The organism is Paraburkholderia sp. RL17-380-BIE-A (assembly GCF_046028085.1).
In the GTDB taxonomy this organism is placed as follows: Bacteria; Pseudomonadota; Gammaproteobacteria; order Burkholderiales; family Burkholderiaceae; genus Paraburkholderia.
Genome location: NZ_JARESQ010000014.1, coordinates 1 through 229,840, shown reverse-complemented (window position 1 = coordinate 229,840; position 229,840 = coordinate 1). Strand labels below are relative to the sequence as shown.

Genomic DNA, 229,840 nt, shown 5'->3' with positions numbered 1-229,840 from the left:
GAACATCGTGTGGGTGACGCCTGAAGGCGGCGGCGGTCCGAACTATCCGAACATGTAATTCATGCTTCACCTGCCTTCGCAACGCCGGATTCTTACTGACGGCGCTGTGAAGGCAGAACCAGTCAGCTCCGCCCCACCGCTTCAATCCGCTCCCGCACTTTCGCCACGACCGGCGCCCAGTCGCCAACGCGCGGTTGTCGAACCAGTTCAATCGAATCGTACCAGGCCGTCAGCGGCGACTCATCGCCCCAGAACCACGCGGAAACGTGATCGATCATCAGGCAGGTCGGCACACCGAGCGCCCCCGCCAGATGCGCGGGCCCGCTATCGATCGTAACGACCAGATCCAGATTCGCCAGCAACGCAGCGACATCGTCGAAGCCGGACTGAAAATGATGCGTCAGATCGACGACGTCGAGACCCTTGGCGCGCCACTGTGCAACCGTCTCTCCGCGCCCCGGCGACAAAGCAAAATAGCTCACGTCCGGCACGTTCAACAGAGGTTCGATTTGCTCGACGGGCACTGAACGCCGCATGTCGCGGATATGGTCCGGATTGCCGTTCCACACCAGCCCGACCTTGCGACTACCGCGCCGCGCCGCCGTGTGCGCTTCGACTCGTTCGCGCCACGCCTGCTCACGCGCAGGGTCAGCGCTCAGATACGGTGCGCCCCATCCCGTTGCGCCGAAAATGCCGAGCCGCAGCGGCAGGCTCATCAGTCCGCAGTGAAAATCGGGCTGCGTCTCCAGACTCGTTTCGAGCGGCAAATCCGCTGGCAGCATGCGTTCGAACAAATGCCGCAACGGACCGTCGTGACCGAAGATCACCCGGCCGCCCTCGCGTCGCGCCCGTTCGGCCAGCATTGGCAGAAAGCGCACTGCCCAGAGACAGTCGCCATTGCCCTGCTCGCCATAAACCACCAACGTCTTGCCGGCAAGCGATTCACCCTGCCAGGGCGCGCTGATCGCGGCGAGCGCCTGCTGGGCGTTGTTCAGTTCGCCGCCAGCAAACACGACGCGCGATTCGTAATGCGTCCAACCCTCCGCAAAACGCCCGCTGCGAATCTCGAGTTCCGACAGATCGAACAACGCATGGGCGTTCTGCGGCGAGAGCATCAGGACTTGCCGGAGCAACGCCTCGGCCTCGGCGAAGCGTGCCTGCTCCTTGATACACAACGCCAGCTTATGCAGCGCGACTGGATTGCCGGGCACGACGCGCACGGCTTCGCGCAACAGCGCCTCGGCGGTGGCGAAGTCGTCGCGCCGCTGCACGGCCGCCGCGCGCCAGATCAGCGCGTTGGCGTCTTCGGCATGGTGCGAGAGCAGCAGCCCGGTGGCGGAGTCGACCAGCGCCCAATCGCGCAGCACGAAGGCGGTCTGCGCAATCGTATGCAGCAGCGTGGGTTCGCAGGAAGAATCGAGTTGGTATGCGCGCACCAGCGCAGCAAGTGCCTCACGCTGACTCGCCTTGTCACCCCCGGCGTGTTGCAGCAGCGCCTGGCCGAACGTGAAGCAGTCGCCGGCCACGGCGTTGGGCGCGGCGGCACGCGCGCGTAGATCCGCGAGACGGCTGGCTGCCGGCTCGGCGCTGAAATCAGTCATGAGAGACGACACTGCCCGCGTAGAACCAAAAAAGATACGTTCGACGCAGACGCGTTACGGCGCGCTGGCCGCGATCTTCGGCGTGCTGACGGACACGTCGCCGCATTGCGCGCGATGGCGCAGCGCATGATCGATCAGCACCAGCGCGAGCATCGATTCGGCGATCGGCGTGGCGCGAATGCCGACGCACGGGTCATGCCGCCCGAACGTTTCGACGACAACCGGTTGCCCCGCCTTGTCGATCGAGCGGCGCGGCGTGCGAATGCTCGAAGTCGGCTTGATCGCAATCGACACCGTGATGTCTTGCCCGGTCGAAATGCCGCCGAGCACGCCGCCCGCGTGATTGCCGACGAAGCCTTCCGGCGTCAATTCGTCGCCATGTACCGAGCCGCGCTGCGCGACGCTCGCAAAGCCCGCGCCGATCTCGACGCCCTTCACCGCGTTGATGCCCATCATGGCGTGCGCAATGTCGGCGTCGAGACGGTCGAACAGCGGCTCGCCGAGACCGACCGGCACGCCGGACGCCACGACGTTGATGCGCGCGCCGATCGAGTCGCCATCTTTGCGCAGCGCGTCCATATACGCCTCAAGTTGCGGCACGATCTCCGCATTGGGCACGAAGAACGGGTTCTCGCGCACCTGCGCCCAGTCGACGAACGGCACGTCGATTTCACCGAGCGCGGCCATATAGCCGCGAATCTCGGTGCCGAACTTCTCGCGCAGCCACTTCTTGGCGACCGCGCCCGCGGCCACCGTGGGCGCCGTGAGGCGAGCCGACGAACGGCCACCGCCGCGATAGTCGCGGATGCCGTATTTCTGCCAGTAGGTGTAGTCGGCGTGGCCCGGCCGGAAGGTGTCGGCAATGTTGCCGTAGTCTTTGCTGCGCTGGTCCGTGTTGCGGATCAGGAGCGCGATCGGCGCGCCGGTGGTCTGGCCTTCGAACACGCCCGACAGGATCTCGACCTTGTCTTCTTCCTGACGCTGCGTGACGTGCCGCGACGTGCCGGGCTTGCGACGGTCGAGTTCCAGTTGAATGTCGGCTTCGTTGAGCGCCATGCCCGGCGGGCAGCCGTCGATCACGCAGCCGATAGCGGGACCGTGCGATTCGCCGAAGGTCGTGACAGTGAAAAGCGTACCGAGCGTGTTGCCGGACATGGGCGTCGTCCAAAGAAATGCGGGGAAAACGCTATTATGCCAGCCCCGTGGCAAGCGGACCGCGTCGTGCAACGGTTCTGGCCGATCGGCCAGGGTACGTCTGGTCCCGCTGCGTCGCTCACCTTGTCGGCACACACCTTTGGCGCGACTGGGGATTCATCCGCGATACCGCGTGCCGATTAACCGTTCACCCAACCCGGCGGCGCGCAAAACGCCGCCATGCGGAAATGTCTGCTTCGGGAGCGCGCACCGCCTGGCCGGCAAGCAGAGCCTGTTCCTACTACTTCCGCGCCCCGCGCAATTCGGTGACGATCTGCTGCAGGTTCTCCGGCGTCGCCTGTGCCGGATCGAGCGGCTCACCCACTGCCAGCGTCAGGCGGCTCATGACGCCCTTCTGGATCGGCCGCGGCCAGCGCGCGTCGTCCGCGCGCGAAAACACGCTGCCCCACAATCCGCGCAGCGCCATGGGGATGACCGGCGCCGGCGTGCGCCGGATGATCTCGGTCACGCCATGCCGGAACGGATTCATCTCGCCGGTTTTGGTGAGCTTGCCTTCCGGAAAGATGCAAACCAGATCGCCCTCGGCCAGCGCCTGCGCGCAGCGCTCGTAGGCACGCGTCAATAACTGCGCGTCCTGATGCGCCGGCGCGATCGGAATCGCTTTCGCGTGACGGAACACCCAGCCGGCGAACGGCGTCCTGAAGATCTGATGGTCCATCACGAAACGGATCGGGCGCGGACTCTCGGCCATGATGACGATCGCGTCCACGAAGCTCACGTGGTTGCACACGAGTACGGCCGCGCCTTCTTCCGGAATCCGCTCGGCATGCACGAGGCGAATCCGGTAGAACGTGTGCACCAGCACCCACGCGATAAAGCGCAGCAGAAACTCGGGCACGAGCGAATAGATGTAGGTCGCCACCACGATGTTCAGCAGCGCGGTAACGAGAAAAATCGCCGGAATGCCGAAGCCTGCCGCGGTCAACGCCATGGCCATCAGCGACGAAACGATCATGAACAGCGAATTCAGAATGTTGTTCGCGGCAATGATTCGCGCCCGGTGGCTCGGCTGGCTGCGGCTCTGGATCAGCGCATACAGCGGTACGCTGTAGAGGCCGCCGAACATGGCGAGCAGGAAGAGATCAGCCAGGACGCGCCAGTGGGCGGGCCGCACGATGAATTCACCGATGCTCAACAGATGGCCCGCGGGCGGCAGCGCATGGCTCGCGAAAAACAGATCGATCGCGAACACGCTCATGCCGATCGAGCCGAGCGGCACGAGGCCGATTTCGATACGCCGCTTCGAGAGTTTTTCGCACATCAGCGAGCCGAGGCCAATGCCGATCGAAAACGTGCCGAGCAGCACGGTCACCACATCCGGATCGGCGGACAGCACGTTTTTCGCAAAACTGAAAAACGACGACAGGAAGATCGCGCCCACGAACCACAGCCAGGAGATCCCCAGCAGGCTCAAAAACACGGTACGGTTTTCGCGCGCCAGCTTCAGGTTGCGCCACGTCTCGCTGACCGGATTCCAGTTGATGCGCAGATCGGCTTGCGGCGCCGGCGTGAGCGGCACGAAGCTCGACACCACGCGCCCCACCAGCGCGATCGTGACGCAGGCGCCGGCCAGCACCACCGCGCCGTGCTCGACGAAACCCGCGCCCACCCCGCCGACAATCGTACCGATCAGGATCGCCACGAAGGTGCCCATTTCGACCATGCCGTTGCCGCCGACCAGCTCCGAACTCGACAGATGCTGCGGCAGGTATGAGTATTTGACCGGGCCGAACACGGTCGAATGGACGCCCATCAGAAATGTGCACAGGTACAGAAGCGGCGCGCTATGCAGCCAGAAACCCGCGCCGCCGATCAGCATCACCACGATTTCGAAACTCTTGACGAAACGCGTGAGCATTGCCTTGTCGTACTTGTCGGCAATCTGCCCGGAGGTGGCCGATAGCAGCACGAACGGCAGGATGAAGATGGCCGAAATCAGGAATGCCGCCGTTTTCGGATCGACGCCCGAAAAGCGCGCCGCCTGGTAGGTGACGAGCGACGTGAAGCCGATCTTGAAGACGTTGTCGTTCATCGCGCCGAGGAACTGGGTCCAGAAAAACGGCGCGAAACGGCGCTCGCCGAGCAGCCGGAACTGGGAGTCGTGACCCTCGGGTCGACGGGCGGCGCGGCGGGCAGCAGGTAACGGACGATCGCTCATGAAGTTCGGCAAGCAGGCTGGAGAGCAACAAAGATGAAAGCACCATGCGCACAACCCGGCGCGGGCGGTTCGCCGGGCAACACGTAGCGCCGGCCTGGCGGCCGAATAGGCGCACTCGCGCCCGCCTCGGCGGCGAGCCAGCTGGAGAGCCGGATAGGCAAGGCTGAACATGCAGACAAGCCCTGCGCCGGACACAAAAAAAGCGCGCGCTTTCGCGCGCGCCTTGACCGCCACTTCGCGCTCACGGCAACGACAGAACGTCGCAGTGAGTCGCCGCGCATTAACGCGCCGGCTGCTGTTCCGGCTGTTCTTCCGGCCAGTCGCGGATATAGGCCTTGAGCATGCGGTTTTCGAAGCCCTGCTCTTCCACCACCGCCTTGGCGACGTCGTAGAACGAGATCACGCCCATCAGCGTGCGGCTCTCCAGCACCGGCAGATAACGCACGTGATGCTCGAGCATCATGCGGCGAACTTCGTTGACGTCCGTTTCAGGCGTGCAGGTGAGCGGATGGTCGTCCATGACCTTGCGGATCGTGGAGGTGCCGACGCTGCCGCCGTTCTTGCTCAGCGTCGAAATAATTTCGCGGAAAGTCAGCATGCCGACGAGATCGCCATATTCCATCACAACCAGCGAGCCGATGTCGTGCTCCGCCATGGTATTGACTGCGTCGTGCAGCGTGGTATCCGGCGTAACCGTGAAAAGGGTGTTGCCTTTGACTTTGAGGATGTCGCTGACTCGCATGATCTGTCTCCCGTAATGCCCGCTAAGCTCGTAATACATCAATGATTTTCGATCCTAGCGGAAAGACCCATAAAAGGAAAGCGGCCCGCCCACCAGGGCGCACCGGCCATTCACCGGTTCGAGCCCGGCTCGCCGCGGCTGTGCGCATCGGGAAAACCGCGCTTGAAGCGCGGCGCGCCGGTGATAGGATGGCCGCCACTTTCACCTTTCGCGAGGCCGTTCGTGGCCTCGCCGCCTACGATGTCCGCCAACCGTTTCGACACGCTTGCGCTGCACGCCGGCGCCGCTCCTGACCCGACCACTGGCGCGCGCGCCACGCCGATCTACCAGACTACCTCGTTTTCGTTCCGCGATTCGGACCACGCCGCGGCGCTCTTCAATATGGAGCGCGCGGGTCACGTCTATTCGCGCATCTCGAATCCGACCGTTGCCGTGTTCGAGGAACGCGTGGCCGCGCTGGAAAACGGCGCGGGCGCGATCGGCACGGCGAGCGGCCAGGCGGCCTTGCATCTGGCCATCGCCACGTTGATGGGCGCAGGCTCGCATATCGTTGCCTCCGGCGCGCTGTACGGCGGCTCGCACAATCTGCTGCACTACACGTTGCGGCGCTTCGGCATCGAGACGACCTTCGTCAAACCGGGCGACCTCGATGCGTGGCGAGCCGCGCTGCGCCCGAATACGCGACTGCTGTTCGGCGAGACGCTCGGCAATCCGGGGCTCGACGTGCTCGATATCGCGGCCGTGGCGCAGATCGCGCATGAGCATCGCGTGCCGCTGCTGGTCGACTCGACCTTTACCACGCCGTACCTGCTCAAGCCCTTCGAGCACGGCGCGGACTTCGTTTATCACTCGGCCACCAAATTCCTCGGTGGCCATGGCACGACGATCGGCGGCGTGCTGGTGGACGGCGGCACGTTCGACTTCGAAGCCTCCGGGCGTTTCCCCGAATTCACCGAGCCTTACGACGGCTTTCACGGCATGGTGTTCACCGAGGAAAGCACCGTCGCTCCGTTCCTCTTGCGTGCGCGCCGCGAGGGTCTGCGCGACTTCGGCGCATGCCTGCATCCGCAGGCTGCGTGGCAACTGCTGCAAGGCATCGAAACACTGCCTTTGCGGATGGAGCGGCACGTTGCCAACACGCGCCGGGTGGTCGAATTCCTCGCCGGTCACGCCGCGGTCGAAACCGTCGCCTATCCGGAATTGCCGACGCACGCCGACCACGCGCTCGCGAGGCGTTTGCTGCCACGCGGTGCCGGCGCCGTGTTCAGCTTCAATCTGCGCGGCGACCGCGCTGCGGGACGCAGCTTCATCGAAGCGCTCTCGCTGTTCTCGCATCTCGCGAACGTGGGCGACGCGCGCTCACTGGTCATCCATCCCGCATCGACCACGCACTTTCGCATGGACGCCGCCGCGCTCGCCGCAGCCGGCATCGCCGAAGGCACGATCCGCCTCTCGATCGGACTCGAAGATCCCGACGATCTGATCGACGACCTCAAGCGCGCGCTGAAGGCGTCGCAAAAAGCGAGCAGTTCGAGCGCGCCGCAAGGCGGCGCATCCGGCACTGCCGCCCAACCCCGCCCGGAGTCCGCATGATCTTCACCGTTCAAGGCAAGCCCGCCTATGCGTACACCGGCGGCAAAGCGTTCGACGCGCGCCTGCCAACCGCCGTATTCATCCACGGCGCCGAGCATGATCACAGCGTATGGGCGCTGCAAACCCGCTACTTCGCGCATCACGGTTTCGGCGTGCTGGCCGTGGATTTGCCCGGCCACTGCCGCAGCAGCGGCCCGGCCCTGACCACCGTGCCGGCCATGGCTGACTGGCTGGCCGCGCTGCTCGACGCCGCAGGTGTGCAACGCGCCTTCGTAGCCGGCCACAGCATGGGCTCGCTGATCGCGCTCGACTTCGCCGGCCGCTATCCCGAGCGGGCAACGCACCTCGCCCTGCTCGCCATAGCGATGCCGATGACCGTCTCCGATGCACTGCTCGACGCCGCTCTGAACCGTGAACCCGAAGCGATCGGCATGGTCAACCAGTGGTCGCATTCGACCATTGCGGCCAAGCCTTCCTGCCCGGGCCCCGGCTTCTGGCTGCACGGCATGAACCAGCGGCTCATGGAGCGCGTCTCGGCGCGCGGTGAACCGCACCTGTTCCATACCGACTTCGCCGCCTGCAATAGTTACGCGGACGGCCTCGCCCGTGCCGGGCAGGTGCGCTGCGCCACGCGCCTGATCGTGGGGCGGCGTGACGCGATGACGCCGCCGCGCGCAACCAGGGCGCTCGCGGGCGCACTGGAGCAAACAGGCGTACCGGTCGACACGGTCACGCTCGAAGCCGGCCACGCGTTGATGACCGAGCAACCCGACGCCACGCTCGACGCCCTCTTCAGCTTCGCGACCAGAACTCCTCACACGGTTCGATGAACGTTGCGAGCCATCACGATAATTGCGCCGGGAGCGCTGCGCCATCGGCCGAATGGCCAGGTTGCGCGCATGGCCCGATAGCCGCACAATGGATCAAGCCTGTCCTGTTTCGAGCGCGTGCGTCCGGCATGCCGGCGCACGCCGGAGCATCGAGAAGCGTAGCAATCCGGAGGCCGTGATGGCTCAAACCGCGCACACCGATCACTTCGCGAGTTTCGCGGAGTTCTATCCGTACTATCTGAGCGAGCATCGCAATACGGTCTCGCGGCGGCTGCACTTCGTGGGATCGCTCGGCGTGATCGGCTGTCTTGCCATGGCGCTCGCCACCGGCGACTGGCTCTGGCTGCCCGCTGCCGTGATCTGCGGATACGGCTTCGCCTGGGTCGGGCATTTCTTCTTCGAGAAGAATCGGCCGGCTACCTTCCGGCATCCGCTTTACAGCCTGATGGGTGATTGGGTGATGTTCAAGGACATTTGCGTCGGCAAGATTTCGTTGTAGCGAAGCGCTAGCTTTTCCGCTGCTTCGAAGTTTCCGCTGCGGCCGCCTTTCGCGGTATCAAGCGCTCGCACGCTGCCTCAACCCGCCTCGTCCGGCATCACGCCGCATGCTGCGGCATGGAAGGCGCGCCAGATTCGTCCTCCGCAGCGCGCGCGGCACGGTCGGCTGCTCGCGCGGCAAGTAAGGCGGCGAGCGTCACTTTCAGCTTGTCGTTTTCGAGCGCCGCCAGCAGCATTTCTCCGTCCACACGCGTGGACGCCAGTTCGAGCTGATATCCGAGTTCCGCGCGGTCGATCACGAACAGTCCGAACAGGCGCTCGACAGTGATTTGCGCCGGATTCGCCAGCAGCAGGAAATGCGGACGCGAGCCGTCCTCCTGCAAGCGCGCGATCCACTCGATCTCTTCGAGCTTTTCCAGCAGGTTGATCGTGGTACCCATATCGCGGCGAAGCATGCGCGAAAGTTCGGGCACCGTATAGCCGCGCCTGCCGGCGTCGCGTGCTTCCGAGAGGCGCGCGAGCAGTTCGAGCGAGTCGAACAGATTGCTGCCTTCGAAGGTGGGCCGGTGAAACTGCCCAATGCGAATGGCCGGCAACGCGGACGCGATCATCGCGCCCGCCAGCGTGATGAACCAGCACAGGTACATCCACAGCAAAAACAGCGGCACGGCCGCAAATGCGCCATACACCGCGGTGTAGGTTGGAATGCGCCGCACGTAATAACCGAAGCCGCGTTTCGCAAGCTCGAAAGCGATCGCGGCAGTCACACCGCCGATCACCGCGTCGCGCCATTCCACGCGGCAATTCGGCAGGTACACGTAGAGAATCGTGAATGCGACCGCGGTCAGCGGCAGCGCGGCGCCCGCGAGCGCCCACTCGATGACCGGCGTCATGCGCTGGGCCGCCGTGAAGGTCATGGATTGCGTGAACAGGTACGATGAAATCGACAGGCTCACGCCGATCAGGATCGGGCCGAGCGTGATGATCGCCCAGTACACCAGAATGCGCTGCGCGATTGGCCGCGCCTTGCGCACGCGCCAGATCACGTTGAACGCGGACTCGACCGTCATCATCGTCATCACGGCGGTGACGAACAGAAAAATCATACCGATGGTGGTGAGACCCTTCGCCTTCGAAGCAAACTGATTCAGATAATTGAAGATCTGACTGTTGAGCTGCGCGGGCATCAGATGATCGGCAAGAAAAATCTGCAGCGACATCTGGAAGGAAGCAAAGATCGGAAACGCAGTGAACAACGCGAACGCGACGGTCGCGAGCGGCACGAGCGAAAGCATGGTGGTGAACGTGAGACTGCCGGCCACCTGCGGAATGCGGTCTTCGCTGCTGCGCTGCGCGGCAAACTGCGCGAGGCGTTTCAGCGTGTCGAGATCGAAACGCACCCTGGACAACAAACCCACCTCCCTCGTTTCCTTTGCTGGTGTTTCAGGACCGCGCGCAAGACCTGGCCGAACGGCTATGTGTGGCCTGTGGAGCGGACCCAACCCCTATAATACCTGTTCACCGATGAGGCCTATGAAAGACATTCTCGTGCTCTATTACAGCCGTCACGGCGCCACGCGCGAACTCGCGCTGGCGATCGCGCACGGCGTCGACAGCGTTCCCGGCATGCAGGCGCGCGTGCGTACCGTGCCGGCGGTGTCCACCGTCTGTGAAGCGACCCAGCCCGACATTCCCGCTGAAGGGCCGCCCTTCGTCGAACTGCGTGACCTCGAAGAATGCGCCGGCCTCGCGCTCGGTTCGCCTACCCGCTTCGGCAACATGGCCGCGTCGCTCAAATACTTTCTCGACGGCACCACGCCGCAGTGGCTTTCCGGCGCCCTCTCCGGCAAGCCCGCCTGCGTGTTCACTTCCACCGGCAGTCTGCACGGCGGTCAGGAATCCACGCTGCTCTCCATGATGCTGCCGCTTCTGCATCACGGCATGCTGATCGTCGGCATTCCGTACACCGAGAGCGCGCTGAGCACCACGCAAACCGGCGGCACGCCTTACGGCGCGTCGCATTTCGCGCGTGCGGGCAGCGCCGAACACGGCATCTCCGCGGACGAAAAGACGCTCGCCATCGCGCTCGGCGCTCGCGTCGCGCGCACGGCGGCATCCATGAGCGAAAGGCCGTGAACGAGCCGAACGCCCAACCGGCTGTCGACCCGGCAACGCGCGCGCCGAGCGCCACACACGCAGCGTCCGTGCAGCGAAATCGCGCCGCCGCGCTCGGCGCCACCACTGCACTGGCTGTGCTGATCGCGCTGTGCGTCGTGTGGGAATGGTGGCTCGCGCCGCTGCGGCCCGGCGGTTCGGCGCTCGTGCTCAAGGCCGTGCCGTTGCTGGTCGCTCTGCCGGGCGTCTGGCGGCAGCGGCTTTACACGCTGCAATGGGCTTCGATGTTGATCCTGCTGTATTTTGCCGAAGGCGTGGTGCGCGGCTGGAGCGACCGCGAGCTGAGCGCCGGTCTCGGCTGGCTGGAGGCCGTGCTCTCCGTGGTCTTTTTCGTTTGCGCGCTGGCCTATGTCGCGCCGTTCAAACGCGCGGCAAAACGGGCTGCGAAACAGGCCGCAAAAGAGGCCGCAACAGGCTAAAAAAACAGGCGGCGAAACAAGCCAACACGACCATCTGACCAGAACGCCGCGACATTTCTCCCGAACACGCTGACCGACCAAGCCCGAACACGCTGACCGACCCAACATGACCCAAACCGCTTTTCTCGCCGCCTGCCGCGACACCATCGGCGCCGCGCAGGTGCTGACCGATCCGCACGACACCGCCCCGTACCTGACCGACTGGCGGCGCCGCTACACCGGCGCGGCATGCGCGGTGCTCTGCCCGGCCACGCCTGACGAAGTCGCGGCACTCGTGAAGCTCGCCGTCGAGCATCGCATCGCGCTAGTCCCGCAAGGGGGCAACACGGGCCTCGCCGGCGGCGCCACGCCGGACGCAAGCGGCGCGCAAGCGGTTATCAGCTTGCGGCGTCTGAACCGGGTGCGCGACATCGATCCGCACAACAACACGATCACGGTGGAAGCCGGCGTCATCCTCGCGGAAGTGCAGAAACATGCCGAAGAAGCCGGCCGTCTGTTTCCGTTGAGCCTCGCCGCCGAAGGCAGTTGCACGATCGGCGGCAATCTCGCCACCAATGCGGGCGGCACCGGCGTGCTCCGCTATGGCAACACGCGCGAACTGTGTCTCGGCCTCGAAGTCGTCACCCCGCAGGGCGAACTGTGGGACGGCCTGCGCGGCCTGCGCAAGGACAACACCGGCTACGATCTGCGCGACCTGTTCATCGGCGCGGAAGGCACACTCGGCATCATCACCGCTGCCGTGCTGAAGTTGCATCCACAACCAGCCGCGCGCGTCACGGCGCTCGCCGCGCTCGCGTCGCCGCACGCCGCGCTCGATTTTCTCTCACTCACGCAGCGCGTCGCCGGGCCGCTCCTGACCGGTTTCGAATTGATGTCGGATTTCTGCCTGCGTCTGGTCGGCCGGCATTTCGAGCAGATGCGCTATCCGTTCGCCGAGCCGCACGCGCAGGTCGTGCTGCTCGAACTGTCGGACAGCGAAAGCGAGGAGCACGCACGCGAACTGTTCGAGCGTTTAATGGAAACGGCGCTGGAAGAAGGCCTGGTGCAGGACGCGGTGGTCGCGGAAAACCTCAGCCAGTCGCGGGCGTTCTGGAACCTGCGTGAACACATTCCGCTCGCCCAGGCCGAAGAAGGGCTGAACATCAAGCACGATATCGCGGTGCCGATCTCGCGCATCGGCCACTTCATCGAGGAAACCGACGCCGCGATCGCGCAGGCCGTGCCCGGCGCGCGCATGGTGACATTCGGCCATCTCGGCGACGGCAATCTGCACTACAACGTGCAGGCGCCCGAGGGCGTCGACGCCAAGGCGTTCCTCAAACAGTACCAAGGCCCGATCAACCAGATCGTCTACGACAGCGTGCATCGGCATCGCGGCAGCATCAGCGCGGAACACGGGCTCGGCCAGTTGAAGATCGACGAGGCGATGCATTACAAGCAGGACGTCGAGGTGCAGTTGATGCGTGCCGTCAAGCGCGCGCTCGATCCGCTGAATCTGATGAATCCGGGCAAGGTGCTACGCTAGCGTCTGAAGCTGCGCGTTCCCTTGCGAAGCCCCTTGCAGGAGTCGTGGTCGTGAAGATTCGAGTGCTGTCCGATCTGCATCTGGAAAATGACGAGCCCGAGTTGATCCCGCATGCGCAGGCGGATCTGATCGTGCTGGCGGGCGACATCCACAATCACGCGGCCGGACCGCGCTGGGCCGCGCAGACTTTCGACGGCGCCGTGCCGGTGGTCTACGTGCCGGGCAATCACGAGTACTACGACGGCGAGTTCGGCGCGCTCGAAGCCGCGCTCCACGACGCGGCCGCGCAGGTCGACAATGTGCACGTGCTGAACAACGCCGCGCTGGTCGACCCGCAAGGCCAGTGGCGCGTGCTCGGCACGACCTTGTGGACCGACTTCGCCTTATACGGAAACGACGCCGATACGCTCGCGGAGTCGATCGGCGCGTCGCGGCGGGTCATGCTCGATTTTCGCGGGCTGATCCAGATGAACTGGCCGCACGACACCCATGATGCAACGCGCGACTTCACACCCGACGATTCGCTCGCGCTGCACCGGCAGGCGCGGGCCTGGCTCGAAGGCGAACTCGCCAAACCGTTCGGCGGCAAGACGATCGTCGTCACGCATCATGCGCCGCATCGGCTGAGTCTGGCCGAACGTTACGCGGAAGACCGCGTGTCGGCCGGCTTCGTCAATCACTTGCCGGATCTCGTGGGGCCGCCGGTCGCGTTATGGATTCATGGGCACACGCATACGCCGTTCGACTACAGCGTGAACGGCACGCGCGTGGTGTGCAATCCGCGCGGGTATCTCGACCGGCGCACCGGGCTGCTGGAGAATCCGCTGTTTGCGTGGGATAAGGTCGTTGAGATTTAGCGGCCGCTGAATAGCGAGCCCGCACGGCAGGCGCTACGCTCGCGACGTTATCGAACCGCAACGGTCGAAACCCAAGACGGGTCGTATTCGGAGGTCGCTCATGTGTGGTCGAATCAGCCAGTACCGCGATCCGCATTTCTACGCCGAGCACCTCGGTCTCGCCGATCCACTCATGCTTTTCGATGCCGCCGACCGGCGTCCCGGCTACAACCTCGCTCCCGGCACGCACCCGCTCACGGTGTACCCGGATCAGACGGTGCGCGCAATCCACTGGGGATATCGTCCCGACTGGGCACGCGAACAGCATTTGCCGCAGACCATCAACGCGCGCGCGGACGCCGCGCCGAACGGGCGCTACTTCAAGGAACTGTGGAAGACCGGGCGCGTATTGGTGCCTGCGGACGGCTGGTTCGAATGGCGCGTGGAAACCACGCCTGTGACAGCCATCGCGCAGAGCAAGGACAGAGCGGACGAACCGCCGATCCGTCAGCCCTACTTCGTGCATCTGAAAAGCGATGCCCCCATGTATCTCGCGGCGCTGTCGAGCGTGCGCGGCACGGAACCACAAACAGAAGGCATGGGAATGGTGATAGTGACGGCCATCGCCGATACGGGTCTCGTCGATGTGCACGATCGCCGTCCGCTGGCATTCGCATCGGAAGCGGCCCGCCGCTGGCTGGATCCCGCTTTGCCGCTCGACGAACTCGAGCAATTGACACGCAGCGCGGGCCTGGCCGCCGGACGCTTCCGCTGGCACCGGGTGAGCCACGAGGTGGACCGCACGCTCAATGACGAACCGGGTCTGATCGCGGCAATAAACTGAAAACCGGTGCCTGACGTAAGCCCAAACATGAGCCCGAACCGCAAAGCAGCATGAGCCAACGGCGCGATCGCCGCACTTAACCCGATATAAGCCAGGAAAGGAGCAAGAAGCAAGAAGCAAGCAAGAAGCGAGCAACAAGCGCGGACAACCCACGCACCCCGAACCAAACTGCGCGCCGCCGCCCGAATAAACGGCGCCTGCTAGACAGGCGCCTCGGCGAAACTCAACGGCCGCGCCGCTGTGCCTTCAGATCCGGGCGCTCGACCTTGATCGGCACCAGTTGCGGCTGCTGCTCGCGCAACCGGCGCAGCAGATCGCGCGAAGCGGCAATCCCGATCAAGCCAATCATGACGGCCACGCCAATCATCAGATGCGTATCCATGAATCCCTCGTACTTCTGTTGTTGCAATATTGCCGAACCGCGGCGAACTGAGCGCCCCCGGTCTACTACCGCAGCGCATGAACGACACGTTAGCAAATCGATCGGGCGGCGAAAGTAAGGAAATGTTGCGGCGCGGCACTTATGTAACAGGCGGTCACTGCACCGCCCGCCGCCCGGTCAACCGTTCAAGGATTGCCAAAGACGCGCGCCTTATCTCAGGTCCGCGCGAATTCGCGCAATTCCGCCTGATCCGCAGCCAGCGTAGCAGGCAGTTCATCTCGCAGGAACTCGACCCACGTACGGATCTTGGCGTCCAGATACTGCCGGGACGGGTACAACGCGTACAGATTCATCTCCTGCGACGTGTATTCCGGCAGCAACCACACCAGTTCGCCACTTCGCAAACCGCTGATCGCCGAGTAGATCGGAATCAGCCCGACGCCCATGCCGCTCGACACGGCCACCGCCATGGCTTCGGCCACGTTCACCTGGAAGGTGGTCGGGCCGAGGGCGATGGTTTCCTCGCCGTTCGGGCCGTCGAAGGTCCATTTGTCGGTCGGGAAAACCGGCGTGACCATTTGCAGACACGTGTGACGCACCAGGTCCGCGGGCGTTTGCGGCACACCGCGCCGCTCCAGATAGGCAGGCGACGCGCACGCGATGCTGAACGCGCTGCCAATGCGCTGCGACACCAGCCCCGAATCCGGCAGACCGGTGGCGAGCGTGAGCGACACGTCGAAACCTTCGTCGAGCAGATCGGGCATGCGCTGCGCGAGCGTCAGTTCGATCTGCACCTCCGGATAGCGCTCCTGGTAGCGGCCTACGGCCGGCACCACGTAGTGCTGGCCGAAACTCGTCATTGCGTGGACTTTGAGTTTGCCGGACGGGCGGGCGTGGGCGTCGCTCGCCTCGGCTTCCGCCTGATCCACGTACGCGAGGATCTGCTCGCAGCGCTGCAGGTAGCGCTCGCCGGCCTCGGTCAGCGCGATGCGGCGCGTGGTGCGGTTCAACAGGCGCGTGCGCAGATGCGCTTCCAGATCGGACACCGCGCGCGACGCATATGCGGTGGTCGTGTTCAGATGCTGCGCGGCGCCCGTAAAGCTGCCCGCTTCGACGACGCGGACAAATACGCGCATGTTTTGAAGCGTATCCATAACTTTCCCTTGTGATCGGAAGCGATTGTTACACGATTCGCAAAGGCGATTGTCTCATATCGCGTAAAAATGCCTTGCATCTTTACCGGTTATTCCGCAATTGATCAAAAAATATAATGGCGCACATGCTTCTATAGTCATTTCTGGAGGAAATCGTGCAGTCTCCGGTACCGAAAGGGATCGCCGCAGCCGCGGTTCTTACGATCCTATTAACAATCGCCGGCTGTGCCAGTACCGGAGGCGTCGCGCCGCAAGCGAGCGGAGTCCAGCCCGCTTCGCTCGACGCGGGCAACGCGATCCGCGCCGCCAATGCGGACGCCCAATGGCCGGCCGTCGACTGGTGGCGCGCCTATAACGATCCGCAACTCAACGAGTGGATCGACGCCGCGCAAGCCGGCAACCCGAGCCTCGCGGCCGCCCAGGCACGCGTGCGCGAAGCCATGTCGATGGCGGGTGTCGCCCGTGCGGCGTTGTCGCCGCAAGTCAACGGCAGCCTGTCGATCCAGCGCCAGAAGTGGGCCGACAACCTGTACTACGGTCCCGGCCCGCTCGCGGGCGAGCAATCGTGGAACAACACCGGCACGCTCGGCCTGTCGTATCACCTCGATATCTGGGGCAAGGACAAGAACGCCGCCGAGCGCGCCCTCGACGCTGCTCACGCGAGCTCAGCCGACGCCCGCGCCGCCCAGCTCGAGCTGGAAAACAACGTGGTGCGCACGTACATCGAGATGTCGCTGAACTACGCGCTCCTCGACATCGCCAAGTCCACCTTGCAGCAACAGCAGCAGATCGTGGACCTGGCCAGCCGGCGCCTGAAAGGCGGCATCGGTACGCAGCTGGAAGTGAGCCAGGCCGAAACGCCGTTGCCCGAATACGAACGCGAGATCGACGAAATCGAAGAAAAGATCGCGCTTGGCCGCAATCAGCTGGCCGCGCTGGCCGGCAAAGGTCCGGGCGCGGGTGATTCGATCCAGCGTCCGACGCTTTCGCTGAACGCGCCGGCCGGCCTGCCGAGCGCCCTACCCGCCGACCTGATCGGCCACCGGCCGGACGTGGTCGCGGCGCGCTGGACGGTCGCGGCGCAGGCACGCGGCATCGACGTGGCCAAGGCCGACTTCTATCCGGACATCAACCTGCTGGCGTCGATCGGCGGATATGCGGCAATGGGGCCGCTGTTCCAGTTCCTGAAGAACCCGTCGCATAGCTGGAGCGCGGGGCCCGCGCTGTCGCTGCCGATTCTCGACGGCGGCCGCCTGCGTTCGCAACTCGGCGCAGCCTCGGCGAGCTATGACGAAGCCGTCGACCGTTACAACCAGTCGATTGTCGGCGCGCTCAAGGACATTTCCGATCAGGTGATCCGGATCCGCTCGCTCGCGACCCAAGCCGACGACGCCGACCGTTCAGTCGCGACCGCCCGCAAGAACTACGATCTGTCGCGCGAAGGTTATCGGCGCGGCCTGACCGACTACCTGAACGTGTTGATCGCCCAAAACCAGTTGCTGCACGCACAGGAAGGCGTGGCCAGGATCCAGGCCGAACGGCTCGGCGCGCATGCGTCGCTGGTCACGGCATTGGGCGGTGGACTCGACGACCCGGCCAACGGTCCGCTGGCGAAAGAAACGCTGCCGGCGCATGGCAAGGGCAAGACGGTCGCGCCCGGTTCGACCGCCAGCGCCGAGCCGGCCAAACCCGCCAGGTCGGGAAGCTGATCATGTCCGCTTCTCCTTTTTCCGCGCCGCGTCCGGCGTCGTTTGCAGCCTATTACGCGGCCGCCGCCGACTGGGCGCGTAACGACGGTCTGACGTGGATCTATCTGTTCAAAGCGCTCGCCGCCTGCTTCCTCGCGCTCGGCGTCGCGATGAAGCTCGACCTGCCGCAGCCGCGCACGGCAATGACCACCGTGTTCATCGTGATGCAGCCGCAAAGCGGCATGGTGTTCGCAAAGAGCTTCTACCGGATCTGCGGCACGCTCGTCGGTCTCGTCGTGATGCTCGCGTTAATCGGGCTGTTCGCGCAGCAGCCGGAACTGTTCATTGTCACGACCGCGATCTGGGTCGGCATCTGCACGGCGGGCGCCGCGCGCAACCGCAACTTCAGGTCGTACGGTTTCGTGCTGGCGGGCTACACCGCCGCGCTGATCGGCATTCCCGCTTCGCAGCACCCGGACGGCGCGTTTCTGAGCGCGCTCACGCGAGTGGCCGAAGTGGTGGTCGGCATTATCTGCGCGGGTGCCGTGAGTGGCCTCGTGTTTCCGCAGTTCGCCGGCTTGCAGATGCGCGGCACCGTGCGCGCGCGTTTCTCGGCCTTCGTCGAGTATGTGTCGGCCTCGCTCGCCGGCCACAATGACCGCGCGCAGATCGAAGCGACCAATGCGCGCTTTGTCGCCGACATCGTCGGCTTCGAAGCGGCGCGCAGCGTGGCCGTGTTCGAGGGTCCCGACTCGCGCATGCGCGGCGGCCGCCTCGCCCGTCTGAACAGTGAGTTCATGACCGCCTCGACGCGCTTTCACGCGCTGCATCAGCTGATGAACCGCTTGCGCGACGCGAACACCAGCGGCGCGGCGATCGCTGTCGATGCGCTCGAGCCGTACTTCCGGGAAATCGCCCCGCTGCTCGCGAAATCCGGTGAACCCGTGCTGAGCGCCGCCGACGCCGTTCACGCCGCCGCGCAACTCGAGGCCTTCAAAGCCGAGTTGCCCAAGCGCGTGCGCGCGACGCGAACAGAACTGGAAGCGCATCCCGACGCCCCGCTGCTCGACTTCGACACCGGCGCCGAACTGCTGTATCGCTTTATCGATGACCTGCACGCCTATGCGGCCACGTACGCGTCGCTCTCCGTCGATACGCACGAGCGCGAGCGCTGGGTCGAACGTTACGAACCGAAAACGAACGCGATTGCGGCAAGCGTCTCGGGCGTGCGCGCCGCCATCGTGATGATGGTGCTCGGCGCGTTCTGGATCGCGACCGCGTGGCCGAGCGGTTCGACCCTGACGCTGAACGCCGCGGCGGTGTGCGCGCTGGCGTCGTCGTCGCCGAATCCGAAACGCACCGCGTTCCAGATGGCCGCCGGCACGCTGGTCGCCACGGTGATGGGAATGATCGCGGTGTTCGGCGTGTTTCCGCACATCGACGGCTTCCCGCTGCTGTGCGCCGCGCTCGCGCCTTTCCTGCTGCTCGGCGTGTTCATGACCACACGGCCCGCGCTGGCCGGCTATGGCGTCGGCTACTGCATCTTCTTCTGTTTCCTCGCCGGCCCGGACAACGTGATTCACTACGACCCGAGCAGCTTCATGAACGACGCGATGGCGCTCGTGCTGTCGATGCTGGTGGCCTCGATCGCGTTCGCGGTGTTGCTGCCGCCCTCCACTCCGTGGCTGCGCAACCGCCTGCTGATGGATTTGCGCCGCCAGGTGGTGCTGGCGAGCCGCGCGGGCATGCGCCGGGTGCGCTCGCGCTTCGAGAGCGGCGCGCGCGATCTGATGTTCCAGATCAACGCGCTCGCGCAACACGAGCCCGAGCTGAAACGCGATACGTTGCGTTGGCTTTTCTCGGTGCTCGAAGTGGGCAACGCGGTGATCGACTTGCGCCGCGAACTGGCCACGCTGCCCGCCGACGCGCGTTATGCGCCGTCGATGCCGTGGCGCGCCTCGCTGCGTACCATGCGCGACGCGCTGGCCGCGCTATTCGAGCGGCCGCGTGAAGACCGCTTCGACCGCGCGCTCGCCGCGACCACCGACGCTATCACCGCGCTTCAGCAGATGCTGGTCGCTTTCGCGCCGCCGCGTGAAGAGCGGCACCAGCTGCAACGCATTTTGAGTCAACTGCATTTCATTCGTACCGCGCTGCTCGATCCGCAATCGCCGCTTGAATCGTTGATGAGCGGACGTGCCGGCGCGTCAGAAGGAGTTCGTCATGCCACGTGATATCGCCGTTCTGGACGCGTACATCCCGGCCATCGTGTTGCTGTTCATCGCAGGCGCCGCGCTTACGTGGGTGCTGGACCGCGTGATCGCCCATACGGGCCTGTATCGCGTGGTGTGGCATCCGTCCTTGTTCCGGGCCAGCTTGCTCGTGTGTGTTTGCGGCGTGCTGGGTCTCGCCGTTTATCGTTGATCAGAGTCGAAACATGACCATCCGAAATATTGTGGGCTTCGTCGCGACAGCCGTTATTTTTATCGTCGCGATTTTGATTGGACGCGTGCTGTGGGTTCATTACATGGATGAACCGTGGACACGCGACGGTCGCGTGCGCGCCGAGATCGTGAATATCGCACCGGATGTTTCCGGGGCGATCGTCGATCTGCCGGTGAAGGACAATCAGCTCGTGAAGAAAGGCGACCTGTTGATGCAGATCGACCCGTCGCACTATGCGCTCGCGGTTGAACAGGCGCAGGCCGCAGTTGCCGCGCGAAAGGCCGAGCTGCAGATGAGGCGCGATGACGCGCAACGGCGTGCCGATATGGATGCGCTGGTCGTGTCGAAAGAGAACCGCGAGAACGCGACTCACACTGCTTCGGCTGCCGAGGCGTCTTATCAGCAGGCTTTGGCCACGCTCGACGCGGCCAAGCTGAATCTCGAGCGCACGCGGGTCGTGTCACCGGTCGACGGGTATGTCACGAATCTGAGCGTGTTCCGCGGCGATTATGCGACGGTGGGTTCCGCCAAGCTGGCGATTGTCGATAGCCATTCGTTCTGGGTGTACGGGTACTTCGAGGAAACCAAGCTTCCGCATGTGCGCGTTGGCGACAAGGCTGAAGTCCGGTTGATGAGCGGTGGCACGCTGCAGGGGCACGTCGAGAGTATTTCTCGCGGCATTTATGATCGGGACAATCCTGAGAGCCGTGAACTGCTTGCCGATGTGAATCCGACTTTTAACTGGGTACGGTTGGCGCAGCGCGTGCCTGTGCGGGTGAAGATCGATTCAGTGCCCGACAATGTCGTGCTGGCGGCGGGGATTACCTGTACGGTTGTGGTTACGCCCGGGAGTGGTAAGGCAAGCTAATTTTTGCTTGCGTGCTTTTGGGTATGTTTCGGGAATGTCGTGGTTGGTTAGCGAGCGCTTCACCAACGCACGCGGGTAAATCCACCAGCCGCCTCGCACGCAAAAGTGCGGACGGGTTCCGGGTCGCGATCCTCTACGAGGATCGCTTCACCCGCGCTCACAACCTGAACTTACCCACCATCACCTTCAGCCCGCGTGCCTGATCATCCAGCGACCTGGCAGCCGCGGTAGCCTGCTCCACCAACGCCGCATTCTGCTGCGTCCCGGCATCCATCTGCGTGACCGCGAGGTTGATCTCCTCGATCCCTGCGCTCTGCTCGGACGAAGCCGCCGAGATTTCACCCATGATGTCGGTCACACGCTTCACCGCCTTGACGACCTCGTCCATGGTTTGCCCGGCGTCCTGGGCAAGCGTCGAGCCATTGCTCACCCGCTCGACCGACGTACTGATCAAACCTTTGATCTCCTTGGCCGCCGCCGCACTACGTTGAGCCAGATTACGCACTTCCGCGGCGACCACGGAAAATCCGCGCCCTTCCTCACCGGCACGCGCTGCCTCGACGGCCGCGTTCAACGCAAGAATATTGGTCTGAAACGCGATCCCCTCGATCACGCCGATGATGTCGCCGATACTGCGCGCGCTATCGTTGATCTCGTTCATCGTCGCGACCACGCGGCTCACCACCTCGCCGCCCTTCTCCGCGATCTCCGACGCGTTGTTGGCGAGCGTGCTCGCCTGCTTCGCATTGTCGGCATTCTGGCGCACCGTCGAAGTCAATTGCTCCATGCTGGTCGCCGTGCGTTCGAGCGCCATCGCCTGTTGCTCGGTACGCTGCGACAGATCCAGGTTGCCCATCGAAATCTCGCCCGATGCCGTCGCGATCGCGTCCGCGCTCGAGGCGATGTCGGCGACCGTCGTCGCGAGGCCGCTTTGCATGTCGTTCAGCGCGAACAGCATGCTCGACTTGTCCTTGCGGCCCAGCGCGATATCGACGGACAGATCGCCCGCCGCGATCCGGCTGGCGATTTCCTTCGCGTACGCCGGCTCGCCGCCGAGCTGACCGGCAAGGCGTCGCACCACCCACTCGCTGATACCGAACGCGAGCACGATCAGGCCGAGCGTCGCCAACGCGATCATCACGAACGACGAATGGTAGATAAACCCCGATGCCTCGATGGTTGCCTTCGCAGCCGTAGCGCGCTGCGCGACGAGTTCATCGACGAGTTTTTCGAGCTTGCCGGTTTCGACCAGCAGCGACACGTCCTGCGTGCCGACCTGCCAGTTCATTTGCGACAGGTCGAGCGGCTGCGCTTTCACGAGCGTCACGAAGTCGCGCAGATGGCCGCTCCACGCCGTCACGGCGGCGGCAAATTTCTTCTGCTGGTCGACCGCCTTCGCGTCGGAAGTATCGACGTACTGTTGCAGCGTGCCGAGTTGCGAAGCGAGACCGCTCAGGCCCGTTTCGATATCGGCGCCGAGATCGTCGCGCTCTTTCGCGGTGGTCGCGGTGAGCAGCATTTTCTGCGCGCGGCTCGCGCGCAGCATGTAGCCGCGTGCCTCTTCGGCCGCACGGCTGGCAACGTGCCCCTGATCGTAGATGGATTGTGCCGATGCATTCAGGCGGCTGATCTGGGTCAGCGAAAACACGCCGATCAGCAGCGTACCGATTAGCAGCACGGCAAACGCGAGGCGCAGCATTGCCTTCACCGACAAACCCTTGAGCCTGACCGCCCGCGAGCGGCTGCGCTCGCCCTGTGGCGGCGTTTTGCCAGCCGCTTCTCCCTCCGGTACGAATCCCGCGCCCGTCTGGCTACCCAGCGAAACTGCTTTCATATTCCCCGTCCCCACGTGTAGAACTGCCGGAAAGGTCGGTTCCGGCATTGCTGCTCATCTCTCCGGGTCAACGGCATAAACGTCTGCGATCTTTAGCGTCGCTCGCGAAATGCCGATCGTATGTCGCCCGGTCCTCGACGCGCCGCCTCGTAAGCCGCGCGCCCGCGATCGGTTTTATACATGGCCAAAAATCGCCGGGGCGGCATTTATCAGACGAGAGACCGCGCGCGTGGTCAGGCCGACACAATTGTTTTTGCACCGCCGGGGTGCGCGCGGCGCGCGATTCCGACGCCCTCACGCCGGCCCTCATCAACATCGCATGTCCGATTCGCGACAAAACTTGTCCTTACAATTCGCTCAGGCCACATTAAACTGCGACAAATAGCTGACCTCGCAAAAAACCGCGTCGAAATGCCGCAGCGCTGAAAACGGTGTTTGAACCACATCGGCGGCGTCAGATCACTCTTTCTCCTCTCTCATCTAGCGTATGGAAACGAGCCTCGATAAAAGCGCCCTCGCCGGCGCACCAGCCGGCGCCGGAACCGCCACCACCACCGCTGCGCAGCCGGCCGTCAAGGTCCAACGCACGGTCTACTCCGTGCTCGGCGCAATCAGCTTTTCGCATCTGCTCAACGACATGATCCAGTCGTTGATCCTCGCGATCTACCCGATGCTGAAAGACAACTTCTCGTTGTCGTTCGGACAGATCGGCCTGATCACGCTGACTTACCAGATCACCGCGTCGCTGCTGCAACCGCTCGTCGGCATTTATACGGACAAGCATCCGAAGCCGTATTCGCTGCCCGTCGGCATGGGCTTCACGCTCGCCGGGCTACTGTTGATGTCGGTCGCGCCCAATTTCGGCGTGCTGCTGGTCGCGGCGGCGCTGGTCGGCTGCGGCTCGTCGGTGTTCCATCCGGAATCGTCGCGGGTGGCGCGCATGGCGTCGGGTGGCCGTCACGGACTTGCGCAGTCGCTGTTCCAGGTGGGCGGCAACGCGGGTTCGTCGCTCGGGCCGCTACTCGCCGCGTTGATCGTGATTCCGCACGGCCAGCGCAGCATTGCGTGGTTTTCGGTGGCGGCGCTCGTCGCGATCGTCGTGCTGACACAGATCGGTCGCTGGTACAAGCAACATCCGTCGGTGAAGAAAGCGCGCGGCGCGGCCGGTCATGCCACGCTCTCGCGCAACAAGGTCATGTTCGCAATGGGCGTGCTGATTCTGCTGGTGTTCTCGAAGTACTTCTATCTCGCCAGCATCAACAGCTACTTCACCTTCTATCTGATCGACAAATTCCATCTGCCTGTGCAGGCCGCGCAGGTCCACCTGTTCGTGTTCCTTGCGGCAGTGGCGGCGGGCACGGTGATCGGTGGACCGGTCGGCGACCGGATCGGCCGCAAGTATGTGATCTGGGTCTCGATTCTCGGCGTGGCGCCGTTCACGCTGCTGCTGCCCTACGCCAATCTGTTCTGGACCGGCGTGCTGACAGTGATCATCGGCGTGGTGCTGGCTTCAGCGTTCTCGGCGATCCTCGTGTATGCGCAGGAGTTGATCCCCGGCAAGGTGGGCATGGTGGCGGGCCTGTTTTTCGGCTTCGCGTTCGGCATGGGCGGGATCGGCGCGGCCGTCCTCGGGCAACTGGCCGATGCCACCAGCATCACGTATGTCTACAAGGTCTGCTCGTTCCTGCCGTTGATCGGCGTGCTGACGGTGTTTCTGCCGGATGTGGAAGGCAAGCGCGCGAAGGCATGAAGACATTCCGACCTCAGGTCTGATGAGAAAAGGCGCTTCGGCGCCTTTTTCTTTGTCTTTATCCTGGCGTGAACTCGGGGACTGCGACGTATCAGTGACGCGGCCCCTTGCCACGTCCGACAGCGCACCGCATCGCTCATGGTGAACCCGCGTTGTCCGCCGAGCCACCCCTGCTCTATGCTTGTGCGGATACCCGCCTTGTCCTCGCGCAGCGCAGCGCCGCACGGCGACGCGCGCCGACATGCATTCACTCACGCAGCAGAAGGATCGCCGCAGATGACCAGCTACCGCGACTTCCACCGCCGTTCGATCGAGCATCCCGAAGCATTTTGGCGCGAAGAAGCGCGGCGCATTCATTGGCAGACGCCGTTCGATACGGTGCTCGACCGGTCGAATCCGCCGTTCGCGCGCTGGTTCGTCGGCGGCCGCACGAATCTGTGTCATAACGCGGTGGACCGGCATCTGGTCGAGCGCGCGCAGCAGAACGCGCTGGTCTATGTCTCGACGGAAACCGGCATCGAGCGGCGCTACACCTACGCCGAGTTGTACGCCGAGATTAACCGGATGGCCGCCGTCATGCGCTCGCTCGGCGTCAAGCGCGGCGACGTGGTCCTGCTCTATCTGCCGATGATCCCCGAGGCGCTGTTCGCGATGCTCGCGTGCGCGCGGCTCGGCGCGATTCATTCGGTGGTGTTCGGCGGCTTCGCGGCGCCCAACCTCGCGGCCCGCATCGACGACGCGAAGCCCGTGCTGATCGTCACCGCCGACGCGGGCGCACGCGGCGGCAAGGTGATCGACTACACGCCGCTGATGGACGAAGCGCTCGCACGCGCGAACCACAAGACGCCGCGCGTCTTGCTGATCGACCGGCAGCTAGCGCCCGAGCGCCTGAACGCCAGCTACCTGGTCGCCTACGAGCCGCTGCGCGAAAAGTTCTTCGATGCCCACGTGCCGTGCGAGTGGCTCGAATCGAATGAGCCTTCCTATGTGCTGTACACGTCGGGCACGACCGGCAAGCCGAAGGGCGTGCAACGCGACGTTGGCGGCTATGCGGTCGCGCTGGCGGCGTCGATGGAGCATATCTTCCAGGGCAAGCCGGGCGACACGATGTTCACCGCGTCGGACGTGGGCTGGGTGGTCGGCCATAGCTACATCGTCTACGCGCCGCTGATCGCGGGCCTCACCACGGTGATGTACGAAGGCACGCCGATTCGTCCGGACGGCGGCATCTGGTGGCGCCTCGTCGAGCATCACAAGATCAATCTGATGTTCACCGCGCCGACCGCCTTGCGGGTGCTGAAAAAGCAGGACCCGGCGTTCCTGAAGAAGGCCGATCTGTCTAGCCTGCGCACGTTGTTCCTCGCCGGCGAACCGCTCGACGAACCGACCGCCGCATGGATCTCCGACGCGCTCGGCAAGCCGGTGATCGACAACTACTGGCAGACCGAGACCGGCTGGCCGATGCTCGCCATTCCGCGCGGTGTCGAGGCGCTGCCGACCAGGCTCGGCTCGCCGGGCGTGCCGTCGGCGGGTTTCAATCTGACCTTGCGCAATGAGTTGACCGGCGAGCCTTGCCCGCCCGGCGAAAAGGGCGTGCTCACGCTGGCCTATCCGCTGCCGCCGGGCTGCATGTCGACGGTGTGGGGCGACGACCGGCGCTTCGTCAGCACGTATTGGTCGAGTGTTCCGAACCAGCAGGTGTATTCGACGTTCGACTGGGGCGTGCAGGACGAAGACGGCTACGTGACGATCCTCGGCCGCACCGACGACGTGATCAACGTCGCCGGCCATCGGCTTGGCACGCGTGAGATCGAGGAGGCGTTGTCGAGCCACACGGCCGTCGCGGAAGTCGCGGTGGTCGGCGTGACGGACGCGTTAAAGGGCCAGACGGCGATGGCCTTCGTGGTGCTGCGCGACGCGCAGGCTTACGCGGACGCCAGAAAGCGCAGCAAGCTGGAAACCGAGCTGATGGCGACGGTGGACCGCCAGCTCGGCGCAATTGCGCGGCCCACGCGGGTCGTGATGGTGTCGATGCTGCCCAAGACGCGTTCCGGCAAGCTGCTGCGCCGCGCGATTGCGGCACTCGCCGAAGGCCGCGAGCCAGGCGACTTGCCGACCATTGAAGATCCGTCGGCATTGCAGCAGGTGCGCGAAGCACTGGACGACGCCGGGGTTAAATAGCCGGGAACGTGCGCGGTGGGCGCGGTGGGTCGATGCCCGCCGTTGGAGTCGGCGGCGCCAATACGCATTCGACGCCGATCATCAGCCCTGTGAAATCCGCGCCTGCAGAAACCGCGTCAGAATCGCGTTCGAATATGTCCCGGCGATCTCCGTGAGAAACGACACGAAAGACGCCGGCGCATGATCGTCGGCGGTATCCGAGATCGTGCGGACCACCGCGCACGGCACGCCGTATTCGTGACAGACCTGCGCGATTGCCGCGCCTTCCATCTCCACGGCGAGCGCGTTCGGCAGCGCCTCGCGCAAAGCCCGAACGCCCGCTGCGCTCGCCACGAACTGATCGCCGCTGATAATCAAACCGCGATGCACGCGCGGCTCACGCGTACCGAACCGCGCCGCCGAGGCCGCGCCCTCTTCCGCGACGAAGCATTCGCAGGCCGCGGCGAGTTGCGCGGCGAGCGCCGCGTCGGCGCTGAAATGCGAGACGCCCAGCAACGGCACTTCGAAACGCGGAAACAACGGCGACGCGTCGAGATCGTGCTGAAGCAGCGTGTCGGCGACGACGATATCGCCCACCCGCACCTCGGCCCCGACGCCGCCGGCCACGCCGGTGAACACGATGGCTTCGACGTCGAACGCATGGATCAGGGCGCTGACCGTGGCCGCCGCCGCAACCTTGCCGACGCGCGCCAGCGTGACCACGCATGGCGCACCGTGCACGGTGCCCAGGTGATAGTCGCGCTGACCGTGCGTGATGGTGCGCACGCCGGCCTCGGCGCGCATTGCTTCGAGCAGATCGCCGAGTTCTTGCGGCAAAGCCGCCAGAATCCCGAGCGGCCGATGCGAAACTAAAGCGCCGCCGAGGCTCGGGTCGATCGCGGACGCGCGCGCGGCCATCGTGCCTGCATCAGCCGCTCCCGCGCCGGTCAATCGTGTGCCGGTCGCGCCTGCGTCAGTCGCTGCTGCGCCGGCCCCGCTCATCTCCGGCGTGCCCATGCCCGCCCCGCTCATTCCACCGCCTGCAATTTGGCGACGGCGAGTGCCAGCCACTTCTCGCCGTGCCGTTTGAATTTGACTTGCGCCTTCGCGTCGGTGCCGCCGCCTTCGAGCGCAGTAATCGTGCCTTCGCCGAACTTGGTGTGGAACACCTGCTGGCCGACCCGGAAACCCGTTTCCGCCGCACGCTGTTCGTTCGCGAACGCAGGCAACTGCGCGGGTGTCGACGATGCCGGTCCCGTATAACCCGGCCGCGCGAACCAGTCACGCCCATAACCCGCGTTGTCCGAACGGCCGCCCCAGCGCGCGCCCGCCTCGACCTTCGGCGTGAGCCACTTGAGCGTTTCCTGCGGCAGTTCGTCGAAGAAGCGCGAGCGGATGTTGTAACGGGTCTGGCCGTGCAGCATGCGGCTTTGCGCGAACGACAGATACAAGCGCTCCTTCGCCCGCGTAATCGCGACGTACATCAGGCGGCGCTCTTCTTCCAGCCCGTCCGATTCCATCGCGCTGTTCTCGTGCGGGAACAGCCCTTCTTCGAGACCGGTGATGAACACCGCCGTGAACTCGAGGCCCTTGGCCGCGTGCACTGTCATGAGTTGCACGGCTTCCTGGCCGGCTTGCGCCTGGTTGTCGCCCGCTTCGAGCGACGCGTGCGACAGAAAACCGGCGAGCGGCGTCATGGTGTCCGGGTTTTGCGCCGGATCGGCGATGCCGGGTGCGTCCAGCACGACGGTATTCGGGTCGTCCGTGGCAACCACCAGTTCGGGGGCGGCGGTCGCGCCGGGGCGCAGCGGAATGGAGCGCGCCGGCGTGTCCATGCCGTAGCCCTCTTCGCTGACGAACGCCGCGGCCGCGTTGACCAGTTCCTGCAAGTTTTCCAGCCGGTCCTGGCCTTCGCGTTCGTTCTGATAGAACTCCGATAGACCACTTGTGCGAACCACGTACTCGACGGTTTCCGGCAGGCTCATCTGCTGCGTTTCCGCGCGCATCTTGCCGACCAGATTGGCGAAGCCCGCGAGACTCGAACCCGCCTTGCCCGCCACATACGGAATCGCCGCGGCCATCGAGCAGTTGTACAGACGCGCCGCGTCCGCGAGCTGTTCGATCGACCGCGCGCCGATGCCGCGTGTCGGGAAATTGACGACGCGCGCGAACGCGGTGTCGTCGTTCGGATTGTCGATCAGGCGCAGATAGGCGAGCGCGTGCTTGACTTCCTGACGCTCGAAAAAGCGCAAGCCGCCGTACACGCGGTAGGCGATACCCGCGTTGACCAGCGTGTGCTCGATCGTGCGCGACTGGGCGTTGCTGCGGTACAGGATCGCGATCTCGCTGCGCGACGTGCCGGTGCTGATCAGCGCCTTGATTTCCTCGACGATCCAGCCGGCTTCCTGCGTATCGGTCGCGGATTCATACACGCGCACCGGTTCGCCGTGACCCGCGTCAGTACGCAGATTCTTGCCCAACCGCCGCGAGTTGTTGGCGATGAGCTGATTGGCGGCGTCGAGAATATGGCCGTGCGAGCGGTAGTTCTGCTCGAGCTTGATCAGGTGGCGCACGTTGAACTCGTGTTCGAAGTCGCGCATGTTGCCGACGTTCGCGCCGCGGAAGGCGTAGATCGACTGGTCGTCGTCGCCGACCGCGAAGATCGAGTTGGTCTGGCCCGCCAGCAGCTTGAGCCACGCGTATTGCAGCTTGTTGGTGTCCTGGAACTCGTCGACCAGAATGTGCCTGAAGCGCGCCTGGTAGTGGGCGCGCAGCGGCGGATTGTGCGCGAGCAGTTCATGGCAGCGCAGCAGCAGTTCAGGAAAGTCGACGACGCCTTCGCGCTGGCACTGCTGGTCGTAGGCCTCGTAGAGTTCGACGAATTTGCGGTTGAAGTTGTCGGTGGCATCGACGTCTTTCGGCCGCAGCCCTTGTTCCTTCGCGTTGTTGATGAAGTACTGGAGATTTTTCGCCGGATACTTTTCATCGTCGATGTTGAGGCCCTTCATCAAACGCTTGATCGCGGAGAGCTGGTCCGCGGTATCGAGAATCTGAAAAGTGGCCGGCAGGCCCGCGTCGCGATGATGCGCGCGCAGCATGCGGTTGCACAGACCGTGGAAGGTGCCGATCCACATGCCGCGCGTGTCGATCGGCAGGAGCGCCGACAGACGCGACATCATTTCGCGGGCCGCCTTGTTGGTGAAGGTCACCGCCAGAATCGTGGCGGGCGACGCCAGCCCGTGCTGGATCAGCCACGCAATACGCGTGATGAGCACGCGGGTCTTGCCGCTGCCCGCGCCGGCGAGAATGAGCGCCGGCTCGTTAGGGAGCGTGACGGCGGCGTGTTGTTCGGGGTTTAGATTGGCTAGCAGGTCGGGCATTTTTCTGGAGGGGCGGCAGATCGTTCGACATTATATGCCCCCGGGAGGAATGGCTTTTTTGTCGCCGCGGCGCGTTTGTCCATGCGTGTTCGGGCGCGCCGCTGCGCGGCCCCGCCATGAGAAAGCGCCCGACACCTGGCAAGCGCTTTCTCATTTGATGTCGGAGTGCTCAGGGAGTCGAGTCCAATATTGTCTGAACGTCTTCCACGGGTGCGCCAATCAGATTGGCAATGAATGACGCGCTCACGCCGCTCCTCTGCGCCAGAATTCGAATCTCACTTCGATCCGCTTCGCTGAACGCAGTCGTGGCCGGACGAGCCAGTGCTGCCGGGGAGGCGTCAATGGCTTCGTCCTGCGGCGCGAGGAGGGGCAGATCCCCCTCGTGCAACCGCTCAATCGCCGCGTAAGGTTGCTTGAGTTGCGCAGCCACGTCCTCGAGACTATCGCCTTCATTCATTGCACGAACTGCCTCGATTTCCTGCTCCGGCGAGAGCGGAGGAATCCATTCGTAATGGTCTATGGCACCTGGCGACATGGCAGAGGACGTGCCCGGTTGAGGCGACCGCGAGGGCGCTATGAAGCCACCCGCATATTCCTGCTCGACGAGCGCGATCGTGCTCTCGGGCAAGGCGGTTGCCTGGGCGAAATCGCCAGTCGACAAGCTGTAGTTCACGTTGCTGAGTATCCGCGCGATATCGTCGAGTTGCTCGGACGTGACAGAGTGCATGCTTTGCGTCTGAAATTCCTTCACAAGACTGCGGGCCTTCCATGGGGAGATGCCGAGTTTTCTGGCAACGTCTTCTTTGTCATAACCCTTTTCGAACATGTCCATTGCCGCATCCCGGTCTTTCGACGTGAAATGTAGGTCGTGTGTACTCTCGGGTCCGCCGTGCGTCAGGCGCCTCACATATTCCGGATGCATGTCCAGGGAGTCAGCCACCTCTTCAGGAGATTTGCCTTTGGCTAGAAGTTCGCTCGCCAGCGAATCCCTTGCCATCCGGTGCTCATTGGCCACCCCCCGTACCGTTTCAAGTGGAAGATTCAGGTCCCGGGCAACTACTCTGGACGTTTTGCCCTCGTCCAGTTGCTGGATCGCCGCTGTGCGGTTTTCCGGCGTCGTATCCCACCACGACCTTTTGTAGGTATTGGCGTTGTAATTCGCAAGAACGTCTCTGACCTTACCCTTCGATAACTTGACTGCACCGGCGATTTCGCCGGTGTTTTTCCCTTGGTCGTTCAGTGCGAATATCTGGTCGATCTGCTCGGGCGTAACGCCCTTCGGCAGCGGAGGAGCCAGGCCCGCCCGCCTGGCAATCAACGACACGTTCGATTGAGATGCACCGGTCTGCGCGACTATTTCCCGGCTCGTCATTCCCTCCTTGAGTCGCTCGATGATCTTCTCACGGTCTCCCGGTGACGTTTTCAGATTGCGCAGGGAGGCCGCGGCGGTAAGCGGGATATTCTGCTTCTTCGCGATATTGTTCACTGTAAAAAGGGAGATCCCCAATTCGCGTGCTATTTGTCTATGGGACAGCTCGCCCTTCTCTAATAGTTGAATGGCTTTCAGTCGAAGTTCCGGCGTGATTGCCCGTTGAGGAAACGCGCGTCTGGCTATTGACCTGATGCCGGCAACCGCAGCAATCCTGCTGACAGTCATTTCCGAAATTCCCAGTTGATTGGCTATCTGGACCTGTAACAACTGGCCTTCTCTCAGCAGCTTGATAACCTCTCGTCGCATTTCATCTGTGACAGGTACTTTAGGCTTGTAGACGGCCCGAACCCCGGTGATTTTCTCGTTATCCGCAAGTCTTCTCACTGTTGAATCAGATATTCCGAATCTCTTTGCTATCTGGCCGATCGATAACTCTTTTTCCTTCAACAGTCTGATGAGTTCCTGCCGGACTTCAGGGCTCATTTTTTTCCCCGGGGCTCCGCCCCTCAGTCCTACCTCACCATCAAGCTCCCATTGGTGCGATGTCTCATTCAGGCGAACGGGGTATTGCGGTTTCAAATCCGCTCCTTTGCTAAACACCCGCCAGCTTTCGGTGTCCCGGTCAAAGCGGACGTGATAGGCCGCTCCGCCCAGTTCGATATACCGGTCACCTTTGGCATCCACGAGGATCCCCGGGGTCGAGCCCGGACGGAGATCTTTCAACGAGACGCCAGGATCGGCATAGCTCGCCATTGATCCATAAGGGCTGTCCCCCACGCTCTGACGCGCAAGTAGGCTGATCGGATCCACCGCAGGACCCGCCTCGGCAACGGTCTGCTCCCGCAACGCTTTTTCCGCTGCCTGCGCGTCGCGACTCAAGGACTGTTCTGCCTGTCGCCCCTCGAGAATGCCCTCGCCCGCGGCCTGAACCAGACCTTTGCCTGCTGAGGCGCCTCCTTCTCCCGCCATATTGACCGCCTCGGCATCCCGCGCCGCTGCGGAAAGCGCTTTACCTGAAAGACCGATTTCTCGGGCGATCCCCCAGCCTTCTCCTCCCAGCAAGCCCAGCAACGCCGAACCGTAATCGAGCCCCATGCGGACATTGTCCGGCAGGGTGGAAGGCTGGAGATCCGCCAGCGGCGCTAAAGGCGTCAGTCCGAGAAGCACACGCTCGACGCCTTCCAGAACTTGCCCGGCCGTCTTTTCCGCGCGCGCCGCAGGTGTGATCGAATAGTCTTTATAAGTGACGTCCTTGAGGACGGCGTTGTACCGGTCGCTGAGATCGCGCACGTAGTCGGCGCTCACCGGCGGCAGGTCGCCGAGAATATCCGTATATCGTTTGGCCGCGCCGACTGAATGCGCATTGAGTGGGCCGCTGACCTGATCGTGCCAGATGTCCAGCGTGTCCCGCCATTGCGGCGAGTCGTGCATGCGCTGGGTAAAGGCCAGAACGACTTTATCCTTCAACTCGTCCTGGCCGGGGTTGATCTGAAAAAGTTGACGGCCAATCAGTTCGTAGCGCCTGGCGGGATCGGTCTGCGCCTGTGCTTCCTGCAGAATGCGGTCTACTTCGCCGTTGGCCTCTTTCCAACGGGCGTTTTCCACGCGCTGGCGTTTGCCGATTTCGACCGAGATTCGCCCCTGCAGTTTGCTTTTGAGGTCGCTGGCTTCGGCGAACAGGTCCTCCCGTTCGCCGGCGTCCGCAGCCCCGAGGAATGCTTCGCGCAATGTCGCAAGGTGGCCGACACGCTCCCTGTCTTCCTTGTTCAGATAAGCCTCGCCCATGGGCGGGTTGAATTGGCCCAGCACCCGCTCGACAGGATCGTTGCGAACCCGGCTGACTCCCTCACGAACGGCGTTCTCGAGGCCAGTCAATTTCTCATTGATCGCGTAGCGTTTGTCCTGATCGGTTTCAAGCTGATAGGCCACGCCCAACGTCGCAAGAACGCCACTATAGAATTGACGTTCGCTATCCGGCAGCTCGGCCAGCATCCCTTGCAGGTGCGTTTGTCTTTCCTGGAGCTGGATCACCTGAGGCGGATATCCGGTCATTTCCTGCTGGATACCGGCTTCAATTTTTTGCGCAATTCGGGAGTTCGCCTCGCTGCTGCGGTGAGCTTCGCCATCTAGCGTGTCGAAGTTCGTGTTGAGTGCCTTGAACTCCTCCAGACTCGCATTGGGCAACGCGCGACGGGTTGGCGTGGCCGGCTGCGGGTCGGCGGCCGCAGCGGGAAGCGTGCAGTTCAGGCCGTGGGGAACCCGTCCTGCCACGGCACCGGCGTGAGCGGATACAGCCCTCGGGGAACGGCTTTGACCCGATGGCACCTCCAGCGTGTCGCCTCTCCCCGTCGCGTGGCCCGATCGTGCGACATGCGCCGGGAGCGCCTCGCCGGATGTCTGGCGCGACGATAAAGCGGCTAACGTGGAAAACCGCGGCCGAGGGGCACGGGCTTCGCTCTGCTTCGCGGCCGCCAGCGCAGCTATCGGTCGCGCGAGAGTCGGATCCGGCGGCGCATGGTCTGCCGGCTTGGGCTTTTCAGTCTCTCTGTTCTGCCTGGAAAAATCGTCCCGGACGGGAGAAGTCCGACCGCTTGCTGGGGATATCGTCATTTTTCCAGACTCCGTATGAAGGAAAGAATGACAGCAAACATGGGAGAGGCGCCGTGCTGTCGGGCCCATTGCAGCATGGCCGAAGTCCGGAGATGTCGTACCTGGGTGTATCGACCCCGATGTCGGTCTTCGCGGACGGCTCCGGCTTGCGCGGCGGCAGCTGCCATGCCGCGAATGCCCGTCCGCGACAGTCCCGAGAGGCCAGCGGCCCGAGCACGACCCGAAAAAGGCCGAAGCCGCCGACGCACGCGCGAGCGGCGTCTCAGAACAGCAAAAATCCCTGGCCGCGGAGCGCCGCTTATAATCGAGCATTCTTTGCATTCACCAGCCGACCCGACACAATGAGCGAGACCCCGAGCGACACCACCTCCACGCTTGCCAAGAGCTTCGAGCCCCATACCATCGAAGCCCACTGGGGCCCTGAATGGGAAAAGCGCGCCTACGCGGCGCCCTCCTTCGAGCCGAACAAAAAGGATTTCTCGATCCAGCTGCCGCCGCCGAACGTCACGGGCACCCTCCACATGGGCCACGCGTTCAACCAGACGATCATGGACGGCCTCACCCGCTACCACCGCATGCTCGGCGAAAACACCCTGTGGGTGCCGGGCACGGACCACGCGGGTATCGCCACGCAGATCGTCGTCGAACGGCAACTGGACGCGCAAGGCGTCTCGCGCCACGACCTCGGCCGCGAAAAGTTCGTCGAACGCGTGTGGGAATGGAAGCAGCAATCCGGCTCGACCATCACGAACCAGGTGCGGCGTCTGGGCGCCTCGATCGACTGGACGCGCGAATACTTCACGATGGACGACAAGATGTCGGCCGCCGTGCGCGACGTGTTCGTCCGCCTGTATGAACAAGGCCTGATCTATCGCGGCAAGCGCCTCGTGAACTGGGACCCGGTGCTGCTCACCGCCGTCTCCGACCTCGAAGTGGTCAGCGAGGAAGAAAACGGCTCGCTCTGGCACATCCAGTACCCGCTCACGGACGGCTCGGGCCATCTGACGGTCGCCACCACGCGCCCGGAAACCATGCTCGGCGACACCGCCGTGATGGTCCACCCGGAAGACGAGCGCTACGCGCAGCTGATCGGCAAGACGGTCACGCTGCCGCTGTCGGGCCGCGAAGTGCCGATCATCGCGGATGATTATGTCGACCGCGAATTCGGCACCGGCGTCGTCAAAGTCACGCCCGCGCACGATTTCAACGACTACCAGGTCGGCCTGCGCCACAAGCTGCCGCAAATCGAAATCCTCACGCTCGACGCGAAGATCAACGACAACGCGCCGGAAAAATACCGCGGCCTCGACCGCTTCGAAGCCCGCAAGCAGGTGGTGGCCGACCTCGAAGCGCTCGGCGCGCTCGAATCGGTCAAGCCGCACAAGCTGATGGTGCCGCGCGGCGACCGCACGGGCGTCGTGATCGAGCCGATGCTGACGGACCAATGGTTCGTCGCCATGAGCAAGCCGGCGCCGGAAGGCACCTTCAATCCCGGCAAATCGATCGCGGAAACGGCGCTCGACGTGGTGCGCAGCGGCGAAATCAAATTCGTGCCGGAAAACTGGACCACCACTTACTACCAGTGGCTCGAAAACATTCAGGACTGGTGCATCTCGCGCCAGCTCTGGTGGGGCCACCAGATCCCGGCGTGGTACGGCGAAAACGGCGAAATCTTCGTGGCGAAGACCGAAGAAGACGCGCGCGCCAAGGCTGCGGCAGCCGGCTACACGGGCGCCCTCAAACGCGACGAAGACGTGCTCGACACGTGGTTCTCGTCTGCTCTGGTGCCGTTCTCGTCGCTCGGTTGGCCGAATGAAACGCAGGAACTCAAGCACTTCCTGCCGTCGTCGGTGCTGGTCACCGGCTTCGACATCATCTTTTTCTGGGTGGCGCGCATGGTCATGATGACCACGCACTTCACCGGCAAGGTGCCGTTCGACACGGTGTATGTGCACGGTCTCGTGCGCGACGCCGAAGGCCAGAAAATGTCGAAGAGCAAGGGCAATACGCTCGACCCGATCGATATCGTCGACGGTATCGACCTCGACGCGCTGGTCGCCAAGCGCACCACCGGCCTGATGAACCCGAAGCAGGCCGCGTCGATCGAAAAGAAGACCCGTAAGGAATTCCCCGACGGCATCCCGGCGTTCGGCACCGACGCGCTGCGCTTCACGATGGCCTCCATGGCCACCCTCGGGCGCAACGTCAACTTCGATCTCGCGCGCTGCGAAGGCTATCGCAACTTTTGCAACAAGCTGTGGAATGCCACCCGTTTCGTGCTGATGAACTGCGAAGGCCACGATTGCGGCTTCGGCAAGCCGGAACAATGCGGTGAATGCGGCCCGGACGGGCACCTGAATTTCTCGTCGGCCGACCGCTGGATCGTCTCGCGCCTGCAACGGGTGGAAGCGGAAATCGCCAAGGGTTTCGCCGACTATCGTTTTGACAATGTGGCCAACGCCCTATACAAGTTCGTATGGGACGAATACTGTGACTGGTATCTCGAACTCGCCAAGGTTCAGATCCAGACGGGTCAACCGAACCAGCAGCGCGCAACACGCCGCACGCTGCTGCGCGTGCTCGAGACGGTGCTGCGCCTCGCGCATCCGGTGATTCCGTTTATCACCGAGGCGCTGTGGCAAAAAGTGGCGCCGTTGGCCGGACGTTACCCCGAGGGCAAAGCCGAGGGCGAAGCGTCCATCATGGTGCAGCCTTACCCCGTTGCCGAACCGTCGAAGATCGATGAAGACGCCGAGCAGTGGGCGGCCGACCTGAAAGCAGTGATCGATGCGTGCCGGAATCTGCGCGGCGAAATGAATCTGTCGCCGGCGGTGAAGGTGCCGTTGCTCGCTACCGGCAACGCGGAGCGCTTGCGCACCTTTGCTCCGTACGCACAGGCACTGGCCCGTTTGTCGGAGGTGCAAATCATTGCCGACGAGGCAACGCTGGATGCGCAGGCAGATGGCGCGCCAATTGCTATCGTAGGGAATGACAAGCTCGTGCTGAAGGTGGAAATCGATGTGGCAGTCGAGCGCGAGCGGTTGTCGAAGGAGATTGCGCGGCTGAGCACGGAAATCGTCAAGTGCAACGGCAAATTGCAGAATGAGAGTTTCGTTGCAAAGGCGCCGCCGGCAGTCGTTGAGCAGGAGCAGAAAAGACTGGCAGAATTCGAAGCCACAGTGGGCAAGCTGAAAGCCCAATTGGCGCGCTTGCCGGTCTGATCGACGCTCCATGCCCGCCCCCTAAGAGGCGGGCAAGGACCGATAGCTAATCCAGAGGATTCAGGGTAATCACATGCTAAAAGTTACAAAGGCGGTTTTTCCGGTAGCAGGTCTTGGCACCCGGTTCCTCCCTGCCACGAAGGCGAGCCCGAAAGAGATGCTGCCGATCGTCGACAAGCCACTGATCCAGTACGCGGTCGAAGAGGCGATGGCGGCCGGCATCACCGAAATGATCTTCGTCACCGGCCGCAGCAAGCGCGCGATCGAGGACCATTTCGACAAGTCGTATGAGATCGAGGCCGAACTCGAGGCTCGCGGCAAGGACAAGCTGCTGGAGCTCGTGCGCAGCATCAAGCCGAGCCACGTGGATTGCTTCTACGTGCGTCAGCCGGAGGCGCTCGGCCTCGGCCACGCGGTGCTGTGCGCCGAGAAGCTGGTGGGCGACAACCCGTTTGCCGTGATTCTCGCGGACGACTTGCTGTACGGCACGCCGCCTGTCATGGCGCAGATGATCGAGGTGTTCGACCACTATCACAGCTCGGTGATCGGCGTGGAAGAGATCCCGGCGCAGGAAACCAAGTCGTACGGCATTGTCGACGGCAAGGAATGGGAAGATTCGATCATCAAGATGTCGGGCATCGTCGAGAAGCCGGAGCCGAACGTGGCGCCGTCGAATCTCGGCGTGGTGGGCCGCTACGTGCTCAAGCCGCGCATCTTCGAACATCTGCGTGCGTTGAAGCCGGGTGCAGGCGGCGAATTGCAGCTGACGGACGCAATTCAGTCGCTCCTCGCCGACGAACAGGTGCTGGCGTACAAGTATCACGGCACGCGTTTCGACTGCGGCAGCAAGCTGGGTTATCTGAAGGCGACGGTCGAATTCGCCTTGCGTCACCCGGAAGTGGCTGCGGATTTCGAAGAATATCTGCGCACGCGTTCGCCGGTGCTGGAAGGTTGAACGGCTTTCTTCCGGCAGGCTTTCGTTAGGCGTCGAAGCTAAGTAAAAAGGCGCTGTGCCCCGCTTTCGCGGGCACAGCGCCTTTTTTGTTTTCTGGGCGGCAGACTGGGCCGGCATGAACGCCGGTGCGCCGGTTTCAGCGGCGTTTCATCAGGAAAGTGAAAACCTTGTCCTGCGCCGAGCTTTCGACGATTTCATTGCCGGTTTGCTTCGCGAACGCGGCAAAATCGCGCTGCGAACCGGGATCGGTGGCCAGCACCTTGAGAATCTGGCCGCTTTCCATGTCGGCGAGCGCCTTCTTGGCGCGCAAAATGGGCAGCGGGCACATCAGCCCGCGCGCATCGACTTCCTTGTGAATCTGAATTTGCATCGACGATGACCTTCGGGGAGAGGGGCGTCGTGGGTGACGCCGGACGGAGGGTTGAATTCTACCGCAGGGGCAGTGGGGGTGCCGGAGGGGCGCGGTTTTGGTTGTTGTTCTTTTAGGGTTTTGGCCTTTTTCTTGAGTTCGCGGTGCTCTATGCGTTGCCCCTGTGCGGGGCGGCATCTGCTTGTTCTCGCCGGGGTTTTGGCCTTTCCTTGATTTGTTGGTGGTGTATTAGCGTTGCCCCTGTGCGGGGCGGCACCTCCTTTCTTTGCCGCGGCAAAGAAAGGAGGCAAAGAAAGCCGCTTTGAACCGCCAGCCCATAAGCGGGTCCCCCGCACAGTTGCAGTAGTGGTGCATCTGGAATCGGTGTCCTCGCACATTCGGCTTCAGTGACAAGGGCGTCATCCCTCCCACCTCGCGCTCCGCGCTCGTCGGAACGGTCCACCTTTGAACCAGCAGTTGTGTCTGCGCTACCGCGGCCATCGGCTACGCCTCGGCGATGCTTTGACGGGGCAGTGGTTTTGGAGGTCCTGGCGTGGGCGACGCGGCATCGCAAGCTGCTGCCGCTCGCGTCAGAGCCCAACTCGGCAACCCAGTCCCGCTGCCAAGCCCAAACACACTTGGTTAGTTGAACGACCACAACGGCGCGCGCAGCGCCGCCGGAAGAATGACTGCTTTGTCACGAAGGCCGAATGTGCAAGGACACCGATTCCAGATGCACCACTACTGCAACTGTGCGGGGGACCCGCTTATGGGCTGGCGGTTCAAAGCGGCTTTCTTTGCCTACTTTCTTTGCCGCGGCAAAGAAAGTAGGTGCCGCCCCGCACAGGGGCAACGCTAATACACCACCAACAAATCAAGGAAAGGCCAACACCCCAAAAACCCTACAACCCAACCGCCTCCCCGCTGCCTAACGACTCCCTCAACGCCACCCCAATCCGCGTAGCCTCCAAAGCATCGGCAAGCGAAGCCCCGGCCTGCGCAGCCGCAGAACCAGCCCCACCCCGCACGGCAGCGACAAACGCCCGCGCCTCCAACAAAAACGCATCCTCGAACCGATCAAAAAAATTCGCCGTACATTCGTTCCGGATCCCGGTGGCGTCATAAATCTCGACGCGATTCGCACGCGGATTATGGCCGATAGCCAGCGCCCCACCAGTACCAATCACTTCGCTATGCGTATCATTTCCATGCGCCTGCGTCCGTGACGCATAAAACATGGCCAGCTTGCCGTTTTCGAACTCGCAGATCGCCACACCATTATCGACATCGCCGAATTCCTGCAGCCCTTCATGCATCGCGGCAACACCCGCCGCAAACACGCGTTTGGCCCGCGGCCTGCCCAATAACCACCGGGCCACATCGATATCGTGCACCGTGCAATCTAAAAAGATGCCGCCAGACGTCGCCGCAAAGCGCACAAAAAAACCGTCGCTATCGTTCTGATCGGCTGTCTGCGAGCGCACCAGAAACGGCCGGCCGATCTTGCCCGCTTCGATCTTGTCGAACGCGTCCTTATAGCTCGGATCGAAGCGCCGCATGAAGCCGATCGTCGCCTGCAAATGCGGATAGCGCGCCGACTCGGCCAGCACCCGCTCGCACTCCGCCAGATCCAGCGACAAAGGCTTCTCGCAAAACACATGTTTGCCCGCACGCAACGCATCGACGATCTGCTGCGCGTGCAACGAAGACGGCGTCACCAGCCAAACGGCATCCACCTCCCGATCGGCGAGCAACTCCGCGTAATCGTCGTACAGCCGCGGCGCGGGCAACGCTTCACGCGCCCACGCCCGCTCCTCTTCCACAGGACTACAAGCCGCCACGACCGACGCGCCCGGCACGCGATACGCCAGATTTTCCGCATGCCGCTTGCCGAGACGCCCGAGTCCGACCACGCCCACCCGAAGCCGTGCCGCGGCCGCCGTCATCACAACGCCTCGCCCAGTTTGACCACGCGGCCCTCGCGCCACGAACGGCTCGCGGCCTCGGCGAGTTCGAGCGCTTTCAGGCCGTCCGCCACCGCGGTGCGCACCGGCTTGCCGTGCGTCACGGCATCGAAGAAATGCGCGATTTCATGCGCGTAAGCGGCACGATAACGTTCTAGGAAAAACGCTTCGGGCACATCGCTCGACACCTCGGTTTTCGAGTACGCCGTGACTTCCGTGGGCCGCACGTTGCCCGCCTGCAGCATGCCGGCGCTGCCCAGCACCTCGAAGCGCTGGTCATAGCCGTACGCGGCGCGGCGCGCGGTGTTGATCTGGCACAGGCGGCCGCGCTTCGTGCGGATCGTCACAGCGGTCGAATCGATATCGCCCGCATCGGCGATCGCCGGGTCGCTCAGACAACTGCCGGTGGCATGCAGCGTGTCGGCCTCGTCGTCGAGAATCCAGCGGAAAATGTCGAAGTCGTGAATCAGCATGTCCTTGAAGATGCCGCCCGAATGCCGGATGTACTCGACCGGCGGCGCACCCGGATCGCGGCTCGTCACCACCAGCATTTCCGGCGTGCCAATTTCGCCGGCGTCCAGACGTGCCTTCAGCGCCGAGAAGGTCGGGTCGAAGCGGCGCTGAAAACCGATCATGCATACCACGCCCGCGCGCTCGACCGCGTCCGCGCAAGCCTGCGCACGCGCCAGCGTCAGATCGACCGGCTTCTCGCAGAACACGTGCTTCTTCTGCGCGGCGGATTGCATGATCAGATCCGCATGCGTGTCCGTGCTCGAACAGATCACGGTCGCACCAACGGACGCATCACCCATCGCGCCGTCGATATCCGCGACCTGCGCGCCGTGCTCGGCGGCGAGCGCGGCGGCCGCCTCACGATTCACGTCGACCACATACTTGAGCCGCACGCCCGGCTGCCGCGCGAGATTCGCCGCGTGAATCTTGCCGATGCGCCCCGCGCCGAATATGGCCACGTCGATCGTCTTTGCCCCATCAGTCATCGTATCCTCCGGTGTCTTTGGATTCTTCAACATTCAATTCGAGCTTGTACGCAAGCGCGATGAACAACGCCTGGCACAAGCAGATCGTGCTGGTCAGCGAGCGGAACGCGAACGCGCTGCCCTCTTTTACATACAATTGCGTGGTGGCGTAACGTGCGAGCGGAGATAGTTGGCTATCCGTAATAACGAGCGTCTTGGCCTGGTGATGATGCGCAACACGCAAGCAATACTGCGTTTCCTTTCCGTAGGGCGCAAAACTGATCGCAATCACCACGTCGCCTTTTTTCACGCTGCGAATCTGTTCGCGGTACATGCCGCCGAAACCGGACACCAGATGCACGCGTTTGGGCGTGTGCTGCAACGCATAAACGATATAGCTCGCCACCGGAAACGAACGCCGCACGCCGATCACGTAAATGTTGTCGGCCTGCTGCAGCATCTTCACCGCGGCGTCGAACTGCTTGTCGTCGAGCCCTGCTTCGAGTTCTTCGAGACCGCCGCGCGAGGCCGCGATGAATTCACGCGCCACTGAGCCGCCGGACAGCGCGCCCGGCTTTTCGTCGATCAGCTTGCGAATCCGCTGCTGATAACTCGGCGACGAACTGCCCTGTCCGGTGTAAGCCTGCCGAAATACCGCCTGCAGATCAGAGAATCCGGAAAAGCCGAAGCGCTGCGCAAAACGCACCACGGCGGACGGATGCACGCCGCAACTCGCGGCGATGTCGCTGGTACGGTCCACCATCACGCTCGAACGGTGCTGCTCGATATAGGTCGCGACATTCTTCAACTGACGCGGCAACGCGTCGTAGTTTTCCGCGATGCGCTGCATCAATTCTTCGACGCTTGGCAATTCTTCAGTGCTCTCTTCCGCCATGGCTCTCTCTCGGGTGCTTTATTGCAGTGCGGCAGCCGCTCGTCACGCCCGCCACACGGCCTCCTGACGCTGCCGATTATAGGCAGCCGCCGAATCAAATGGAACGTATTTTCCATTTTTATTTGTAATGAAATTTTCATTGCAACACCTCGGAAGATGACCTAATCTTGGTCGTGAGCGATGGTGCTTTGGTGGACACACCCGGGCCGTATGCGGATGAAAAGCCGCCCGCCAGACGCTCCCTTCAAAAACGACATACCGAGAAAGGTGGAGACAATGAGACTTTGCAAGGGCAAGGCTACGCTCAGGATTCTGGTGACGGCATTGACGTTGGCGACGGGATTCGGCGCGGCCTCGGCCGCCCGCGCGGCTGACGCACACTTCGTGCTGATCAGCCACGCGCCGGATTCGGATTCGTGGTGGAACACCATCAAGAACGCCATCAAACAGGCCGACGAGGACTTCAACGTCGAGACCGACTATCGCAATCCGCCGAACGGCGACATTGCCGATATGGCGCGTCTGGTCGAGCAGGCCGCCGCGCGCAACTACGACGGCGTGATCGTCACCATCGCCGACTTCGACGTGCTGAAGAGCTCGATCAACAAAGTCACCGCGAAAAAGATTCCGCTTGTCACGATCAATTCCGGCACGGAGGAACAGAGCGCGCAACTCGGCGCGATCATGCACGTGGGCCAGCCCGAATATGTGGCAGGCAAAGCCGCCGGTGAGAAAGCCAAGGCAGCAGGCGTGAAGTCGTTCCTGTGCGTGAATCACCTCGCCACCAACACCGTGTCGTTCGACCGTTGCCGCGGTTTTGCCGAAGCGATCGGCGTCGATTACAAGTCGTCCACCATCGACTCCGGCCAGGACCCGACCGAAATTCAATCGAAGGTCAGCGCGTATCTGCGTAATCACCCGAACACCGGTGCAATCCTGACGCTCGGACCGACCCCGGCTTCGGCCACACTGAAAGCGGTCACGCAAATGGGTCTGGCGGGCAAGATCTACTTCTGCACGTTCGACTTCTCCGACGACATCGCCAAAGCGATCCAGAACGGCACGATCCAGTTCGCGATCGACCAGCAGCCGTACCTGCAAGGTTATATCCCCGTGGCCGTGCTGGCGATCGTGAAGAAAGAGCACACCACCGATCCCGCGAAGATCCGCAAGATTCTCGAGGCGAATCCGAAGTTCAAGGAACGGCTTGCCACCTACGGTCTCGCGCCGTCCTACGGCCCGAAGAATATCCGTTCGGGCCCGGGCTTCATCACCAAGGAAAACCTCCACAAGGTCATCAAGTACGCAGGGCAGTACCGCTGATTCTTTTCTCTAGTTAGTCACGCGCACGGCGGGCACCGTTTCGATACCGGACGGGCCGCCCGCCGCCACCGCGCATTTCACCGGCTGTCGTTCTCGCAATTCATCCCCGCGCGAGGCAGGCACAACCGGGTTCCAAGGAGACATCATGGGTGTAGCCGGCAAACACTTCCCACCGCACGTCAAGACGACTACTGAGGCAGCCCCGCCGCTGCCCGATTCGGATGAACGGCTGCGCAAGGAATCCAGGTTCGGCCATGTGCTGAACCGCCCCGAATTCGCCGCGATTTCCGGCGCGGTACTGGTGTTTCTCGTTTTCGCGCTGACGGCCGGCAACTCCGGCATGTTCAATCTCGACGGCGTGATGAACTGGTCGCAGGTGTCCGCGTATCTGGGCATTCTCGCCGTGGGCGCGTGTCTGTTGATGATCGCCGGCGAGTTCGATCTGTCGATCGGTTCGATGATCGGTTTCGCCGGCATGATGGTCGCGATTCCGTCTGTCTATTTTCACTGGCCGATTTCCCTCGCCATTCTGTTCGCGTTTGCCGGTTCCATGCTGCTCGGCGCGCTGAACGGCTATCTGGTCATGCGTACGCGCCTGCCCTCGTTCATCGTCACGCTCGCGTTCCTGTTTATCTTGCGCGGCCTCACGCTCGCGCTGTCGATCATGTTCGCGGACCGCACCATCGTCTCCGGCGTCGGCGATCTCGCGCAACAGGATTGGCTTGCGAACACGCTGTTTCACGGCGTCGCGCTGAACGGTCTCTTCACGATGCTCGCGCATCACGGCATCGGCACGCTGCTCGATAACGGCCACGCGCTCGTGCCGGGCATTCCGAAGGTGATTCTGTGGTGGCTCGGACTCGCCGCGGTCTGCGCGTTCGTGCTGGCGAAAACACGCGCCGGCAACTGGATTCTCGCGGTAGGCGGCGACGCCAACGCCGCCAAGAACGTCGGCGTGCCGGTGCGTCGCGTGAAGATTTCGCTGTTCGTGTTGACCGCGTTCTGCTCGTGCCTGTTCGCGGTGCTGCAGGTGTGCGATATCGGCTCGGCTGCCGCCGACCGGGGCTTGCAGAAGGAGTTCGAAGCGATCATCGCCGCGGTGATCGGCGGCACGTTGCTGACGGGCGGCTACGGATCGGTGGTCGGCGCGTGTTTCGGCGCGTTGATCTTTGGCGTGGTGCAGATCGGCATTACCTACACGAACGTCAGTTCCGACTGGTTCCGCGTGTTCCTCGGCGTGATGCTGCTGATCGCCGTGCTGTTCAATCACTATGTGCGCCGCCGCGTCTCGCAGGCGTAACGAGGAGACGACCATGTCCGATACGAATACCGTAGCGAATGCCGTGGGCAGCGCGAGCGCTCGCGAGGACGACGTGATCCTCGCGCTCGAAAACGTCAACAAATACTTCGGCAAGGTGATCGCGCTGAGCGGCGTGACCTTGCGTCTGCGACGCGGCGAAGTGCATTGCCTGCTCGGCGACAACGGCGCGGGCAAGTCGACACTGATCAAGACGCTCGCCGGCGTGCATCAGCCCTCTTCCGGCCAGTATCTGGTGGATGGCAAACCGGTGTTGTTCGAGTCGCCGAAAGACGCGCTCGACCTGGGCATCGCCACCGTCTATCAGGATCTGGCGCTGGTGCCGCTACTCTCCGTCGCACGCAACTTCTTCATGGGACGCGAGCCGCAAAAGAAACTGTTCGGCTTCCTGAGCGTGATGGACCTGGAAACGAGCGCCACCACCGCGCGCGACAAACTCGCGGAAATGGGCATCAACGTGCGCGACCCGCATCAGCCGATCGGCACCATGTCCGGCGGAGAGAAACAGTGTCTGGCCATCGCGCGGGCGATTCACTTCGGCGCACGCGTGCTGATTCTCGACGAACCGACTGCCGCGCTCGGCGTGAAGCAGAGCTTCAATGTGCTGAAGCTGATCCACAAGGCGCGCGCGAAAGGCATCTCCGTGATCTTCATCACGCACAACGTGCATCACGCGTATCCGATCGGCGATTCGTTCACGGTGCTCAATCGCGGCAAATCGCTCGGCACGTTCACCAAGGAAACCATCAGCAAGGACGAAGTGCTCGACATGATGGCCGGCGGCGCCGAGATGCAGAAGATGATCGGCGAACTCGAAGGCGCGACGATCTGATTCATTCGCGCGAGGAACCGGCGCCGCTGCGCCGGCCACCGCGCTCAGCTATTCAGGAAACTTCATGGATCATTCCAGCACATCCAGCGCAAACACGTCCGCCCCGGCGACGGCGGCCAGCCGCTTCGCGCCGGGCCGCAGCCGCGACATCGTCTGCCTCGGGCGCCTCGCCGTCGATCTGTACGCGCAGCAGGTCGGCGCGCGGCTCGAAGACGTGTCGAGCTTCGCGAAGTATCTCGGCGGATCGTCGGCGAATATCGCGTTCGGTTGCGCGCGCCTCGGTCTCGCGTCAGCGATGCTGGCACGCGTCGGCAACGATCATATGGGCCGCTTTCTCACGGAGACGCTTACCAAAGAGGGCTGCGACGTCAGCCACGTGCGTATCGACCAGGAGCGCCTGACCGCCCTCGTGCTGCTCGGCCTGAAAGACCGCGACACGTTCCCGCTGATTTTCTACCGCGAGAACTGCGCGGATATGGCAGTGGATGAAGCGGATTTCGACGAGGCTTTCATCGCGTCGTCGAAAGCGCTGCTGATTACCGGCACGCACTTTTCCACCGAGCAGGTGAACCGCACGAGCCGCCGCGCGCTGGATTACGCGCGCCGCAACCAGGTGCGCACCGTGCTCGATATCGACTACCGTCCGGTCTTGTGGGGTCTCACCGGCAAAGCCGACGGTGAAACGCGTTTCGTCGCGAGCGAAGGCGTCACCGCGCATTTGCAGCGCATTCTGCCGCTGTTCGATCTGGTGATCGGCACCGAGGAAGAATTCCGTATTGCCGGCGGCAAGACCGAACTGGTCGACGCACTCGCGATGGTGCGCGCCGTCACGCCGGCCACGCTGGTGCTCAAGCGCGGACCGCTGGGCTGTCAGATTATCGACGGCGCGGTGCCGGCCTCGCTCGACGACGTGCCGATTCAAGGCGGCGTGGAAGTCGAAGTGCTGAACGTGCTCGGCGCCGGCGACGCGTTCGCTTCGGGCTTTCTCTCCGGCTGGTTGCGCGATCAACCGCTCGAAGCGTGCGCACGCGCCGCGAACGCGAGCGGCGCGCTGGTCGTGTCACGTCACGGCTGCGCACCGGCCATGCCGACGCCCGCCGAACTCGACTACTTCCTGCGCGAAGCCAAAGCCGATCCGCAGCGCATGCGCCGCCCGGATCGCGACGCGCGCCTCGCACGACTGCATCGCGTCTCGCCGGCCCGCAAACAATGGGACGAAGTGCTCGGCTTCGCCTTCGACCACCGCAACCAGTTCTTCGAACTCGCGCAGCAAACCGGCGCCGACGACGCGCGCATTGCGCAACTGAAAGGCCTGTTCGTGGAAGCCGTCGCGCAAACCGAGCGCGCGCTGGGTTTGCAAAACCGCATCGGCGTGCTGATCGACGACCGCTACGGCCAGGACGCGCTGAACGCGGCCACCGGCCGCGGCTGGTGGATCGGCCGCCCGGTGGAACTGCCGGGCTCGGTGCCGCTCGTGTTCGATCATGGCCGTTCGATCGGCACCACGCTGATCCCTTGGCCGCAGGAACATATCGTCAAATGCCTCGTGCAGTTTCATCCCGACGAACCCATCGAGCAGCGCCTCGAACAGGAAGCCCAATTGCGCGCGCTCTACGACGCGACGCAAGCAAGCGGCCATGAACTGCTGCTCGAAGTGATCCCGCCGAAGCACGCGCATTTGCCGCAAGCGCCGGACACCGTGTATCGCGCATTGAAGCGCCTGTATAACATCGGCATCTATCCCGAGTGGTGGAAGCTCGAACCGATGGACGCCGCGCAATGGCGCAACGTCGACGCGCTGATCGCCGAGCGTGATCCGTATTGCCGGGGCGTGGTGCTGCTCGGTTTGTCGGCGGCCGTCGAACAGTTGAACGAGGGTTTTCGCGCGGCGGCGCAATCGGCGACATGCCGCGGCTTCACGGTCGGGCGCACGATCTTCCACGAACCGAGCCATGCGTGGCTCGCCGGAGAAATCGGCGACGACGAATTGATCGCGCGCGTGCGCCGCACCTTCGAAACGTTGATCGCTTCGTGGCGCGCAGCACGTGGCGCGAGCGCCACGCAACCGGGCGCGACCCACCACGTCCATCAGGAGCAGGCCGCATGAATCAGCGCGTAATGCATCACGACGCGGCGTCCGCCAACGACGCCAGCCTTGCTCGCACGGGCTCGGGCGGCACAGTGCGCCTGACGGCCGCGCAGGCGCTGGTCCGCTATCTCGCCGCGCAACGCGTCGCGACCGAGGACGGCCACGGCACCGATCCGCTGTTCGGCGGCGTGTTCGCCATCTTCGGCCACGGCAACGTGGCGGGGATCGGCGAAGCGCTGTATCAGCACCGCGACGAATTACCGACTCTGCGCGCCCATAACGAACAGGCGATGGCACACAGCGCGATCGCCTATGCGAAGGCGCATTTCCGCCGCCGCATGATGGCCGTCACGACGTCGATCGGACCGGGCGCCACCAACCTCGTGACCGCGGCGGCGCTGGCCCACGTGAACCGTTTGCCGGTGCTGCTGTTGCCCGGCGACATCTTCGTCTCGCGCGCACCCGATCCTGTCTTGCAGCAGCTCGAAGACTTCCACGACGGCGGCGTCTCCGCCAACGACGCGCTCAAGCCGGTGTCGCGCTACTTCGACCGCATCGTGCATCCGGCGCAATTGCTCAATGCGCTGCCGCGCGCCGTGCGCGTACTGACGGACGCCGCCTTGTGCGGACCGGTCACGCTCGCGTTGCCGCAAGACGTGCAGGCGCAGGCATGGGATTTCCCCGTCGACTTCTTCAAGCCGCACATCGTCACGTTTCATTCGCCCGCGCCGCGCATCGACGAAATCGAGGCCGCCTTCGCGCGTCTGCGGCAGGCCAGGCGGCCGTTGATCGTCGCGGGCGGCGGTGTGCTCTACGGCCGCGCCTCCGATGCACTGCATCGTTTCGCCACCGCGCACGGCGTTCCGGTCGCGGAAACGCAGGCCGGCAAAGGGTCGCTTGCCTGGAACGATCCGTTGAACGCGGGCGCGCTGGGCGTGACGGGCTCGCCCGCCGCGAACGCGCTCGCACACGACGCCGATTGCGTGCTGGCGATCGGCACGCGCTTGCAGGACTTCACGACCGGCTCGAACACCCTGTTCACGCAAGCCGATGTGATTGCCATCAACGTCAATGCTTTCGACGGCCTCAAGCATCGCGCGCTGGTGGTCGAAGCCGACGCGCGGCTTGCGCTCGATGCGCTCGCCGAACCCCTGCAAGGCTGGCACGCCGATCGCACCTGGACCGCGCGCGCACACAAACTCGCGGCGGGCTGGCGCGATACGGTGAGCACGCTCACCCATGCGCCGCAACGCGACAGCGTGCTGCCTTACGAGGGCGATGTGATCGGCGCGATACAGCGTTCGAGCGCAAGCTCGCCGGCTAACGATATCGTCGTCTGCGCGGCCGGCACGCTGCCCGCCGAATTGCATAAACTGTGGCGCGCCGGCAAACCGGGCTCGTATCACGTCGAGTACGGCTATTCGTGCATGGGCTACGAGATCGCCGGCGGACTCGGCGTCAAGCTCGCACGGCCCGCGCGTGAAGTGATCGTGATGGTCGGCGACGGCAGCTATCTGATGATGAACAGCGAGATCGCGACCTCCGTGATGATCGGCGCGAAGCTGATCGTCGTGGTGCTCGACAATCGCGGCTATGGTTGCATCAACCGCTTGCAGCAGGCGTGCGGCGGCGCGCCGTTCAACAACCTGCTCGAAGACTGCAAGCAGGGCCCGCTCGGCGCACCCAAGATCGATTTCGCCGGCCATGCGCGCGCCCTGGGCGCGCAGGCCGAACACGCCGCGAACGTCGCCGAACTCGAAGCTGCGTTGCAACGCGCGCGCGTGGCCGATCGCACCTATGTCATCAGCATCGATACCGACGCTGCCCGCACCACGGACGACGGCGGCTGGTGGTGGGAAGTGGCCGTGCCGGAAGTCTCAGCGCGCCCCGCGGTACGCGACGCCCGTGCGAAATACGAAACCCAACTCGCGGCACGCGCCGAACCGTCCAGCTCCGCGCCAAACGCCGGCCCCACCGACAACGAATGAGGACGCCCGCATGACTGCTTTCGACGTACGTATCGGCATCAATCCGCTCTCGTGGATGAACGACGATCTGCCTTCGCTCGGCGGCGAGACGCCGCTCGAGGTGGCGCTGACGGAAGGCCGCCAGATCGGCTATCAAGGCTTCGAACTGGGCAACAAGTTTCCGCGCGAGCCGCAGGCGCTGAAGACGCTGCTCGCGCAATACGATCTCGCGCTAGTCTCCGGCTGGTATTCCGGACGTCTCGCTCGGCAAAGCGTAGCGGAGGAAATCGCCGCCGTCGGCCCGCATCTGGAGTTGCTCGCGCAAAACGGCGCGACGGCGATGGTGTATGGCGAGGTCGCCGATTCGATTCAGGGCGCGCCGCAGCCGCTTTATCAACGGCCGCGTTTTTTCAGCGACGCGCAATGGGCCGCTTATGCGGAGCGTGTCGACGAATTCGCGCGCTATACCCTAAGCCGAGGCGTGCGGCTCGCGTACCATCATCACATGGGCGCTTATGTCGAGACGCCTGCCGATGTCGATCAGTTGATGGCGCGCACCAGTGACGCCGTCGGCCTGCTGTTCGACGCGGGACACATCACGTTTGCCGGAGGCGATCCCCTCGCCGTGCTCGACAAACATATCGCACGGGTTTGCCATGTGCATTGCAAGGACGTGCGCCCCGCCGTGATGAAGCTCGCGCGCAATCGCAACTGGAGTTTTCTGGACGCGGTGATCGCCGGCGCCTTCACGGTGCCTGGCGACGGCGCGGTGAATTTCCCGGCGATCATCGAGCGATTGAAGCGGCACGGTTATCGCGGCTGGCTGGTGGTCGAAGCCGAACAGGACCCGGTCGTGGCGCCGTCGTTCGAGTATGCGCAAAAGGGCTACAAAACGTTGCGCGCGTTGGTCGATGCGCCGCTCGACGCCGCAAACAAGACCGGGCAGGAGGCAGCATGAGTTTGTTGGTGAAGGCGCAGCGCGAAGGCCAAACGATCGCGCGAGTGACACCGGAGTCGGCCTGCTGGCGATATGTGGGGTTTGCCGCTTACCGCCTCGGCACGAACGAAGTGGTGCACGTGCACGAGTCAACGCGCGAAGTGTGCATTGTCGTGCTCACCGGCACAGTGGACATCGAAACCGCGGAGACCACCTGGCGTTCCCTCGGCTCGCGTGACAGCGTGTTCGAGGACGCCGCGCCTTATGCGGTGTATCTGCCGCCGAACGTGCGGGCGACGGTTCGCGCTTGCCGCGATGCCGAGATCGGCGTGGCGAGCGCGCCTGCCGAAGGCAAGTATCCCGCGAGGTTGATCGAGCCCGCTTCGATGAAGCGCTCGACACGCGGCAAAGGCCTGAATACGCGATATGTCTGCGATATTCTTCCGCAGACCGAGCCCGCGGAATCACTGTTGGTGGTCGAAGTCAGAACGCCTGGCGGACACGCTTCGAGCTACCCGCCGCATAAGCACGATACCGACAACGTGCCGCACGAGAGTTCGCTCGAAGAGACTTACTATCACCGGCTCGATCCGCCACAAGGGTTTGCGTTCCAGCGCGTGTACACCGACATGCGCGATATCGACGAGTCGATGGCGGTGGAGGATCACGACGTCGTCATGGTGCCGCGCGGCTATCACCCCGTGGTCGTGCCGTATGGCTATGACTCGTATTATCTGAACGTCATGGCAGGCGGCAAGCGGACCTGGCATTTCCGCAATGACCCGGCGCACGAGTGGATCATCAATAAGGACGCTTGAACTTGCGGCCTGCGCGGCGCATCAAGACGGCATCGCGCAGGCTTCAACCAATTTCAAACGGGCTCCAGTTGAGCCACGCTACTTCCTGACGGCCAGATCGACATCCAGGCCGCCATCCTCGCCCATCCTCACCGTTCCCTTCGACACGTCCTTGCGATAAGCGTACAGATCGAACTTCATGACGCCCGCGTTCGAGCTGTCCTTGATGAACGTGCGCGTATTCGTCACCAGCGAATTGAACATCTTCACGTCGCCGGACTCGATCCAGACGAAGCTCTTGCCCGCGCCCGCAGGCGGCCTTGCCGCCGCGACGTTGCTATCGCGCTTGAACTTCAGCACGAGGCCTTCATCCGTGACCGTCGCGCTCGCGAGACGCCCTTGCAGGACCGGCGGCGGAAACACTGTGTACTGATCGAACACCAGCTCGTTACCCTTGAGCGCCACACCCTTGCGCGTGAACGGCGTGAGTGAAGCGAGCGGAATATCCAGCGCGCGCAGCAAGCCGGCCTGCGGCACGCCCAGCACCTTCACCGAAGTTGGCTCGTACACCAGGTGCCGCTCGTCTTTGGCGACAATCGTGCCGCTCATCGTGGTCGGCAGCCAGACTCCAGGAAAGTGATTCCACAACTTGATGCCACCTGTCACTTCGAGTTTGCCGTCCACGGGTTTCAGCTGCAGGTCGTTGAGCGAACGCGGCTCGTAGTCGAGCAGATAGTCGTTGAAGAGCGCCGCCATGGCGGGCCACGGCTCCACGACCTCGCCGCCGATAATGCGGATATCGTACTGATCGGGATCGTCCAGATCGACCGGTTGTCCCGGCTTTTTCGGCACCATCTGCGCGTCCAGCGAACGCACATGAAAACCGATGCGCCCCGCCACGTAGAAGTCGACGTTCTCGACGTGAATCAGCGGCGCGGGGCCCGGCGAATGGCGCTCATCGCTGAACGCCGAACCCGGCGTCGACATGCGCTGCCCGGAAAACGCCGCGCGTGTGCCGACCGGAATCGCGCGCGCCACCGCGGCGGTTTGCACGGTCTGCGGCACGCGTTGCCACACGAGCCGCGCCTGCGCGAGCGCTGCCTGCTGGGCGCGAATGAAGCTGTCGTTATAACGCGCGCTCGCGCTGCCGGTTTGCGCCGGCGAGTCCTTGTCTTTGTCCGCGCTGGCTAGCGTCGTATACGACGGCAGATGCACGTCCAGCGCACCTGCTTCGTCGAAGGTGAAAAAACCGGCCGCCATCTGCTCGCGATAGTGATACAGATCCAGCACGAACGGTGCTTTGTTGTCGATCGGCGTGAGCGCCATGTCGATGTTCATCGGCATCGAGCGCATGAATTTGACGTCGCCGCCCTGCACCAGCATGCCGCGCGCGGGCATCGTCGCGGGCCAGACGATGTTCGGCACGCTCCGGTCGTCGAGCGTGAAGCGCACGCCCGCGGCGCTCGTCTCGATCTGCGTGATCGTCATGCGCAACGCGGGCGGCGGCGTCAGTTTGGCCACCTGCATCACAACGTCGTCACCGTCGAGACGCGCGATCGGCGTGTCCACTTTCAGCAGGTCGGCCATCTTCACGTGGGCGGCCTGCATCAGCTTGTCGGCGCCCACGCCAGCCACTTCGACATGATCGGCGTGAAACACGAGTTCCTCGGTGTTGCGCATCGACAGTGATCCGCTCAACACGATCGGCACCCATGTCTCGCGATGCATCTCGCCGGTAATGCGCAAGTTGCCGCCGTCCTGCGGAACGACACGCATATTGCGCAGCGGCGAGCCCTGATACTGGAACAGGTAGCGATTGAAGATCGCGGTGAGCTTGTCGCTGTCCAGCGTGACATGGCCGCGGTGGACGTTGATCGTGACGCTGGTCGGATCGTCGAATACGATCGGCTGGCCGGCGCGCGCCGGGCTTAGCGTCGCCGCCATGTCGTGGATCATGAAGCCGATGTCGCCCGTCACGCGGAAGTCCACGTCGCGCGCGAACATCAGCGAACCGTCGATGCCGGAATCGCGCAGCGTCAGCGGGCGGCTGCGCTTTTCGGTCAGGCCGCTCGCCGATGGCACGCGCGCCGCGACGCTTTGTTCCGCGGCTAGCTGTTTGGCTTTGGCCAGTTCGAGTGTGGGACGACGTGTAGAGGCGCCAGGTTGAGTGGCGAGCGCGGGATCCGTGGCGGCGGCGTTGGAATTGGCGTTGCCGTTGGAATTGCCGTTGCCGCTTCCACGGCTGTCATTCGTGCTGACGTTGTTGCTCGCCACATCAACTGCCTTGTTCGCGGGATTTGCCGGTGCGGACGCCGCGTCGCCCATCGTCGAACTGGCATCGGCGCAGGCGGACATCAGCAACGCCGCCGTCAACAGCGCGGCGCCCGCGCTGATCGGCGAGCGCCAGGCGCGCTTCGGGCTTGCCTCGTGCGAAGCCGGCATCGGCGCATGATTCGCCGACACCTTATCCAACGCGCGTCCGTATCTCATGATGTCTCCTCCTGGAGCCGCGACGCGTCTTTCGCGCGCCGGGCACGGCATGGTGAGTCGCGCATACGCAGGCTTTAAACAGCAAGCCGCCGTCGCGCGTCTTTTACCCGATTGTCTTTATTTGTCAGCGCGCTGCCGACAAGATTTCTGGAGGACGCTCACCAAACGATCAAGCGTTTGAATCGCCGTGACGCGTCATCGGAAAGCCGCATGCGCGCGGCCTGAGCGGCGCACCGGCAAATGAGATTCAAACGGCATGTCCGGCGCGATTGCCGCGCCGCGCACGCAATGCGCTCGCCAACCGACGCGCGAGGTATTCAGCAGCACAGCAAAACGATCATCCTTCACCATGCGGCGCTGCAATAAAACACGGCGAGTCAGCGCCCCGATCAACCAACGCCGAGCCATTCCCGCATCACGTCAGTCCTTTGCACGAACGACGCGAGCGCATCGTCGAACACCACTTCGCCATGCCCCATCACCGCGACGCGGCTGGCGATGTTCTGTGCGATCACGAGCCGTTGTTCAATCAGCAGCATCGCCACACCGCGATCGCGCAGCGCCCGCAAACATCCGGCGACCTGCTCCATCACGAGACGCGCGAGACCCTCGCCCGGTTCGTCGATCACGAGCAGATCGGGATCGCCGAGCAGTGCCCGCGCGAGCGTCAGCATCTGCTGCTCGCCGCCCGACAGCGCGCCCGCGCGCGTGCGCTTGCGCTCGTGCAGCACGGGAAAAAGCGCATAGGCGTCGTCGAAAGTGAAGCGCGGCGCACGGCCGCGATCACGTGGCGCAACGCCGAGTTGAAGATTCTCGTGCACGCTTAGCGTCGGAAAGACGTCGCGATGTTCGGGCACGTAACCCAGCCCGAGACGCGCGATTTCGAAGGTGCGCAGACCGCCGAGCGAGCGGCCCGCAAAACGCAGTTCGCCTTCGCTGCGCACGAGGCCCATGATCGCGCGCGCGAGTGTCGAACGGCCCGAGCCGTTGCGGCCGACCAGCGCCAGCACTTCGCCCGCCTCGATGCGCAGCGTCACGCCGTGCAACGCCTGGCTCGCGCCGTGCCACGCATTGAGTCCGCGAATGTCGAGCAAGGCGCTCATGTCCCGAACCCTTCGCCGAGATACGCGGCACGTACCGCCGCATCGGCGCGGATCGCCGCCGGTGTGCCGCTCGCGATAATGCGCCCTTGCACGAGGACAGAAATGCGATCGGCGATCGCGAACACTGCGTCCATGTCGTGCTCGACCATCAGCAGCGTGCGGCCCGCCGTGGTCTCGCGGATCAGTTCGATGGCATGCGCCGCCTCCGCGCGATTCATGCCCGCAGTCGGTTCGTCGAGCAGCAAGGTATGCGCGCCGCCCGCGAGCGCGATGCCGAGATCGAGCGCGCGTTGCTCGGCATAGCTGAGCGTACCCGCCTGAGCGTGGCGGCGCGTATTCAGGCCCACCGCGTCGAGCACCTGTGCCGCGCGCGCGTCGACCGTGCGCGAGCCGCTGAAACGCTGCCACCAGCGCGTGCGGTCGCGCTCCGCCAGCAGCGCCGCGCAGCGCAGGTTGTCGAACACGCTGAGCCGCGTGAACACGCTGGTGTTCTGGAAGCTGCGCGCAAGTCCGCGGCGCGTGATCGCGGCCGGCGCAAGGCGCGTAATCTCGGCGCCGAACAGATCGATGCGCCCGGCGTTCGGCCGCGCGCCGCCGGCGATCAGATTGAAGAGTGTCGACTTACCCGCGCCGTTTGGACCAATCAACGCGTGCCGTTCGCCGGGCTGAACCGCGAGATCGACGCCGCGCAGAATCTGCGTAGCGCCGAAACGTTTTTCGATACCGTAGAGCGCGAGCGCCGGGATCATCGCGCGTCTCCGTCGGTGTGCGTGGCGCTCGAAAGCGTGGCTGCGAGGCGCGCCTGCGCGCGAATCGCGTAATGCGCCGCGACTCCGCCGAGCGCGGCCAGCATGATGAGCGCGGCGCCGAGCGTGAACGGCGACGCGCCCAGCCAGACCAGCGCGCCCATGCCGCCGGCGCCACCGGTGCCGCTAAAGACCCCGCCGTCGTCCGATCCGAATTGCGCGGCGTACGCCCATTGCACCGCGAGCACGACGGCCGCCGTCCACAGCAGCGCGGCCGCCGTGCCCCACAGGTACGCTGCGCGGCATCGCTGCCAGCCGTGCGTGGCTACACGCGCGGCATGCCGCTGCACGAAACCCGCGAGTCCGTCGGGCGAAATCACCACCACCACGATGAAGAAGAGTCCCAGATAGAACAGCCATGCGCGCGTGACGCTTGCCACCGCGACACTGAAAAACGTCAGAACGACCGCGCCCGCGACCGGACCGAAAAACACCGCCGTGCCGCCGATCACCGTGGCGATCAACACTGCGCCCGAGCGCATCATGCCGACGCTTTCCGTCGACACCAGTTCCACGTTGATCAGCGCCAAGGTTCCCGAGATACCCGCGAAAAACGCCGACACCACCACCACGCCGTAACGGATGCGGCGCGGATAACAGCCGATCGCCGCCGCCCGCACCGGGTTGTCGCGCACCGCATTGGCAACGCGCATGAAGGGCGTGCGCGAGAGCGCGAACATCGCCCCGCTCGCGAGCAGACACCACACGACGATCAGCGCATACGCCTCGCGCGCCGGACCGAAGCTCCAGCTTCCCCACGGCGCTCCGCTCGCGCGATCGATCGCCACGCCCGCCTCGCCGCCGAACCAGTCGGGCAGCGTCCATGCGGCGGCCGCCACGAGTTCGCCGAGACCGAGCGTGATCATCGCGAAGGCCGTGCCGGCACGCCGCGTCGAGACGAAACCGAACAACACACCGCACAGCGCGCCGCCGATGCCGCCGACCAACGGCAACAGCACGAGCGGCACGCCGATCCGGTTGAACACCTGCGCGGCGAGCAGTGCGCCAAGGCCGGAATAACCGGCATGACCGAATGACAGCAGTCCCGTCTCGCCGAGCAGCAGATTGTAGGAAAGCGCGAACACGATCATCGTCGCGGTCTGCGCGAGATAGGCAAGCAGCCAGCTTTGCGGCCAGACAAAAGGCGGCACGGCGAGGAACAGGATAAGCGCGAGCCACGGCGCGAGCACGCGCCAGACCGCACGCGGCGCGGTCGCGGACAGCGCGGACGATGCGACTGGGTCACGCACGGTCGTCACGCATGGTCGTCGCGCCGCCCGAAGAGGCCGCGCGGGCGCAGCGCCAGCATCGCGACCAGCAGCAGATACGGAATCAGCGGCGCGAGTTGCGCGAGCGTCAGCGCGTCCCATTGCGCCGGCAGCGATGCGTCGAATAGCGACAGCACGTCGCCCAGCGACACATTGCTCGCCACGGCCAGCGTCTGCACGCAGCCCACCAGCAGCGACGCCGCCAGCGCCCCGCTCAGCGAGCCCAGTCCGCCGATCACGACCACCACGAACACAATCGAGCCAAGCGACTCCGCCATGCCCGGTTCGATCACGAAGAGCGGCGCGCCGATCACGCCGGCCAACGCGGCGAGCGCCGTGCCGGCCGCGAACACGCCGGTGAACACGCGCGGCACGTTGTGGCCGAGCGCTTCGACGGCGCTCGCGTGCGTGACCGCGGCGCGCACGATCAGCCCCGCCTTCGACACGCGCAACACCGCGTAGAGCACGCCCAGCATGGCGAGCGATACCACCATCATGAACGCCCGATAGCGCGCGAACGCCGCGCCGTAGACCGTGAAGAGCGGCCCGTCGAGCACGGCCGGCACCGTCGCGGAAAGCGGGCTCAAGCCCCAGCCGAGCTTGACCAGTTCGCCGAGCAGATACGCGGCGCCGAACGTCAGCAGCAATTCCGCGAGATGTCCATGCACGCGCACGCGCCGCAACAGCCAACGCTCAAGGCCCGCGCCGATCAGCCCGACGACCAGCGGCGCGATCACCAGCGCGCTCCAGAATCCCGCGCGCGCCGCCACCGAAAAGCCGACGTACGCGCCCAGCATGTAGAAGCCCGCGTGCGCGAAATTCAGCACGCCGAGCATGCTGAAAATCAGCGTCAAGCCTGCCGACAGCATGAACAGCAACAGGCCGTAACTGACACCGTTGAGCAGATTGATGACGAACGACTGCACGCGCCTATTCCGCCTGGCCGGCGACGCCCAGCGGTTCAAGCGCCGCGCGCAATTCGGTGGGCAAGCTCACCGGACGCCGTGTGACGCGATTCACATACACATGCACGAAGTGTCCTTGCGCGGCGGGTTGATCTTCGCCCTCCTTGAAAAGCCCCACTTCGTAGCGCACGCTCGACGTACCGAGCCGCACCACCCGCAGGCCCGCTTCGATCCGCTCGGGAAACACCAGCGGCGCGAAGTAATTGCAGTGCGTCTCGACCACCAGCCCGATCGTCGCGCCATGCTCGAAATCGAGCACGCCGGTGCGGATCAGATACTCGTTCACCACCGTGTCGAAGTAGCTGTAGTAGACGACGTTGTTGACATGGCCATAGACGTCGTTGTCCATCCAGCGCGTGGTGATCGGCAGGAAATGCCGGTAGGCGATGCGCGCGGCGGGTACGGGTTTGTTCATGCTGGCGTGAGTATCTTTAGCGTTGTCGTGCGCGGTGCACGGCGATTGTTTTTTTCAGAGCGATTCGCTCAGCATGCGGCGGTAGTCGTCGGCCGTCGCTTCGCGTGGATTCGTGCGGTGACAGTGGTCGGCGAGCGCGCCCTGAATCACCTTGTCGAACATGCTTTCGTCGACGCCCATTTGCCTGAGGCCGGTCGGTAAACCGAGCCGCGCGGTCATGTCGAACAGCGCCTGTGCAAGATCGGCATTCTCCGGCAAATTCATCACGCGGCGCATTCTTGCATAGCGGCGCTCGGCCACCACGCTGTCCGCCGTCTCGTTGAAACGCAGCACGGCGGGCAGCACAACCGCGTTCAGCGTGCCGTGATGCAGCGACGTGCGCCCGTTCACCGTCAGGCCGCCCAGCGGATGCGACAACGAGTGCACGCAGCCCAGCCCTTTCTGGAAAGCCATGGCGCCTTGCATCGAAGCGCTCATCATGTTCAGGCGCGCGTCGCGATCGCTGCCGTCCGCCGTCGCGCGTTCAATGTTGGCCCACGCGCGCTCCAAGCCGTCCAGCGCAATGCCGTCCGCGGGAGGATTGAAGGCCGGCGCGAGAAAAGTTTCGATGCAGTGCGCAACCGCGTCCATGCCGGTGGCCGCCGTCAACCCCGGCGGCAGGCCGAGCGTGAGCGCCGGATCGCACAACGCCGACTTGGGCAACAGATGCCACGAATGAAAGCCGAGCTTGCGGCCATCGTTCAGGATCACGATTGCACCGCGCGCGACTTCGCTGCCCGTGCCCGCCGTGGTGGGAACCGCGATCAGCGGCGCGACCGCGGCCGTGATCTTCGGGCTGCCGCCTTCAATGGTCGCGTATTGCGTCAGCGCGCCTGGATGCGTGGCGGCGATCGCTACGCCCTTGGCCAGATCGATGGACGATCCTCCGCCCACCGCGATCAGGCCGTCGCAGCCTTCGTCACGGTACGCCTGAGCGGCCGCAAGCACCATCGCCTCGGTCGGGTTCGACGGCGTGTCGTCGAAGACCGGGACGTCGCCGAACTTCAGCGCGTCGAGCGCGCGCTGCGCGAGACCCGCTGCGACCACGCCCTTGTCGGTGATGATCAGCGGCCGCTTGATGCCGACGCGTCCGCATTCCGACGGCAACTGCGACAGCGCGTCGTAGCCGAGATGGATATGGGTCAGATAGAAAATATAGGCCATGCCGTGCTCCTCCCTGAGCGCGAGCTCGTTTACCTGCTGCCCTGGTCTGTTACTGCCCGGGCCTTTCGACAAACTCGAACGGCAAGCCGCGCCGCCGCATCCACTCGCCGAGCGCCTGGCCGGTGCCCGCGCGCCACGGCCGCAACCTGGCCGGCTCGACCAGCCGGTATTCGAGCAATTCCGGCGAGAGCGCAACCGTGCCGTATGCCTTCACGTGGTACGCGATGATCAGCTCGTTCTTGCGGATGAATTCATACACGCCGATCAGCTCGACCGTCTCCGCGTGCAACGAAGTTTCCTCGAGGACTTCCCGGGCAATCCCCTCTTCCGGCGTCTCGCCGTTTTCGAGGAAGCCCGTAATCAGCGCGAATACGCCTTCCTGCCACGCGGCATTGCGCGCCAGCAGAATCTTGCCTTCGTATTCGACGATCGCCGCCACCACGGGCAGCGGGTTGTTCCAATGGACGTAGCCGCACTCGGCATCGGGACAGGTCTGGCGGATGCGCCCGCCTTCATGCGCTTCATCGGCGCGCTCGATCAGCGGCGTGGAACAGCGTGGGCAAAATCGGTATTCGGTCATGGCGTGAGAGAGACGTCCCGTTTGTTTTGTGTGATTGTGTCTGACTTCTGGGGAATGGCGTTCGGGTCACGCCGCGCACAACTCCCGCACCTCGGCGGCGAACCGTTCGACCGTTTCCGGCTGCGTATCCCACGCGCACATCAGCCGGCAACCGCCCGCGCCGATGAATTCGTAGAACTTCCAGCCGCGCGCGCGCATGGCCTTGGCGGCTTGCGTGGGCAACTGCGCAAAGACCGCGTTCGATTCTCTGGGAAACATGATGCTCACGCCCGGAATTTCCTGCAACCGCGTTTGCAGCAGTTGCGCCATCGCATTCGCGTGACGCGCGTTGCGCAACCAGACGTCGTTATCGAGCAGACCCAGCCACGGCGCGGAAATAAAGCGCATCTTAGAAGCCAGTTGGCCCGCCTGTTTCAGGCGGTAGGCGAAATCGTCGGCGAGCGCGCGGTCGAAGAACACCACCGCTTCACCGACCGGCAAGCCGTTCTTGGTGCCGCCGAAACACAGCACGTCCACGCCCGCGCGCCACGTGATCTCCGACGGATGCACGTCCAGCGCGGCGACCGCGTTGGCGAAACGCGCGCCGTCCATATGCACTTTCAGATGACGCCGCTTGGCGATCGCCGCGATCGCCCGCACTTCCTCGACGCTGTAGACCGTGCCGACTTCCGTCGATTGAGTCAGCGTGACGACTTTCGGTTTCGGGTAGTGGATGTCGGCACGGCGTGTGACCACCGCTTCGATCGCGTCCGGCGTGAGTTTGCCGCCGACGCCCGGCGCCGTCAGCAGTTTCGAGCCGCCCGAGAAGAACTCCGGTCCGCCGCATTCGTCGGTTTCGATATGCGCGAGTTCGTGGCAGATCACCGAGTGATACGACTGGCATAGCGACGCGAGCGCCAGCGAATTGGCGGCCGTGCCGTTGAATACGAAGAACACTTCACAGTCGGTCTGGAACAGCTCGCGCAGACGGTCGCATACCTGGTTGGTCCAGGAGTCGTCGCCGTAGGCCGGCTCGTGGCCGCTGTTGTTGGCGGCGATCAGCGCTTCGAGCGCTTCGGGGCAGATGCCGGCGTAGTTGTCGGACGCGAAATGTTGCATGGCTGGCGGCGCGCCCGGCGACAGGCGCGCTGAGATGACGGGAAAGCGGTCATTTTAGTGCGCCCTTCGGTTATTTGTTTTCCGGTTGCGGGCCGGCGGGGGCGGTCGCGTCGATACGCGCTCAGTTGCAGCCGCAATCGGGCATGCGGCCACGGCCACGAGTCATGCGCGCGACGACGATCAGCCCGGCCGCGCCCACCAGCAACGCGGTCGCCGCCAGCCACAGCGCCGGCGAAAACGACCCGCTCCGTGCGGCAATCGGCGCCGCGACCAGCGGGCCGACGATCTGACCGACACCATAGGCCGCCGTCGCATAACCCATCAGCGCGGCAGCGTCGTCGCCACGCAGACGCCTCGCCTCGCGCATCGCGAACAGGGTGATGGCGGTAAACGGCAAGCCGATCAGGATGCTGCCGAATGAGAAGCCGCCTGCTGTCGGCCAGACGATACCGAGCGCGATGCCGCACGCCTGCAGCACGTAACAGCCGGCCAGCAGCGTGCGATTGTCCCAATGCACCGGCAAACGCGCGGCCAGCAGTGCGCCGACGATCAGCGCCGCGCCGAACATCGGCCAGAACAGGTCCGGCCAGGACGAGCCGGGCAACGCGTGACGCGCGATCACCGGCAGGAAAGTCGCGGTGATGATGTAGCCGAAGCCGGGGATGCCGTAGAGGAGGATGAGCCAGAAGGCGTCGGCGGGGCGGGTGGTGGTGGGGAGGGCGTGGCTTCTTGGGGCGGGGGCCGGAGTGGCGGGAGTCTCGGCAGGCGCGGCATTGCTGTCCACCTGGCGAGCACCCCGCTCATTCCCGCGAGCGGTGAAAACCGGCCAAACCACAATCGCCAGAACTGCGGCGACAAGCCCAAAACCGAGCCACCCCGTCGAGGGCCCGTACCCATCCGCCACGGTGACCAGCAGACCCGTTCCGACGATACCCACACCCGGCCCCGTATAGATCACCCCGCCCCACTCCGGCGCACCGAGTTCGGCGAGCCGCCGCAAGCCCCACTGCGACGCGAAAACGAACGTCATCGCACTGACCGCGCCGGCGACGAAGCGTACCGCCGCCCATACCCAGAACTGGCTCGTCACGCCCATCGCCAGCGTCAGCAGCACCGTCGCCGCAAGCCCCGCGCGCACCATGCGCGCCGGCTCGATCCGCAGCGCGGCGCAACTGACCGCGCCGACGAAATAGCCCGCGTAATTGAACGACGCAAGCCACCCACCATGCTGAATGTCGATCTGCGGCTGGCCAAATGCGCCGCCGTGCAGCATCAGAGGCAAGAGCGGCGTGAACGCAAATCGGCCGATGCCGAGCGCAACGGCCAGTGTGACCATGCAGGCAAGCGCGGCGCGGCGGGCGGCGTGGTGCCCGGCTAGGCTGCCGCGCGCAATGGAGGCGAATTCGTTCATGAGCGGGCGGTGATAGATGCCGTTAGCAGGATCGGAATGGTTGAATTCATGATAGCTTGACCTTTCGATCACGAAAAATGAATAATTCGGATATCACCAATCGCCAGGAGAGAATCATGGATCTGGCCGCCCTGACCATTTTTCGCGCCGTCGTGCGGGAAAACGGCGTGACGCGCGCCGCTGCCAAGCTCAACCGCGTGCAATCGAACGTCACCACGCGCATCAAGCAGCTTGAAGAGCAACTGGGCACCGACCTGTTCATCCGCGACGGCCGCCGTCTCGTGCTGACGCCGGCCGGCGAGACGCTGCTGCCATATGCTGAACGGCTGCTCGCGCTCGCCGACGAGGCGCGTCACGCGGTGCGCGAGGATCGTCCGAGCGGGCGCCTGCGTTTGGGCACGATGGAAAGCGTCGCGGCAACGCGTCTTCCCGCGTTGCTCGCGCATTACCACCAGCGGTGGCCCGCAGTTGCACTGGAACTGGAAACCGGCACGACCGGCAAGCTGATCGAGCGGGTGCGCGAATTCGAAGTGGATGCGGCGTTGGTGGCAACGCCGTTGGACCCCGCCGCGCTCGGCGAATTATTCGAGTCGGTGCCTGTGTTCAGGGAGGAGCTGGTGATGCTGACGCCCCGCGGGCATCGGCCGATCCACGACGTTCGGGACATTGCGCTGTCAACGCTGATCGCGTTCGAGCGCGGTTGCGCTTACCGGGCCTACATCGAGAAGTGGTATCTGGAACACGGCGTGAGGCCCGCGCGCGTGCTGGAGTTGGGCTCCTACCACGCGATCGTGGCTTGCGTGGCCGCCGGCGCGGGAGTGGCGGTCGCGCCACGATCGGTGCTGGATTTGCAGGCTGACGCCAGCAATATCGCGGTGCATGAGCTACCGGATATCGGCGAGATCGAGACATTGCTCGTGTGGCGGCGCGGGCATTTTTCGTCCGCACTGAACGCGCTCAAGCAGGCAATGGTGACTCGGGAAAGTGCTGCGAATTTGCCTGAGCCAGCAACTGCGGCGGAAGGTGCTTCCTGATCTTGCCGCTGTGGCTGTGGCTGTGGCTGTGGCTGTGGCTGAGGTTGCGGTTGCGGTTGCGGTTGCGGTTGCGGTTGCGGTTGCGGTTGCGGTTGCGGTTGCGGTTGCGGTTGCGATTATGCCTGCGCGGCGCGGCATGAGATCAATTGTGCGAAGGTGAACTACGAGGGAATCCTCGCGAGGCGGGGCGCCACGCCGATGAACAAACTGGCGTGACAGACCGAAAAAACTCAGGCCACACGGCACGCCCAAACTGCGGCGCGCGGTGTGGCCCAATCATGCTCGAATCAGAGCTGGCCTTCGACCCAGCCCTTGACGCCGGCCAGTGCCGCCGGCAGATTCGCTGGCTCGGTGCCGCCCGCCTGCGCCATATCCGGACGGCCACCGCCCTTGCCGCCGACTTGCTGCGCGACGAAGTTCACCAGTTCGCCTGCCTTGACCTTCTTGCTGGCGTCCGCCGTGACACCGGCGATCAGGCTCACCTTGCCGCCTTCGACCGATGCCAGCACGATCGCCGCGCTCTTCAGCTTGTCCTTCAGCTTGTCGACGGTTTCGCGCAGCGTCTTCACGTCCGCGCCTTCGAGCGTAGCCGCCAGCACGTGCACGCCGCCGACTTCGATCGCCTGACCGGCCAGTTCGTCGCCCTGGCTCGACGCCATTTTCGACTTCAGCGCGCTCAGTTCCTTTTCCAGCGACTTCACCTGGTCCTGCACCTGGACGATACGTTGCGTCAATTCCGACGGTTGCGCCTTCAGCACGGCAGCGGCCGCATTGATGCGCGCGTCGAGATCCTGCACGAAGCGCACGGCGTTGTCGCCCGTAATCGCTTCCACGCGACGGATGCCCGCCGCCACGCCGCCTTCCATCACGATCTTGAAGAGGCCGATGTCGCCGGTGCGATGCACGTGCGTACCGCCGCACAATTCACGCGAAAAACCCAGGTCGAGCACGCGCACTTCGTCGCCGTACTTTTCGCCGAACAATGCCATAGCGCCGCCCTTCACGGCTTCGTCGAACGGCATGACCTGCACGATGCCCGGCGCGTTCGCCAGCACTTCGGCATTGACGATTTCCTCAACGCGGCGGATCTGCTCGTCTGTCATCGGCGCGTTGTGCGCGAAGTCGAAACGGGTCTTGTCCGCGTCGACGAGCGAGCCCTTCTGTTGCACGTGCGTGCCGAGCACTTCGCGCAACGCCTTGTGCATCAAGTGCGTGGCCGAGTGGTTGCGAGCCGTGCGGGCGCGGCGCACCGCGTCGATTTCCGCCTTGACGACGTCGCCCACCTTCAGCGTGCCCTGCTCCAGCGTGCCGTGATGACCGACCACGTCGGCTTGCACCTTCAGCGTATCGCTCACCGCGAAGCGCACGCTCGCGTTGGCCAGCACGCCCTGGTCGCCGACCTGGCCGCCCGATTCCGCGTAGAACGGCGTGTGATCCAGCACGACCACCGCCTGCTGGCCGTGGCTCACTTCCTGCACGGATGCGCCATCCGCATACAACGCGATTACCTTCGCGTCGTCGAAGACGATTTCTTCGTAGCCGTGGAACGTGGTCTTCGCGCCCGAGTATTCGAGGCCTTGCGCCATCTTGAACTTGCCGGCCGCGCGAGCCTGTTCGCGCTGACGCGCCATGGCTTCGTCGAACGCGGCTTCGTCGACCGTGACTTCGCGCTCGCGGCACACGTCTGCCGTCAGATCCAGCGGGAAGCCATAGGTGTCGTGCAGCTTGAATGCGAGTTCGCCGTCGAGCGTCTTGCCGCCCTTGGCTTCGAGGTCGGCCAACGCGCTCTCGAGAATCGACATGCCGTGTTCGATGGTTTCAAAGAAGCGCTCTTCTTCCTGACGCAGCACGTCGGTCACGCGTTGCTCGGCTTCCTTCAGTTCCGGATACGCACTGCCCATTTGCGCGACGAGGTCCGCCACCATGCGGTGGAAGAACGAGCCCTTCTTGCCCAGCTTGTAGCCGTGACGGATCGCGCGGCGCACGATCCGGCGCAGCACGTAGCCGCGGCCTTCGTTGCCCGGAATCACACCGTCGACGATCAGGAACGAGCACGCGCGAATGTGATCGGCAATCACCTTCAGCGAGTTGTTGGTCAGGTCGCTCACGCCGGTTTCGCGGCCCGCAGCCTTGATGAGCGCCTGGAACAGGTCGATCTCATAGTTGCTGTGCACGTGCTGCAGAACGGCGGCGATACGCTCCAGGCCCATGCCGGTGTCGACGCACTGCTTGGGCAGCGGGGTCATGTTGCCTTGCGCGTCGCGATTGAACTGCATGAACACGAGATTCCAGATCTCGATGTAGCGGTCGCCGTCTTCTTCAGGAGACCCCGGGGGGCCGCCCCACACGTCCGGGCCGTGATCGTAGAAAATTTCCGAGCACGGGCCGCACGGGCCGGTGTCGGCCATCTGCCAGAAGTTGTCCGACGCGTAGCGCGCACCCTTGTTGTCGCCGATACGGATGATGCGCTCGACCGGCACGCCCACTTCTTTCGCCCAGATGTCGTGCGCTTCGTCGTCTTCGTGATAGACGGTGACCCACAGCTTGTCTTTCGGCAGCTGGTACACGCCCGTCAGCAGCTCCCACGCGTAGTGGATCGCGTCGCGCTTGAAGTAGTCGCCGAACGAGAAGTTGCCCAGCATTTCGAAGAACGTATGGTGACGCGCGGTGTAGCCGACGTTTTCCAGATCGTTGTGCTTGCCGCCGGCGCGCACGCTGCGCTGCGCGGTCGTGGCGCGGGAATACGGACGCGACTCCGCGCCGAGGAACACATCTTTGAACTGCACCATTCCCGAATTGGTGAAGAGCAGTGTCGGATCGTTGCCGGGCACAAGGCTCGACGAGCGAACGATCGTATGGCCCTTCGATTCGAAGAACTTGAGGAATTTCTCGCGGATTTCGGCGGCTTTCATAGCGTGCGGGGGACGGGTTTGCCAGTTCCCTGGCTGTTACCGGCGGCATCGTGGGATGCGCCAACTGTTTGTTTCTTAAACGACTGATTATACGGGATCGGCGCCCGTGCGCGGCAGCGCGCCCTGCAGGGTTGGCCGTTCGGCCAGGTTTGAGCGGGCAGCGTGGGACATTATGGGGCGCGCCGTTAGTCTTATGACGTTCGGCTGACTCCGCCCGCGTGCCGGAATCGCTTAAGATTGCCTCCATTCGCGGCGCCTTGCGCGCCGCCTCGCGATTCGCAACTACGTGCATGAAACCAGGGCGCGCTGCGCGCTGGCCGACACAGGAGACATCTACGAATATGGGCGCTCTCAGTCATATCCGCGTGCTGGATCTCACACGCGTACTCGCCGGACCCTGGTGCGCGCAGACTCTTGCCGATTTCGGCGCCGACGTGATCAAGATCGAACGCCCCGAAGTCGGCGACGACACCCGCCATTGGGGGCCGCCGTACCTCAAGACACCTGACGGCGAAGACACCCGCGAAGCCGCGTATTACCTCGCGGCGAACCGCAACAAGCGCTCGGTCACCGTCGACATCGCGTCGCCCGAAGGCCAGCGGATCATCCGCGAGCTGGCCGCGCAGAGCGACGTGGTGCTTGAGAACTACAAGGTCGGCCAGTTGAAGAAATACGGTCTGGACTACGCATCGCTCAAGGAAGTGAAGCCCGACCTCATCTATTGCTCGGTGACAGGCTTCGGGCAGACCGGGCCGTATGCGCAGCGCGCCGGCTACGACTTTATCGTGCAAGGCATTGGCGGCTTCATGAGCATTACCGGCGAACGCGACGGCCAGCCGGGCGGCGGCCCGCAGAAGGCCGGCGTCGCGATCGCCGACCTCATGACCGGCATGTACTCGACCATTGCCGTGCTCACCGCCCTCACCCACCGCGACCGGACGGGCGAAGGCCAGTACATCGACATGGCGCTGCTCGACGTGCAGGTGGCAATGCTCGCCAATATGAATTCGAACTACCTGGCAAGCGGCCAGCCGCCGGTGCGCTGGGGCAATGCGCATCCCAACATCGTGCCGTACCAGACGTTCCAGACGAGCGACGGCTGGATCATCGTTGCGGTCGGCAACGACGGGCAGTTCCGCAAGTTCGTCGAAGTGGGCGGCCGTCCGGAACTGGCCGACGACGAGCGATTCGCGACCAACCCGGCGCGGGTGCGCAATCGCGACATCCTCGTGCCGATTCTCGCGGAGATGGTCCGGCTCCAAGGCAAGCAGCAATGGATCAGCGCGCTCGAAGCCGCAGGCGTGCCGTGTGGGCCGATCAACGATCTCGGCGAAGTCTTCGAGAACGAACAGGTGGTGGCGCGCGGGATGCAGGTGGATCTGCCGCATCCGTCGGGCGGCACGGTCAAGCTGGTGCGCAATCCGATCAATATGACCGGCACGCCGCCCCAAGCGCTTGCGCATCCGCCTATGCTCGGGGAACACACGGAGAGCATTTTGCGTGACGTGCTCGGCTATGACGAAGCGAGGATCGCGGCGTTGCGGGGGCAGTCGGTAATTTGAATCCGCCGGGGTCGCGGTGGTCGCGCGTTGATCGCGGTGGCACGTTGGTCGCGTTCAGCGCGGGCGTTACTCACCGACGGTCGACGCACCGAACGACTCCAGCCACTCGCGCCCTTCGTCCCAATCACCAAGGCCGCTGTCCGCGTTGATATGGCCGCGCGCACCGATGTCGATCCAACGGCTACCCCAAGCGTTCGCGCAAGTCTGTGAAAACGGCACGCCGCCGTAAGGATCGTCGCGGCTCGCCACGACAATGGACGGAAACGGCAGGCGCGTGAGCGGCACGGGTGCGAATCCGCTCGCGTCCTGCGGGAAATGCGCTTCGGCGGGATCGGGCGGAGCGACCAGCAATGCGCCCGCCACCTTCGCAAGCTGCGCGGCGCCCGCGTACTGCGAGGCCCAGAAGGCGACCGTCAGGCAACCGAGGCTATGCGCGGCGAACACCACCGGCGCGTCAGCGGCGGCTACGGCGGCATCGAGCGTGCGGCACCAGGCGTCGCGTTCGGGGTGATCCCAGTCGGTCATTCGCACCCGTACGAATGACGGATCCAGCGCTTCCCAACGCGTCTGCCAGTGGCCAGCGCCGGAGCCTTGGTAGCCGGGCAGCACGAGTGTGCTCAGTTGTTTTTGTCCGCTCATCGCGTTCCCCGTTGGTCGTTACCTGCAGTTAGTCGTGACTTGCAATTTATTGTCGTAGGCACGGCCACCTTTTCAACGCATCACGCGCGCCACACCCACGCCGCGCGGGTCCGCTGCCGGCTCAGGCGCGGTGCCGTCGATACGAATCATCTGCACATCGCCGTTGAACGACTGCCCCTCGAGCGTGTAGCCCATGCCTTGCAACTGCTCGGCCAGCTCACCCGTGACCGGATGATACGGCTCGAAATAGATCGTCTTTTGCGGCAGCAACTGATGGTGGAAACGCATCGCGGCGAGCGCGTCGGCGGGCGGCATATTGAAATCGTACAGGTCGGTCATTATCTGGAATATCGAGGTCAGGATGCGCGAGCCGCCTGGCGTGCCGATCACGAGCGATACCTTGTTGTCCTTCAGCAGAATGGTCGGCGTCATCGACGACAGCGGGCGGCGTCCGGGCGCCACCGTATTGACCTCCGCGCCGCTCGCGCTCGCCGGCCTGGTGACGAAGTCATCCATGGCGTCGTTCAGCAGAAAGCCGCCGCCGTCCACCACCACGCCCGAACCGAAGTCACCGTTCAACGTGTACGTGTTCGACACGGCATTGCCCCACTTGTCGACCACCGAGAAATGCGTGGTCTGCGCCTTCTCCGGCGCCGCGTCGCCGAGGCCCGGCTTGACCGGCACCGCGCCCGGCACTTCGTCGGGTTTGACTTCGTCCGCGCGCTGCACAAGGTAGGCGTCGTCGATCAGTTTGCCGACCGGCACCTTGTACGCATCCGGATCGCCCAGGTATTGCTGGCGATCAGCGAACACGCGGTCCTCGATCTGTGCGATCAGATGGATATACGGCACGGAATTGAGTTCGAGGCCGTCGAACGCCTGCTTCAGATCGGCTTTCATCTTCAGCATCTGGATCAGCCCGACGCCGCCCGAACTCGGCGGCGGCGCGGTAACGACCTGGTAGCCGTTCCAGTCGGCGGTGAGCGGCTGGCGCCACACGGCTTTGTATTGAATCAGGTCCTGCTTCGTGACAAGACCGTGGCCGTACATCTGCTGGGCAATCAGATCCGCGGTGCGGCCTTCGTAGAATTCGCGCCCGCCGTCGCTCGCAATGCGCGACAGCGTCTGCGCGAGTTCAGGCTGGCGGTACGTCACGCCTGCCTTGAGACTGGAAAAGTACGCGTCGAAATTGGTCTTGCCGGCGAAGTTCTTCGCCGCGGCGTCGCGGCGCTGCTGCAACCATGGCTCGACCTGAAAACCGTCGGTGGCATAGCGGATCGCCGGCGCCAGCACCTGCTTCCACTTCAGCTTGCCGAAACGCTGCTGCGCCTCCCACATGCCCTCGACCGTCCCCGGCACGGCCACCGCGCGGTGGCCGACGGTGCTCATGCCCGGCAACAGGTTGCCCTTGTCGTCGAGGTACATGTCGCGGGTCGCCTGTTGCGGCGCGCGCTCGCGGTAGTCGAGGAAGTACGGCTTGCCGTCCATGAACACGGTCATGAATCCGCCGCCGCCCAGATTGCCCGCGTCCGGACAGGTCACGGCCAGCGTGAACGCGATTGCGACAGCGGCATCCACCGCGTTGCCGCCGGCGGCGAAAATCTGCTGCGCCGTGTCCGCGCTGTAACGGTCCGGCACGGCCACGGCCGACGCGTCGAATACGGCTTTGGGCGGCGGCGTTTTCGCCAAAGCGGGCACGGGCGCGAGCGCGCTGCCCGCAAACGCGGCGAGCATGGCCGACACCGTCACGAGCCGGGCGAAATTAAGAGCGGTGAAAGGCGCGCGAGGCGCGCCGTGCGTGGGGACAGACATCCGAGAAACTCCGGCAACTGAGGGCGCCATGGTGCACCAACGGCGGGATTTCGTGCAAGGCGACAAGGGACTGTGCGGCCCGGGCATGGAAGGCTCGCGACCGGGTGCGGCGCCAGAAAGCCCAATGCGGGCATGCCGCACGCGAGCGGACGAGGCCGCGCCGCTCGCATCCTAAGTCGGCGGCGAACCCATCAACAAACCGATTTACCTCCTGTTACAGCGCCGGCTGCGCCCCGAATCCGCCTCGAAAACGGCTCAAACGTTGGCTGCATGCCGCACTCGCCTGCCGCAACGGGGCTCGTCAGGTAGAATTGTCGGATAAGAGGACGCATTGCGCGCCCTCGACAGACTTTCACCTTCTCGCATGAATACCGAACGCAACGACGCGCCAGCGGCATCCAATTTCATCCGCAACATCATTGACGAAGACAACCGCACCGGCAAGTGGGGCCAGCGCGTCGAAACGCGCTTTCCGCCCGAGCCGAACGGCTATCTGCATATCGGTCACGCCAAGAGCATCTGCCTGAACTTCGGCGTGGCGCGCAGCTACGGCGGCGTGTGCCATTTGCGCTTCGACGACACGAATCCGGAAAAGGAAAGCGTCGAATACGTCGACTCGATCATCGACGCCGTGCGCTGGCTCGGCTTCGAGTGGGAAAAAGACGGCAAGGAGCAGCTCTACTACGCGAGCGATTACTACGACAAGCTGTACGAATTCGCCGAGCTGCTGATCGAACGCGGTAAGGCGTATGTGGACAGTCAGTCGGCCGAAGAAATGCGCGCGAACCGCGGCTCGGCCACGGAAGTCGGCACGCCCTCGCGCTTTCGCGAACGTTCGGTGCAGGAGAATCTCGACCTGTTCCGCCGCATGAAGGCCGGTGAGTTCAAGGAAGGCGAGCATGTGCTGCGCGCGAAGATCGACATGTCGTCGCCCAACTTCAACATGCGCGATCCGGTCATTTACCGGATCCGTTTCGCACATCACTACCGGACCGGCGACAAGTGGTGCGTGTACCCCATGTACGACTACACGCACTGCATCTCGGACGCGCTGGAAAACATCACGCATTCGCTGTGCACGCTCGAGTTCGAAGACCACCGTCCGCTGTACGACTGGATTCTGAACGAGCTTGCCGAAGCCGGCATTTTCACGCGCCCGCTGCCGCAGCAGATCGAATTTTCGCGCCTGAACCTGACCTACGCGATCACCAGCAAGCGCAAGCTGCTGCAACTCGTGACCGAAGGTCACGTGGACGGCTGGGACGATCCGCGTATGCCGACCATCGTCGGCGTGCGCCGGCGCGGCTTCACGCCGGAAGCGATCCAGTTGTTCTGCGAGCGTATCGGCATCACCAAGGTCGATTCGTGGATCGACATGAGCGTGTTCGAAGGCGCGCTGCGCGACGATCTCGATGCGAAGGCGCCGCGCACGGCCGCCGTGCTCGACCCGGTCAAGCTGATCATCGACAACTTCCCGGAAGGCGTGACCGAACCGTGCAATGCGCCGGTCCACCCGCATCATCCGGAAATGGGCGTGCGCGAATTTCCGATTTCACGCGAGTTGTGGATCGAGCGCGACGACTACAACGAAACGCCGCCCAAGGGCTACTTCCGTCTGTTCCCGGGTAACAAGGTACGCCTGCGCTACGGCTACGTGATCGAATGCATCGGTGCGGACAAGGACGAAAACGGCAACATCGTCGCGATCCACTGCAACTACTTCCCGGACAGCAAATCGGGCACCGAAGGCGCGAACAACTACAAGGTCAAGGGCAACATCCACTGGGTCAGCGCCGCAGGTGCGTGCCCGGCCGAAGTGCGCATCTACGACCGCCTGTTCAAGGAGCCGCAACCGGACGCCGGCGGCCGCGATTTCCTCGAGGCGCTGAATCCGGATTCGAAGCGCGTGGTCAACGCCTACCTGGAGCCGGGCGCGCGCGAGGCGCTGCCGGAACAGCGCTATCAGTTCGAACGCCACGGCTACTTCGTTGCCGACCGCGTCGATTCGCAACCGGGTAAGCCCGTATTCAATCGCATCGTCAGCCTGCGTGATAGTTGGGGCAAGCCGGCGTAAGCTGAACGTGAGCTTTGTTGCGCAGTAAACGTTGAATACGGCGTGCGTCTCGTGAGAAGGATGCACGCCGTTTTGTTGCATCCCTATTCCATCGACAGTGACGACGCGATGTTCGCAAGCGCCAGTCCCGGAGGTCTGATGAAAGTTTCAGCCCGCCACAGGGCGAGTATCAAGGACACAGCGCGGCACCCCATGCAGGACACGGCGTGGCGTGCAACGCGCGGCGCGGCGCAGGCCACGCGCGACTGCGTTCGTGGTGCGCGTCGCGCGCTCATGGCACTGGCCGCCTTCGGCGCGGCGTCGCTGACCTGCTCCGCGTACGCGGACGAACTCACCGGCACGCTGAAGAAAATTCACGATGATGGCGTGGTCGTGCTCGGCGTGCGTGAAGCGTCGATCCCCTTTTCCTATTTCGACGGCAAAGGCACGGTCGGCTACTCGCAGACCATCGCGCTGCAGATCGTGGACGAGATCAGGAAAACGCTCGGCATGCCGCAACTGAAGGTGCGCGAGATCACCGTGACCTCGTCGAACCGTACGCCGATGTTGCTCAACAACCAGATCGATCTGGAGTGCGGGTCGACCACGCACACGGTGGAACGCGAAAATCTGGCTGCGTTCTCCAACAGTTTCTTCCAGTACGCGGTGCGCATGATCGCGCGCAAAAACAGCGGCATTACGGATTTTCAGGATCTGGCCGGCAAGGCGGTCGTAACGACCGCGGGCACCTCGGATGAGCGCCTGCTGCGTCGCCTGAATACCGACAAGCATCTGAACATGCGCATCACCAGTGCCCGGGATCATCCCGAGGCGTTCGGCGCGCTCAAGGACGATCGGGCCGTGGCCTTCGTGATGGACGAGCCGATCGTGTACGGTTTCAAAGCGACCGATCCGCGTCCGGACGACTTCGTGGTGACCGGCACGCCGCTTGGCTATGAAGTTTACGCGTGCATGTTCCGCAAGGGCGATGAACCGTTCCGCAGCCTCGTGAACGGGGTGATCGCGCGCGGCCAGACTTCCGGCGAAGCGGAGCGTCTGTACAAGCAGTGGTTCACGCAACCCATTCCGCCGCACGGTATCAATCTGAATTTTCCGCTGTCGGAGCAGAACCGCGCCCTCTTCGCGCATCCCAACGATCGCGCGCTCGACTGAACGTCAGGCGGCCTGCGCACTCGCCCGCCTCGCCAGCCTCGCCACTAGAGCGACCGGTGCAATTCCGCGAGTGACAGCGTGGTCTGAAAGAGCCGCGTGAGACTGCGGCTCGCATACTTGTCGACCTCGTCCGGCGAGGTCCAGCGGTAGGCATCCATTTCCGGAATCAGCGTGCCGTCATAGCGGCGCGGAAAAAGCGACGTGCAGGTGCATACGCTCAGATCGAGTTCGTCGACGGTAGCGCGCGCGCCGAACAGATGCAGATCCTTGTCGCGCCGGTAGACGAACAGACCCAGGTCTTTCAGACGCGCGGGCTCGATGGCGATTCCGGTCTCCTCGACCATCTCGCGCAGCGCCGTGACATGCGGCGCCTCGCCTTCTTCGCCGTGCCCTTTCGGAATATCCCAGTGCGATGTCTCGGTGGCATGCGCGAGCAGCACGCGGCCATCCGGATCAAGCAACACGATGCCGCACGAGATCACCCGCGCGCTCATCGCGCCCCCGCTTCACGCGAGCACACACACGAGCGCACACGCACATGCGAGGCTTCCAGCCGCGCCGACAGCAAGCGGACACGCGCCGCCATGACGGCCTGCATGCTCAATGCTTTTTCTGCAGTTGCCAGGTGCCGCTGCCCTGCTTGCAGAACTGCGGGCGCAGGCTCATGGACTGTCCCTTCGCATTGAGGACGACGCCGACATCACGGCAGGTGCGTTCGCCATCTTTGGCCGTACTGGCGACCGTTATCGCTGCGTCGATCTTTACGCTGTTGCCCGTGCCTTCATTGACCCAGTTCGTGGTTTCGCCGTCCTGCTTGTCGTTGAGGGCGGAGAAGACCGCCTTTTTGACCGAGTCGATGTCGCGTTGCTTCATATAGCTGAGCGGCGTGTCGTTCAGAAAGCCGAGGTTCGCTGCGTGCGCGCCGATCGCGCCACCGAGCAACACACTAGCGGCGGTCAGGTGACACAGCACACGGGTTCGCATCGACATGAAGGGTTCTCCTCGAAAGTGTTCGGACGGTCTCGCGCACGCTCACGGCGTCTCGCGATCTGGACCTCAAAAGCATAGCATGGCGCCTCTGAAGTGACCGTGCGAAACGGCTGAGCTGTGAGCCAGCACAAACGCCCGAGACGTGAGCCTGCGGCGCGCGCCGCTCCCCGAGTCACGCGTTAGCGCCTGCGGGGGTCTCACGCAATTTTAGGACGCGTCCCATTCCGAATAGTACGACCCATTCTTAAGATGGCTTGTCGCGCTTTCGCGGCAATCCAAAACCCGCTCCGGCCACCTCGCCATGCACATCCTGTCCACCCTGGAAATCTTCGCTGCCGCACTGGCGCTGCTGTGTCTCGCGCTCGTGCCGGTTGCTATTCGCCGCGATCCGGGACTTGCGCGGCGCATCGTGCGGATGGACGCGCTGCCTCGCGCCCGCTGGCCCAATCTGCTGACGCGCGCAGGCATCGCTTGCCTGCTCATGTCGTTCGCCTGGCTGCTCGTCGGCTGCTATTACATGCTGGCGAGCGCAGGCGATTAAGACTGCACTGAGCGGCTGACTACGCGAGCAATCGCAGCCCTTGCACCACCTGCATCCACGTCTTGCTTCACTTCGCGGCCACTGAACTGACCGTCCCGCCACCCGCGCTATACCCGTCCGTCAGCGTATTCAAAAACGCGACCACGTCCTTGATTTCAGCCTCGTCGAGCGCCGGCTTGTCGCCCGGTTTGCGGTCGAACGGCGCCTCGGTATTCAGATTGGCCCAGTATTGCTGCGGCAGATCGTCGAACTTCTGCACCTTGCCTTTCGACACCGGATAGAACTTCTCCGGGTTCGTGTCGCGCTGCGCATAGAAGCGCACCACCTGATCGAGCGAATGATAGATGCCGTTGTGGAAGAAGCTCTTCTTCAGCGCCACATTGCGCAGCGTCGGTGTGCGGAAAATGCCGCAAAATTCGGCGCGGCCCTTCAGATCGGTGCGCTCCGGACCGCACGCGCCGAGGTCGTAGAAATGCGGATCGCGATTCACGGGCAGCGCGCGATTACGCGGCACGCCGATCGCGATCAAGCCAAAGTCGCTGAACTGCGGTGGCGCGCCGTCTTTAGTGCGCTGGCTAATGTGGCAGCTTGCACAATTGCCTTTATTTTCGTCGTTGAAGAGCTGCAGTCCGCGAAGTTCGGCTTGCGTCAAAGGTGCCTTGCCCGCGAGATACGCGTCGTACTTGCTGGTGTACGGATAGAAAGTTTCGGGCGTCTGCTCGAAGGTTTCGAGCGCTTGCAGCACGGCTTTGAAGGTGGCGTCGTCGCTATCGAAAACGTGTTCGCCGAAGGCCGCGCGGAAAGCGTCGGCATACGGCGCGGCCTTGACCGCCGCCGTGACCCTGGCCGGCGTGCTGCCCATTTCGAACGACGACAGCAACGGAATGCGCGCCTGGTCAGCGCCACGATCCACGCGGCCATCCCAGGTCAGGCCGCCCGTCGGCCCCGCGTCCACGCTTTCATCGCCCTCGTCGTCGGACTCGTGATAGTGCTCGGCGAACGCCGGCACCGATTGCAGATACTTCAGCGTCGGCGCGGCGCGCATGCCGGTGCGGCGCATATCGCTGCCGCCCAGTTGCACCGACAACGCATTGGCCGGCGAGAACCCATGGTCCGGACTGTGGCACGACGCGCAAGCGAGCTTGCCGGAGCCGGAGAGCGACGCATCGAAAAACAGCTGCTTGCCGAGGGCTGTCATTTGCCGCACCGACTCATAGACCTGCGCGCGCGACTGGCCCGCCTCATGAGCGGCGACCCGCACAGCCGACGCCGCGACCGGCCCCAACGAATGCGACGACGCGCCCGCGGCAGCGCTCGCCGCTTCACTCGCGATCGCCGCGGTCCCCGGCGCACCCGCGTCACACGCGGCAAGGGTCATGGTCATGGCGGTCAGCGCGAGCGCCGCGGCGAGCCGCACGCGCCTCGGCGCGAGTCCGGCAGTACGCCGCGCCACGCCTCCAGCCATTATTTTTCGAATCCCCGACAGACCTGGCCGCATATGAAAGATGTGAGTTCGCGATAGTGAAGTCCGCGAGCGTATTTCATCCGCATGTCGATTAAATGACATGTAGCCGACGGAATTTCCCAAAGCAGAGGCGATTCGTAATCAATTACATCTTTCTGTCAAATTGCCTTGCCAAACTTTCGCCGGCGGCCATCCGTGTAAGGAGTGCATGTGGCCCGTCCCCAACGCGAGAGAGAAACCACATCAAATGAACAAGAAACTGATCTGCGCGACGCCTATCGCGATCGCAGCAGCGTTGAGCCTGTATGCATGCGGCGGCAGTGAAGTCACGCAACCGGACATCACCTCGATCAAGACGGTCGTGGTGATTTACGCGGAAAACCGCAGCTTCGACAACCTGTACGGCAACTTCCCGGGCGCGAACGGTTTGCAGAACGTGACGGCGGCAAGCGCCACGCAGGTGGACCGCAACGGCACGACGCTCGCGACGCTGCCGCAGGTGTGGAACGGCCTCACGCAAACCGGCGTGACGCCGGTGGTTACTCAAGCCATGACGGCGAATCTGCCGAACAGTCCGTTCGCGATCGACGATCCGAACGGCTTCAACACGCCTATCACGGCCACCACGCGCGACCTGTATCACCGCTTCTACGAGAATCAGATGCAGATCGACGGCGGCAAGAACGACAAGTTCGCCGCGTGGGCGGATTCGGGCGGTCTCGTGATGGGCCACTACTCGCTCAATGCCGACAAGCTGCCGCTGTGGAAGATCGCGCAACAGTACACGCTGGCCGACAACTTCTTCATGGGCGCGTTCGGCGGCTCGTTCCTGAACCACCAGTGGCTCGTGTGCGCGTGCACGCCGACCTATCCGAACGCGGACAAGAGCCCGGCGGCCGGCTCGATCTCGTCGGTGGAAAGCGACGGCGTCACGCTGAAGGTCGCGGCCAACTCGCCGGCTTCGGCGTTGAGCGGCCCGCCCAAATACGTGAATTCGGGCAACCTCACGCCTGACTTCTACGCGATCAACACGATGCAGCCGCCGTATCAGCCGAGCGGCAACAAGGCGGCGTCGGGCGGCGACAAGAATCTCGCCGATCCGTCCGCGGCGACTACCCTGCCGGCGCAGACGCAGCAGCACATCGGCGATCTGCTGAACAACGCGAAGGTGTCGTGGGCATGGTACGGCGGCGCGTGGGGTGCGGCGGTGTCGGCGGCGCAAACCGGCACGTCGAACGTGATCTACGGCGCGAATCTGTCGGCGCCGAACTTCCAGCCGCATCACCAGCCGTTCAACTATTTCGCCGACTTCGCGCCGGGTAGCGCGAACCGCGCGCAGCATCTGCTCGACGGCGGCCTCGCCGGTTCGGAGTTCATCAAGGCGATCGACAGCGGCACGCTTCCGCAAGTGTCGTTCTACAAGCCGCAGGGCAACCTGAACGAACACCCGGGCTATACGGACGTCGCGTCGGGCGACCAGCACATCGCCGACGTGATTTCGCATCTGCAGAAGAGCCCGCAGTGGAACAACATGGTGGTCGTCGTGACGTACGACGAAAACGGCGGCTTCTGGGATCACGTGGCGCCGCCGAAAGCCGACCGCTGGGGTCCGGGCACGCGTATTCCGGCGCTGATCATCTCGCCGTACGCGAAGAAGGGTTATGTCGACCACACGCAGTACGACACCACCTCGATCCTGCGTTTCATCACGCACCGCTTCTCGCTGCCGACGCTGCCGGGCATCGCGGCGCGCGACGCGGCGCTCGTGAGCAACGGCAGCAAGCCGATGGGCGATCTCACGGCCGCGCTGAACATCCGGCCATGAGCGAACGGCCGAACGCGTCCGATACCACGCGGACGACGTTGAGCATCAAGCAACAGTCCGCCGGACGGTGAGACTTTGAGGGGCAGCTTCGGCTGCCCTTTTTTATGCCTGCCGCACGGAGTGCGACGCGTTTTCACGAGCGGCGTATGCTTCGACGCAAGACGCGATCGCTTCGCCTCGCCGATGACGGCTCGACATGCTTCGCAATGCATGGCGGGCTTGCCCACTCACTCAGGAGTTCGACAGCATGACTGGAAGAACCATCAAGGTACCCGGCCCCGATCATCCGATCACGGTCGAACCGGCGAAGGCGCGCGTGGTCGTGACCGTAGCCGGCAAGGTGATCGCCGATACGCACAGTGCGCTGGTGCTGCGTGAAGCGTCGTATCCGGCGGTGTATTACATTCCGCGCAACGACGTCGAGATGACGCTGCTCGCACGCACCGACCACGCGACCTACTGCCCGTACAAGGGCGATTGCGCGTACTACAGCATTCCGCTTGGCGGCGAGCGGACGGTGAACGCGGTGTGGACTTACGAGTCGCCGTATGCGGCGGTGAAAGAGATCGCGCAGCATCTCGCGTTCTATCCAGACCGCGTGGACTCGATCGATGTGAAAGCGGCCGGTTGAGAACGGCGCGGCGAGGCAGCAGAAATACGCGACGCACGCTCGCCGCGCACCTGTACGGGCCGCGGCACGCCGCGCGGCGTGAGCACTCGCAAACATGAAAAGTACGGCAGGAGGGACTCGAACCCCCCACCCTCGGCTTAGAAGGCCGATGCTCTATCCAGCTGAGCTACTGCCGTATTGACGTGAGGCGATGCAACTACGCACAGCATGCATCGCCCGCAATGAGAACCCGCTCTCGGGCATTGGACCCTGTGCCCCGACAAGCCACAGAGTTCGTGGAATACCGAAATTCTAACTGACCGTGCCCGAGACGGGAAATCTGAGCTCGCGCGGGACAGCGCGCGGGACAGCGTTCCGCGAGCCGGCCCGAGCACCGTGGCAAGCCATAACAAGCCATCAAGCAAACGGGCCCGGCAGGTTGAGCCGGGCCCGGATTATAACCGATCGCTCCCTGCCCGCCAGCACGCAACGGACACGGCGAACGCAATCAGACCGGTTGCGGATTCAGCAGGAACCAGCCGAGGAACACGATACCGGCAATCACGCAATACACGCCGAACGAAGCCAGACGACCGCGGCCTTCGAAATAGCGCATCAGGAAACGCACGCTAAGATACGCGGCGATCGCCGTCAGCACGCCGCCAAGCAACGCGTCCGCGAGCTGACCCGGCGCGTGGAACAGCTTCGGCAGTTCGAGAACACCGGCCGCGAAGATGATCGGCGTGCCGAGCAGGAACGAAAACTCCGCGGCCTTCTCCGCCGTCAGGCCAGCCGCATTACCGGCGATCATCGTCAGGCCGCTGCGCGAGAAACCCGGAATCAGCGCGCCGATCTGCGCGAGACCCACGAAAAACGCCTGACCGAAACTCAGCTTCTCCGGCGCCTGATGCGTCCGCGTACGCTGCAGGCGGTCGCCGAACCACAGCAGCACACCGTTGACGATCAGCGCGATCGCCACGATCCGCAAGTCGTGGAAAATCCGCTCGAGCCGCTTTTCCAGCAACAGTCCGACGAGACCCGCCGGAATCGTGCCGATGATGAGCGCCCACATCATGTGCGCGTCGTCGTTACGGCGGCCACCGAACGACGCGAAGAAACCGCGCACCAGCGCACACCAGCGTTTGCGGAAGTACCACAGCAGCGCGAACGCCGTGCCGAGATGCAGCGCGACGAGGAACGGCAGCAGTTGCGGCGCGTGTTTGTCGATATGCATGCCGAACAGCGCGGGCACGAGCAGCGTATGGCCGAGGCTGCTCACCGGAAACAGTTCGGTGACGCCTTGCAGCACGCTCAGGAAGATCAGAAACGACAGGTTCACGCGGCGGATCCTTGTAAGGAAAATGTCGGGGACTAGCGCGCCGGATAAGGATCTGCGGGCGCGTCAAAGGCGCACCGATTATGCCTGGCTGCAATGTCAGCGCCAAGCGTTTGAGCCGCATTGGGGGAAATATTGTGCGCCGCGTCACAACTCGAAACCGTTGTTACGGGCCTGAAAAAGAATGGGCACCGTGGGAAGGCTGCCCTATGTGACTAGCGTGTAAGTCATGACAGCCGGCGGACCAACCATCCGCGTGCCGCGCTTTGACGGCGAAAAAAGAAGGTAATCCAGAGGCTCGAATCAGCGTTCGAGTTTGTAGAAGAAGTAGACCGTGCTTGCCGCGAACATGCCGAATAAAGCCACACCCATTGCCATTGCGAGATCCATACAGCCTCCTGAGCCGATCTTGCCGGGTCGTCGAAGTTACCCGGGAGTCAGACGAATTATCAGAAGGATGCCCTTGCGGCGACACCCGCAATTTCCCCAGAAGGGTTTCCCCGTAGCGGAAAGCAGCGCAAAATCATTCCTTTCGTGAGCCGCCGCGCGGCGATTTCCGATGTTCACCGTCGCTCGCAAGCCGCGCTTGCGCGGCCTTCGGCTCACCACTGTCCGCCCTCAAACCCTTACCCATCAGCCCATCGACCATGCCCCTCTCCCCGCAACAGGACATTCTCGAGATCGACCAGGACGACTCCGTGCTGCGTTTCGCGCCGCAAGCCGGCGGCCGCCTCATGTCGTGGACGATCGACGGCGAAGAAGTCATCCATTGGCCGGAGCACGCCGACTGGAGCCAGCCCGCGCGGATTCGCGGCGGCAATCCGTTGCTGTTCCCGTTTCTCGGCCGGCACAGGGTCGACGGCAAGATCGGTTTCTGGCGTGACGCCAAAGGCACGGTGCGCGAACTGCCGATGCACGGCTTTGCCCGCGACCTCCCATTCGAAGCCCACGCCGACGTGCATGGCGCGGGGCTGCGCATGATCCTCACCGATAGCAAGGCAACCCGTCACGGCTATCCGTTCGGCTTCCGCTTCGAGGCCGCCTACAGCCTCGCGGATGCGCGCACGCTCGACGTCACCTTCACCACTACCAATACCGGCGACGCGCGTCTGCCCTACTACGCCGGCCATCACTTCTACTTCACGCTGCCGCACACGCAGCGCGCCGAGACCTCGCTGGAGCTGCCGCGCACCGAACGGCGCTATCAGCAGGACGACGGGTCGATCAGCGCCGCCGAGCCTGGCGAAGCGCGCTACACGCTCGACGAGGCGCGCATTCACGACCGCTTCCATTGCCTCACTGGCACGCCGGATCAGCCGGTCCGCCTCATCGCGCCGGGTCTGGACCGGCTCGTCACGATTGACCTGCAACGGCCGGGCTCGGTGCCGTGGTACGCCGTGACGACGTGGACCGAAGCCGCGGAGTCGGACTTCTACTGCGTCGAACCGTGGCTCGGTCTGCCGGACGCGATTCACAACGGGATGGGCTTGCGCTGGCTCGAACCGGGTCAAACGGAAGTCGCGGCGCTGCGCATCACCGTCACCAGGCTGGGTTGATCGCGGCAATTTCACCTAGAGGCTCGCGGACGGATCTGAAGCGGGGTTTGCTTCCTGCTTCAGCCCCTGCTTTTGCCACGACCGTCGCTACATTTCACCGCACGCCGGCCAGCGCGAGCCTCCCGCGTTGCCCGCTTTTCGCGTGTTGCAGCGCAAAACCGTTAGAATCGGGCGCTTTGTATCCACCTGCCGCGTGATCGGGATCGGCGCGCGGCAGCGCTTTGCGAGGTCCAATGCGTAACACAACAAGAATGATGAAGCAGCTCGTCGGTGCGTCGTTGGTGGCTTTGCTCGCCGCGTGCGGGTCGGCGCCGGTGGGACCGGGCTTCTATCGGGTGGAACAGGGCGATACGCTGTCGAAGATCGCGCGCAGTAACAGGCAATCGGTGCAAAGCATCGTGCGCTGGAACAATTTGACCAATCCGGACAGCATCGAGGTCGGCCAGGTGCTGCGCGTCGCGCCGCCGGGCGGCGCCGCATCGACCAGTGGCGCCGTGCGCAGCAGCGGAAACGGCAGCGCGTCTTCGCCGGCTCCGCGCCCGGCGCCCGCGGACAGTACGCCGTCCGCCGCGCCGGCTTCGACCATCTCGCTGGTATGGCCAGCCGACGGCACGGTCATCCGCCGTTTCGACGGCAGCAATTCGAAGGGCATCGATATTTCGGCGGCAGCGGGCACGCCCGTGATCGCCGCGGCGCCCGGCACGGTGGTCTACGCCGGCAATGGTTTGCGCGGCTACGGCAATCTGCTGATTCTGAAACACAACGCCGAGTATCTGACCGCCTATGCGCACAACCGTGTGCTGCTGGTGAAGGAAGGCCAATCGGTCACGCGCGGCGAGAAAATTGCCGAGATGGGCGACACCGATACCGACCGTGTCATGCTGCATTTCGAGTTGCGCTATCAGGGCCGCTCGATCGACCCGTCTCGGGCCCTGCCGCCTCGCTAGAGGGCGGACGCAAGCGCGGGCTGGCGGACGGTTTCGCCAGTCCCGATCCGGACTGTGCCGATCATGTATGCGCCTCTGGCGCTCAACACGCCGCGTCTGGCACGCGCCGTGCAATGCGGCCGGGGGAACCCGGCGTGCTATAAAACGCCCAATCAGGACACGACGTGGCCTCGCTTCACGTCTTTTTCGGTCATTTGTAAGGAACCTCTATGAAGAGCGCATTTGCGTCCGTCGCGACGGCTGCGGCGATCGGTCTCGGCGTGCTGACGCTCGGCGGCCTCGGCGGCTGCTCCAGCACCACCACCATGACCTACCTGCCGAGCGGCGACACCGGCTTTGCAATCAATTGCAGCGGCAGCGACGCAAGCTCGAGCTGGGCCGAGTGCTACAAACGCGCGGGTGAAGTCTGCGGCAACTACGGCTACGACGTCGTTTCGAAAGATGTCGACAACGGCGCGACCTCGGGCGGAACGGTGGGCGGTATTTTTGGCGCGAACGTGAAAAATCGCTCGATGGTGGTTCGCTGCAAGCAATAACGACAACCCACGACAACCCACGACAACGCACGGCAACGCGCCAGCCGCCACGCGGGCGGCCGCTGCGATTAGCGGCGGCACCAGCGTCCTGAGCGCGGGTCGATGCGCGCGGCGAAGGCGACCAGCACGCCGAGCGCGATCGGCCAGATGCCAAGAAAGATGAGTAGCGCGGTCATACTCAGGAAAGGAAAAGTAAGGTTTCATGATCCGCCCCAGATATGAATCCGCAGTGACCCGCACATGAATCCGACGAAAAAAAAGCCCGGCACGAGGCCGGGCTAACGGGGGTTCGGCGCATATCGGCAAAGGACCGGTTCACCATGCGCCAGAACGAAATCTAACAACCCGCTTTTACAAGCGCAATATATTAATTGCGCATGCAATGTGATACGGCGTACGGATTCCGCGCTACGTGAACTAAACAAGTCGGAAATAAACAGGCTTAATACGCCCAGCGTTTCAACTGAAACGCCAGCAGTGCCGGGCCGTAAAGCCCACGCAAAACTCTCGGATTGCCCGGCGCACCGCGCGGCGCTGGAATCCGCCTGAACCGGCCTGCTAAAAGGCTGAAGAAAGGCCACTGGCGGATTTCGGCTAATCCATTCAGCATATTTCGGACGCTTTGCGTCTTGCGTAGCTTTAGTGCGCCAACGCACTCTTTCTGACAATCAATGAAAATCGGGAGGACATTCACCGCCTCAATAAATCAGCTGATTTCCTCACCACACATTCGCGAATGGCGAATATATAGAGATCGGTTAATCCACCGACAATTGCGATGCCCAAAATCGACTCACATTAATGAGTCGATCAAACAAATCATAAGTAGCGGCATCGAATCGTTCAAGCTGGCCGAATGGCTAAAATCGGCCGGCTGGAGTTCCGTGCCTACATGACGCGCAAGCCCAGTTCGGTGACGAGCACGGCCGCCTGGGCATGCGAGATCGTCGCGCCCTTGAAGAGCGCTGCGTCGACGAGCCGCATGCCGCTCAGGTCGGCTTCGCGCAAGTCCGCGCCGTCGAAGCGCGCGCCCTTCAGATGCGCGTCCTTCAGGCTGCCGCCGTCGAAAATCGCTTCGCGGAAATCGACCCCGGCGAGATCGGCGTCGGAGAAATCAAGCTGATGCAGGGTGGCTTTGCGAAACGACAGGCCGCGCAAGTGCGCGCCGACAAGCAGGGTTTCGACGAAGCTCAAGCCGAGCGCCGCGCACGCTTCAAAATTGGCGCCGGTCAGCTTGCAGCTGTGAAACGACGCGGAAGCGAGCTTGGCGCGCCGCCAACTGGTGTTGTTCAGGTCACTCGACTGAAACTGCGCGTCGACCAGATCGGCTGACGCGAAATCCGCCTCGCGGCCGCGGCAACGGACCCAGCGGGTATGCGAGAGCGTCGCGCCGAAAAACGAGGTTTCGACGATCGTGCAGCGATGAAACTCGGCGCCGCGCAGGTCGAGTCGTGACAGATCCACGCCTTCGAAATCGCAGCCGGTGAAATGAAGCGGCGTCTTGTTGCCGGCGCCGCTCGCCGCGATGAGTTGCTCGACCTCGGCACGCGTGAGCGTCGCGTCGGTCACGATATGCGCTTGCGCGCCCGCAGCCGGCGCCGTTGAATCCAGTGACATGAAGGTTAGAATCGATTTCGAAAGACCGTTAGCCTACCGGAACGCGGGGCCCGCTGGCGGCCCGCACCGATGGTTTATAGTATCGACCCCGTCAAATCCCGCTTACGATGACTTCCAACGACGCCACCCATAGCCCGCTGTACGCCAAGCTGCTCGCCGAAACCGCCAAGATCGGCTGGCCCGAACTCGAACGCTTTTTTGCGCGCGGCATGCTGCTGCGCGTCGTGCGCGACCTCGACCTGGTCAGCGTTGCCGAAGCCATCGCCAGCGACGACACCGCGCAGGTGACGCAATGGCTGTCCGCGGGCCTCGTCGAGCGCGTGCAGGCGGAAACCGCCGCCGACTTCGCCGCGCGCGACCCGGACCTCTGGGCGGTGGTCGTCTCGCCTTGGGTGTGCGTGCAGGAACGCAATTGAGCAATGCCGCGCGCGGCGCGGACCCGTCGGCAGCAGCGCCCGCCGTTCCCATCCACTGGCACCGCCGGGTGCTGGCGCTGGCGTTTCCCATTGTCCTTGCGAATCTGACGCAGCCGATTCTCGGTGCGGTCGACACCGCTGTCGCCGGCCATCTGGACGGCGCGTCGTATCTCGGCGGCGTGGCGCTCGGCGGGCTCTTTTTCAACTTCGTGTTCTGGGGTTTCGGCTTCCTGCGCATGGGCACCACGGGTCTGGTCGCGCAATCGCACGGCGCGAACGACTCCGCCGAACTGCGCAACAACGTCGTGCGCGCGCTGTTGCTGGCAGCCGCGATCGGCGCCACGGTGCTGGCGCTGCAATTGCCGCTGATCGACTACGCCTTACGCGTGATCGGCGGCAGCGACGCGGTGCAACGCAATGCCCGGCTCTATTGCCACGCGCGTATCTGGGCCGCCCCGCTCGCGCTGGGCAATTACGTGGTGCTCGGCTGGCTGCTCGGCACGCAGCAGGTGCGGCTCGCGTTGCTCTCGCAGGTGTTTATCAACGGCGTGAACATCGCGGCCGTGCTGTTGTACGTGTATGTGTTCGATTGGGGCGTAGCGGGCATCGGCGCGGCCACGGCCACTGCCGACGCACTCGGCTTCGTGCTCGGCGCCGCGCTGTTATGGCACGGCAGGCCGCGCGGCCTGCCCGCGCTGAACCGCGCCGCCCTGTTCGACGCGGCTGCACTCAAGCGGCTGGTGGTGCTCAATCGCGACATCTTCGTGCGCACCTTGTGCCTGCTCTCGTCGTTCGGCTGGTTTGCCCATCTGGGCGCGCGGCAAGGCGACACCACACTCGCCGCCAACGCGCTGCTGCTCAATTTTCAGACCTTCATGGCTTACGGGCTCGACGGCTTTGCGCACGCCGCGGAGGCGCTGGTCGGCGCGGCGATCGGCGCGCGCGACCGCCATGCATTCACGCAGGCGATCAAGGTGACGGCGCTGTGGTCGACCCTCGGCGCTCTGGGGTTCTCGCTGGTGTATTGGGGCGCGGGCTCGTGGATCGTCGAACGTCTGACCAATCAGGCCGCGGTGCGGGCCACCGCCGAGATGTATCTGCCGTGGGCGGCGCTCTCGCCGGTGGTTTCCGTGTGGGGCTTTCTGCTCGACGGGGTATTCATCGGCGCAACACGCACGCGCGAACTCATGATGTCGATGGTGGTGTCGTTCACGCTGTTCGTGGCGGCGTCGTGGGCCTTGCTGGCGCTCTACGGCAATCACGGTTTGTGGGCCGCGATGCTGCTCTTCATGGCGCTGCGCGGCCTCACGCTCGGTCGGTATGTGCCGGGCGTCGTGCGCGGCATGGCGGGTGCGACGGGGTAGGTGGCGTGGTGCCGTGCTGGCGTGGTGGCTTGCTGCTTGATCGGCTTGATCGGCTTGAACGGCTTGAACGGCTTGAACGGCTTGAACGGCTCAAAGAGCCTAAGCGGCTTGCCCCAACTGGCCAGCTTAAGCCCCACTCATTTCGCATCGCGGTAGCCGGTTACGGCTTGAAACAAGCGCACACATATCCGCCGCCACGCGCGCCCTAGAATGACTCCAGCCCGCGCATTCCGCGCGAACAGTCTGCGCGGGTCAGAGGCGCCGGCGTGCCCGCGCCGGTGCTTCGCCTCCGCTATTCATCCCCCGCCTCCTCTTTGCCGATTTCGTGTTCCGTCGACGCTCAAGGCGCGACCGGTGCAGGCACCATCGTAGGCGGCCGGGTGTCGGTGGGCACGCCGTGATAGTCGGCGGGATCTTGCGGCGGCGGACCGCCGTGACGGCCGGACGGATTATTCGCACAGCCGGCAACGCCGGCAATCAGCAGCAACGCAAGCATCGGAACGCGGATCATAAACAGGTGGTCTCTCGAAGCAGAATGCAGAATAAAAAAGCAGCAGCCGGCCGGTAGTCCGGCAAGCGCGAGCGCCGAGAGTCTAACCGCAAAGCGCCTTTAACGACGCCGCGGCAAACAGCGTGTGCCTGCCATTTTGTCGCGCGTGACCTACTATAAAGTCACCGCCGCATGTCATAGGAGGCTGCCATGGACGCTGAAACGATCGCGGGTCTGACCGGACTCGCCATAGGCCTGCTCGTGCTACTCGCCTTGTCGATTTTCGAAGCGAGAACGTATCGGCGCGAACACGACGGCGAAGGCATGGTGCATCACTGGCTGACTCATCAGCACATGCCGCATTGGATGCGTCGCCGGCACTGAACGGAAACCGGCTGACGAATGACGACGCCCGCAATGGTCTTGCTGTTGCGGCGGGTTTCAATCAAGCCTGCGCGCAGCAGATAAGCGCGGCGGCTACACACTGACGCATTGACCCATTGCGTGACCCATTGCGCGGTAACGGCGGCAACGCATCCGCCCGGGCCGCGCGAATCTTTCCTGCCTGCCACTCCCCACGCACGTTGCGCTCTCGTGACGCACGGCACCCGAGCGCCGTTCCGCGCTCGCTCGTCGCTACAACCCGCTCAGGCACACGCCTTGCTGCTCTCCAGTCTGCAAGCAGCGCGCAGATCGCGCGCGGAATGTCCCGGCGTGAATGCGCCGAACCAATCAGACTAACTGGCCGAGGCCAGACAGGGAGAACCAGAATGACCATCGGAACCATACTGCTTATCGTGCTCATCCTCCTGCTGATCGGCGCGCTGCCGAGTTGGCCGTATAGCAGCGGCTGGGGCTACCGGCCGACCGGACTCGTGGGCGTCGTACTGATCATCGTGATCGTGTTGCTGCTGATGGGACGCATATAAACGCGGCCGCATCGCGTTTCTGAGCGATTGTTTTCGGTCCGGCGCAAATCGTGATTGACTCTGGCACCCAATGCCACGTAGAATCTCGGATTCGTCGGAGCGTAGCGCAGCCTGGTAGCGCATCTGATTTGGGATCAGAGGGTCGAAGGTTCGAATCCTTTCGCTCCGACCACGAAAAGCAACACGAAACCCGCGTAGCCTCCGGCTTCGCGGGTTTTTGCTTTTTGGCGTTCGCGTCGCGACAAACGAAGCAACGGCTCACGCGCACCACACCGCGACGACTTGCCGCAACGCTGATACGGTCTGCCCCGATCGCCTTGCGGATTCACGAGCCCGCATGCGACAGTGATCAAAACGTGCGCGTGCCTCATCAGGCACAAGCGCCGCAACCAGAGTCAAGGAGACACGCATGGATCTGATTCTCTGGCGTCACGCCGAAGCCGAAGACATCGCCACGACCGACCTCGCGCGAGCGCTCACCACCCGAGGCCGCAAGCAGGCGCAAAACGTCGCCAAGTGGCTGCGTACCCGGCTGCCCGATGACGCCGTGGTGCTCGCGAGTCCTGCCGTGCGCACCATCCAGACCGCCGAGACCTTGAGCGATCAATATCGCGTGCTGCACGAACTCGCGCCCAACGCGAGCGCGGACGACGTGCTCGAGGCGGCCGGCTGGCCCAAAGGCGTCGCGCAGACGGTGGTGATTGTCGGCCATCAACCCACGCTAGGCCACGTGGCCGCGCGTCTGCTTGGCAATAGCGAAGCAAGCTGGCCGCTCAAGAAAGCCGGCGTATGGTGGATTGCGAGCCGCGAGCGCGACGGCGACGACCACGCCGTGTTGCGCGCCGCAATGAGTCCCGATCTGGTCTGATTCGGTTCGGCGGGCCCGCGTCCTTAAAAAACCCCACGCGGTTCGGCGAGCCCGCGCCCATAAAAACCCACACGCGGTTCGCGACCCTCGCCGCGCCGCCCGTATCGATCACACGCTTGCCCCACTTCGCCGGGGTTGAATCGTCCCTGCGCTCGAACCGCTCCCACACTTCGCCCCGCTGCCCGGCTTTGGCGCGGGAGCAACACTCGCCCGACGCACCCACAACATTACAAGCCGCGCGCCCACAGCTTACGGGCAGTCATCCAATCGTCATGGCTTTGCCATGCGAGCGTCACCAGGCGTTACTACATTGGCGAAAAAAGAATTCTCCCTTTTTTCGACCAGGACCCCCAATGCGAGAACTGCCGACGCCTACCCTGCCCCTCGCTTCGATCTTCGAGTCGCGCCGCCTGCCGCGCGCCGAGGAGACGGTCACCGCCCAGCATCGTTTGCAGGTGACGTGGGCGCGCACCGACGAGGAACTGCGCGAAGCCCAGCGTCTGCGCTACCGCGTGTTCGCCGACGAAATGGGCGCACGTCTGACGGGCCCCGCGGGTCTCGACGTCGATTCATTCGACGCCTACTGCGATCACCTGCTGGTGCGCGATCTCGACACGTTGAAAGTGGTCGGCACGTATCGCGCCTTGCCGCCGCATCAGGCCGCGCGCATTGGCCGTCTGTATGCGGAAAGCGAATTCGATGTGTCGCGCCTGACGCACCTGCGCGCCAAGATGGTCGAAGTGGGCCGCTCGTGCGTGCATCCCGACTATCGCAGCGGCTCGGTCATCATGTCGCTGTGGGCGGGGCTTGCCGCCTACATGAAGCACAACGGCTACGAGACGATGCTCGGCTGCGCGAGCGTGGCGATGGTCGACGGTGGCCACTACGCGGCGAATCTGTATTGCTCGCTGCGCGACAACGCGCTGACCGCGCCGGAATATCGCGCGTTCCCGCATACGCCGCTGCCGGTCGATGAATTGCAAACGGGTGCCGAAGTGGCGCCGCCGCCGCTGGTGAAGGGCTATCTGCGCCTCGGCGCCAAGATTTGCGGCGCACCGGCATGGGATCCCGACTTCAATACCGCGGACTTTCTGACACTGTTCCGTTTGTCCGATATCAATGCACGTTACGCTCGCCATTTCCTCGGCGATGCGCTGCCGCGCTAAGCGGACTCGCTCACGTGACGCGCCTTGATGCGCGTCGGCGAAACGAACGGCCGTAAAAAAAGCCCGGCGACATGCCGGGCTTTCTCATTCATGCACGGGCTCGAACGTTCAATCGTCCGTATAGACCACGCGATACGGCAAACCGACCTTCTCCCACTCCGCAGCTTCCTGGATCAGGCTGTAGTCGGTGAGCGGATTGTTGGCCACCCACTCGTTCGGCAAACGCACCTCATAACCGCCGTTGACTTGCGCCACCGAAATTCCCGGCAAGCCGACATCCGCACGCCGACGGCACAGCAGCGCCGCGAGGCGCAGACAGAACAACAGCGGCCACTCCACTTCGCGCGTTTGAGACAGCTTGCCGAGTTTGCCCGCGTGACCGAGCACGAGCGCGGCGAGCCGCGCCTGGTCGGTGCGCGAAAAGCCCGGCATGTCCGCGTTGCTGGCGATATAGGCCGAATGCTTGTGATACGCGCTGTGCGAGATCGACAGGCCGATTTCGTGCAGCGCTGCCGCCCAGCCAAGAAACATGCGGTTTTCCGCACGGCGTTCTTCGTCGGGTTCCGCGAACTGGTCGTAAAAGCGTACCGCGAGTTCGCCGATGCGCCCCGCCTGCGCCCGATCCACGCCGTAGCGGCGCATGAAGCCCTCCACCGTCACCGTGCGCATGTCCTCGTGCTGCGAACGGCCCAGCAGGTCGTACAGCACGCCGAGACGCAGCGCGCCGTCCGTGGTGTCGACGTAATCGACGCCGAGTTCGTCGAACACCGCGATCATGATCGACAGGCCACCGGCCAGCACCGGAACCCGATCGCCCTTCAAAGCGACGAGCTTAAGCCGATTAACGTTCTCCGCCTTGATGAGCGCGCGCTTGAGCCGTTCAAGCCCGCCGCGCGAGATGCCGTGCGTGATGCCCGGATCGTTGAAACCATTCGCTTCGACCAGTTCGGCCAACGCGCGTGCGGTGCCCGACGAGCCGATCGCCTGTTCCCAGCCGGTTTTCTTGTACTCGGCGGAAATGATCTGGATTTCGCGCCCCGCGGCGAGTTCGGCCTGGCGCATGGTGTATTCGTCGACGTTGCCGGCCGGGAAGAACGCACGGCTATGGCTCACGCAGCCGATATACAGGCTCTCCATCTTGATCGGCGTGTAATGCGAGCCGATGATGAATTCCGTCGAGCCGCCGCCAATGTCGACCACCAGACGTTTGCCCGGGCTCGCAGGCACGGAGTGTGCAGCGCCTGCGTAGATCAGGCGCGCTTCTTCGCGCCCGGCGATCACTTCGATCGGAAAACCCAGCGCAGCTTGTGCCTCACCGAGAAATTCACCGGCATTCTTGGCGATGCGCAACGTATTGGTGGCGACAGCACGCACATGATCGGGATGAAAGTCGCGAAGACGCTCGCCGAAACGCTTGAGCGCGTCCCATCCCCGCACCTGCGAAGCGCGATCGAGCATCTTGTCGCGCGACAGGCCGGCCGCGAGGCGAACCGGTTCTCGCAACGCGTCGACCTGATAAATCTGGCTGCCTGCGTCGGTTTCCTCGACCCGGCCGACGATCAGCCGGAAGCTGTTCGAGCCGAGATCGACGGCAGCGAGGAGTTGTGGCGTAGTGACCATCGAGTAAGCGGACTCCATGCGCGCGAGCGTGGCGGCGGAAGATGCGTGGGGAGCCGGTCGTCCACCCGGTGCCTTAGGCGCCTTCTGGCCAGCCGCGCTGTTCAAAGACGCCATTCTAAGCGTACCGGACCTCACGATGTCACCTCGCAGCGTTGGGGGAAACTATGCTCCCATATGAACTGCGTCATATTGACGACACGCAGCGAATCCGGCGTAAAATTTAAAAGATCGAGAATGTCATAACAACGTCATCATACTGTGAGAATTTCCGAGCGTCTTTCCGCCTCCCTTCCTGACATTCCATTCTCGCTGCCGATGTCCATCCGCTACCCCTTATTGAATCGCGAGCTGGGCATTCTGGGTTTCAACGAGCGTGTGTTGGCACAAGCTGCCGACCCAGCCGTCCCTTTGCTCGAACGCCTGCGCTTCATCTGCATCACCAGTAGCAATCTCGACGAATTCTTCGAAGTCCGCATGGCCGGACTGCAGGAGCAGATGCGCGACAACCCGGGCGGACTGTCGCCGGACGGCATGTCGCTGCAGCACGTCTATGACCTCGTGGTCGAACGCGCGCAGAAGCTCGTGCATCGTCAATACACCATGCTGCACGACACGGTGCTCACCGCGCTCGAAGCGGAAGGCATCTATTTTCACGGCACCGAAGCGTGGAACGAAGCGCAGACCGAATGGGCGCGCAACTACTTCTTCGACGAACTGTTGCCGGTGCTCACGCCAATCGGCCTCGATCCCGCGCACCCGTTTCCGCGCGTGCTCAACAAGAGCCTGAACTTTGTCGTCGAACTGGAGGGCAAGGACGCCTTCGGCCGTCAGGCGATGATGGGCATCGTGCAGGCGCCGCGCGCGCTGCCGCGCCTCGTGCGCATGCCGCAGGAGCTATCCGGCTACCCGCATGGCTTCGTGCTGCTCAGCTCGCTGTTGCAACGCTTTGTCGGCGAGCTGTTTCCGAACCTCGTCGTGCGCAGTTGCAATCAGTTTCGCATCACGCGCAATAGCGAACTGTTCGTCGACGAAGACGAAATCACCAATCTGCGTGTCGCGCTGCAGGGTGAATTGCCGGCGCGGCATCTGGGCAACGCGGTGCGGCTCGAAGTGTCGGCAGACACGCCCTCGCACGTGGTGCGGCGCCTGCTCGATGAAAGCAGCCTCTCCAACAAGGATTGCTATTACGCCGACGGCCCCGTCAATCTGGTGCGGTTGATGCAATTGCCGGAGATGGTGGACCGCCCCGATCTGAAGTTCGTGCCGCACATTCCCGCGATTCCGCCGCAGATCGCCAACAGCACCAGCATGTTCGACGTGATCGATCAGGGCGACGTGCTGCTGCACCACCCATACGAAAGTTTTCAGCCGGTGCTCGAACTGTTGCTGCAGGCGGCCAAAGATCCGAACGTGATGGCCATCAAGCAGACCATCTATCGCACCGGCACCGATTCGCCGCTGATGGACGCGCTCATGCAAGCCGCGCGCAACGGCAAGGAAGTGACGGTGGTGGTCGAACTGCTCGCGCGCTTCGACGAAGAAACCAACATTAACTGGGCCTCGCAGCTCGAAGCGGTCGGCGCGCACGTCGTGTATGGCGTAGTGGGCCACAAGTGCCACGCGAAGATGATGCTGATCGTGCGGCGCGTGTCGGTGGGCGGCAAGACTACGCTCAAGCGTTACGTCCACCTCGGCACCGGCAACTATCATCCGCGTACGGCGCGTCTGTACACCGACTTCGGCCTCATGACCGCCGACCAGAAAATCTGCGAAGACGTGCATCACGTGTTCCAGCAGTTGACCGGCATTGGCGGTGAATTGAAGCTGCACGAGTTGTGGCAATCGCCGTTCACGCTGCATCCGAAACTGGTCGAGGCGATTCGCGCTGAAGCCGAGCATGCGCGCGCCGGCAGGAAAGCGCGCATCGTCGCGAAGATGAACGCGCTGCTCGAACCCACGGTGATTGCCGAGTTGTACGAAGCAGCGCAAGCCGGCGTCAAGATCGATCTGATCGTGCGTGGCGTGTGTTCGTTGCAGCCAGGTGTGGCGGGCCTTTCGGAGAACATCACCGTGCGCTCGATCGTCGGGCGCTTTCTCGAACATCACCGCATCTTCTACTTCTACGACGGTGGCAAGGAACAGGTGTATCTGTCGAGCGCCGACTGGATGGACCGCAACTTCTTCCGGCGCGTGGAAGTCGCGTTTCCGATCAACAACCGGCGTCTTAAGCGGCGCGTGATCGCCGAAGGTCTGTCGGCGTTTCTCGGCGACAATCAATCCGCGTGGCTGATGCAAAGCGACGGCCATTATCGGCGCCGTCGGCCGGGCAAGTCTTCGCGCAACGCGCAGATGAGTCTGCTGGGGAAATTCTGTTCGTGACGGGTGCGCTCGCTCCCGCGGGCCAGTAACAACGCTCGTCACGCGCCGTCGAATAAGGTTCTTCTCACTTTGGAAAGAGGCTTTCCCGGCGGCGGGCAACGTTTTGCATCACATCACCCGCATGCGGCAGTTCGGGGCGGAGTCGATATCCGCTCATATTCTGAGTCGATTAGGCATTCAATCGACTCACGGTGGCTCACGCGAACATCCCGAGCCAATGCAAACGATGCGTTAACCTCAAACCGGCGCCGGTTGCCGACGCGCCGTGCGATACACCGGAAAGCGCACCGTGAACGTACTGCCACGCCCCTCTTCGCTCTTCACATCGAGCTGTGCATCGTGACGTTGCAGCACGTGCTTGACGATCGCGAGACCGAGGCCCGTGCCGCCGGTGTCGCGTGAACGGCTGCGATCCACGCGATAGAAGCGCTCGGTCAGCCGCGGAATGTCCGCGGCGGGAATGCCCAAACCACTGTCCGTCACGGAAAACACCGCATTGCCGCCTTGCGCGTGCCAGGACACCTTGATCGCACCACCGTCCGGCGTGTAGCGGATCGCGTTCGTGACGAGATTGCCGAACGCGCTGAGAATTTCCGTTTCGACGCCGGTGACGGTGAGCCCTTCATCGGCATCGAACACGATCTTGTGATGATCGCTCGACAGGCTTTGCGCGTCGTCACGCAAATGCCGCAACACCGCGCGCATGTCGATCATCTGATCGCTCGGCGGCTTGTTGTCACCCTCGAGTTTGGCGAGCACCAACAGGTCGCTGACGATATGGCGCATGCGCGAAGCCTGTTGCTCCATCAGCTCGAGATAGCGCGAACGTTCAGCTTCGCTCAACGGCAACTCGCGCATGGTCTCCAGAAAGCCCGAGAGCACCGTGAGTGGCGTCTTCAGCTCATGCGACACATTGGCGACGAAATCGCGCCGCATCGCATCGGTCCGTTCGAGTTCGGTGATGTCTTGCGAGAGCACCAGCTTGCGGTTTTCGCCGTACGGAAAGACCTGTACCGACAGCACGTTTTGACGCTTGTCACCCATGCCGCGCATGATCAGCATCTCTTCGTACCGGTGCGAATTCAGGTAACGCACAAAGTCCGGCTGACGCACCAGATGCGTGATGTGCTGACGCAGATCGCGTTTCGCGTCCAGGCCGAAATGGAGTTCGGAGATCGCGTTGCACCACTCGATCTGATCATGATCGTCGAGCATCGCCACGCCGTTCGGCGAAGCCTGGATGGCCTGGATGAAACGCGAATGCTGCTGCTCGACCTGGCGCACCTGGGCGTGCCAGCGCTTCGCGAGCTTGTGCAAACGGTAGTAGATTTCGCCCCAGATGCCGGGGGCGCTAGGCACTTCGCCGTACACCGGCGCGTCGAGCAAACGCCACAGACGCTGCTTATGGAAGGTGCTGAAAATGCTCTGCGCGAGCAACATGACGATCGCGAGGACGAGCGCTGTCTTGACGTTCACCAGTGCGCCGACCACCACGCACAGAACAGCCAGCAGCACGACCGACACGATGGAGCGCGCCCAGATGATGTTCATGGTCTAGCGATCGAAGAAAAAAGCCTATGCGCCGGAATCGGAATCGCGGCGCCTAACGTAGCGAAGAGTGACGACGAGCAGCAAAGATCACATACCTGATGCAGGCGGCCCAAAGCCGCCAGCGCAAGCGTCAGGCGCTCTTCGCGAGCCGGTAGCCGCTGCCGCGCACCGTCTCAATCATAGCATCGCACCCGGCCGGCTTGAGGGCCGCACGCAGGCGTTTGATATGCACGTCGACCGTGCGCTCTTCGACGAACACGTGATCGCCCCACACCTGATCGAGCAATTGCGTGCGGCTGTGCACGCGCTCCGGGTGCGTCATGAAGAAGTGCAGCAGACGGAATTCGGTCGGGCCGAGATCGAGCTTGATCTCGCTGCCTTCCGCTGCAGCGGCCACGCGGTGCGTCGCCGGATCGAGCTTGAGACCGTTGATCGCGACCACGTCTTCGGTCAGCTGCGGCGCGCGACGGCGCAACACCGCCTTGATGCGCGCCATCAATTCTTTCGGTGAGAACGGCTTGGTGACGTAGTCGTCGGCGCCGATTTCGAGGCCGAGCACCTTGTCCTGCTCGTCGCCACGCGCGGTCAGCATGATGATCGGGATATGCTTCGTGCGCTCGTTGTTGCGCAGATCACGCGCGAACGCAATGCCCGATTTTCCCGGCAACATCCAGTCGAGCAGCACGAGGTCGGGCAGTACGTCGCTGATCAGGTTTTGCGCCTGCTCCGCGTTGTACGCGCGAATCGGGCAGTGTCCGGCGTGTTGAAGATTGACCGAAATCAGTTCGGAAATGGCGGGCTCATCTTCAATGACGAGAATGCTGCTGGGCATCGGCACCTCTGGTCCTTATGTCTGGATTAACTGAGTGCTTCGCGTTCGAGCGCGTCGCGCGACTTGTGCCGCACGTCGGTGCCCTTCACGATGTAAATGATGAATTCCGCGATGTTCTTCGCGTGGTCGCCGATCCGCTCGATCGCCTTGGCGATGAAGAGGAAATCGAGGCCCACCGAAATCGAACGCGGATCTTCCGTCATATACGAAATCAGCTTGCGCACGAACGCGCGGAATTCTTCGTCGATCGCTTTGTCGTCGCGCACGATCTGCGCGGCGGCCACCGTGTCGAGGCGCGCGAACGCATCCAATGCGCGGCGCAGAATCGACACCGCCATTTCGCCCGACAACTTGATCTCGGCGATGTTGATGGTGCGCGAGGCGCCGTCTTCCATCAAACGCTTGGTGCGCTTGGCGATTTTTTCGGCTTCGTCGCCGGCGCGCTCGAGATTCGTGATGGTCTTCGAAATCGCGATCAGGAGGCGCAGATCACGCGCGGCCGGCTGACGGCGCGCGATGATGTTGCTGCACTCTTCGTCGATCTCCACTTCCATCTTGTTCAGGCGCTCTTCCGCGGCGATCACCTGCTCGGCGATGTCGAGATCGAATTCGTTGAGTGCCTGCATGGCCTTGACGATTTGCGATTCGACCAAGCCGCCCATTTCGAGCACCTTGGAGGAGACCAGATTCAGGTCGGCGTCGAACTGGCTGGACAGGTGTTTGTCGGACATGTCGTACTCCCTTGTTTGACTCGGCGATTTAACCGAAGCGGCCAGTGATGTAGTCCTCGGTTTCCTTGCGGACCGGCTTGATGAAGATCTTTTCGGTGTCGCCGAACTCGATCAACTCGCCGAGGTACATATAGGCAGTGTAGTCCGAACAGCGGGCCGCCTGTTGCATGTTGTGCGTGACGATCACCACCGTGTAATCGCTCTTCAATTCAGCGATCAGCTCTTCGATGCGGCCCGTGGAAATCGGGTCGAGCGCGGAGCACGGCTCGTCGAGCAGCAGCACTTCCGGACGGATCGCGATACCGCGCGCAATGCACAGACGTTGCTGCTGGCCGCCCGACAGACCGTAGCCGCTCTGGCCGAGCTTGTCCTTCACTTCGTTCCACAACGCGGCCTTGGTCAGCGCCCATTCCACGCGGTCGTCCATTTCCGAGCGCGGCAGCGTTTCGAACATCTTCACGCCGAACGCGATGTTGTCGTAGATCGACATCGGAAACGGCGTCGGCTTCTGGAAGACCATGCCGATCCGTGCGCGCAGCAGCGAGATATCGCGCTTCGTGGTCAGCAGGTTTTCGCCGTCCATCAGGATCTCCCCCTCGGCGCGCTGCTCCGGATAGAGCGCGTACATCTTGTTGAGCGTGCGCAGCAACGTGGACTTACCGCAGCCCGACGGACCGATGAACGCGGTCACCTTGCCTTCCGGGATTTGCAGGTTGATGTTCTTCAGCGCGTGATACTTGCCGTAGAAGAAGTTCAGGTCGTTGATCTCGATCTTCGGGCGCGACGGCGCTTGCGATTGGCCGCTTTGGGCGGGGTCGAAACCGGCGGGCGCCGTGGAGCGCTCGATCGGATTGAGTTGAGTTTCTGCCATATTCATCGGATTACACTCCGCCCTTACTTGTTCGTGAAGATCGTGCGCGCGAGGATGTTCAGTCCCAGCACCGCGAGCGTGATCAGGAAGACGCCGGCCCACGCAAGCGATTGCCATTGCGCGAACGGGCTCATCGCAAACTTGTAGATCGTGACCGGCAGGTTCGCGACCGGCTGGCCCATGTCCATCGAGAAGAACTGATTTGACAACGCCGTGAAGAGCAGCGGCGCGGTTTCGCCTGCGATACGCGCCACGCCGAGCAACACACCGGTGACGATACCGGCGATGGAAGCCTTCAGCGTGATCGACAGCACCATCTTCCACTTCGGCGTGCCGAGTGCGAAGGCGGCCTCACGCAGCGCATTCGGCACGAGTTTCAGCATGTTTTCCGTGGTGCGGATCACAATTGGAATCTGCAGCAAGGCGAGTGCGAACACACCGGCCCAGCCACTGAAGTGGCCCATCTTCGCGACGACGAGCGCATACACGAACAGACCCACCACGATCGAAGGCGCCGACAACAGAATGTCGTTGATAAAACGCGTGATGCTCGCGAGCCAGCCCTTCTGCCCATATTCGGCGAGATAGACGCCCGCCAGAATGCCGATCGGCGTGCCGACGAAAGTGGCGAGCCCGACCAGCATCAAACTGCCGACGATCGCGTTGGCAAGACCACCGCCATCGGTATTCGGCGGCGGCGTGGATTGCGTGAACAGTTCCACCGACAAGCCGCCAACACCCAGGCGCAAGGTCGTGTACAGAATCCAGATCAGCCACACGAGGCCGAACGCCATCGCGGCGAGCGACATGGTCAGCGCGATCGCGTTCTTCATGCGGCGGCGGCCTTGCAGACGCACGCGCATGGCTTCGAGCGCGGCGGCGTCGGTCGAACCCGGCATATTCAAAGTGGGCTGGCTCATTTCGCGCCCTCCCCTTTTTCGAGGCGAAGCAGCATGACTTTGGAGATCGCCAGCACGATGAAAGTGATCACGAACAGAATGAGGCCGAGCTCCATCAACGCCGACGTATGCAGGCCCGGATCCGCTTCGGCGAATTCGTTGGCGAGCGCCGACGTAATGCTGTTGCCCGGCGAAAAGAGTGAGACGTTATCGAGCAGATTGGTGTTGCCGATCACGAACGTGACCGCCATGGTCTCGCCGAGCGCGCGGCCGAGACCCAGCATGACGCCGCCGATCACGCCGCTCTTCGTAAAGGGCAGCACGATCTTCCACATCACTTCCCACGTCGTGCAGCCGATGCCGTACGCCGACTCTTTCAGCAACACCGGCGTGACTTCGAACACGTCGCGCATCACCGAGGCGATGTACGGAATGATCATGATCGCGAGAATCACGCCCGCGCACAAAATGCCGATGCCGATCGGCGCGCCCTGAAACAGCGCACCGACCACCGGAATGCCGCCGAGCACCACGCCGAGCGGTTTTTCGAAGTACGTCGCGAAGATCGGCGCGAACACCAGCAGGCCCCACATGCCGTACACGATCGACGGAATCGCGGCGAGCAGTTCGATCGCGATACCAAGCGGCCGGCGCAGCCACGCGGGCGCGAGTTCGGTCAGGAAAAGCGCGATGCCGAAGCTCACAGGCACCGCGATGATGAGTGCAATGATCGAGGTGGCGATCGTGCCGTAGATCGGCACCAGTGCGCCAAATTGCTTGCTGGGTGGATCCCAGTCGGCGGTCCACAGGAAGCTGAGACCGAACTGCCTGATCGACGGCATGGACGCGACGATCAGCGAAACAATGATGCCGCCGAGCAGCAACAAGGTGATGACGGCGGCGAGGCGCGCGAGACCGCCGAAGATCACGTCGCCGGCACGGCCAGGCGCTTTCTGCTGCGATGCGCTGCCGGGCGGGGTCGACCTGCTCGCGCCGGACGCTAATTGGATATCGGACATGAGAGCCTGATGGATCTGTTTCCAGTTGCCGTATGACACGTGTCGTGCGGCCGGTAATGCCGAGGGTTAAAGCCATTGGCCGTCCTCACATGAGGACGGCCAACGTGTTACGTACTGCTGATGCTGACCGCCTGACTTACTCGGCGATTGCCTTGCCCGAAGCGTCCTTCACCTTTGCCTTCCATTGCGTGCGGATTTCCGCCACGACCGAATCCGGCAGCGAGATGTAATCCAGATCGTTCGCAGCTTGCGTGCCGTTCTTGAATGCCCAGTCGAAGAACTTCAGCGTTTCCGTTCCTTGCGCCGGCTTGTCCTGCGCCGTGTGCAACAGCACGAACGTCGCGCCGACGATCGGCCATGCGTTCTTGCCCGGCTCGTTCGTCAGGATCTGGTAGAACGACTTCGACCAGTCCGCGCCTGCTGCCGCTGCCTTGAAGGTGTCCGTTTTCGGCTCGACCACCGTGCCCGACGAGTTCTTCAGCGCGACGTACGTCATGTGGTTCTGCTTCGCATACGCCCATTCCACGTAGCCGATTGCGCCCGGCAGACGTTGCACGAAGGCTGCAACGCCGTCGTTGCCCTTGCCGCCCGTGCCCGTCGGCCAGTTGACCGTCGAACCTTCACCGACCTTCGACTTCCAGTCCGCGTTGACCTTCGACAGATAGTTCGTCCAGATGAAGCTGGTGCCCGAACCATCGGCGCGGCGAACCACGGCGATGTCGGTATCCGGCAGCTTGACCTTCGGGTTCAGTGCAACGATCGCCGGATCGTTCCACTTCTTGATCTTGCCCAGGTAGATGTCGCCGAGCACTTCGCCCGACAGCGTCAGTTCAGCCGGCTTCACGCCCGGCACGTTGACGACCGGCACCACGCCGCCGACCACCGTCGGGAACTGGAACAGGCCTTCCTTGGCGAGTTCGTCGTCCTTCAGCGGAGCGTCCGAACCGGCGAAGTCGACGGTCTTCGCGACGATCTGCTTCACGCCACCCGACGAACCGATACCTTGGTAGTTAACCTTGCCGCCACCGGACTTCTGATAGGCGTCGGCCCACTTCGTGTAAATCGGTGCTGCGAAGGTGCTGCCCGCGCCGGTGATGTCTGCGGCTTGCGCTGCGATCGCGAAAAGCGCGCCAGCGACGCCAGCGAACACGGTTTGCATCAATTTCATGAGACCTCCAAGGTGTGAGCGGTGTGAGCGAGTAACACGAACACCGCGAAGCTTAGGGTCTCTTTGTGACAGTAACGTGACTAACCGTGAAACGGATGTGACAGTGGGATTACTAGGGTGAAAGGCTTTTGGGGTGAGAAATTGCCGGTTTTGCTGAACCGGGCGGCTTCGTTCTACAGATTAGACGAAAAAGATGGGGCGCGAACGTTTGCGCGTGGAAGGCGGGGTGGGGAAAGGTTCAGATATGTGGCCCGCATGATGCAGATTGGTTTGGCGGGTTTGGCGGGTTTGGCGGGTTTGGCGGGTTTGGCGGGTTTGGCGGGTTTGGCGGGTTTGGCGGGTTTGGCGGGTTTGGCGGCGGGACAATATGGCCATGTCCCGCCGCGCTGCCCTACTGACGCGCGCAGCTTACGCCGTAGCCTGCTTCACGGCGCTGGCAATCGATTCCGCATGATGAACCGCGTCGGCGACATTTTCCGCTTCCACCATCACACGCAACACCGGTTCTGTACCGGACGCGCGGATCAGCACGCGGCCGCGGCCGCTCAGCGCGTCTTCGGCCTTGGCAATGGCGCGGCGAATCACGTCGCTGCCCTTCCAGTCCGCGTCGGGCTTCATCCGCACGTTGATCAGCTTTTGCGGGAACAGCGTCACGCCGTCGAGCAAATCAGCGAGTGTCTTGTCGCTGCGCTTCATGGCCGCCAGCACGAGCAACGCGGAGACGATGCCGTCGCCGGTGGAATGGCGGTCGAGCGACAGAATATGGCCGGAGCCTTCGGCCCCGAGCTGCCAACCGTGCTCGCGCAACTGTTCGAGCACGTAACGGTCGCCGACCGCCGCGCGTACGAACTTCACGCCGGCCTTCTGCAACGCGACTTCCACCGCCATGTTCGTCATCAAGGTGCCAACCGCGCCCGCCACCTTGCCCTCGGTCGCAATACGGTCCTTGACGAGGATGTACAGCAACTCATCGCCGTTATAGAGCCGGCCCGCGGCATCGACCACCTGCAGACGGTCGGCGTCGCCGTCGAGCGCGATGCCGAGGTCGGCATGGTTCGCTCGCACGGCGCGCACCAACGCATCCGGCGCGGTCGCACCGACTCCGTCGTTGATGTTGAAGCCGTTCGGCGCAACGCCGATTGGAATCACGTCGGCGCCCAGTTCATGGAAGACGTGCGGCGCGACGTCATACGCGGCGCCGTGCGCGCAGTCGACCACCAGCTTCAGACCGCGCAGGTCGAACGCAGCCGGGAAAGTGCTCTTGCAGAACTCGATGTAGCGGCCCGCCGCGTCGTCCAGACGCCGCGCCTTACCGAGTTGCTCGGATGCCGCACAGTTCAGCGGCTGATCGAGTTGCTCTTCGATCTGCGCTTCCACTTCGTCCGGCAGCTTGTTGCCGTCGGCGGAGAAAAATTTGATGCCGTTGTCGTAGTACGGGTTATGCGACGCGCTGATCACCACGCCCGCGGCCAGCCGCAACGCGCGCGTCAAATAGGCGATGCCGGGGGTCGGCATCGGGCCGGCCAGCATCACGTCCACACCTGCCGCGGAGAAGCCCGCTTCCAGCGCCGCTTCGAGCATATAGCCCGACACCCGCGTGTCTTTGCCGATCAGCACGGTTGGCCGCGTACCCGTCCTCGCCCAGCGGTCCGCGCCCACCAGCACCTTGCCGGCCGCGTAACCGAGCCGCAATACAAATTCCGGCGTGATAGGTCCTTCGCCGACTTTGCCCCGAATGCCGTCCGTTCCGAAATAACGACGTGCCATGTTTTATATTCCTCCTTGGCTTGTGGGCTCAGCCGCGCGCGCGACTGTGATTCGCCGCTTCGCGCATGGCTGCCCAGACTTTCAATGCATCTACTGTTTGCGCGACGTCGTGCACGCGCAGAATCGCAGCGCCCCGTTCAGCGGCGCACACCGCCGCCGCAATACTGCCAGCAACGCGTTCCGGCGCCGGCCGACCCACCACCGCGCCGATCATCGACTTGCGCGACATGCCGGCAAGAATGGGATACGGCGGCTCGGCTCGCGGCGCCGTATCCGGCAGGTGGGCAAGCAGCGCATAATTGTGCTCGACCACGGCCTTGCCGAAGCCGAAACCTGGATCCACGCTGATGCGAGCACGCGCGATGCCAGCCTGTTCAAGCGTTGCGACGCGCTCCTCGAGAAACTCCCGAACGGCACTCACCACGTCATCATAGAGAGGCTCGCCGAGTTGCATGGTCTGCGGCTCACCGAGCATATGCATGACGCACAGGCCGCATTGGCTGTCGCGCACCGCGTCGATTGCGCCGGCCATCCGGAAGCCCCAGATGTCATTGATCAGATCGGCGCCCGCGGCCAATGCGTGGCGCATCACTTCAGGCTTGTATGTGTCGACCGACAGCGGCACATTCGCGCCGCGCAATTGCTCGACGAGAGGGATCACCCGCTCGAGTTCTTCGTCGAGCGGCACTGGCGGCGCACCGGGCCGCGTCGATTCGCCGCCGATGTCGATGATGTCCGCGCCGTCGAGCATCATACGCTCGGCCTGGCGCAACGCATCGCCGCGCATTGCGTATTTGCCGCCGTCGGAAAAAGAATCGGGTGTGACGTTCAGAATGCCCATGACCAACGGGCGTTCAAAGGTCAGCTTGAAACGGCCACACTGCAACGGTTCCGGAACTGGTAAAGCAGAAAATTCGACTTTCGACACGAGGAGATACTTCACGCAAACGAATAAATGCAAAACGGGCCGGTGTGAAAACACACCGGCCCGCACCTTCTAGTGGTCGCCGATCAGGCCGGAGCTGTTGCGCTACCCGGCTTGACCTCGGTACCCGGGCTGCCGCCCGATGAGGCGTCGCTTGCCGACGGCGGCGAGCTCTTCGGCGAGCGCGGCGGACGGCCAGCCATGATGTCGTTGATTTGATCGGCGTCGATCGTTTCCCACTCCATCAGTGCGGCGGTCATTGCCTCGACCTTGTCGCGGTTCTCGTCCAGCAGGCGCTTCGCGAGGTTGTACTGCTCGTCCAGCACACGGCGGATTTCGGCATCGACCTTCTGCTGCGTCGCTTCCGAAATGGTGCGAGTGAAGCCTCGGCCAAACGGCGTCGCGTCGTTTTCGTCGTCGACGTAGACCATTGGTCCGAGCGCATCCGTCATGCCGAAGCGGGCCACCATGGCACGCGCCGTTTGCGTCGCCTTGTTGAAGTCGTCCGACGCGCCGGTGCTGATCAGGTTCAGGAACAACTCTTCCGCAACGCGGCCACCGAACAGGATCGCGAGACGATCCAGCAGGTAGTCCTTCGAATACGTTTCGTTGTCATGCTCCGGCAACTGCCACGTCACGCCCAGCGCACGGCCGCGCGGAATGATCGTAACCTTATGCACCGGATCAGCCTTTGGCAGAAGCTTGGCGATCACCGCATGGCCCGACTCGTGGTACGCCGTTGCGCGCTTCGATTCTTCGCGAATCACGGCCGACTTACGCTCCGGACCCATGAAGATCTTGTCCTTCGCGTCTTCGAAGTCCGTCATTTCGACGATGCGCTTACCGCGGCGAGCCGCGAACAAGGCCGCTTCGTTCACGAGATTCGCGAGATCGGCGCCCGAGAAGCCCGGCGTGCCACGTGCGATCACTGCTGCATCGACGTCGTTCGAAATCGGCACCTTGCGCAGGTGGACCTTCATGATGTGTTCACGGCCGCGAATGTCCGGCAGACCGACATACACCTGACGGTCGAAACGGCCCGGACGCAACAGCGCCTTGTCGAGCACGTCCGAACGGTTGGTTGCAGCGATCACGATTACGCCCGAGTTCGCTTCGAAGCCGTCCATCTCGACGAGCATCTGGTTCAGCGTCTGTTCACGTTCGTCGTTACCGCCGCCCATGCCGGCGCCGCGATGACGGCCAACCGCATCGATTTCGTCGATGAACACGATGCATGGCGCATGCTTCTTGGCTTGCTCGAACATATCGCGAACACGAGCCGCACCGACACCCACGAACATTTCGACGAAGTCCGAACCCGAGATGCTGAAGAACGGCACTTTCGCTTCACCGGCGATAGCACGTGCCAGCAGCGTCTTACCCGTTCCCGGCGGCCCGACCAGCAGCACACCACGCGGAATACGGCCGCCCAGTTTCTGAAATTTCTGCGGATCGCGCAGGAAGTCGACCAGTTCGGAGACTTCTTCCTTGGCTTCGTCGCAACCGGCGACGTCGGTGAAATTGATTGCGTTGTTGTTTTCGTCGATCAGACGTGCACGGGATTTACCGAACGAGAACGCACCGCCTTTCCCGCCTCCCTGCATCTGTCGCATCATGTAGAACCAGAAACCGATGATCAGGATCGTCGGCCCGAGGTAATACAGTGCGGACACAAGCGCATTGGGTTCATCATCAGCCTTGCCGCTCACCTGAACGCCGTACTTCATCAGATCGCCGACCATCCAGATGTCGCCGGGCGACACGATCTGGTACTTCTGGCCGTCTGCTGGAGTGACCGTGAGGTTCCGCCCCTGGACAATGACGTTCTTGACTTTGCCGTTCTTTGCGTCGTCCATGAACTGCGAATAGGAAACGCCTTCCTGGACACGGGGCTTGTCGAACTGCTTGAACACCGTAAACAGCACCAGTGCGATAACCAGCCACACTGCTGCTTTCGAAAACATATTGTTGTTCAAAGCACCACTCCTTCACTTAGACGGGCGCCTACATTTGCCTTGCGGCACCACGAAAGCATTCTAATCCAGTCCGCAGACCCCTGCCATAAGGTTTCACTACCACAGAAATAGGACAGCGTGCCATTGCAGCACCCGTTTCTGAAGTCGTGATCGCATTAACGGCAGATGCGGAACCTTCCTGCAGCGCCTCTATGCGGGCCGCTTGAGATGCTTACCCAAAATAAACGTTTCTGACGATTTGTCCCGCGACGCTTTCGGCTTGCGGGCCCCCACTACCTTGAACTGATGCTTGAACTTTTCGACAATCTGGCTGTAACCGCTGCCGTGAAAACATTTGACTAAAAGGGCACCATCCGGTTTCAGGTGATTTTGTGAGAATTCCAGCGCGAGATCGCATAGGTGCTCGATTCGCGCGGCATCCGCCACCGCCACTCCCGACAGGTTGGGCGCCATATCCGAAATTACAAGATCTACCTGACGTTCGCCGACCAATTCTTCCAGTTGCGCCAGAACCGAGTCTTCGCGGAAGTCACCCTGAATGAAGTGAACGTCGGCGACCGGCTCCATTGGCAGCAGGTCGAGCGCGATGATCGTGCCGTCGATCCCGCCTTCGCGCTCGGCGTCGCGTTGGGCGCCTTTGGCAAGCTTGTTACGCGCATACTGGCTCCAGCTACCCGGCGTCGAGCCAAGGTCGACGATGACCTGCCCCGGGCGGATCAGCTTGTCCTGTTCGTCGATTTCCTTGAGTTTGTAGGCAGCGCGGGCGCGATAGCCCTCCCGCTGCGCCATTTTTACGTACGGATCGTTGATGTGGTCATGCAGCCACGCGGTGTTGAACTTGTTTTTTGCCATTAAACGTTGAACTCTTGCTGCGTGATGTCACGCTTTAGCGGATAATACGCGGTTAATTCGCGCGGCCACCGCCAAAACTGGCGGCCATCCGCGATTCTGTTGTTCTGACGCGCCGCCCTGCCGAATCGCCTCGATCAAGTCAATCGAACGACTGTACCGGGGAACGCAGGTGCCGCCATTTTAGTCGAGTCTCCCACTTTCCATGCCCGCCCTCAAAGTCTCTTCCGACCAACGCGCCGAGTTGCGCTCCCAGGCACATGCGCTCAAACCGGTCGTACTCGTCGGCGCCGAAGGCTTGACCGACGCCGTGCTCTCCGAGATCAAGGTCCACCTTGGCGCTCATCAGCTCATCAAAATCCGCGTGTTCGGCGACGAGCGCGAAGCGCGCCTTGCGATCTACGAAGAAATCTGTGACAAGCTGAACGCCGCGCCGATCCAGCATATCGGCAAGCTGCTGGTGATCTGGAAGCCGGAAGCCACACAGCCGGCGGTGAAGGCCAAACGCGGCGCACTGCCGAGCGCGCGCGAAGCCGCTGTGGAAGCCAAACCGGGCAAAGGCCGCGCGCCACGCGTCGTAACGGTCGTCAAGCCCAGCGAAATCCCGATGCGCAAACCGAAGGCAAAAGCAGTCGTGGTGCGCGGCAATGAACGTGTTACCCAAGGCGGCAACATCAAGCGCGCCAAGAAGCGCCAAAGCAGCGCGAAGCGCGCGCATCAGTCGTCGAAATAAGCGATTGATGAGAGGTGCGGGCGAGTCCCGCATCTCGGCGTTGCCCGCCGAACGCGTCTTGCAAGCTCAGCATCGTGCTCAACGAAAGAAACCGCCGCCGAGTCGATTTGCCCAGACGCTGCGAAGCGCCCCACTGGTTCGCAACGTCAGCCAGTGACCTTGCCCGCTGTGTTGCGGGTACCTTGCTCCGCCGCCGCAACGCCTGCGCCCGCAGGTAACTTCCACACGAGCGCCACGCCCAGCAGGCTTTCGATCAGATAAAACAGACTCGACACGCCGTGCAGGATGCCAAAGCGCGTCGCATAAGCCGAATGGCCGACGTCGCTGCCCGCTTCGAGCGCGGCAATGCGCATGGCATTCATGAACGGCTGCAACGCGAAGTAGCCAACGAGCACGCAAACAAGCATGCCGGCGATCAGCCAGCGCAAGCGTCGATAGGCATCGCCGCCGCGGCGAACCAGTACGTTCGCAAGACCGAGCAGCAAAATGCCGCACACCGCACCCAGCACGCCTTCAATGCGAAACAGTTGCGCCGCGACCGCGCCCGCCGTCACTCGGTCGAGCGAGCTGAACAGCACGGGTGCAACGGCATAGCCGATAGTCAGCAGACTACCGACCCACACCACCGTCAATAACCGGAACAATCGATGCGGCATCTGGGGCACCAGGAGCGCGTTCAAACGTAGCTGACTGCGATGATTTCGTATTCGCGCACGCCGCCCGGTGCCTGCACCGACGCAACGTCGCCTTCCGACTTGCCGATCAAGGCACGCGCGATCGGCGAGCTGATCGAGATCAGGCCATGATCGATGTCCGCTTCGTCGTCGCCGACGATCTGATATTTGACGGACGCGCCCGAATCCAGGTCTTCCAGTTCCACCGTTGCACCGAACACCACACGACCGTCCGCTTCCACCGCTGACGGGTCGATCACTTGCGCACCGGCCAGCTTCGACTCGATTTCGGCGATACGGCCTTCGATGAAGCCCTGCTTTTCCTTCGCCGCGTCGTACTCTGCATTTTCCGACAGATCGCCCTGGGCACGCGCTTCCGCGATCGAATTGATCACCGAGGGACGCTCAACCGATTTCAGGCGCTGCAATTCATCGCGCAACATTTCCGCGCCGCGCTTAGTCAATGGAACAGTGCTCATAAACAACTCTATGCAAAAAACAGCCGTAAAAAAAATCACCGCGGTTAAGTGCATTCCGCGGGGGCCAGAGCGCCGGGCAAAACCCGGTGCCAAGCACCTGCGGAACGCCGCTTAACCGCGGCACTTACATCTTGGACAGGTATTCGAAGCCTTAGTTTAGGCGAGCGTGCAGGCCTTGTAAATCATAGACTTCCAGGTCCTTCAAATAGCGCAAACCTTCCACTGCGGCCCGCGCGCCGGACATGGTCGTGTAGTACGTGACCTTGTTCGCCTGGGCGCTCATGCGGATCGAACGCGAATCGGCGATCGCGGCGCGGGTTTCGTCGACGGTCGTGAAGACCAGCGCGATTTCACCGTTCTTGATCATGTCGACGATGTGCGGACGGCCGTCCTTCACCTTGTTGACGACCTTGACCGGCACACCGGCCGCTTCGATGGCCGCGGCCGTACCCTTGGTCGCGACGATCGGATAACCGAGTTCGTGCAGCATGCGTGCGACTTCGACGGCCTTCGGCTTATCGGCGTCCATCACGGTCAACAGCACCGTGCCCGACTCCGGCAAACGCGAACCCGCCGCGAGTTGCGACTTGAACAAGGCTTCGCCGAAGGTCTGACCCACGCCCATCACTTCGCCGGTCGAACGCATTTCCGGTCCGAGCACCGGATCGACTGCCGGGAACTTGACGAACGGGAACACGGCTTCCTTCACGCTGAAGTACGGCGGGTCGATCTCTTTCGTCACGCCTTGCCGCGCCAGCGTCTGGCCGACCATTGCACGCGCGGCGATTTTCGCGAGCGGCAGGCTGGTCGCCTTCGACACGTACGGCACCGTACGCGAAGCACGAGGATTCACTTCGAGCACGTAGATGATGTCTTCTTTCGAACCGTCCGCCTGCGGCACCTGCTGGATCGCGAACTGCACGTTCATCAGGCCGACCACGTTCAGCGCCTTCGCCATTGCGCCCGTTTGACGCTTCAGTTCCGCGACGGTTTCCTTCGACAGCGAATACGGCGGCAGCGAGCACGCCGAGTCGCCCGAGTGCACGCCAGCCTGTTCGATGTGCTCCATCACGCCGCCGATGAAAACGGCTTCACCGTCGGAGATGCAATCCACGTCGCATTCGATCGCGTCGTTCAGGAAGCGGTCGAGCAGCACCGGCGAGTCGTTCGACACCTTCACGGCCTCGCGCATGTAGCGCTCGAGGTCGCGCGGCTCGTGGACGATTTCCATCGCTCGGCCACCCAGCACGTACGACGGACGCACCACCAGCGGATAGCCGATTTCGTCGGCGAGCTTGAGCGCTTCGTCTTCGGCGCGCGCGGTGCGGTTCGGCGGCTGACGCAGACCGAGGTCCTGCAGCAGCTTCTGGAAACGCTCGCGGTCTTCCGCGGCGTCGATCATGTCCGGCGACGTGCCGACGATCGGCACACCGTTGGCTTCGAGATCGAGCGCGAGCTTCAACGGCGTTTGACCGCCGTATTGCACGATCACGCCGACCGGCTTTTCCTTGTCGACGATTTCGAGCACGTCTTCGAGCGTCAGCGATTCGAAGTACAGACGATCGGACGTGTCGTAGTCGGTCGAAACGGTTTCAGGGTTGCAATTGACCATGATCGTTTCGTAGCCGTCTTCGCGCATGGCGAGCGCGGCGTGCACACAGCAGTAGTCGAACTCGATGCCCTGGCCGATCCGGTTCGGGCCCCCGCCCAGCACCATGATCTTCTTGTTGTTGGTCGGGTTCGCTTCGCACTCTTCCTCATAGGTCGAGTACATGTAAGCGGTTTTCGTTGCGAACTCGGCCGCGCAGGTGTCGACGCGCTTGTACACCGGGCGCACGTTCAACTCGATACGGCGTTGACGCACTTCCGCCGGCTTCGCGCCGAGCAGTTTCGCGAGACGCCGATCCGAGAAGCCGCTTTGCTTCAGGTACTTCAGCTCTTCCTTCGAAAGGCTCCCGAGTGTGCGGCCGGCCAGCGCCTTTTCCTTCAGGATGATCTGTTCGATCTGCGCGAGGAACCACGGGTCGATCGAGGTTTCCTCGAAAATCTCTTCAGCCGTCATGCCGACACGGAACGCGTCGCCCACGTACCAGATACGATCCGGGCCGGCTTCGCCGATCTCACGGATGATCTCGTCGCGGTTATCGGTCTTTTCGTCCAGACCGTCCACGCCGACTTCCAGACCGCGCAGCGCCTTCTGGAAAGACTCCTGGAAGGTGCGGCCGATTGCCATCACTTCGCCGACCGACTTCATTTGCGTGGTCAGACGCGAATCGGCTTCGCGGAATTTTTCGAACGCGAAACGCGGGATCTTGGTGACGACGTAGTCGATCGTCGGTTCGAACGACGCCGGGGTCTGGCCGCCGGTGATTTCGTTCTTCAATTCGTCCAGCGTGTAGCCGACGGCGAGCTTGGCCGCGACCTTGGCGATCGGGAAACCCGTTGCCTTCGAAGCCAATGCCGACGAACGCGACACACGCGGATTCATTTCGATCACGATCATCCGGCCGTCTTTCGGATTGATCGAGAACTGCACGTTCGAACCGCCGGTGTCGACGCCGATCTCGCGCAGCACCGCGAGCGACGCGTTACGCAGGACCTGATATTCCTTGTCGGTGAGCGTTTGCGCCGGAGCAACCGTGATCGAGTCGCCGGTGTGGATGCCCATCGGGTCCAGGTTTTCGATCGAGCAGACGATGATGCAGTTGTCCTTCCTGTCGCGGACCACTTCCATCTCGTACTCTTTCCAGCCGAGCAGCGACTCTTCGATCAGCAGTTCGCGCGTGGGCGACAGGTCGAGACCGCGCTTGCAGATCTCTTCGAACTCGTCGCGGTTATACGCGATACCGCCGCCCGAGCCGCCCAGCGTGAACGACGGACGAATCACCACCGGATAACCGCCGCTGCCGGTTTGCGCCGCGATGTCGGCCTGCACCTGGAGCGCTTCTTCCATGGAATGCGCGGTGCCCGATTTGGCCGAACCGAGGCCGATCTTGGTCATCGCGTCTTTGAACTTCTGGCGGTCTTCCGCCTTGTCGATGGCTTCTGGCGACGCGCCGATCAGCTCGACCTTGTACTTTTCCAGCACGCCGTGCGCGTGCAGATCGAGCGCGCAGTTCAGCGCGGTCTGGCCGCCCATCGTCGGCAGGATCGCGTCCGGGCGCTCCTTCGCGATAATGCGCTCGACCACTTCCCACGTGATCGGCTCGATGTAGGTCACGTCGGCCGTGTTCGGGTCGGTCATGATCGTCGCCGGATTGCTGTTGACGAGAATGACCTTGTAGCCTTCCTCACGCAGCGCCTTGCATGCCTGCGCGCCCGAGTAGTCGAACTCGCACGCCTGGCCGATGATGATCGGACCCGCGCCGATGATGAGGATGCTCTTGATGTCTGTCCGCTTGGGCATAACGCTCTCGCTAATGTATTCCTGAATTCTTTCCGTCGGCGCGCGCTGCTGTTACGCTGCGCGCGCTCTGCTCTGTCTGGTCCGGCTCGCCGCGTGTTGGTCGCGTGTTCGTCGCGTGTTCGTCGCGCATACGCCGCGTGTGCGTCGATCACGCGCGACGCGGCGCGAGCCGTGCGCCGCCGAGACTTTGATGCCGCTTTATGCCGCAGCGGTCTTGCCGGCCTTCTTCGTGTCCATCAACGCCGTGAAGCGGTCGAACAGATAGGCGATGTCATGCGGGCCAGGCGACGCTTCCGGGTGACCCTGGAAGCAGAACGCCGGCTTGTCGGTCAGCGCGAAGCCCTGCAGCGTGCCGTCGAACAGCGAGACGTGCGTAGCGCGGGCGTTGGCGGGCAACGTGTCGGCGTCGACCGCGAAGCCGTGGTTCTGCGACGTGATCACCACACGGCCGTTGTCCAGATCTTTCACAGGATGGTTCGCGCCGTGGTGGCCAGTCTTCATCTTCATGGTCTTGGCGCCGACCGCGAGGCCCATGATCTGATGGCCGAGGCAGATGCCGAAGGTCGGAATGCCACGCTCGATCAGCTCCTTCGTGGCGCGAATCGCGTAGTCGCACGGTTCCGGATCGCCCGGGCCGTTCGACAGGAAGACGCCGTCCGGATTGAGCGCGAGCGCGTCGGCCGCAGTGGCTTGCGCCGGCAGCACCGTGACGTGGCAGCCGCGTTCAGCCAGCATGCGCAGGATGTTGTACTTGACGCCGTAATCGAACGCCACGACGCGGTACTTCGGCGCGGTTTGCGTTCCGTAGCCCTCGCCCAGACGCCATTCGGTCTGCGCCCACTCGTACGATTCCTTCGTCGACACGACCTTCGCGAGGTCCATGCCCGCGAGGCCCGGGAACGAGCGTGCGAGTTCGATGGCGCGGGCTTCGTCGTCCGAACCGGCGAGGATCGCGCCGTTCTGCGCACCCTTGTCGCGCAGAACGCGAGTCAGCATGCGGGTATCGAGACCGGCGATGGCGACCACGCCTTCGTCCTGCAGATATTGCTGGAGCGTGCGCTCCATGCGGAAGTTCGACGCGAGAACCGGCAGATCACGAATGATCAGCCCGGCGGCATGGACTTTCGTTGCTTCGACGTCTTCGGCGTTCACGCCGACGTTGCCGATATGCGGATACGTGAGGGTCACGATCTGGCGCGCGTAGCTCGGGTCAGTCAGGATTTCCTGATAGCCGGTGATAGCGGTGTTGAACACGACTTCGCCGATGGTATGCCCGGGGGCGCCGATCGAGTAACCACGAAAGACCGTGCCGTCGGCGAGCGCGAGCAGAGCGGGAGAAAATGACGGCAACACGGGAGACTCCTTGGGGAACACCCTGTTGCCGACCTGTCTATCCGACTGCGAGCCGCAGCGAGACGCATCCGGGATGCGCGCGCAGACTCGCTCGCGAACTGCCGTTGACGTTGCAAGAGGCGCGATGGGTCCATTGTGTGGACGGATCGGCTGGGGGCGAAGCCCTGCTTGCTACGCCAGTGGCGCGCGGCGGATGAACGGTATGGGAGAGGTAGGCGCTAGGGTGCGGGTTGATAAGCTCAAACCTTGAAATTATAGCGTGAAAACGCCCTTCCGTCCAAATCCGAGATGGCAAGCGAGCTTGGGAAAGCACGCCTGAAAGCCGCTCAAAGCCTTGCTGCGTCTGGCGCGGCCGACATTCGACATAATTTCCACGGGTTCGAATCGGGATAGTCCAAGCCTGGTGTCGACGGTCACCAGAATTACGCCGGCGGACTGCTCAGAGTGGCGAATCGACGCGGCTGGCAGCATCGAGGCGTGCTCGAGACAGTGTTTAGCGAACTCAAGCTTCCTGTTCGAGGTGGACTTCAGGCGGACACAGCTGTTTTTTGCGGCCAGGCAATACGTGCCAGATCGCGCTCAGCATCTGCAGCGCGACCAGAATGCCCCACGCGGTCAAATGCGCGGCCGCCGGGTAATGGCCACCACTCGCCGGCCAACGTGAAAGCACCGCGCCCACGCCGATCTGGAAGCCGAAAATCAGCAGGAAGATGATCAACGTCAGTGTGGTGTTCACCCGGCCGATCATCTGCGCGGGGAAGTGCCGGGCCATGACCGCGTAGCTGAGAATGCCCGTGCCACCAAAGATCCCGTACGCCGCCCACAAGAGAGCCGCGGGCAGCGGCGCCTTGAACATGATCAGCAACTGCGTCAGCACATACAGCGCCATGCCGACGCCGCAAAACGCATGGAGCGAGATGCCGCGCCGCTCGAGACCGCGCGCCGCCGCGCCGAAGCCCACGCAGCCGGCCATCATCGCGAAGCCGAGAACCGACACGAGCGCTGCCGCCTCGCGCGCCCCGAAGCCCTGCACGTCACGCAACCACGCGCCGACCCAAAGCGACTGCATTGCATAGAAGACGCCTTGCGTGACGACTGAGAACGACGCGATCTTCCAGAACGCCGCGCTGCGCAAAATATGCAGCGTGCCTTTGAACTGCGCGCCGAGACTCGCCTGGTGATGGGTTTCCTTCGTGTCCGGAGCGAGCGTCCATTGCGCCAGCGCGACGAGCACGGTCAGCAAACCCAGCCCGACGCAGACCATGCGCCAACTGGCAAACGTCAGCACCCACGTCAGCGGCGAGCCGACCATCACGCCGCCGAAGCCGCCGATCGCCATCACCAGTCCGTTCATCAACGGCAGGCGCGCCGGCGCAAAGTGTTGCGCCAATGCCTTGAATGCGGCGCCGAGACAGACGGAGACACCCACGCCGATCAGCAGCCGCCCCGCCATCATCGCGCCGACGCCCTGCGCGGCGCCGAACACGCCGATGCCGAGCGCGGCAAACAGCAGCGTGGCGGCCGTGACCCGCCGCGCGCCGAAGTGATCGAGCAGGACGCCGGCTGGAATCTGAGCGCCCGCAAAGCCAAGAAAATAGAGACTGGTGAGCAAGCCCAGATCAGCCGCCGACAAGCCGAGATCACGCGTAATGAACGGCGCAAAGCCGAGGTTGACGCCGCGAAACACGTAGGAAACGAAATAACCGGCGGAAAACAGCAAAAAAACGCGCAGCTGGGTCGACGACATAAGCTCCTGGATCAGGCTGCTGGCCGGATCAATTTGATCCAAAGCACGAACGATAAAGGAAAACCGCCGGCTTTACCCAAAATGATCTGCAGAATGAAAAACGCCGTCACCACAGGTGACGGCGTTGGAAAAAGCACGGTGCGTGATCGGAGCGCAATTCATGCCCTGCCCCCGCAACGCATGTGGTCACTACCGTGTGAGCCGCTATTGGTCTACTTACCCTTCTTCGCGTTGGCCGCGGTCTTCGGGCGGCTCTCTGCCGCAGCCTTCGACGCCTTGCTGGACGTGGAAGCCGATACCTTGGTCACCTTGCCCTTACTGGCGCTGGATGCCGTCGGCTTGCTGATTTTGCCTGCCGGCTCGGAAACCTTCACCACGCCTGACCGGCCACGACCCTTCTTGTTATCGTAGCGCGAATCGCTTCTCGTGTCCGCGACACGGGTGCCGATCTTCTCGACGCCGCCGCCCTGCACGTCCGTCGCGATCCGCTCAGGGCCCGGTTCGCTCGGCATGGCCTTGCCAACCGGCACGTGCAGCACGATTACCTGGCCGCGCGAGACGCTGTCCCGGTGCGTGCGGTTCCATGCCTTCAACTGACCGATCGACACGCCGTAACGCACGGCAATGGCAGCCATGGTCTGATTGCGGCGCACGCGAATCAGCATCTTGCGCGTGTCGGGGACGTCGGGTTCCATTGCCAGCACCGCGCTTTCAGCCACGTCCGCGCTGATGTCTTCGTCGTCGTCCGAACCGCGCGGCACGACGATCGTGGAGCCGGGTTTCAGGCGCATGCCGACGGGAATCTTGTTCACTTCCATCAGCGTGTCGGCATCGACACCGATTTTCTGCGCGATCGCCGCCGGCGCCGCGCGCTCGGTGACCGTATACGTGGTCCACGACGACAGCGAGCCGGAGTAGGTCTTCAGATTGCGTTCGAACGCGCTCGCGTTGTCGAACGGCAGCAGGATCTGCGGCTGCGTGGCGCCGAGAATGACCGGCTTTCTGAACGACGGATTCAACGAGCGGAACTCGTCCGTGGAGAGATTCGCAAGCTTGGCGGCCATGTCCACGTCGATATCGTGCGAGGTGGTCACCGTCACGAAATACGGGTGGTTCGGAATGGACGGCAGCGCGAGCCCGTACATTTGCGGGTTCATCACGATGTTCTTCACCGCCTGCAGTTTGGGCACGTAGTTACGTGTCTCGTTCGGCATGCGCAGGCTCAGGTAATCAGTCGGCAGGCCCGCCGCTTCGTTACGCGCGATCGCGCGCTGCACGTTGCCCTCACCCCAGTTGTACGCCGCGAGCGCCAACTGCCAGTCGCCGAACATGTCATGCAGACGCGACAGATAATCGAGCGCGGCACTGGTCGAGGCCAGTACGTCGCGGCGCTCGTCCTGCCACATGTTCTGCTTGAGATTGTAGGTGCGCCCCGTGCCCGGCATGAACTGCCACATGCCGGCCGCCTTCGCTACCGACAAAGCCTGCGGGCTATACGCCGACTCGATGAACGGCAGCAACGCGAGCTCGGTCGGCATATGGCGCGCTTCGAGCTCTTCGACGATGTGGTACAGATACTTCTGCGAGCGCTCGGTCATGCGCTGCACGTAATCGGGACGCTGCGCATACCAGTTCACCTGCATGTCGACGAGGTCGGTTTGCAGGTCCGGCATCTGGAAACCACGGCGAATACGGCCCCAAAGATCGGCGTCGGCGCTCGTCAACTGCGTGACGGAGCCCTGGTCAACGTTAATCGTTTCTTTGGCGGTGGCGCTCTTACGAAGGGCGTCGGCTACGGCTTGCTGACTGGCGGGATTTGTTGCGGTGGAAAGGCTACTCGTCGTTGGTCCCTGGCTCGCGCAGGCGGCGAGCGTCAGAACCAGCAACGCACTTAAGATAAATCGCATGAACGTCTCGGCTTCCACAAGGGCTGGAATTTGCAGCCGATAGTACGAAACGGCAACGTTTACGTCAATCGGAAAATTACGAAAAAATCAAGTAAATCTTGGGCTTGGCGAATTTTTCCGATTCTTCGCGTGAACAACACCCTTCATTGGAACGGGTCAACGGAAGCGGTTTTTCCATTCGCGCATCAACGTAAAGGCCGTCAATCGATCGGGCACTTTTTCGTGCAACTGCTCTTGCAGGCTCGCCTGGACTGCCGGATTATCAGCGCGCAAAAACGGATTCACCGCGCGTTCGTGGGCGATCGTGGTGGGCAGCGTCGGCACGCCGCGCGCGCGCAATTCGCTCGCCTTATCCCGCCAGGCTTGCAGTTCGACGTTGGCGGGTTCGCAGGCGAGCGCGAAGCGGATATTCGAGAGCGTGTACTCGTGTGCGCAATGAACCTCGGTCGCGCCGGGCAGCGCGGCAAGCGCGTCCAGCGAAGCGAGCATCTGCTTCGGCGTGCCTTCGAACAGCCGACCGCAACCGCAGGCGAACAGCGTGTCGCCACAAAAAACGTGCGGCGTGCCGCGCGGGTCGGCCGCCTGAAAGTAAGCGATGTGCCCGCTCGTATGACCTGGCACATCGAGCACGCTCAATTCGAGCGCGGGGGCCGCAATCGACACGTGATCACCATTTTTCAGACGGCGCGTGAGATGCTCGATCGCCTCGCCCACGGGGCCGTAGACGGGCACGGCCTGGCCGTTCAGCAGATCGGCCACCCCGCCGACGTGGTCTTGATGATGGTGCGTGAGTAAAATAGCGCTCAGCCGCCAACCCCGCTTCGCCAGATAAGCTTGCACGGGGGCGGCCTCACCCGGATCGACGACGACCGCATTGTGTCCGTCGGAGACGACCCAGATGTAATTGTCATCAAACGCCGGGACCGGTACGTACTCGAGCGCATTCATAGGCGACGCATTCTCTGATATGACTGATCGAGCGATTATAGACTGGCCCGCGTGGACCGATTCGCCGCCTGGCCGCTACGTGCTCGAGTGGGAACAGACCCAGCTCGACCGCGTGGTGTCGGACGTGTTCGGTTACCATGCGCTGCAACTCGGCCTGCCGCAGCTCGACGCATTGCGCGAAAACCGCATGCCGTGCCGCGGGCTGGTGCTCGACGCCGCGAGCGGTGCGAGCGCGCCTTACGCTTTTCCGCGCGGGCTGGGGCATGGGCTCAGCAACGGCGCCGCACAAGGCGGACTTGCAGGCCTGCCGGCGCCGGTCGGGCGCAGTGCCGTGTGGTGCGACCTGCTGGACTTGCCGTTCGAAGCACAGAGCGTCGATCTGATCGTGATGCCGCACACGCTGGAATTCACGAGCGACCCTCACCGTCTTCTGCGCGAAGCCGAGCGCGTGCTGATGCCCGAGGGCCAGTTGATTATTTTGGGCTTCAACTCGCTGTCGCTCTGGGGCGCGCGGCAGTCGGTCGGCAAGATGACCGGCCGGCCTTTCGTGCCGGCGGCTGTCGACCTGATTGCCTTCACGCGCCTGAAAGACTGGATCAAACTGCTGGGCTTCGACCTTGAACGCGGTCGCTTCGGCTGCTATCGTCCGCCGCTTGGCAGCGAACAATGGCTGTCGCGCTACGGTTTCATGGAAGCCGCCGGCGACCGCTGGTGGCCGATCTTCGGCGCCACCTACATGATCAAGGCGATCAAGCGCGTGCGCGGCATGCGTCTCATCGGCCCGTTGAAAGTGAAGAAACCCGTCCTCGCCGCAGGCCTCGCGCCCGCCGCCACACCGAATACACGTAACCACACTCAATGACTTCCGATCTCATCGATATTTATACCGACGGCGCCTGCAAGGGCAATCCCGGCCCCGGCGGCTGGGGCGCGCTGCTGCGCTTCGGCGACCAGGAAAAAGAACTGTTCGGCGGTGAACCCAACACCACCAACAACCGCATGGAACTGATGGGCGTGATCGCCGCGCTCGAAGCGCTCAAACGCCCCTGCAAGGCGGTCGTGCACACCGACTCGCAGTACGTGCAGAAAGGCATCAGCGAATGGATCCACGGCTGGAAGAAAAAAGGCTGGATCACCGCCGCCAAGCAGCCGGTGAAGAACGCCGATCTGTGGAAGCGGCTCGACGCGCTCGTCGCGCAACACGAAATCGAATGGCGTTGGGTGCGCGGGCATAATGGCCACCCGGAAAACGAGCGCGCCGATCAGCTGGCCAATCGCGGCGTCGCATCACTCGCGCAGATTTGATTCTTGCTGCGACGGCCGTGCCGGCTAGCCGCGCGTGCCATCTTTTTTTGCTGCAATTTTCTGAGGCAGGCTAATCCGACATGCGTCAACTCATCCTCGATACCGAAACCACCGGCCTGAATCCCCGCACCGGCGACCGGATTCTCGAACTCGGCTGTGTCGAACTGGTGAACCGCCGGCTCACCGGCAACAACCTGCACTTCTATATCAACCCTGAACGCGACAGCGATCCGGGCGCATTGGCCGTTCACGGCCTCACCACCGAATTCCTGAGCGACAAGCCGAAGTTCGGCGAGATCGCCGATCAGTTCCGCGATTTCATCCAGGGCGCGGACCTGATCATTCACAACGCACCGTTCGATATCGGCTTTCTGGATGTCGAGTTCGCCCTGCTCGGCTTGCCGCCGGTGAACACCTACTGCGGCGAAATCATCGACACACTGGCGCGCGCCAAGCAGATGTTCCCTGGCAAGCGCAATTCCCTCGACGCGCTGTGCGATCGCTTCGGCATCAGCAACGCGCACCGCACGCTGCACGGCGCGCTGCTCGACTCGGAACTGCTCGCCGAAGTCTATCTGGCGATGACGCGCGGCCAGGAAAGCCTCGTCATCGACATGCTCGGCGATTCACATGCCGGCGGCGATGCGCGCGCACCGCGTGTCGCGCTCGACTCGCTGGATCTGGTCGTGCTCACCGCCAGCGACGACGAACTGGCCGCGCACCAGGCGGTACTCGACGGTCTCGACAAGGCGATCAAGGGCACGAGCGTGTGGCGACTCGAACCGGCGCCGACCGCGGATGAGCAAACCGCTTAAAAAGTACTGGACGAGTGCAAAAATCCCTGACATAATTCGGCTCTCTTCGGGTGGTTAGCTCAGCGGTAGAGCACTGCCTTCACACGGCAGGGGTCACTGGTTCGATCCCAGTACTACCCACCAGAATTTTGGTGTGTCGATCACCGAAGACTAAAGGGCTTACGCAGAAATGCGTAAGCCCTTTTTCATTTGCGGCCGTTGGTTGCTGTGCGCTGCTGCGAGCTTTTGCTGCACGCCGAAAACCGTATGGAATGCCAGGTAGATCTCGGCGTGCTCTGCAGCGGTTGAGCCACTCGCCTCGCTCCAAACGATTTGCATCGATCAAATCGAAGCAGCGTCACAAGACCTCGCATCGCGCTTTGCCGTCAACACCGAATCTTCGTACGTTTGCGGGCGCCGAATACTGCTGATATAGTTGGCACTCGGGCATTCGCCCCGTCCTTTTTCTTCACTTCATTCGACCACAGGGAGGCGCCACATGTTTGCAATGCGTATCGCCGCCCCTGGCATGGTTTCGCGAGCGTTGTCGCGACCTTAAGTTTCTCAGGTTGCTCATTCGCTGCTCACGCGGTTCCGCCTGAAAAGGCGCTCCGCGCAATTCCCAGACAGTCCGCAGTTCCATCGCCCGTGCATAGCGGCGCGTTTTGACTGTCTCGTCCTTTCGCTTCTGACTGGAACCTCGGTGCGCTCATGCGTCACCGGGTCGTGGCAAATGACCAGAAAAAAACTCGACTTTCACGGACAGGCCTTCAAGGACGTCCTCGGCTTTACCTTCCGTCATTGGGCGCAGCAGCCCTGGCGCATTCTCGTGATTACGGGGCTGGTGCTGCTCTCCGCGTTGGCCGACGTGCTCACGCCGATGTTCGCCGGACGTCTCGTCGACGCCATCGCGTCGGGTGCGGCCAGCAACGCAGTGGCCTGGCACGCGGCAGTGACGGCGTTCTGCGTGCTGAGTGCGCTCGGCCTCGGCGCCACGCTGCTGCGGCAAGGCGTGTACTTCAATATCATCAGGCTCACGCTCAAGATGATGAGCGAGATCGCCGCGAACGCGTTTCATCGGGTGCAACGCTTCTCGACCGACTGGCACGCGAACAGCTTCGCCGGCTCCACGGTGCGCAAGATCACGCGCGGCATGTGGGCGCTCGACCTGCTCAACGACACGCTGCTGATCGCGTTGTTGCCGTCGCTCGTCATGCTGGTCGGCGCCACGACCCTGCTCGGCTGGCGCTGGCCGATGATGGGCGCGGTGGTCGGCATCGGCTCGGTGCTGTATATCGCGGTGACCGTGGCCATGTCGCTCGGCTTCGTGGCGCCGGCTGCGCGCCTCGCAAACGCATGGGATACGCGCATGGGCGGCGCGCTCGCCGACGCAGTCAGCTGCAACGGCGTAGTCAAGGCATTCGGCGCGGAAGATCGCGAAGAAGCGCTGCTCGCGCGCGTGATCGGCAAATGGCGGCATCGTACGCGCCGCACGTGGATGCGCGGCACGATCAACGGCGGCATCCAGGGCGGCATGCTGGTGGCAATCCAGGCCGCCATTCTCGGCGCGGCGCTGCTATTGTGGGCGCGCGGCGAGGCAAGCGTCGGCGACATCACGTTCGCGCTAACCATGTTTTTCATGCTGCAAGGCTATCTGCGCGACGTGGGCATGCACATCCGCAACCTGCAACGCTCGGTCAACGACATGGAAGAACTGGTGTCGCTGGAAAGCCAGCCGCTCGGTATCGAGGACCGGCCCGGCGCAGGTCCGATCGTGATCGGCAAAGGCGAGATCCGTTTCGAGCACGTCACCTTCCATTACGGCGCGAGCGGCCAGCCGCTGTACGACAACTTCTCCGTGCGTATCGCGCCGGGCGAGCGCGTCGGACTGGTCGGGCATTCGGGCTCGGGGAAAACTACGTTCATCAAGCTGATCCAGCGTCTCTATGACATTTCGGAAGGCCGCATCACGATCGACGGTCAGGACATCGCCCGGGTGCGGCAGGCGTCGCTGCGCAGCCAGATCGCGATCGTTCAGCAGGAGCCTGTGCTGTTTCACCGCTCGCTTGCCGAGAACATTGCGTATGCGCGGCCCGGTGCGAGCCGCGCCGAGATCGAACGCGCCGCGAAGCTCGCGAGCGCGCACGACTTCATCGCGGCGCTGCCCCATGGCTACGACACGCTGGTCGGTGAACGCGGCGTCAAGCTGTCGGGCGGCGAACGTCAGCGCGTGGCCATCGCACGGGCATTTCTCGCCGACGCACCGATCCTGATTCTGGACGAGGCGACGTCGAGTCTCGACAGCGAAAGCGAAGTGCTGATCCAGCAAGCCATGGAGCGGCTGATGATGGGCCGCACGACGTTGGTGGTGGCGCACCGTCTTTCCACCGTGCGCGCGCTGGACCGCTTGCTGGTGCTGGATAAAGGCAAGGTGATCGAGGAAGGCAGTCACGACGCGCTGATCCGACTCGAAAACGGCCTCTACCGGCGGCTGTTCGAGCGTCAGGCACTGGAACTGATCAAGGGGCTGGGCGAGCCGGAACTCGCGAATCATGCCTCGCGGCCGAGTGCGATCCGCACGGACGATTCCAGCTTGCTGGTCGGGAAGTAAATGATGCTAGTCGTGTGGGATGTCCGCTGGAAACCGCCGGTGTAAGCCGGCGGTTTTTGGGGGCGTTGGGGCGGCTTTTAGGCAGTTTTTAGGCAGCGTTTTGCCGCCAATCGTTTTCCCATGCACTCAACGATCTCCTGAGCGCCGCTCTCCGCAAGCGTCCAACCACCCTTCGGCAGCCCCGGCTACACCACGCCCGCCGGCAACCCTACCCCGCGCGCCATCCCGGTGGCCGCCAACACCACAACCACCATCAATATCGTCTGGATCACGCTGAAGCGTGCGTAGGAGCGCGCCTTGTGCAGATCGGGCGCGGCGCCTTTTCTGATCGCGGCCCGCCAGCGCATCAGCGCAAGCATCGACGGCACTTCGAGGATAAGAATGACCACGACTAATGTCATCTTGAGGTGAAAGAGCGGCTCGTGGAGATAGTAATCGGCGCCCTTTTCAAACCCACCGAAAGCGCGCATCAACCCGGTGACGATCAGCACCAACGCCGAGATGCCCCAGCCGGTATCCGCCCGGAAAACGGATCGTAGCGCGGCTGGCACCGTGGCGCGGCGCAGCGCCCACGTGCGCCGCAGAATCGACGCGAGTGCGAAGCCATAAGCAAGCAGATGGATGGCGGCAAGCAACCAGCGAACCAGCATGGCGACTCCTGCAAAGGACGCAATACGATCGTTGTATGTCTCACTCGCCCGCGCTGAAGCGCCGGGCGCCATGACTTCATTATCGACTACGGCTCAATTTACAACGCCTGCTTCGACCACGGGGTGTGGCCAACTGCACAAACCGGCAGATTCAGACCTGCTGCAAGGATGTGTCAAGCGCACGGGCGGCGACCCGATCGCGCTCGGTCGTCAGTGCGGTACGGAACACGGTTTGGCGATTGTGACCCGCCGCAGCCGGCGAATCCCACAACAATTCGATTTTCGGCCGGCGACCGAACGCGCCACGCGCAAGCGACGGCGCAGCGGCCGCCCCGAGTGACGCGCCGGAGCCGCCCGGCTCGCCCGCGGCGCTGAACGCCACTGCGGGCGTGGGCGTCGGCGCGGGTCGCGCGGCTTGGCCGGCAGCCCAGCGCACGGACAATTCGCGCGCGTCGTACTGCCCCACTTTGCGGCGCTCCGCCCACACAATGACCGTGCGCGTGACCGGGTCGAGCGAAACGGCATAGCGGCCGATCGCAAACCGGCGCGCGGCGATATTGGTACGCCACAGCGCGCGCGGGCGGCAGATCCACAGCACGGCCGCATACAGCGCCGGCGCGGCCAGCAACCAGCCGTTGGACGCCGCCACCGCGTTGGCGGCGCGGCGCCAGCCGGCGCTCGCCGCGAACGCACCGACCGACCAGACTGCAAAGAGGAAGCCGAGAAAAGCAAACAGACGCAACGCTTGCCGCAGCCATTGCGGCAGCGGATGAAACGGACGCTCGGCGACGGCTCGCGCGCCCGGCAGGAAAATCAGAAGGAACAGGAAGACGAGGTTGATGCACGCCCAAGGCGAGGACACCATGGCCAGCAGCGATGCGCCCGCATCCATCTGCGCCATGGAAAAGAGCCAGCGAGCGAGGAGCACGAGACCGATGGCGCGCAACGCGAAAATCGTTCCGGCGCCAGGCGCCGCGTTCGCACGCGTCTCTTTCGTTCTCGCCAAGGCATCCTCCTGTCGTCGGCGGCGCCGCAGCCAAATTTGCGGCACGGCCATTATAGGGATTTTACGGAGAGCGGCTCATTCTTAACGGCCGAAACCGCTCACTTTCGTCGGTTCATTGAAAAAAGCGCGGCGCGCTTGCAACAACGCCCCGTGGGCCGGTGGCACACGGGGCGTTGCGGAGGCTGGCGGAGCACCGCAAAGCGCTCCTCAACCGATTCGACTCATCTGTTGCGCATGAACCGACGGCAATTAGCCGGCGTTGACTTCGCGCAGCACGGTGCGGTGCTTCTGACGCAGCAGTTCTTCGTAGGTGGCAACGTAGTTCTGCGCCATGACCTTCGACGAAAAGCGCGATTCGAACGCCTTGCGCACGTTGGCGCGCGACAGCGTGTGCAGACGCTTGACCGCGGCGACCGCGCTGATTTCGTCTTCGACGACGAAGCCCGACACGCCGTTTTCGATCACTTCCGGCACCGAACCGCGGTTAAACGCGATCGCCGGCGTACCGCACGCCATCGCTTCGATCATGACCAGACCGAAGGGCTCCGGCCAGTCGATCGGGAACACCAGTGCGTGCGCATTGCCGAGGAACTCCCGCTTTTCGGCTTCGCCGATTTCGCCGATGTACTCGACATGCGGGAGCGCCATCAGCGGCTTGATCACTTCTTCGTAATAGGCACGGTCGGCCTTGTCGATCTTGGCGGCGACCTTGAGCTTCATGCCTGCCTGGCCGGCGATGCGGATCGCGCGGTCGAGGCCCTTCTCCGGCGAGACGCGGCCGAGGAACGCGAGGTAGCCCGGCTCGACGTTGTCGATGGGCGTGAGCACGTTTTCCGGCAGGCCGTGATAAACGGTTTGCAGCCAGTTCGCCTGTTGCAGCGGAATACGCTGGTTGTCCGAAATCGACACCACCGGCACGTCGCTGAACGTATTGAAGATCGGCTGCAGTTCCGGCAGGTCGAGACGGCCGTGCAGCGTGGTCAGGAACGGCACCGGCTGGCGGGCGAACAACGAGAACGGGTAGTAGTCGATGTGGAAATGCAGCACGTCGAATTCGTCCGCGCGGCGGCGCACTTCTTCCAGCAGCAGCATGTGCGGCGCCATCACGTCACGGATGGTCGGGTCGAGGCGCAGCGCCTGCGGCCAGAAAGCTTCGAGTTTCGCGGAGGTTTGCGAATCGCCGCTCGCAAAGAGCGTGACGTCGTGGCCCTGCTCGACCAAAGCCTCGGTCAGGTAGGACACCACACGTTCCGTACCACCATACAGCTTGGGAGGAACCGCCTCGTGCAACGGAGCGATTTGAGCGATTCGCATAATGAAGAACTCCTCGTAAAAAATCAGGCAAAGGTACTGCGTTTGGTAAAAGCGACTCGCTTGCTCGCCAGGGCAGTCTGGCCGGATATGCCGGCGCGGGCCTGATTCTTTCGAGAAATCCTGCGATGGATCGCTTGGGTAGTGAGCCCAGACTGGTTGTCAGCGTCTGTGCATGTGCCGGTAAACGCACGCAAGACACCTACGTTGACAAACTGTCAGAAATTTCGGTGGGCCTACAGAGCATGCATTATCAATGCCGGGATTCTCGCTGCACCACAACATTTCAAAGTCTTTACGTTGTTACAAAGGCGAAACACTTTGCAAACCCTTGTTTTCTAAGACAGTTCTACAGTGTCAACTGGTTTGCAGCGCAGCAACGCCCGAACGGCGCGGTAAGGTCCCGAGTCAACTTTGCCGGCAAGCATTGAAGAAATGCCGCGCCGCAGTTGAATGCAATTTGTAATTATATCCTGAATTGGTTCCGCGGCCTGCGGCAACCTGACCCGCCGGCGGGTCGTGTCGCGGCAGGTTTCGAACGTCCATCGCGAGATCAATCGCGCCAAGGCCCGATAACACAGGGCGCAATCGCTTTTGCATGTTTACAATGCGAAGCATCGGCTTCGCGGCGAACCGTTTCTGACGTGGCCCGCGCTTTGCATGCACAACCCCGAACCCATCGACCTTCACGATCAATTGGAACATTTAACCGTCGCCCAGCGTAATGCCCAGGACGCAAAGCTCGCGAGCTATGCGCACCGGCCGCTCGCGTTTCTTTTCCGCTTCATTCGCCGCCATCCGCTCGCGCATGCGATCGTGCTGTGCAGCGTGTTCGCGGCCGTCGGCTGCGCGCTCGCTTCTCAGTATGCGATCAAGCATCTGATCGACGTGCTCGGCGAAGGCCGGCATCATCCCGGTCCGCTGTGGGGCGCATTCGCCATCCTCGTCGGCCTGATCGCCGCCGACAACCTGTTGTGGCGTGTCGGCGGCTGGGTCGCCGCGCATACGTTCGTCGCCGTGACCGGCGATCTGCGGCGCGACCTGTTCCAGTATTTGAGCGGCCATTCGCCGACCTATTACTCCGAGAAACAGCCGGGCATGCTCGCAAGCCGGATCACGGCCACCTCGAACGCGGTCTACACGGCGGAGAACACCACCGCATGGAACGTGCTGCCGCCGTGCATCGCGGTGCTCGGCGCCATCGTCATGATCACCGCCGTGAATCCGCTGATGGCTGGCGGCCTGATGCTGTGCTCGGCGATTCTGTCGGTCGTGCTGTACAAGCTCGCCGGCCGCGGGTCGGCGCGCCATCACCATTTCGCCACCAAGGCGGCTTCGGTGGACGGCGAGCTGGTCGACGTGATCAGCAACATGGGCCTCGTGCGCGCTTTCGGCATGACCTTTCGCGAGCAGCAGCGTTTCGGCGCAACGGTCAAGGCCGAGATGGACGCACGCCAGCAAAGCCTGCTGTATCTGGAAAAGCTGCGCCTGCTGCATGCCGTGATCACCGCGCTGCTGTCGGCGGGCTTGCTGGGCTGGGCGTTGCACCTGTGGGATCAAGGCCGGGCGACCTCCGGCGACATCGTGCTCGTCAGCTCGCTCGGCTTCACGATCCTGCACGGCACGCGCGACCTGGCCGTGGCGCTCGTGGATGTCACGCAACACGTGGCGCGCCTCGCGGAGGCCGTCCGGACGCTGCTCGAGCCGCACGGCATGCCGGACCGCGACGATGCGACCGAACTGGTGCCGCAAGGCGGGCGCATCGATTTCGAAAGTGTCACGTTCGCCTATCCGCGCCGCCGCCCGATTCTCGACCATTTCGACCTGCATATCCAACCCGGGCAGCGCGTCGGCCTGATCGGCAAGTCGGGCGCGGGCAAATCCACGGTGCTGGCACTGCTGCAGCGTTTCTATGAAACCCAGGGCGGCGCGATCAAGGTGGACGGCCAGGATATCGCCACGGTCACGCAGGACAGCCTGCGCCACGCGATCGCGCTGGTGCCGCAGGACATCTCGCTGTTCCATCGCACGGTGTACGAAAACATCGCCTATGGGCGTCCGGAGGCGACCCGCGAAGAAGTGCTCGCGGCTGCTCGCGAAGCGCGCTGCGCGGACTTCATCGAGGCCATGCCGGAAGGCTACGACACGATCGTCGGCGATCGGGGCGTGAAGTTGTCCGGCGGACAGCGTCAGCGGATCGCGATCGCGCGCGCGATCCTGAAGAACGCGCCGATCCTGCTGCTCGACGAAGCGACTTCGGCGCTCGACAGCGCCTCGGAAGAAGCCATTCAGAAGGCGCTCGACCGGTTGATGGTCGGCCGTACCGTGGTTGCGATTGCGCACCGTCTGTCCACGCTGAACAACTTCGACCGGATCATCGTGATGAGCGCCGGCAAAGTCATCGACGACGGCAGCCCGGACGAGTTACGCCAGCGCCCGGGCCTGTACCGCGATCTGCTCACCAAGCAGTATGGCAAAGGCACGACGCTGCATATCGGCGGCAAGAAGGTCGACGAACAACACGTGGTCTGAACCCGCGCGCGGGTATCCTTCGAGCCGCTGTCGCAACGACAGCGCGTCCAGCGCCAACGCCCCAGCGCCAAAAGAAAAGCCGCTCGAAGAGCGGCTTTTCTGCTTTTCACACCGCCGATTGCCGGCCGCCCCGAACGCGCCTACCCGGCCCGAGTCTGGCGTGCCTTTTTCCCCGGCACTGCGCGCGCCTTCCCGCTTCGGGTGCTCTTTGCACCAGCAACGCCCTGCAGATCGCGCATGAAGTTATCGCGCCACACGGACACATTGTTCTCGCGCAACTGCACCATCATGTCGCGATGACGCGCCTGACGCTCCGCGAGCGGCATCTCTAGCGCCCTCGCGAGCGCCTCGGCCATGCCGTCGATGTCGACCGGATTGACGATCAGCGCGCCGTCCAGTTCCTGCGCGGCGCCGGCAAAACGCGACAGCACGAGCACGCCGGGATTCTCCGGGTCCTGCGCCGATACGTACTCCTTGGCGACCAGGTTCATGCCATCGCGCAAGGGCGTGACATAGCCGACGTGCGCGGTGCGAAACAACGCGGCCAGCACCGAGCGTTCGTATTGCTTATGGATGTAGAGAATCGGCGTCCAGTCCAGTTCGGCGAAGCGCCCATTGATACGCCCCGACTCCCCTTCCAGCTGCAAGCGGATGTCCTGATACGCATGCATGTCGGCGCGCGTCGGCGGCGCGATCTGCAGGAACGACACCTTGTTGCGTTGCGCGGTCGCATGTTCGAGCAGCCGCTCGAAGGCGCGAAAACGCTCGACCAACCCTTTCGAATAATCGAGCCGGTCCACGCTCATGATCAGCTTGCGCGAATGCAGCGTCGCCTTCATCGTGCGCACCGGTTTGCCGCGCTCGCCCGCTTTCGCGAGTTCGGCGATCTCGTCCGGATAGACACCGATCGGATAGGCGGCCGCGCGCAGCGTGCGACCGAATGCGTGGATCGTCAGCGGGCCTTTCGCCGATGCGTCGACGGTGCCGTTCGCCTCGTTGACGATGTAGTCGCAGAACGCACGCAAATCCGGCGCCGTCTGGAAGCCGAGCAAATCGAACGAGCACAGTGCTTCGACGAGTTCGCGATGCGGCGGCACCGCCAGCAGTACCTGCGAAGCCGGAAACGGAATGTGCAGGAAAAACCCGATGCGATTCTTTACGCCCGCCGCACGCAAAGCCTGCGCAAACGGAATCAGGTGATAGTCGTGAACCCAGATCACGTCGTCTTCACGCAGCAGCGGCACGAGTTGTTGCGCGAGCCACGCATTGACGCGGCAGTAGCCCTCGAAGTCGTGCCGGTCGTATTGCAACAGGTCGGCGCGATAGTGGAACGCCGGCCACAGCGTGGCGTTCGAGAAACCGCGGTAGTACTGGTCGTAATCGCGGCGCATCAGCGCGATGGTCGCGAACGTCACCGGGCCGCGCTCCTCGACCTTGATCTGCGGCTGGCCCGAGCCGAGCACGTCGCCGCTCCAGCCGAACCACATGCCGCCGGTTTCCTTCAGCGCGTCGTACACGCCGACCGCCAGACCGCCCGCCGCCGGGCCGCCCTCCGAGATCGGCGCGACCCGGTTCGATACGATGATCAGTCGACTCATGAAGCGCGATTCCCGATGCAGTACGTTGTTTTCTTTGAGCGATGCGGCATGGCCATCAGACCGAGCGCGCCGCCGTGACGACCGACGCCAGCCAGTCGAGCAGCGCCGGGACGGAGTCGATGCGGGTTTGCGCCAGCGTCTCGCCCGGACCGACCTTGATCGACACCCCGCCGCGCTCATTGACGACGGCAAAGCCTTTCTCGTCGGTCAGATCGTCGCCGGCAAAGACCGGCTGGCGGCCGACGAAAGGCGGCTCGTCGAGGAACGCGCGCAACGCGCGGCCCTTGTCGACATCTTTGGGTTTGATTTCATAGACCATCTTGCCCGGCTGCAGCACGTAGGAGCCGGCGTAATCGGCCACCAGCCGCCCGGTTGCCTCGCGCGCCACCGGCTCGCGATCCGGCGCATTGCGGTAATGCAGCGCCACGGCCGCGCCCTTGATTTCGAGCAGCATGCCGGGATTTTCGTTGACCACCTGCGCGAGCACCTGCTCCATGCGCAGGAGCCGCTCGTCATGAAAGCCGATACGCTGCGTGTCGCCGTTCGCGTCGCGCCGCTCGGCGCCGTGCAGACCGGCAATCGGCAAATCGGGCATGCCGAGAAAACCGTCGATACTGTCGATACCGCGGCCCGACACGACCGCGACCGCACCGTTGGTCAGGCTGCGCAGCTCGCTCAACAGATCGACCACGCGGGGTTCCACCAGCACGCCGTCCGGCGTGGAAGCGAGTTCGACGAGCGTACCGTCGAAATCGAAGAAAAATGCGGTCTCGCCTGGAGACAGAACAGCCGGAAGTGCTTGCATCGGTTAGTTTTGCCTTTCAGCCTTGTGCGGCCGGAAAAGTGAGCGCATCTTACCGCGCATCCACCAATTTTTCGAGAAAGTAAGGCTGGACACAAGCCCGGCCGAGCGCCGCGAGCGAACACCGCCGGCGATTGCGTTCAAAAAGAAAACAATCCGGCTTCATGCAGCTTTCAGCCGCCTGCGTCAAATTGCCTCGCAAAACGTGCGCCCGTCGGCGCTGCGCGACGCCATCAGCGATTTTGCGCTACAGTCGCTGCCACGCAGATCACTGCCGTTACGACCAGTTTTGCACACTATGACGGCCCGCGCGAAACGCCCGAATCGCGCAGCGCCGCTCGCGCGCGCACTGGCGCCGCCATTCAATCGAGTAACTGAACCCTGCTTTGTTCCCGATCTTCTCATTCCGGCATTCGCAAACACACGGGCTGCGCCGCGCGCGCCTGTTGGCGCTGACGCTCGCGTTAGGCGCGCTCGCGGCGCTTGCCGGCTGCACGCATCGCCAGGACACATGGCAGTTGACCAATGTGACCGGCCATCTGCCGGATCTCGACTTCACGCTGACCGGCGACGATGGCCGCGCCGTCAACGGCGATTCGTTCAAGGGCCGCACCTCGCTGGTCTATTTCGGCTACACGCATTGCCCGGACGTCTGTCCCGAAACGATGGGCCGGTTAATGCAGGTGCTCGGCAAACTCGGCCCCGACGCGCAGAAGGTGCGCATTCTGTTCATCACCGTCGATCCCGCGCGCGACACGGCGCAAGCCTTGCACGACTACGTCGGCGCTTTCGACTCGCAACACGCCGAAGGGCTGACCGGCACCGACTGGCAGATCGAGTCGCTCGCCAAGCGTTACCGCGTTGCCTATCAGATGGAAAAGCGCGATCCCAGCGGCAACTACGAGGTCACCCATAGTTCCGCCGTCTACGTGTTCGACAGCCAGGGGCACGCGCGCCTGCTGGCCACCGACCGCGACACGCCCGATGCGATCGCAGAAGACCTGCGCCGTATCATTGAAGACCGTTCCTGACCTTTCCCGAGTCCATTCATGTCGATCAAGATCAAAACGTTCGCTGCACTGAGTTGCGCCCTCGCCCTCTCGTTCGGTGTTGCCACGACCGCGCAAGCCGCGGGCGCCAACGCGGTCAGCGCGAAAAACGCGTGGGTCCGCTGGCTGCCCAATAACCTGCCCGCCGCCGGCTATGTGACGCTCGTCAACGCGAGCGACAAACCGGTCGATCTCGTCGACATCTCCAGCAACGACTACGGCGACGCAATGCTGCATCAGACGGTGTCGAACGGTTCGTCGCAGAAGATGGTGATGGTCGACAAGCTGACCGTGCCCGCCCACGGCCAGGTCGCCATCGCGCCCGGCGGCTACCACGTGATGCTCGAAGATGCGAAGCACAAGATCGCGCCGGGCGACACCGTGCATCTCACGCTCAAGTTCTCCGACGGCGAAACGCTCGACACGCCGTTCGCCGTCAAATCGCCGGCGCAGACGAAGTAAACTGCGGCGATGAATCTGCTCTACTGGCTCGATCCCTGGGAGTTTTCGCCGACCGTCGTGATCGCCTTGCTGGTGCCGGCGATCCTCTTCGTGCGCGGCGCGCGCAAGGCGAAGATGTCGGTCGCGCGGCGTATCTCCTTCTGGTTCGGGCTGGTGGCGCTGTATGTCGCGTTGCATACGCGGCTCGACTATTTCTTCGAGCATGAGTTTTTCATGCATCGCGCGCAGCACCTGGTGCTGCATCATCTCGGGCCGTTCTTCATTGCACTGTCGTATCCGGGTGCCGCGTTGCGCGCGGGTATTCCGTTCAGTTGGCGGCAACGCTTCGTGCGGCCCGCGCTCGAGACGCCGGTCGTGCGCAAGCTGCTCGACGTGGTGATGCATCCGGTCGTTGCAGTGACGCTGTTCGTCGGGCTGATTTACTTCTGGCTGATGTCGCCGATTCATTTCGTCGCGATGCTCGACTGGCGGCTGTATCGCGTGATGAACTGGAGCATGGTGATCGACGGCCTGCTGTTCTGGTGGCTCGTACTCGATCCGCGTCCCGCGCCGCCAGCGCGTTTGTCGCCCGGCAAGCGCGTGCTGGTGGTGATCGCCGCGATTCCGCCGCAGATCATTCTCGGCGCGTTCATCTTCTTCACGCCACGCGAGTTGTATCCGATCTACTCGATTTGCGGCCGTGCGTTTACATGGTTGAGCCCGATGCGCGATCAGCAGATCGGCGGGTTGTTGCTGTGGATTCCGGGTTCGATGATGAGCGTGATCGGCGCGCTGGTGGCCTTGCGTCACTGGATGCGGCTGTCGGCACGTGGACGCTTGCGCGGCGAACGGCGCGCGAAGGCGACGCACGCTTTGGCGAACGCGGCTGCAACGCCTGCGGGCAATCGCCACTGATCCCATAGTTTGCAACGGTCGCCGGAAACTCCGCGCGCGTACAACTTGCGCGGAGGATGTGCGCTGCTTCAGGCGGAACGCATCCAGACATGCGGGATGCCGTCTTCTTCGTGGACTTCCGACACCGGCGCGAAGCCGAACGCACCGTAAAAGCCTTGCAGATGGGCCTGCGCATGCAAGCGGATCGGAGTGCCCGGCCACTGCGCGCGAATATGCGTAAGCGCCCGTTCGAGCATCGCATTGCCCAAACCGATGCCGCGGAATTCCGCTGTCGTGAGCACACGGCCAATGCGGATATCCGTGTCGTCCGCATCAGGCAGCAGCACGCGCAGATAACCCGCGAGCGGCGGCCGCTTTTCACCGGGACCATAGGCCAGCAGATGCCAGGCGTCCACATCGAGCCCGTCGATATCGCCATACACGCAGTTCTGCTCGACGACGAACACCGCGCTGCGCGCCCCCAGCATCGTATAGACCTCGATACTCGTGAGCTCGTCGAAGTATTTCCAGCGCCAGTCGAGTTGCGCGAGCCGCGTGGCGGCGCTCTGCTGCAGTTCAGTCATGACAACGTTCAATAGAAAGAAGGCGCACCGCACGAATAACGGTGAGGCGAGATTATGCCGCATGGCACGTCACGGCTTCGCCGCCGTGCCGGCTCAGTTGTGATGCGCGGCGCGCGCCTTCGACGCCTGTTTATGGCTGTACATCGCAGCGTCAGCCGCCGCCAGCAGATCGGCAACCGATCGATGCCGGGCGGGATCGTACTGAATCTGCCCGACGCTATAGCGAATGTCGTAGCCACGCTGGGCTTCGGCGTTGCGCTCGTCCAGCAGTTGCGCAAGTCGGTGCGTCACTTCCTGCGTGGCGCCGCGGTCCGAATCGGTGAGCAGCACGACGAACTCGTCGCCGCCGAGCCGCCCGATCACATCGCTTTCACGCAGCGCGGTGCGCAGGACGTCGGCGAAGTTCTTCAGCGCGTGATCGCCTTCGGCGTGGCCGAGCGTGTCGTTGATCTGCTTGAAATCGTTCAGATCGAAGAACAGCAGCGACGCGGGCTTTTGCATTCGCTTGCAGACGTTGAGCGCATGTTGCGCGAGTGACTCGAACCCGCGCCGGTTCGACAGAAGCGTCAGATCGTCGAGCGTGGCCAATTGCACCGCCGCCAGTTCCTGCTCGGCCATGCGCGCCAGATCACGCAGCAATTCGCGCTCTTCTTCGTCGAGGCCGCGCGGCTTGGTGTCGATCAGACAGAGCGTGCCGAGCTTGCTGCCGTTGGGCACTGTCAGCGGGCAGCCGGCGTAGAAACGGATATTCGGGCTGTCCGTGACGAGCGGATTGTCGTGAAACCGCTCGTCCGCGAACGTGTCGGGCACCATCAGGATCTCGTCGCCAACGATGGCGTGCGCGCAGAACGACACGTCACGCGAGGTCTCGCTCACGTTCAGGCCGACGCACGACTTGAACCACTGACGATCCGCGTCGACAAGACTCACGAGGGCGATAGGCACACCGAAGAGTCGCTTGGCGAGCCGGGTCAGGCGATCGAAGCGCTCTTCCGGCAATGTATCGAGAATATGCAGCGCACGCAGGGTGTCGAGACGGGCGCTTTCGTCAATGGGCGTCGGTGGCACATGCATGTAGTAGTCCCCAAGGCGACCGGTGTGGCCGAAGTGGCAGGCGGTTAGTGTATAGCGACATACGTCACTTGGGGCAAGACCAGAGCGCGAGAGTTCCCTCGGATTGCGTGCCCGCTGCATCCGCATTCGCGCCGATGCAGGCCGCGCCGAGCCGAGACGCTCGCGCGGCAAGGTGTGACGGCGGCCTGACTACGAGCTTTCAAAGACCGGCTCTACGGGCCGCGCAAGACAGTCGATCAGGTTGTCGGGTCCGCATAGATGCAGCGCGCCAACGACCACCAACGTGCGCTCAGGCCGCGACAGCAAGTCCCTCAGGCGCGCCGCCCATGCGCGATTGCGCGCGTCGAGAATCGCATGCCGGATGCCTGGCAGATTGAACATCGGCGACTCGTTGGCGATGCGGTGCACGGCGGCCAGATCGCCCTCCAGCCACGCGGCATGCATGCGTTCGAGCGTGCGCTGCGGTTCATCGAGATCGGCCATCAGCAGACCGAGCGCCGCGCCGACAGCATCGAGCGGAATCGATTCGAGCGCCGCCGCCACTTCCTGCGCGGTCTCGAGATAGCGATAGGGTTTGGCCTGCGCGATCGCCGAGCGCAGCATGCGCGGCTCGACGCCTTCGACGACCTGCTGGAACAGCGTCGGCGCAACGATCAGCGCGGCCCACGGGCACAGATCGACGAGCGGCGCCAGCGGGCCTTCAACGGGCCAGGCCGCCTGAAGACGCTGCCACGCATCGGCGGATAGCAAAGGCTGCAGGCAAGCGGCTCCACCGTGGCTGGCGGCCTTCAGAAACGGGAGGATCGTCGGCGGATCAGACTCGAAGACGAGCGCCTCCGCCCAGTCATACGCTTCGGCGATCCATGGCGGTGTTCGGCGGCTCGTCGCCGGAAAGAGATGCATCGAGCCGAGCAGGCGAACCTGAGTGCCGGTGAGTTGTAGGTACATGCAACCTCGGTGTGGACAAGCAATGATGCAAAGAAGCTGGGCCGCCGTTCAACCGATCACGTGCGGCGCGGCGCACCGGCTCGCCGCGCCTCGCCAGGCCGTACGCACGGTGAAGGCGACGAACAGCAGAAAGACGATCTGCGACAGATACAGATCCATACGGATCGGGTGATGCGGCGCGAACCACGAATTGTGCGCCACATCCGTGACGATAACGGCAATGCAAAGAATCAACCCTATTGCCGGAGAGACTAGCGGCAGTAACGCGGTGACAAGATCGATGAAGAGCAGAGAAGTCCAGTAGATGCGCGTAAAGAGCGCGACGTTGCCGTAGTCCCACGAGAGGCCATGCGTCAGCACCGCCTGAAGATGCGTCCACGTGGCGCCGGCCAGGCAAAGCGCATAAATCACGCGTAAATAAAGCGAGCGGCGGACGATATCCTGCATACGTATTTCCGGCGATTTTCGAAGTGTTCAGCAAAAATAAAGCCCCGGATTGCCGGGGCCTCTCGCAGGAAATCCTTCCGCTTGATACTCACACGCGGCTGATTATTCGGCGCTTCTTTTGAACGACTCCAGTTCGCTCGTATAGCGCTCGTTTCGCACTCCATTGCTGGCGTAATACTCTTCCACTGATTTTACCCACCGGCCAATTTCGGGCACATACCAGATTGCTTTATAAGTACGCCCGGTTGCCTGAACCGGGCCGGTTTTCTGTGCATGCGTCACCATGGCCGTATCGCCCTGCTGAACCTGCACGGCCTGTGTGACGGTCTGGGTCGGCTCGAGTTGCGCGGTCCAGTCGCCCTCCGCTTCCACCTTGATCGCCTGGAATTTGCCCGCCGGCACTTCGACCGTTTCCGTGTCCACGACCCGATATTGGGTGCGCCACTTCTCCAAGGCGTGCATCTTGTTTGGATGCTGTTCCGCGTAGTCGATGCTCCAGGTTTTACCCGGCGATAACGGGAACGCGAGTGGCCGGTTGACCACCATTTCGGTGCCGTTCACGCTGCGCTCGCGGCTCCAGTCCGCGCCCGCGATCAGTTCGTTCGCCGCCTGAGTCGAACCCGACGGCTTCGACGCATAGTAAATGTGCGACGACGTGGCGCGCAAAACGGTCACCTCATCGTGCGTCTGGCGCCAAACCGAAGGCGCTTTTTCAAACGTATTGACGTAAGTCCAGGTGTCGCCGGTCTTGAGGACCGGAGGCGGCGCCGACTGAGCAATGGCCAATATCGGCAAACAGACGGTCAACAGCACGGCTGCGGTTATCGTTTTTTTCATTGGTCGAGATGTAGTAGTTGTAGCGGGTTTGCATTGCCCCATTCATTCACGATGAAAAAACATCGCCATCCATTCAGGTAGATTGCAGCCATGCGTTAAATGCGCGAATGTGCATTGCCACTGTACATTATCGGCAATTACCGATGGCAATCAATACTGCAAACCGAGCGCAGTTCCACTACTAAAATAAATATGAAAGCCAATTAAATAAAAACGAAAGTACGCGAGAAGCGATTGGCAAACGGCATAAGGTTCAGGCGAGCGGCGCCGCGTTGGCTATGACTCGGTAGGCATGAGATTCGCGGGACCGGTTCGAGGTTGGCTGCAAGCAAGGGTGGACTCGCGCTGAACCCGCTGATGATCGCGCGGGCCGACGCTGATATGTGCAGCATTAGAGGTGAGACCGCTACACATGCGTAGCGTGAGCATCTGCATCCGCGCTGACGGAGCGCGCACAAAAAAGAAAAGCCCCGACAAGTCGGGGCTTTTCTTTGCATCAACTACTGGAGGCGCGAGCCGGAGTCGAACCGGCCTAAACGGCTTTGCAGGCCGCTGCATAACCGCTTTGCTATCGCGCCGCAAGCGGACTGGAACCTAGCAACAGATTCGCAGATTCTGTCTGGCGGACAACCGGAAGGACCGGACCACCAAACAAAAAGGGAAGCACTGCTTCCCCTTATGTATGGAGCGGGAGACGAGGCTCGAACTCGCGACCTCAACCTTGGCAAGGTTGCGCTCTACCAACTGAGCTACTCCCGCATTGCACTGCTTCACAACGCGCTGCCTTTTTTACTTCGCCAAACAACGCACTGCTTTAAAAATTTGGAGCGGGAGACGAGGCTCGAACTCGCGACCTCAACCTTGGCAAGGTTGCGCTCTACCAACTGAGCTACTCCCGCATTGTGCTGCTTTTGCCTGCTTATTACTGACTAACTGCTGCCTTGTTACTGCAACTACTCTCTTACTGCCACCGACGTTTCGAACTGCGTGCATCGGAGAAACGAGATTATGGAGAAACGACTGAAACGTGTCAACCCCCTTTTGCGAATCTCTTTTGCTGAACAGATTTCACTCATGTTGCCGCGAAGTTCGGGCACGCACCGGACGTCTTCCGCCACGGCGAGCGATCAGGCCACACCGCTCCTCTCGCGAATCTGCGGCCATGCGAGCTTCATGTAGTAGAGCATCGACCAGATCGTCAGGAACGCGGCCAGATAGATGAGCCACAGGCCCCACACGCGCGTATCGATCACCACGCCCCCACCGAACGGCAGTGGCCCATAAAACAGCAGCATGGGAATCGCGACCATCTGACAAACGGTCTTGAACTTGCCGAGAGAATTGACTGCGACGCTCTTCGACGCGCCGATCTGCGCCATCCACTCACGCAGCGCCGAAATCGCGATCTCGCGCCCGACGATCACGAGCGCAATGGCCGAATCGATTCGCGCGAGCTGCACGAGCACCAGCAACGCGGCGGTCACCATCAGCTTGTCGGCGACCGGGTCGAGAAACGCGCCGAATGCCGAAGTCTGATTCCATTTGCGCGCCAGAAAGCCGTCGAACCAGTCGGTCAACGCCGCCAGAATGAAGATCGTCGCGGCCGCCAGATTACGGTGCGCGGGGCTCATCATCATGTCGGGCAAATAGAACACGCCGACGACGAGCGGAATCAGGACGATCCGCAGCCAAGTCAGGAAAATCGGGAAATTAAACGGCATGGGCAGGCGCAGCGTCTGACGAGGGAGATGCAATTGTGCCGTGTCACAGGGCCTGCCACAAGCAAAGCGGCGCGCGGATCCTCGCGCACGCGCCGCTCGAAAGGTGCGAGCGGCCGGCCGGACCCGCCGCAATCAGTGCAACTGGCGGTAAATCTGCTCCGCGAGCGCCTGCGAAATGCCTTCGACGCTCGCCAGATCGTCGACACTGGCGGCGACCACGCCGCGCAGACCGCCAAAGCGCGCGAGCAGCCGCTGGCGCCGCTTCGCGCCCACCCCTTCGAGCTCTTCGAGCCGCGAGGTCTGGCGCGTTTTGCCGCGCTTCGCGCGCATGCCGGTGATTGCGAAGCGGTGCGCTTCGTCGCGGATCTGCGCGACCAGCATCAGCGCGGCGCTTTCCTTGCCGAGTTCGAGCGGCGCACGGCCGTCCGCGAAGATGAGCGTTTCGAGGCCGACCTTGCGTCCCTCGCCCTTCGCGACACCGACCAGCATGCTGGTATCGAGACCCAGTTCCGTGAACACCTGGCGCGCGATTTCGACCTGACCCTTGCCGCCGTCGATCAGCACGATGGTCGGCAAGACGCCGCCGGCCGCGACCGGCTCCGCGGCGTCCGGCGCGAGCGACGGATCCGCGGCCGCGTCGTTTTGCAATTCGGCGGCTTCATCAGCGGCATTCGCGGCGGCTTGCGCCACCATCTTCTCGTAGCGGCGCGTGAGGACCTGGCGCATCGCGGCGTAATCGTCGCCGGGCGTAATGCCGGTAATGTTGTACCGGCGATATTCCGAGGACTGCATCTTGTGATGGTGATACACCACGCACGATGCCTGCGTCGCCTCGCCCATGGTGTGGCTGATGTCGAAACATTCGATGCGCAGATGCGCAAGATCATCGCACTCCATGCCGAGCGTGTCGGTGAGCGCGCGCGTGCGGGCCTGCTGCGAACCCTGTTCCGAGAGCAGGCGCGCGAGCGCGAGCCGCGCATTCTGCTCGGCCATGGCAAGCCAGGCGCGCCGCTGTCCTTGCGGCTGACGCAGCACGGTTACCTTGTGCCCGGCCTGCTCGATCAGCACGTCGACCAGTTCGCGTGTAGCGGGCGCGTGGCTGACCACCAGCACCGGCGGCACGCGATTGCCCAGGTAGTGCTGCGCGATGAACGCTTCGAGGACCTCGGATTCGATGCCGCCGGCCGCGCGGGCGCGGCCTTTGCGCGGCTTCGCGGGTTCGGAGTCCGATTCGGGTTCTTCGGGTTCTTCGGGTTCGCCGTCCTGTTCGTCCTGCTCGTCAGTCTCGCGCTCTTCGTCTTCCGGCGGCATATCTTGCGCGATTGCCAGCGCGTCCGCGGTAGCAGCTGATTCCGCCGCATCGTCCACGCCCGCTTCACCGAGCGAGCCTGGTGCAGCAGCCAACGCCTCGCCGTCTTCTTCCAGACCACCCTCATCCACCGTCAGCGCGCTTTCCACATGCGCCGGGAAATACGCCTTGTCACCCAGATGCCGTCCGCCGCGCACCATCGCCAGATTCACACACACACGCCCGCCCAGCGCGACCACCGCGAGAATATCGACGTCGCTGTCGCTGCCGACTTCGATCGCCTGCTGATGCAGCACCGTCGACAGCGAGCTCATCTGGTTACGCACCGCCGCAGCCTGCTCGAACTTCAGTTCGCTCGCGAAGGCATGCATCTTCTGCTCGAGTTCGCTCATCACTTCGCCTTGCCGGCCGAGCAGAAAGCGCGACGCGTTGGCGACGTCGCGCGCGTAATCCTCTTCGCTGATGGCCGCGACGCACGGCGCCGTACAACGGCCGATCTGATGCAGCAAACAGGGCCGCGTGCGATTGTTGAACACGGAGTCTTCGCAGGTGCGCAACTGGAACACGCGCTGCAGGATCTGGATGCTCTCGCGCACCGCCCATGCACTCGGAAACGGACCGAAGTACTGATTCTTGCGATCCACCGCGCCACGGTAATACGCCATGCGCGGAAACTTGTGCCCGGTGAGCTTGAGGTACGGATACGACTTGTCGTCGCGAAACAGAATGTTGTAGCGCGGCGCCAGCGCCTTGATCAGATTGTTTTCGAGCAGCAGCGCTTCGGCCTCGGAGCGCGTGACGGTCGTCTCGATGCGCGCAATGCGCGTGACCATCATCGCGATGCGCGGCGACAGTTGCGTCTTCGTGAAATAGCTCGAGACGCGCTTTTTCAGGTCGCGTGCCTTACCCACGTAAAGCACCGCGCCGTGCGTATCGTAATAGCGATAGACGCCGGGCAGATGCGGCAGTTGGGTGAGCACTTTTTTCGGCTCGAAAGCGTCGGTTGCTTCGGGTTCAGTCATGCAGAATCGGTTGGGTGGGACGGTCTTGCGAAGCGTTGCCCCGCGTGCCGCGCGCCTCGGCGAACCTCAATGTGCGTCGCGCGCGCAATCGTGAACGGGTGCTTTAGAATCGCCAGTTTAGAACATTCCGCGTGCGTTCGAACCCTGTTGCCCCGAATCGGGCCACGCACCCGCGGCAGCCGGTCACGCCGCGACGCAGCAGGTTCAGACGGCTCGAACCGTACCGCTCCCTCCATCCGTTCCAATCCGCGACTCAGGCCATCATGTCCTCCGCCCCGCCTCTTCCCGACCACGCTGCTGACGCCTCCACGGCAATCGCTTGCGACATCTTCTGCGCGGTGATCGACAATTTTGGCGACATCGGTGTGTGCTGGCGACTTGCGCGCCAACTCGCGAGCGAACACGGCTGGCAGGTGCGCGTGTTCGTCGACGACCTGCATGCGTTTCAGAAGCTGTGCCCAGCCCTGACGCTGGAGCGCGCCCGCCAGACGGTGAGCGGCATCGTCGTCGAACACTGGCGCGAGCCGGCCCATGCGGGCGATACGCTCGAAGTGGCCGACGTCGTGATCGAAGCATTCGGCTGCGAACTGCCACCTGTCTATGTCGCCGCAATGGCCGCGCGCACGCGCGCGCCCGTCTGGATCAACCTCGAATATCTGAGCGCCGAGGACTGGGTGGCGGATTTTCATTTGCGGCCCTCGCCTCATCCGCGCTATGCGCTGACCAAGACTTTCTTTTTCCCCGGCCTCGGCCTGGGCACCGGCGGTGTGCTGAAGGAACGGCATCTCGACGGCGCGCGCGCCGCGTTCGAGAGCTCGCCCACCGCGCGCGAAGCGTGGTGGCGTCAAGCCACCGGCCACGCGCCGCCACCCGCCGCGGCCACCGTCGTGTCGCTGTTCGCCTATGAGAACCCCGCCGTCGACAGCCTGCTCGAACAATGGCGCGACGGCGCCAGCCCGGTCGTGCTGCTGGTGCCCGAAGGCCGCATCTCTGGGGCGCTCGCGCGCTTCTTCGACCTGCCCTCGTTCGCTGCCGGTTCGCACGCCGTGCGCGGAAACCTCAGCGCGCACGCGCTCGCCTTTACCGACCAGACCGGCTACGACACGCTGCTATGGGTCAGCGACATCAATTTCGTGCGCGGCGAAGATTCGTTCGTCCGGGCTCAATGGGCCGCCAAACCTTTCGTCTGGCACATCTACCCGCAAGCCGACGACGCCCATCTGCCGAAGCTCGACGCGGCGCTCGCGCACTACGCGCGCACCCTGCCCGCCGACGCGCGCGACGCCCTTGGGCGCTTCTGGCACGCGTGGAACGGCGCGGGCCGGCCGGACTGGGCGCAATTGCAGCGCCACGCCCCGGCGCTCGAGCGCCGTGCAGGCGAATGGGCCGGCGAGCTGGCTCAAGTGGGCGACCTCGCCGGAAATCTGGCCTTGTTCGCAAAAACTCAGTTAAAATAAGCGGTTATCCAACGGCCGACGACGCAAGCGCGGCCCGATCGCAGCGGCAGAATCCGGCCATTTGGCTTGACCGGCCCGTCGACCCCGTATCGAAAGATGCGAGACAGTCCCCACATCAAAGTCTGAATGGCGGAAATGTCAAAAAAGGGACGTATGTTGCGGATCGGCGCCACTCGTGTACCCGCCCGCACAGGGTAAAAAGCAGGTAACGGATTGCTGGGAATGGCACAGGCCAAAGGTTGCGGCCCGAGAGCCAGTCTCCGCGGCAAGCCGGCCACGCCTTGATTCGCCCGCAACCCGCCGAGCCATTCCAGTCGGCGCGGCGCGCAGTGGGCGAAACGCCGAAGCCGCTTGCGCCGTATGCCGTTGAGCAAAAGTTGAAGCTACTTATTTCGTACAGGACAGTTTTATGAAGACCGCACAGGAACTCCGCACCGGTAACGTCGTGATGATCGGCGCAGACGCAATGGTTGTGCAAAAGGCCGAATACAACAAATCGGGCCGCAACTCCGCCGTCGTCAAGATGAAGTTCAAGAACCTGCTGACCGGCGCAGGCATGGAAAGCGTGTATAAGGCTGACGACAAGTTCGACGTCGTCGTGCTGGAACGCAAGGAAGTCACGTACTCGTACTTCGCTGACCCGATGTACGTGTTCATGGACGCCGACTACAACCAGTTCGAAGTCGAAAACGAAATGATGGGCGACGCCCTTCATTACCTCGAAGACGGCATGGCTTGCGAAGTCGTGTTTTACAACGAGAAAGCCATCTCGGTCGAACTGCCGACCACGCTGGTCCGCGAAATCATCTATACGGAACCGGCTGTCAAGGGCGATACGTCGTCGGGCAAGGTGTTGAAGAACGCGAAGCTGAACACCGGTTTCGAACTGCAAGTGCCGCTCTTCTGCAACATCGGCGACAAGATCGAAATCGACACGCGTACGCACGAGTACCGCAGCCGCGCTTAAGCGCCCTGCTCGCCTGAATCCAGCGCCGCAACCCCGGCGCTGAGAAAAAAATGGCAAAAAAAAGCGCCCACATTGGGCGCTTTTTCTTTTTCGTGCTGCCGTGTATGGTTGAGGAAAACTTTACCGGCGATATTCTCGGATTTGCACACCGGCATCCCAATTTTTCCCATGATCCGCTCGGCAAACCATTGATTAGTTTAAGTAAATCATGGTGGTACAGTTCATGCTTATCTTGGGTGTAGGCCAATAAGGCTTTAATTTCTTCAACTCGGGAGATGCCATATGAATAACGACATCGCTGAAGGCAAGTGGAAGCAGATGGTCGGCAAGGCCAAGACGGCGTGGGGCGAACTGACGGACGATGAATTGACCAAGGCCGAGGGTCGCGCCGACAAGCTTGCGGGTCTGATTCAGGAACGCTACGGCAAGACGCGCGAACAGGCGGAACTGGAAGTACGCCGGTTTTTCGATAGCAATCGGGATTTCTGACAGGCCGAGTGAAGGAAATACAGGTGCCCGCCCAAGCTTACAAGAGGTCAGGATGGGCTCCGCAGTGTGATAACGCAAAGGACCAGAAGTACTCGAATTGAATCGCCGAGCGCCTCCCTGACTGTCTGATGGTTGGACGCGCTACGGAGCCAGACGGTGTCGTCCGGCTCCTCTTGCAGCGCGCAAGACGAGTTTGGGAGCGCGACACTCGATTCGATCGGAGATACCGGCCTGCATCGCGCCTCGTGCCGCGCGCCGAATTATTGGCGCAGCGGGCTGGGGATTCCATCCATTTAAAAAATTGCGCTCGCCATGCCACACGCCCTGATTGTTGAAGACGATCCTAATAGCCTGTCAGGCCTGTCCGCCATCCTCGCCGCCGACGGCTTCTCTGTCGACACGGCGACCACCATCGCGGAGGCCCGGGCCGCCTTGACACGCTTCATTCCCGACGTCGTGCTGGTCGACCTGAACCTGCCGGACGGCAGCGGGCTCGACCTGCTGCAGCATCTGCCCGCGCATCCGCCCGGCGGCGCCTTGCCCGTGATCGTAATGACCGGCAATGCGACGGTGGAAAGCGCGATCGAAGGTTTGCGGCACGGCATCTGGGACTACCTCCTGAAGCCGGTCAACATTCCACGCTTGCGCAGTTTGCTCGCGCGCATTCCTCGGCCGTACGAACTGACCGAGGAAGTGCAGACGCTGCGTGCGTCGCTACGCCAACTTGGCCGTTTCGGTTCCATGCTCGGCCGTAGCAGCGCGATTCAGCATGTCTATGACACGATCGAGCACATTGCGCCGACTGAAGCCGCTGTGCTGATTTCCGGCGAAACCGGCACCGGCAAGCAGATGGCCGCGCGCACCATCCACGATATGAGCCGTCGCCGTAAAGGCCCGTTCGTCACGCTCGATTGCCGGACGGCCAACAGCGCGAATCGCTCGCTCGACAGTCTGCTGTTCGGCCACGAACGCGGTGCGTTCAGCGGCGCCGAGCAGCGCGAGCCGGGCCTCTTCGAGCAGGCGAGCGGCGGCACGCTGTTCATCGACGAAATCGCGGAATTGCCGCGCGATCAGCAGGAAGCGCTGTTGCGCGCGCTCGATTCGCAAACCTTCATGCGTGTCGGCGGCACGAATCAGGTCGTGACGGATTTCCGGCTGATCGCCTCGACGCGCAAGGTGCCGCGCGAGGCAGTGGCTGACGGCAGCCTGCACGCAGATCTGGCGCTGCGGCTCGAAGCGGCCGCCGTGACGCTGCCGCCGCTGCGGGAGCGCGGCGAAGATCCGGCGCTAATCGCTCAGGCGGTCGTCGACGAGCAGAATCACGAAGGAGCCACGCGCGGCACGCTGGAGGCCGCCAAGCAGATCGGGCCGAATTTTCTGCGCGAGTGTCTCACCTATGAATGGCCCGGCAATGTGCGCGAGCTGCACGACCGCGTGCGGCGCGCGTATCACGCGTCTGGCGATGTGCTGGAGTCGTTGCGCGCCGACGAAGCGGGCTCGGCAAATGGCCGCGATCTGAACGGCAGCCGCGTGCAGGTCACGGTGGGCACACCGCTCGCGGACGTCGAGGAGATGCTGATTCGGGCCACGCTCGATGCGGTGGGCGGTACACGTCACCGGGCGGCGTCGCTTCTGGGTATCAGTCCGAAGACGCTGTACAACAAGCTGCAGCGCATGCGCTTGAACTGAGCGCTGCCTCGGCGGTTCGAGGTGGGAGCCTTGTCGATAAGGTTAAAAAAACGGCACCTTCGAGGTGCCGTTTTTCCAGCTCGCGTGTCCGTCGCTCGCGCGACTCAGGCAAACGCGCTGCGCAACAATGCCTGCGCTTGAAGATATTGAGGCTCCGCGACCAGCTTGCTCCACTTCAAGGCCTTGCCCCGCGGCCGCATGCGCTTGAGCCGCTGTTGCGATTCCTTCGACGGCGTGAAGCGCAGTGCATTCAGCACCTTTTCCGCCTCGTCCGGCTGATTACAGATCAGCACCATGTCACAGCCGGCTTGCAGCGCGGCGGTAGCGCCTTCGCTCAGCGTGCCGCCCTGGCGCGCGGCTTCCATTGAAAGATCGTCACTAAAGATCGCGCCTTCGAAGCGCAACTTGTTGCGCAGAATTTCCTGCAGCCAGATACGCGAGAAACCCGCGGGCTTCGAATCGATTTTCGGATAGACCACATGCGCGGGAATGACCGATCCCAAAGACAACCCGAGCCAGTCGTAAGGCGCTACGTCATCGCGCAGGATTTCTTCGAGCGAGCGATCGTCGACCGGCATCGCGACGTGTGAATCCGCCTGCGCGAAACCGTGCCCCGGAAAGTGCTTCCCGCAATTGCTCATGCCGGCCAGCGCGAGTCCATGATTGAGGCTCTTCGCCAGCAAGGTCACCACACGCGGATCGCGGTGGAACGAGCGGTCGCCAATCACCTGCGACTTGCCGTAGTTCAGGTCGAGCACCGGTGTGAAGCTCATATCGATACCGCACGCGCGCAATTCCGCCGCGAGGATATAGCCGACCGCTGTCGTCACTTTGGTGGCGTGCAGCACGTCGCTGTCCCACAACGCGCCGAGCTTGCCCATGGCCGGCAGCACCGTGAAACCGTCGGTGCGAAATCGCTGCACGCGCCCGCCCTCGTGATCGACGGCGATCAGCAGATCCTCGCGGATCGCTCGGATCGAATCGGTCAGCGCGATCAGTTGCGCGCGGCTCTCGTAATGGCGCGCGAACAGGATCACGCCGCCGGTCATGGGATGCGCAAGGCGGCGCTTGTCGTCGTCGTTCAGCGTTTTGCCGACCACGTCGAGCATCACCGGTCCGGGAATGGTTTTCATCGATTTCCGCTAGAAAAAAGCCTGGAACAAAGGAAGACGCGGCCGGCGTGCGCCGCGTTCAAAATATTTTTTATTCGGCTGCGCCGGGTGCCGCTGCTTGCGTGGCTTCCCGTGTTTCCGCGATCACGAACGACACCGCGTAATCGCGCTCGTCGCTGATCGTGACGCGCGCCGTGATACCGCGCGCGTCGAGCCATTCGGCCAGCTCGCCGGATGCGACCACCATCGGTTCGCCGCTCGGCTTGTTGAGCGTTTGCAGCGCGCGCCACGTCATCGGCCAGCGCATGCCGAGGCCGATCGCTTTCGAGAACGCTTCTTTCGCCGAGAACCGGGTGGCGAGAAACGCGAGACCGCGCGCCGCCGAGCGGGCGTGCCGCGCGTGATAGACGCGCAGTTCGTCCGGCCCGAGCACCTTTTCGGCGAAGCGGCCGTTGGTGCGCGTCATGACCGCGCCGACGCGGCTGACCTGAACGATGTCCGTACCGATGCCGTAGATCGTCATGCGCGGGGCCCCTCAGGTTGCATCAGGAGCGCGCGCCGAGACGCGCGGCGACCATGATCGCCTTCATCTCGCGCACCGCATTGTCCCAGCCGGCGAAGATCGCATGCGCGACGATCGCGTGGCCGATGTTCAACTCAACGATGCCCTCGATCGCGGCAATCTGCTGGACGTTCGTGTAGTGCAGACCGTGGCCCGCGTTGACCTTGATGCCGAGCGTCGCGCCGAATTCGACGGCGCGCACCACGCGCTCGAATTCGCGCTGCTGTTCGGCGGGATCGTGGGCTTCGGCATAACGGCCGGTATGCAATTCGATCACCGGGGCGCCGGCTTCATGCGCGGCACGAATCTGCGTTTCGTCCGGATCGATGAAGAGCGACACCCGCGAGTTCGCTTCTGCGAGTTGCCTGCAAGCGGCGCGCACGGCTTCGAACTGGCCGGCGACGTCGAGCCCGCCTTCCGTCGTCAACTCCTGGCGCTTTTCCGGCACGAGGCAAACGTCGTGCGGCTGCACTTCACACGCGATATCGAGCATTTCCTGCGTGACCGCGCATTCGAGATTCATGCGCGTTTTGAGGAGCGGGCGCAGCTTGCGCACGTCGGCATCGACGATATGACGGCGGTCTTCGCGCAGATGCAGCGTGATGACGTCCGCGCCGGCCTCTTCGGCCATCAGCGCGGCGCGGATCGGATCGGGGTAGGAAGTGCCGCGTGCGTTGCGCAGCGTGGCGACGTGATCGATGTTCACGCCCAGGTCAATCACATTCGGCGACGTAAGAAAGAAGCTCATAAGTTCTGCAAGTCGATCAGGATCTGGCGCGTCGCGAGCGGCGTGCCGCCAAGGTAAGTGTTGAGCAGAAAGCGCATCAGCGTCTTGCTTTGCGCCACGGTCTGCGCTCGATGGTAATCGTCCTGCTCCATGTCGAGCAAGGTTTGTCCGCCGATCACAGGCCATTGCGCGGGCAGATCGTCGGAAGCTTCGCGCACGCCGCGCTCCGGGTCGAACACGTAGCGGCCGTCGGCCCGCACCGCCTTGCGCGCGACGGTGCGATCCAACGCCATCGCGTAGCCGGTTTCGCGCAGCAGCACGCGCTCGAACGAACGGAGCACCTGCACGGGCGGTTCGTCGTGCGCGAGACGCGTCATCGTGACGACGTAGTGATGGAACAGTTGCGGATGCGGGTCTTCGCGCGCACAGAACTTGACCAGCAGTTCGTTGACGTAGAAGCCGCACAGCAGCGCGTCACCGGCCAGCGGCAACATGCCGCCGACCCACTCCGCGCCGGTCAGCGTGCGAACTTCGGATTTGCCCGACCATGACAGCGCGAGCGGCTGGAAGGTCTGCAACACGCCGCGCAGCGCGGAGTGCGGACGCTTCGCGCCCTTCGCGACGAGCGCAAGACGACCATGATCGCGCGAGAGCACGTCGATGATCAGACTGGTCTCGCGATACGGATAGCTGTGGAGAACGAATGCAGGTTGCTCCGCGATCCGGTAGTCGGATGCGGAGGTGCGCGGCGCGCGGCGAGGCGGCGCTTTGCGTGGTTCGCCTTCGGCGCCCTGGGCGCTTTTGGCCGATGAAGTTTTTCTGGTGCTACGAGCGGGTTTGGACGCGGGTTGGGACAAATCGCGTGCCGGCGCGGCCGGCTCCGAGTCGTCCGGATCAGCGTCGGAATTCAGCGTCATCCACGCGTCATTCGTACCCATACGCACGAAGTCCGGCTTCGTTGTCGGCCCAGCCGCTCTTCACCTTGATGAAGGTTTCCAGATACACCGGACCGTCGAACAGCTTTTCCATGTCGAGGCGTGCTTCGGTGCTGATCTGCTTCAGCTTGGCGCCCTTCTGGCCGATGATCATCGCCTTGTGCGTATCGCGTTCGACCATGATGGTCGCGAAAATGCGGCGCAGGCGCCCTTCCGTTTCGAACTTGTCGATCAGCACGGTGCTCGTGTACGGCAGTTCGTCGCCGGTCCAGCGGAACACTTTTTCACGCAGAATTTCCGCGGCGAGGAAACGCTCGCTGCGATCGGTCAGGTCATCTTCGCCGTAGATCGGCGCGCCTTCCGGCAGGAACGGCTTGACGGTCGCCATCAAACGTTTGATGTCGTCGATATTTTTCGCCGACAGCGGCACGATCTCGGCAAACTTGTGCAGCGTGCTGACCTGCTGCATGAACGGGAACAGCGAGTCTTTATCCGACACGCGATCAAGCTTGTTCGCAATCAGCAGCGTGGGCACCGACGGCGGAATCAGGTCGAGCACTTTCTGGTCGTCCGGGCCGAAGCGGCCGGCTTCGATCACGAACAGGATCGCATCCACCGAAGTCAGCGTGGACGTGACCGCGCGATTGAGCGAACGGTTCAGCGCGCCGCTGTGCTTGGTCTGAAAACCCGGCGTGTCGACGAAAATGTACTGCGCGTCTTCGAGCGTATGGATGCCCGTGATGCGATGGCGCGTGGTCTGCGCCTTGCGCGACGTGATACTGACTTTCTGGCCGACCAGCGCGTTCATCAGCGTGGACTTGCCGACGTTGGGGCGGCCGACGATCGCGACCATGCCGCAGCGAAAACCAGTGGGAGTGGGAGCGTTCATATTCGGGCTACGGCAAGTTCAGATCGACACGCGGGAATGGCGCGCCGATGGCAATCAATGGCCCGCGTCGGCGACGCGCGTTTGCACCGCGTCGGCTACGCCGGGTTCGTGTTCGGTCGGTGCCGCCGCTGCGCTCGGCGCGGGCACGGCGGGACCGGGTGTGACTTCGCGGCCGCGGTGTTTGTCGACACTGCGGACCGCAGCGGCGTCCGGCTTGGCTTCTGGTTTCGCGTCCGGTTTGGCTTCGGCGGGCTTGGGTTCGGCGGGCTTGGCTTCCGTTTTGGCTTCGGCGAGTTTTGCGTCAGCGGCCTTGGTGTCGAGCCTTTCTGAGGCTTTTTCCGCTGCGGCTTTATCTGTGGACTTGTCGCCCGCGTGAGCGGCCGTCTTCTCCGCCTTCTCTGCGCGCTCGGCCTTGTCCTGTCCGCTGTACTCCACGTGCGCGGCGCGAATCACCGCCAACGGCGCGGCTGCGGCTGTCAGCGTAGGGCGTTCGGCTGCCGGCTCCGCAGTGGCCGCCGCTCCGCGGGCCTCGCCGCGCCCGGCTGCGCGCTCGCTCTTGCGATCCGGGCTGCGCAAATCCAGCGCGGCTTGCACGCCGGTCACGCCGGGCACGATCTCCGGCTCGACATGCTTCGCCGCGCGGGCGCTTTTCGAGCGCTTGGGTTTGGCGACCATGGCGGGCGCCGCGGCCATCACTTCGTCGAGAGCTTTCTTGGCCGCCGCCTGCTCCGCCGCGCGCCGGCTCGCACCGGAACCGGACACTTTCACGTCCAGCTTCGGCACCGTGCATTCGACTTCGAACTGCTGATTGTGCGCCGCACCATGTGTAGCGACGACGGTGTAGGTCGGCAGCGCGATCTTGTGACCTTGCAGATATTCCTGGAGCAACGTCTTGGCATCCTTGCCGAGCGTGCGCGGGTCGATGTGATCGAGAATCGGCACGTAAAGACGTTTGATGACCGTCTGGGCGGCTTCGAAGCCGCCGTCGAGGAACACCGCGCCCAGCACGGCTTCAAGCGTGTCAGCAAGGATGGAGGGCCGGCGGAAGCCACCGCTGCGCAACTCGCCTTCGCCCAGCCGCAAGCCTTCGGAAATATTGAGGGCCTGAGCGATTTCGTAAAGCGACTGCTGTTTGACCAGATTGGCCCGGACGCGCGACAGGTCGCCCTCGTCCAGCTTGCTGAAACGTTGGAACAAAAGCGCAGCCACCGCGCAATTTAGAACGGAATCGCCAAGAAACTCGAGCCGTTCGTTATGCGTGGAACTGTGACTGCGGTGCGTTAAAGCCTGGCGCAACAATTCCGCATTGCGAAATTCATAGCGCAGACGGCTTTCCAACGGAGATAGGGGCATGGGCAGAGTATAACGCGGGCGCCTGACCCGGCGAAAACGCGGGGCGGCCAGCGGAAAAAGCGTGGTGAAGCGACGTTACCGCGGAATCTTAAAGTAGCGTGATAACACGCCGCGGCTGCGTGACCTGTGTAAAGGCCAACCGCGCGGCGTGTCGTGCAATGAACGCACACGAACTCAGTTGAATGAGCCGATGCGTTTCAGATTGCTGAAGTTCATCCAGATAAAAAACGCGCGTCCGACGACATTGTTGTCCGGCGCAAAACCCCAGTAACGGCTATCCGCGCTGTTGTCGCGGTTGTCGCCCATCATGAAGTAGTTGCCCGGCGGTACCTTGCAGATCACACCGCGCGCGTTGTACGTGCAGTTGTCGCGATACGGATAATCTTCCGCGCCGACGATAAACGGCGGCACTGCAGGATTGTTCAGGATTGCGTTCTTGCGGCCATCGAGATCTTCTTCGAACTGCTTCGCGTAACCCATGCGTTCGTCGTCGAGGTAATCGGGCAGCGGCGTTTCCGGCACCGGCTTGCCGTTGATCGTGAGCTGCTTGTCCTGATACGCGACCGTGTCGCCAGGCAGACCGATCACGCGCTTGATGTAGTCGACGGATTCGTCTTTCGGGTAGCGGAACACCACCACGTCGCCGCGTTGGAGCGGACGGCCTGCGGTGATCTTCGTGTTGGTGATCGGCAGACGAATGCCGTAGTCGAATTTATTGACGAGAATGAAGTCGCCCACCAGCAGCGTCGGCACCATCGAACCCGACGGAATCTTGAACGGCTCGACCACGAACGAGCGCACCACGAAAACCACCAGAATCACCGGGAAAAAGCTCGCCGAATATTCGAGCCACCACGGTTGGCGCAACTTGTCGTCACGCAAACGGGCGCGCGTTTGCGCCGCGTTCTCGTCGGCGAAACGCTCGCCGACGCGTGCCTGCTGGCGGTCGAACTCGGCGACCGCGGCTTCCGCCGCGCGGCGCCGTTGCGGCATGAAAACCAGTTTGTCTGCGACCCATGCGACGCCCGTCAAAATGACGAGCACAAAAAGAATCAGCGCAAAATTCATAGGGTTCCGTTGTTCGTCTTATTTGTCTTCGACACGCAGGATAGCGAGGAAAGCCTCTTGCGGAATCTCGACCGATCCCACTTGCTTCATTCGCTTCTTGCCTGCCTTTTGCTTTTCCAGCAGCTTCTTTTTACGTGAAATGTCGCCGCCGTAGCATTTTGCCAGCACGTTCTTACGCAACGCTTTAATGTTTTCGCGCGCAATGATGTTCGCGCCGATCGTGGCCTGAATCGCCACGTCGTACATTTGACGCGGAATCAGTTCACGCATTTTCGCCGCGACTTCGCGGCCGCGATACTGGCTTTGCGAACGGTGCACGATGACCGACAGCGCGTCGACCTTGTCGCCGTTGATCAGCATGTCGACCTTCACCACGTCTGCCGCGCGATATTCCTTGAACTCGTAATCCATCGACGCATAGCCGCGCGAAATCGACTTCAGACGATCGAAGAAATCGAGCACGACTTCGCCCATCGGAATTTCGTAGGTCAACTGCACCTGACGGCCGTGATACTGCATGTTGATCTGCGTGCCGCGCTTTTGCGTGCACAGCGTGATCACCGAGCCGACGTAGTCTTGCGGCATGTACAGATTCACGGTGACGATCGGTTCGCGCACCTCTTCGATCTTCGACGGCTCCGGCATCTTGGCCGGATTCTCGACCATGAGAATCGTGCCGTCGCGCTGCAGGACTTCGTACACCACGGTCGGCGCCGTGGTGATCAGGTCCATGTCGAATTCGCGCTCGAGACGTTCCTGCACGATCTCCATATGCAGCAGGCCGAGGAAGCCGCAACGGAAACCGAAGCCGAGCGCCTGCGACACTTCCGGCTCGTACATCAGCGAGGCGTCGTTGAGCTTCAGCTTTTCGAGCGAATCACGCAACGCGTCGTACTGGTTGGCTTCGACCGGATAGAGGCCGGCGAACACCTGCGGCTTGACCTCCTTGAATCCGGGCAGCGGCTCGGCGGCCGGACGGTTCACCAGCGTGACGGTGTCGCCCACCTTCGCAGCAGCCAATTCCTTGATGCCGGCGATGATGAAGCCCACCTGCCCGGCCGACAGCGATTCGAGATTCTTCGACTTCGGCGTGAACACGCCGATGTGCTCGACCGGATACTGCGCGCCGGTCGCCATCATGCGGATCTTGTCCTTGGGACGCAGCGTGCCGTTGACGATACGCACCAGCATCACAACGCCGACATAGTTGTCGAACCACGAGTCGATGATCAGCGCTTGCAGCGGCGCTTCCGGATCGCCCTTGGGCGGCGGCACTTTGGCGATCAGTGCTTCGAGCACGTCTTCCACGCCGAGGCCCGTCTTTGCGCTGCAATGCGTGGCGTCGGTTGCGTCGATGCCGATCACGTCTTCGATTTCGGCGATCGCATTTTCGGGGTTCGCCGCCGGCAGATCGATCTTGTTGAGCACCGGAATCACGTCCACGCCGAGCTCGATCGCCGTGTAGCAGTTCGCCACGGTTTGCGCTTCCACGCCCTGGCTCGCGTCGACGACCAGCAACGCGCCTTCGCATGCGGACAGCGAGCGGCTGACTTCGTACGAGAAGTCGACGTGGCCCGGCGTGTCGATCATGTTCAGGTTGTAGACCTGCCCGTCACGGGCCTTGTACGTCAGTGCGGCGGTCTGTGCCTTGATGGTGATGCCGCGCTCGCGTTCGAGATCCATCGAATCGAGCACTTGAGATTCCATCTCGCGGTCGGACAGGCCGCCGCAAATCTGGATGATGCGATCGGCGAGCGTCGACTTGCCATGGTCGATGTGCGCAATGATCGAGAAGTTACGAATATGATCCATTCAGTGCCGATCAAGCAAAAAAGGCGCGCTCGGACAATAGCGGAGCACGCCTTGTAAGTAGGTGAAAAACCTATCTATTTTAGCCGAAAAGGCCGTCGCCCGGCGCATCTTGCGAAGCTCGGGCGGAAAAGACAGCTGGGCAACCCTGCTGCATGGGACCAGAGCACGGCGCTGCGGCGCCAACTCGGGTTGACAGGAGAGACGTGAAACTCGGCGTGAGCGGAGCGGCGTCGATGCCGCACCTCGAACCCTCGTGCTAAAACTCAGGAGGCCGCCGCGACCCGCGTGGCGAGCGCGGCGCGAACCCGCGCTACGTCGAGGTGATAGTGACACAGCTCGACGCCGTCACAGACCAGAACTGGCACCAGTTCGTTGTAACGGGCTTCCAGCAAGGGATCCGCGTCGACGTCGACAATTTCGACCTGCGCGCCGAATTCGGCCAGCAAGGGCGCGAGCGCGGCACGCATGTCATCGCAAAGATGGCACCACGCGCGCCCGTAGAGCGTGAGCGGCGCCGTCTTTGTCATTTCTGCGCGCTGCGCGGGCGGACCGGCACGAACTGCGTGTTTTCACCGCGGCGAACCAGCAGCGCGACCATCTTCTGCGAATCGAGATGCGAACTCACGTCGTCGAACTGCTTTGCGCTCGTGATGTCGGTATCGCCCACCCGCAGAATGATGTCGCCCTTTTGCAGGCCCACGCGCGCTGCGGGACCGTCCACGGCGTCGATCTGCACGCCGCTGTGCAGCTTCAGCGCCTTCAACTGCTCGGCAGGGATATCGCTGACCGCCACACCCAGCACGTTCGTGGCGCGCTGTTTGGGCGGCTGCGGCTTCTTCTGATCCGCCTTGGTTGCCTTATCCGGCTGCATCTCGGCGATCGTCACCGGCAGATCGCGCGTCTGGCCCTTGCGCCAGATCGTGATCGTCGACTTCGTACCCGGCTTCGTGTCGCCAACCATGCGTGGCAGGTCGGTTGCCGTGTCGACCGAATGGCCGTTGAATTTCAGGATGATATCGCCCGGCTGCACACCCGCCTTATCCGCCGGGCCGCCCGGCTCGACGCTGCTGACCAGCGCGCCCTGCGCCTTCGGCAGACCGAGCGATTCGGCGACGTCTTTGGTCACTTCGCCGATCGCCACCGCGATCCGGCCGCGCACCACCTTGCCCGAGGCCTTCAACTGATCGGCCACGCGCATCGCTTCGTCGATCGGAATCGCGAACGAAATGCCCATGAAACCGCCGGTGCGGCTGTAGATCTGCGAGTTGATGCCGATCACCTCGCCCTGCATGTTGATCAGCGGACCGCCCGAGTTGCCCGGGTTGACGGCCACGTCGGTCTGGATGAACGGCAGATAGTCGCCCGTATCGCGCCCCTTGGCGCTGACGATACCGGCCGTCACCGTGTTCTCGAGCCCGAACGGCGAGCCGATCGCAACCACCCACTCGCCGACGCGAACCTTGTTCGAGTCGCCGATCGTGATGGTCGGCAGATTGGCTGCGCTGATCTTGACGACCGCAACGTCGGTGCGATCGTCCACGCCGATCAGCTTTGCCTTGAATTCGCGCTTGTCGGTGAGCGTGACGTAAATGGTGTCCGCGTCGTCGATGACGTGCGCGTTTGTCATCACGTAGCCGTCCGCCGACAGGATAAAGCCCGAGCCCACGCCGCTGTTCTGTTCCGGATCGCTGCTATCCGGCGTGTCCTGGCTGCCGCCACTGCCGCCGTTATCGCCGCCGCGGGGCGCCCCCGGCGAACCCGGCGATTGCGGTGACTGCGGCAACGGAATGCCAAAGAAGCGCCGGAAAAACTCCGACATGTCGCCGTCGTCCATACCCGGCGGCAAACCGCTGCGGGCACCGCTGCTGGACACGCGAGTGGTGGTGCGGATGTTGACGACCGCCGGGCCGACTTTGTCGACGAGGTCAGTGAAGTCGGGCAGATTGGCGGCGGGAGCCGCCGACGCCGTATGCGGCACGAGCGGCAAACACGCCGCTACTACCGCGGCCGCGAGGAATTTGCGCACCGAGAAAGTCGTCATATCGTAGCAAGCCGAGGGATTCAGGATTCGGAGGATTACTTCGGAGCTTTGTATTCTATGGCAGCCGCGAATTGCTGCAATGTGGTCTGGGGCACTTCACCCAGCAGAGTAATCCAGAAGTCGCCGCGACGCTTGACGAGCACGTGCGTCGCGCCGCTGCTGCCCGCGCCTTCCTTGCGCGTGTTGTTCTCAACCGGCTCGACGAACACCGAAATGGCCGCGAGGCCGTCGGAGAACACCGCCTGGTCCACTGGAATGGTCGGCTGGCCGGCGTCACGCGCGGCCATGGGACGGCGTAGTTCACGAATCTTGCGGAAACCCGGCACGGTTGGCGTGATCTGCCAGCCTTGCGCGGCCATGTCCACCGGCTCGACCGGCGGGCGCACCACGGTCCAACCCGCCGTATTACGAATACCGTTGACGATGCCGGCCTTGTCGACCGGCACGCCGATGCGAATCTGCGAAAAAGACAGTTGTTCGAGCACCTGACCGCTCGGGTCGAGTGTCTGGGCACGCAGCAGCAGGCCGGTTTTCTTGTCGGCCCACAACTTGTAGGCAAAGCGATAGGCGTCTTTCGGGTCGAGCTCGATCACCTGGCTGTCGACGCCCGCGACACGGTCGTCGCCCAGCAGCTTGGGCTCGTAGACCGACAGCACCTGTTCGCCGCTCACGGCCAGTAGCGCCGGGAACGAATCCTTGTTCTGACGTTTTTCGACGACGCACAGGTGCCGCTCCGGCACGAACGTGTAGAGCTCCTCGTTATGACGCAGCATTTTGCGCGGCTTGCCGTCGAGGCTCTCGAGCTGCTCGAATTCGCCATCCGTGCGGGTCGCGTAGTGCGCGATCCGCGACGTTTGAACGAAATTGCCGCGTTGGTAGACGAACGCGCCCTCGTAATTTTGCTGCTGTGCGGCTTGATGGATGCGATCGAGCAGATCCGCGGCCGTGCGACGGGCGACGAGCGGATCGTCGGTTTGCGCAAAGACCCGCGGTGTAGCGGACAACAACACGGCTGCGCAGAACAGAAATGCCGGCAGCCGCCCCCAGATAGTCGTTTTATTCAACCGCGGAGTCTGCATCAAACTATTGGCCTTGCGTAGAAACGGCGGCAGCGCGAATCAGCGGCATCGAGCCCGGCATGACCGGCTGTTGCGCGAATTGCTGGTGAGCTTCCAGATACTGGTCGAGACTGGCGTCACGAATGATATTCGCGTCTTGTACGATCGGCTGGACGGTAGCCGCCGGCACCGAAGCCATGGCCACGCGTTGCAGCGTATCGCCATGCGACTGGACCGACGCGAGTTGCGCCGTGCCCGGACCGCCCGGCACGCCTTGCAGTTGCGGCACGACGATCCACGTCAGCGTGGCGGCAGCGGCCGCGACGGCAAAGGCCGGCACGACACGGCGACGCAGCGCCAGCAAACGACGCGCAACAGGCATAGCGGCAGGCGCCAACACGTGCGGCTCGTTGTCGAAGCGCGCGGCAAAACCGCTCAGGAACGCGCTGCTCGCGGCCGGACTCACCGCCAGATCGTCAGAACGCAAAGCGTCGCCGATCAGGTGATAGCTCGACCAGGCGGCGCGATCCTGGCCGTCTAGCCCGGAAAGAAACGCGTCCAGATTCAGATGCTCTTCGCCGACCAGCTCACCGTCGACAAAAGCGGACATGCGCTCGCTGCGCGAGCTGGCTTGCGATTGCATCGAGACCGACCCCATGATGCTCCCCATCTTACAAATACCTCGTAGTGACACCACTAATCCAGATATTGCACCCGCGCCCCGCCCGGCCGGCTGGTGGTTTACCAGCGCTTGCCTTCAGGTGTGTCAAGTAACGGACGCAATTTTGCCGCAATGGCTTCGCGAGCGCGGAATATTCGCGATCTGACCGTGCCGATTGGGCACCCCATCATCTCAGCGATTTCCTCATAGCTCAAACCTTCAATTTCACGAAGAGTAATGGCGGTGCGCAACTCTTCCGGTAAAACCGCCATCGCAGCATTGACCGTCTCAGCGATCTGCTTGCTCATCAACATCGACTCAGGCGTGTTGATATCCCTTAGTTGGTCCGCGTCCGAGAAAGTTTCAGCTTCTTCAGCATCTGCTTCGGTCGAGGTCGGCGCGCGGCGCCCTTGGGTCGCAAGGTAGTTCTTTGCCGTGTTGACGGCAATCCGGTACAACCACGTATAAAAAGCCGATTCCCCGCGAAACTGCGGCAGCGCCCGATACGCCTTGATAAAGGCGTCCTGTGCGACGTCTTCCACCTCGGCGGGATCCCGCACGAGGCGCGAGATCAGCCGGAGAATCTTGCGGTGGTATTTGGAGACCAGAAGCTCGAACGCGGCCTTGTCGCCCTTCTGGACGCGCTCGACCAGCACCTGATCAATTTCTTTTTCGCTCACCTGATAAATCCGTTAACTATAGGGCGCATGGCGGGGCACCATTGTAGCGTCCCCATCAACTGGGTACGTTACGCCGGTAACAGCGGTTACAGTCGTTACAGTCAGGCGCCGGCGCCACGCCGGCCCAGCACGGCCAGTTCGCGGAAGATGGGTGCCGGGAGCGTGTCGGCGGCAAGCAGTAGCGTGCGCGGGCGGCCTTGATCCGGCATGACTGCCAGAATCAGCAGGCGAGCACTCCACTGCGAACAGCCGGCAATACGTCCGTGCGCCAGCAGTGCGCCTGTTCGGCCCCAAACGGACAAGCCGTCCGCCCCGATTTTCAGCGCGACGGGCTGCGCGCGCCCATAGCGGAGCGCGCAAAGCGTGAGCCACGCCCATACCGCGAGCGTCAACGGAACCGCCTGCCCGGCGCCCAGATGCGACGCGAGGCAAGCGAAGACGGCAGATGTCGCCGTCAGAATGAAAACCGCCAGCGCAGCCCATATGGCAACGGAGCGGCGCAGCGCAATCCGCTGCGCCGCTCCGTCGGGCGTTGCCGGTTCAGGGGAAAGCGCCGGCACAACCGGCGCCGTCGACTGGCGCATCACCAACTATCAGGCGATCAGGCGCGCTTGAAGACCAGCGTGCCGTTCGTGCCGCCGAACCCGAACGAGTTCTTCAGCGCGACGTCGATCTTCATTTCCCGCGCGGTATTGGCGCAGTAGTCCAGATCGCAGGCCGGATCCTGATTGAAGATGTTGATGGTCGGCGGCGACACCTGATGATGCACGGCCAGCACGGTAAACACCGACTCCAGACCGCCGGCGCCACCCAGCAGGTGCCCCGTCATCGACTTGGTCGAATTCACGACCATGTCTTTGGCGTGATCGCCGAAAGCGCGCTTGATACCGGTGGTTTCGGCCAGATCGCCGAGCGGGGTGGATGTGCCGTGCGCGTTCAGGTAATTCACCTGGTCGGCATTGACACCCGCGTTCTTCATTGCGGCCAGCATGCAGCGGCGAGCGCCGTCGCCGTCTTCCAGCGGCGCAGTCATGTGATAAGCGTCGCCGCTCATCCCATAGCCGCTGACTTCGGCGTAAATCTTCGCGCCGCGTGCCTTCGCGTGCTCGTACTCTTCGAGCACCATGACGCCGGCACCCTCGCCCAGCACGAATCCGTCACGATCCTTGTCCCACGGACGGCTCGCCGTTGCCGGATCGTCATTGCGCTGCGACAGCGCACGCGCCGCCGCAAAGCCGCCGACACCGAGCGGCGACACAGTCGATTCCGCGCCGCCGGCGATCATCACATCGGCGTCACCGTATTCGATCAGGCGCGAAGCCTCGCCGATACAGTGCAGGCCCGTGGTACAGGCCGTGACGATAGCCAGATTCGGTCCCTTGATGCCGAATTTGATCGACAGGTGGCCGGAAATCATGTTGATGATCGACGCCGGCACGAAGAACGGCGAAATACGGCGTGGGCCGCGATTGAGCAGTTCGGTTTGCGTCACTTCGATCATCGGCAAACCGCCGATGCCCGAACCGACCACTACACCGATACGCTCCGAATTCTCGTCGGTGACTTCGAGGCCGCTGTCCTGCATCGCCTGGATGCCTGCAGCCACGCCGTAATGGATGAACGTATCCATGTGGCGCGCTTCCTTACCGGGGATGTAGTCCTCGATATTGAAGCCCTTCACCTCGCCGGCAAAACGAGTCGAAAAGTTCGACGCATCGAACTTCGTGATATTGGCAATACCCGACTTGCCGGCGACCAGATTGGCCCAGCCGTCGGCAACATTATTGCCAACAGGCGAAATCAGCCCCAGGCCTGTAACAACAACACGACGGCGGCTCACGGTAACCCCTTTTTCATAGATGACAAAAGCAAAAGCCACAGCGGCCACAGGAACCTGCCCTGTATGCCCTGTGGCTGTTTAACTCGGCAATCGCGCGAAAAATTGCGCAGTCAACATCGCTCGCTCCTGCTTGGCAAAACGCGTGGCAAAAAGCGCCAACCCTGCTGGCGTCGGCAACCGACACGGCAGGGCGTCATACGCCGCCAACGCAGAAACGCGGGCGCGAATGACCTTAGGCCTTGACGTTCGCGCGAGCGTAGTCGATCGCTTGCTGAACGGTGGTGATCTTCTCGGCTTCTTCATCCGGAATTTCCATGCCGAACTCGTCTTCGAGGGCCATCACGAGTTCAACGGTGTCGAGCGAGTCGGCGCCGAGGTCGTTCACGAACGAAGCTTCGTTCTTGATCTCAGCTTCTGCAACGCCCAGTTGTTCTGCGACGATCTTCTTGACGCGCTGTTCGATATTGTCCATTACCCCTCCAAGGGAAAAGAAGTTCAAAAATACAGGTGCGCGCATTTTATCAGGTTTGACCCGGCAAAAAAGCGGCGCATCGGGTGGCTGTCAAGGCATGCGCCTTACGCATTTACAAACGCATCAAGGCGCGGATAGTAACCGAATTTGGTTACGACATGTACATCCCACCGTTTACATGCAATGTCGTGCCGGTGATATAGCCCGCGTGTGGCGACGCCAGAAACGCCACGGCGTGCGCAATATCTTCCGGGCTGCCGAGACGGCCCAGCGGAATCTGCGTCTTCAGCGCCGTTTGCTGCTCTTCCGGCAACGTCTTGGTCATGTCGGTATCGATAAAGCCCGGCGCGACACAATTCACCGTAATGCCGCGGCTGCCGATCTCGCGTGCGAGCGCGCGCGTCATGCCCGCCACGCCCGCTTTCGCAGCGGCGTAGTTGACTTGCCCCGGGTTGCCGGCCGAGCCGACCACCGACGTGATGTTGATGATGCGGCCGCCCTTCGCCTTCATCATGGGGCGCAGCACCGCGCGCGACAGCCGGAACACCGACTTGAGGTTGGTGTCGATCACCGCGTCCCAATCGTCGTCCTTCATGCGCATGGCGAGTTGGTCCTGCGTGATGCCGGCGTTATTCACCAGTACGTGCAGCGCGCCGAATTCCTTCACCGTGCCGTCGATCAGCGCTTCCGCCGCGGCCGCGTCGTTCACGTTGAGCACCGCGCCACGGCCGTTCACGCCGGCGGCGTTAAACGCTTCGCTGATTGCGGCTGCGCCGCTTTCGCTGGTCGCCGTGCCGATTACCGTCGCGCCCTGGCGCGCCAGTTCCATGGCGATCGCCCGGCCAATACCGCGCGAAGCGCCGGTCACGATTGCGATCTGCTTGTCGAGAGTCTTTTCCATCTGTCAGTCCGGATGCCCCTCGGAGGGCTGATTGATTCTTGATGCGATGATCTGATGCTCCCGCGCAGCGCGTGCTGCCAGCGCAAGGCACGCGCGGCGCAGTGCTCAGCCAGCCGTCACGAGTTTGAGCGTCTCTTCGAGCGAAGCCGGATCGAAGATCGAAGCGCCGACCAGATTACCGTCGATACGCTTGGTCAAACCCGCAAGGACCTTGCCCGGACCGCATTCGATCACGTGCGTGACGCCCTGAGCGGACATGGCCTGAACGCTTTCCACCCAGCGCACCGCACCGGCAGCCTGGCGCACCAACGCGTCCTTGATCCCGGCCGGTTCGTTGACCACGGCAACGTCCACGTTGTTGATGACCGGAATGGCAGGCACCTGCACGTCGACACTCGCCAGATACTCGCGCAATTGATCCGACGCGGGCTTGAGCAGCGACGAGTGAAACGGCGCCGAGACCGGGAGCGGCAACGCGCGCTTGGCGCCCTTAGCCTTCGCGACTTCGCAGGCCTTTTCGACCGCGGCCTTGTGGCCCGCAATCACGACCTGCGCCGGCGCATTGAAATTGACCGCTTCGACGACGCCCGCAACCGACGCCTCAGCGCACACCGCGCGCACCGTGTCGTCGTCGAGACCGAGGATCGCGGCCATACCGCCTTCACCGACCGGCACCGCCGTTTGCATGGCTTGCGCGCGAAAACGCACGAGCGGCACGGCATCGCGAAACGCGAGCGCACCCGCCGCGACCAGCGCGGTGTATTCACCCAGGCTGTGGCCTGCGACGATCGCCGGCTTCGGGCCGCCAGCCTGCAACCACGCGCGATACATGGCGTAGGAGGCGGTCAGCATGACAGGCTGGGTGTTGGTGGTGAGGTTCAGATCTTCGGCGGGGCCTTCGGCGATCAGCTTGCCGAGGTCCTGATTGAGCGCGTCGGAGGCTTCCTGAACCGTCTCACGCACGACCGCGTGATCGGCGAACGCGTTGAGCATGCCGACCGACTGCGATCCTTGCCCAGGAAAAACGAACGCAAATTTCATATCGTCCCCAAAATCGATGTTGTCAGATGTGGGAGGCGCGCCCGGTTGACGGCGAGCGCGCTCAAGCGTAGCCGAGCGCCGTGAAGCGCGCTCGCCATAGCGTCGCCGCTATCAGTAGCGGATAACCGACGCGCCCCACGTGAAGCCGCCGCCGACGCCTTCGATCAGCACGTTCTGGCCGCGCTTGATGCGGCCGTCGCGCACGGCGACGTCGAATGCGAGCGGAATGGACGCAGCCGACGTATTGCCGTGCTCGCCCACGGTGACGACCATGCGTTCCTGCGGCAAGCCGAGCTTGCGGCAGGTGCTTTGCATGATGCGGATATTCGCCTGATGCGGGATCAGCCAGTCGACCTGCTCAGCCGACAGATTGGCCTTCTCGAGCGCTTCGACCGCGACCTTTTCGAGCACATTGACGGCAAGCTTGAACACGGCCTGTCCGTCCATATGCAGAAACGCGCTGCCGGCTACCACACCGCCGTTCACGTTGCCCGGCGTGCAGAGAATGTTCGAATGGCTGCCGTCCGCGTGGAGCGCGCTAGCGAGCACGCCCGGTTCTTCGGATGCCTGCAGGATCACCGCGCCCGCGCCGTCGCCGAACAGCACGCAGGTGGTGCGGTCTTTGAAGTCGAGAATGCGTGAGAAGGTTTCCGCGCCGATCACGAGCGCCGTACGATGCTGACCGCTGCGAATGAAGCTGTCCGCCGTCGCCACCGCATAGGCAAAACCGGAACAGACGGCCTGCACGTCGAAGGCCGCGCCGTGGTTCTTGATGCCGAGCTTGTTCTGCAACAGGCACGCCGTGCTCGGAAACACGAAGTCCGGAGTGGACGTGGCGACAATGATCAGATCGATGGACTGCGGGTCGATATCTGCCGCTTCGATCGCGCGTTGCGAAGCGATGAACGCCAGATCGCTGGTCGTGACATCAGGTTCCGCGAAGTGGCGAGCATGGATGCCCGTGCGGGCGACGATCCACTCGTCGCTCGTCTCGACGCCCTGCTTGGCGAGACGTTCGGCCAGATCCTGATTGGTGACGCGGTTGGGCGGCAGGTAGCTGCCGGTGCCCAGCACGCGGGAATAAATTGTCGATTGAGCCATTATGCCTTCGAGGATTGCGCAGCGTAGGGCTCGGCTGGCTGGCCTGCGATCGGGCTTGCGTGACCCGCACCGCTCGCGTCGCGCGCTGCCTGCTCGAGAGAACCCGCGTTCTCTTCCATCGCACGCGCAAGGCGTTCCAGCACGCCGTTTTTGACGGCATCATACCCGCGTTTGATAGCCCACTCAAACGCGTAGGCATCCGCCGAACCGTGGCTTTTTATCACCAGCCCGCGCAGGCCGAGCAACGCGGCACCATTGTATTGCCGATGATCGACGCGTTTCTTGAAGCGCATCAATACCGGCAATGCGAGCACCGCCATCACCTTGGTCAGCCACGAACGGCCAAACTCTTCCTTGATGATGTTGGACAGCATCTGCGCGAGGCCCTCCGACGTCTTCAGCGCGACATTGCCGACAAAACCGTCGCAGACGATGACGTCGACCGTGCCTTTGAAGATATCGTTGCCTTCAACGTTACCGTGAAAGTTAAGTGTACTCGCGCGCAGCAATTCGCCGGCACGTTTGATGGTGTCGTTGCCCTTGATGACTTCTTCGCCGATATTGAGCAGACCGATGGTGGGCCGCTCCTTACCCTCGAGCGCCGACACGAGCGCGTGCCCCATCTCCGCGAACTGCAGCAGATGCTGAGGTTCACAGTCGACGTTGGCGCCCAGGTCGAGCATCATCGTGTAGCCATTGGGATTGGGCAGTGCCGACGCGATAGCCGGGCGTTCGATGCCCGACAGCGTTTTCAGCACATAGCGCGAGACCGCCATCAGCGCGCCGGTGTTGCCGGCGGAAATGCAGGCTTGCGCCTCGCCTTCCTTGACGCGGTTCAGCGCCACGCGCATGGAGGAATCTTTTTTCTTGCGCAGCGCGACTTCGACCGGATCGTCCATGGCGACGATCTCGGAAGCGGGTACGACGGTCAGCGCCGGCAGGTCCTGAGCCTTCAACTTCTTCAGCTGCGCACGAATCGCACTTTCAATGCCGACGAGCAGCAACTGCGCATCGGGATGCGAACGAACGAAGTTGACGGCAGCGGGAACGGTCACGGACGGGCCGTGGTCGCCTCCCATGCAATCTATCGTGAGCTTTACTGTCATGGAGTGCGACGAATTTCAGGCGCCCTGCATGGGACCGCGGTAGGCGCTAAATTGCCAGCTGCGATCGACACAAAAAAGCGGCAATTGAATGCCGCTTTTTTGCCGAGCCGGGAAAATGTCAAGCGAGCCGATCGCCACGCGAAACGCCAAGGGGCGACACGCAGAGAAACAGGCGGCGAAACGATTAATCGTTCTTCGTCTTGACAACTTTCTTGCCACGATAGTAGCCGTTCGGGCTAACGTGGTGACGCAGATGCACTTCGCCCGTGCTCGGTTCCACGGCCAGCGGCGCTGCCGTCAGAAAATCGTGCGAACGGTGCATGCCGCGCTTCGACGGCGACTTCTTGTTTTGCTGAACTGCCATGACTAACTCCTAAAAATTTTCCGGATTCTAACACAGCCCGACTCGGTGTCCGCCACTGGCCGAGTGGCCAATGCGCCCGCGTCGCGCTCCAATGCAACTGTTCAGTGCTTCTTGTCGCCCGGCTCACCGCGCTTGAGACTCTGGAGCGCCGCAAACGGATTCGGCCGCTCGGGCTCACCGCCCTCATCAGCCTCGTCCAGTGCGCCCTCGTCGCCCTCGCCTTCAGTACCGGCCACACCAGAGACGAGACTCTCGTGCACTTCGGGACAGACCTCATGCTTGGGCACGAGCGGCAAGGAAAGCAGCAACTCTTCTTCGATCAAGTCGATGAGATCGAAATGGTTCGAGCCCACGATCACTTCGACTTCATCCTCGTCGAGCGGAAACTCTTCGGCTTCCGCCTCAGTGTTGACGATCCGGTAAGTTGCATCGACGTTGAATGCCTGCAAGTACGGTGTCATGCACCGCTGACATTCGAGCCATGCGGCGCCGTGAATCGCCATCCTCAAATAAGGCTGGGGACCCTCGGTGCCGTCGTCCTGCAATTCCGGCTGCGTCGTTCCTTCGGCTTGCCAGGTGAACGCGGTATCGCGGTCTGGCGCTTCTGCCGGGACTTCGTTTAACATGCGCGGCAGTTGCGAGACGCGCACGACACCCGCGGCCTGACGCGCACTCCGCGCAAATTCGAACAGATCGAGATTATGCGGGTCGGACAGACCTGCAGGGTTGCCAGGATGTTGAGTCATGTGCGCTCCTGCTTCGGCAAGGGTTTCGCCGGGGTATAAACCGCGGGGTATAACCGCGGGGTACAACCGGTTTGCGAGACAACCTGAAAGACCCGCGAGTTGTACGCCACGCTTGCAAGTCCGCCTGCACGCCCGACACACACCGAGGCCCGCCTAGCGCAAGCATACCGATGAAAAGCCCAAAATCATATCCGTTTTGTCTTTTCGAGTCAAACACTTAAGCCCGTACACGCGCAAGCTTTCCGCGACCCCGTACGTTCCGCCTCTCTAGCCGTTGATTGCCCATGCCAGATTCCCTCAATCGCCCGCCACGCCTGATCCTGGCGTCGAGTTCGCCTTATCGCCGCGAGCTGCTCGAACGCCTGCGTGTGCCGTTCGATGTCGTCGTACCCGCGATCGACGAGACGCCGCTCGCCGGCGAGACGCCCGAAGTGACCGCTCTGCGCCTCGCGCAAGCCAAAGCTCGCGCGGTTGCCGGTGGACTCGGCGCCGGTGAGGCCGCGCTCGTAATCGGCTCCGATCAGGTCGCGACTTATGATGGCCTGCAAATCGGCAAGCCGGGCACCCACGCCAATGCGCTGGCGCAACTGCAGGCAATGCGCGGCCGCGAAGTGCAATTCCATAGTGCACTGTGCCTATTCGACAGTCGCTCGGGGACAGTGCAAGCCGCCGACGTGATTACCCGCGTGCAATTCCGCGATCTGCCGGACGCCATGCTGGAGGCCTATCTGCTGGCCGAAACGCCGTACGACGTTGCAGGCAGCGCCAAATCCGAAGGACTCGGCATCGCGTTGCTCGAAGCCATCCATTCCGACGACCCCACCGCGCTCGTCGGCCTGCCGTTGATCGCACTGTCGCGCATGCTGCTCGCAGTGGGCTTTCCGCTTCTGGGGGCGCAATGACCGGCACGCTCTATCTGATTCCGAACACGCTCGGCGAAGGCGACGCCGAGGCGCTCGACGCCGTTCTGCCGGCGCCGGTACGCGCCCGCGCGGCTTCGCTTCACTATTACATCGGCGAAAACGCGAAAACCACGCGCGCGTTCCTGAAGAAAGTCGGCACGGAACGGCCGATCCAGGAAATCGAGATCCGCGAACTGAACGTCAACACGCCGGCCGGAGAGATCGATAAGCTACTCGCGCCGCTTCTAGCCGGCACCGACGCGGGCCTCGTCTCCGAAGCGGGCTGTCCGGCGGTCGCCGACCCCGGCGCCCTGCTGGTGCGCCGCGCGCATGAACGGGGAGTGAAAGTGGTGCCGTTCGTCGGCCCCAGTTCGATTCTGCTGGCCTTGATGGCTTCCGGGCTCAACGGCCAGAGCTTTGCGTTTCACGGCTACCTGCCGGTCGACGCCACGGAGCGAGCCAAACGCCTGCGAGACCTCGAACAGCAATCACGCAAAGGCAAGCAGACGCAGATCTTCATCGAGACGCCCTACCGGAACCGCGCGCTGCTGGATACGTTACTGGCGACGTGTGCGCCTTCCACGCTCGTCTGCGTGGCGGTCGATCTGACGCTGGAAACCGAAACCATTGCCAGCCGCACCGTAGCCGACTGGAAGAAACAGCCTGCAATAAATCTGCACAAGCGGCCCGCCATTTTTCTGATCCTGGCCGTTTGATCCGGGCTAACCCGGGATAGGTATAAAAAAGCCCCGCGCGATCGTCAAAACATCGATCGCGCGGGGCTTTTCACATCAGCACGTCAACAAATCAACACATCAACGCAGATTCAGCTTCCCGCCGAGCGCCATGGCGTGAACCGCACCACTGCCCACCGCCGCGCCGAATTTACGCGCAACGCGGTCCGTAATGCTCTCTTTCACCGTGTAGTCGACAATATCCGGCGCCTTGAAGAGGTCGCGCGCTACGTAATCCGCGTCGCCGAAACCATCGGCGAGACCGAGTTCGACGCTCTTTTGACCAGTCCAGAAAAGCCCTGAGAACATATCCGGCGTTTCATGCAGGCGCTTGCCGCGCCCCTGGCGAACAGCGTCGATAAATTGCGCGTGAATCTGATCGAGCATGTCTTGCGCGTGTTCGTCCATCTTCGGCGTTTCTGGCGAGAACGGATCGAAAAAGCCCTTGTTCTCACCCGATGTGTGCAAACGGCGCTGAATTCCCAGCTTATCCATCAGGCCGGTAAAGCCGAAGCTATCCATCAGCACGCCGATCGATCCGACGATGCTCGCTTTGTCCACGTAAATTTTGTCGGCCGCCGCGGCCGCATAATAGCCGCCCGACGCGCACATATCGCCCACGACGACGTAGAGCGGAATTGACGGATATTTGACGCGCAAACGACGAATTTCGCTGTAGATAATGCCCGCCTGCACCGGACTGCCACCCGGACTATTACAGCGCAGGATCACGCCGGCGGTGCCCGCATCGTCGAACGCACTTTGCAGCGCGGTGTTGATATCTTCCGCGTTCGCGTTCGTATCAGCGGAGATCTCGCCGTCAAGCGATATCAAAGCCGTATGACGGCCAGTGGCAGCCACCTTGTCACCGGACAAGTCGATGGCGGCCCATATTGCCAGCAGCAGGACGACGAGGAAAACGAAGCGGAAAAAGATTTTCCAGCGCCGCGCCGCGCGCTGCTCATTGATCGCGGCAAGAGCAATGCGCTCGAGCGCCGCGCGTTCCCAACCGGGCTCATCGGCAGGCGTGCGGGGGCGGCCTGTCAGGGACGGTTCCTTCGGCTCGGGAGTCAAATTGTCGGACATGCGGTGCAGTGGAAAGGTCGAAGAAGAGAAAAATCAGGGGGTGTCCGGACGCAGTTCGCCGTCAGGCAGCCAGAAAACCGCGCGGCCTTCCGACGTATCGCGTTCGTCCACCTGCACGGGCCGCAATCTGCCGCCGCGGCACGGACCACCGACGCATTTGCCTGTGTCCGGCGCGTAAATCGCACCGTGTGTAGCGCACATCAAGTATAAACCGGACGATTCGAAGAACTGGCCCTCGGCCCAGTCCAGCTCCATCGGCACATGGGCGCAGCGGTTCAGGTAGCCGTAAGCGCGGCCATCATAGCGAACAAAAAATACGACGACGTCGCCTCCGCCGAGCTTCGCCCCGCGGCGCACGCCCGCGCCGCCGTCGACCAATTCCGCCGACGCGCAAATGCGAACCGCCTGCGCCGCGTCCGGTGTCTGCTCGCTCATGCGTTTTCTCGCAGCCAGCCCGACAGCACACTGACGCTCGACGCCACGAACTTCGGCGATAACGCACTCAACGAGCCCGCAGGATGCGCCCCATATGTGACACCGATGCCCGCGACACCCGCGTTGATCGCCATTTGCAGATCGTGCGTCGTATCGCCGACCATTACCGTGCGGGCGTTGTCCTGCCCTAGTTCACGCGTCAATTCGTGCAGCATGGCCGGGTGCGGCTTCGAGAAAGTCTCGTCGGCGCAGCGGGTGCCGTCGAACAGGCTCGTGAGGCGCGACTGGTCAAGCGCGCGATTCAGCCCGACGCGGCTTTTGCCCGTCGCCACCGCCAGTAGATAGCCCAGGTCGCGCAATTCCTGCAGCATTTCGCGCACACCGGCGAATAGCTCGGTGGTCTGATCCTTTACCAGATAGTGGAAGCGATAACGCTCGGCCAGCCGCGGATAGTCCGATGGGTCCAGCGTGGGCGCGGCAATTTGTAGCGCATCACGCAAACCGAGGCCGATGACGTAGCTCGCCGCCTCGTCGGCGGGAACCGGCAAGCCGAGATCGCGGCAAGCCGACTGGATGCTGCGCGTGATGTGGGCGGTCGAATCCATCAGCGTCCCGTCCCAGTCGAAGACGATCAGATCAAATTGCTCTCTAGCCATGCGGTGTCGTCTCCGGGTTTGACCCATTTCGTAATTCGTTGAGCTGCGCGATGAAGCTGCGGCATTCGGCCGGCAACGGCGCCTCGAACTGCAGCGGCGCGCCGGTTGCCGGGTGCGTGAGCTTTAACCGGTAGGCGTGCAGGAACATGCGCTTCAGGCCCGGCTTCGCATTGGCGCGCGCCAATGCCTTATTCAGCGCGAAGTCGCCATATTTGGCGTCGCCGACGATCGGCAGTTCCAGATGCTGCAAGTGGACACGGATCTGATGCGTACGCCCGGTCTTCAGTTCCGCCTCGAGCAGCGCGTACTCCGGCCAGCGGTCGATCAGATTGAAAACCGTGTGCGACGCGAGGCCGTCGGGCTGCACGCGCACGCGGCGTTCGCCGTCCGCGGTCAAATACTTGTGCAGCGGCTCCTTGACCGCGCGGCGGCGGCCCCAATCGCTCGCCCAGTCGCCGTGAACGCAAGCATAGTAGCGCTTGTCCATTTTGTTCTCGCGAATCTGCTCGTGCAGATTGACGAGCGCCGAGCGCTTCTTGGCGAGCATCAGGATGCCGGAAGTCTCGCGATCCAGCCGATGTACCAATTCGAGGAATTTCGCCTGCGGACGCGCCTCGCGCATCTGCTCGATCACGCCGAACGCGACCCCGCTGCCACCGTGCACGGCCACGCCGGCCGGTTTGTCGATGACCAGCAGATGCTCGTCTTCGAAAATGATCTTGAAATGGGCGGCGGGTACCGGCGCCTGGGCGGCGGTTTCGCTCGGTTGGGCGACGCGAATGGGTGGCACACGCACCAGGTCGCCTAGTTCGAGCCGGTACTGCGCATCTATCCGGCCCTTATTCACGCGCACCTCACCGCTGCGCAGGATGCGGTAAATATGGCTTTTCGGCACGCCTTTACAGACGCGTAACAGGAAGTTGTCGATGCGCTGTCCGGCCGCACTATCGTCGATCTCGATCATCGAGACCTGGTCGCTTGCGACCGATTTCTGGGATATTTTGCCTAACTCTTTCATTCTGAATATAATTTGCCCAGCAGTCTGCGGCGGCCGGCGCAGTGTTCGGAATTCGGGCGGATTGCGCGGGCGCAAGCGATAAACCGTTATTTTACTTGCGCCGGGGTCTGGTTGCTCACCCTGAAAATGAGATGCAACAAGTTGCACGCACGGAGTCAGTGCCCGGCAGGGACGGCGCCCACAGGCGCGTTCGGTCAAGGTCGGCTTCGCCGGTAACGGAATTTTGGTAAAAAAGAATTTAACTTTCAGCTTCGGTATCGGGCCGTCTGACGCCCAGTTGTACGAGGCTGCAAGTTGCGAAAATACGGCGTGCGCCCGAGGCGTCTTGTAGAAAGTACAAGACATGGCGACGTCAAAATGAGGCGAGACACCCCCAGCAGGAAAAGACGCGCCGACTGCGCGAACTTCCCGCTGCGGCATGGCCGCAGCCTTCGACCCTCCGGTCACGTGCCCAGTTGGCGCACCGGCGCGAGTGGACGAAGGCTTTTGAAGGTCTGCCGGCAGAACCCGCGGCGTGTCGGGTCGTTATTTGAAGCCGTGTTCGCATGTGCCCTGCGGCACCGCGCCCATTTTTCAATGGGGCCGGGCCCTCTCAGGCAATTCTCCCGCCAGCTTTCCCGCTCCAGCGTGCTTGTGAAAACACAATAAGGCGCGGCATGCCACTGCACGCTTCGCTCTCGCGACTGACAACCGCGCAGCGAACAGGCAGGCTAAGCCGCTCTGGAGCCGTTCAATGAAACGAATGTTGTTCAACGCGACGCAGCAGGAAGAACTGCGCGTCGCCATCGTCGATGGGCAAAAACTCATCGATATCGACATCGAAACCGCCGGGCGCGAACAGCGCAAAGGCAATATTTACAAGGGCATTATTACCCGCATCGAGCCGTCGCTCGAAGCCTGTTTCGTCAACTACGGCGAAGACCGCCACGGCTTTCTGCCGTTCAAGGAAGTCGCCCGCCAGTATTTCCGCGACGGCGTCGACATGCGCTCGGCGCGCATCCAGGACGCCCTCCGCGAAGGCCAGGAACTGATCGTTCAGGTCGAAAAGGAAGAGCGCGGCAACAAAGGCGCGGCCCTCACCACCTTCATTTCGCTCGCCGGCCGGTATCTGGTTCTGATGCCGAACAACCCGCGCGGCGGCGGCGTGTCGCGCCGGATCGAAGGCGACGACCGTCAGGAACTGCGCGAAACCATGGCGCAGCTGCAATTGCCGGAAGGCATGAGCATCATCGCGCGCACGGCCGGCATTGGCCGCAGCGCCGAAGAGCTGCAGTGGGACCTGAACTACCTGATGCAACTGTGGCGCGCGATCGAAGCTGCGTCGCAGAGCGGTTCGAACGGTCAGCCGATGCTGATTTATCTCGAATCGAGCCTCGTGATCCGCGCGATTCGCGACTACTTCCAGCCGGATATCGGCGAAATCCTGATCGACACCACTGAAATTCATGACCAGGCACGCGCCTTCATGGATATCGTGATGCCGGACAATGTCAGCAAGGTGAAGCGGTATCACGACGACGTGCCGCTCTTCTCGCGCTTCCAGATCGAACACCAGATCGAAACGGCGTACTCGCGCACGGTGCCGCTGCCCTCGGGCGGCGCGATCGTGATCGACCACACCGAAGCACTGGTCGCGATCGACGTGAACTCGGCCCGCGCCACCAAGGGCGCCGACATCGAGGAAACCGCCGCACGCACCAACCTCGAAGCCGCTGACGAAGTCGCCCGCCAATTGCGCCTGCGCGATCTGGGCGGCCTGATCGTGATCGACTTCATCGACATGGAATCGGCCAAGAGCCAGCGTGAAGTCGAGCAACGCCTGAAAGACGCGCTGAAGCACGACCGTGCGCGCGTCCAGATGGGCAAGATCTCGCGTTTCGGCCTGATGGAACTGTCGCGCCAGCGTCTGCGTCCGGCTCTGTCCGAAGGCAGCCACGTGACCTGCCCGCGCTGTAACGGCACGGGTCACATCCGCGATACCGAATCGTCCGCGCTGCAAGTGCTGCGGATCATTCAGGAAGAAGCGATGAAGGAAAACACCGCGGCAATTCATTGCCAGGTGCCGGTCGAAGTGACCGCCTTCCTGCTGAACGAAAAGCGCGCTGAAATCAACAAGATCGAGTCGCGCTTCAAGGTCAACGTCGTCCTGATTCCGAACAAGCATCTCGATACGCCGCATTACAAGCTCGAGCGTCTGCGTCACGACGACGCGCGCCTCGACGAACCGCGCGCTTCGTGGAAGATGGCCGAAGAAGCGGCCCGCGAGCTCGAATCGGAAACCGGTTACAGCAAGCGCACCGAAGAAGCAAAGCCGAAGCAGGAAGCGGCGGTCAAGGGCATCACGCCTGAAAAGCCGGCGCCGAGCGCACCGGTTCGCCCTGTCGCCGCCCCGGCTCCGGTCGCGGTCACGCCGGCAAGCGGTGGGTTCATCGGCTGGCTGAAGAATCTGTTCGGCATGCAGCCGGCGGCACCGGCGCCTGTCGCGCCGGCTACGACCGACAAGCAGACGCGTCCGCAACGCGGCGAACGCACGGAGCGCGGTGAGCGCACCGGTGAACGCGGTGGCGATCGCAACCGCAATCGCCGTGGCGGCGCAGGCGGCCGCGATGCAGCGGGCCGCGGCGAAGGCGCGACCGGCGGCCGTCAGGCTCAAGGCCAGCAGCCGTCGCAGCGTCGCGAGGAACGCGAACCGCGTGAAGCACGCGAAGGCCGTGAGCCGCGTGAAGCGCGCGAGCCGCGTGGCAACCGTGAACCGCGTGAGGCCCGCGAAGGCCGTGAACCGCGCGAAACCCGCGAGCCCCGCGAACCGCGTGAAGGTCGCGAGGGTCGCGAAAACCGTGACCGCGACAATCGCGGCAACGACCGTGCGGAAGCCGTCGAAAGCGCACCGCGCGCTGAACGTGGCGAGCGCGGCGAACGTCCGGAGCGTGGCGAACGGCGTGAACGTGGTGATCGCGCTGAACGTGGCGAACGCCGCAAGCCGCAAGCTGAAGTCACCGAGTCTCTGACGCAAAGCGACGCTCAACCGGCGGAAGAACTGGCGCAAAACCAGATCGCCCTGGGCGAAAACGGCGCGCAGATCGATCAGGAAGCCGTGGCGCGTGAAGGTGAAGAGCGTCGTCGTCGCCGTCGCGGCCGTCGCGGTGGTCGTCGTGAGCGTGAAGAGGACGTGAACGGCAACCTCGCAGCGGACGTCGCGGAAGCTGAAGGCGACAACGCCAGCGTTGCCGACGAAGCGCCGGTGCGCACCGCGCATCAACCTGTCGAGCACAAGACGGAAGTCAACGAGGCGAAGGACGTGACGCCGGTAGAGGTGGTGGTCGCCGCTGTCGCGACTGAAACCGCCGTGGTCACCGAACTGCACGCGGCTACCGAAACGCCGGCTCTGGCTGTCGAAAAGGCTGCGAAGACGGAAACGGTCGTCCCGGTAGCGCAAGCGCCGGCGACTCCGGCCGCTGGCGAACCGGTCGCCGAAACGCCGGTAGCGCCCGCCGCTGCCGTGACGGTCGAGGCAGCGCAAGCCGCGCCGGCCGTCAGCGAGACGGTTTCGCTGGTTGAACCGGTCGCACGCTTTGAAGCACCGGCTCAGGCTCAAGTCGAAACGCCGGTGGTGGCGTCGCCTGTCGAAGCACAAGCCGCGCCGGCTCCGGTCGAAACCGCCGCTCCGGTTGCGGTCGTCGAAGCTCCGGCGGCTCAGCCTGTGTTGCATGCCGAGATCGCCGAAACGCAGCCGGTTGCGGCCGCGGTCGAGCCGACGGTGATCGAGCCCGCGCCTGTCGCCGTTGCACCGCAAGCACCGCGTCATGGCGCCGTGTCGGCGGAAGCCTTGAAGCCGGTGCTGGAACAAGCCGGTCTCGTCTGGGTGAACACCGACGCCGACAAGCTTCGCGCCGCTCAGGAAGCGGCCGCGCAGACGGTCAAGCCGGCTCGCGTGGTGCGCGAGCGTAAATCGTTGCCGCCGCTCGACAGCGCGCCGATGCAACAAGTGGAAACGGGTAAGCACCCGCAGTAAGCTGCCCCGCTCCACCAGTAAAGCCCGCCTTCATGGCGGGCTTTTTTTATGCGCAGCGCGGGCGCGCCGGTGGCAGGCACCTCCCCGTATACCCGACACCGCCGGGGGGTCCCACTGCCTTTTGAGGCATTTCCGATAGAATGAATATCTAGCTTTGATTTCAAGCACTAAGTTCAAGCACTAAGTTCAAGCACTGAGCAAAGCAAACACGCGAAGCAATTAAGCGAAGCAACCATGTCCCGACGCATCATCCCTGTTGCCGATTTCAGCGCTGTGCCGGTTATCAGCGGCCCCGTGCAGACGCCTAGCGGCGCGCTGCACGACAAGCTCGCGCGGCCGCTGCGCGACCTGCGCATTTCGGTCACGGATCGCTGCAATTTTCGGTGCGTCTACTGCATGCCGCGCGAGGTGTTCGACAAGGACTACACCTTTTTGCCGCACAGCGACCTGCTGAGCTTCGAGGAAATCGAACGGGTGGCGCGGATCTTCGTCGCGCACGGCGTCGAAAAAATCCGTCTGACGGGCGGCGAACCGTTGTTGCGCAAGAATCTCGAATTCCTGATCGACCGGCTCGCGCAACTTACCACGCCGGCGGGCCGTCCGCTCGATCTGACGCTGACCACCAACGGTTCGCTGCTGGCGCGCAAGGCGCGCAGCCTGAAAGACGCCGGTTTGACCCGCGTCACGGTGAGCCTGGACGCGCTCGACGACACGCTGTTTCGCCGCATGAACGACGCCGACTTCGCCGTCGCGGACGTGCTGGACGGCATTGCCGCCGCGCATGCGGTGGGGCTCGCGCCGGTCAAGGTGAACATGGTCGTCAAACGTGGCACGAACGATAGTGAAATCGTGCCGATGGCGCGTCATTTCAAAGGCTCGGGCGCAGTGCTGCGCTTTATCGAATACATGGACGTCGGCACGTCGAACGGTTGGAACATGACCGAAGTGCTGCCGTCCGCCGACGTGGTCACCCGCATCGCCGAGCACTTCCCGCTCGCGCCGCTCGAAGCGCACAGCGCCGCCGAGACCGCGCAGCGCTGGGGTTATGCGGACGGCAGCGGCGAAATCGGCGTGATTTCGAGCGTGACCCGGGCGTTTTGCGGCAGTTGCACGCGAGCGCGTCTGTCCACAGAAGGCAAGCTCTATCTGTGCCTGTTCGCGTCGTCGGGGCACGACCTGCGCGCGCTGGTGCGCAACGGCGCGAGCGACGCCGGTATCGCCACCGCCATCGCCGAAATCTGGCAAGGCCGCGGCGACCGGTATTCGCAGCTGCGCGGCAGCAACCCGGCCGATTCAGGCGCGCGCGACGGCCGTCGGGTCGAAATGTCGTACATCGGCGGCTGAGCGGCGGCGCATGAGACCGACGCGCGAACACATCACCGGCCTGTTGCTCGCGGGCGGACGCGCCACACGCATGGGCGGCGCCGACAAGGGGCTGCAAACGCTGCACGGCGAGCCGCTCGCCGGCCATGTGCTCAAGCGCCTCGCACCGCAAACCGGCGCGTTGCTCATCAGCGCCAATCGGCATGCCGAAGCTTACGCCGCACTCGGTGCGCCGTACGGCGCCACGGTCGTGGCCGATACGCTGGCCGGATTTCCGGGCCCGCTGGCAGGCCTGCTCGCCGGCTTGCGCGCAGCCGGAACCGGCTATGTGCTCAGCGCACCCTGCGACTCGCCGTGGCTGCCCGCCGACCTCGCCGAGCGTCTTGCGCGCGCGCTCGACTCGAACGGCGCCGATATCGCCACGGTCGCCACCTCCGACGCGCACGGTCAGTTGTCCCTGCACCCCGTTTTCGCACTGTTGCGCACGGGCCTCGCGGACGATCTGGCGGCCTTTCTGGAAGCTGGCGAGCGCAAAGTCCGCGCGTGGTACGCGCGCCACAAGACGGAGGAAGTCGTCTTTACCGACGAGCGCGCGTTTTACAATATCAATTCGCTACAAGAACTCGCCGACCTCGAACGTGATTGAGGCCCCGGTTGAAATCCCGCTCCGGCCGCACGGCAACTGCCGCTGCCGCCTCCGGTCGCGACGTCCCGCTCTTCATGACCACGCCTAACGAATTCTCCCGCTGCGTCGCGCAGTACGATCCTCACGCGCTACCCGTGTCAGCCGCTCAGGCGATTGTTCGCCAGTGGGCCGCACCGGTCACGGCTACTGAACGCGTGCCCCTGCGCGATGCGCTCGACCGCGTGCTCGCGGCGGATATCGTGTCGCCAATCGACGTGCCTTCGCACGACAACTCCGCCATGGATGGCTACGCGTTCAAGAGCGCGGTACTCACCACCGGCAGCGCCACCGGCAGCGCCACCGGCGGCACCACCGTCGAGTTGACGGTGGCCGGCAAAGCGCTCGCCGGGCATCCGTTCACGGGCCGCGTCGAAACCACACAATGCGTGCGCATCATGACCGGCGCCTGCATGCCGGCCGACTGCGACACGGTCGTGCCGCAGGAGGTGGTCGAGCGCGACGCCGACTCGGGTTCGATCCGCTTCGCCGCCAACGCCGTGGCAGCCGGCGCGAACCGGCGTCTCGCCGGCGAAGATCTCGCGCGAGGCCACGCCGCACTGCGCTCGGGCCGTATCATGCGCGCGTCGGACCTTGGTTTGCTGGCCTCGCTCGGCATCGGCGAAATCAATGTCAAGCGGCGCTTGCGCGTGGCCTTCTTCTCCACCGGCGACGAATTGCGCTCGCTCGGCGAGCCGCTCGACGCGGGCTGCGTGTACGACAGCAATCGCTACACGCTGTTCGCCATGCTGCGGCGCCTGAACATCGACACGCTCGATCTCGGCGTGGTGCGCGACGAGCCCGCCGCGATGGAAGCCGCCTTGCGCAGCGCGGCGGCGAGCGCCGACGTGGTGCTCACCTCGGGCGGCGTCTCGGTCGGCGAGGCCGATTTCACCAAACAACTGCTGCAAACTTTCGGCGACGTCGCCTTCTGGAGTCTCGCCATGCGGCCGGGCCGGCCGCTCGCCTTCGGCCGCGTCTGGTCCGGCGAGCGACCCGGGCTCGGGCTTCCCGCGTTATTCTTCGGTTTGCCGGGCAATCCGGTCGCCGTGATGGTGACCTTCTATCAGATCGTGCGCGAGGCGCTGCTGCTGATGTCGGGCGCAACACCGCAACCGTTGCCGTTCATACACGCCCTGAGCCGCAAAGCCATCCGCAAGCGCGCCGGGCGCACCGAGTTCCAGCGCGGCGTAGCCGAACAGGACGCGCACGGACAATGGCATGTCACGCCAACCGGCTCACAAAGTTCCGGCGTGCTGAGTTCGATGAGCGAAGCCAATTGCTTCATCGTGCTCGGGCACGATGAGGGCGAGATTGCGCAAGGGGAGCGCGTCGCGATCATGCTGTTCGACGGCCTCATCTGACGCCCGGCTCACGCCTCGCTCTCGCCAGCGGCCATTCATAGCTTTACCCATTACCACTACGACACACGGGTTTGACTTACATGAAAAAACAGATTTCGTTCATTGCACCAGGACAGACAGCCAAAGCACTGATCCTCGTGTACCTGACGTTTTCGGTACCGATCGTGCTGCTGGGCGTACTGGTGGCGTTCGTGCGCTATGGTTCGGTGGAACTGAGCACGGTGTTCAGCGCGCTGCTGCTGAATGCGATTCTCGGCTTCGTCCTGCTATGGATCGCCTGCCATGCGTACAACTGGGTTGCGTCGCGCTTCGGCGGAATTGAAATCCAACTGACCGACGCCCCGGAAGAAGCGTAATGCCCGCGATGATCCGCGCCGCCACGCCTGCCGACACCAGCGCGATCTTCGCGCTGACGTACGAGCTCGCGGAATTCGAAAGCCTCACGCACGTCTTCGTCGCAACCGAAGAGGGCTTGCGCGACGCGCTGTTCGGCGCGCGGCCTTCTATTGAAGCGCTGGTAGCGGAGAGCGAAGGACGCATCGTCGGCTATGCGCTGTTCTTCCACAATTACTCGAGTTTCGTCGGCAAGCGCGGGCTATATCTCGAAGACGTCTACGTACAACCCTCGCAACGCGGCAGCGGTCTGGGCACCGCGTTGATTCAACGCCTCGCCGCCCTTGCGGTGGAACGGCAATGCGCGCGCTTCGAATGGACCGTGCTCGACTGGAACCGGCAGGCCATCAACTTCTATGAAAAGATGGGCGCGACCGTCATGCCCGACTGGCGCGTGGTGCGCCTGACAGGTGACGCGCTTGAACAGCTGGCAGCGGGCGCGCGTGCCTGAGTGATTGGCGAGCGGAGCTGCACGCCGGGTTCCGCCACACCTAACCGTTAGCCCCGTACCCTCATTGCTCTTCGGGATCCACACCCGAGAGCGCATCGCCGAGCAACCCGCTCGCCTCCTCGCCCGGTAATGCCTCGACATCGCGCAGTCTGCGGCTCATGACACGCGTGCGCGTTTCCGCCGCTTCGATAGAACGCGTGACGGTTTCCAGTTGCGCCTTTGTCTTCGCCAGCACGTCACCGAATTTGCCGAACTCCGTTTTCACCGCGCCGAGCACCTGCCACACCTCGCTCGACCGCTTTTCGATAGCGAGCGTGCGAAAACCCATCTGCAGACTGTTGAGCAATGCGGTCAGCGTAGTCGGACCGGCGATCGTCACGCGATAGTCGCGTTGCAGCAGGTCCGTCAGGCCCGGCCGGCGCAACACCTCCGCGTACAGGCCTTCGGTCGGCAGGAACAGCAGCGCGAAATCCGTGGTGTGTGGCGGCGACACGTATTTCTCCGCAATCGTGCGGGCCTCGGCGCGAATCCGCGCTTCGAGCGCGCGGGAGGCTTCTTCCACCGCGACAGGATCGGCGCGCTCCTGCGCTTCGATCAGACGCTCGTAGTCTTCACGCGGAAACTTGGCGTCGATGGGCAGCCAAACCGGCGTGGCCACGCCGCCCTGCTCCGCGCGCCCGGGCAACTTGATCGCAAACTCGACGCGCTCCGTGCTTCTCGGCACGGTCGCAATGTTCTTCGCGTACTGGTCGGCGGTGAGCAGTTGCTCCAGTAACGCTTCCAGCTGCACTTCGCCCCACGTGCCGCGTGTCTTCACATTGGTGAGCACTTTCTTCAGGTCGCCGACACCGGCCGCCAGCGTCTGCATCTCGCCCAGCCCGCGGTGCACCTGCTCGAGCCGGTCGGACACCAGCTTGAACGATTCACCCAGACGCTGTTCGAGCGTGGCGTGCAGTTTTTCGTCGACGGTGCGGCGCATTTCCTCGAGCTTGACCGAGTTGTTCGCCTCGATATCCTTCAGCCGCTGTTCGATGGTTGCGCGCACCTCGGCGAAACGGCGATCGTTCGCCTCCGTGAGTTGCCCCAGTTGCAGGCTCAGCGTGTCGCCGAACTGCTTGAGCGAGCGGCCCTGCTCGTCGCGCGCCTGCTGGGCCTGCGCCTGCAGACTGTGACGCACGGCGTCGAGCTGCTGGGCGAACCCGTCGATCTTGCCAGCCTGCACCGTCGTCATACTGCTGAACTGCGCCGCCAGCGTCTGCTGAAAGTGCGCGAAGCCGCTGCTCTGTTCAGTACGCGACACCCGCGCGGTCTCGGTGATGTCATTGCGCAGTTGCCGTTCGAGACGTTCGTAGGCGTGTGCTTGCGCGTCGGTCGAGGCGTCCAGCCGCTCGTTGAGCAGTTCGAACTGCTCGCTCTCTTGCGCGCGGCTGTGGCCGCGCATCAGCAAGGCCAGCGCAATGACCAATGCGACCGCCAGCACTGCGACGGCCGCCACCAGAATCATTGTCATGAACGCGCCTTGCCGATGACTTCGGGATTGATCGGATTCGGCGGCCGGCCCGCGCGCGGGCCTGCGCCCAGGCCCGCGATCAGATTGTCCGCGGCGAGATTCGCCATGGCGCGGCGCGTGGCTTCGGTCGCGCTGGCAATGTGCGGCGTCAGCACGACATTCGGCACGCTCAGCAAGTCCTGGTTCAGATTCGGCTCGCCTTCGAACACGTCGAGACCGGCGGCGGCGATCTGCTTCGAGCGCAAGGCCTCGACGAGCGCCGCGTCGTCGACAATGCCGCCGCGCGCGATGTTGGTGAGCGTCGCGGTCGGCTTCATCAGCGCGAGTTCGGCGGCGCCGATCGTGTGATGGTTATCCTTCGTGTACGGAAGGACGAGCACGACGTGATCGGCACGCCGCAACAGGTCCTCTTTCGACGCGTATTCCGCGTTCAGCTCGGCTTCTATCTCCGGCGCGACGCGCGAACGATTGTGATAGATCACCTGCATGTTGAAGCCCTTTGCACGACGCGCCAACGCCTGGCCGATGCGGCCCATGCCGATCACGCCGAGCGTCGAGCCGTACAGGTCGCTGCCGAGAAAACCGTCATACGCCCACTTCTGCCATTTGCCCGCGCGCAGCCAGTGCTCCGATTCGGCGATACGGCGCGCCGCCGCCATCATCAGGGCCCAGCCGAAGTCCGCCGTCGACTCGTTCAACACGTCCGGCGTATTGGTGCCGAGCACATTGGCCGCGGTGAAGGCGGCCATGTCGAAATTGTTGTAGCCCACCGCCATGTTCGACACCACGCGCAGACGCGGCGCCGCCGCGAGTACGCCCGCGCCGACCGGATCGCCCGCGGTGAGCGCGCCGTCCTTGTCCGCGAGACGACGCGTCAGTTCGTCGGCGGACAATACGTCGCCCTGATTCCAGTCGACGTCGAAATACTGTTTGAGCCGTTCGATCACGTCAGGAAAGATTGGACGGGCGACGAGGATCTTCTGCATTGCAATTCTCCGTATAGCGCGTCGAGTTCGATTGCCTCGGCGTCAGAAAAAAAGCCAGCCGGTCACGAGGAACAACGGCAGCAACACCGCCGCGGACCAGCCCAGATACGCGAAAAAACCCGGCATGCGCACGCCGCGCGATTCCGCGATTGCCTTCACCATGAAGTTCGGCGCATTGCCGATATACGTGTTCGCACCCATGAACACCGCGCCAGCCGAGATCGCCGCGAGCGTGGTGGCGCCGGTGGTCATGAGCGTCTGCGCGTTGCCGCCGGCCAGGTTGAAGAACACGAGGTAGGTCGGCGCATTGTCGAGAAACGAAGACAGCAGCCCGGTCATCCAGAAGTACATCAAATCGTGCGGCTGGCCCGATGCGTCGTTGACCAGATGGACGATGCCGGCAAAGGCGCCCGCCTCGCCGGCACGCAGGATCGTGATGACCGGCGCGATCGTCACGAAGATGCCGGCGAACAGCTTGGCCACCTCTTCGATCGGCGCCCAGTTGAAGTCGTTGCCCGCGCGCGCCGTACGCGGCGTGAGCACCAATGAAAGCAACGTGACCCCTAGCAGCGCGGCATCGCGCACGGCATTCTGCAGCGCGAGGTGCGTGCCGAACACGTCGAACTCCACGCCCGGCTTCCACAGCCCGCTCATCAGCACGAGCCCGACTACCGCGGCGAGAAGCACGAAATTGATCTTGCCGTCGATGCCGAGCAGCGGCGAGTCAGGCGTGGGATCGAGAAAGCGCGAGCGCTCTTCCTCACGCCGATGAAAGTAGTACGAGTCGAGCGCATAGAACCCGATCAGCAGCACGCCGCAAATGAACAGCATGGGCAGCATCAGATGCGTGGTGGTCCAGAAAAAGCTCACGCCCTGCAAAAAGCCGAGAAAGAGCGGCGGGTCGCCCAGCGGCGAGAGCGAGCCGCCCGCGTTCGCCACGAGGAAGATGAAGAACACGACTACATGAACCACGTGCTTGCGATTGTCGTTGGCGCGCAGTAATGGACGGATCAGCAGCATGGCCGCGCCGGTCGTGCCCATGATGCTGGCCAGCAGCGTGCCGAGCGCGAGAATTCCCGTGTTCAGACGCGGCGTGCCATGCAGATTGCCGCGCACGCAGATGCCGCCCGCCACGGTGTACAACGCCGTTAGCAGCACAATGAACGGAATGTATTCTTCGAGCAACGCATGCACGAGCGTGCCGAACGCGACACCGGTACCGAAGGTGAGCGCAAACGGTACGAGGAACGCGAGCGCCCAGGCAGCCGCGATCTTGCCGAAATGGTGATGCCAGAACGCCGGCGCGATCAGCGGAAATACCGCGATCGACAGCAGCACGCCTGCGAATGGCAGCGCCCACAGCGCCGACAAAGTGGCGCCATCGAGCGTAGCGGCAGACGCCAGTTGCGGCCAGCCGGCCAGCGCCAATGCAGCCGCGAACCCCATGCCCGTCCAGACGGCACGTCCTTTCATAGCGTTGAAATCCTTGTTATTGCCGGCAGCCGCGCGTGGGCACATGCGCCACGTGGCGCGGGCCGCGCTTGCCGTTCAGGCGCCCTGCACCACGATCACATGCACGCGGTATGGCCCATGCGCGCCGAGGACGATGGTCTGCTCGATATCCCCGGTGCGTGAAGGCCCGGAAACGAAATTGACCGCGCGTGGAAGTTCGCCGCGTTCTTTGCGGATCAGACCGAACGCCTCTTCATGACCCGAGACGATGCGTGAAGCCGGCACGATGGCAATATGCGTTTCAGGCAGCAGACCAGCGGACGCATAAGTTTCCGGTCCCGACAGCAACACGAGCGTGCCGGTCTCGGCGGTCGCACAGAAGCAGCCGGTCAGGCCAACCACGTCGCCGTCTTGCGGCTTGCGGAATTCGACAGTGAGGCCGGCTTCGGCCCACTGCAGATCCTGCAGCGTTTGCCAGGCGATAGCCTGCAACGGCAACGCATGTTGTGTGAGGTAGCGATGCGCCGCGGCCGGCACGTCGCTCAGTGCCTGAACCGATTCGACGGTGGTCGCCATCTTCCGGGCCTGTTCGACGAAGCGCGCAACGAGGTCGGCCGGCATCTCCGGACGCGGCCCGGCAGGATGGCGCGCCAGGTAGTCCGCCGCTGCCTCGCGCTCGGCAGCGGACGGCTCCGGCTCGCGCCCTTGCGCCGCGCGGATGCGCGCCAGTATGTTGCGTCGGGCAATCGATGTATCCATGTGCGAAATCCTCGTGTCGACAGCCGTTCGGGATGGCGGGAATTATACCGGCCGCCCCGCGCGCGGCCACCCTGGCCAAACGGGATATTGCCGCGTATCGCACACGCGGCTTACGCTATAGCCCACTGCAATAGCCGGCTGCGAGCCGCGTTACTTCGCCGCCTCTTCCTCGGGCTGCGCAATGCCGAACACCTGGCGCAGGTAAGCGAGGTAAGCCTTGTCTTCGCACATGTTCTTGCCCGGCGAGTCCGACAGTTTCGCCACCGGCTGGCCGTTGCAGCGAACCATTTTGATGACGATCTGCAGCGGGTTATAGCCGAGGTCGTTGGTCAGATTCGTGCCCACGCCGAACGCCAGCTTGCAGCGGCCGCGGAAGCGCTCATAGAGCTGCAGCACTTTAGGAATGTCGAGGGCGTCGGAAAATACGAGGATCTTGGTGCGCGGATCGCAGCGATTCGCTTCGTAGTGCTTGAGCAGACGTTCGCCCCACTCGAACGGATCGCCCGAATCATGGCGCGCGCCGTCGAACAGCTTGCAGAAATACATGTCGAAGTCGCGCAGGAACGCCTCCATGCCGTACACGTCGGAGAGCGCGATACCCAGGTCGCCGCGGTATTCCTTGGCCCACATTTCGAAGCCGAAGATCTGCGAGTCGCGCAGCCGCGGGCCGAGCGCCTGGCACGCCTGCAGATATTCATGCGCCATCGTGCCGAGCGGCGTGAGACCGTGCTTCATTGCGTAGAAGACGTTGCTGGTGCCGGCGAACTGCTCGCCGAGGCCCTCTTTGAGCTTGAGGATCACTTCCTCGTGCCATTGCTTCGAGAAGCGGCGGCGCGTGCCGTAGTCGGCGATCTTGCAGTCGGCGAATTCCGGACGCGCGCCGAGCAATTGGATCTTGTCGACGAGGCGGCCGCGCCCTTCGCTGTAGTCCGGCTTTTGCTGCGTATTGCGGAAGTAGACCTCGTTGACGATCGCGAGCATCGGAATCTCGAACAGGATCGTATGCAGCCACGGTCCCTTGATCTCGATGTCGATTTCGCCATTGCCCTTCGGCGAAGGTTCGATCGAAATGTATTTTTCGTTCAGATGGAACAGCGCGAGAAACTCGATGAAGTCGCCCTTGATGAAGCGCATGCGGCGCAGGTAGTCGAGTTCGTCGTCGGTAAAGCGAAGCTGGCAGAGCTTGCGCACTTCCTCGCGAATCTCGCCGATATACGGAACGAGATCGACATTAGGCGTACGGCAACGGAAGCGATATTCCACGTTCGCCGCGGGAAAGTGATGCAACACCACTTGCATCATCGTGAACTTGTACAGATCGGTGTCGAGCAGCGAAGTAATAATCATGATGGTGCGAACTGGACTGCAGGAAAAACGGAAGGCCCGACACGAAAGGCCCGACTCAACCATGCGCATACGGCACGCCCCGTGCGCACCGACCTGACGCATGTTACCCGAATGCCGCCGGATTCCGCGCGCCGCCGGGCGCTCGCACCGCACGCCCGAACAAGGTCTTCACGGTGAGCGCCGCGAAGCAGGTGGCCTTTAGCGCGCCATAAACTAATCACGAAAACGTATAAAAGGCATGGTGCGATGCTGCATGCGCCTCTTGACGTTACGATACAATAGCGCTTTTGGCGTTTGCGCCTCCCCAGATACCGCATGCAGGAGCTGCCTGAATGACTCACGTTGTGACCGAAAGCTGCATCAAGTGCCGCTATACCGACTGTGTCGATGTGTGCCCGGTGGACTGCTTTCGCGAAGGTCCCAACTTCCTCGCGATCGACCCCGATGAATGCATCGACTGCGCTGTGTGCGTAGCCGAATGCCCGGTGAACGCCATCTATGCCGAAGAAGACGTGCCGGGCGACCAGCAGAATTTCATCGAGCTGAATGCCGATCTCGCGAAAAGCTGGCCGAGCATCACCAAGACCAAAGCACCGCTGCCCGAAGCCGACGAGTTCAAGGACGTAAAGGAAAAGCTCGAGCTGCTCGTACGTTGAGTCTCGCGGCACGTCACATACGCAGCGGACTTCGAATGAAATCGAGATGAACGCAGGGTATTGACAGCCGCTTAAGCTCCTCCTACAATTTCGTTTCTCTGCTGTTGTTGTTCTGTTCCTCGATAGCTCAGTCGGTAGAGCGCCGGACTGTTAATCCGTAGGTCCCTGGTTCGAGCCCAGGTCGAGGAGCCAAGAATTGCAAAAGCCCGTTAACCAAGACGGGCTTTTTTATGTAGATCAAGCTGTACTGTTGTTCCTCGATAGCTCAGTCGGTAGAGCGCCGGACTGTTAATCCGTAGGTCCCTGGTTCGAGCCCAGGTCGAGGAGCCAAAAATTTTGAAAGGCCCGCATTCGTGCGGGCCTTTTCTTTTTCCGCGTCACATTTCTGCACGCCCGATCACAGCCCCGGGTCGATACTCTCGCCGCAATCCCGAACATGGCGGACGCTGTCCGCACTCGCCTGCAAAAGCCCGATGATCGGCTCGCCGTTATACGATGGCGATTTGCGGCATGCATCCCGCGCCTGCCCAGGCGCTCAATTTCTGGCGATCCCATGAAACCCACTTTGTTGCGCATCGCGCTCGCGGCGACCGCCGCGCTGCTGCTGCCTTCGGCACACAGCGAAGAAGTCGGCAGCGTCAATACCAACTTCCACGTCACGGGTTCCGACCGTGTGGTCGTAGAAGCCTATGACGATCCCGTGGTTCAGGGCGTGACCTGCTACGTATCGCGGGCGCGTACGGGTGGTGTCAAGGGGACGCTCGGCATCGCGGAAGATCCCACGGAGGCGTCGATCGCTTGCCGTCAGGTCGGCGAAATTCACTTCACGGGTCCTGTGAAGAAACAGGCCGACGTGTTTTCGGTGAGCATGTCGCTCATCTTCAAGTCGCTGCATGTGGTGCGCGTCGTCGACGCGAAACGCAACTCGCTGGTGTATCTCACCTACAGCGACCGGGTCGTGAGCGGTAGCGCGAAGAACAGCGTAAGTGCCGTGCCGATGCCGGCCGGCACGACGATCCCGCTCAAGTAAGCGCCCCGCCCTACGGAAAAACGCAGCCGGCCGATGCGATGGCGTGAATCGGTGGCATCAGGCGGTGGCAGGAAACTGTGGCACGACGCGCCGGCGTCAGTCAGTGGCCAAAAGCTGCGGCTTCCGGCAGCGACGAGAAGCTTGAGCACAAAGCGACGGCAGGCGTCTGCGGCTAAAAGATACCGGAGGAAACTAGCCGCCTCCCGCGGCGGCGAGAGGCGGCAGCACGAAACGTGCGACATCCAGCACCGGCGGAAAGCTACCGCACGAACCGGGCATCCCGCCGCCCGGAAGCACCGGCACGAGCCCCCGGCCGATGAAGCGCCGCCAGTCACGACGCGCTACACTGACCGGTCCTGCCGGACCCTCATCATGACCACCGCCCATCGTTTCCAGGATTCCGCCCGCTACTGGCGCACGCCGCTTCTGCCCGGTGCGGACCTGCTCACGGCCGAATATCACGATCACGAGTTCACGCCGCATTGGCACGACGCGTACACGATTCCGGTGATCGTCGCGGGCGCCGAGGGTTATCGGTACCTCGGTTCCGACTACGTGGCCGAAGCCGGCAGCGTGCCGATCATCAATCCCGGCGAGTTGCACACCGGCTCGAAGGCGGTCGAGGCAGGCTGGCGGTATCGCGTGATGTATGCGCCGGTGGATTTCATCCATTCGCTCGCCAATGAAGTCAGTGGCAAACCGCAGGCGTTGCCGTGGTTTGCGCCCGGCGTGATCCGCGATCCTGATCTGGCTAAGCGGCTCGCGCACGCGCATCGCCTGCTGGAGGCCGGCGCCGACGCGCTTGCCGCCGAGGCCGCCATGCTCGACGCGTTGTCCACGCTGCTGGTGCGCTATTCGCAAACGCGCCCGGCGCGCGCCCGCCTCGCCACCGACGACACACGCGTGGCGCTCATGCAGGAGTGCCTGACGGGCGATCTCGCCGAACCCGTCACACTCGCCGAAGTCGCTCAGGCGGTCGGGCTTTCGCCGTTCCACGCGGCACGTCTTTTCACTCAAACGACCGGCTTGCCGCCGCATGCATGGCGCAATCAGGTGCGCTTGCAGCGCGCGCTCGCGCCATTGCGCGCCGGCGTATCGGTCACGGATGTCGCCGCCGCCAGCGGCTTCACCGACCAGAGCCATTTCACGCGGCATTTCCGGCGGATGTTCGGCGTGCCGCCCGGACGCTGGCAAGGTGTCTGACAGGGCGTGGGTGTTGGCGTGGGTGTTGGCGTGGGTGTTGGCGTGGGTGTTGGCGTGGGTGTTGGCGGGACACTGGCGTTGGAGGCGAGCAGCGCGTCCGGCGGCCTCAAAGAGTCCAGCCGCTAAAGACAGCCTTAGCGCGAACGTTGCCGGCGACCTTTACCGCTGTTCCGGGCGCTCTAACCGCCAGAGACAACGCTAGCGCGAACGTTGCTAGCGACCTGTGCACGCCCGCTGCCTGGGACGCCCCGGCCGCCGGCGTCATCCCAGCACGAAATTTGCTGCCAACCTTTGCGCGCGCCGCCGCGTCGCTCATTCCGGCCGCACGACACGCCCCGGCGCGCAAGCCACCAACCAACGACATCGCCACGCGTCAGCGCATCGAGACACGCCCAGCCGCAAGAACGTACAAGCCCCGCTGGGCCGCCCCCGCTAAGCTTCCCGATTCAAGGAGGCAAGATTGACCCATTCCACCGCAGGCCAGCCCACAAGCCATGGCCATCTAAAAGAGTTCACCGCCGGCGCGCGCGACATCATTCCGATGATGGTCGGCGCGGCGCCTTTCGGCGTCATTTTCGGCACGCTCGTCGCATCCGGTCCGCTGCACCTCTGGCACGGGCAGTTGATGTCGCTCGTCGTGTTCGCGGGCTCCGCGCAGTTCATCGCACTCGGCCTCATCGCAGGTCACGCGAGTTTCGCCGTGATCTGGGCGACTACGCTGGTGGTCAATTTGCGTCACGTGCTGTACAGCGCCACGCTCGCACCGCACGTCGCGCATCTGTCGGCGCGCTGGCGCTGGGCGCTCGGCGCGCTGCTCACGGACGAAGTCTTCGCCGTCGCGTGGGAGCATTACCGGCACCGGGAGCCCGGCACGGTCGGCCCGCACTACTTCTTCGGCGCGGGTCTCGCCATGTACCTGAACTGGCAGATCTGGACCGTCGTCGGCCTGTTGTTCGGGGCGGCGTTTCCGGGATTGCAATCGCTCGGCCTCGATTTCGCGATGGTCGCCACCTTTATCGCGATCGTCGTGCCGCAACTCGTGGCGCTGCGCTATATCGCGGCCGCAGTGACCGCGGGCACGCTGGCCTTCTTCTGGCAGGCGTGGCCGTACAAGCTCGGGTTGCTCGGCGCGGTATTCGCGGGCGTGGCGATCGGCGTCCTGCTGTCGACCTCGCGCCCCAACCTGCGCGGCACGGGCAAAACCGCGGAGGCGTCCCGATGAACTACGTCGTTCTGATTCTCGGCATGGCGGCCATCACGTGGGTGATCCGCGCCGCGGTCTTCGTGCTCGGCGACCGGCTCGTGTTTCCGCCGCTTGTGCGCACCGCCCTCGGCTTCGTGCCGGTCACCGTGCTGACCGCGATCATCGTGCCGATGGCGGTTTCGCCGCACGGCAGCAATGCCGAACTGACCTGGCGCAATCCGCAACTCGTCGGTGCGCTGGCCGCGGTGCTCGTCAGCGCAGTCACACGTCGGCCGCTTCTGACCATTGCGGTCGGCCTGGCGGTGTTTTTTGTCTGGCAATGTATCGTGCTGAAATAGGTGCACGCCGCCTTCATGGCAGCATCCAGGTCGTCCGGCTTGCGACACGCAAGCGCATGCCGGGCGACGCTTCCCTCTAAAGCGGGCGCACCCGTCCCGCACGCCCTTAAGTTTCCCCCCGATCCGCCGTTATGCAGTCGAGGTCCGCTCGTCGGGATACGTCCCGCTGGTTACGCGGCAACAGGCAGGAATCAAGCGCGCCGGCATCGAACGTCGCGTCTCCCAAGGCCCGCGCGGCCGGGTGGCGCGGCGAAGCCGCGCGGCAGGACCAAACGGGATAACTCATGGGTCAAATCACCCTCACGCTCAAAGACGAGACCATTGCGACACTGCGCAAGGATTTCGACGCTTTTCTGCGGGTATCGCTGAAGCTCGATCCGCAGTTCGCGACGCCGTCGTTTGAGGATTTTTTGCGCGCCAAGCTGCTCGACAATATGGTGCCCCTGACCGAACACGCGGTTCAGCGGATGTTGCAGGGCGGCCAGTACGCTTGGGCCAAACGAACGCTCGACAAGGAGTTTCCGGACGTCGTCGCAATCCTGATGCGGCAGGCGGGCGAATTCGGCTTCGGTTTCGCGGCCCGCTCGGAATGGACGCCGGAAGAACTCGCCAAGCAATGCCGCGACTGGGCGGCGGCGATCGTCAAGGAAGCGGAAGGCGACGCCACGCTGGTCGACCCGCTCGCGGCGCAGATCAAGAGCGCGGCGCAGGACATTCAGGCGCTCGAGGAAGTCATGCAGACACCGGCCTGGCGGCTGGTGGAGTCGCTGCGCCAGCGCGTCTACGAGGCCAAGGTGGCGTGCGAAACGAGCGTGGGGAGCACCGCGCGCGAGAAGCTCGGCGAACTGCGCGGGCTTCTGCGGCTGGGCATCTCGCACGGCTCGTTCCAGAAACAGGAAGCGCAGCAGATCATGGAATTCCTGCGTTTGCTCAAGCCGGAGATTTTCGTCGAAGAGCCGTACGACGTGTTCTCGCGCATGGCGGCCTGGCTGCGCAACTTCTTCGTGCCGCCGCGTCCGGCCCCGCAGCAACAACAACGGCAGTCGCGCTGAAGCTCGAAGCCTTCAGAAACGAGCGCCGACTCACTGGCAGCCAACCTATCTGGTCGAAGCGCCGCGTGTCTTGCAGAATGACTCCGGCGCGCGTGCCCCGGCTGCGGGCCGCGACCCGCAGCCGCTGAAAAAACGTCATCTCCAATAGCGCGCCTCGCCAACGGTCTTTTTTCTCGCGCGGGCGCCCGGCGTCAAGCGGCGTCAATCGTGTCACGGCAGGCGCCGCGCCCGTAACGGCGGCACCCACCGCACTCTCAATCCCACATCTTCCTGAGTTTCGCCGCGATCTCGATCTTCGCCTGCGCGGCGGCGGCCAGCCCGGCCGCCGTGGGCGCGCTCGGAACCGGCATCCGCGGCCACGCGTAGGCGTCGAACAGCGGCATGAGATGCGCGGGAATAAAGCGCGTACGCGACGCCCACACGTGACGATCACCCATATGCGTCTGGTTGTGCACGTAAAAGCGCTGCGGCACGACGATATGCAGATCCTCTTTCGCGCGCGTCATCGCCACGTAGAGCAGGCGGCGCTCCTCGTCGATTTCCTCTTCGCTGCCAGTGCCGAGGTCGGAGGGAATGCAGCCGTCCACACCGTTCAGCACGAACACGTTGCGCCACTCCTGCCCCTTCGCGGAATGAATCGTGGAGAGGATCAGGTAGTCTTCGTCGAGCAACGGCACGCCGGATTCGTCGCTGGTGGCATCGGGCGGATCGAGCGTCAGCTCGGTCAGAAAGCGTTCACGCGACGCATACGTGCCCGCTATGCTCTCCATCTGCAACACGTCCGCATGACGGATCGCGGCGTCCTCGTGGTTGCGCTCGAGATGCGGCTCGTACCACCGGCGCACCATCTCGAACTCGGCGGGCCACGGCGTCTGGCGGCCGTACACGCTCGACATCAGCTTGACGAACGGATGCCAGTCTTCCTGCGCGCGAGCCGGCGCGGCGAAGGCCGCCAATGCGCCACCGGCGGTGTCGGCCGGATTGCCGCTGCCCGCGCGCGCGACGATCTCGTCGAGCACCTTGGCAGCCGTGGCCGGCCCCACGCCCGGCAGCAGCTGCACGACGCGAAAGCCGGCTACGCGGTCGCGCGGATTTTCCGCCCAGCGCAGCACGGCGAGCACGTCTTTCACGTGCACCGAATCGAGAAACTTCAAGCCTCCGAATTTCACGAATGGAATGTTGCGCCGGGTCAGTTCGATCTCCAGCGCGGCGCTGTGATGCGCTGCGCGAAACAGCACCGCCTGTGATTTGAGCTTCATGCCCTGCTCGCGCGCCTCGAGCACCTGTTCGACGATGTAGCGCGCCTGATCGGCCTCGTCGGCGACGCTCACGAGGCGCGGGCGCTGCGCCGACGCCTTGTCGGTCCAGAGATTCTTCGTGTAGCGCTCGCTGGCCAGTTCGATCACCGCGTTCGACGCCGCCAGAATCGGCGCGGTCGACCGGTAATTGCGCTCGAGCGTGACCTGTTTGGCCGGCGGGTCGAAATGCGCGGGGAAATCGAGAATGTTGCGCACGGTCGCGCCGCGAAACGAATAGATGGACTGGGCGTCATCGCCGACCACGGTCAGGCCGCGGCCGTCCGGCTTCAATGCGAGCAGGATGGACGCCTGCAGACGGTTGGTGTCCTGATATTCGTCCACCAGCACGTGATCGAAGCGCGCCGACAGGTCGGCGGCGATGACCGGCTCGGCCGCCATGTGCGACCAGTAAAGCAGCAGGTCGTCGTAGTCGAGCACGCTCTGCTTCTGTTTGGCCTCGACATAAGCCGCGAACAGCCTGCGCAGATCGGCTTCCCATTCACGGCACCAGGGGAACGCACTGTCGAGCACCTGGCCGAGCGACGCGCCGGTGTTCACAACGCGCGAGTAGATGGCAAAGCACGTGCCCTTGGCCGGGAAACGCCGCTCTTTCGCCGACAAACCGAGCTCGTGGCGCACCAGATTCATCAGGTCGGCGGAATCTTCGCGGTCGTTGATCGTAAAGGCCGGCGCGAGGCCGATCAGGTCTGCGTACTCGCGCAACAGCCGCGCGCCCACGCTATGGAACGTGCCCGACCATGTCAGCCCTTGCGCGAGCGCGGCTCGCGTGCCGAGCGCCGCGCCGGCGATGCGCGTGACGCGCCGGGTCATTTCGAGCGCGGCGCGACGGGAAAACGTTAGCAGCAGGATGCGGCGCGGATCGGCGCCGTTCACCACCAGATTGGCGACCCGGTGCGCGAGAGTGTTGGTCTTGCCAGAGCCGGCGCCCGCGATCACCAGCAATGCGCCGGGCGGCGCGGTAGGCGTGTCGGCGCCGTACTCGACGGCTTCGCGCTGCGCGTCGTTGAGCTTTGCCAGCCAGGCGGCGGTATCGAACGACGGGGATTCGGCGACGGAGAGCACGATCGGTTTGGACGTTAGGTGGATTCAGTACGGCGACGCATACTGTATATCCATACAACCCTCGTCGACAAGCGACCCTTTTTTCGGCCGCGCGCCCTCGGCGGCCGGCATCCCGAAGCATGACAATTGCGCGCATGAAAAATGGCCCGTGGCGTAGAAGCGCACGGGCCATTTCTGTGAAAACGCAACGCGGAGCCGCTCACACGTCGCCGCGAGGCCAGCGGTCAAGCCGGGCTACTGCGTCTTCGCGTCCTTCACATTGGCGTCGGCCTTGGCCTTATCGGCGTCGGCCTGAGCGTCGGTTTTCTTCTTGTCGGCCTTGGCTTGCGCGATGGACGCTTTCTTGTCCGCCTTCGACTGCTCCTTGGCCGCCTTCTTGTCGGCATGGGTAACCGGCGCCGCAGCCGGATCGCTAGCCTGCGCGAAGGCAACCGACGACAGGCAGCCCGCGATCAACGCGGCCGAAATTCTGGACTTCATGGACAGAGTGATATTCATGCGATACCTCCGTGAAACGAGATGCCTGGACCTTGCGATCCTTCAAACGCGATCGGTCAAGGCGGCGGCGTTGGCAACCTATGCCGCCCCGCCACCGCCTTGACGCTCAGCCTCGGTCTTAGTGCTTGACGTCGGCGCCGTCCGCCTGGACGCCGGCCTGGCCTTGCATGTCCATCTTCATTTCGTTGTTGGCGGCCTGCTTATCCGCCTTCTGGTTGATCTTTGCGCCGCGCACCTCTTCCTTGTACTGCGCCTTGGCGGCCTTCTGCTGGTCCTTCAGCTCGGCCTTGGATGCCTTTTTCGACGCGCGATATTCAGCGTTGGCCTTCGCATTGGCGTCGCGCTTCTGCACCAGCGGGTCCGTCGAACCCGACGCCGTCAGGCGCGCCGGGGGCGACGTCACCGGCTGCACGCCCTGCGCGGCGGGTGCAGCGGGCGCAACGTCGGCGCCTTGCATCTGGACTTGCGGCTGGCCGTTGACACCCTCGGCCGGTTGCGCAGTCTGCGCAACGGCTGCGGTGGCCGCGAACGCGGTCACGGCGGCGGTCAGGGCGGTATTGATCAGAAGCGTTCGAATTTGGGTCATGACTAATCCTCTCTAAAGTTGTTGTGACGCGGGCGACCTGTCCGGCGTTACGCATTCTCGAGCCGCTTTGCTAGCTTGCTCTGCGTGCCTCGCCCGGTCTGCTCGCTGCCAGATCAATCCAGCAGGCTTTACCACTGACCTGCACTTTACGAGTGAAGTTCGTGTCTTACGAACGGTGTTACGCAACGTTTCACTTTCTGACAATCACATAACATCTGCTTGCAGATGCTCACGCAAAGTCGGCGCACACCTTGAACTTCATCCAGGGCAAGCTTCTGGCTTATGATGCGAACCCCTTGCCTGAAGGCGCAAACGCCATGCCCAACCTAGATTTCACCCTCACCTGCGACTACGTCGAACTGCATAATCTGCTGAAGATAACGGGGCTCGCGGACAGCGGCGGCTCGGCAAAAATGATGGTGGCGGACGGTGCTGTCACCGTAGACGGCCGGGTCGAAACGCGTAAAACCTGCAAAATCCGCGCGGGCCAGGTCGTCTTGCTCGGCGACACGCGGATTGCGGTTCACGAAGCCTGACGCAACGCCCCGCCGCTCTGCGGTTTCCGAAAACTCGGAGGAGGCGCGCGCACCAAAATCGTGCCTTCTCCATCGACAGCGCCGCGCCTAAGCAATAAGCTGTCAGTTTCGACAGACAAACAATCGGCTGACACGCCGGCTGGCGGTTGCTTCGTGCGCTTGTTTCGTACGATTGCCTCGTGCGTTCACCAAGGCCCGCCGAACCGCTGCCCTCGCCACCGCCCGCGCGACTACCGCGCCCGCCGTCGCGCTGTCGCCACTTCCGCTGCCAAGCGCTCCATGACTCAATCCGGCTTCACCCGGGTGGCCGCCCGGCCGCCGACCCTGACCCGCCACGCGGCGGACACTGCCCGCCTCGCCGCGCCGCTCGCCATTGCGCAGCTCTCGCAAATGGCCATGGGCGTGACCGACACGATCCTGCTCGGCTCGCTCGGCCCCGACGCGCTCGCGGCCGGCGGCCTCGGCGCGAACCTGTTTTTCGTGGTGGTCACGCTGCTGCAAGGCGTGCTGACCTCCGTCAGCGTGAGCGTGTCGCACGCGCGCGGCGCAGAGGACGAGGGCCGCGTGCCGCACATCTACTGGACCGGTTTCGTGCTGTCCGTGCTGCTGTCGGTGCCGGCGTTCTTCCTGCTCTCGTTCGCCACGCCGATCCTGCTCGCTTTTGGCGAACCCGCGCTGCTCGCGCACAACGTCGGTGAGTACGCGGCGGTGCTGCGCTGGGGGTCGCTCGGCAGCCTGATCGGCGTCGGCCTGATGCGCTCGTTCCTGCCGGCCATCGGCGCCGCCAAACGGCTGTTGTGGGTGTCGCTCGCGAGCGTCGGCGTGAACGGGTTTCTCAACTACGGGCTGATTCACGGCGCCTATGGTTTGCCGCGGCTCGGCTTTCTCGGATCGGCGGCCGCGACTTCCATCACCGTCTGGCTGAGCGCGCTCGTGCTGATGGCGCTGTTGCATTTGCGGCCGCGCTACCGGCACTTCGTCGTCGCCACCCGGCCGAACGTGCCGTTGATGGGCGAACTGTTCGGCATCGGCTGGCCGGTCGCGATCACCTATGGTGTCGAATCGACGCTCTTTCTCGCCACCGGCCTGATGGTCGGGCTGCTCGGCGAGTCGCAACTGGCCGCGCATCAGATCGCGCTGAACGTCGCCTCAGTGGCCTTCATGGTGCCGCTCGCGATCGGCCAGGCGGCCAACGTGCGAGTTGGCTTCTGGTCCGGCGCCGGCCAGCCGCTCGCCGCGCGCCATGCGGGGTTTGTCGCGCTGGCGCTCGGCGTCGCCTTCATGACGCTGTCGGGGCTCGTGCTGATCGCCGCGCCGCACTGGATCGTCGGCCTCTATCTGCATCTCGACGACCCGGCCAACGCGGCCACGGTCGCGCTCGCGAGTTCGCTGCTCGGCGTGGCGGCGATCTTCCAGATCGTCGACGGCATGCAGACAGTCGGTTCCGGCTGTCTGCGCGGCCTGAAAGACACTCGTGTACCCATGATCGCCGCCGCGTTCGGTTACTGGGTGATCGGTTTCCCAACCGGCTACACGCTGGCGTTTCACTTCGGTCTCGGCGCGCGCGGCTTGTGGTGGGGACTCGCCGCCGGTCTCGCGAGCGTCGCGCTGCTAATGACGCTGCGCTTTCACAAACTGAGCCTGCGGCGCGTGCCGGCCAATCCCGTTTGAACGATGCCCGACTGGTTGCACGCGCAACCACCGGTGCACGGGAAATTCGCCACGAACGGTAAAATACCGTGTTACGGCTAATGGACGCGCACCCGCGTCCATTAGCCGAAAACCCACTCGCGCGCCTCAAAAAGGCCCGCGCAGCCCGAAGGCTCATCACCCGCCATCACGGCTTGCCGCGCTCACGCGGCAGACTCCCGCAAGCGCGCCGCCGACGGCGGCGTGCCGCCCGACCGACCCTGCTTCTCGCGATAAAACATAATCAAGGAACACCTCTCATGCTTGCCCGCGTCACCCGTCTCTTCCCGCTCTGGGCCGTGCTCGTTTCGATTGCCGCGTACTGCTCGCCCGCCTCGTTCTCAGGCATCGCGCCGCACGTCACCACGCTGCTGACCATCATCATGCTGGCAATGGGCGTCACGCTCTCCGTGGCCGATTTCCAGCGTGTCTTCACGCGGCCCGCGCCGGTGATCGCCGGCATCGTGCTGCACTATCTCGTCATGCCGCTCGCCGCGTGGGTGATCGCCAAGGCGTTGCGCATGCCGCCGGACCTCACCGCAGGCATGGTGCTAGTGGGCAGCGTGGCGAGCGGCACGGCGTCGAACGTGATGATCTACCTCGCGCGCGGCGACGTTGCGTTGTCGGTGACGATCAGCGCGCTGTCGACCCTCGTCGGCGTATTCGCGACGCCGCTGCTCACGCGTCTTTACGTGGACGCCTCGATCGCCGTCGACGTACACGGCATGCTGATGAGCATCCTGCAAATCGTCGCGTTGCCGATCGTGGTCGGCCTGATCGTCAATCATCTGTTCGGCAAAATCGTGCGCAAGATCGAACCGGTTCTGCCGCTGATCTCGATGGTCGCGATCGTGCTGATCATCGGCGCGGTGGTGGGCGGCACGCAGAAGAGCATCGCCTCGGTCGGCCTCGTGGTGATGCTGGGCGTGGTGCTGCACAACGGCATCGGTTTGCTCGGCGGCTATTGGGGCGGGCGTCTGCTCGGCTTCGACGAAGCCGTGTGCCGCACGCTCGCCATCGAAGTGGGCATGCAGAACTCGGGCCTCGCCGCGACGCTCGGCAAGCTCTATTTCACGCCGATCGCGGCGTTGCCCGGCGCGCTGTTTTCGGTGTGGCACAACCTGTCGGGCTCGCTGCTCGCCGGATACTGGGCAGGACGTCCCGCGAAAGGCTCGACGCATATGGACGGTGAGCAGGTGTTGAACGCCGAACGCGGGTAACAGCGCGCGCGTCGCGCTGGCTTCGCGATCCCGGCGCGCGCCGGCATTGAATTTCGGGTTCTGCCGATACGTTCACGACGCATCCGTAGAACCCGCAACGCGAGCGCCGCATCGCGAGATGCATCGGCCAGGCGGCGTATAAGATCAAAAAGCAGAACAACAACCAGAACAACAACCAGAACAAAAACCCGCCCGCCTGATTCCCCTTAGAATGCATTTCTCGACAGCGTGAATAGCTCGCGCGCTGTCGCCATGAGAAGCCTGCAAACAAGGGGAGAAAGCGTGCCGTCGCATCCAGATAAAAGCAGAGCCGCACCGCAACGCCAGTGCGCGTTCAGCACACCCCAGCGTAAGAACGCCTGGGGCACCACGAGACATTTCTTCCTGCTGTGTTGCGCAACGGCACTATTGACCGCCTGCGCCACCAAGCCGCCGGCCACCGAGTTCGACCGTCACATCACGCACGCCCTGCCCGTCACGGAAACCACGCCGCTTCGCACGGCACTCGCGCCGCTCGAAGCCGCGCATCCGGATCAATCCGGTTTCCGGATCCTCCCGAACGGCACCGACGCCTTGCAGATGCGCATTGCGCTCGCACGCGCCGCGACCCGAACCCTCGACATGCAGTACTACATCGCGAACGAGGACACCACCGGCAAGCTGCTGCTCGGCGCCGCGCTATTTGCGGCCGATCACGGCGTGCGGGTGCGCATGCTGGTCGACGATCTCAACTTCAAGGACATCGACCGCGTGATGGCGGGCTTGAACTCGCACGAGAACATCGAAATACGCGTCTTCAATCCGTTCGGCAGCGCGCAGGAAGGGATGTTCGAACGCACCACGAACGTGTTCACGCAAATCGGCCATTTCACGCGCCGCATGCATAACAAGGCGATGATCGCGGACAACCAGCTGGCGATCGTGGGCGGCCGCAATCTTGGCGACGAATATTTCAGCGCGAGCGAAACATTGCAGTTCCGCGACCTCGACGTGCTCGCCGCCGGCCCGATTACCGCCGACGTCTCCGCGAGTTTCGACGACTACTGGAACAGCAGCATCTCCTATCCGTTGCGCGTGCTGAACAAGCAGAAGTTCGACGCGAAGGAATTGGACCAGACACGCGACGAGTTGCGCCAGCACTGGCGCACCAACGCCGATCCGTACAACGCGAAGCCGCTGAACGCCACCCCGCTCGCCTCGCAGATCGCCAAGGATCAACTCGGCCTGACCTGGGCGCGGGCGGAGTTCAAGGCGGACCTGCCGGAGAAGATCGTGCATCCGTCGCCGGACTATGTGAGCCCGCCGATGCAACGGCTCGGCGAATTGATGCGCGACGCGCAGAAAGACTTCCTCGTCATTTCGCCTTACTTCGTGCCACACGAAGCCGGTGTGAAGACGGCCGGCGAACTGACGCATCGCGGCGTACGCATTGCCGTGCTGACCAATTCGCTCGCCGCCACCGACGCCGTCGCCGTGCAGGCCGGCTACAGTCCGTTTCGCGTACCGCTGCTGCAACAGGGCGTCGAGTTATACGAATTCAAGCCGCAGCAGAACATGCCGAGCGTGGGCTTCGCGGGCTCGCGTTCGCGCGCCAGCCTGCATGCCAAAACGTATGTGATCGATCGCAAGATTCTGGTGATCGGCTCGATGAACCTCGACCCGCGTTCGGCCAATCTGAACACCGAACTGGCGCTGGTGATCCACAGCCCGCCGCTCGCCGAACAGGTCGCGCAAATCTTCGAACGCGCCACGAGCCCGGAGGAAAGCTATCGCGTCACACTCGCCGACGACGCGCAACTCGCGTATCTGCGTTCGATCGGCGCGCCGCTCTCCCCGCTCGTGTGGACCGACGTCGAAGACGGCACGCGCCGCACCTACATTTTCGATCCCCAGGCCGGTTTATACCGGAATGCGCTAACAGGTCTATTCTCCCTATTGCCCGTCAACGCAGAACTTTGAAGCGGAGTTGAACATGACTGAAGACGTACGATTGGAGCGCGACACGTTCGGCGAAATCGCCGTGCCGAACGCTCGTCTATGGGGCGCGCAAACTCAGCGCTCGCTGCAGAATTTCCGCATCTCGACCGAGAAGCAATCGCCCGAACTCATCACCGCGCTGGCCGTCATCAAGCGCGCCGCCGCCGAAGTCAACCTCGGCCTCGGCGTGCTCGACGAGAGCAAGGCAAAGGCGATCATGCAGGCCGCTGACGAGATCATCGACGGCAAGCACCCGGAGGAATTTCCGCTCGCCGTGTGGCAGACCGGTTCCGGCACGCAGACCAACATGAACCTCAACGAGGTGATCGCGAACCGTGCAAGCGAGCTGCTCGGCGGCGAGCGCGGCGAAGCGCGCAAGGTGCATCCGAACGACGACGTGAATCGCGGCCAGTCGTCCAACGACGTGTTTCCGACCGCCATGCACGTGGCCGCGGCCTATGCGATCGTCAAGCATCTGCTGCCGGCGCTGAAGACGCTGCGCGACACGCTCGACGGCAAGGCGAAAGCGTTCGTGGATATCGTGAAGATCGGCCGCACGCATTTGCAGGACGCCACGCCGCTCACACTCGGTCAGGAGTTTTCGGGTTACGTCGCGCAACTCGAACATGGCATTCGTCACGTCGAATCGGCGCTGCCGCATCTGTACGAGCTCGCGCAAGGCGGCACGGCGGTCGGCACGGGTTTGAACGCGCATCCGCAGTTCGCCGACAAGGTGGCCGCGGCAATCGGCAAGCTAACCGGCTTGCCGTTCGTCTCGGCGCCGAACAAATTCGAAGTGATGGCCGCGGCCGACGCGCTGGTGTTCGCGCATGGCGCGTTGAAAACGGTGGCGGCGAGCCTGAACAAGATCGCCAACGACGTGCGCTGGCTGGCAAGCGGCCCGCGCTGCGGCCTCGGCGAACTGTCGATTCCGGAGAACGAGCCGGGCAGCTCGATCATGCCGGGCAAGGTCAATCCGACCCAGTCCGAAGCGTTGACGATGCTGTGCTCGCAGGTGTTCGGCAACGACGTCGCGGTGAATATCGGCGGCGCGAGCGGCAACTTCGAATTGAACGTGTTCCGGCCGATGATCGCGCACAACGTGCTGCAATCGGTGCGTCTCCTCGCCGACGGCGCGCACAGCTTCAACGACAACTGCGCGGTCGGCATCGAGCCGAATCACGAGCGCATCGATACCCTGCTCAACGAATCGCTGATGCTGGTGACGGCGCTCAATCCGCACATCGGCTACGACAAGGCCGCGAAGATCGCCAAGAAGGCGCACAAGGAAGGCACCACGCTGAAGGCGTCGGCGCTCGCGCTCGGGTTCGTCACCGAGCAGCAGTTCGACGAATGGGTGCGGCCGGAAGACATGGTCGGGCATTCGTCGGCGTGATCGGCCGCGCCGCTGCGCCGGGGCCGCCGGATCGAGTGGCCCGGCCAGCGTACGTTGAGCCGCTACGGTGATTTGGACACCGTGACTGGAAGTACAGCAACAGCAGGCCGCGCGAACACAACATTCGTGCGGGCCTGCGAGCGGCGCTTCAGGGCGCCGCTTAAACCTTGCCCTGCGCCACTTCTTCCGGCTTCAGTTCGACGATCGCGTCGAGCGCTTCCTTCACGTCCATCGCGTACCGGGCAAGGCGCTTCTGTTCGTCCGTCTCCGGCACGAAGGCCGGCACGGGCACGGGCTGGCCATTCTCGTTGACGGCGACCATCACGATCAGGCAATCCGTGGTTTGCAGCAACTCGCCGCCCTTCGGGTCGCCGGCCTGCACCGAAACGTGAATGTGCATGCTGGTGCGGCCCGTCGCCACGACCCGCGCGCGCAACTCGACCAGATTGCCGACCAGAATCGGCCGACGAAAACGGATATTGCCCACGCTGACCGTCACGCAATAGCGCCCGGACCACACCGCTGAGCACGCGTAAGCGGTCTCGTCGATCCACTTCATCAGCGCGCCGCCATGCACCTTGCCGCCGAAGTTGACCGAGGTCGGTTCGGCAAGAAAGCGAAAAGTGGTTTCGGAACGGTCCAGCGGCGCTGCGGCAGGGGTGCTCATCTTGACTCCGGTCAATCGATGCATTGAAAGGAGGCGATTATACGAGCGCAATATTGACCTCGTCTCCCGCGCCGGTTGAGGCCAGCGTCAGATCCGGCGAGAGTGCGCCTTGAGCTTTTCGAGGCGCGCTGGTTTCGCGTCCGCGATCAACTTGCCTCGACAAGCTCGGAAGCGCTCTCGCTTCGCGGCGGGCTGGCCGACATGAAACGCTCGCGATAATCCAGCGGCAGCACGCCCAAACGCCGTAAAAACGCCCGCCGCAGATTCTGTTCACTGCCAAAGCCACAGTCCAGCGCAATCCGCTTGAGCGGCCGGCGCGATTCGGCGAGCGCCCGCGAAGCCGCTTCGAGCCGCAGCGCCGAGACGGTTTTCGCCGGCGTGCGACCGACCTCGTCGACATAGCGGCGCGCAAAGGTGCGCGGGCTCATGCGGATTCGCTCGGCGAGCCGCTCGACCGACAGGTCGTCGCGCAGATGCGCCGCCATCCAGCTGTGCAATGCGTCGAACGGACCGTTCGCCGAGGCCTGTGCCGCCAGCGCCGCGCTGAACTGCGACTGACCGCCGGGCCGCTTCATGAAGACCACCAGCCGCCGCGCGGCCTGCATCGCAACGGCGTGGCCGAGGTCCTCCTCGATCAGCGCCAGCGCCAGATCGATGCCCGCCGTCACGCCCGCCGAAGTCCACACGACGCCCTCGCCTTCACGGCGGCCCACATCGCGGATGAAGATCGGATCGGCGTCCACCTGGACGCTGGGAAAGCGCTGCGCGAGGTGCGGGGCGTCGCGCCAGTGCGTGGTAGCGCGGCGGCCGTCGAGCAGGCCGGCCGCCGCCAGATAGAACGCGCCGGTACACACCGAGCACACGCGCCGCGCTCGCGGGGCATGCCGTCTGATCCATGCGACGAGTTCGGGCTGGAGTGTGCAGTGCTCGTCGACCGGGACGCCGGGAATGATCAGCGTGTCGATCGGCTGGTCGTCGAGCGACTCGAGCCGCTCGGTGACGATCGGCAGACCGGGGAAAGTCTGCAATATGCCGCCGTCGATCGAGGCGACCGTCGTGCGATAGGCCACGGCTTGCGCCGGGCTGCCGGTCGAACCGGCCGCTCTACCCGAGCCGCCCGCGCTGGCACTTTCAGCAGGATTCACGACGCCGGAAGCACCGCCACCGGCGTTCCCGGCAACCGTCAACTCCGCGCGCCAGAACGCCTCCAACGGCCCGCAGGCGTCGAGCAGCACCAGATCCGGCGCGACCGCGAACACAATATGACGCGCCACCATCAGGACATCTCCCCCGCCACCTGCCGCCTGCGCGACCACGCGTAGCCCAACGTGGCGAGCCCCGCCGCGCCGAGCAGCGGAAATATCGCGGCATTGATCGTCGCCCAGCCGAAGCGGGCCAGCAATTGACCCGCGAACAGCGAGCCCAGCGCGGAGAATGCGAAAGTCGTGAATTCGCTGGCCGCCTGCGTCTTGGCGCGCTCCGACGGCCGGTACGATTGCGCGAGCAGCGTCGAGCCGCCGACGAACATGAAATTCCAGCCCACGCCGAGGCAAGCAAGCGCCGCGTAGAAATGCGGCAGATCGGTCGAGCGCAGGGCGAGTACCCCGCACAGCGCCGACAGCGCGATGCCCACGCCGATCACCGGCAGCACGCCAAAGCGTTTGATCAGCCGCGCGGAAAACAGCGACGGCGCGAACATGCCGACCAGATGCCACTGGATGATCGCCGCGCCGTCACCGATCGTGTGGCCGCAGGCGAGCGCGGCGATCGGCGTGGCGGTCATCACGAACATCATCACCGCATAGCCGAGCGCATTGTTGGCGAGCGCCGCCGCAAAGATCGGCTGCCGCACGATTTCGCCGAGCGGCCGCGCCGCTTCATGACTCGCCGCCGTGCTCACGGCCGGCGCCGCGTCGCGATACAGCAGCGCCAGCAAGGCGACCGACACCAGCCCCAAAACCGTCACGAGCGCATAAGAACCCGCGAACGCGACCGGCGCCAGCCAGTCTTTGCTCCATGCGGCAAGAAGCGGTCCGCAGACGGCGGCCACTACGCCGCCCGCCAGCACGGTTGAAATCGCGCGACTTTTGTCTTCTATGCCGACGGCGTCGGCTGCGGCCAGCCGGTAATACTGCGCGAACGCCTGGAATACGCCGACCGTCGCCGTGCCGGCGCAAAAAAGCCAGAAACTGTGGTGAAAGATCGCCCATACGGAAACCGCACCGCCGAGCGCACCGACGCCCGCGCCCAGCACGAAACCCGCGCGGCGGCCAATGCGTGCCATCAGGAAAGACGCGAAGATCGTCGTCAGCGCGGCGGCGACGGTAATCAGGGAGAACGGCAGCGTCGCGAGGGCCTTGTCCTCGGCGAGCGTGTAGCCCACGAGGCCGGTCAACGTCAGATCGATCGATACGGATGAGGTGTACAGCGCCTGGCACACGGCCAGCACGCGTGCGGCGCGGCGGTCGTGCGGATCGGCGTCGCGCAGGCCGGTGGAATGGGCGGGAAAGGTCGAAGCGGCGGACGGTGGCATCGATAGGTTCCGGGCGGCGGACGTGAGATGGCCTGATCGTCACACGAGCGCCGTTGGCAGAAATGCCAATGATGCATCAATTTCTGCCAGCCGCTGCGGTTGTCCGCGGTCGTCCGCGGTTATTTGCGTAAGCGCCGGCGAGCTGCCTATTTGCGCACCGTGACGCCTTCGTCGATCGTGCCGTACATGGTGATGCTGCCGGTGCCCGCGCCCGAAGACGAACCAGCGCCGCCCTGCGCACAGGCGCTGATCAGCAGGGCCGCGGCAATGACGGCGAGAAGAGTTTTCATGGCAACGTGTTCCTGCAAGGACAGACAACAATTCTAGCCTGGCGGGTCTGCGCGGCATCGAAGCGCCGGCTGGGACGCTCGCTTTCGCTGAAGGCCCGCGTCTTCGCCGGGTTTTCGTAGCTGCCGCATTCGACAGTTCACGCTAAGCTGAAACATCGAATCGCCTGGCCCGATACAGTGGGCTGCATGGCGCCCTGCCCGCGCCGCCCCAGGAGACGTCAAATGACCGCCACCCTCGCAGACGAACAGAACCATTTTCCCGGCCTGAGCCGCATCGGCGCGCTGCTCGCCGATCCCGGCCGAGCCGCTATGCTGTGGGCGCTCATGGACGGCAGCGCCCGCCCGGCCGGCGAACTGACCATGATCGCCGGCCTCTCGCCCTCCGCGGCCAGCGCCCATCTCGCGCGTCTGACGGACGGCGGCCTGCTCGCGCTCGAGGTGCGCGGCCGGCATCGCTATTTCCGGATTGCGTCGCCCGACATCGCCGCGTCGATCGAAGCGCTTGCCAACGTCGCGCAGGTCAGCGCGTCGCAACGTCCGGTGCCGCGCCCCGTGCGCACCGTGCCGCTCGACATGCGCTACGCGCGCACCTGCTACGACCATATGGCGGGCGAGCTGTCGGTGCGCGTGTTCGAGCGGCTGGTCGCGCGCGGCCTGCTGACGCTGCACGGCACGTCGCTGGAGGCCACCGCCGACGGCGCCGCCCGCTTCGCCGACTGGGGCATCGACATGTCGGCGCAGAAAAGCCGGCGCCGCCGCTTCGCCTGCACTTGTCCCGACTGGAGCGAACGGCGTCCGCATCTGGGCGGCGCACTCGGCGCGGCACTGCTCGACTCGTGGTCGTCGCATGGGTGGGTCGAACGCACGGAGCGGCCGCGAATCCTGCGCATCACGCCGGCCGGGCATCGGCATTTCGATGCGTTCCTCGCCGCCTGATGCGCGCCTGAAGGTCCGTCGCGCTTACAGGACATCGGCAATCCGCTTACGAATAACCTATCGGGACCTTTTTCGAGATCTTTTGTTACACGGTGGCAAGGCGGCCTTACAAAAGTGGGGGCCTTGAAACAATCGCCACAGGTAGAGTGACTGCACGGATGCCGCAAGATGCCGCGTTCGTCGGAGATAAATCATGAGAACAGTCACCCCAGACCACCATTCGAACCGCCGGGTCATCGGCTATACGTTGATCGCAGCCGCCGCGTTCCTGTTTGCGGCTCAAGCCACCTTGGCGCAGGAAATCCAGCAAGCGCCGCAGGCCGCCGCCGCATCGCAAAACACCGATCCGCCCGGCCGTGTCGCGCGCCTGAACTACACGGCAGGCACCGTGACCACGGAACCGGCCGGCGCCACCGACTGGTCCTACGCGCAAATCAACCGCCCGCTCACCACCGGCGACCAGCTGTGGAACGATCAGAACGCCCGCTCGGAGCTGCACATCGGCTCGACCGCGGTGCGCCTCGGCCAGTCCACCAGCCTCGACCTGCTGAATCTCGACGACAACAGTGCCCAGCTCAAAGTCGCTCAGGGCACGCTGTCGGCCCGCGTGCGGGAACTCGCGCCGGGCTCGTCCTATGAAATCGACACGCCGAATCTCGCGCTCGGCCTGAACGGACCTGGGGACTATCGCGTCGACGTCGCGCCGGACGGCAGCAGCACCACTGTCACCGTGCGCAGCGGCAGCGCGACGGTGTACGGCGACAACGGCCAGGTGCCGGTTGCGGCCGGCCAGCAGATCCGCTTTGGCGGCACCAACCTCCAGCAGGTCGCCGACAATGGCGCGCCCGGCCTCGACGGCTTCGATCAATGGGCCGCGAGCCGCGACGCTGCCGAAGACCGCTCGGTCTCGGCGCGCTACGTGTCGCGCGACATTCCCGGCTATCAGGATCTCGACGCCAACGGCACGTGGCAGAGCTCGCCGCAATACGGTGAAGTGTGGGTGCCGCGCGGTACGCCCGCCGGCTGGGCGCCGTATCACGACGGCCATTGGGTATGGCAGGCGCCGTGGGGCTGGACCTGGGTCGACGACGCGCCGTGGGGCTTCGCGCCCTACCACTACGGCCGCTGGGCACAGGTCGACGACACGTGGGCGTGGGTGCCGGGACCGGTCGCGGTCAGCGAGCCGCCCGTCTACGCACCTGCTCTCGTCGCCTTCGTGGGCGGCGGAGGCGGCGGCGTGAACTGGGGTGTCGATCTGGCGATCGGCGGAGCGGTAGCAGCGGGCGTCGCGTGGTTCCCGCTCGGCCCGGGCGAGCCGTGGCACCCGCATTGGGGCGATCACGATCACTGGAGCCCCGGTTACTACAACCGCGTCAACCAGACGACGATCGTCAACAACTACAACCGCAACGTGAATGTGACCAACATTCACAACACGTATATCAACTACCGCGCGCCGGGCGGCGTGACCGCGATGCCGGCGACAGCCTTCGTACATGGTCAGCCGGTCGGACGCTTCGCCCAGAAGGTCGATCCGCGGCAATGGCGCAACGCGCAGATCAACCCGGGCGGCCCGGGAATCGCGCCGGTGCGGGAGAGTTTCGGCCCAGGTTTGCGCAATGCGAACTACCGGCCGCCTGCGGCGGTAATGGCGCGCCCGGTGGTAGCGACACGTAGTCCGGCGATGCCGGCGGCTTACCACGACAGCCTCGCTCAGCGGTTCGCACAAAGCGGCGGACGGGTGTCGGGCGCCGGCCAGCCTATCGTGCGGACTTCAGTGCCGGCGCATATGGCGGGCGGTCCGAGCGCGCTGCCGGTGCAGAACGTGCGGGTCGTGCAGTCGCATATCGCGGGACGTGCGCCTGGGATGGCGGCGGGCGCGCCGGGTGGGCCTGGCGCCGGACAGCAGATGGGACAGCGGCCGGGTGAAGGTCCGCGTGGCGGCATGCAGCAGGCTGGGCAGCAACCGGGTGAGGCGCCGCATGGCGGCATGCAGCAGGCTGGGCAGCGGCCGGGTGAGGCGCCGCGTGGCGGCACGCAGCAAGCTGGACAGCGGCCAGGCATGCCGCCGCAAATGGCAAACCAGCGCCCGGAGCCTCAAGAGTCGCAACGTCCGTCGAACGGTGTGCCGCGTCCGCCGCAAGCGAACGGCGGCAACCCGGGCGGCAACCCAGCGGCGTGGGCGCAGCAACAGCAGCGCGGCATGCCGCAACAGGCAGGTCAGCAGCCGGCCATCAACGAACGCCACGAGCCGGCCTGGACACAGCCGCACACGCCGATGGCCCAGCAGCACGGCGGTGCGCAACAACAGGCTGGGCGGCCGGATACCGCTCCACAGCCCGGCGCTCAGCCACAGGGAAGACTGCCGGAGATGGCGCAACAACAGCACGGCGCGCCGCATCCCGCGGAAAACCCGGCCGTGCAGCAGCAACAGCAGCAGGGGCTTCATGCGCAGCCACAGCCGCAGGCGCAGATGCAACGTCAGCCTGAGCAGCAGATGCCGCGTCCAGCGCAAGTTGAGGCGCAACAACCGCGTCAGGAATATCATCCGCAGCCCATGCAGCAGGCGCCGCGTCAGGAGCCACGTCCTGAGCCGCGCCAGCAACAGGTGCAGCAACAGCCGCGGCCGGAGTTTCATCCGCAGCCTCAGCAGCAGCCCCGACAGCAACAGGCGCAGCAACAACCTCGGCCGGAGTTTCATCCGCAACCGCAGCAGCCTCGGCAGGAATCACGGCCGCCGCAGGCTCAGCAGCCCCATCCTCAAGCGCAGCCGCAGCACGCCGAACAGCATTCAGGTGGCGGAAACCGCGACGAGCATCACAAAGGCTGAGCACCTCCGGCTTGCGTTTGCAGCCTGCATGAAAAAACCCCCGCGATTCGCATCGCGGGGGTTTTTTCTTCATGCGGACCGGGCAGCTTGCCCGCCGACGCTCAAACGGCCATTGGCGCAGTGAGCGGCTCGTGATGCCGGTAGCCAACCAGCGAGAAATCCGACGGCTCGATCTTTTCGAGCCATTCCGGCTCGTACACGCCGGTTTTTGCGTACTCCGGCACGCGATCCGAAATCGCGAAAGCCGGGCTTTCGTACGGCTCGCGCGTGAGTTGCTGCTGCAACATGTCGAGCTGATTCTCGTAAATGTGCGCGTCACCGATGAAATAGGTGAACCACCGCGGCGTATAACCCGTCAGACGACCGACCAGGTGCAGCAACGCCGCGCCTTCGGTCAGATTGAACGGCGTCCCCAAGCCCACGTCATTGCTGCGGATATAAAGGCACAGCGAAATTTCCTTGCGCACCACGTTCGGCACGAACTGGTAAAGCAGGTGGCAAGCCGGCAGCGCGATCTGATCCAGCACCGCGGGGTTCCACGCATGAAACAGAATGCGCCGGTCCGCCGGGTTCTGCATGATCGTGTCGAGGCATTGGCGCAACTGGTCGATCGCTTTGTACAGCAACACTTTGCGGCTGCCATCTTCTTCGAACTCGGTCACCACCTGGAAGCCGCGCGCGGTCGCGTCGGCAAGCTGCGCGCTCGCGTCTGCGTTCAACACCTTGTAGGCCGGCCACTGGCGCCACTGCACGCCGTACACGTCGCCGAGATCGTCCGGGCCTTCGCGATAGGGATTGGCGAGCCACTGCGGATTCTGGTTGGCGTTCGCGTCCCACACCTTGCAGCCGAGGTCGCGGAAATCCGCGGCGCTGCGCGAGGCGCGCAGAAACCCGACCAGTTCACCCACCGCCGATTTGAACGCCAGCTTTTTCGTGGTGACCGCGGGGAAGCCTTGCTGAAGGTCGAAGCGCAACATGGCGCCCGGCATGCTGATCGTGCGGATGCCAGTGCGGTTCTCCTGCCACGTGCCGGTGTCGAGAATCGTGCGGACGAGGTCGAGGTATTGTTTCATTCGGGTTCCTTCGACGCGGCGCCTGCCGGGTAAATCCGGGCGCCACGGGGATTGAGCGGAAAACCCGATTTTAACAAGCGCAGCCAGACGGCGCCCGGTCGGGGCGCGCGGGATCGAAATTATCTCGGGAAAAGGCGGACGCAGATGGCGCACCCGGACGGCGCGCCGCCGATCACAGCGCGGCTAATGCGCCCTGCATCAATCGCTGAAGTCGCTCTAATGGCCGGCGCAAACCACGCGGCCCGTCAAACGATTTACAGGTGCGGCACCGAAGCCGGCAAATCGCCGTGCGGCGAAGCGAGCGGCTCGCCCTCCATATGCCGCATGCCATGCGAGCACAAGAGCCGGTACAACGTGACGCGTGAGATGCCGAGTTCTTGAGCCGCGTCGCCCAAACGCCCGCGGTGGCGCAACAGAGCCAGCTCGATCGCCTGACGTTCGGCCGCTTCGCGCGCCTGCGCGAGCGAGACCGGCACGATCTCCACATATTCGGCGAGCTCCAGATCGCGCGCCGTGATCGCGCGGCCTTCGGACATCACGATGGCGCGCCGCACCCGGTTGATCAACTCGCGCACGTTGCCCGGCCAGCCGTAGTTATGCAGCGCCGCGATCGCGTCCGGCGCGAAGCCGCGCAAGCGGCGGCTCGCATCTTTCTTGAAACGTTCCAGCATGTGCCGGGCAAGCAGTTCGATATCCTTACCACGCGCGCGAAGTGGAGGTTCGTCGATCTGCAGCACGCAGAGGCGGTGATACAGGTCGGAACGGAAACGGCCTTCGATCATCGCCGCCGTCATATCCACGTGCGTGGCCGAGATAATGCGCACGTCGACATCGACCGCGCCGTGCCCGCCCAGCCGCTCCACTTTGCGCTCCTGCAGAAAGCGCAGCAGGCTCGCCTGGCTTTCGAGCGGCAGATCGCCGATTTCGTCGAGAAAGAGCGTGCCGCCGTTGGCCGCTTCCACCCGGCCGATCTTGCGCTGATTGGCGCCGGTGAACGCGCCGCGCTCATAGCCGAACAGTTCGGATTGCAGCAGATGCGGCGGAATTGCGCCGCAGTTGATCGGCACGAACGGCGCGTTGCGCCGGGCCGAGCGTTCGTGAATCGCGACAGCGGTCAGTTCCTTGCCGGTGCCCGATTCGCCCGAGATGAACACGGGCGCATCCGTCATTGCCACTTTGCGGATCGAACGGAACAGCGCGAGCATGGCGTCGCACGAGCCGACCATTTCGCCTTCGGCGCCTTGCGATGCGTCGTTGGAAGCCGGCTCGCCCAAGGAAATCATGCCGTATGCGTGACCCACCGAGTCGACGATCCTGTCGCCCGAATACGGCACGGTCACATAGTCGAAACAATAGTCGCGTACGAGCCGGCGCAACGCGGCGTCCTGCAGCTGACCCGGCATGGTGGCCGCGACCCAGCCGACGTTCGGCATGGTCAGGCACGATTCGAACGCAGCGATTTCGTGTGGCTGAAAATCGCTAGAGAGATCGAGCAGGCCACCCGCCGCCATTCCGGCGCGAACCGCCCGGCGCACGTCGCGCGCCGACCCCACCACTTCGACCTGCCAGCCGCGCTGATGAAACCGAGTATTCAGCTCCGCGCTCGGATCGCGCGAAACGTAAATCAGTTGTCGCGTTGCGGGTTCCATTATTCAGATCCTCTCGTCAACGAACGTTAAGGATGACGCACGCACCTGAACCGAATTCAGACACGCTGACTCATTCGGGATTCGCGAAATAGCAAAAACCGAACGGGCATTCCATTCCGTGCGGACAGCTGATCCCCAAGAAAGCGGCGTGTGTGTGATTGAGACGGCCCTTTGGTGGGCTTTTTTAAATCTGCAGCTCTTTTCTGAGAGCTTACTATACGCGCGGCGCTTGGAAAACAGTTATGCGAATTTAATCGTGCACTCCTTGCCCAGCAAGGCTCTACGGGCAATAAACGGTTATTCAGCCGACGAATAAAAGATTAGTGGAAGCGCTTTCCCAAGTGGAGAGCCAAGGTACTTCATACCGACTCAATTAACAACTTATAGGTATTTCCTGCATGTCGTTTCAGCCCTGAAACGTTTTTGTTCAAATTCTCAAACATTGCTTCGCGCTTTTGCTTCACCTCCTGATGCACCAATGGATTGCGAGTGATGGCACACGTTTCGCTAAATGCCGTGCACCAAGGAGACACATCATGCGACTTGTTTTCCGCATCGATCTCACCCCCGTTACACCCCGCGCGGCCGATGGCGCTTCAATCGCGCTGACCACGGTCCTGTTTGGCGCCCATGCGCAGGACGCGGAACCGGCCCAATCCGCCCATGCCGGCGCGGCCGCTTCCTCCGAGGCCACGATCACGCGAGCCGGCTCCTCCGATGCGAGGGCGCGCACCGCCGCCGCCTTTCGTCAGGTCGCGAACTCGCTCAGTATTCCGGCCGATGCTGCATCCATGAACGATTTTTCGCTCGACGACCGGATGCTTTCGCGGCCACGCGGCAGCGCCGTCGGCATGGTGATGGTGGCCGCCACGCCACAGTTCATGCGCGACAACAGTGGCGGCTGCAGCAACGTGACACTGTGGGACGAGATCGCCCCGCCCTCGCCGTTACCCATCCCTATCGACGCGGCACGCGCGGCCCAAGGCAACATCGGCACTTACCAAAGAAAGTAGCCCGAACAAATTAGCGATGCAAACAGGGCTGGCGGCGCAGCGAACACACCGCAACCGGCACGGCAACGCCCGCGAATCTTTGCCGCTGGCTCGCCACCCGCCTCGGCGGCATGGCCTTGCGCGTCAGGTAGAATCGGTCCGGTTACGTTCCCCTTTCCATTCGATGACGACGCTCACCCTGATCGTCGCTCGCGCCAATAACGGCGTGATCGGCCGCGACAACCAGTTGCCCTGGCGACTCCCCGAAGACCTCGCGTTCTTCAAGCGCACCACCATGGGCGCGCCCATCATCATGGGCCGCAAAACGCACGAGTCGATTGGCCGGCCTTTGCCCGGACGCCGCAACATTGTAGTGACGCGGGATGCCGCGCGGCGCTTCCAGGGTTGCGACGCGGCCACGACGCTCGAAGAGGCGCTCAAGCTCGCCGCTCAGGATCAGGCGCCCGAAGCGTTTCTGATCGGCGGCGCGCAGTTGTATGAGGAAGGGTTGCGGCAGGCGGACAAGCTCATCGTCACCGAGATTTCCGCCGACTTCGAAGGCGACGCCACCTTCCCCGAACTCGACGAAACCGAGTGGGAAGAAGTCGCGCACGAAACACACCGCGCGCATGCGCCGAACGACTTCGACTACGCGTTCGTGACGTACCGGCGCAAAGGCGTCTGAGGCCGGACCGCTTCAGCGGTAATCGTGCCCGCTCGAAGCAGACAGTGGCCGCCGAACTGATATAAAAAAACGCCACGCAATGACCTCGCGTGGCGTTTTCTCATCGACCGACGAACCGGCGGCCGCCGGCTCGCGGCAAAATTTTACTGCCCGGCGATCGTCATGCGCTCGATCAGCACCGAGCCGGTTTTCTTGGTGCCGCGCGTGATCGTATCCGCGCCGATCGCCACGATGTGGTGGAACATCTCCTGCAGCGTGCTCGCCACCGTGATTTCCTCGACCGGATACTGGATCTTGCCGTTCTCGACCCAGAAGCCCGACGCGCCGCGCGAGTAATCACCCGTCACGTAGTTCACGCCCTGCCCCATCAGTTCGGTCAACAGCAGGCCGGTGCCGAGCTTGCGCAACATTTCTTCGAAGTCGTCCTCGGGGCGTGTGTTGGAGCTCAGCAGCGACAGGTTGTGCGAGCCGCCCGCGTTACCGGTGGTCTGCATGCCGAGCTTGCGCGCCGAGTACGTGGACAGGAAATAACCTTCCACCACGCCGTCTTTCACCACCGACCGCTTTTTGGTGCGCACGCCTTCTTCGTCGAACGGCGCGCTGCCCATGGCACGCGCGATATGTGGGTCTTCGAGCACCTGCACGTGCGGCGCGAACACCGGCTTGCCGAGGCTGTCGACGAGGAACGAGGTCTTGCGATACAGCGCGCCGCCGCTCGTGGCTTGCACGAACGCGCCGAGCAGGCCCGCGGCGAGGGGCGCTTCGAACAACACCGGCACCTTGCGCGTATCCAGGCCGCGCGCGCCGATGCGCGCGAGCGCGCGTTGCGCCGCGTAACGGCCCACGGCTTCGGGATCGGCCAGTTCTTCGGCGCTGCGGGTCGACGTGTACCAGTCGTCGCGCTGCATGTTGCGGCCGCTGCCTGCAATCGGCGCGCACGCGATGTAGTGGCGCGAGTACGGATAACCGGCCAGGAAGCCGCGCGAGGTGGCCAGCACGAACTGCGAGTGCTGTGCCGAGACACTCGCGCCTTCCGAATTCTTGATCTGTGGATCGGTGGCGAACGCGGCGTCTTCCGAGCGGCGGGCAATTTCCACCGCTTCATCCGCGGACAGATTCCACGGGTGATAGAGATCGAGATCGCGCGGCGCCGTTTCCAGCAATTCGGCTTCGGCGAGACCCGCGCAGTCGTCTTCGGCCGTGAAGCGCGCGATGTTGTAGGCGGCCGCGACCGTGTCCTTCAAAGCCTGCGACGAAAAGTCCGAAGTGCTCGCGTTGCCGCGCTTGTTGCCGATGAACACCGTCACGCCGACCATCTTGTCGCGGTTGTGCTCGATCGTCTCGACTTCGCCGCGCCGCACGGAGACGGACAGGCCGTCGCCTTCGGAAATCTCGGTCGCCGCATCGGTACCGCCGAGCGACTTCGCGTGACGAAGGATGTCCGAGGCGATTTCCTTCAGCTCATCCTGGGTATGCGGAAAAAAGCGCTGCTTGACGTCCATGTCTGCTGCCATTGTCGTTGCCGTCCTGTTCGGGGCCGAGCGGCCCTGGGTGTGTTCGCTATGTTCGCACCGGTTACGCACATGCCTCACGCATGCGCGCGCCCGTGTCGGGTTATGCATCCCGCGATCATAGCAAGGTACGCGACGCCGTACCTGGCATTCGCAGCGCCTCGCCGTGCGCAGCATTGCGATCGCTTCGCAAGGCGTAATGCCTCGCGCGCGGCAGCACGGCGGGTGAGCGGGCGCGGCACGCTACAATATCGGTATGACACGCAAAACCCGCATCCAACCGATCGAATCCGCCGAGCCGGAAGTCGACGAAAACGGCTACGACCGTCCCAGCAAGTCTCAGCTCAAGCGCGAAATGCACGAGCTGCAGGAACTGGGCGCGGCGCTGATCGCGCTGCCCAAAGACGCGCTCAAACGCATGCCGATGCCCGAGAAGCTCGACGACGCCGTGCGTGAAGCGCGCCGCATCACCGATCACGAAGGCAAGCGCCGCCAGGTGCAGTACGTCGGCCGCGTGATGCGCTCGCTGCTGGACGACGAAACCGCCGCGCTGCGCACCGCGCTCGACACCTATAACGGAGTCAACAAGGCGGAAACGGCCAAACTCCACTGGATCGAGCGCACCCGCGAAAAACTGCTCGCCGACGACGCCGCGCTGACCGATTTCATCCGCCAGCACCCGAACGCCGACCCGCAGCAGGGGCGCACGCTGATCCGCAACGCACGCAAGGAAGCGCAGCAGAGCAAGCCGCCGCGCTACTTCCGCGAACTGTTCCAGTGGATCAAGAACGCGGACGGCCCGTCCGCGCAGACCGATTCCGACGCCGACGACGCCCTGGACGACGATGACGATGACGACCGCGACGCATGATCACGCAGGCAGGCCGGCACGCAATCACCCCGACGAGATCCTGATCGGCCTCGTGTCGATCAGCGACCGCGCCTCCACCGGCGTGTACGAGGATAAAGGGCTTCCGGCCTTGCAGGAATGGCTCGGCGCGGCCCTCACCTCACCGTGGCAAGTGGTCACCCGTCTGATTCAGGACGATGCGCCGACCATTTCCGCCACGCTGACCGAACTGGTCGACGAGGTCGGCTGCGATCTGGTGCTGACCACCGGCGGCACCGGCCCGTCACGCCGCGACGTGACGCCCGAGGCGACGCTTGCGGTCGCAACGAAGGAGATGCCGGGTTTCGGCGAGCAGATGCGGCAGATCAGCCTGAATTTCGTGCCGACCGCGATTCTGTCGCGCCAGGTCGCCGTGATCCGCGAAACGGCGGAGCACGCAGCGCTGATCATCAATCTGCCGGGGCAGCCGAAGTCGATCAAGGAAACGCTGGAAGGTTTGCGCGACGCCGAAGCGGGCGGCGCAGTGAAGGTGCCGGGCATTTTCGCCGCGGTGCCGTACTGTATCGATCTGATCGGCGGGCCTTATGTGGAAACCAACGCCGACGTGGTGAAGGCATTTCGGCCGAAGAACGCGCAGCGCGCGCCCAAGTCTGCATAGTTTGGAATCACGGCGCGGATTGGCCGCTGTGATTTGGCCGTCTGGCTTCGATCCGGGGCTTCGGTTTTGAGTCGCGCTCTGGCGCAGGGAACTGGCAGGCGCCAGTCAGCCGCGACCAGCGAGGTGCGCCCAGCCGGAAGGCGGCGCCGCGCCGGGCAGCCACCGGCGCGTTACGCGTCGAAGCAGATCAGCCCCGTTATTCCGCGCCGCCGGCGGCGTCCGGCGCCGACGGGATCAGGAAGTGCTCGCGGTAGTACTTCAGTTCGTCGATCGACTCGTGGATATCGGCCAGCGCCGTGTGCATCGCGCGCTTCTGGAAACCCTTGTAGATGGCCGGCTGCCAGCGGCGGCACAGCTCCTTCAACGTGCTGACGTCGAGATTGCGGTAATGGAAGAAGCGCTCCAGGTCCGGCATCCAGCGCGCCATGAAGCGGCGGTCCTGGCAGATCGAGTTGCCGCACATCGGCGATTTGCCGGGCGGCACGAAGACGCTCAGGAAATCGCGAATTTGCTCGGTGGCGTCGGCCTCGCTCACCGTGGACGCCTTCACCCGGTCGATCAGCCCCGAACGGCCATGGGTGTTCTGATTCCACTGATCCATTTTGGCGAGCGTCTCGTCGCTCTGGTGAATCGCCAGAACCGGACCTTCGACGAGGCGGTCGAGCGTCGAATTCGTCACCACCACCGCGATTTCGATGATGCGGTCGGAATCGGGTTCGAGCCCGGTCATTTCCATGTCCAGCCAGACGAGATTCATGTCGCTGCGCACGAGCGGCGGCTGTTCGGTGGATGCGAGGATGTCAGTCATGAAGGCAACCTTGATGGCCGGGCAAACGGCTTGTCAGCAAGCCCGCCTGCCGCGGCGATTGTTCGTTTGAGATTGGATTAGGCTGGTGCGAGCCGGTTTGGACTCACCTTCCCGCCGCGAGGCAGGAAGAAACATATAATTCTCGCATAGATACCACGGAATCCCCGGATGCCTACCCTGTACTTCACCGTTCTGTTCGTCGTCGCCGTCGTGGCGATGGTCGGCACCAAACTGTGGCTCGCGTCGCGGCAGATCCGCTTCGTGGCCCAACATCGCGAGCAGGTGCCGAGCCAGTTCGCCGGCACCATCGCGCTCACCGCGCACCAGCGCGCCGCCGACTACACCGTTGAGCGCACGCGTCTGACCATGATCGAGATCGTCGTCAGCGCGGCCGTGTTGATCGGCCTTACGCTGCTCGGTGGCGTGCAGGCGCTCGATCTGGGCATTTCCGACTGGCTCGGCCGCGGATACATCGGGCAAATCGCGCTGGTCGCCGCGGTGATCGCGATCACCAGCGTGGTCGACCTGCCGTTCGACTACTACCGGCAGTTCGTGGTGGAACAGCGCTTCGGCTTCAACCGCATGAGCCGCGGCATTTTCTTCGTCGACCGCATGAAGGGCGTGTTGCTCGGCGCCGCGTTCGGCCTGCCGTTACTGTTCGTCGTGCTGTGGCTGATGAACCAGGCCGGCAGCCTCTGGTGGCTGTGGACATGGGTCGTGTGGGTCGCCTTCCAGATGCTCGTGTTGGTGCTGTATCCGTCGTTTATCGCGCCGCTCTTCAACAAGTTCGAGCCGCTCAAGGACGAAGCGCTGAAAAGCCGCATCGAAGCGCTGATGCAACGCTGCGGCTTTGCCGCCAAGGGTCTTTTCGTGATGGACGGCAGCCGCCGTTCGGCACACGGCAACGCCTATTTCACCGGCTTCGGCGCCGCCAAGCGAATCGTGTTCTTCGACACGTTGCTCGCGCGCCTGTCGGGCAGCGAGATCGAAGCCGTGCTCGCGCATGAGCTCGGCCACTTCAAACGCCGTCATGTGATCAAGCGCATGCTCGTTACATTCGCGATCAGTCTCGTCATGCTCGCCCTGCTCGGCTGGCTCATGCAGTGCGTCTGGTTCTATGAAGGGCTGGGCGTGCGGCCGTCGCTGGTCGGCGGCAATAGCGGCCTCGCGCTGGTGTTGTTCTTCCTCGCGCTACCGGTGTTCCTGTTCTTCGTCACGCCGCTCGGCAGCCTCAGTTCGCGCAAGCATGAGTTCGAAGCCGACGCGTTCGCCGCGACGCAGACCGACGCGCAAGATCTCGTCAACGCGCTCGTCAAGCTGTACGAGGACAATGCGTCGACCCTGACGCCCGATCCGCTCTACACCGCGTTCTACTACTCGCATCCGCCGGCGTCGCAGCGGATCGACCGCCTGCTGCGGCACGCATGAGCGGCCGCTCCCCGAAAGCGCCGCGCGCGCCGTCCAGCGCGCGTGCAGGCGGCCTCGTGGTGGCCGCGCATGGCCGCCACTATCTCGTCGCACCGGACGACGGCGGCGCCATGCTCCAATGCTTCCCGCGCGGCAAGCGCAGCGAGGTGGCGGTCGGCGATCACGTGATTTACGAGCTGGCTTCGGCGGATCAAGGCGTGATCGTCGAGATCGGCGAACGGCGCAATCTGCTGTACCGGTCGGATCAGTACAAGTCGAAGCTGTTCGCGGCCAACCTCGACCAGTTGCTGATCGTGCTCGCCACTGAACCGCACTTCAGCGAAGACCTGCTCGGCCGCGCGCTCGTCGCGGCCGAGGCGAACGAACTGACGCCGTTGATCGTACTGAACAAGACCGACGTGACCGGTGCGCTCGAAGGCGCGCGCAAACGGCTCGAGCCGTATCGCGCGTTGGGTTATACGGTCGTGGAAGTGTCGATCAAGACTCAGCCCGAGGCCGCACGTGCCGCGTTGATCGAACATCTGCATGGTCATTCGACGCTGCTGCTCGGCCAGTCGGGCATGGGCAAATCCACACTCGTCAATCTGCTGATTCCCGATGCCGAAGTCGCCACGCGCGAAATTTCTACGGCGCTCAATAGCGGGCGCCATACGACGACTTTCACGCGTCTCTATCCGCTGCCGGACAGTGCGGACGGCATAGGCGGTTCGTTGATCGACTCACCGGGCTTCCAGGAGTTCGGCCTGCATCATCTGACCGAGGGCCGGCTCGAGCGCGCGTTTCCCGAGTTCAGGCCGTTGCTGCCGAACTGCCGCTTCTACAACTGCCATCACTTGCATGAGCCCGGTTGCGCGATCCTCGAAGCGGTCGCGGACGGCCGCATCCGCCCCGAACGGCATGCGCTGTATGCGCAACTCGTGCACGAAGCCAGCCAGATCGTGCGCTGACATGAAACTGATGCGCGCGCCGAATCTGATCATCGGGCAGCACTGGGTCAATGTGCTGGCCACCGCGGGCATTGCTTGCGAGTTACACAACCGTTATCTGAACGGCGCGCTCGGCGATATTCCGGCGGATCAGTGCTCGCCGGAGCTTTGGCTCGTCGACGAACGTGATGAGGCGATGGCGCGAAGGTTGATCGATGCAGCCTCGCACGGGCCGGCGGCGGGAACGCCCGGCTGGCGGTGTCGGCACTGTGGTGAAACGCTCGAGGCGCAGTTTACGGTGTGCTGGCAGTGCGGGACGGCGCGCGATCCGCGGGATGGGTGATTCCGCACGAGATCGGTGTCAGCTTATTTCAGGGCGCTTATTTCAGGGCGAGATGCAGGCATAAAAAAACCGGACGTTGTCCGGTTTTTTTATGCCAATCAAGATCAGCTAAGCGACTTTAAGCCAGCCACACTGCAATCGTCAGCATCAACAGCAGAATCATCCACAGCACCACCGCGCGCCACACCAACCCCACAGCCGATTGCAGCGTGCGCGGCGTGCAGTCGTCGCCGACCTGCATCGGGCCGCCGTCGCCGGTGGCTAATGCGTCGAGACTCGACGGCTCGGCAAGCGGCCCGCTCAAACGTGCGCCCAATGCACCGCTGCCCGCGGCCAGCAACACGCCGTCGTTCGCATCCGGCCACTGGCGCGCATGATTGCGCCATGCATAAATCGCGTCTTCGAAATTGCCGACAATCGCAAAGCCCAGCGACGTCAGCCGCGCCGGCACCCAGTCGATCACGAAGAAGGCGCGCTGTGCGAAGCTCGAAAACGCAACCGTGCGATCGTCGACCGGACGTGCCCACGTGCGCGCCAGATACTCGGCAATCCGATATAGCACCGCGCCCGCCGGGCCGACCGGAATCAGAAACCAGAAGAACACGCCGAACACATGCCGATGCGAAGCGACCACCGCATGAATCAGCGTATGACGCACGATTTCGCTGACGGGCATATCGACGGTATCGAGCCCGGTCCATTCGTTCAGGATTTCACGCGCGTGCGGTACGTCGTCGTTATTCAACGCGAGGTGGATGTCCGTGAAGTAATGGCTGAACTGGCGAAAGCCGAGCGTGAAGTACAGCACCGCGACGTTCCACAGGAACGCCAGTGCGAAATGGATGTGATACAGCACGTAGTAGACGAGCGCCACGGCCAACGTCCAGGGCACCACCACCACGAGCCAGGCGAGCAAGCCATGCTTCGGCTTGCCGGCATCGAATCCGTGCGCCGCCGATTCCGCATGGTATTGAAGCAACGCGGACACCGGATTATTCGGTGAAAGCGCACGCACCTGTTCAATGATCAGAGCCAGCAATACAGAGAAAAAAGTCATGCGATGCGCCGTGCTTTTCGAGTTTTACGATTGTTTTATAACGATAGCACAGGGTCGGATGCGACTGAGCGCAGTCGTTGACAAACACCCAACAACTGCACAGTCCCGTGCGGTTTACGCCGCGAGGAAGCGATAGAAGTTGCGCAGCATCGCCGCCGTTGCGCCCCAGATGAAGTAGTGACCACCGAGCTCGCTTCCGCTCTCCGCAGCCTGCGCTTCGGCCGACGCGGCACGCGGATACGGCATGGCGAAGAAGCGCCGCTCACCGCCCTCGTAGCGAAACACGCGCTCTTCGTGATGGGCGGGGTTCATGAGAAAGGCGAGTGGCACTTCGAAGACTTCGGCCACTTCGAGCGCGTCCGCTTTCACTGTGAACGGCGGATGCACGAGGCCGATTACCGGCGTCACGCGAAAACCAGTGCCCGTCAGGTAGTCCGGCAAGGCGCCGAGAATCTCCACACGCGAGGGCGCAAGACCCACCTCTTCCTGTGCCTCACGCAGCGCGGTGGCGGTGGCGTCGGCATCGAAGGGTTCGTGACGGCCACCGGGAAAGCTCACCTGCCCCGCATGATCGTTCAGATGGTCGGCGCGCTGGGTCAGCAGCACGGTCAGGCCGCGCTCGCGCACCACCAGCGGCACCAGCACCGCGGCAACTCGCGGATCGGCATGCGTATCGCGCCACGGCGCTTCGACGATAGGTTCGGGAGTCCAGGCAAGGCGCTGCTCGAAGCGTGCGCGCAGGCCGTCAGGCGTGAGACGGTCGCCGGCCACCGGCGGCAGATCGGCGCCCGTCGCTTCGACAGGCAGAGTTTCAGGCTCAAAGACGGGGCGGATCAACGGGTCTCTCGAAATAGGCGGATAGGGGACATGCCGCTATTTTGACCTGGCAAACAAAAAAGCACCCGCGAGGGGTGCTTTTTCTTACAGCATTTACGCTTGGGAAGCAGCGCGGTCTTTCGAGACCAGCTTTTCCTTGATCCGGGCCGACTTGCCCGAACGGTCGCGCAGGTAGTACAGCTTCGCACGGCGCACGTCACCACGACGCTTGACGACGATGCTTGCCAGCAGCGGCGAGTACGTCTGGAACGTACGCTCGACGCCTTCGCCCGACGAAATCTTGCGGACGATGAACGACGAATTCAGACCACGGTTACGCTTGGCGATCACGACGCCTTCGTAAGCCTGAACACGCTTACGCGTACCTTCAACCACGTTCACGCTGACGATCACCGTATCGCCGGGAGCGAATTCGGGGATGGTCTTCTCGCCGAGGGCGCGCGCGATTTCTTCCTGCTCGAGTTTTGCAATCAGATTCATCACTGACTCCTAAGTCCATCTTGTCGGCGTTCGTACCTGCCTTGCACTAAGTTTCCTTATTGCGCTCGGCTACGGCCCCGATAGAGGATGGGTTCACATCAGGCGCCGTGCACGCATGCGCGGCGCCGCCTGGTGTCCGCTTGAAAGACCCAAGGCTTTACGCCTTCGACTCTTCCTTCGCGAGACTCGCAAGCCATGCCTCATCGGCACGGCTCAACATCTTGTTCTTTCTGGCCTTCACGATCAGATCCGGTCGTTTGTTCAACGTGTTGCGCAAGGCTTCACGCCGACGCCATGCTTCGATCTCCGCATGATGGCCGCCGAGCAGCACATCGGGCACACGCACGCCGTCGTATTCCTCAGGGCGCGTGTAATGCGGGCAATCCAGCAGCACGTCGACAAAACTATCCTGCACCGCAGACTGCGAGTCGTTGAGCACGCCGGGCAACTGACGCACCACGGCATCCATCAACGCCATGGCCGGCAATTCTCCGCCAGACAGCACGAAGTCGCCAAGGCTGACTTCTTCGTCGACGACACGGTCGAGCAAACGCTGGTCGATCGCTTCATAGCGCCCGCACAACAGGATCAAGCCGGGTTCGGCCGCGAACTGCATGACACGGTCGTGATTCAGCGTGGCGCCTTGCGGCGACATCATCACGACGCGCGACGCGCCGATACCCTGCTCCGCCTGCGCCGCTTTCGCCGCGCCGATTGCATCTTCCAGCGGCTTGGCCAGCATGACCATGCCGGGTCCGCCGCCGTACGGGCGATCGTCGATTGTGCGGTAGTTGTCGGTCGTGAAATCGCGTGGATTCCACGTACGCAAACCGTAGCGCTCCTGTTTCGCCGCGCGACTGGTGATACCCCAGTCGGTCAGCGCACGAAACATGTCAGGAAAGAGCGTGACGACATCGAACTGCATCGCTCTCTCCATTCAGCGAATGATTTAATAATCGGCTTCCCAGTCGACAGTGATCTGCTTCGCCGCCTGGTCCACCGTTTTGACAAAGACGCCGACGAACGGGATCAAACGCTCGCCGGTGACCGGCTTGCCGCTTTTGTCGGTAGCCGGATATTCGATACGCATCACCGAGTGCGCACCGTTGTCGATCATGTCTGCAACCTTGCCGAGATTGACCCCGGCAACATTCACCACATCCAGGCCGAGCAGGTCGACCCAGTAGAATTCGTCGACTTCGAGAGCCGGAAACTCGCTGCGGCTGATATAGACGCGGGAGCCGCGCAGTGCCAGCGCCACGTCGCGATCAGTGACGCCGCCCAGATGGGCCACCACACTGTCGCTATGCGTTTTCGCTTGCAACGACGGCGCCGATTTGCGCTCCTGGCCTTTGAGCAGCCACCAGCGCTTCGCGCTCAGCAAAGCGTCGCCGCCATGTCCGGCATCCGCATGCGCGGCTACCTTGACCCAGCCTTTGAGGCCGTAAGCGTCGACGATTGCACCGACCTCGACCGCATCGGCCGGCCAGCTTTCCACCGTTTCCATGCGCATTTCTGCTGCACCGGAACCGGCGTTTGCAACATTGGCTTTCGCCTTGCCCTCGGCTTTTTCGACCGGCTTACGGACGAATGCACCGAACGGCGCCTGATCAGACGTCTTCGCGCGCGGGGCTACTGCCTTGGCGCTACCTGAACTGCCGGAATCACGCTCAGACATAAGAGAACCTCACTGCCAGCTTCGACGCCTGCTTCAGCAAAACAACTCGCGCATCGGACTGCTCATTGGGCCGCTCACGCAAACCGCGAGAGCCGCCGGACGAACCGACGACGATACGCAGGCTAGCTACCATTAAGCAGCCGGCTGCGCCTTTGCAGCTTCCTTCACGAGACGCTCGACGGTCGGCGACAGTTGTGCGCCAACGCCTTGCCAGTACGTCAGGCGGTCTTGAGCGATACGCAGCGACTCACCCTTCGTAGCGACCGGGTTGTAGAAGCCAACGCGCTCGATGAAGCGGCCGTCACGACGGTTACGCGAATCGGTTGCGACGATGTTGTAGAACGGGCGCTTCTTGGAGCCGCCACGAGCCAAGCGGATGATGACCATACTAGAATCCTTGAAAACCGGGGTTCGGAACGACTGAAACACGCGATTATAGCGGGAAACCGACGCCATAACAAACACTTACCGGGATAAACTGAGCAACGGGGTTGCGTCGGCCTGACAGGCGGGGACCTCGCACCACGCCGAAACGCCCGAATTACCTGACGGAGCGCCCTTGAAACTCCTGCCACCCATTGTGTTTTTGCGCGATTTTCTTGGCACCGTTGCGCGACTTGCCGGCTCGGCGCGCATTCTGCGAAGCAGGACCCTGAACACGGGCGCGGCCGTCTTGCTCGCCGCGACTGCCCTGCCGGCGCTCGCCGCACTGCCGGTGGAGCGGATCAAACTACCGCCGGGCTTTCGCATCGAAGTCTTGTCGGACGCCGTGCCGAGCGCGCGAGCCATGGCGCTCTCGCCGAAGGGCATTCTTTATATAGGCAGTCTGGACGGCCACGTCTACGCGCTCGAATTGCAAAATGGGCAGGTGACAGCCGGCCACGTGCTCGCTTCCGGGCTGGAAACGCCGGCGGGCGTGGCATGGCGCGATGGCGCGCTCTATGTTTCGGCGGTATCGAAAATTGTTCGCTTCGATGCGATCGACACGCACCTGAACGATCCCCCCAAGCCTGCCGTCGTGATCGACACCCTGCCCACGGAGACGCACCATGGCTGGAAATTCATCGCTTTCGGCCCGGACGGCAAGCTATATGTGCCGCAAGGCGCGCCCTGCAACGTCTGCCTGAAAGACCGCGACCGTTTCGGCCTGATCGGCCGCATGAACCCGGACGGCAGCCACTATGAAGTCGTGGCACGCGGCATCCGCAATTCGGTCGGTTTCGCGTGGCATCCGGTGACGCATGAACTGTGGTTCACCGACAACGGCCGCGACCTGCTGGGCGACGACGTCCCGGACGACAAGCTCAACCGCGCGCCGCGCGCCGGGATGGATTTCGGTTTTCCCTACTGCCACGGCGGCAACACGCCCGATCCCGAGTTCGGCAAGGACCATCCGTGCAGCGGGTTCACGCCGCCGACGGTCAAACTCGGTGCGCACGTCGCCGCGCTCGGCATGCGCTTTTACAGCGGCTCGATGTTCCCACCCGCTTACCGGAATACCATTTTTGTCGCCGAGCACGGCTCGTGGAATCGCAGCAAGAAGGTTGGCTATCGCGTCGTGCATGTCGTCACGGACCCGGATGGCGGCAACGCCCGCCAGGAAGTCTTTGCGGAAGGCTGGCTGCAACCCGGCGAGGCCGTATGGGGCCGTCCCGCCGACGTGTTGCCCCTACCCGACGGTTCACTCCTGATCAGCGACGACTACGCCGGAGCGGTTTACCGCGTCACTTACTCCGCGCCGTAACAAGCCGTCAGTGACATTCAGCCGCAGCGCGCCCGAAGCGCCGCCGCCCTTCCGAACCAGTTGCCCGCCCCGCGGATGCAACCGTACCAACTGCGGCGTTTATCGCAAAGCCGCCTGACTGCCGCGCCGCCCGCCACGTGACCGGCGCCGTGTGGCGGGCGTAGAATGCGCGTCGGTCCGCGCGAGCCGCGCGCCGCTCCTTTCGACCGCCTGTCACCCTGACCTCGCCTACATGTCCACCCTTGCCTCGACTTCCCCGCGTTTCAGATCCAAGACAATTACCGCCGCACTGGCGTTCTTCTTCGGTTGCCTCGGCGCTCATCGCTTCTATCTGTATGGCACGCGCGACATCTACGGCTGGGCGCACGTGATCGGTACGCTGATCGGCATTCCAGGCGCCATGCTGGTGGTGGCCAGCGAACGGGCTTCCATGCTCGGCTGGGTGTTGGCGTTTCCTGGTGCGGTTTCGCTGCTCGCCGCGTTTCTCGCTGCGATCGTCTACGGGCTGCGTCCGGACGAAAAGTGGGACGCGCAATTCAACGCCCAGACCCAACGCAAGAGCCGCTCTGGCTGGACAGTCATCTTCGTCGTCATTTTTTCACTGTTGATCGGCGCCTTCCTGCTGATGACGGGGCTCGCCATCTCGTTCCAGACCTACTTTGAAGGTCAGGTGCAGGCGGCCAAAGCACTCTCGCAGTGATCCGTCTCACGCAGCGTTAAAAAAGATCCAGTTGAGGATCGTCGCGCACCGATTCATGGGCACGCGGCGCTTCCGTCCGGCGAAAGTGCGACATATCCAGAATGCCGCGATCACGCTGGTTCAAGCCGAGACGGCGCACCGCTTTCTGGAATCGCTGCTTGAGCAGGTCGGCCCACAAGCCTTCTCCCTTCATTCGCGTGGAGAAGCACGAGTCGTAGTCTTTCCCACCCCGCATGTCCCGCACGCGGCCCATGACCCGCTCGGCGCGATCGGGAAAATGCGCCGCGAGCCAGTCCTTGAATAGCGGCGCGACTTCCCACGGCAGACGCAGCACGATGTAGCTCGCGTTGCTTGCGCCGGCCTCCGCACAGGCCTCCAGCACACGCTCCATGTCCGGTTCGGTGACGAACGGAATCACCGGTGCGATGCTGACGCCGACCGGAATGTTCGCCTCACTCAGCGTGCGAATGGTGCGCAGCCGCCGTGACGGCGTGGCCGCTCGCGGTTCGAGCGTGCGAGCGATCTCGGCGTCGAGCGTGGTGATGGTGATGGCCGCCATGAATTGCCCGCGCGCCGCCATAGGCGCTAGCAGATCGAGATCGCGTTCGATCAGCGACGACTTGGTGATCGCCGCGAACGGATGATGCCGCTCGCTGAGCACTTCAATCACACGGCGCGTGAGCCGCAAATCACGCTCGGCGGGCTGCCAGGCATCTGTATTGACGCCCAGCGCAATCGGCTCCGGCACATAGGTCTTCTTCGACAACTCCCGCTCGAGCAACTCCGGTGCGTTGACCTTGGCGTAGATCCGGCTTTCGAAGTCGAGGCCGGGGGACAGTCCCAAATAGCTGTGCGTGGGCCGCGCAAAACAATAAATGCAGCCGTGCTCACAGCCCCGATACGGGTTGAGCGACACGCCGAACGGAATGTCCGGCGATGCGTTGCGCGTAAGAATGGTCTTAGCCCGCTCTTCGAAGACTTGGGTGCGCAAGACCTTCGGCTCGTCATCGCCTTCCGCCGCTGACAGCCAGCCGTCGTCCACTGCTTCGCGCTGGTCGACTTCGTAGCGGCCTTGCAGGTTCGTCACCGCGCCGCGGCCCTTGCGAGGCGCGGGCGGCGCGATCGGAAATTCGTTGACGGGTTCGGAGTCGGAGTCGGTCACGGCTAGAAAACGCAAAGCACAAACGGCGTAAAATACCTGTACAAATATACAGTGTTTACGCCGTTTGTCGAGCCCCGTCTTGCGCTTGCCGTGCTGTTTAATCCCCGACTGCGATTGTCAGCGTTTCCTTGATCTCCTCCATCACCACGTAGCTTTTCGACTGCACCGCGCCGGGCAGTTGCAGCAGGATGTCGCCGAGCAGCTTCCGGTAATCGGCCATTTCGCCGATGCGCGCCTTGATCAGATAGTCGAAGTCGCCCGACACGAGGTGGCACTCCAGCACTTCGGGAATCTTCTGCACCTCACGGCGGAACTGGTCGAACATGTTGCCGCTCTTGTGATCCAGCGTGATCTCGACGAACACCAGCAGCGCCGCGCCCAACTCCGCCGGGTTCACGCGCGCGTGGTAGCCGGTTATCACGCCGTCGCGCTCCATCCGCTTGACGCGCTCGATGCACGGCGTCACGGACAACCCAACCTGCTCAGCCAGGTCTTTCATGGCCATGCGGCCGTCCTGCTGCAAGAGCCGCAGGATCTTGTGATCGAGTTTGTCTAGAGCCCGGACCGGTTGGCGCTGTGTACGCATGATGTTTTTACTGAAAATCTTGAAAATACAATAACAAAACCTGCCTGACTGTTAATAGTATAGCGGTTAACACTGGGCGATCCGCGTTACACCTCGTTAATCGAACGAATTCCAACGACTCGACGAGCGCACCGCCCTCAGACCTCATCCGAATATCCTGGAGCATCTATGCGAGTCGTCGTTTTGGGCAGTGGCGTCGTCGGGGTGACGAGTGCGTATTACCTGGCGCGCGCCGGTCATGAAGTGACCGTTATCGATCGCGAGGCCGGCCCGGCGCTCGAAACCAGTTTCGCCAATGCCGGTCAGATCTCGCCGGGCTACGCGTCGCCTTGGGCCGCGCCCGGCGTGCCGCTGAAGGCCGTCAAATGGATGTTCCAGAAACACGCGCCGCTCGCGATCCGCCTCGACGGCACGCAATTCCAGTTGCAATGGATGTGGCAGATGCTGCAAAACTGCACGTCCTCGCGCTATGCGGTGAACAAGGGCCGCATGGTCCGCCTCGCCGAATACAGCCGCGATTGCCTGCAAGCGCTGCGCGCCGAAACCGGCATCCAGTACGAAGGCCGCACCGGCGGCACGCTGCAGGTGTTCCGCACGCAGCAGCAGTTCGACGGCGCCGCGAAAGACATCGCCGTGCTGCAGGAAGCCAACGTGCCGTATGAACTGCTCTCGCCGGCTGAACTCGCGCAAGCCGAACCGGCGCTCGCCGCGGTGTCCCACAAGCTGACCGGCGGTCTGCGCCTGCCGGGCGATGAAACCGGCGACTGCCAGATGTTCACCACGCGCCTCGCCGCGCTGGCCGAGCAACTGGGCGTCAAATTCCGCTACAACACGCCGATCGACGCGCTCGCCATGGCCGGCGACCGCATCGCCGGCGTGAAATGCGGCGAAGAACTCGTGCGTGCCGATTCGTTCGTCGTCGCATTGGGTTCGTATTCGACCCAGTTCCTGTCGGGTCTCGTCAAGATCCCGGTCTATCCGCTCAAGGGGTATTCGATTACCGCGCCGATCGTCAATGAAGCGTCGGCACCGGTGTCGACCGTGCTCGACGAAACCTACAAGATTGCGATCACGCGTTTCGACGACCGGATTCGCGTGGGCGGCATGGCTGAGATTGTCGGCTTCGATAAATCGCTGCGCCAGGCGCGTCGCGAAACGCTGGAACTGTGCGTGAACGACCTGTTCCCGGGCGGCGGCGATACGTCGAAAGCTACCTTCTGGACCGGTCTGCGCCCGATGACGCCGGACGGCACGCCGATCGTCGGCCGCACGCCGGTGGCGAATCTGTTCCTGAACACGGGCCACGGCACGCTGGGCTGGACGATGTCGTGCGGCTCAGGCCAACTGCTCGCCGACGTGATGTCGGGCAAGCAACCGGCCATCAAGGCAGACGACCTGTCGGTGCATCGCTATCTCGGCGAGATTGGCGGCGCGCATCGCCCGGCTTATGCCTGAGGTTTAACGACGCTTCGCGAGCGGTTGAGCTGGTGTGTAACTCACAAACCAGCGCGACGAAAACAAACGGCGCCTTTCGAGGCGCCGTTTGTTTTTTCAAGCGAGGTTTAAAAGCAGAAGCAGCGTCAGAACTGATCTTCCGACAGCGCCAGCACACTCTCCCCACCTTTCGCGCTGACAATCGACGCTTCAAGCGCCGACGCGAGCGTCAGCACATGCTCAGCGTAGAACTGCGCGGTCGCGATCTTCGCACCGTAAAACGAAGGATCTTCGTCACGCTTCCCGGCTGCCACGAGCAACGCA

Annotated in this window: 203 protein-coding genes and 8 tRNA genes (1 of these 211 cut by a window edge); 89 read left to right on the top strand and 122 right to left on the bottom strand. The window is 63.4% G+C overall.

Features of this window, described 5'->3' with window-relative positions; genetic code table 11:
* Window positions 1–58, top strand: part of the annotated coding region (locus P0D68_RS24145) for an electron transfer flavoprotein-ubiquinone oxidoreductase (RefSeq protein ID WP_408468758.1) (this coding region is incomplete at its 5' end). Its footprint begins 660 nt before the window's first position; 58 of its 718 annotated nt are in view.
* Between the two features lie 64 nt (window positions 59–122).
* Here P0D68_RS24145 and P0D68_RS24140 read toward each other — a convergent pair.
* The 4 genes from P0D68_RS24140 to P0D68_RS24125 all read right to left on the bottom strand — a co-directional run bounded on the left by P0D68_RS24140 (window position 123) and on the right by P0D68_RS24125 (window position 5,716).
* On the bottom strand, window positions 123–1,601 hold the full coding sequence (locus P0D68_RS24140) for a tetratricopeptide repeat protein (protein WP_408300422.1): 1,479 nt from the start codon (window positions 1,599–1,601) through the stop codon (window positions 123–125).
* A 54-nt stretch (window positions 1,602–1,655) separates the two neighbouring features.
* Window positions 1,656–2,756, bottom strand: coding sequence for a chorismate synthase (aroC, locus tag P0D68_RS24135; protein WP_091792675.1), 1,101 nt, complete (start codon window positions 2,754–2,756; stop codon window positions 1,656–1,658).
* Window positions 2,757–3,036: 280 nt separating this feature from the next.
* A complete protein-coding gene (locus P0D68_RS24130; RefSeq protein ID WP_408300420.1) occupies window positions 3,037–4,974 on the bottom strand; it encodes an MFS transporter in 1,938 nt (645 codons plus the stop codon).
* A 280-nt stretch (window positions 4,975–5,254) separates the two neighbouring features.
* Complete coding sequence (locus P0D68_RS24125) at window positions 5,255–5,716, bottom strand: CBS domain-containing protein (RefSeq protein WP_091792673.1); 462 nt, start codon at window positions 5,714–5,716, stop codon at window positions 5,255–5,257.
* Between the two features lie 240 nt (window positions 5,717–5,956).
* Here P0D68_RS24125 and P0D68_RS24120 point away from each other — a divergent pair, with 240 nt between their 5' ends.
* The 3 genes from P0D68_RS24120 (at window position 5,957) to P0D68_RS24110 (ending at window position 8,638) form a co-directional block, all read left to right on the top strand.
* Complete coding sequence (locus P0D68_RS24120) at window positions 5,957–7,309, top strand: O-acetylhomoserine aminocarboxypropyltransferase (protein WP_408300417.1); 1,353 nt, start codon at window positions 5,957–5,959, stop codon at window positions 7,307–7,309.
* The gene (locus P0D68_RS24115) at window positions 7,306–8,139 is read left to right on the top strand and encodes an alpha/beta fold hydrolase (protein ID WP_408300415.1); all 834 of its coding nucleotides are present in this window, start codon (window positions 7,306–7,308) and stop codon (window positions 8,137–8,139) included. Before P0D68_RS24120 ends, P0D68_RS24115 begins: the two co-directional genes overlap by 4 nt.
* A 178-nt stretch (window positions 8,140–8,317) precedes the next feature.
* Window positions 8,318–8,638: an Mpo1-like protein gene (locus P0D68_RS24110; RefSeq protein WP_012433756.1), complete on the top strand. Its 321-nt coding sequence runs from the start codon at window positions 8,318–8,320 to the stop codon at window positions 8,636–8,638.
* Between the two features lie 97 nt (window positions 8,639–8,735).
* Here the strand turns inward: P0D68_RS24110 and P0D68_RS24105 are convergent, their stop codons facing one another.
* A complete protein-coding gene (locus tag P0D68_RS24105; protein ID WP_408300436.1) occupies window positions 8,736–10,049 on the bottom strand; it encodes a YihY family inner membrane protein in 1,314 nt (437 codons plus the stop codon).
* 121 nt (window positions 10,050–10,170) lie between these two features.
* On the opposite strand from P0D68_RS24105, the gene wrbA reads away from it, so the two are divergent.
* The 5 genes from wrbA to P0D68_RS24080 all read left to right on the top strand — a co-directional run bounded on the left by wrbA (window position 10,171) and on the right by P0D68_RS24080 (window position 14,436).
* Window positions 10,171–10,773: an NAD(P)H:quinone oxidoreductase gene (gene wrbA / locus P0D68_RS24100; RefSeq protein ID WP_091792670.1), complete on the top strand. Its 603-nt coding sequence runs from the start codon at window positions 10,171–10,173 to the stop codon at window positions 10,771–10,773.
* The gene (locus P0D68_RS24095; RefSeq protein ID WP_408300413.1) at window positions 10,770–11,231 is read left to right on the top strand and encodes a DUF2069 domain-containing protein; all 462 of its coding nucleotides are present in this window, start codon (window positions 10,770–10,772) and stop codon (window positions 11,229–11,231) included. The genes wrbA and P0D68_RS24095 overlap by 4 nt, the downstream gene beginning before the upstream one ends.
* A gap of 106 nt (window positions 11,232–11,337) precedes the next feature.
* On the top strand, window positions 11,338–12,756 hold the full coding sequence (locus tag P0D68_RS24090; RefSeq protein WP_408300411.1) for an FAD-binding oxidoreductase: 1,419 nt from the start codon (window positions 11,338–11,340) through the stop codon (window positions 12,754–12,756).
* A gap of 50 nt (window positions 12,757–12,806) precedes the next feature.
* Window positions 12,807–13,613, top strand: a complete 807-nt coding sequence (locus P0D68_RS24085) for a metallophosphoesterase (RefSeq protein ID WP_408300409.1) — start codon at window positions 12,807–12,809, stop codon at window positions 13,611–13,613.
* Between the two features lie 100 nt (window positions 13,614–13,713).
* On the top strand, window positions 13,714–14,436 hold the full coding sequence (locus tag P0D68_RS24080) for an SOS response-associated peptidase (protein WP_091792667.1): 723 nt from the start codon (window positions 13,714–13,716) through the stop codon (window positions 14,434–14,436).
* 223 nt (window positions 14,437–14,659) lie between these two features.
* Here P0D68_RS24080 and P0D68_RS24075 read toward each other — a convergent pair whose 3' ends face one another.
* Together P0D68_RS24075 and P0D68_RS24070 are read right to left on the bottom strand one after the other, a co-directional pair.
* Entirely contained in the window at window positions 14,660–14,818 is a 159-nt protein-coding gene (locus P0D68_RS24075) for a hypothetical protein (RefSeq protein ID WP_408187026.1), read from the bottom strand.
* A gap of 215 nt (window positions 14,819–15,033) precedes the next feature.
* Entirely contained in the window at window positions 15,034–15,972 is a 939-nt protein-coding gene (locus tag P0D68_RS24070; RefSeq protein ID WP_408187027.1) for a LysR family transcriptional regulator, read from the bottom strand.
* Between the two features lie 155 nt (window positions 15,973–16,127).
* On the opposite strand from P0D68_RS24070, the gene P0D68_RS24065 reads away from it, so the two are divergent.
* The 4 genes from P0D68_RS24065 to P0D68_RS24050 are packed head-to-tail and all read left to right on the top strand — an operon-like array spanning window position 16,128 to window position 20,973.
* Window positions 16,128–17,681 (top strand): efflux transporter outer membrane subunit, encoded by a 1,554-nt coding sequence (locus tag P0D68_RS24065; RefSeq protein ID WP_408300406.1) that lies wholly within the window; start codon window positions 16,128–16,130, stop codon window positions 17,679–17,681.
* 2 nt (window positions 17,682–17,683) lie between these two features.
* Window positions 17,684–19,894 (top strand): FUSC family protein, encoded by a 2,211-nt coding sequence (locus tag P0D68_RS24060; protein ID WP_408300404.1) that lies wholly within the window; start codon window positions 17,684–17,686, stop codon window positions 19,892–19,894.
* Window positions 19,884–20,084, top strand: a complete 201-nt coding sequence (locus P0D68_RS24055; protein WP_011489172.1) for a DUF1656 domain-containing protein — start codon at window positions 19,884–19,886, stop codon at window positions 20,082–20,084. Before P0D68_RS24060 ends, P0D68_RS24055 begins: the two co-directional genes overlap by 11 nt.
* Window positions 20,085–20,097: 13 nt before the next feature.
* On the top strand, window positions 20,098–20,973 hold the full coding sequence (locus P0D68_RS24050) for an efflux RND transporter periplasmic adaptor subunit (protein WP_091792663.1): 876 nt from the start codon (window positions 20,098–20,100) through the stop codon (window positions 20,971–20,973).
* A 157-nt stretch (window positions 20,974–21,130) separates the two neighbouring features.
* On the opposite strand, the gene P0D68_RS24045 is transcribed toward P0D68_RS24050, so the two are convergent.
* Window positions 21,131–22,807, bottom strand: coding sequence for a methyl-accepting chemotaxis protein (locus tag P0D68_RS24045; RefSeq protein ID WP_408300401.1), 1,677 nt, complete (start codon window positions 22,805–22,807; stop codon window positions 21,131–21,133).
* 487 nt (window positions 22,808–23,294) lie between these two features.
* Between P0D68_RS24045 and P0D68_RS24040 the strand changes: the two genes are divergently transcribed.
* On the top strand, window positions 23,295–24,557 hold the full coding sequence (locus tag P0D68_RS24040; RefSeq protein ID WP_091792661.1) for an MFS transporter: 1,263 nt from the start codon (window positions 23,295–23,297) through the stop codon (window positions 24,555–24,557).
* Window positions 24,558–24,833: 276 nt separating this feature from the next.
* Window positions 24,834–26,738 (top strand): propionate--CoA ligase, encoded by a 1,905-nt coding sequence (locus P0D68_RS24035; protein ID WP_408300398.1) that lies wholly within the window; start codon window positions 24,834–24,836, stop codon window positions 26,736–26,738.
* Between the two features lie 81 nt (window positions 26,739–26,819).
* On the opposite strand, the gene P0D68_RS24030 is transcribed toward P0D68_RS24035, so the two are convergent.
* The 3 genes from P0D68_RS24030 to P0D68_RS24020 all read right to left on the bottom strand — a co-directional run bounded on the left by P0D68_RS24030 (window position 26,820) and on the right by P0D68_RS24020 (window position 34,139).
* Window positions 26,820–27,635, bottom strand: coding sequence for a 5'-methylthioadenosine/adenosylhomocysteine nucleosidase (locus P0D68_RS24030; RefSeq protein WP_408300434.1), 816 nt, complete (start codon window positions 27,633–27,635; stop codon window positions 26,820–26,822).
* A 110-nt stretch (window positions 27,636–27,745) separates the two neighbouring features.
* Window positions 27,746–30,097 (bottom strand): UvrD-helicase domain-containing protein, encoded by a 2,352-nt coding sequence (locus tag P0D68_RS24025; RefSeq protein WP_091792659.1) that lies wholly within the window; start codon window positions 30,095–30,097, stop codon window positions 27,746–27,748.
* A gap of 169 nt (window positions 30,098–30,266) precedes the next feature.
* Complete coding sequence (locus P0D68_RS24020; protein ID WP_408300396.1) at window positions 30,267–34,139, bottom strand: ArsR family transcriptional regulator; 3,873 nt, start codon at window positions 34,137–34,139, stop codon at window positions 30,267–30,269.
* Window positions 34,140–34,480: 341 nt separating this feature from the next.
* Here P0D68_RS24020 and P0D68_RS24015 point away from each other — a divergent pair, with 341 nt between their 5' ends.
* Together P0D68_RS24015 and galU are read left to right on the top strand one after the other, a co-directional pair.
* A complete protein-coding gene (locus tag P0D68_RS24015) occupies window positions 34,481–37,360 on the top strand; it encodes a valine--tRNA ligase (RefSeq protein WP_408300394.1) in 2,880 nt (959 codons plus the stop codon).
* A 73-nt stretch (window positions 37,361–37,433) separates the two neighbouring features.
* Entirely contained in the window at window positions 37,434–38,315 is an 882-nt protein-coding gene (gene galU / locus P0D68_RS24010) for a UTP--glucose-1-phosphate uridylyltransferase GalU (RefSeq protein ID WP_091792656.1), read from the top strand.
* Between the two features lie 136 nt (window positions 38,316–38,451).
* On the opposite strand, the gene P0D68_RS24005 is transcribed toward galU, so the two are convergent.
* The 4 genes from P0D68_RS24005 to P0D68_RS23990 all read right to left on the bottom strand — a co-directional run bounded on the left by P0D68_RS24005 (window position 38,452) and on the right by P0D68_RS23990 (window position 42,500).
* A complete protein-coding gene (locus tag P0D68_RS24005) occupies window positions 38,452–38,679 on the bottom strand; it encodes a sulfurtransferase TusA family protein (protein ID WP_041746333.1) in 228 nt (75 codons plus the stop codon).
* 887 nt (window positions 38,680–39,566) lie between these two features.
* Window positions 39,567–40,610: a Gfo/Idh/MocA family oxidoreductase gene (locus P0D68_RS24000; RefSeq protein ID WP_408300391.1), complete on the bottom strand. Its 1,044-nt coding sequence runs from the start codon at window positions 40,608–40,610 to the stop codon at window positions 39,567–39,569.
* Complete coding sequence (gene iolG, locus P0D68_RS23995) at window positions 40,610–41,626, bottom strand: inositol 2-dehydrogenase (RefSeq protein ID WP_408300389.1); 1,017 nt, start codon at window positions 41,624–41,626, stop codon at window positions 40,610–40,612. The genes P0D68_RS24000 and iolG overlap by 1 nt, the downstream gene beginning before the upstream one ends.
* A complete protein-coding gene (locus P0D68_RS23990) occupies window positions 41,619–42,500 on the bottom strand; it encodes a MurR/RpiR family transcriptional regulator (RefSeq protein WP_007181073.1) in 882 nt (293 codons plus the stop codon). Before P0D68_RS23990 ends, iolG begins: the two co-directional genes overlap by 8 nt.
* A gap of 276 nt (window positions 42,501–42,776) precedes the next feature.
* On the opposite strand from P0D68_RS23990, the gene P0D68_RS23985 reads away from it, so the two are divergent.
* The 7 genes from P0D68_RS23985 to iolB all read left to right on the top strand — a co-directional run bounded on the left by P0D68_RS23985 (window position 42,777) and on the right by iolB (window position 51,784).
* Window positions 42,777–43,823: a sugar ABC transporter substrate-binding protein gene (locus tag P0D68_RS23985; RefSeq protein WP_408300387.1), complete on the top strand. Its 1,047-nt coding sequence runs from the start codon at window positions 42,777–42,779 to the stop codon at window positions 43,821–43,823.
* A gap of 145 nt (window positions 43,824–43,968) precedes the next feature.
* Window positions 43,969–45,123 carry an ABC transporter permease gene (locus P0D68_RS23980; RefSeq protein ID WP_408186642.1) on the top strand — a complete coding sequence of 385 codons (1,155 nt, stop codon included), beginning with the start codon at window positions 43,969–43,971 and terminating at the stop codon, window positions 45,121–45,123.
* Window positions 45,124–45,136: 13 nt separating this feature from the next.
* The gene (locus P0D68_RS23975; RefSeq protein ID WP_408186641.1) at window positions 45,137–45,973 is read left to right on the top strand and encodes an ATP-binding cassette domain-containing protein; all 837 of its coding nucleotides are present in this window, start codon (window positions 45,137–45,139) and stop codon (window positions 45,971–45,973) included.
* Window positions 45,974–46,037: 64 nt separating this feature from the next.
* Window positions 46,038–48,080 (top strand): bifunctional 5-dehydro-2-deoxygluconokinase/5-dehydro-2-deoxyphosphogluconate aldolase, encoded by a 2,043-nt coding sequence (locus P0D68_RS23970; RefSeq protein ID WP_091792649.1) that lies wholly within the window; start codon window positions 46,038–46,040, stop codon window positions 48,078–48,080.
* Window positions 48,077–50,050, top strand: a complete 1,974-nt coding sequence (gene iolD, locus P0D68_RS23965; RefSeq protein ID WP_408300384.1) for a 3D-(3,5/4)-trihydroxycyclohexane-1,2-dione acylhydrolase (decyclizing) — start codon at window positions 48,077–48,079, stop codon at window positions 50,048–50,050. Before P0D68_RS23970 ends, iolD begins: the two co-directional genes overlap by 4 nt.
* A 10-nt stretch (window positions 50,051–50,060) precedes the next feature.
* A complete protein-coding gene (iolE, locus tag P0D68_RS23960) occupies window positions 50,061–50,987 on the top strand; it encodes a myo-inosose-2 dehydratase (protein ID WP_408186638.1) in 927 nt (308 codons plus the stop codon).
* Window positions 50,984–51,784, top strand: coding sequence for a 5-deoxy-glucuronate isomerase (gene iolB / locus P0D68_RS23955; protein WP_408186637.1), 801 nt, complete (start codon window positions 50,984–50,986; stop codon window positions 51,782–51,784). Before iolE ends, iolB begins: the two co-directional genes overlap by 4 nt.
* 78 nt (window positions 51,785–51,862) lie before the next feature.
* Here the strand turns inward: iolB and P0D68_RS23950 are convergent, their stop codons facing one another.
* The 10 genes from P0D68_RS23950 to P0D68_RS23905 form a co-directional block, all read right to left on the bottom strand.
* A complete protein-coding gene (locus tag P0D68_RS23950; RefSeq protein ID WP_408300381.1) occupies window positions 51,863–54,253 on the bottom strand; it encodes a hypothetical protein in 2,391 nt (796 codons plus the stop codon).
* Between the two features lie 389 nt (window positions 54,254–54,642).
* Window positions 54,643–55,356, bottom strand: coding sequence for an ABC transporter ATP-binding protein (locus tag P0D68_RS23945; protein WP_408300379.1), 714 nt, complete (start codon window positions 55,354–55,356; stop codon window positions 54,643–54,645).
* On the bottom strand, window positions 55,353–56,105 hold the full coding sequence (locus P0D68_RS23940; RefSeq protein WP_408300377.1) for an ABC transporter ATP-binding protein: 753 nt from the start codon (window positions 56,103–56,105) through the stop codon (window positions 55,353–55,355). Before P0D68_RS23940 ends, P0D68_RS23945 begins: the two co-directional genes overlap by 4 nt.
* A complete protein-coding gene (locus P0D68_RS23935) occupies window positions 56,102–57,412 on the bottom strand; it encodes a branched-chain amino acid ABC transporter permease (RefSeq protein ID WP_408300432.1) in 1,311 nt (436 codons plus the stop codon). The genes P0D68_RS23940 and P0D68_RS23935 overlap by 4 nt, the downstream gene beginning before the upstream one ends.
* A gap of 5 nt (window positions 57,413–57,417) precedes the next feature.
* Window positions 57,418–58,356 (bottom strand): branched-chain amino acid ABC transporter permease, encoded by a 939-nt coding sequence (locus P0D68_RS23930; protein WP_408300375.1) that lies wholly within the window; start codon window positions 58,354–58,356, stop codon window positions 57,418–57,420.
* 4 nt (window positions 58,357–58,360) lie between these two features.
* A complete protein-coding gene (locus P0D68_RS23925) occupies window positions 58,361–58,810 on the bottom strand; it encodes an acyl-CoA thioesterase (protein WP_408300373.1) in 450 nt (149 codons plus the stop codon).
* A 54-nt stretch (window positions 58,811–58,864) separates the two neighbouring features.
* On the bottom strand, window positions 58,865–60,013 hold the full coding sequence (gbd, locus tag P0D68_RS23920; RefSeq protein WP_408300371.1) for a 4-hydroxybutyrate dehydrogenase: 1,149 nt from the start codon (window positions 60,011–60,013) through the stop codon (window positions 58,865–58,867).
* A gap of 49 nt (window positions 60,014–60,062) precedes the next feature.
* A complete protein-coding gene (locus P0D68_RS23915; RefSeq protein WP_408300369.1) occupies window positions 60,063–60,593 on the bottom strand; it encodes an NUDIX domain-containing protein in 531 nt (176 codons plus the stop codon).
* A gap of 66 nt (window positions 60,594–60,659) precedes the next feature.
* Complete coding sequence (locus P0D68_RS23910) at window positions 60,660–61,691, bottom strand: threonine aldolase family protein (protein WP_091792638.1); 1,032 nt, start codon at window positions 61,689–61,691, stop codon at window positions 60,660–60,662.
* A gap of 121 nt (window positions 61,692–61,812) precedes the next feature.
* On the bottom strand, window positions 61,813–63,102 hold the full coding sequence (locus tag P0D68_RS23905; protein ID WP_408300366.1) for a YbfB/YjiJ family MFS transporter: 1,290 nt from the start codon (window positions 63,100–63,102) through the stop codon (window positions 61,813–61,815).
* A gap of 116 nt (window positions 63,103–63,218) precedes the next feature.
* Here P0D68_RS23905 and P0D68_RS23900 point away from each other — a divergent pair, with 116 nt between their 5' ends.
* Window positions 63,219–64,136: a LysR family transcriptional regulator gene (locus P0D68_RS23900; RefSeq protein ID WP_408186629.1), complete on the top strand. Its 918-nt coding sequence runs from the start codon at window positions 63,219–63,221 to the stop codon at window positions 64,134–64,136.
* A gap of 287 nt (window positions 64,137–64,423) precedes the next feature.
* Here P0D68_RS23900 and alaS read toward each other — a convergent pair whose 3' ends face one another.
* Entirely contained in the window at window positions 64,424–67,048 is a 2,625-nt protein-coding gene (gene alaS, locus P0D68_RS23895; RefSeq protein ID WP_408300364.1) for an alanine--tRNA ligase, read from the bottom strand.
* A 341-nt stretch (window positions 67,049–67,389) separates the two neighbouring features.
* On the opposite strand from alaS, the gene P0D68_RS23890 reads away from it, so the two are divergent.
* Window positions 67,390–68,610, top strand: a complete 1,221-nt coding sequence (locus P0D68_RS23890) for a CaiB/BaiF CoA transferase family protein (protein ID WP_408300362.1) — start codon at window positions 67,390–67,392, stop codon at window positions 68,608–68,610.
* Between the two features lie 66 nt (window positions 68,611–68,676).
* On the opposite strand, the gene P0D68_RS23885 is transcribed toward P0D68_RS23890, so the two are convergent.
* Both P0D68_RS23885 and ggt read right to left on the bottom strand, forming a co-directional pair.
* On the bottom strand, window positions 68,677–69,249 hold the full coding sequence (locus tag P0D68_RS23885; RefSeq protein ID WP_408300360.1) for an RBBP9/YdeN family alpha/beta hydrolase: 573 nt from the start codon (window positions 69,247–69,249) through the stop codon (window positions 68,677–68,679).
* Window positions 69,250–69,321: 72 nt separating this feature from the next.
* Window positions 69,322–71,061, bottom strand: coding sequence for a gamma-glutamyltransferase (gene ggt / locus P0D68_RS23880; RefSeq protein ID WP_408300358.1), 1,740 nt, complete (start codon window positions 71,059–71,061; stop codon window positions 69,322–69,324).
* A 364-nt stretch (window positions 71,062–71,425) separates the two neighbouring features.
* Between ggt and P0D68_RS23875 the strand changes: the two genes are divergently transcribed.
* On the top strand, window positions 71,426–73,135 hold the full coding sequence (locus tag P0D68_RS23875) for a glutamine--tRNA ligase/YqeY domain fusion protein (protein WP_408186624.1): 1,710 nt from the start codon (window positions 71,426–71,428) through the stop codon (window positions 73,133–73,135).
* Window positions 73,136–73,273: 138 nt separating this feature from the next.
* Window positions 73,274–74,287 carry a transporter substrate-binding domain-containing protein gene (locus P0D68_RS23870; protein WP_408300356.1) on the top strand — a complete coding sequence of 338 codons (1,014 nt, stop codon included), beginning with the start codon at window positions 73,274–73,276 and terminating at the stop codon, window positions 74,285–74,287.
* A 44-nt stretch (window positions 74,288–74,331) separates the two neighbouring features.
* Here P0D68_RS23870 and P0D68_RS23865 read toward each other — a convergent pair whose 3' ends face one another.
* Together P0D68_RS23865 and P0D68_RS23860 are read right to left on the bottom strand one after the other, a co-directional pair.
* Window positions 74,332–74,781, bottom strand: a complete 450-nt coding sequence (locus P0D68_RS23865; RefSeq protein WP_091792631.1) for an NUDIX hydrolase — start codon at window positions 74,779–74,781, stop codon at window positions 74,332–74,334.
* Window positions 74,782–74,887: 106 nt separating this feature from the next.
* Window positions 74,888–75,277 (bottom strand): RT0821/Lpp0805 family surface protein, encoded by a 390-nt coding sequence (locus P0D68_RS23860; RefSeq protein WP_408300354.1) that lies wholly within the window; start codon window positions 75,275–75,277, stop codon window positions 74,888–74,890.
* A 301-nt stretch (window positions 75,278–75,578) separates the two neighbouring features.
* On the opposite strand from P0D68_RS23860, the gene P0D68_RS23855 reads away from it, so the two are divergent.
* Window positions 75,579–75,818, top strand: a complete 240-nt coding sequence (locus P0D68_RS23855; protein ID WP_091792629.1) for a hypothetical protein — start codon at window positions 75,579–75,581, stop codon at window positions 75,816–75,818.
* A gap of 67 nt (window positions 75,819–75,885) precedes the next feature.
* Here the strand turns inward: P0D68_RS23855 and P0D68_RS23850 are convergent, their stop codons facing one another.
* Window positions 75,886–77,283 carry a cytochrome-c peroxidase gene (locus P0D68_RS23850; protein WP_408300352.1) on the bottom strand — a complete coding sequence of 466 codons (1,398 nt, stop codon included), beginning with the start codon at window positions 77,281–77,283 and terminating at the stop codon, window positions 75,886–75,888.
* Between the two features lie 247 nt (window positions 77,284–77,530).
* On the opposite strand from P0D68_RS23850, the gene P0D68_RS23845 reads away from it, so the two are divergent.
* Together P0D68_RS23845 and P0D68_RS23840 are read left to right on the top strand one after the other, a co-directional pair.
* Entirely contained in the window at window positions 77,531–79,108 is a 1,578-nt protein-coding gene (locus P0D68_RS23845; RefSeq protein ID WP_091792627.1) for an acid phosphatase, read from the top strand.
* A 247-nt stretch (window positions 79,109–79,355) separates the two neighbouring features.
* On the top strand, window positions 79,356–79,739 hold the full coding sequence (locus tag P0D68_RS23840) for a DUF427 domain-containing protein (protein WP_408300350.1): 384 nt from the start codon (window positions 79,356–79,358) through the stop codon (window positions 79,737–79,739).
* 102 nt (window positions 79,740–79,841) lie between these two features.
* Here the strand turns inward: P0D68_RS23840 and P0D68_RS23835 are convergent.
* Window positions 79,842–79,915 (bottom strand) — tRNA-Arg (locus P0D68_RS23835).
* 311 nt (window positions 79,916–80,226) lie between these two features.
* Entirely contained in the window at window positions 80,227–81,057 is an 831-nt protein-coding gene (locus tag P0D68_RS23830; protein ID WP_091792625.1) for an undecaprenyl-diphosphate phosphatase, read from the bottom strand.
* Window positions 81,058–81,701: 644 nt separating this feature from the next.
* Between P0D68_RS23830 and P0D68_RS23825 the strand changes: the two genes are divergently transcribed.
* The 3 genes from P0D68_RS23825 to P0D68_RS23815 all read left to right on the top strand — a co-directional run bounded on the left by P0D68_RS23825 (window position 81,702) and on the right by P0D68_RS23815 (window position 84,093).
* Window positions 81,702–82,610, top strand: coding sequence for an aldose epimerase family protein (locus P0D68_RS23825; RefSeq protein ID WP_408300348.1), 909 nt, complete (start codon window positions 81,702–81,704; stop codon window positions 82,608–82,610).
* A gap of 233 nt (window positions 82,611–82,843) precedes the next feature.
* Window positions 82,844–83,557 (top strand): peptidoglycan DD-metalloendopeptidase family protein, encoded by a 714-nt coding sequence (locus P0D68_RS23820; protein WP_091792623.1) that lies wholly within the window; start codon window positions 82,844–82,846, stop codon window positions 83,555–83,557.
* 209 nt (window positions 83,558–83,766) lie between these two features.
* Window positions 83,767–84,093 carry a hypothetical protein gene (locus P0D68_RS23815; RefSeq protein WP_091792622.1) on the top strand — a complete coding sequence of 109 codons (327 nt, stop codon included), beginning with the start codon at window positions 83,767–83,769 and terminating at the stop codon, window positions 84,091–84,093.
* An 888-nt stretch (window positions 84,094–84,981) separates the two neighbouring features.
* On the opposite strand, the gene P0D68_RS23810 is transcribed toward P0D68_RS23815, so the two are convergent.
* Window positions 84,982–85,710, bottom strand: a complete 729-nt coding sequence (locus tag P0D68_RS23810) for a pentapeptide repeat-containing protein (RefSeq protein ID WP_408300344.1) — start codon at window positions 85,708–85,710, stop codon at window positions 84,982–84,984.
* A gap of 107 nt (window positions 85,711–85,817) precedes the next feature.
* On the opposite strand from P0D68_RS23810, the gene P0D68_RS23805 reads away from it, so the two are divergent.
* On the top strand, window positions 85,818–86,126 hold the full coding sequence (locus tag P0D68_RS23805; protein ID WP_408186617.1) for a DUF2288 domain-containing protein: 309 nt from the start codon (window positions 85,818–85,820) through the stop codon (window positions 86,124–86,126).
* Complete coding sequence (locus P0D68_RS23800; RefSeq protein ID WP_091792619.1) at window positions 86,123–87,490, top strand: MATE family efflux transporter; 1,368 nt, start codon at window positions 86,123–86,125, stop codon at window positions 87,488–87,490. The genes P0D68_RS23805 and P0D68_RS23800 overlap by 4 nt, the downstream gene beginning before the upstream one ends.
* A 340-nt stretch (window positions 87,491–87,830) precedes the next feature.
* On the opposite strand, the gene P0D68_RS23795 is transcribed toward P0D68_RS23800, so the two are convergent.
* Entirely contained in the window at window positions 87,831–88,001 is a 171-nt protein-coding gene (locus tag P0D68_RS23795) for a hypothetical protein (RefSeq protein WP_408300341.1), read from the bottom strand.
* Between the two features lie 189 nt (window positions 88,002–88,190).
* Between P0D68_RS23795 and P0D68_RS23790 the strand changes: the two genes are divergently transcribed.
* The 5 genes from P0D68_RS23790 (at window position 88,191) to P0D68_RS23770 (ending at window position 90,943) form a co-directional block, all read left to right on the top strand.
* A complete protein-coding gene (locus P0D68_RS23790; RefSeq protein WP_177204940.1) occupies window positions 88,191–88,364 on the top strand; it encodes a hypothetical protein in 174 nt (57 codons plus the stop codon).
* A 386-nt stretch (window positions 88,365–88,750) separates the two neighbouring features.
* The gene (locus P0D68_RS23785; protein WP_091792618.1) at window positions 88,751–88,909 is read left to right on the top strand and encodes a DUF3309 family protein; all 159 of its coding nucleotides are present in this window, start codon (window positions 88,751–88,753) and stop codon (window positions 88,907–88,909) included.
* 95 nt (window positions 88,910–89,004) lie between these two features.
* Window positions 89,005–89,081, top strand: a tRNA-Pro gene (locus P0D68_RS23780).
* A 237-nt stretch (window positions 89,082–89,318) separates the two neighbouring features.
* On the top strand, window positions 89,319–89,777 hold the full coding sequence (gene sixA / locus P0D68_RS23775; RefSeq protein WP_408300339.1) for a phosphohistidine phosphatase SixA: 459 nt from the start codon (window positions 89,319–89,321) through the stop codon (window positions 89,775–89,777).
* 353 nt (window positions 89,778–90,130) lie between these two features.
* Window positions 90,131–90,943: a GNAT family N-acetyltransferase gene (locus P0D68_RS23770; protein ID WP_091792616.1), complete on the top strand. Its 813-nt coding sequence runs from the start codon at window positions 90,131–90,133 to the stop codon at window positions 90,941–90,943.
* 108 nt (window positions 90,944–91,051) lie between these two features.
* Here the strand turns inward: P0D68_RS23770 and P0D68_RS23765 are convergent, their stop codons facing one another.
* Window positions 91,052–92,677 (bottom strand): Ppx/GppA phosphatase family protein, encoded by a 1,626-nt coding sequence (locus P0D68_RS23765; protein ID WP_177204939.1) that lies wholly within the window; start codon window positions 92,675–92,677, stop codon window positions 91,052–91,054.
* Window positions 92,678–92,878: 201 nt separating this feature from the next.
* On the opposite strand from P0D68_RS23765, the gene ppk1 reads away from it, so the two are divergent.
* On the top strand, window positions 92,879–94,942 hold the full coding sequence (gene ppk1, locus P0D68_RS23760; protein WP_408185377.1) for a polyphosphate kinase 1: 2,064 nt from the start codon (window positions 92,879–92,881) through the stop codon (window positions 94,940–94,942).
* Window positions 94,943–95,179: 237 nt separating this feature from the next.
* On the opposite strand, the gene phoR is transcribed toward ppk1, so the two are convergent.
* The 11 genes from phoR to P0D68_RS23705 form a co-directional block, all read right to left on the bottom strand.
* Complete coding sequence (phoR, locus tag P0D68_RS23755) at window positions 95,180–96,493, bottom strand: phosphate regulon sensor histidine kinase PhoR (protein WP_091792612.1); 1,314 nt, start codon at window positions 96,491–96,493, stop codon at window positions 95,180–95,182.
* A gap of 130 nt (window positions 96,494–96,623) precedes the next feature.
* Window positions 96,624–97,325 (bottom strand): phosphate regulon transcriptional regulator PhoB, encoded by a 702-nt coding sequence (phoB, locus tag P0D68_RS23750; protein WP_091792611.1) that lies wholly within the window; start codon window positions 97,323–97,325, stop codon window positions 96,624–96,626.
* Window positions 97,326–97,351: 26 nt separating this feature from the next.
* The gene (phoU, locus tag P0D68_RS23745) at window positions 97,352–98,056 is read right to left on the bottom strand and encodes a phosphate signaling complex protein PhoU (protein ID WP_091792610.1); all 705 of its coding nucleotides are present in this window, start codon (window positions 98,054–98,056) and stop codon (window positions 97,352–97,354) included.
* 28 nt (window positions 98,057–98,084) lie between these two features.
* Entirely contained in the window at window positions 98,085–98,933 is an 849-nt protein-coding gene (gene pstB / locus P0D68_RS23740) for a phosphate ABC transporter ATP-binding protein PstB (protein WP_091792609.1), read from the bottom strand.
* 17 nt (window positions 98,934–98,950) lie between these two features.
* Window positions 98,951–99,847 (bottom strand): phosphate ABC transporter permease PstA, encoded by an 897-nt coding sequence (gene pstA, locus P0D68_RS23735; RefSeq protein WP_091792608.1) that lies wholly within the window; start codon window positions 99,845–99,847, stop codon window positions 98,951–98,953.
* Window positions 99,844–100,845: a phosphate ABC transporter permease PstC gene (gene pstC / locus P0D68_RS23730; RefSeq protein WP_091792607.1), complete on the bottom strand. Its 1,002-nt coding sequence runs from the start codon at window positions 100,843–100,845 to the stop codon at window positions 99,844–99,846. Before pstC ends, pstA begins: the two co-directional genes overlap by 4 nt.
* A gap of 136 nt (window positions 100,846–100,981) precedes the next feature.
* The gene (gene pstS, locus P0D68_RS23725) at window positions 100,982–102,013 is read right to left on the bottom strand and encodes a phosphate ABC transporter substrate-binding protein PstS (RefSeq protein WP_091792606.1); all 1,032 of its coding nucleotides are present in this window, start codon (window positions 102,011–102,013) and stop codon (window positions 100,982–100,984) included.
* Between the two features lie 408 nt (window positions 102,014–102,421).
* Window positions 102,422–103,780: a phosphoglucosamine mutase gene (gene glmM / locus P0D68_RS23720; RefSeq protein ID WP_408300334.1), complete on the bottom strand. Its 1,359-nt coding sequence runs from the start codon at window positions 103,778–103,780 to the stop codon at window positions 102,422–102,424.
* A 28-nt stretch (window positions 103,781–103,808) separates the two neighbouring features.
* Window positions 103,809–104,621, bottom strand: coding sequence for a dihydropteroate synthase (gene folP / locus P0D68_RS23715; RefSeq protein ID WP_286161911.1), 813 nt, complete (start codon window positions 104,619–104,621; stop codon window positions 103,809–103,811).
* A gap of 170 nt (window positions 104,622–104,791) precedes the next feature.
* A complete protein-coding gene (gene ftsH, locus P0D68_RS23710) occupies window positions 104,792–106,681 on the bottom strand; it encodes an ATP-dependent zinc metalloprotease FtsH (RefSeq protein ID WP_006051983.1) in 1,890 nt (629 codons plus the stop codon).
* Between the two features lie 189 nt (window positions 106,682–106,870).
* Entirely contained in the window at window positions 106,871–107,533 is a 663-nt protein-coding gene (locus tag P0D68_RS23705) for an RlmE family RNA methyltransferase (protein ID WP_091792604.1), read from the bottom strand.
* A 202-nt stretch (window positions 107,534–107,735) separates the two neighbouring features.
* Between P0D68_RS23705 and P0D68_RS23700 the strand changes: the two genes are divergently transcribed.
* The gene (locus P0D68_RS23700; RefSeq protein ID WP_091792603.1) at window positions 107,736–108,263 is read left to right on the top strand and encodes a YhbY family RNA-binding protein; all 528 of its coding nucleotides are present in this window, start codon (window positions 107,736–107,738) and stop codon (window positions 108,261–108,263) included.
* A 146-nt stretch (window positions 108,264–108,409) separates the two neighbouring features.
* On the opposite strand, the gene P0D68_RS23695 is transcribed toward P0D68_RS23700, so the two are convergent.
* From P0D68_RS23695 to gloB, 7 genes are all read right to left on the bottom strand, one after another.
* Window positions 108,410–108,919, bottom strand: coding sequence for a DUF4149 domain-containing protein (locus P0D68_RS23695; RefSeq protein WP_091792602.1), 510 nt, complete (start codon window positions 108,917–108,919; stop codon window positions 108,410–108,412).
* 20 nt (window positions 108,920–108,939) lie between these two features.
* Window positions 108,940–109,416: a transcription elongation factor GreA gene (greA, locus tag P0D68_RS23690; RefSeq protein WP_091792601.1), complete on the bottom strand. Its 477-nt coding sequence runs from the start codon at window positions 109,414–109,416 to the stop codon at window positions 108,940–108,942.
* A 151-nt stretch (window positions 109,417–109,567) separates the two neighbouring features.
* Window positions 109,568–112,822 (bottom strand): carbamoyl-phosphate synthase large subunit, encoded by a 3,255-nt coding sequence (gene carB, locus P0D68_RS23685; protein ID WP_408300331.1) that lies wholly within the window; start codon window positions 112,820–112,822, stop codon window positions 109,568–109,570.
* Between the two features lie 198 nt (window positions 112,823–113,020).
* Complete coding sequence (gene carA, locus P0D68_RS23680; RefSeq protein ID WP_091792599.1) at window positions 113,021–114,175, bottom strand: glutamine-hydrolyzing carbamoyl-phosphate synthase small subunit; 1,155 nt, start codon at window positions 114,173–114,175, stop codon at window positions 113,021–113,023.
* 502 nt (window positions 114,176–114,677) lie between these two features.
* Window positions 114,678–115,922, bottom strand: coding sequence for an MFS transporter (locus P0D68_RS23675; protein WP_408300328.1), 1,245 nt, complete (start codon window positions 115,920–115,922; stop codon window positions 114,678–114,680).
* 212 nt (window positions 115,923–116,134) lie between these two features.
* Window positions 116,135–117,829, bottom strand: a complete 1,695-nt coding sequence (locus P0D68_RS23670; RefSeq protein WP_408300326.1) for a transglycosylase SLT domain-containing protein — start codon at window positions 117,827–117,829, stop codon at window positions 116,135–116,137.
* Between the two features lie 156 nt (window positions 117,830–117,985).
* A complete protein-coding gene (gloB, locus tag P0D68_RS23665; RefSeq protein WP_408300324.1) occupies window positions 117,986–118,777 on the bottom strand; it encodes a hydroxyacylglutathione hydrolase in 792 nt (263 codons plus the stop codon).
* 19 nt (window positions 118,778–118,796) lie between these two features.
* Here gloB and P0D68_RS23660 point away from each other — a divergent pair, with 19 nt between their 5' ends.
* From P0D68_RS23660 to P0D68_RS23640, 5 genes are all read left to right on the top strand, one after another.
* Window positions 118,797–119,639 (top strand): class I SAM-dependent methyltransferase, encoded by an 843-nt coding sequence (locus P0D68_RS23660; RefSeq protein ID WP_091792594.1) that lies wholly within the window; start codon window positions 118,797–118,799, stop codon window positions 119,637–119,639.
* Entirely contained in the window at window positions 119,636–120,082 is a 447-nt protein-coding gene (gene rnhA, locus P0D68_RS23655) for a ribonuclease HI (protein ID WP_091792593.1), read from the top strand. The genes P0D68_RS23660 and rnhA overlap by 4 nt, the downstream gene beginning before the upstream one ends.
* Window positions 120,083–120,162: 80 nt before the next feature.
* On the top strand, window positions 120,163–120,897 hold the full coding sequence (dnaQ, locus tag P0D68_RS23650; RefSeq protein WP_091792592.1) for a DNA polymerase III subunit epsilon: 735 nt from the start codon (window positions 120,163–120,165) through the stop codon (window positions 120,895–120,897).
* A 48-nt stretch (window positions 120,898–120,945) separates the two neighbouring features.
* Window positions 120,946–121,020: transfer RNA gene (locus P0D68_RS23645), tRNA-Val, on the top strand.
* Window positions 121,021–121,609: 589 nt separating this feature from the next.
* Window positions 121,610–123,487 (top strand): ABC transporter ATP-binding protein, encoded by a 1,878-nt coding sequence (locus P0D68_RS23640; RefSeq protein ID WP_408300321.1) that lies wholly within the window; start codon window positions 121,610–121,612, stop codon window positions 123,485–123,487.
* 185 nt (window positions 123,488–123,672) lie between these two features.
* Here P0D68_RS23640 and P0D68_RS23635 read toward each other — a convergent pair whose 3' ends face one another.
* The 4 genes from P0D68_RS23635 to P0D68_RS23620 all read right to left on the bottom strand — a co-directional run bounded on the left by P0D68_RS23635 (window position 123,673) and on the right by P0D68_RS23620 (window position 127,159).
* The gene (locus P0D68_RS23635) at window positions 123,673–124,137 is read right to left on the bottom strand and encodes a DUF2214 family protein (RefSeq protein ID WP_408185390.1); all 465 of its coding nucleotides are present in this window, start codon (window positions 124,135–124,137) and stop codon (window positions 123,673–123,675) included.
* Between the two features lie 151 nt (window positions 124,138–124,288).
* Window positions 124,289–125,143: a hypothetical protein gene (locus tag P0D68_RS23630; RefSeq protein ID WP_408300319.1), complete on the bottom strand. Its 855-nt coding sequence runs from the start codon at window positions 125,141–125,143 to the stop codon at window positions 124,289–124,291.
* A gap of 249 nt (window positions 125,144–125,392) precedes the next feature.
* A complete protein-coding gene (locus P0D68_RS23625; protein WP_091792589.1) occupies window positions 125,393–126,457 on the bottom strand; it encodes a glycosyltransferase family 4 protein in 1,065 nt (354 codons plus the stop codon).
* A gap of 405 nt (window positions 126,458–126,862) precedes the next feature.
* On the bottom strand, window positions 126,863–127,159 hold the full coding sequence (locus tag P0D68_RS23620; RefSeq protein WP_408300438.1) for a hypothetical protein: 297 nt from the start codon (window positions 127,157–127,159) through the stop codon (window positions 126,863–126,865).
* On the opposite strand from P0D68_RS23620, the gene P0D68_RS23615 reads away from it, so the two are divergent.
* Entirely contained in the window at window positions 127,115–128,986 is a 1,872-nt protein-coding gene (locus P0D68_RS23615) for an ABC transporter ATP-binding protein (RefSeq protein ID WP_408300317.1), read from the top strand. The genes P0D68_RS23620 and P0D68_RS23615 overlap by 45 nt on opposite strands.
* Before the next feature lie 140 nt (window positions 128,987–129,126).
* Here the strand turns inward: P0D68_RS23615 and otsA are convergent, their stop codons facing one another.
* A complete protein-coding gene (gene otsA / locus P0D68_RS23610) occupies window positions 129,127–130,584 on the bottom strand; it encodes an alpha,alpha-trehalose-phosphate synthase (UDP-forming) (protein WP_091792588.1) in 1,458 nt (485 codons plus the stop codon).
* A gap of 55 nt (window positions 130,585–130,639) precedes the next feature.
* Window positions 130,640–131,389 (bottom strand): trehalose-phosphatase, encoded by a 750-nt coding sequence (otsB, locus tag P0D68_RS23605; protein WP_091792587.1) that lies wholly within the window; start codon window positions 131,387–131,389, stop codon window positions 130,640–130,642.
* Between the two features lie 383 nt (window positions 131,390–131,772).
* Between otsB and P0D68_RS23600 the strand changes: the two genes are divergently transcribed.
* From P0D68_RS23600 to P0D68_RS23590, 3 genes are read left to right on the top strand one after another with little or no spacing between them, the layout of a single operon-like run.
* Window positions 131,773–132,417 carry an SCO family protein gene (locus tag P0D68_RS23600; RefSeq protein WP_408300314.1) on the top strand — a complete coding sequence of 215 codons (645 nt, stop codon included), beginning with the start codon at window positions 131,773–131,775 and terminating at the stop codon, window positions 132,415–132,417.
* A gap of 18 nt (window positions 132,418–132,435) precedes the next feature.
* Window positions 132,436–132,897 (top strand): copper chaperone PCu(A)C, encoded by a 462-nt coding sequence (locus P0D68_RS23595; RefSeq protein WP_091792585.1) that lies wholly within the window; start codon window positions 132,436–132,438, stop codon window positions 132,895–132,897.
* A gap of 9 nt (window positions 132,898–132,906) precedes the next feature.
* Entirely contained in the window at window positions 132,907–133,791 is an 885-nt protein-coding gene (locus P0D68_RS23590; protein WP_408185396.1) for a cytochrome c oxidase assembly protein, read from the top strand.
* Between the two features lie 68 nt (window positions 133,792–133,859).
* On the opposite strand, the gene P0D68_RS23585 is transcribed toward P0D68_RS23590, so the two are convergent.
* The 10 genes from P0D68_RS23585 to uvrC form a co-directional block, all read right to left on the bottom strand.
* Complete coding sequence (locus P0D68_RS23585) at window positions 133,860–134,354, bottom strand: GNAT family N-acetyltransferase (protein WP_408300311.1); 495 nt, start codon at window positions 134,352–134,354, stop codon at window positions 133,860–133,862.
* Between the two features lie 93 nt (window positions 134,355–134,447).
* Window positions 134,448–135,428: a sensor domain-containing diguanylate cyclase gene (locus P0D68_RS23580; RefSeq protein ID WP_091792582.1), complete on the bottom strand. Its 981-nt coding sequence runs from the start codon at window positions 135,426–135,428 to the stop codon at window positions 134,448–134,450.
* Window positions 135,429–135,617: 189 nt separating this feature from the next.
* Window positions 135,618–136,376 (bottom strand): TraB/GumN family protein, encoded by a 759-nt coding sequence (locus P0D68_RS23575; protein ID WP_408300308.1) that lies wholly within the window; start codon window positions 136,374–136,376, stop codon window positions 135,618–135,620.
* Between the two features lie 48 nt (window positions 136,377–136,424).
* Window positions 136,425–136,823, bottom strand: coding sequence for a hypothetical protein (locus P0D68_RS23570; RefSeq protein WP_408300306.1), 399 nt, complete (start codon window positions 136,821–136,823; stop codon window positions 136,425–136,427).
* Between the two features lie 102 nt (window positions 136,824–136,925).
* A complete protein-coding gene (locus P0D68_RS23565; protein ID WP_408300304.1) occupies window positions 136,926–137,660 on the bottom strand; it encodes a hypothetical protein in 735 nt (244 codons plus the stop codon).
* A 504-nt stretch (window positions 137,661–138,164) separates the two neighbouring features.
* Window positions 138,165–138,238: transfer RNA gene (locus P0D68_RS23560), tRNA-Cys, on the bottom strand.
* A gap of 105 nt (window positions 138,239–138,343) precedes the next feature.
* Window positions 138,344–138,419 (bottom strand) — tRNA-Gly (locus P0D68_RS23555).
* A 64-nt stretch (window positions 138,420–138,483) separates the two neighbouring features.
* Window positions 138,484–138,559, bottom strand: a tRNA-Gly gene (locus tag P0D68_RS23550).
* 228 nt (window positions 138,560–138,787) lie between these two features.
* A complete protein-coding gene (pgsA, locus tag P0D68_RS23545) occupies window positions 138,788–139,381 on the bottom strand; it encodes a CDP-diacylglycerol--glycerol-3-phosphate 3-phosphatidyltransferase (RefSeq protein WP_091792578.1) in 594 nt (197 codons plus the stop codon).
* 132 nt (window positions 139,382–139,513) lie between these two features.
* Entirely contained in the window at window positions 139,514–141,712 is a 2,199-nt protein-coding gene (uvrC, locus tag P0D68_RS23540) for an excinuclease ABC subunit UvrC (RefSeq protein ID WP_408300302.1), read from the bottom strand.
* 263 nt (window positions 141,713–141,975) lie between these two features.
* Between uvrC and earP the strand changes: the two genes are divergently transcribed.
* Together earP and efp are read left to right on the top strand one after the other, a co-directional pair.
* Entirely contained in the window at window positions 141,976–143,169 is a 1,194-nt protein-coding gene (gene earP / locus P0D68_RS23535; protein WP_408300300.1) for an elongation factor P maturation arginine rhamnosyltransferase EarP, read from the top strand.
* Window positions 143,170–143,578: 409 nt separating this feature from the next.
* On the top strand, window positions 143,579–144,136 hold the full coding sequence (efp, locus tag P0D68_RS23530; protein ID WP_115102259.1) for an elongation factor P: 558 nt from the start codon (window positions 143,579–143,581) through the stop codon (window positions 144,134–144,136).
* Here efp and P0D68_RS23525 read toward each other — a convergent pair.
* A complete protein-coding gene (locus P0D68_RS23525) occupies window positions 144,133–144,306 on the bottom strand; it encodes a hypothetical protein (RefSeq protein ID WP_408300298.1) in 174 nt (57 codons plus the stop codon). The two genes, efp and P0D68_RS23525, sit on opposite strands and share 4 nt — an antisense overlap.
* Window positions 144,307–144,418: 112 nt before the next feature.
* Here P0D68_RS23525 and P0D68_RS23520 point away from each other — a divergent pair, with 112 nt between their 5' ends.
* The gene (locus P0D68_RS23520) at window positions 144,419–144,625 is read left to right on the top strand and encodes a CsbD family protein (RefSeq protein WP_062127806.1); all 207 of its coding nucleotides are present in this window, start codon (window positions 144,419–144,421) and stop codon (window positions 144,623–144,625) included.
* 312 nt (window positions 144,626–144,937) lie between these two features.
* Window positions 144,938–146,314: a sigma-54-dependent transcriptional regulator gene (locus tag P0D68_RS23515; RefSeq protein WP_091792573.1), complete on the top strand. Its 1,377-nt coding sequence runs from the start codon at window positions 144,938–144,940 to the stop codon at window positions 146,312–146,314.
* A 104-nt stretch (window positions 146,315–146,418) separates the two neighbouring features.
* Here P0D68_RS23515 and nagZ read toward each other — a convergent pair whose 3' ends face one another.
* The 22 genes from nagZ to P0D68_RS23405 all read right to left on the bottom strand — a co-directional run bounded on the left by nagZ (window position 146,419) and on the right by P0D68_RS23405 (window position 166,783).
* Entirely contained in the window at window positions 146,419–147,447 is a 1,029-nt protein-coding gene (gene nagZ / locus P0D68_RS23510) for a beta-N-acetylhexosaminidase (RefSeq protein ID WP_408300295.1), read from the bottom strand.
* A 70-nt stretch (window positions 147,448–147,517) separates the two neighbouring features.
* On the bottom strand, window positions 147,518–147,949 hold the full coding sequence (gene acpS, locus P0D68_RS23505) for a holo-ACP synthase (RefSeq protein ID WP_408300293.1): 432 nt from the start codon (window positions 147,947–147,949) through the stop codon (window positions 147,518–147,520).
* A gap of 22 nt (window positions 147,950–147,971) precedes the next feature.
* Entirely contained in the window at window positions 147,972–148,736 is a 765-nt protein-coding gene (pdxJ, locus tag P0D68_RS23500) for a pyridoxine 5'-phosphate synthase (RefSeq protein ID WP_091792570.1), read from the bottom strand.
* The gene (gene recO / locus P0D68_RS23495; protein WP_408300291.1) at window positions 148,733–149,653 is read right to left on the bottom strand and encodes a DNA repair protein RecO; all 921 of its coding nucleotides are present in this window, start codon (window positions 149,651–149,653) and stop codon (window positions 148,733–148,735) included. Before recO ends, pdxJ begins: the two co-directional genes overlap by 4 nt.
* Window positions 149,640–150,539, bottom strand: coding sequence for a GTPase Era (era, locus tag P0D68_RS23490; protein WP_408185409.1), 900 nt, complete (start codon window positions 150,537–150,539; stop codon window positions 149,640–149,642). The genes recO and era overlap by 14 nt, the downstream gene beginning before the upstream one ends.
* A gap of 54 nt (window positions 150,540–150,593) precedes the next feature.
* Window positions 150,594–151,892 carry a ribonuclease III gene (gene rnc, locus P0D68_RS23485; protein WP_408300288.1) on the bottom strand — a complete coding sequence of 433 codons (1,299 nt, stop codon included), beginning with the start codon at window positions 151,890–151,892 and terminating at the stop codon, window positions 150,594–150,596.
* A gap of 174 nt (window positions 151,893–152,066) precedes the next feature.
* Window positions 152,067–152,960 carry a signal peptidase I gene (gene lepB / locus P0D68_RS23480; protein WP_408185411.1) on the bottom strand — a complete coding sequence of 298 codons (894 nt, stop codon included), beginning with the start codon at window positions 152,958–152,960 and terminating at the stop codon, window positions 152,067–152,069.
* A gap of 18 nt (window positions 152,961–152,978) precedes the next feature.
* The gene (gene lepA, locus P0D68_RS23475; RefSeq protein ID WP_091792565.1) at window positions 152,979–154,772 is read right to left on the bottom strand and encodes a translation elongation factor 4; all 1,794 of its coding nucleotides are present in this window, start codon (window positions 154,770–154,772) and stop codon (window positions 152,979–152,981) included.
* Between the two features lie 263 nt (window positions 154,773–155,035).
* Complete coding sequence (locus P0D68_RS23470; protein ID WP_091792564.1) at window positions 155,036–155,299, bottom strand: glutaredoxin family protein; 264 nt, start codon at window positions 155,297–155,299, stop codon at window positions 155,036–155,038.
* The gene (locus P0D68_RS23465) at window positions 155,296–156,813 is read right to left on the bottom strand and encodes a DegQ family serine endoprotease (protein ID WP_408185413.1); all 1,518 of its coding nucleotides are present in this window, start codon (window positions 156,811–156,813) and stop codon (window positions 155,296–155,298) included. Before P0D68_RS23465 ends, P0D68_RS23470 begins: the two co-directional genes overlap by 4 nt.
* Window positions 156,814–156,848: 35 nt before the next feature.
* Window positions 156,849–157,892 (bottom strand): MucB/RseB C-terminal domain-containing protein, encoded by a 1,044-nt coding sequence (locus P0D68_RS23460; RefSeq protein WP_408300285.1) that lies wholly within the window; start codon window positions 157,890–157,892, stop codon window positions 156,849–156,851.
* A 4-nt stretch (window positions 157,893–157,896) separates the two neighbouring features.
* Entirely contained in the window at window positions 157,897–158,529 is a 633-nt protein-coding gene (locus P0D68_RS23455) for a sigma-E factor negative regulatory protein (RefSeq protein WP_091792562.1), read from the bottom strand.
* A gap of 83 nt (window positions 158,530–158,612) precedes the next feature.
* On the bottom strand, window positions 158,613–159,212 hold the full coding sequence (gene rpoE, locus P0D68_RS23450; protein ID WP_006051939.1) for an RNA polymerase sigma factor RpoE: 600 nt from the start codon (window positions 159,210–159,212) through the stop codon (window positions 158,613–158,615).
* A gap of 101 nt (window positions 159,213–159,313) precedes the next feature.
* Entirely contained in the window at window positions 159,314–159,796 is a 483-nt protein-coding gene (locus P0D68_RS23445) for a hypothetical protein (RefSeq protein WP_408300283.1), read from the bottom strand.
* 17 nt (window positions 159,797–159,813) lie between these two features.
* On the bottom strand, window positions 159,814–161,052 hold the full coding sequence (gene fabF, locus P0D68_RS23440) for a beta-ketoacyl-ACP synthase II (RefSeq protein ID WP_074285870.1): 1,239 nt from the start codon (window positions 161,050–161,052) through the stop codon (window positions 159,814–159,816).
* Between the two features lie 232 nt (window positions 161,053–161,284).
* The gene (acpP, locus tag P0D68_RS23435; RefSeq protein WP_004197638.1) at window positions 161,285–161,524 is read right to left on the bottom strand and encodes an acyl carrier protein; all 240 of its coding nucleotides are present in this window, start codon (window positions 161,522–161,524) and stop codon (window positions 161,285–161,287) included.
* Window positions 161,525–161,675: 151 nt separating this feature from the next.
* On the bottom strand, window positions 161,676–162,425 hold the full coding sequence (fabG, locus tag P0D68_RS23430; protein ID WP_091792561.1) for a 3-oxoacyl-ACP reductase FabG: 750 nt from the start codon (window positions 162,423–162,425) through the stop codon (window positions 161,676–161,678).
* A gap of 105 nt (window positions 162,426–162,530) precedes the next feature.
* Window positions 162,531–163,466: an ACP S-malonyltransferase gene (gene fabD / locus P0D68_RS23425; protein ID WP_091792560.1), complete on the bottom strand. Its 936-nt coding sequence runs from the start codon at window positions 163,464–163,466 to the stop codon at window positions 162,531–162,533.
* Window positions 163,467–163,577: 111 nt separating this feature from the next.
* The gene (locus tag P0D68_RS23420) at window positions 163,578–164,567 is read right to left on the bottom strand and encodes a beta-ketoacyl-ACP synthase III (RefSeq protein ID WP_408185415.1); all 990 of its coding nucleotides are present in this window, start codon (window positions 164,565–164,567) and stop codon (window positions 163,578–163,580) included.
* Entirely contained in the window at window positions 164,567–165,673 is a 1,107-nt protein-coding gene (gene plsX, locus P0D68_RS23415) for a phosphate acyltransferase PlsX (RefSeq protein WP_091792558.1), read from the bottom strand. Before plsX ends, P0D68_RS23420 begins: the two co-directional genes overlap by 1 nt.
* A 184-nt stretch (window positions 165,674–165,857) precedes the next feature.
* The gene (gene rpmF / locus P0D68_RS23410) at window positions 165,858–166,037 is read right to left on the bottom strand and encodes a 50S ribosomal protein L32 (protein WP_006051932.1); all 180 of its coding nucleotides are present in this window, start codon (window positions 166,035–166,037) and stop codon (window positions 165,858–165,860) included.
* A gap of 101 nt (window positions 166,038–166,138) precedes the next feature.
* A complete protein-coding gene (locus P0D68_RS23405; protein WP_408300280.1) occupies window positions 166,139–166,783 on the bottom strand; it encodes a DUF177 domain-containing protein in 645 nt (214 codons plus the stop codon).
* A gap of 284 nt (window positions 166,784–167,067) precedes the next feature.
* On the opposite strand from P0D68_RS23405, the gene P0D68_RS23400 reads away from it, so the two are divergent.
* Window positions 167,068–167,685, top strand: a complete 618-nt coding sequence (locus P0D68_RS23400; RefSeq protein WP_408185417.1) for a Maf-like protein — start codon at window positions 167,068–167,070, stop codon at window positions 167,683–167,685.
* Window positions 167,682–168,401: an SAM-dependent methyltransferase gene (locus P0D68_RS23395; protein WP_408300278.1), complete on the top strand. Its 720-nt coding sequence runs from the start codon at window positions 167,682–167,684 to the stop codon at window positions 168,399–168,401. Before P0D68_RS23400 ends, P0D68_RS23395 begins: the two co-directional genes overlap by 4 nt.
* Before the next feature lie 99 nt (window positions 168,402–168,500).
* On the opposite strand, the gene P0D68_RS23390 is transcribed toward P0D68_RS23395, so the two are convergent.
* The 4 genes from P0D68_RS23390 to P0D68_RS23375 are packed head-to-tail and all read right to left on the bottom strand — an operon-like array spanning window position 168,501 to window position 171,614.
* Entirely contained in the window at window positions 168,501–169,505 is a 1,005-nt protein-coding gene (locus tag P0D68_RS23390) for a S49 family peptidase (protein WP_091792553.1), read from the bottom strand.
* Between the two features lie 33 nt (window positions 169,506–169,538).
* Entirely contained in the window at window positions 169,539–169,940 is a 402-nt protein-coding gene (locus P0D68_RS23385; protein WP_408300275.1) for a Rieske (2Fe-2S) protein, read from the bottom strand.
* Window positions 169,937–170,596, bottom strand: a complete 660-nt coding sequence (locus P0D68_RS23380; RefSeq protein WP_091792551.1) for an HAD-IA family hydrolase — start codon at window positions 170,594–170,596, stop codon at window positions 169,937–169,939. Before P0D68_RS23380 ends, P0D68_RS23385 begins: the two co-directional genes overlap by 4 nt.
* Window positions 170,589–171,614, bottom strand: coding sequence for an RluA family pseudouridine synthase (locus P0D68_RS23375; protein WP_408185420.1), 1,026 nt, complete (start codon window positions 171,612–171,614; stop codon window positions 170,589–170,591). Before P0D68_RS23375 ends, P0D68_RS23380 begins: the two co-directional genes overlap by 8 nt.
* 733 nt (window positions 171,615–172,347) lie before the next feature.
* Between P0D68_RS23375 and P0D68_RS23370 the strand changes: the two genes are divergently transcribed.
* From P0D68_RS23370 to P0D68_RS23345, 6 genes are all read left to right on the top strand, one after another.
* The gene (locus P0D68_RS23370; protein WP_408300273.1) at window positions 172,348–175,626 is read left to right on the top strand and encodes an Rne/Rng family ribonuclease; all 3,279 of its coding nucleotides are present in this window, start codon (window positions 172,348–172,350) and stop codon (window positions 175,624–175,626) included.
* Between the two features lie 234 nt (window positions 175,627–175,860).
* A complete protein-coding gene (moaA, locus tag P0D68_RS23365) occupies window positions 175,861–176,970 on the top strand; it encodes a GTP 3',8-cyclase MoaA (protein WP_091792548.1) in 1,110 nt (369 codons plus the stop codon).
* Window positions 176,971–176,980: 10 nt separating this feature from the next.
* Window positions 176,981–177,595: a molybdenum cofactor guanylyltransferase MobA gene (gene mobA, locus P0D68_RS23360; RefSeq protein WP_091792547.1), complete on the top strand. Its 615-nt coding sequence runs from the start codon at window positions 176,981–176,983 to the stop codon at window positions 177,593–177,595.
* A 74-nt stretch (window positions 177,596–177,669) separates the two neighbouring features.
* Window positions 177,670–178,995 carry a molybdopterin molybdotransferase MoeA gene (gene moeA / locus P0D68_RS23355; protein ID WP_408300270.1) on the top strand — a complete coding sequence of 442 codons (1,326 nt, stop codon included), beginning with the start codon at window positions 177,670–177,672 and terminating at the stop codon, window positions 178,993–178,995.
* Window positions 178,996–179,075: 80 nt separating this feature from the next.
* Window positions 179,076–179,351 (top strand): hypothetical protein, encoded by a 276-nt coding sequence (locus P0D68_RS23350; protein WP_091792546.1) that lies wholly within the window; start codon window positions 179,076–179,078, stop codon window positions 179,349–179,351.
* Entirely contained in the window at window positions 179,351–179,839 is a 489-nt protein-coding gene (locus P0D68_RS23345; RefSeq protein WP_408300268.1) for a GNAT family N-acetyltransferase, read from the top strand. The genes P0D68_RS23350 and P0D68_RS23345 overlap by 1 nt, the downstream gene beginning before the upstream one ends.
* Window positions 179,840–179,900: 61 nt before the next feature.
* Here the strand turns inward: P0D68_RS23345 and P0D68_RS23340 are convergent, their stop codons facing one another.
* The 5 genes from P0D68_RS23340 to pncB form a co-directional block, all read right to left on the bottom strand.
* Window positions 179,901–181,349, bottom strand: coding sequence for a DNA recombination protein RmuC (locus P0D68_RS23340; protein ID WP_408300266.1), 1,449 nt, complete (start codon window positions 181,347–181,349; stop codon window positions 179,901–179,903).
* Window positions 181,346–182,335 (bottom strand): 2-hydroxyacid dehydrogenase, encoded by a 990-nt coding sequence (locus tag P0D68_RS23335; RefSeq protein ID WP_408185426.1) that lies wholly within the window; start codon window positions 182,333–182,335, stop codon window positions 181,346–181,348. The genes P0D68_RS23340 and P0D68_RS23335 overlap by 4 nt, the downstream gene beginning before the upstream one ends.
* A gap of 42 nt (window positions 182,336–182,377) precedes the next feature.
* Window positions 182,378–183,808: a sodium:proton antiporter gene (locus P0D68_RS23330; protein WP_408300264.1), complete on the bottom strand. Its 1,431-nt coding sequence runs from the start codon at window positions 183,806–183,808 to the stop codon at window positions 182,378–182,380.
* 75 nt (window positions 183,809–183,883) lie between these two features.
* Window positions 183,884–184,546: a LutC/YkgG family protein gene (locus tag P0D68_RS23325; RefSeq protein ID WP_091792541.1), complete on the bottom strand. Its 663-nt coding sequence runs from the start codon at window positions 184,544–184,546 to the stop codon at window positions 183,884–183,886.
* Between the two features lie 150 nt (window positions 184,547–184,696).
* Window positions 184,697–185,893 (bottom strand): nicotinate phosphoribosyltransferase, encoded by a 1,197-nt coding sequence (pncB, locus tag P0D68_RS23320; RefSeq protein ID WP_408185429.1) that lies wholly within the window; start codon window positions 185,891–185,893, stop codon window positions 184,697–184,699.
* A gap of 332 nt (window positions 185,894–186,225) precedes the next feature.
* Here pncB and fdxA point away from each other — a divergent pair, with 332 nt between their 5' ends.
* The 8 genes from fdxA (at window position 186,226) to P0D68_RS23280 (ending at window position 191,376) form a co-directional block, all read left to right on the top strand.
* Entirely contained in the window at window positions 186,226–186,549 is a 324-nt protein-coding gene (gene fdxA, locus P0D68_RS23315; RefSeq protein ID WP_091792539.1) for a ferredoxin FdxA, read from the top strand.
* A 116-nt stretch (window positions 186,550–186,665) separates the two neighbouring features.
* Window positions 186,666–186,741: transfer RNA gene (locus P0D68_RS23310), tRNA-Asn, on the top strand.
* A 62-nt stretch (window positions 186,742–186,803) separates the two neighbouring features.
* Window positions 186,804–186,879: transfer RNA gene (locus P0D68_RS23305), tRNA-Asn, on the top strand.
* A gap of 223 nt (window positions 186,880–187,102) precedes the next feature.
* Window positions 187,103–187,579, top strand: a complete 477-nt coding sequence (locus P0D68_RS23300; RefSeq protein WP_091792538.1) for a CreA family protein — start codon at window positions 187,103–187,105, stop codon at window positions 187,577–187,579.
* A gap of 372 nt (window positions 187,580–187,951) precedes the next feature.
* Window positions 187,952–188,782 carry an AraC family transcriptional regulator gene (locus P0D68_RS23295; RefSeq protein WP_408300261.1) on the top strand — a complete coding sequence of 277 codons (831 nt, stop codon included), beginning with the start codon at window positions 187,952–187,954 and terminating at the stop codon, window positions 188,780–188,782.
* A 460-nt stretch (window positions 188,783–189,242) separates the two neighbouring features.
* Complete coding sequence (locus P0D68_RS23290; protein WP_408300259.1) at window positions 189,243–190,004, top strand: AzlC family ABC transporter permease; 762 nt, start codon at window positions 189,243–189,245, stop codon at window positions 190,002–190,004.
* On the top strand, window positions 190,001–190,324 hold the full coding sequence (locus tag P0D68_RS23285) for an AzlD domain-containing protein (protein WP_091792535.1): 324 nt from the start codon (window positions 190,001–190,003) through the stop codon (window positions 190,322–190,324). Before P0D68_RS23290 ends, P0D68_RS23285 begins: the two co-directional genes overlap by 4 nt.
* Window positions 190,325–190,608: 284 nt before the next feature.
* Complete coding sequence (locus tag P0D68_RS23280; RefSeq protein WP_091792534.1) at window positions 190,609–191,376, top strand: DUF4088 family protein; 768 nt, start codon at window positions 190,609–190,611, stop codon at window positions 191,374–191,376.
* 254 nt (window positions 191,377–191,630) lie between these two features.
* Here the strand turns inward: P0D68_RS23280 and P0D68_RS23275 are convergent, their stop codons facing one another.
* The 3 genes from P0D68_RS23275 to P0D68_RS23265 form a co-directional block, all read right to left on the bottom strand.
* A complete protein-coding gene (locus P0D68_RS23275) occupies window positions 191,631–193,757 on the bottom strand; it encodes an ATP-dependent helicase (RefSeq protein WP_408300257.1) in 2,127 nt (708 codons plus the stop codon).
* Between the two features lie 234 nt (window positions 193,758–193,991).
* On the bottom strand, window positions 193,992–194,255 hold the full coding sequence (locus P0D68_RS23270) for a hypothetical protein (protein WP_408300255.1): 264 nt from the start codon (window positions 194,253–194,255) through the stop codon (window positions 193,992–193,994).
* A gap of 118 nt (window positions 194,256–194,373) precedes the next feature.
* Entirely contained in the window at window positions 194,374–194,841 is a 468-nt protein-coding gene (locus tag P0D68_RS23265) for a hypothetical protein (RefSeq protein WP_408300253.1), read from the bottom strand.
* Window positions 194,842–195,158: 317 nt separating this feature from the next.
* Here P0D68_RS23265 and P0D68_RS23260 point away from each other — a divergent pair, with 317 nt between their 5' ends.
* From P0D68_RS23260 to fumC, 5 genes are all read left to right on the top strand, one after another.
* Window positions 195,159–195,377 carry an RNA-binding S4 domain-containing protein gene (locus tag P0D68_RS23260; RefSeq protein ID WP_408300428.1) on the top strand — a complete coding sequence of 73 codons (219 nt, stop codon included), beginning with the start codon at window positions 195,159–195,161 and terminating at the stop codon, window positions 195,375–195,377.
* A gap of 279 nt (window positions 195,378–195,656) precedes the next feature.
* Window positions 195,657–197,048, top strand: coding sequence for an MATE family efflux transporter (locus tag P0D68_RS23255; protein ID WP_091792530.1), 1,392 nt, complete (start codon window positions 195,657–195,659; stop codon window positions 197,046–197,048).
* A 278-nt stretch (window positions 197,049–197,326) separates the two neighbouring features.
* A complete protein-coding gene (gene panS / locus P0D68_RS23250) occupies window positions 197,327–198,286 on the top strand; it encodes a ketopantoate/pantoate/pantothenate transporter PanS (RefSeq protein WP_091792529.1) in 960 nt (319 codons plus the stop codon).
* A 252-nt stretch (window positions 198,287–198,538) separates the two neighbouring features.
* A complete protein-coding gene (locus tag P0D68_RS23245; RefSeq protein WP_408300250.1) occupies window positions 198,539–200,245 on the top strand; it encodes a phospholipase D family protein in 1,707 nt (568 codons plus the stop codon).
* Between the two features lie 13 nt (window positions 200,246–200,258).
* A complete protein-coding gene (gene fumC, locus P0D68_RS23240) occupies window positions 200,259–201,659 on the top strand; it encodes a class II fumarate hydratase (RefSeq protein WP_408300249.1) in 1,401 nt (466 codons plus the stop codon).
* Window positions 201,660–201,819: 160 nt separating this feature from the next.
* Here the strand turns inward: fumC and P0D68_RS23235 are convergent, their stop codons facing one another.
* The 4 genes from P0D68_RS23235 to P0D68_RS23220 all read right to left on the bottom strand — a co-directional run bounded on the left by P0D68_RS23235 (window position 201,820) and on the right by P0D68_RS23220 (window position 205,149).
* Window positions 201,820–202,326, bottom strand: coding sequence for an acyl-CoA thioesterase (locus P0D68_RS23235; RefSeq protein WP_091792527.1), 507 nt, complete (start codon window positions 202,324–202,326; stop codon window positions 201,820–201,822).
* Between the two features lie 146 nt (window positions 202,327–202,472).
* Window positions 202,473–203,603, bottom strand: coding sequence for a GlxA family transcriptional regulator (locus P0D68_RS23230; RefSeq protein ID WP_408300246.1), 1,131 nt, complete (start codon window positions 203,601–203,603; stop codon window positions 202,473–202,475).
* The gene (locus P0D68_RS23225) at window positions 203,603–204,859 is read right to left on the bottom strand and encodes an MFS transporter (RefSeq protein WP_091792525.1); all 1,257 of its coding nucleotides are present in this window, start codon (window positions 204,857–204,859) and stop codon (window positions 203,603–203,605) included. The genes P0D68_RS23230 and P0D68_RS23225 overlap by 1 nt, the downstream gene beginning before the upstream one ends.
* Before the next feature lie 146 nt (window positions 204,860–205,005).
* On the bottom strand, window positions 205,006–205,149 hold the full coding sequence (locus P0D68_RS23220; protein ID WP_177204935.1) for a hypothetical protein: 144 nt from the start codon (window positions 205,147–205,149) through the stop codon (window positions 205,006–205,008).
* Window positions 205,150–205,371: 222 nt separating this feature from the next.
* Here P0D68_RS23220 and P0D68_RS23215 point away from each other — a divergent pair, with 222 nt between their 5' ends.
* Both P0D68_RS23215 and P0D68_RS23210 read left to right on the top strand, forming a co-directional pair.
* Complete coding sequence (locus P0D68_RS23215; RefSeq protein WP_091792524.1) at window positions 205,372–206,085, top strand: ArsR/SmtB family transcription factor; 714 nt, start codon at window positions 205,372–205,374, stop codon at window positions 206,083–206,085.
* A gap of 193 nt (window positions 206,086–206,278) precedes the next feature.
* Window positions 206,279–208,915: a DUF6600 domain-containing protein gene (locus P0D68_RS23210; RefSeq protein WP_408300243.1), complete on the top strand. Its 2,637-nt coding sequence runs from the start codon at window positions 206,279–206,281 to the stop codon at window positions 208,913–208,915.
* A 101-nt stretch (window positions 208,916–209,016) separates the two neighbouring features.
* On the opposite strand, the gene P0D68_RS23205 is transcribed toward P0D68_RS23210, so the two are convergent.
* Window positions 209,017–209,988: a thymidylate synthase gene (locus P0D68_RS23205; protein WP_408186928.1), complete on the bottom strand. Its 972-nt coding sequence runs from the start codon at window positions 209,986–209,988 to the stop codon at window positions 209,017–209,019.
* A gap of 254 nt (window positions 209,989–210,242) precedes the next feature.
* Window positions 210,243–211,637: a sigma-54 dependent transcriptional regulator gene (locus P0D68_RS23200; protein WP_408186927.1), complete on the bottom strand. Its 1,395-nt coding sequence runs from the start codon at window positions 211,635–211,637 to the stop codon at window positions 210,243–210,245.
* A gap of 536 nt (window positions 211,638–212,173) precedes the next feature.
* On the opposite strand from P0D68_RS23200, the gene P0D68_RS23195 reads away from it, so the two are divergent.
* Window positions 212,174–212,650, top strand: a complete 477-nt coding sequence (locus tag P0D68_RS23195; RefSeq protein WP_408300240.1) for a hypothetical protein — start codon at window positions 212,174–212,176, stop codon at window positions 212,648–212,650.
* A gap of 163 nt (window positions 212,651–212,813) precedes the next feature.
* Window positions 212,814–213,314, top strand: a complete 501-nt coding sequence (locus P0D68_RS23190; protein ID WP_091792491.1) for a dihydrofolate reductase — start codon at window positions 212,814–212,816, stop codon at window positions 213,312–213,314.
* 143 nt (window positions 213,315–213,457) lie between these two features.
* Here P0D68_RS23190 and pmbA read toward each other — a convergent pair whose 3' ends face one another.
* Window positions 213,458–214,828: a metalloprotease PmbA gene (pmbA, locus tag P0D68_RS23185; protein ID WP_091792490.1), complete on the bottom strand. Its 1,371-nt coding sequence runs from the start codon at window positions 214,826–214,828 to the stop codon at window positions 213,458–213,460.
* Between the two features lie 253 nt (window positions 214,829–215,081).
* Here pmbA and yjgA point away from each other — a divergent pair, with 253 nt between their 5' ends.
* Together yjgA and mog are read left to right on the top strand one after the other, a co-directional pair.
* A complete protein-coding gene (yjgA, locus tag P0D68_RS23180) occupies window positions 215,082–215,696 on the top strand; it encodes a ribosome biogenesis factor YjgA (protein WP_408300237.1) in 615 nt (204 codons plus the stop codon).
* The gene (gene mog, locus P0D68_RS23175) at window positions 215,677–216,333 is read left to right on the top strand and encodes a molybdopterin adenylyltransferase (RefSeq protein WP_408186938.1); all 657 of its coding nucleotides are present in this window, start codon (window positions 215,677–215,679) and stop codon (window positions 216,331–216,333) included. Before yjgA ends, mog begins: the two co-directional genes overlap by 20 nt.
* A gap of 196 nt (window positions 216,334–216,529) precedes the next feature.
* Here mog and orn read toward each other — a convergent pair whose 3' ends face one another.
* Window positions 216,530–217,141, bottom strand: a complete 612-nt coding sequence (gene orn / locus P0D68_RS23170) for an oligoribonuclease (protein ID WP_091792489.1) — start codon at window positions 217,139–217,141, stop codon at window positions 216,530–216,532.
* Between the two features lie 168 nt (window positions 217,142–217,309).
* On the opposite strand from orn, the gene P0D68_RS23165 reads away from it, so the two are divergent.
* From P0D68_RS23165 to P0D68_RS23155, 3 genes are read left to right on the top strand one after another with little or no spacing between them, the layout of a single operon-like run.
* The gene (locus tag P0D68_RS23165; protein ID WP_408186924.1) at window positions 217,310–218,569 is read left to right on the top strand and encodes a M48 family metallopeptidase; all 1,260 of its coding nucleotides are present in this window, start codon (window positions 217,310–217,312) and stop codon (window positions 218,567–218,569) included.
* On the top strand, window positions 218,566–219,516 hold the full coding sequence (gene rsgA, locus P0D68_RS23160) for a ribosome small subunit-dependent GTPase A (RefSeq protein WP_408300234.1): 951 nt from the start codon (window positions 218,566–218,568) through the stop codon (window positions 219,514–219,516). Before P0D68_RS23165 ends, rsgA begins: the two co-directional genes overlap by 4 nt.
* 1 nt (window position 219,517) lies before the next feature.
* Window positions 219,518–219,838 carry a putative signal transducing protein gene (locus P0D68_RS23155; RefSeq protein ID WP_091792486.1) on the top strand — a complete coding sequence of 107 codons (321 nt, stop codon included), beginning with the start codon at window positions 219,518–219,520 and terminating at the stop codon, window positions 219,836–219,838.
* Window positions 219,839–219,956: 118 nt separating this feature from the next.
* Here the strand turns inward: P0D68_RS23155 and P0D68_RS23150 are convergent, their stop codons facing one another.
* The 6 genes from P0D68_RS23150 to rpsP form a co-directional block, all read right to left on the bottom strand.
* Window positions 219,957–220,895 (bottom strand): CobD/CbiB family protein, encoded by a 939-nt coding sequence (locus P0D68_RS23150; protein WP_408186922.1) that lies wholly within the window; start codon window positions 220,893–220,895, stop codon window positions 219,957–219,959.
* A gap of 114 nt (window positions 220,896–221,009) precedes the next feature.
* Window positions 221,010–221,732, bottom strand: a complete 723-nt coding sequence (locus P0D68_RS23145; protein ID WP_091792484.1) for a CoA pyrophosphatase — start codon at window positions 221,730–221,732, stop codon at window positions 221,010–221,012.
* A 93-nt stretch (window positions 221,733–221,825) separates the two neighbouring features.
* The gene (rplS, locus tag P0D68_RS23140) at window positions 221,826–222,212 is read right to left on the bottom strand and encodes a 50S ribosomal protein L19 (RefSeq protein ID WP_020069334.1); all 387 of its coding nucleotides are present in this window, start codon (window positions 222,210–222,212) and stop codon (window positions 221,826–221,828) included.
* 157 nt (window positions 222,213–222,369) lie between these two features.
* The gene (trmD, locus tag P0D68_RS23135) at window positions 222,370–223,137 is read right to left on the bottom strand and encodes a tRNA (guanosine(37)-N1)-methyltransferase TrmD (RefSeq protein ID WP_408181087.1); all 768 of its coding nucleotides are present in this window, start codon (window positions 223,135–223,137) and stop codon (window positions 222,370–222,372) included.
* 24 nt (window positions 223,138–223,161) lie between these two features.
* Window positions 223,162–223,890 carry a ribosome maturation factor RimM gene (gene rimM, locus P0D68_RS23130; RefSeq protein ID WP_408186921.1) on the bottom strand — a complete coding sequence of 243 codons (729 nt, stop codon included), beginning with the start codon at window positions 223,888–223,890 and terminating at the stop codon, window positions 223,162–223,164.
* 132 nt (window positions 223,891–224,022) lie between these two features.
* Window positions 224,023–224,277, bottom strand: coding sequence for a 30S ribosomal protein S16 (gene rpsP / locus P0D68_RS23125; protein WP_007180912.1), 255 nt, complete (start codon window positions 224,275–224,277; stop codon window positions 224,023–224,025).
* Window positions 224,278–224,449: 172 nt separating this feature from the next.
* Between rpsP and P0D68_RS23120 the strand changes: the two genes are divergently transcribed.
* Both P0D68_RS23120 and P0D68_RS23115 read left to right on the top strand, forming a co-directional pair.
* Window positions 224,450–225,634, top strand: a complete 1,185-nt coding sequence (locus tag P0D68_RS23120; protein WP_408468757.1) for a PQQ-dependent sugar dehydrogenase — start codon at window positions 224,450–224,452, stop codon at window positions 225,632–225,634.
* A gap of 232 nt (window positions 225,635–225,866) precedes the next feature.
* Window positions 225,867–226,334 (top strand): NINE protein, encoded by a 468-nt coding sequence (locus P0D68_RS23115; RefSeq protein WP_408300229.1) that lies wholly within the window; start codon window positions 225,867–225,869, stop codon window positions 226,332–226,334.
* A gap of 16 nt (window positions 226,335–226,350) precedes the next feature.
* Here the strand turns inward: P0D68_RS23115 and P0D68_RS23110 are convergent, their stop codons facing one another.
* Window positions 226,351–227,496, bottom strand: coding sequence for a PA0069 family radical SAM protein (locus P0D68_RS23110; RefSeq protein WP_408300227.1), 1,146 nt, complete (start codon window positions 227,494–227,496; stop codon window positions 226,351–226,353).
* Between the two features lie 97 nt (window positions 227,497–227,593).
* Window positions 227,594–228,082, bottom strand: coding sequence for an Lrp/AsnC ligand binding domain-containing protein (locus P0D68_RS23105; RefSeq protein WP_007180908.1), 489 nt, complete (start codon window positions 228,080–228,082; stop codon window positions 227,594–227,596).
* Window positions 228,083–228,250: 168 nt separating this feature from the next.
* On the opposite strand from P0D68_RS23105, the gene P0D68_RS23100 reads away from it, so the two are divergent.
* Window positions 228,251–229,537, top strand: a complete 1,287-nt coding sequence (locus tag P0D68_RS23100; RefSeq protein WP_408300225.1) for a D-amino acid dehydrogenase — start codon at window positions 228,251–228,253, stop codon at window positions 229,535–229,537.
* A 125-nt stretch (window positions 229,538–229,662) separates the two neighbouring features.
* Here P0D68_RS23100 and P0D68_RS23095 read toward each other — a convergent pair.
* Window positions 229,663–229,840 (bottom strand): acyl-CoA dehydrogenase C-terminal domain-containing protein (locus P0D68_RS23095; protein WP_408300426.1); only part of this gene is annotated, 178 nt, incomplete at its 5' end.

Excerpts from the sequence above, each read along its gene's own strand:
- pgsA (WP_091792578.1), bottom strand. The coding sequence starts at position 139,381 with ATGCCGTTTAATTTCCCGATTTTCCTGACTTGGCTGCGGATCGTCCTG.
- P0D68_RS23705 (WP_091792604.1), bottom strand. The coding sequence starts at position 107,533 with ATGGCAAAAAACAAGTTCAACACCGCGTGGCTGCATGACCACATCAAC.
- alaS (WP_408300364.1), bottom strand. The coding sequence starts at position 67,048 with ATGAAAGCCGCCGAAATCCGCGAGAAATTCCTCAAGTTCTTCGAATCG.
- P0D68_RS23670 (WP_408300326.1), bottom strand. The coding sequence starts at position 117,829 with ATGCGATTTATCTTAAGTGCGTTGCTGGTTCTGACGCTCGCCGCCTGC.
- P0D68_RS23950 (WP_408300381.1), bottom strand. The coding sequence starts at position 54,253 with ATGAGATACGGACGCGCGTTGGATAAGGTGTCGGCGAATCATGCGCCG.
- P0D68_RS24045 (WP_408300401.1), bottom strand. The coding sequence starts at position 22,807 with ATGAAAGCAGTTTCGCTGGGTAGCCAGACGGGCGCGGGATTCGTACCG.
- iolG (WP_408300389.1), bottom strand. The coding sequence starts at position 41,626 with ATGACTGATGGGGCAAAGACGATCGACGTGGCCATATTCGGCGCGGGG.
- P0D68_RS23370 (WP_408300273.1), top strand. The coding sequence starts at position 172,348 with ATGAAACGAATGTTGTTCAACGCGACGCAGCAGGAAGAACTGCGCGTC.
- P0D68_RS23190 (WP_091792491.1), top strand. The coding sequence starts at position 212,814 with ATGACGACGCTCACCCTGATCGTCGCTCGCGCCAATAACGGCGTGATC.
- acpP (WP_004197638.1), bottom strand. The coding sequence starts at position 161,524 with ATGGACAATATCGAACAGCGCGTCAAGAAGATCGTCGCAGAACAACTG.
- P0D68_RS23675 (WP_408300328.1), bottom strand. The coding sequence starts at position 115,922 with ATGTCGTCGACCCAGCTGCGCGTTTTTTTGCTGTTTTCCGCCGGTTAT.
- P0D68_RS24115 (WP_408300415.1), top strand. The coding sequence starts at position 7,306 with ATGATCTTCACCGTTCAAGGCAAGCCCGCCTATGCGTACACCGGCGGC.
- P0D68_RS24055 (WP_011489172.1), top strand. The coding sequence starts at position 19,884 with ATGCCACGTGATATCGCCGTTCTGGACGCGTACATCCCGGCCATCGTG.
- P0D68_RS23115 (WP_408300229.1), top strand. The coding sequence starts at position 225,867 with ATGTCCACCCTTGCCTCGACTTCCCCGCGTTTCAGATCCAAGACAATT.
- pstC (WP_091792607.1), bottom strand. The coding sequence starts at position 100,845 with ATGTCCGATATCCAATTAGCGTCCGGCGCGAGCAGGTCGACCCCGCCC.
- phoU (WP_091792610.1), bottom strand. The coding sequence starts at position 98,056 with ATGTCCGACAAACACCTGTCCAGCCAGTTCGACGCCGACCTGAATCTG.
- P0D68_RS23925 (WP_408300373.1), bottom strand. The coding sequence starts at position 58,810 with ATGAACAAACCCGTACCCGCCGCGCGCATCGCCTACCGGCATTTCCTG.
- P0D68_RS23805 (WP_408186617.1), top strand. The coding sequence starts at position 85,818 with ATGACTTCCAACGACGCCACCCATAGCCCGCTGTACGCCAAGCTGCTC.
- P0D68_RS23520 (WP_062127806.1), top strand. The coding sequence starts at position 144,419 with ATGAATAACGACATCGCTGAAGGCAAGTGGAAGCAGATGGTCGGCAAG.
- P0D68_RS23340 (WP_408300266.1), bottom strand. The coding sequence starts at position 181,349 with ATGACAATGATTCTGGTGGCGGCCGTCGCAGTGCTGGCGGTCGCATTG.
- ggt (WP_408300358.1), bottom strand. The coding sequence starts at position 71,061 with ATGTCTGTCCCCACGCACGGCGCGCCTCGCGCGCCTTTCACCGCTCTT.
- panS (WP_091792529.1), top strand. The coding sequence starts at position 197,327 with ATGCTTGCCCGCGTCACCCGTCTCTTCCCGCTCTGGGCCGTGCTCGTT.
- P0D68_RS23395 (WP_408300278.1), top strand. The coding sequence starts at position 167,682 with ATGACCGGCACGCTCTATCTGATTCCGAACACGCTCGGCGAAGGCGAC.
- P0D68_RS24050 (WP_091792663.1), top strand. The coding sequence starts at position 20,098 with ATGACCATCCGAAATATTGTGGGCTTCGTCGCGACAGCCGTTATTTTT.
- P0D68_RS23620 (WP_408300438.1), bottom strand. The coding sequence starts at position 127,159 with ATGTTCCAATTGATCGTGAAGGTCGATGGGTTCGGGGTTGTGCATGCA.
- P0D68_RS23615 (WP_408300317.1), top strand. The coding sequence starts at position 127,115 with ATGCACAACCCCGAACCCATCGACCTTCACGATCAATTGGAACATTTA.
- P0D68_RS23270 (WP_408300255.1), bottom strand. The coding sequence starts at position 194,255 with ATGAATATCACTCTGTCCATGAAGTCCAGAATTTCGGCCGCGTTGATC.
- P0D68_RS24000 (WP_408300391.1), bottom strand. The coding sequence starts at position 40,610 with ATGACGGCGGCCGCGGCACGGCTTCGGGTGGGCGTGGTCGGACTCGGG.
- P0D68_RS24025 (WP_091792659.1), bottom strand. The coding sequence starts at position 30,097 with ATGCCCGACCTGCTAGCCAATCTAAACCCCGAACAACACGCCGCCGTC.
- fdxA (WP_091792539.1), top strand. The coding sequence starts at position 186,226 with ATGACTCACGTTGTGACCGAAAGCTGCATCAAGTGCCGCTATACCGAC.
- fumC (WP_408300249.1), top strand. The coding sequence starts at position 200,259 with ATGACTGAAGACGTACGATTGGAGCGCGACACGTTCGGCGAAATCGCC.
- orn (WP_091792489.1), bottom strand. The coding sequence starts at position 217,141 with ATGACTGACATCCTCGCATCCACCGAACAGCCGCCGCTCGTGCGCAGC.
- P0D68_RS24075 (WP_408187026.1), bottom strand. The coding sequence starts at position 14,818 with ATGGATACGCATCTGATGATTGGCGTGGCCGTCATGATTGGCTTGATC.
- P0D68_RS23795 (WP_408300341.1), bottom strand. The coding sequence starts at position 88,001 with ATGATCCGCGTTCCGATGCTTGCGTTGCTGCTGATTGCCGGCGTTGCC.
- P0D68_RS23105 (WP_007180908.1), bottom strand. The coding sequence starts at position 228,082 with ATGCGTACACAGCGCCAACCGGTCCGGGCTCTAGACAAACTCGATCAC.
- P0D68_RS24070 (WP_408187027.1), bottom strand. The coding sequence starts at position 15,972 with ATGGATACGCTTCAAAACATGCGCGTATTTGTCCGCGTCGTCGAAGCG.
- P0D68_RS23375 (WP_408185420.1), bottom strand. The coding sequence starts at position 171,614 with ATGAAAGAGTTAGGCAAAATATCCCAGAAATCGGTCGCAAGCGACCAG.
- aroC (WP_091792675.1), bottom strand. The coding sequence starts at position 2,756 with ATGTCCGGCAACACGCTCGGTACGCTTTTCACTGTCACGACCTTCGGC.
- phoB (WP_091792611.1), bottom strand. The coding sequence starts at position 97,325 with ATGCCCAGCAGCATTCTCGTCATTGAAGATGAGCCCGCCATTTCCGAA.
- P0D68_RS23325 (WP_091792541.1), bottom strand. The coding sequence starts at position 184,546 with ATGGATACATCGATTGCCCGACGCAACATACTGGCGCGCATCCGCGCG.
- P0D68_RS23765 (WP_177204939.1), bottom strand. The coding sequence starts at position 92,677 with ATGGCGTCTTTGAACAGCGCGGCTGGCCAGAAGGCGCCTAAGGCACCG.
- P0D68_RS23220 (WP_177204935.1), bottom strand. The coding sequence starts at position 205,149 with ATGAAAACTCTTCTCGCCGTCATTGCCGCGGCCCTGCTGATCAGCGCC.
- P0D68_RS23585 (WP_408300311.1), bottom strand. The coding sequence starts at position 134,354 with ATGACTGAACTGCAGCAGAGCGCCGCCACGCGGCTCGCGCAACTCGAC.
- mobA (WP_091792547.1), top strand. The coding sequence starts at position 176,981 with ATGAGACCGACGCGCGAACACATCACCGGCCTGTTGCTCGCGGGCGGA.
- pstB (WP_091792609.1), bottom strand. The coding sequence starts at position 98,933 with ATGAATATGGCAGAAACTCAACTCAATCCGATCGAGCGCTCCACGGCG.
- dnaQ (WP_091792592.1), top strand. The coding sequence starts at position 120,163 with ATGCGTCAACTCATCCTCGATACCGAAACCACCGGCCTGAATCCCCGC.
- P0D68_RS23660 (WP_091792594.1), top strand. The coding sequence starts at position 118,797 with ATGACTGATCGAGCGATTATAGACTGGCCCGCGTGGACCGATTCGCCG.
- earP (WP_408300300.1), top strand. The coding sequence starts at position 141,976 with ATGTCCTCCGCCCCGCCTCTTCCCGACCACGCTGCTGACGCCTCCACG.
- P0D68_RS23810 (WP_408300344.1), bottom strand. The coding sequence starts at position 85,710 with ATGTCACTGGATTCAACGGCGCCGGCTGCGGGCGCGCAAGCGCATATC.
- carB (WP_408300331.1), bottom strand. The coding sequence starts at position 112,822 with ATGCCCAAGCGGACAGACATCAAGAGCATCCTCATCATCGGCGCGGGT.
- P0D68_RS23990 (WP_007181073.1), bottom strand. The coding sequence starts at position 42,500 with ATGGCGGAAGAGAGCACTGAAGAATTGCCAAGCGTCGAAGAATTGATG.
- P0D68_RS23405 (WP_408300280.1), bottom strand. The coding sequence starts at position 166,783 with ATGACTCAACATCCTGGCAACCCTGCAGGTCTGTCCGACCCGCATAAT.
- plsX (WP_091792558.1), bottom strand. The coding sequence starts at position 165,673 with ATGACAGTAAAGCTCACGATAGATTGCATGGGAGGCGACCACGGCCCG.
- P0D68_RS23225 (WP_091792525.1), bottom strand. The coding sequence starts at position 204,859 with ATGCCACCGTCCGCCGCTTCGACCTTTCCCGCCCATTCCACCGGCCTG.
- P0D68_RS23970 (WP_091792649.1), top strand. The coding sequence starts at position 46,038 with ATGGATCATTCCAGCACATCCAGCGCAAACACGTCCGCCCCGGCGACG.
- P0D68_RS24035 (WP_408300398.1), top strand. The coding sequence starts at position 24,834 with ATGACCAGCTACCGCGACTTCCACCGCCGTTCGATCGAGCATCCCGAA.
- folP (WP_286161911.1), bottom strand. The coding sequence starts at position 104,621 with ATGGGCATTCTGAACGTCACACCCGATTCTTTTTCCGACGGCGGCAAA.
- P0D68_RS23850 (WP_408300352.1), bottom strand. The coding sequence starts at position 77,283 with ATGGCTGGAGGCGTGGCGCGGCGTACTGCCGGACTCGCGCCGAGGCGC.
- rsgA (WP_408300234.1), top strand. The coding sequence starts at position 218,566 with ATGAGCGGCCGCTCCCCGAAAGCGCCGCGCGCGCCGTCCAGCGCGCGT.
- P0D68_RS23165 (WP_408186924.1), top strand. The coding sequence starts at position 217,310 with ATGCCTACCCTGTACTTCACCGTTCTGTTCGTCGTCGCCGTCGTGGCG.
- P0D68_RS24080 (WP_091792667.1), top strand. The coding sequence starts at position 13,714 with ATGTGTGGTCGAATCAGCCAGTACCGCGATCCGCATTTCTACGCCGAG.
- iolE (WP_408186638.1), top strand. The coding sequence starts at position 50,061 with ATGACTGCTTTCGACGTACGTATCGGCATCAATCCGCTCTCGTGGATG.
- P0D68_RS23700 (WP_091792603.1), top strand. The coding sequence starts at position 107,736 with ATGCCCGCCCTCAAAGTCTCTTCCGACCAACGCGCCGAGTTGCGCTCC.
- P0D68_RS23580 (WP_091792582.1), bottom strand. The coding sequence starts at position 135,428 with ATGCATGTGCCACCGACGCCCATTGACGAAAGCGCCCGTCTCGACACC.
- rplS (WP_020069334.1), bottom strand. The coding sequence starts at position 222,212 with ATGAATCTGATTGCAAAACTCGAGCAGGAAGAAATCGCGCGCGCCCTC.
- P0D68_RS23200 (WP_408186927.1), bottom strand. The coding sequence starts at position 211,637 with ATGGAACCCGCAACGCGACAACTGATTTACGTTTCGCGCGATCCGAGC.
- P0D68_RS23390 (WP_091792553.1), bottom strand. The coding sequence starts at position 169,505 with ATGTCCGACAATTTGACTCCCGAGCCGAAGGAACCGTCCCTGACAGGC.
- P0D68_RS23565 (WP_408300304.1), bottom strand. The coding sequence starts at position 137,660 with ATGAAAAAAACGATAACCGCAGCCGTGCTGTTGACCGTCTGTTTGCCG.
- greA (WP_091792601.1), bottom strand. The coding sequence starts at position 109,416 with ATGAGCACTGTTCCATTGACTAAGCGCGGCGCGGAAATGTTGCGCGAT.
- P0D68_RS23980 (WP_408186642.1), top strand. The coding sequence starts at position 43,969 with ATGGGTGTAGCCGGCAAACACTTCCCACCGCACGTCAAGACGACTACT.
- P0D68_RS23595 (WP_091792585.1), top strand. The coding sequence starts at position 132,436 with ATGTCGATCAAGATCAAAACGTTCGCTGCACTGAGTTGCGCCCTCGCC.
- P0D68_RS23695 (WP_091792602.1), bottom strand. The coding sequence starts at position 108,919 with ATGCCGCATCGATTGTTCCGGTTATTGACGGTGGTGTGGGTCGGTAGT.
- P0D68_RS23820 (WP_091792623.1), top strand. The coding sequence starts at position 82,844 with ATGCGTAACACAACAAGAATGATGAAGCAGCTCGTCGGTGCGTCGTTG.
- P0D68_RS24030 (WP_408300434.1), bottom strand. The coding sequence starts at position 27,635 with ATGGCCGCGCGCGCGTCCGCGATCGACCCGAGCCTCGGCGGCGCTTTA.
- moeA (WP_408300270.1), top strand. The coding sequence starts at position 177,670 with ATGACCACGCCTAACGAATTCTCCCGCTGCGTCGCGCAGTACGATCCT.
- P0D68_RS23380 (WP_091792551.1), bottom strand. The coding sequence starts at position 170,596 with ATGGCTAGAGAGCAATTTGATCTGATCGTCTTCGACTGGGACGGGACG.
- P0D68_RS23525 (WP_408300298.1), bottom strand. The coding sequence starts at position 144,306 with ATGGGAAAAATTGGGATGCCGGTGTGCAAATCCGAGAATATCGCCGGT.
- P0D68_RS23470 (WP_091792564.1), bottom strand. The coding sequence starts at position 155,299 with ATGACAAAGACGGCGCCGCTCACGCTCTACGGGCGCGCGTGGTGCCAT.
- P0D68_RS24015 (WP_408300394.1), top strand. The coding sequence starts at position 34,481 with ATGAGCGAGACCCCGAGCGACACCACCTCCACGCTTGCCAAGAGCTTC.
- pncB (WP_408185429.1), bottom strand. The coding sequence starts at position 185,893 with ATGATTATTACTTCGCTGCTCGACACCGATCTGTACAAGTTCACGATG.
- P0D68_RS23460 (WP_408300285.1), bottom strand. The coding sequence starts at position 157,892 with ATGCAGACTCCGCGGTTGAATAAAACGACTATCTGGGGGCGGCTGCCG.
- phoR (WP_091792612.1), bottom strand. The coding sequence starts at position 96,493 with ATGAACATCATCTGGGCGCGCTCCATCGTGTCGGTCGTGCTGCTGGCT.
- fabG (WP_091792561.1), bottom strand. The coding sequence starts at position 162,425 with ATGGAAAAGACTCTCGACAAGCAGATCGCAATCGTGACCGGCGCTTCG.
- P0D68_RS23285 (WP_091792535.1), top strand. The coding sequence starts at position 190,001 with ATGAACTACGTCGTTCTGATTCTCGGCATGGCGGCCATCACGTGGGTG.
- pstS (WP_091792606.1), bottom strand. The coding sequence starts at position 102,013 with ATGAAATTGATGCAAACCGTGTTCGCTGGCGTCGCTGGCGCGCTTTTC.
- pstA (WP_091792608.1), bottom strand. The coding sequence starts at position 99,847 with ATGAGCCAGCCCACTTTGAATATGCCGGGTTCGACCGACGCCGCCGCG.
- P0D68_RS23975 (WP_408186641.1), top strand. The coding sequence starts at position 45,137 with ATGTCCGATACGAATACCGTAGCGAATGCCGTGGGCAGCGCGAGCGCT.
- P0D68_RS23845 (WP_091792627.1), top strand. The coding sequence starts at position 77,531 with ATGAACAAGAAACTGATCTGCGCGACGCCTATCGCGATCGCAGCAGCG.
- P0D68_RS23330 (WP_408300264.1), bottom strand. The coding sequence starts at position 183,808 with ATGAAAGGACGTGCCGTCTGGACGGGCATGGGGTTCGCGGCTGCATTG.
- P0D68_RS23855 (WP_091792629.1), top strand. The coding sequence starts at position 75,579 with ATGCACATCCTGTCCACCCTGGAAATCTTCGCTGCCGCACTGGCGCTG.
- P0D68_RS23385 (WP_408300275.1), bottom strand. The coding sequence starts at position 169,940 with ATGAGCGAGCAGACACCGGACGCGGCGCAGGCGGTTCGCATTTGCGCG.
- P0D68_RS23790 (WP_177204940.1), top strand. The coding sequence starts at position 88,191 with ATGGACGCTGAAACGATCGCGGGTCTGACCGGACTCGCCATAGGCCTG.
- gbd (WP_408300371.1), bottom strand. The coding sequence starts at position 60,013 with ATGGCCTATATTTTCTATCTGACCCATATCCATCTCGGCTACGACGCG.
- acpS (WP_408300293.1), bottom strand. The coding sequence starts at position 147,949 with ATGACGATCTACGGCATCGGTACGGACATCGTTCAGGTCAGCCGCGTC.
- P0D68_RS23840 (WP_408300350.1), top strand. The coding sequence starts at position 79,356 with ATGACTGGAAGAACCATCAAGGTACCCGGCCCCGATCATCCGATCACG.
- P0D68_RS23255 (WP_091792530.1), top strand. The coding sequence starts at position 195,657 with ATGACTCAATCCGGCTTCACCCGGGTGGCCGCCCGGCCGCCGACCCTG.
- P0D68_RS23940 (WP_408300377.1), bottom strand. The coding sequence starts at position 56,105 with ATGATCCCGGCGCTCGCGCTCTACGGTATCGAAAAACGTTTCGGCGCT.
- recO (WP_408300291.1), bottom strand. The coding sequence starts at position 149,653 with ATGGGTACGAATGACGCGTGGATGACGCTGAATTCCGACGCTGATCCG.
- P0D68_RS23860 (WP_408300354.1), bottom strand. The coding sequence starts at position 75,277 with ATGTCGATGCGAACCCGTGTGCTGTGTCACCTGACCGCCGCTAGTGTG.
- rpmF (WP_006051932.1), bottom strand. The coding sequence starts at position 166,037 with ATGGCAGTTCAGCAAAACAAGAAGTCGCCGTCGAAGCGCGGCATGCAC.
- P0D68_RS24120 (WP_408300417.1), top strand. The coding sequence starts at position 5,957 with ATGTCCGCCAACCGTTTCGACACGCTTGCGCTGCACGCCGGCGCCGCT.
- pdxJ (WP_091792570.1), bottom strand. The coding sequence starts at position 148,736 with ATGAGCTTCTTTCTTACGTCGCCGAATGTGATTGACCTGGGCGTGAAC.
- P0D68_RS24130 (WP_408300420.1), bottom strand. The coding sequence starts at position 4,974 with ATGAGCGATCGTCCGTTACCTGCTGCCCGCCGCGCCGCCCGTCGACCC.
- iolD (WP_408300384.1), top strand. The coding sequence starts at position 48,077 with ATGAATCAGCGCGTAATGCATCACGACGCGGCGTCCGCCAACGACGCC.
- efp (WP_115102259.1), top strand. The coding sequence starts at position 143,579 with ATGAAGACCGCACAGGAACTCCGCACCGGTAACGTCGTGATGATCGGC.
- P0D68_RS23350 (WP_091792546.1), top strand. The coding sequence starts at position 179,076 with ATGAAAAAACAGATTTCGTTCATTGCACCAGGACAGACAGCCAAAGCA.
- otsA (WP_091792588.1), bottom strand. The coding sequence starts at position 130,584 with ATGAGTCGACTGATCATCGTATCGAACCGGGTCGCGCCGATCTCGGAG.
- P0D68_RS23195 (WP_408300240.1), top strand. The coding sequence starts at position 212,174 with ATGCGACTTGTTTTCCGCATCGATCTCACCCCCGTTACACCCCGCGCG.
- P0D68_RS23640 (WP_408300321.1), top strand. The coding sequence starts at position 121,610 with ATGACCAGAAAAAAACTCGACTTTCACGGACAGGCCTTCAAGGACGTC.
- era (WP_408185409.1), bottom strand. The coding sequence starts at position 150,539 with ATGAACGCTCCCACTCCCACTGGTTTTCGCTGCGGCATGGTCGCGATC.
- P0D68_RS23570 (WP_408300306.1), bottom strand. The coding sequence starts at position 136,823 with ATGCAGGATATCGTCCGCCGCTCGCTTTATTTACGCGTGATTTATGCG.
- P0D68_RS23210 (WP_408300243.1), top strand. The coding sequence starts at position 206,279 with ATGAGAACAGTCACCCCAGACCACCATTCGAACCGCCGGGTCATCGGC.
- P0D68_RS23150 (WP_408186922.1), bottom strand. The coding sequence starts at position 220,895 with ATGACTTTTTTCTCTGTATTGCTGGCTCTGATCATTGAACAGGTGCGT.
- P0D68_RS23905 (WP_408300366.1), bottom strand. The coding sequence starts at position 63,102 with ATGAACGAATTCGCCTCCATTGCGCGCGGCAGCCTAGCCGGGCACCAC.
- P0D68_RS23230 (WP_408300246.1), bottom strand. The coding sequence starts at position 203,603 with ATGGTGGCGCGTCATATTGTGTTCGCGGTCGCGCCGGATCTGGTGCTG.
- P0D68_RS23455 (WP_091792562.1), bottom strand. The coding sequence starts at position 158,529 with ATGGGGTCGGTCTCGATGCAATCGCAAGCCAGCTCGCGCAGCGAGCGC.
- P0D68_RS23155 (WP_091792486.1), top strand. The coding sequence starts at position 219,518 with ATGAAACTGATGCGCGCGCCGAATCTGATCATCGGGCAGCACTGGGTC.
- yjgA (WP_408300237.1), top strand. The coding sequence starts at position 215,082 with ATGACACGCAAAACCCGCATCCAACCGATCGAATCCGCCGAGCCGGAA.
- P0D68_RS23875 (WP_408186624.1), top strand. The coding sequence starts at position 71,426 with ATGAATACCGAACGCAACGACGCGCCAGCGGCATCCAATTTCATCCGC.
- ppk1 (WP_408185377.1), top strand. The coding sequence starts at position 92,879 with ATGTCCATCCGCTACCCCTTATTGAATCGCGAGCTGGGCATTCTGGGT.
- P0D68_RS23885 (WP_408300360.1), bottom strand. The coding sequence starts at position 69,249 with ATGAGCGGACAAAAACAACTGAGCACACTCGTGCTGCCCGGCTACCAA.
- uvrC (WP_408300302.1), bottom strand. The coding sequence starts at position 141,712 with ATGACTGAACCCGAAGCAACCGACGCTTTCGAGCCGAAAAAAGTGCTC.
- P0D68_RS23215 (WP_091792524.1), top strand. The coding sequence starts at position 205,372 with ATGACCGCCACCCTCGCAGACGAACAGAACCATTTTCCCGGCCTGAGC.
- P0D68_RS23985 (WP_408300387.1), top strand. The coding sequence starts at position 42,777 with ATGAGACTTTGCAAGGGCAAGGCTACGCTCAGGATTCTGGTGACGGCA.
- pmbA (WP_091792490.1), bottom strand. The coding sequence starts at position 214,828 with ATGGCAGCAGACATGGACGTCAAGCAGCGCTTTTTTCCGCATACCCAG.
- nagZ (WP_408300295.1), bottom strand. The coding sequence starts at position 147,447 with ATGAAAACCATTCCCGGACCGGTGATGCTCGACGTGGTCGGCAAAACG.
- P0D68_RS23245 (WP_408300250.1), top strand. The coding sequence starts at position 198,539 with ATGAGAAGCCTGCAAACAAGGGGAGAAAGCGTGCCGTCGCATCCAGAT.
- P0D68_RS24125 (WP_091792673.1), bottom strand. The coding sequence starts at position 5,716 with ATGCGAGTCAGCGACATCCTCAAAGTCAAAGGCAACACCCTTTTCACG.
- wrbA (WP_091792670.1), top strand. The coding sequence starts at position 10,171 with ATGAAAGACATTCTCGTGCTCTATTACAGCCGTCACGGCGCCACGCGC.
- P0D68_RS23420 (WP_408185415.1), bottom strand. The coding sequence starts at position 164,567 with ATGGCTCAATCGACAATTTATTCCCGCGTGCTGGGCACCGGCAGCTAC.
- P0D68_RS23865 (WP_091792631.1), bottom strand. The coding sequence starts at position 74,781 with ATGAGCGCGCGGGTGATCTCGTGCGGCATCGTGTTGCTTGATCCGGAT.
- P0D68_RS23910 (WP_091792638.1), bottom strand. The coding sequence starts at position 61,691 with ATGCAACATTTCGCGTCCGACAACTACGCCGGCATCTGCCCCGAAGCG.
- P0D68_RS24140 (WP_408300422.1), bottom strand. The coding sequence starts at position 1,601 with ATGACTGATTTCAGCGCCGAGCCGGCAGCCAGCCGTCTCGCGGATCTA.
- P0D68_RS23295 (WP_408300261.1), top strand. The coding sequence starts at position 187,952 with ATGACCACCGCCCATCGTTTCCAGGATTCCGCCCGCTACTGGCGCACG.
- P0D68_RS24090 (WP_408300411.1), top strand. The coding sequence starts at position 11,338 with ATGACCCAAACCGCTTTTCTCGCCGCCTGCCGCGACACCATCGGCGCC.
- P0D68_RS23205 (WP_408186928.1), bottom strand. The coding sequence starts at position 209,988 with ATGAAACAATACCTCGACCTCGTCCGCACGATTCTCGACACCGGCACG.
- P0D68_RS23915 (WP_408300369.1), bottom strand. The coding sequence starts at position 60,593 with ATGACCGAATACCGATTTTGCCCACGCTGTTCCACGCCGCTGATCGAG.
- P0D68_RS23870 (WP_408300356.1), top strand. The coding sequence starts at position 73,274 with ATGAAAGTTTCAGCCCGCCACAGGGCGAGTATCAAGGACACAGCGCGG.
- sixA (WP_408300339.1), top strand. The coding sequence starts at position 89,319 with ATGGATCTGATTCTCTGGCGTCACGCCGAAGCCGAAGACATCGCCACG.
- trmD (WP_408181087.1), bottom strand. The coding sequence starts at position 223,137 with ATGCAGTTCGATGTCGTCACGCTCTTTCCTGACATGTTTCGTGCGCTG.
- gloB (WP_408300324.1), bottom strand. The coding sequence starts at position 118,777 with ATGAATGCGCTCGAGTACGTACCGGTCCCGGCGTTTGATGACAATTAC.
- P0D68_RS24060 (WP_408300404.1), top strand. The coding sequence starts at position 17,684 with ATGTCCGCTTCTCCTTTTTCCGCGCCGCGTCCGGCGTCGTTTGCAGCC.
- moaA (WP_091792548.1), top strand. The coding sequence starts at position 175,861 with ATGTCCCGACGCATCATCCCTGTTGCCGATTTCAGCGCTGTGCCGGTT.
- P0D68_RS23515 (WP_091792573.1), top strand. The coding sequence starts at position 144,938 with ATGCCACACGCCCTGATTGTTGAAGACGATCCTAATAGCCTGTCAGGC.
- P0D68_RS23345 (WP_408300268.1), top strand. The coding sequence starts at position 179,351 with ATGCCCGCGATGATCCGCGCCGCCACGCCTGCCGACACCAGCGCGATC.
- fabD (WP_091792560.1), bottom strand. The coding sequence starts at position 163,466 with ATGAAATTTGCGTTCGTTTTTCCTGGGCAAGGATCGCAGTCGGTCGGC.
- P0D68_RS24020 (WP_408300396.1), bottom strand. The coding sequence starts at position 34,139 with ATGACGATATCCCCAGCAAGCGGTCGGACTTCTCCCGTCCGGGACGAT.
- P0D68_RS23770 (WP_091792616.1), top strand. The coding sequence starts at position 90,131 with ATGCGAGAACTGCCGACGCCTACCCTGCCCCTCGCTTCGATCTTCGAG.
- P0D68_RS23635 (WP_408185390.1), bottom strand. The coding sequence starts at position 124,137 with ATGCTGGTTCGCTGGTTGCTTGCCGCCATCCATCTGCTTGCTTATGGC.
- P0D68_RS23900 (WP_408186629.1), top strand. The coding sequence starts at position 63,219 with ATGGATCTGGCCGCCCTGACCATTTTTCGCGCCGTCGTGCGGGAAAAC.
- rpsP (WP_007180912.1), bottom strand. The coding sequence starts at position 224,277 with ATGGTCATCATCCGCTTGGCTCGTGGCGGCTCCAAGAAGCGCCCGTTC.
- P0D68_RS23235 (WP_091792527.1), bottom strand. The coding sequence starts at position 202,326 with ATGAGCACCCCTGCCGCAGCGCCGCTGGACCGTTCCGAAACCACTTTT.
- P0D68_RS23400 (WP_408185417.1), top strand. The coding sequence starts at position 167,068 with ATGCCAGATTCCCTCAATCGCCCGCCACGCCTGATCCTGGCGTCGAGT.
- P0D68_RS23300 (WP_091792538.1), top strand. The coding sequence starts at position 187,103 with ATGAAACCCACTTTGTTGCGCATCGCGCTCGCGGCGACCGCCGCGCTG.
- P0D68_RS23280 (WP_091792534.1), top strand. The coding sequence starts at position 190,609 with ATGGGTCAAATCACCCTCACGCTCAAAGACGAGACCATTGCGACACTG.
- P0D68_RS24110 (WP_012433756.1), top strand. The coding sequence starts at position 8,318 with ATGGCTCAAACCGCGCACACCGATCACTTCGCGAGTTTCGCGGAGTTC.
- P0D68_RS23890 (WP_408300362.1), top strand. The coding sequence starts at position 67,390 with ATGGGCGCTCTCAGTCATATCCGCGTGCTGGATCTCACACGCGTACTC.
- P0D68_RS23465 (WP_408185413.1), bottom strand. The coding sequence starts at position 156,813 with ATGACGACTTTCTCGGTGCGCAAATTCCTCGCGGCCGCGGTAGTAGCG.
- lepB (WP_408185411.1), bottom strand. The coding sequence starts at position 152,960 with ATGAATTTTGCGCTGATTCTTTTTGTGCTCGTCATTTTGACGGGCGTC.
- P0D68_RS24040 (WP_091792661.1), top strand. The coding sequence starts at position 23,295 with ATGGAAACGAGCCTCGATAAAAGCGCCCTCGCCGGCGCACCAGCCGGC.
- P0D68_RS23785 (WP_091792618.1), top strand. The coding sequence starts at position 88,751 with ATGACCATCGGAACCATACTGCTTATCGTGCTCATCCTCCTGCTGATC.
- P0D68_RS23265 (WP_408300253.1), bottom strand. The coding sequence starts at position 194,841 with ATGACCCAAATTCGAACGCTTCTGATCAATACCGCCCTGACCGCCGCC.
- galU (WP_091792656.1), top strand. The coding sequence starts at position 37,434 with ATGCTAAAAGTTACAAAGGCGGTTTTTCCGGTAGCAGGTCTTGGCACC.
- lepA (WP_091792565.1), bottom strand. The coding sequence starts at position 154,772 with ATGGATCATATTCGTAACTTCTCGATCATTGCGCACATCGACCATGGC.
- P0D68_RS23100 (WP_408300225.1), top strand. The coding sequence starts at position 228,251 with ATGCGAGTCGTCGTTTTGGGCAGTGGCGTCGTCGGGGTGACGAGTGCG.
- rnc (WP_408300288.1), bottom strand. The coding sequence starts at position 151,892 with ATGCCCCTATCTCCGTTGGAAAGCCGTCTGCGCTATGAATTTCGCAAT.
- P0D68_RS23825 (WP_408300348.1), top strand. The coding sequence starts at position 81,702 with ATGCCCCTCTCCCCGCAACAGGACATTCTCGAGATCGACCAGGACGAC.
- glmM (WP_408300334.1), bottom strand. The coding sequence starts at position 103,780 with ATGGCACGTCGTTATTTCGGAACGGACGGCATTCGGGGCAAAGTCGGC.
- P0D68_RS23625 (WP_091792589.1), bottom strand. The coding sequence starts at position 126,457 with ATGCGAATCGCTCAAATCGCTCCGTTGCACGAGGCGGTTCCTCCCAAG.
- otsB (WP_091792587.1), bottom strand. The coding sequence starts at position 131,389 with ATGCAAGCACTTCCGGCTGTTCTGTCTCCAGGCGAGACCGCATTTTTC.
- iolB (WP_408186637.1), top strand. The coding sequence starts at position 50,984 with ATGAGTTTGTTGGTGAAGGCGCAGCGCGAAGGCCAAACGATCGCGCGA.
- P0D68_RS23945 (WP_408300379.1), bottom strand. The coding sequence starts at position 55,356 with ATGAGCGCCTTGCTCGACATTCGCGGACTCAATGCGTGGCACGGCGCG.
- rnhA (WP_091792593.1), top strand. The coding sequence starts at position 119,636 with ATGACTTCCGATCTCATCGATATTTATACCGACGGCGCCTGCAAGGGC.
- P0D68_RS23815 (WP_091792622.1), top strand. The coding sequence starts at position 83,767 with ATGAAGAGCGCATTTGCGTCCGTCGCGACGGCTGCGGCGATCGGTCTC.
- P0D68_RS23590 (WP_408185396.1), top strand. The coding sequence starts at position 132,907 with ATGAATCTGCTCTACTGGCTCGATCCCTGGGAGTTTTCGCCGACCGTC.
- P0D68_RS23335 (WP_408185426.1), bottom strand. The coding sequence starts at position 182,335 with ATGCAGAAGATCCTCGTCGCCCGTCCAATCTTTCCTGACGTGATCGAA.
- P0D68_RS23445 (WP_408300283.1), bottom strand. The coding sequence starts at position 159,796 with ATGCGCCAGTCGACGGCGCCGGTTGTGCCGGCGCTTTCCCCTGAACCG.
- P0D68_RS23260 (WP_408300428.1), top strand. The coding sequence starts at position 195,159 with ATGCCCAACCTAGATTTCACCCTCACCTGCGACTACGTCGAACTGCAT.
- mog (WP_408186938.1), top strand. The coding sequence starts at position 215,677 with ATGACGACCGCGACGCATGATCACGCAGGCAGGCCGGCACGCAATCAC.
- P0D68_RS23575 (WP_408300308.1), bottom strand. The coding sequence starts at position 136,376 with ATGTACCTACAACTCACCGGCACTCAGGTTCGCCTGCTCGGCTCGATG.
- rimM (WP_408186921.1), bottom strand. The coding sequence starts at position 223,890 with ATGTCTGAGCGTGATTCCGGCAGTTCAGGTAGCGCCAAGGCAGTAGCC.